215 protein-coding genes, 4 tRNA genes and 8 pseudogenes (2 of these 227 only partly in view) are annotated in these 226,051 nt (G+C 72.7%); 87 read left to right on the top strand and 140 right to left on the bottom strand.

Annotation, left to right across the window (positions count from 1 at the left end; genetic code table 11):
* The 23 genes and pseudogenes from ACGFIR_RS18320 to ACGFIR_RS18210 all read right to left on the bottom strand — a co-directional run.
* Positions 1-1,467 carry the 5' portion of a DNA-directed RNA polymerase subunit beta gene (locus ACGFIR_RS18320; RefSeq protein ID WP_392998409.1) on the bottom strand. Its footprint begins 1,965 nt before the window's first position, so 1,467 of the gene's 3,432 nt are visible here — the first part of the coding sequence; its start codon is at positions 1,465-1,467; its stop codon lies off the left edge, out of view.
* A gap of 562 nt (positions 1,468-2,029) precedes the next feature.
* Positions 2,030-2,419, bottom strand: a complete 390-nt coding sequence (gene rplL / locus ACGFIR_RS18315; protein ID WP_392998407.1) for a 50S ribosomal protein L7/L12 — start codon at positions 2,417-2,419, stop codon at positions 2,030-2,032.
* 54 nt (positions 2,420-2,473) lie between these two features.
* Entirely contained in the window at positions 2,474-3,019 is a 546-nt protein-coding gene (gene rplJ, locus ACGFIR_RS18310; RefSeq protein WP_392998405.1) for a 50S ribosomal protein L10, read from the bottom strand.
* A gap of 800 nt (positions 3,020-3,819) precedes the next feature.
* Positions 3,820-4,536 (bottom strand): 50S ribosomal protein L1, encoded by a 717-nt coding sequence (gene rplA, locus ACGFIR_RS18305; RefSeq protein WP_392998403.1) that lies wholly within the window; start codon positions 4,534-4,536, stop codon positions 3,820-3,822.
* Between the two features lie 80 nt (positions 4,537-4,616).
* Complete coding sequence (rplK, locus tag ACGFIR_RS18300; RefSeq protein WP_121399898.1) at positions 4,617-5,048, bottom strand: 50S ribosomal protein L11; 432 nt, start codon at positions 5,046-5,048, stop codon at positions 4,617-4,619.
* A 184-nt stretch (positions 5,049-5,232) separates the two neighbouring features.
* Complete coding sequence (gene nusG / locus ACGFIR_RS18295; protein ID WP_357460220.1) at positions 5,233-5,955, bottom strand: transcription termination/antitermination protein NusG; 723 nt, start codon at positions 5,953-5,955, stop codon at positions 5,233-5,235.
* A gap of 38 nt (positions 5,956-5,993) precedes the next feature.
* Positions 5,994-6,386, bottom strand: a complete 393-nt coding sequence (gene secE, locus ACGFIR_RS18290; protein ID WP_392998401.1) for a preprotein translocase subunit SecE — start codon at positions 6,384-6,386, stop codon at positions 5,994-5,996.
* A gap of 216 nt (positions 6,387-6,602) precedes the next feature.
* Positions 6,603-6,675: transfer RNA gene (locus ACGFIR_RS18285), tRNA-Trp, on the bottom strand.
* Positions 6,676-6,803: 128 nt separating this feature from the next.
* Positions 6,804-7,196: a MaoC family dehydratase gene (locus ACGFIR_RS18280; RefSeq protein ID WP_392998399.1), complete on the bottom strand. Its 393-nt coding sequence runs from the start codon at positions 7,194-7,196 to the stop codon at positions 6,804-6,806.
* A gap of 1 nt (position 7,197) precedes the next feature.
* Complete coding sequence (locus ACGFIR_RS18275; RefSeq protein ID WP_392998397.1) at positions 7,198-7,644, bottom strand: MaoC family dehydratase N-terminal domain-containing protein; 447 nt, start codon at positions 7,642-7,644, stop codon at positions 7,198-7,200.
* A 126-nt stretch (positions 7,645-7,770) separates the two neighbouring features.
* The gene (rpmG, locus tag ACGFIR_RS18270; protein ID WP_013288652.1) at positions 7,771-7,938 is read right to left on the bottom strand and encodes a 50S ribosomal protein L33; all 168 of its coding nucleotides are present in this window, start codon (positions 7,936-7,938) and stop codon (positions 7,771-7,773) included.
* A 131-nt stretch (positions 7,939-8,069) separates the two neighbouring features.
* Positions 8,070-8,142 (bottom strand) — tRNA-Met (locus tag ACGFIR_RS18265).
* Positions 8,143-8,167: 25 nt separating this feature from the next.
* Positions 8,168-8,240: transfer RNA gene (locus tag ACGFIR_RS18260), tRNA-Thr, on the bottom strand.
* 96 nt (positions 8,241-8,336) lie between these two features.
* Positions 8,337-10,865: a putative bifunctional diguanylate cyclase/phosphodiesterase gene (locus tag ACGFIR_RS18255; protein ID WP_393146158.1), complete on the bottom strand. Its 2,529-nt coding sequence runs from the start codon at positions 10,863-10,865 to the stop codon at positions 8,337-8,339.
* A gap of 56 nt (positions 10,866-10,921) precedes the next feature.
* The gene (locus ACGFIR_RS18250; RefSeq protein ID WP_392998393.1) at positions 10,922-11,065 is read right to left on the bottom strand and encodes a hypothetical protein; all 144 of its coding nucleotides are present in this window, start codon (positions 11,063-11,065) and stop codon (positions 10,922-10,924) included.
* Between the two features lie 579 nt (positions 11,066-11,644).
* Positions 11,645-12,010, bottom strand: coding sequence for a hypothetical protein (locus ACGFIR_RS18245; RefSeq protein WP_393146156.1), 366 nt, complete (start codon positions 12,008-12,010; stop codon positions 11,645-11,647).
* A gap of 201 nt (positions 12,011-12,211) precedes the next feature.
* Complete coding sequence (locus tag ACGFIR_RS18240; protein WP_393146154.1) at positions 12,212-12,454, bottom strand: hypothetical protein; 243 nt, start codon at positions 12,452-12,454, stop codon at positions 12,212-12,214.
* 94 nt (positions 12,455-12,548) lie between these two features.
* Positions 12,549-13,382, bottom strand: a complete 834-nt coding sequence (locus ACGFIR_RS18235) for a hypothetical protein (protein WP_393146152.1) — start codon at positions 13,380-13,382, stop codon at positions 12,549-12,551.
* Between the two features lie 310 nt (positions 13,383-13,692).
* A complete protein-coding gene (locus ACGFIR_RS18230) occupies positions 13,693-14,250 on the bottom strand; it encodes a dihydrofolate reductase family protein (RefSeq protein WP_393146150.1) in 558 nt (185 codons plus the stop codon).
* Between the two features lie 92 nt (positions 14,251-14,342).
* Positions 14,343-14,749, bottom strand: a pseudogene (locus tag ACGFIR_RS18225) (arsenate reductase ArsC).
* 13 nt (positions 14,750-14,762) lie between these two features.
* Entirely contained in the window at positions 14,763-15,278 is a 516-nt protein-coding gene (locus ACGFIR_RS18220) for a GNAT family N-acetyltransferase (RefSeq protein WP_393146148.1), read from the bottom strand.
* Positions 15,279-15,298: 20 nt separating this feature from the next.
* Positions 15,299-16,006 (bottom strand): annotated as a pseudogene (locus ACGFIR_RS18215) (aquaporin); the annotation flags it as partial.
* A complete protein-coding gene (locus tag ACGFIR_RS18210) occupies positions 16,003-16,371 on the bottom strand; it encodes an ArsR/SmtB family transcription factor (protein WP_393146146.1) in 369 nt (122 codons plus the stop codon). The gene ACGFIR_RS18210 and the pseudogene ACGFIR_RS18215, both read right to left, overlap by 4 nt.
* Before the next feature lie 246 nt (positions 16,372-16,617).
* On the opposite strand from ACGFIR_RS18210, the gene ACGFIR_RS18205 reads away from it, so the two are divergent.
* From ACGFIR_RS18205 to ACGFIR_RS18190, 4 genes and pseudogenes are all read left to right on the top strand, one after another.
* Positions 16,618-17,076, top strand: a complete 459-nt coding sequence (locus ACGFIR_RS18205; protein ID WP_393146144.1) for an ArsI/CadI family heavy metal resistance metalloenzyme — start codon at positions 16,618-16,620, stop codon at positions 17,074-17,076.
* A 548-nt stretch (positions 17,077-17,624) separates the two neighbouring features.
* A complete protein-coding gene (locus tag ACGFIR_RS18200; protein ID WP_393146142.1) occupies positions 17,625-18,254 on the top strand; it encodes a DUF6932 family protein in 630 nt (209 codons plus the stop codon).
* Positions 18,251-19,207 (top strand): hypothetical protein, encoded by a 957-nt coding sequence (locus ACGFIR_RS18195; protein WP_393146140.1) that lies wholly within the window; start codon positions 18,251-18,253, stop codon positions 19,205-19,207. Before ACGFIR_RS18200 ends, ACGFIR_RS18195 begins: the two co-directional genes overlap by 4 nt.
* A 56-nt stretch (positions 19,208-19,263) precedes the next feature.
* Positions 19,264-19,524, top strand: a pseudogene (locus tag ACGFIR_RS18190) (integrase); the annotation flags it as partial.
* 920 nt (positions 19,525-20,444) lie between these two features.
* Here the strand turns inward: ACGFIR_RS18190 and ACGFIR_RS18185 are convergent.
* The 9 genes from ACGFIR_RS18185 to ACGFIR_RS18145 all read right to left on the bottom strand — a co-directional run bounded on the left by ACGFIR_RS18185 (position 20,445) and on the right by ACGFIR_RS18145 (position 28,817).
* Positions 20,445-21,935 (bottom strand): P-loop ATPase, Sll1717 family, encoded by a 1,491-nt coding sequence (locus tag ACGFIR_RS18185; RefSeq protein WP_393146138.1) that lies wholly within the window; start codon positions 21,933-21,935, stop codon positions 20,445-20,447.
* A gap of 185 nt (positions 21,936-22,120) precedes the next feature.
* Positions 22,121-23,557: a tyrosine-type recombinase/integrase gene (locus tag ACGFIR_RS18180; protein WP_393146136.1), complete on the bottom strand. Its 1,437-nt coding sequence runs from the start codon at positions 23,555-23,557 to the stop codon at positions 22,121-22,123.
* The gene (locus ACGFIR_RS18175; protein WP_030329852.1) at positions 23,554-23,739 is read right to left on the bottom strand and encodes an AlpA family transcriptional regulator; all 186 of its coding nucleotides are present in this window, start codon (positions 23,737-23,739) and stop codon (positions 23,554-23,556) included. Before ACGFIR_RS18175 ends, ACGFIR_RS18180 begins: the two co-directional genes overlap by 4 nt.
* On the bottom strand, positions 23,736-25,511 hold the full coding sequence (locus ACGFIR_RS18170) for a replication initiator (RefSeq protein ID WP_393146133.1): 1,776 nt from the start codon (positions 25,509-25,511) through the stop codon (positions 23,736-23,738). The genes ACGFIR_RS18175 and ACGFIR_RS18170 overlap by 4 nt, the downstream gene beginning before the upstream one ends.
* Positions 25,508-26,083: a DUF2637 domain-containing protein gene (locus ACGFIR_RS18165; protein ID WP_393146131.1), complete on the bottom strand. Its 576-nt coding sequence runs from the start codon at positions 26,081-26,083 to the stop codon at positions 25,508-25,510. The genes ACGFIR_RS18170 and ACGFIR_RS18165 overlap by 4 nt, the downstream gene beginning before the upstream one ends.
* Positions 26,080-26,271, bottom strand: a complete 192-nt coding sequence (locus tag ACGFIR_RS18160; protein ID WP_393146129.1) for a hypothetical protein — start codon at positions 26,269-26,271, stop codon at positions 26,080-26,082. The genes ACGFIR_RS18165 and ACGFIR_RS18160 overlap by 4 nt, the downstream gene beginning before the upstream one ends.
* A gap of 5 nt (positions 26,272-26,276) precedes the next feature.
* The gene (locus ACGFIR_RS18155; RefSeq protein ID WP_393146127.1) at positions 26,277-26,531 is read right to left on the bottom strand and encodes a hypothetical protein; all 255 of its coding nucleotides are present in this window, start codon (positions 26,529-26,531) and stop codon (positions 26,277-26,279) included.
* A complete protein-coding gene (locus ACGFIR_RS18150) occupies positions 26,528-28,120 on the bottom strand; it encodes an FtsK/SpoIIIE domain-containing protein (protein ID WP_393146596.1) in 1,593 nt (530 codons plus the stop codon). The genes ACGFIR_RS18155 and ACGFIR_RS18150 overlap by 4 nt, the downstream gene beginning before the upstream one ends.
* 301 nt (positions 28,121-28,421) lie before the next feature.
* On the bottom strand, positions 28,422-28,817 hold the full coding sequence (locus ACGFIR_RS18145) for a transcriptional regulator (protein ID WP_357562770.1): 396 nt from the start codon (positions 28,815-28,817) through the stop codon (positions 28,422-28,424).
* 352 nt (positions 28,818-29,169) lie between these two features.
* Between ACGFIR_RS18145 and ACGFIR_RS18140 the strand changes: the two genes are divergently transcribed.
* From ACGFIR_RS18140 to ACGFIR_RS18130, 3 genes are all read left to right on the top strand, one after another.
* Positions 29,170-29,718 (top strand): sigma-70 family RNA polymerase sigma factor, encoded by a 549-nt coding sequence (locus tag ACGFIR_RS18140; RefSeq protein WP_350821949.1) that lies wholly within the window; start codon positions 29,170-29,172, stop codon positions 29,716-29,718.
* On the top strand, positions 29,708-30,586 hold the full coding sequence (locus ACGFIR_RS18135; protein WP_393146124.1) for a hypothetical protein: 879 nt from the start codon (positions 29,708-29,710) through the stop codon (positions 30,584-30,586). Before ACGFIR_RS18140 ends, ACGFIR_RS18135 begins: the two co-directional genes overlap by 11 nt.
* A 655-nt stretch (positions 30,587-31,241) precedes the next feature.
* Positions 31,242-31,694, top strand: coding sequence for a hypothetical protein (locus ACGFIR_RS18130; protein ID WP_393146594.1), 453 nt, complete (start codon positions 31,242-31,244; stop codon positions 31,692-31,694).
* Here ACGFIR_RS18130 and ACGFIR_RS18125 read toward each other — a convergent pair.
* The 4 genes from ACGFIR_RS18125 to ACGFIR_RS18110 form a co-directional block, all read right to left on the bottom strand.
* Entirely contained in the window at positions 31,678-32,454 is a 777-nt protein-coding gene (locus tag ACGFIR_RS18125; protein ID WP_393146122.1) for a glycosyltransferase family 2 protein, read from the bottom strand. The genes ACGFIR_RS18130 and ACGFIR_RS18125 overlap by 17 nt on opposite strands.
* Positions 32,442-33,263: a GntR family transcriptional regulator gene (locus ACGFIR_RS18120; protein WP_393146120.1), complete on the bottom strand. Its 822-nt coding sequence runs from the start codon at positions 33,261-33,263 to the stop codon at positions 32,442-32,444. Before ACGFIR_RS18120 ends, ACGFIR_RS18125 begins: the two co-directional genes overlap by 13 nt.
* Positions 33,264-33,412: 149 nt before the next feature.
* On the bottom strand, positions 33,413-33,739 hold the full coding sequence (locus ACGFIR_RS18115; RefSeq protein WP_393146118.1) for a precorrin-4 C11-methyltransferase: 327 nt from the start codon (positions 33,737-33,739) through the stop codon (positions 33,413-33,415).
* A gap of 10 nt (positions 33,740-33,749) precedes the next feature.
* The gene (locus ACGFIR_RS18110; protein ID WP_393146116.1) at positions 33,750-34,082 is read right to left on the bottom strand and encodes a hypothetical protein; all 333 of its coding nucleotides are present in this window, start codon (positions 34,080-34,082) and stop codon (positions 33,750-33,752) included.
* 550 nt (positions 34,083-34,632) lie between these two features.
* Here ACGFIR_RS18110 and ACGFIR_RS18105 point away from each other — a divergent pair.
* Entirely contained in the window at positions 34,633-35,055 is a 423-nt protein-coding gene (locus ACGFIR_RS18105) for a GntR family transcriptional regulator (RefSeq protein ID WP_393146114.1), read from the top strand.
* Between the two features lie 171 nt (positions 35,056-35,226).
* Complete coding sequence (locus tag ACGFIR_RS18100; protein WP_363619980.1) at positions 35,227-36,834, top strand: DUF262 domain-containing protein; 1,608 nt, start codon at positions 35,227-35,229, stop codon at positions 36,832-36,834.
* Positions 36,835-37,486: 652 nt separating this feature from the next.
* On the opposite strand, the gene ACGFIR_RS18095 is transcribed toward ACGFIR_RS18100, so the two are convergent.
* Positions 37,487-37,570 (bottom strand) — tRNA-Tyr (locus ACGFIR_RS18095).
* A gap of 149 nt (positions 37,571-37,719) precedes the next feature.
* On the opposite strand from ACGFIR_RS18095, the gene ACGFIR_RS18090 reads away from it, so the two are divergent.
* Positions 37,720-38,214, top strand: a complete 495-nt coding sequence (locus ACGFIR_RS18090; protein WP_392998345.1) for a YajQ family cyclic di-GMP-binding protein — start codon at positions 37,720-37,722, stop codon at positions 38,212-38,214.
* 208 nt (positions 38,215-38,422) lie between these two features.
* Here the strand turns inward: ACGFIR_RS18090 and ACGFIR_RS18085 are convergent, their stop codons facing one another.
* The 8 genes from ACGFIR_RS18085 to ACGFIR_RS18050 all read right to left on the bottom strand — a co-directional run bounded on the left by ACGFIR_RS18085 (position 38,423) and on the right by ACGFIR_RS18050 (position 47,455).
* Positions 38,423-39,682 carry an MFS transporter gene (locus ACGFIR_RS18085; RefSeq protein WP_392998343.1) on the bottom strand — a complete coding sequence of 420 codons (1,260 nt, stop codon included), beginning with the start codon at positions 39,680-39,682 and terminating at the stop codon, positions 38,423-38,425.
* A gap of 142 nt (positions 39,683-39,824) precedes the next feature.
* Positions 39,825-40,700, bottom strand: a complete 876-nt coding sequence (htpX, locus tag ACGFIR_RS18080; protein ID WP_392998341.1) for a zinc metalloprotease HtpX — start codon at positions 40,698-40,700, stop codon at positions 39,825-39,827.
* Positions 40,701-40,923: 223 nt separating this feature from the next.
* On the bottom strand, positions 40,924-42,531 hold the full coding sequence (locus ACGFIR_RS18075; RefSeq protein ID WP_393146111.1) for an NADH-quinone oxidoreductase subunit N: 1,608 nt from the start codon (positions 42,529-42,531) through the stop codon (positions 40,924-40,926).
* Positions 42,528-44,033 carry a NuoM family protein gene (locus tag ACGFIR_RS18070; RefSeq protein ID WP_393146109.1) on the bottom strand — a complete coding sequence of 502 codons (1,506 nt, stop codon included), beginning with the start codon at positions 44,031-44,033 and terminating at the stop codon, positions 42,528-42,530. The genes ACGFIR_RS18075 and ACGFIR_RS18070 overlap by 4 nt, the downstream gene beginning before the upstream one ends.
* The gene (locus tag ACGFIR_RS18065) at positions 44,030-45,964 is read right to left on the bottom strand and encodes an NADH-quinone oxidoreductase subunit L (protein WP_393146107.1); all 1,935 of its coding nucleotides are present in this window, start codon (positions 45,962-45,964) and stop codon (positions 44,030-44,032) included. The genes ACGFIR_RS18070 and ACGFIR_RS18065 overlap by 4 nt, the downstream gene beginning before the upstream one ends.
* Entirely contained in the window at positions 45,961-46,299 is a 339-nt protein-coding gene (nuoK, locus tag ACGFIR_RS18060; protein WP_392998333.1) for an NADH-quinone oxidoreductase subunit NuoK, read from the bottom strand. The genes ACGFIR_RS18065 and nuoK overlap by 4 nt, the downstream gene beginning before the upstream one ends.
* Positions 46,296-46,835 (bottom strand): NADH-quinone oxidoreductase subunit J, encoded by a 540-nt coding sequence (locus ACGFIR_RS18055; RefSeq protein WP_393146105.1) that lies wholly within the window; start codon positions 46,833-46,835, stop codon positions 46,296-46,298. Before ACGFIR_RS18055 ends, nuoK begins: the two co-directional genes overlap by 4 nt.
* Positions 46,832-47,455, bottom strand: a complete 624-nt coding sequence (locus tag ACGFIR_RS18050) for a NuoI/complex I 23 kDa subunit family protein (protein WP_393146103.1) — start codon at positions 47,453-47,455, stop codon at positions 46,832-46,834. The genes ACGFIR_RS18055 and ACGFIR_RS18050 overlap by 4 nt, the downstream gene beginning before the upstream one ends.
* A gap of 93 nt (positions 47,456-47,548) precedes the next feature.
* Between ACGFIR_RS18050 and ACGFIR_RS18045 the strand changes: the two genes are divergently transcribed.
* On the top strand, positions 47,549-48,121 hold the full coding sequence (locus ACGFIR_RS18045; protein ID WP_392998327.1) for a Uma2 family endonuclease: 573 nt from the start codon (positions 47,549-47,551) through the stop codon (positions 48,119-48,121).
* On the opposite strand, the gene ACGFIR_RS18040 is transcribed toward ACGFIR_RS18045, so the two are convergent.
* Positions 48,102-48,536, bottom strand: coding sequence for an ester cyclase (locus ACGFIR_RS18040; protein ID WP_392998325.1), 435 nt, complete (start codon positions 48,534-48,536; stop codon positions 48,102-48,104). The two genes, ACGFIR_RS18045 and ACGFIR_RS18040, sit on opposite strands and share 20 nt — an antisense overlap.
* A gap of 114 nt (positions 48,537-48,650) precedes the next feature.
* Here ACGFIR_RS18040 and ACGFIR_RS18035 point away from each other — a divergent pair, with 114 nt between their 5' ends.
* Positions 48,651-49,721 carry a glutathione S-transferase family protein gene (locus ACGFIR_RS18035; protein WP_393146101.1) on the top strand — a complete coding sequence of 357 codons (1,071 nt, stop codon included), beginning with the start codon at positions 48,651-48,653 and terminating at the stop codon, positions 49,719-49,721.
* 58 nt (positions 49,722-49,779) lie between these two features.
* Here the strand turns inward: ACGFIR_RS18035 and ACGFIR_RS18030 are convergent, their stop codons facing one another.
* Entirely contained in the window at positions 49,780-50,742 is a 963-nt protein-coding gene (locus ACGFIR_RS18030; protein WP_393146099.1) for an NADH-quinone oxidoreductase subunit H, read from the bottom strand.
* Positions 50,742-51,551 (bottom strand): NADH-quinone oxidoreductase subunit C, encoded by an 810-nt coding sequence (locus ACGFIR_RS18025; protein ID WP_392998319.1) that lies wholly within the window; start codon positions 51,549-51,551, stop codon positions 50,742-50,744. Before ACGFIR_RS18025 ends, ACGFIR_RS18030 begins: the two co-directional genes overlap by 1 nt.
* Before the next feature lie 297 nt (positions 51,552-51,848).
* On the opposite strand from ACGFIR_RS18025, the gene ACGFIR_RS18020 reads away from it, so the two are divergent.
* The gene (locus ACGFIR_RS18020) at positions 51,849-52,895 is read left to right on the top strand and encodes a glucose 1-dehydrogenase (protein WP_393146097.1); all 1,047 of its coding nucleotides are present in this window, start codon (positions 51,849-51,851) and stop codon (positions 52,893-52,895) included.
* A gap of 7 nt (positions 52,896-52,902) precedes the next feature.
* Here ACGFIR_RS18020 and ACGFIR_RS18015 read toward each other — a convergent pair whose 3' ends face one another.
* The 5 genes from ACGFIR_RS18015 to ACGFIR_RS17995 form a co-directional block, all read right to left on the bottom strand.
* Positions 52,903-54,219, bottom strand: a complete 1,317-nt coding sequence (locus ACGFIR_RS18015; protein ID WP_392998315.1) for a DUF2252 domain-containing protein — start codon at positions 54,217-54,219, stop codon at positions 52,903-52,905.
* Between the two features lie 146 nt (positions 54,220-54,365).
* Entirely contained in the window at positions 54,366-54,956 is a 591-nt protein-coding gene (locus ACGFIR_RS18010; protein WP_392999390.1) for an NADH-quinone oxidoreductase subunit B, read from the bottom strand.
* Between the two features lie 105 nt (positions 54,957-55,061).
* Positions 55,062-56,555 (bottom strand): pyridoxal phosphate-dependent decarboxylase family protein, encoded by a 1,494-nt coding sequence (locus tag ACGFIR_RS18005; protein ID WP_393146095.1) that lies wholly within the window; start codon positions 56,553-56,555, stop codon positions 55,062-55,064.
* 28 nt (positions 56,556-56,583) lie between these two features.
* Entirely contained in the window at positions 56,584-58,005 is a 1,422-nt protein-coding gene (locus ACGFIR_RS18000) for an MFS transporter (RefSeq protein ID WP_393146093.1), read from the bottom strand.
* 32 nt (positions 58,006-58,037) lie between these two features.
* Entirely contained in the window at positions 58,038-58,352 is a 315-nt protein-coding gene (locus ACGFIR_RS17995; RefSeq protein ID WP_392998309.1) for an MGMT family protein, read from the bottom strand.
* 13 nt (positions 58,353-58,365) lie between these two features.
* Here ACGFIR_RS17995 and proB point away from each other — a divergent pair, with 13 nt between their 5' ends.
* From proB to ACGFIR_RS17955, 8 genes are all read left to right on the top strand, one after another.
* The gene (proB, locus tag ACGFIR_RS17990; protein ID WP_393146091.1) at positions 58,366-59,523 is read left to right on the top strand and encodes a glutamate 5-kinase; all 1,158 of its coding nucleotides are present in this window, start codon (positions 58,366-58,368) and stop codon (positions 59,521-59,523) included.
* Positions 59,524-59,534: 11 nt separating this feature from the next.
* Positions 59,535-60,779 carry a glutamate-5-semialdehyde dehydrogenase gene (locus tag ACGFIR_RS17985; RefSeq protein ID WP_393146089.1) on the top strand — a complete coding sequence of 415 codons (1,245 nt, stop codon included), beginning with the start codon at positions 59,535-59,537 and terminating at the stop codon, positions 60,777-60,779.
* Between the two features lie 152 nt (positions 60,780-60,931).
* The gene (locus tag ACGFIR_RS17980; protein ID WP_392998303.1) at positions 60,932-61,330 is read left to right on the top strand and encodes a YbaB/EbfC family nucleoid-associated protein; all 399 of its coding nucleotides are present in this window, start codon (positions 60,932-60,934) and stop codon (positions 61,328-61,330) included.
* Positions 61,331-61,332: 2 nt separating this feature from the next.
* Positions 61,333-61,659, top strand: coding sequence for a WXG100 family type VII secretion target (locus tag ACGFIR_RS17975; protein WP_393146087.1), 327 nt, complete (start codon positions 61,333-61,335; stop codon positions 61,657-61,659).
* 25 nt (positions 61,660-61,684) lie between these two features.
* Positions 61,685-62,179, top strand: a complete 495-nt coding sequence (locus tag ACGFIR_RS17970; RefSeq protein ID WP_392998299.1) for a hypothetical protein — start codon at positions 61,685-61,687, stop codon at positions 62,177-62,179.
* On the top strand, positions 62,172-62,756 hold the full coding sequence (locus tag ACGFIR_RS17965) for a hypothetical protein (RefSeq protein WP_392998297.1): 585 nt from the start codon (positions 62,172-62,174) through the stop codon (positions 62,754-62,756). Before ACGFIR_RS17970 ends, ACGFIR_RS17965 begins: the two co-directional genes overlap by 8 nt.
* Positions 62,756-63,379 (top strand): hypothetical protein, encoded by a 624-nt coding sequence (locus ACGFIR_RS17960; protein ID WP_393146085.1) that lies wholly within the window; start codon positions 62,756-62,758, stop codon positions 63,377-63,379. The genes ACGFIR_RS17965 and ACGFIR_RS17960 overlap by 1 nt, the downstream gene beginning before the upstream one ends.
* Positions 63,380-63,415: 36 nt before the next feature.
* Positions 63,416-63,931: an SUKH-4 family immunity protein gene (locus tag ACGFIR_RS17955; RefSeq protein WP_392998293.1), complete on the top strand. Its 516-nt coding sequence runs from the start codon at positions 63,416-63,418 to the stop codon at positions 63,929-63,931.
* Between the two features lie 84 nt (positions 63,932-64,015).
* Here ACGFIR_RS17955 and ACGFIR_RS17950 read toward each other — a convergent pair whose 3' ends face one another.
* The 6 genes and pseudogenes from ACGFIR_RS17950 to ACGFIR_RS17925 all read right to left on the bottom strand — a co-directional run.
* Positions 64,016-64,906, bottom strand: coding sequence for a prenyltransferase/squalene oxidase repeat-containing protein (locus tag ACGFIR_RS17950; protein WP_392998291.1), 891 nt, complete (start codon positions 64,904-64,906; stop codon positions 64,016-64,018).
* 28 nt (positions 64,907-64,934) lie between these two features.
* Positions 64,935-66,116: an adenylyltransferase/sulfurtransferase MoeZ gene (gene moeZ / locus ACGFIR_RS17945; protein WP_392998289.1), complete on the bottom strand. Its 1,182-nt coding sequence runs from the start codon at positions 66,114-66,116 to the stop codon at positions 64,935-64,937.
* A 110-nt stretch (positions 66,117-66,226) separates the two neighbouring features.
* Positions 66,227-66,952 (bottom strand): DUF3152 domain-containing protein, encoded by a 726-nt coding sequence (locus ACGFIR_RS17940; RefSeq protein ID WP_393146083.1) that lies wholly within the window; start codon positions 66,950-66,952, stop codon positions 66,227-66,229.
* Between the two features lie 196 nt (positions 66,953-67,148).
* Positions 67,149-68,156 (bottom strand): DUF3152 domain-containing protein, encoded by a 1,008-nt coding sequence (locus ACGFIR_RS17935; protein WP_393146081.1) that lies wholly within the window; start codon positions 68,154-68,156, stop codon positions 67,149-67,151.
* A 5-nt stretch (positions 68,157-68,161) separates the two neighbouring features.
* Entirely contained in the window at positions 68,162-69,136 is a 975-nt protein-coding gene (locus ACGFIR_RS17930; RefSeq protein ID WP_393146079.1) for an alpha/beta fold hydrolase, read from the bottom strand.
* A gap of 23 nt (positions 69,137-69,159) precedes the next feature.
* Positions 69,160-70,659, bottom strand: a pseudogene (locus ACGFIR_RS17925) (hypothetical protein); the annotation flags it as partial.
* A 1,651-nt stretch (positions 70,660-72,310) separates the two neighbouring features.
* Here ACGFIR_RS17925 and ACGFIR_RS17920 point away from each other — a divergent pair.
* On the top strand, positions 72,311-72,949 hold the full coding sequence (locus tag ACGFIR_RS17920; RefSeq protein WP_392998279.1) for a TetR/AcrR family transcriptional regulator: 639 nt from the start codon (positions 72,311-72,313) through the stop codon (positions 72,947-72,949).
* A gap of 65 nt (positions 72,950-73,014) precedes the next feature.
* Positions 73,015-73,242, top strand: a complete 228-nt coding sequence (locus ACGFIR_RS17915; RefSeq protein WP_088960194.1) for a DUF3107 domain-containing protein — start codon at positions 73,015-73,017, stop codon at positions 73,240-73,242.
* 60 nt (positions 73,243-73,302) lie between these two features.
* On the opposite strand, the gene ACGFIR_RS17910 is transcribed toward ACGFIR_RS17915, so the two are convergent.
* Positions 73,303-73,980 carry a ferritin-like fold-containing protein gene (locus ACGFIR_RS17910; protein ID WP_393146077.1) on the bottom strand — a complete coding sequence of 226 codons (678 nt, stop codon included), beginning with the start codon at positions 73,978-73,980 and terminating at the stop codon, positions 73,303-73,305.
* Positions 73,981-74,295: 315 nt separating this feature from the next.
* Between ACGFIR_RS17910 and ACGFIR_RS17905 the strand changes: the two genes are divergently transcribed.
* From ACGFIR_RS17905 to ACGFIR_RS17895, 3 genes and pseudogenes are all read left to right on the top strand, one after another.
* Positions 74,296-75,978: a DEAD/DEAH box helicase gene (locus ACGFIR_RS17905; protein ID WP_393146075.1), complete on the top strand. Its 1,683-nt coding sequence runs from the start codon at positions 74,296-74,298 to the stop codon at positions 75,976-75,978.
* Between the two features lie 183 nt (positions 75,979-76,161).
* Positions 76,162-77,310, top strand: a pseudogene (locus ACGFIR_RS17900) (class I SAM-dependent methyltransferase); the annotation flags it as partial.
* 231 nt (positions 77,311-77,541) lie between these two features.
* A complete protein-coding gene (locus tag ACGFIR_RS17895; protein WP_091627481.1) occupies positions 77,542-77,958 on the top strand; it encodes a helix-turn-helix domain-containing protein in 417 nt (138 codons plus the stop codon).
* 77 nt (positions 77,959-78,035) lie between these two features.
* Here ACGFIR_RS17895 and ACGFIR_RS17890 read toward each other — a convergent pair whose 3' ends face one another.
* Positions 78,036-79,040, bottom strand: a complete 1,005-nt coding sequence (locus ACGFIR_RS17890; RefSeq protein ID WP_392998273.1) for a hypothetical protein — start codon at positions 79,038-79,040, stop codon at positions 78,036-78,038.
* 376 nt (positions 79,041-79,416) lie between these two features.
* Positions 79,417-81,573, bottom strand: a complete 2,157-nt coding sequence (locus ACGFIR_RS17885) for a DEAD/DEAH box helicase (protein ID WP_393146073.1) — start codon at positions 81,571-81,573, stop codon at positions 79,417-79,419.
* Between the two features lie 150 nt (positions 81,574-81,723).
* On the opposite strand from ACGFIR_RS17885, the gene ACGFIR_RS17880 reads away from it, so the two are divergent.
* Complete coding sequence (locus ACGFIR_RS17880; protein ID WP_392999388.1) at positions 81,724-82,566, top strand: hypothetical protein; 843 nt, start codon at positions 81,724-81,726, stop codon at positions 82,564-82,566.
* Between the two features lie 92 nt (positions 82,567-82,658).
* On the opposite strand, the gene ACGFIR_RS17875 is transcribed toward ACGFIR_RS17880, so the two are convergent.
* The 6 genes from ACGFIR_RS17875 to ACGFIR_RS17850 all read right to left on the bottom strand — a co-directional run bounded on the left by ACGFIR_RS17875 (position 82,659) and on the right by ACGFIR_RS17850 (position 88,346).
* Positions 82,659-83,405, bottom strand: a complete 747-nt coding sequence (locus ACGFIR_RS17875) for an SDR family NAD(P)-dependent oxidoreductase (RefSeq protein ID WP_392998269.1) — start codon at positions 83,403-83,405, stop codon at positions 82,659-82,661.
* Positions 83,406-83,499: 94 nt separating this feature from the next.
* Positions 83,500-84,627: a branched-chain amino acid ABC transporter permease gene (locus tag ACGFIR_RS17870; protein ID WP_392998267.1), complete on the bottom strand. Its 1,128-nt coding sequence runs from the start codon at positions 84,625-84,627 to the stop codon at positions 83,500-83,502.
* Positions 84,624-85,514, bottom strand: coding sequence for a branched-chain amino acid ABC transporter permease (locus ACGFIR_RS17865; protein ID WP_392998265.1), 891 nt, complete (start codon positions 85,512-85,514; stop codon positions 84,624-84,626). The genes ACGFIR_RS17870 and ACGFIR_RS17865 overlap by 4 nt, the downstream gene beginning before the upstream one ends.
* Positions 85,514-86,281: an ABC transporter ATP-binding protein gene (locus ACGFIR_RS17860; RefSeq protein ID WP_392998263.1), complete on the bottom strand. Its 768-nt coding sequence runs from the start codon at positions 86,279-86,281 to the stop codon at positions 85,514-85,516. The genes ACGFIR_RS17865 and ACGFIR_RS17860 overlap by 1 nt, the downstream gene beginning before the upstream one ends.
* Before the next feature lie 115 nt (positions 86,282-86,396).
* Positions 86,397-87,140, bottom strand: a complete 744-nt coding sequence (locus ACGFIR_RS17855) for an ABC transporter ATP-binding protein (RefSeq protein WP_393146070.1) — start codon at positions 87,138-87,140, stop codon at positions 86,397-86,399.
* Between the two features lie 6 nt (positions 87,141-87,146).
* Positions 87,147-88,346, bottom strand: coding sequence for a substrate-binding domain-containing protein (locus ACGFIR_RS17850; RefSeq protein ID WP_392998259.1), 1,200 nt, complete (start codon positions 88,344-88,346; stop codon positions 87,147-87,149).
* An 822-nt stretch (positions 88,347-89,168) separates the two neighbouring features.
* Here ACGFIR_RS17850 and ACGFIR_RS17845 point away from each other — a divergent pair.
* On the top strand, positions 89,169-90,503 hold the full coding sequence (locus tag ACGFIR_RS17845; protein ID WP_393146068.1) for a TrkH family potassium uptake protein: 1,335 nt from the start codon (positions 89,169-89,171) through the stop codon (positions 90,501-90,503).
* Entirely contained in the window at positions 90,493-91,161 is a 669-nt protein-coding gene (locus tag ACGFIR_RS17840) for a potassium channel family protein (RefSeq protein ID WP_392998255.1), read from the top strand. Before ACGFIR_RS17845 ends, ACGFIR_RS17840 begins: the two co-directional genes overlap by 11 nt.
* Before the next feature lie 11 nt (positions 91,162-91,172).
* Here the strand turns inward: ACGFIR_RS17840 and ACGFIR_RS17835 are convergent, their stop codons facing one another.
* From ACGFIR_RS17835 to ACGFIR_RS17805, 7 genes are all read right to left on the bottom strand, one after another.
* Positions 91,173-92,825 carry a serine/threonine-protein kinase gene (locus ACGFIR_RS17835; RefSeq protein WP_393146066.1) on the bottom strand — a complete coding sequence of 551 codons (1,653 nt, stop codon included), beginning with the start codon at positions 92,823-92,825 and terminating at the stop codon, positions 91,173-91,175.
* Positions 92,826-92,895: 70 nt separating this feature from the next.
* Positions 92,896-94,449, bottom strand: a complete 1,554-nt coding sequence (locus ACGFIR_RS17830; protein WP_393146064.1) for a fused MFS/spermidine synthase — start codon at positions 94,447-94,449, stop codon at positions 92,896-92,898.
* Positions 94,450-94,485: 36 nt separating this feature from the next.
* Positions 94,486-95,529, bottom strand: coding sequence for a coiled-coil domain-containing protein (locus tag ACGFIR_RS17825; RefSeq protein ID WP_392999386.1), 1,044 nt, complete (start codon positions 95,527-95,529; stop codon positions 94,486-94,488).
* 192 nt (positions 95,530-95,721) lie between these two features.
* A complete protein-coding gene (locus ACGFIR_RS17820; RefSeq protein ID WP_392998249.1) occupies positions 95,722-96,534 on the bottom strand; it encodes an inositol monophosphatase family protein in 813 nt (270 codons plus the stop codon).
* Positions 96,527-96,979: a response regulator gene (locus tag ACGFIR_RS17815; RefSeq protein ID WP_311413128.1), complete on the bottom strand. Its 453-nt coding sequence runs from the start codon at positions 96,977-96,979 to the stop codon at positions 96,527-96,529. The genes ACGFIR_RS17820 and ACGFIR_RS17815 overlap by 8 nt, the downstream gene beginning before the upstream one ends.
* Complete coding sequence (locus ACGFIR_RS17810) at positions 96,976-98,733, bottom strand: ATP-binding protein (protein WP_393146062.1); 1,758 nt, start codon at positions 98,731-98,733, stop codon at positions 96,976-96,978. Before ACGFIR_RS17810 ends, ACGFIR_RS17815 begins: the two co-directional genes overlap by 4 nt.
* Positions 98,730-99,947: a PP2C family protein-serine/threonine phosphatase gene (locus ACGFIR_RS17805; protein WP_393146060.1), complete on the bottom strand. Its 1,218-nt coding sequence runs from the start codon at positions 99,945-99,947 to the stop codon at positions 98,730-98,732. Before ACGFIR_RS17805 ends, ACGFIR_RS17810 begins: the two co-directional genes overlap by 4 nt.
* A gap of 262 nt (positions 99,948-100,209) precedes the next feature.
* Between ACGFIR_RS17805 and ACGFIR_RS17800 the strand changes: the two genes are divergently transcribed.
* Together ACGFIR_RS17800 and ACGFIR_RS17795 are read left to right on the top strand one after the other, a co-directional pair.
* A complete protein-coding gene (locus tag ACGFIR_RS17800) occupies positions 100,210-102,585 on the top strand; it encodes a M28 family peptidase (protein ID WP_393146058.1) in 2,376 nt (791 codons plus the stop codon).
* Positions 102,586-102,731: 146 nt separating this feature from the next.
* Positions 102,732-103,631, top strand: a complete 900-nt coding sequence (locus tag ACGFIR_RS17795) for an SdrD B-like domain-containing protein (RefSeq protein WP_393146056.1) — start codon at positions 102,732-102,734, stop codon at positions 103,629-103,631.
* A gap of 90 nt (positions 103,632-103,721) precedes the next feature.
* Here ACGFIR_RS17795 and ACGFIR_RS17790 read toward each other — a convergent pair whose 3' ends face one another.
* From ACGFIR_RS17790 to ACGFIR_RS17780, 3 genes are all read right to left on the bottom strand, one after another.
* A complete protein-coding gene (locus ACGFIR_RS17790; protein WP_013736060.1) occupies positions 103,722-103,976 on the bottom strand; it encodes a Smr/MutS family protein in 255 nt (84 codons plus the stop codon).
* 171 nt (positions 103,977-104,147) lie between these two features.
* Entirely contained in the window at positions 104,148-104,516 is a 369-nt protein-coding gene (locus ACGFIR_RS17785) for a tetratricopeptide repeat protein (RefSeq protein WP_392998239.1), read from the bottom strand.
* 190 nt (positions 104,517-104,706) lie between these two features.
* Positions 104,707-105,477, bottom strand: coding sequence for an ROK family protein (locus ACGFIR_RS17780; protein ID WP_392998237.1), 771 nt, complete (start codon positions 105,475-105,477; stop codon positions 104,707-104,709).
* 241 nt (positions 105,478-105,718) lie between these two features.
* Between ACGFIR_RS17780 and ACGFIR_RS17775 the strand changes: the two genes are divergently transcribed.
* From ACGFIR_RS17775 to ACGFIR_RS17765, 3 genes are all read left to right on the top strand, one after another.
* Positions 105,719-107,356 (top strand): ABC-F family ATP-binding cassette domain-containing protein, encoded by a 1,638-nt coding sequence (locus ACGFIR_RS17775; RefSeq protein ID WP_393146054.1) that lies wholly within the window; start codon positions 105,719-105,721, stop codon positions 107,354-107,356.
* A gap of 38 nt (positions 107,357-107,394) precedes the next feature.
* The gene (locus tag ACGFIR_RS17770) at positions 107,395-107,712 is read left to right on the top strand and encodes a hypothetical protein (protein WP_392998233.1); all 318 of its coding nucleotides are present in this window, start codon (positions 107,395-107,397) and stop codon (positions 107,710-107,712) included.
* Between the two features lie 243 nt (positions 107,713-107,955).
* Positions 107,956-108,681, top strand: a complete 726-nt coding sequence (locus ACGFIR_RS17765; protein ID WP_392998231.1) for a methyltransferase domain-containing protein — start codon at positions 107,956-107,958, stop codon at positions 108,679-108,681.
* Between the two features lie 121 nt (positions 108,682-108,802).
* On the opposite strand, the gene ACGFIR_RS17760 is transcribed toward ACGFIR_RS17765, so the two are convergent.
* On the bottom strand, positions 108,803-110,311 hold the full coding sequence (locus ACGFIR_RS17760; protein ID WP_393146052.1) for an amino acid permease: 1,509 nt from the start codon (positions 110,309-110,311) through the stop codon (positions 108,803-108,805).
* A gap of 312 nt (positions 110,312-110,623) precedes the next feature.
* On the opposite strand from ACGFIR_RS17760, the gene ACGFIR_RS17755 reads away from it, so the two are divergent.
* Entirely contained in the window at positions 110,624-112,285 is a 1,662-nt protein-coding gene (locus tag ACGFIR_RS17755) for a family 10 glycosylhydrolase (protein WP_393146050.1), read from the top strand.
* A gap of 178 nt (positions 112,286-112,463) precedes the next feature.
* On the top strand, positions 112,464-113,003 hold the full coding sequence (locus ACGFIR_RS17750) for a phospholipase (protein ID WP_392998225.1): 540 nt from the start codon (positions 112,464-112,466) through the stop codon (positions 113,001-113,003).
* Positions 113,004-113,088: 85 nt separating this feature from the next.
* Here ACGFIR_RS17750 and ACGFIR_RS17745 read toward each other — a convergent pair whose 3' ends face one another.
* Positions 113,089-115,920, bottom strand: a complete 2,832-nt coding sequence (locus ACGFIR_RS17745) for an ATP-binding protein (protein WP_393146048.1) — start codon at positions 115,918-115,920, stop codon at positions 113,089-113,091.
* 233 nt (positions 115,921-116,153) lie between these two features.
* Positions 116,154-116,372, bottom strand: a complete 219-nt coding sequence (locus ACGFIR_RS17740; protein WP_392998221.1) for a zinc ribbon domain-containing protein — start codon at positions 116,370-116,372, stop codon at positions 116,154-116,156.
* 38 nt (positions 116,373-116,410) lie between these two features.
* Here ACGFIR_RS17740 and ACGFIR_RS17735 point away from each other — a divergent pair, with 38 nt between their 5' ends.
* From ACGFIR_RS17735 to ACGFIR_RS17725, 3 genes are all read left to right on the top strand, one after another.
* The gene (locus ACGFIR_RS17735; RefSeq protein ID WP_393146046.1) at positions 116,411-117,904 is read left to right on the top strand and encodes a lytic murein transglycosylase; all 1,494 of its coding nucleotides are present in this window, start codon (positions 116,411-116,413) and stop codon (positions 117,902-117,904) included.
* A gap of 72 nt (positions 117,905-117,976) precedes the next feature.
* On the top strand, positions 117,977-118,993 hold the full coding sequence (locus ACGFIR_RS17730) for a GNAT family N-acetyltransferase (protein WP_392999384.1): 1,017 nt from the start codon (positions 117,977-117,979) through the stop codon (positions 118,991-118,993).
* Between the two features lie 97 nt (positions 118,994-119,090).
* Entirely contained in the window at positions 119,091-122,369 is a 3,279-nt protein-coding gene (locus tag ACGFIR_RS17725) for a lamin tail domain-containing protein (RefSeq protein WP_393146044.1), read from the top strand.
* A 65-nt stretch (positions 122,370-122,434) separates the two neighbouring features.
* On the opposite strand, the gene ACGFIR_RS17720 is transcribed toward ACGFIR_RS17725, so the two are convergent.
* Positions 122,435-123,088 carry a multiprotein-bridging factor 1 family protein gene (locus ACGFIR_RS17720; RefSeq protein ID WP_393146042.1) on the bottom strand — a complete coding sequence of 218 codons (654 nt, stop codon included), beginning with the start codon at positions 123,086-123,088 and terminating at the stop codon, positions 122,435-122,437.
* Positions 123,089-124,342: 1,254 nt separating this feature from the next.
* Between ACGFIR_RS17720 and ACGFIR_RS17715 the strand changes: the two genes are divergently transcribed.
* Positions 124,343-124,660, top strand: coding sequence for a hypothetical protein (locus ACGFIR_RS17715; protein WP_393146040.1), 318 nt, complete (start codon positions 124,343-124,345; stop codon positions 124,658-124,660).
* Positions 124,661-124,849: 189 nt separating this feature from the next.
* Here ACGFIR_RS17715 and hemB read toward each other — a convergent pair whose 3' ends face one another.
* The 5 genes from hemB to ACGFIR_RS17690 are packed head-to-tail and all read right to left on the bottom strand — an operon-like array spanning position 124,850 to position 130,526.
* The gene (gene hemB / locus ACGFIR_RS17710; protein ID WP_393146038.1) at positions 124,850-125,833 is read right to left on the bottom strand and encodes a porphobilinogen synthase; all 984 of its coding nucleotides are present in this window, start codon (positions 125,831-125,833) and stop codon (positions 124,850-124,852) included.
* Between the two features lie 19 nt (positions 125,834-125,852).
* Positions 125,853-127,433: a uroporphyrinogen-III synthase gene (locus ACGFIR_RS17705; protein ID WP_393146036.1), complete on the bottom strand. Its 1,581-nt coding sequence runs from the start codon at positions 127,431-127,433 to the stop codon at positions 125,853-125,855.
* Positions 127,430-128,425: a hydroxymethylbilane synthase gene (gene hemC, locus ACGFIR_RS17700; protein ID WP_392998208.1), complete on the bottom strand. Its 996-nt coding sequence runs from the start codon at positions 128,423-128,425 to the stop codon at positions 127,430-127,432. The genes ACGFIR_RS17705 and hemC overlap by 4 nt, the downstream gene beginning before the upstream one ends.
* Complete coding sequence (locus tag ACGFIR_RS17695) at positions 128,422-129,759, bottom strand: glutamyl-tRNA reductase (protein WP_392998206.1); 1,338 nt, start codon at positions 129,757-129,759, stop codon at positions 128,422-128,424. Before ACGFIR_RS17695 ends, hemC begins: the two co-directional genes overlap by 4 nt.
* Positions 129,756-130,526, bottom strand: a complete 771-nt coding sequence (locus ACGFIR_RS17690) for a redox-sensing transcriptional repressor Rex (protein ID WP_392998204.1) — start codon at positions 130,524-130,526, stop codon at positions 129,756-129,758. Before ACGFIR_RS17690 ends, ACGFIR_RS17695 begins: the two co-directional genes overlap by 4 nt.
* A gap of 400 nt (positions 130,527-130,926) precedes the next feature.
* On the opposite strand from ACGFIR_RS17690, the gene ACGFIR_RS17685 reads away from it, so the two are divergent.
* The gene (locus tag ACGFIR_RS17685) at positions 130,927-132,228 is read left to right on the top strand and encodes a sensor histidine kinase (protein WP_392998202.1); all 1,302 of its coding nucleotides are present in this window, start codon (positions 130,927-130,929) and stop codon (positions 132,226-132,228) included.
* Positions 132,229-132,250: 22 nt separating this feature from the next.
* Positions 132,251-132,904 (top strand): LuxR C-terminal-related transcriptional regulator, encoded by a 654-nt coding sequence (locus tag ACGFIR_RS17680; RefSeq protein ID WP_393146034.1) that lies wholly within the window; start codon positions 132,251-132,253, stop codon positions 132,902-132,904.
* Positions 132,905-133,062: 158 nt separating this feature from the next.
* On the opposite strand, the gene ACGFIR_RS17675 is transcribed toward ACGFIR_RS17680, so the two are convergent.
* The 3 genes from ACGFIR_RS17675 to ACGFIR_RS17665 form a co-directional block, all read right to left on the bottom strand.
* A complete protein-coding gene (locus tag ACGFIR_RS17675; RefSeq protein WP_393146032.1) occupies positions 133,063-133,713 on the bottom strand; it encodes an HAD family hydrolase in 651 nt (216 codons plus the stop codon).
* 88 nt (positions 133,714-133,801) lie between these two features.
* Positions 133,802-134,053: a glutaredoxin family protein gene (locus tag ACGFIR_RS17670; protein ID WP_357877900.1), complete on the bottom strand. Its 252-nt coding sequence runs from the start codon at positions 134,051-134,053 to the stop codon at positions 133,802-133,804.
* Positions 134,046-135,779 carry an AMP-binding protein gene (locus tag ACGFIR_RS17665; protein WP_393146030.1) on the bottom strand — a complete coding sequence of 578 codons (1,734 nt, stop codon included), beginning with the start codon at positions 135,777-135,779 and terminating at the stop codon, positions 134,046-134,048. Before ACGFIR_RS17665 ends, ACGFIR_RS17670 begins: the two co-directional genes overlap by 8 nt.
* 578 nt (positions 135,780-136,357) lie before the next feature.
* Between ACGFIR_RS17665 and ACGFIR_RS17660 the strand changes: the two genes are divergently transcribed.
* From ACGFIR_RS17660 to ACGFIR_RS17650, 3 genes are all read left to right on the top strand, one after another.
* Complete coding sequence (locus tag ACGFIR_RS17660; RefSeq protein ID WP_392998194.1) at positions 136,358-137,314, top strand: ECF subfamily RNA polymerase sigma factor, BldN family; 957 nt, start codon at positions 136,358-136,360, stop codon at positions 137,312-137,314.
* A 288-nt stretch (positions 137,315-137,602) separates the two neighbouring features.
* The gene (locus ACGFIR_RS17655; protein ID WP_392998192.1) at positions 137,603-138,484 is read left to right on the top strand and encodes a DUF5667 domain-containing protein; all 882 of its coding nucleotides are present in this window, start codon (positions 137,603-137,605) and stop codon (positions 138,482-138,484) included.
* A gap of 173 nt (positions 138,485-138,657) precedes the next feature.
* Positions 138,658-139,533: an HAD family hydrolase gene (locus ACGFIR_RS17650; RefSeq protein ID WP_393146028.1), complete on the top strand. Its 876-nt coding sequence runs from the start codon at positions 138,658-138,660 to the stop codon at positions 139,531-139,533.
* A 118-nt stretch (positions 139,534-139,651) separates the two neighbouring features.
* Here the strand turns inward: ACGFIR_RS17650 and ACGFIR_RS17645 are convergent, their stop codons facing one another.
* From ACGFIR_RS17645 to ACGFIR_RS17605, 9 genes and pseudogenes are all read right to left on the bottom strand, one after another.
* On the bottom strand, positions 139,652-140,668 hold the full coding sequence (locus tag ACGFIR_RS17645; RefSeq protein ID WP_393146026.1) for a lysophospholipid acyltransferase family protein: 1,017 nt from the start codon (positions 140,666-140,668) through the stop codon (positions 139,652-139,654).
* Positions 140,665-141,738 carry an NAD-dependent epimerase/dehydratase family protein gene (locus tag ACGFIR_RS17640; RefSeq protein ID WP_392998186.1) on the bottom strand — a complete coding sequence of 358 codons (1,074 nt, stop codon included), beginning with the start codon at positions 141,736-141,738 and terminating at the stop codon, positions 140,665-140,667. Before ACGFIR_RS17640 ends, ACGFIR_RS17645 begins: the two co-directional genes overlap by 4 nt.
* Positions 141,739-141,858: 120 nt before the next feature.
* Complete coding sequence (locus ACGFIR_RS17635) at positions 141,859-141,960, bottom strand: 30S ribosomal protein bS22 (RefSeq protein WP_007465623.1); 102 nt, start codon at positions 141,958-141,960, stop codon at positions 141,859-141,861.
* Positions 141,961-142,176: 216 nt separating this feature from the next.
* The gene (locus ACGFIR_RS17630; RefSeq protein ID WP_007465625.1) at positions 142,177-142,386 is read right to left on the bottom strand and encodes a helix-turn-helix domain-containing protein; all 210 of its coding nucleotides are present in this window, start codon (positions 142,384-142,386) and stop codon (positions 142,177-142,179) included.
* A 145-nt stretch (positions 142,387-142,531) separates the two neighbouring features.
* Positions 142,532-142,807, bottom strand: a pseudogene (locus ACGFIR_RS17625) (hypothetical protein); the annotation flags it as partial.
* Between the two features lie 13 nt (positions 142,808-142,820).
* Positions 142,821-144,425, bottom strand: a complete 1,605-nt coding sequence (locus ACGFIR_RS17620) for a hypothetical protein (RefSeq protein WP_393146024.1) — start codon at positions 144,423-144,425, stop codon at positions 142,821-142,823.
* Between the two features lie 167 nt (positions 144,426-144,592).
* On the bottom strand, positions 144,593-145,171 hold the full coding sequence (locus tag ACGFIR_RS17615; RefSeq protein ID WP_392998182.1) for a TetR/AcrR family transcriptional regulator: 579 nt from the start codon (positions 145,169-145,171) through the stop codon (positions 144,593-144,595).
* A complete protein-coding gene (locus ACGFIR_RS17610; RefSeq protein ID WP_392998180.1) occupies positions 145,164-145,961 on the bottom strand; it encodes an alpha/beta fold hydrolase in 798 nt (265 codons plus the stop codon). The genes ACGFIR_RS17615 and ACGFIR_RS17610 overlap by 8 nt, the downstream gene beginning before the upstream one ends.
* Positions 145,962-146,128: 167 nt before the next feature.
* The gene (locus ACGFIR_RS17605) at positions 146,129-147,049 is read right to left on the bottom strand and encodes a proline dehydrogenase family protein (protein ID WP_393146022.1); all 921 of its coding nucleotides are present in this window, start codon (positions 147,047-147,049) and stop codon (positions 146,129-146,131) included.
* Positions 147,050-147,181: 132 nt separating this feature from the next.
* On the opposite strand from ACGFIR_RS17605, the gene ACGFIR_RS17600 reads away from it, so the two are divergent.
* From ACGFIR_RS17600 to ACGFIR_RS17590, 3 genes are read left to right on the top strand one after another with little or no spacing between them, the layout of a single operon-like run.
* Positions 147,182-147,451: a hypothetical protein gene (locus ACGFIR_RS17600; protein WP_393146020.1), complete on the top strand. Its 270-nt coding sequence runs from the start codon at positions 147,182-147,184 to the stop codon at positions 147,449-147,451.
* A 1-nt stretch (position 147,452) separates the two neighbouring features.
* On the top strand, positions 147,453-148,622 hold the full coding sequence (locus ACGFIR_RS17595; protein ID WP_393146018.1) for a glutathionylspermidine synthase family protein: 1,170 nt from the start codon (positions 147,453-147,455) through the stop codon (positions 148,620-148,622).
* Positions 148,623-148,641: 19 nt separating this feature from the next.
* Positions 148,642-149,214 carry a CGNR zinc finger domain-containing protein gene (locus tag ACGFIR_RS17590; RefSeq protein WP_392998172.1) on the top strand — a complete coding sequence of 191 codons (573 nt, stop codon included), beginning with the start codon at positions 148,642-148,644 and terminating at the stop codon, positions 149,212-149,214.
* A gap of 90 nt (positions 149,215-149,304) precedes the next feature.
* Here ACGFIR_RS17590 and ACGFIR_RS17585 read toward each other — a convergent pair whose 3' ends face one another.
* Positions 149,305-150,111: a sugar phosphate isomerase/epimerase family protein gene (locus tag ACGFIR_RS17585; RefSeq protein ID WP_392998170.1), complete on the bottom strand. Its 807-nt coding sequence runs from the start codon at positions 150,109-150,111 to the stop codon at positions 149,305-149,307.
* Between the two features lie 119 nt (positions 150,112-150,230).
* Complete coding sequence (locus ACGFIR_RS17580; protein WP_392998168.1) at positions 150,231-151,175, bottom strand: Ppx/GppA phosphatase family protein; 945 nt, start codon at positions 151,173-151,175, stop codon at positions 150,231-150,233.
* A gap of 74 nt (positions 151,176-151,249) precedes the next feature.
* On the opposite strand from ACGFIR_RS17580, the gene ACGFIR_RS17575 reads away from it, so the two are divergent.
* Positions 151,250-152,065 carry a hypothetical protein gene (locus ACGFIR_RS17575; protein ID WP_393146016.1) on the top strand — a complete coding sequence of 272 codons (816 nt, stop codon included), beginning with the start codon at positions 151,250-151,252 and terminating at the stop codon, positions 152,063-152,065.
* A 56-nt stretch (positions 152,066-152,121) separates the two neighbouring features.
* On the opposite strand, the gene ACGFIR_RS17570 is transcribed toward ACGFIR_RS17575, so the two are convergent.
* Together ACGFIR_RS17570 and ACGFIR_RS17565 are read right to left on the bottom strand one after the other, a co-directional pair.
* Entirely contained in the window at positions 152,122-152,805 is a 684-nt protein-coding gene (locus tag ACGFIR_RS17570) for a response regulator (protein ID WP_392998164.1), read from the bottom strand.
* Positions 152,806-152,827: 22 nt separating this feature from the next.
* Entirely contained in the window at positions 152,828-154,114 is a 1,287-nt protein-coding gene (locus tag ACGFIR_RS17565) for a sensor histidine kinase (protein WP_393146014.1), read from the bottom strand.
* Positions 154,115-154,394: 280 nt separating this feature from the next.
* Here ACGFIR_RS17565 and phoU point away from each other — a divergent pair, with 280 nt between their 5' ends.
* Entirely contained in the window at positions 154,395-155,048 is a 654-nt protein-coding gene (phoU, locus tag ACGFIR_RS17560) for a phosphate signaling complex protein PhoU (RefSeq protein WP_392998160.1), read from the top strand.
* 64 nt (positions 155,049-155,112) lie between these two features.
* On the opposite strand, the gene ACGFIR_RS17555 is transcribed toward phoU, so the two are convergent.
* The gene (locus ACGFIR_RS17555; protein WP_091107889.1) at positions 155,113-155,880 is read right to left on the bottom strand and encodes a phosphoglyceromutase; all 768 of its coding nucleotides are present in this window, start codon (positions 155,878-155,880) and stop codon (positions 155,113-155,115) included.
* A gap of 151 nt (positions 155,881-156,031) precedes the next feature.
* On the opposite strand from ACGFIR_RS17555, the gene ACGFIR_RS17550 reads away from it, so the two are divergent.
* Positions 156,032-157,366 carry an MDR family MFS transporter gene (locus ACGFIR_RS17550; protein ID WP_393146012.1) on the top strand — a complete coding sequence of 445 codons (1,335 nt, stop codon included), beginning with the start codon at positions 156,032-156,034 and terminating at the stop codon, positions 157,364-157,366.
* A gap of 229 nt (positions 157,367-157,595) precedes the next feature.
* The gene (locus ACGFIR_RS17545) at positions 157,596-158,915 is read left to right on the top strand and encodes an MFS transporter (protein WP_393146010.1); all 1,320 of its coding nucleotides are present in this window, start codon (positions 157,596-157,598) and stop codon (positions 158,913-158,915) included.
* 427 nt (positions 158,916-159,342) lie between these two features.
* Here the strand turns inward: ACGFIR_RS17545 and ACGFIR_RS17540 are convergent, their stop codons facing one another.
* From ACGFIR_RS17540 to mshA, 3 genes are all read right to left on the bottom strand, one after another.
* Positions 159,343-160,305 (bottom strand): hypothetical protein, encoded by a 963-nt coding sequence (locus ACGFIR_RS17540; protein ID WP_393146008.1) that lies wholly within the window; start codon positions 160,303-160,305, stop codon positions 159,343-159,345.
* A 78-nt stretch (positions 160,306-160,383) separates the two neighbouring features.
* On the bottom strand, positions 160,384-160,932 hold the full coding sequence (locus ACGFIR_RS17535) for a YbjN domain-containing protein (protein ID WP_392998152.1): 549 nt from the start codon (positions 160,930-160,932) through the stop codon (positions 160,384-160,386).
* A gap of 104 nt (positions 160,933-161,036) precedes the next feature.
* The gene (gene mshA, locus ACGFIR_RS17530; protein WP_393146006.1) at positions 161,037-162,401 is read right to left on the bottom strand and encodes a D-inositol-3-phosphate glycosyltransferase; all 1,365 of its coding nucleotides are present in this window, start codon (positions 162,399-162,401) and stop codon (positions 161,037-161,039) included.
* Between the two features lie 180 nt (positions 162,402-162,581).
* Here mshA and ACGFIR_RS17525 point away from each other — a divergent pair, with 180 nt between their 5' ends.
* Positions 162,582-163,343, top strand: coding sequence for an SDR family NAD(P)-dependent oxidoreductase (locus ACGFIR_RS17525; RefSeq protein ID WP_392998148.1), 762 nt, complete (start codon positions 162,582-162,584; stop codon positions 163,341-163,343).
* Between the two features lie 23 nt (positions 163,344-163,366).
* A complete protein-coding gene (locus ACGFIR_RS17520; RefSeq protein WP_392998146.1) occupies positions 163,367-164,164 on the top strand; it encodes a class I SAM-dependent methyltransferase in 798 nt (265 codons plus the stop codon).
* Positions 164,165-164,329: 165 nt separating this feature from the next.
* Here the strand turns inward: ACGFIR_RS17520 and ACGFIR_RS17515 are convergent, their stop codons facing one another.
* Positions 164,330-165,421 carry a UDP-N-acetylmuramate dehydrogenase gene (locus tag ACGFIR_RS17515; protein WP_393146004.1) on the bottom strand — a complete coding sequence of 364 codons (1,092 nt, stop codon included), beginning with the start codon at positions 165,419-165,421 and terminating at the stop codon, positions 164,330-164,332.
* 70 nt (positions 165,422-165,491) lie between these two features.
* Here ACGFIR_RS17515 and ACGFIR_RS17510 point away from each other — a divergent pair, with 70 nt between their 5' ends.
* The 8 genes from ACGFIR_RS17510 (at position 165,492) to ACGFIR_RS17475 (ending at position 173,521) form a co-directional block, all read left to right on the top strand.
* The gene (locus ACGFIR_RS17510; protein ID WP_393146002.1) at positions 165,492-166,253 is read left to right on the top strand and encodes a maleylpyruvate isomerase family mycothiol-dependent enzyme; all 762 of its coding nucleotides are present in this window, start codon (positions 165,492-165,494) and stop codon (positions 166,251-166,253) included.
* A 297-nt stretch (positions 166,254-166,550) separates the two neighbouring features.
* Positions 166,551-167,852, top strand: coding sequence for an ABC transporter substrate-binding protein (locus ACGFIR_RS17505; protein WP_393146000.1), 1,302 nt, complete (start codon positions 166,551-166,553; stop codon positions 167,850-167,852).
* Between the two features lie 76 nt (positions 167,853-167,928).
* Positions 167,929-168,939, top strand: a complete 1,011-nt coding sequence (locus tag ACGFIR_RS17500; RefSeq protein WP_392998138.1) for a carbohydrate ABC transporter permease — start codon at positions 167,929-167,931, stop codon at positions 168,937-168,939.
* Positions 168,936-169,769 carry a carbohydrate ABC transporter permease gene (locus tag ACGFIR_RS17495; protein ID WP_393145998.1) on the top strand — a complete coding sequence of 278 codons (834 nt, stop codon included), beginning with the start codon at positions 168,936-168,938 and terminating at the stop codon, positions 169,767-169,769. Before ACGFIR_RS17500 ends, ACGFIR_RS17495 begins: the two co-directional genes overlap by 4 nt.
* The gene (locus ACGFIR_RS17490) at positions 169,766-171,136 is read left to right on the top strand and encodes a GH1 family beta-glucosidase (protein WP_393145996.1); all 1,371 of its coding nucleotides are present in this window, start codon (positions 169,766-169,768) and stop codon (positions 171,134-171,136) included. Before ACGFIR_RS17495 ends, ACGFIR_RS17490 begins: the two co-directional genes overlap by 4 nt.
* Positions 171,137-171,155: 19 nt before the next feature.
* Positions 171,156-172,160 (top strand): LacI family DNA-binding transcriptional regulator, encoded by a 1,005-nt coding sequence (locus tag ACGFIR_RS17485; protein WP_393145994.1) that lies wholly within the window; start codon positions 171,156-171,158, stop codon positions 172,158-172,160.
* 61 nt (positions 172,161-172,221) lie between these two features.
* Positions 172,222-172,623: a RidA family protein gene (locus ACGFIR_RS17480; protein WP_392999382.1), complete on the top strand. Its 402-nt coding sequence runs from the start codon at positions 172,222-172,224 to the stop codon at positions 172,621-172,623.
* 1 nt (position 172,624) lies between these two features.
* A complete protein-coding gene (locus tag ACGFIR_RS17475) occupies positions 172,625-173,521 on the top strand; it encodes a GNAT family N-acetyltransferase (RefSeq protein WP_393145992.1) in 897 nt (298 codons plus the stop codon).
* Between the two features lie 9 nt (positions 173,522-173,530).
* Here the strand turns inward: ACGFIR_RS17475 and ACGFIR_RS17470 are convergent, their stop codons facing one another.
* Together ACGFIR_RS17470 and ACGFIR_RS17465 are read right to left on the bottom strand one after the other, a co-directional pair.
* Positions 173,531-174,322: an EI24 domain-containing protein gene (locus tag ACGFIR_RS17470; protein ID WP_393145990.1), complete on the bottom strand. Its 792-nt coding sequence runs from the start codon at positions 174,320-174,322 to the stop codon at positions 173,531-173,533.
* 11 nt (positions 174,323-174,333) lie between these two features.
* On the bottom strand, positions 174,334-174,531 hold the full coding sequence (locus tag ACGFIR_RS17465) for a MerR family DNA-binding transcriptional regulator (RefSeq protein ID WP_393145988.1): 198 nt from the start codon (positions 174,529-174,531) through the stop codon (positions 174,334-174,336).
* A gap of 14 nt (positions 174,532-174,545) precedes the next feature.
* Here ACGFIR_RS17465 and ACGFIR_RS17460 point away from each other — a divergent pair, with 14 nt between their 5' ends.
* Positions 174,546-175,571, top strand: a complete 1,026-nt coding sequence (locus tag ACGFIR_RS17460) for a helix-turn-helix transcriptional regulator (protein WP_393145986.1) — start codon at positions 174,546-174,548, stop codon at positions 175,569-175,571.
* Here ACGFIR_RS17460 and ACGFIR_RS17455 read toward each other — a convergent pair.
* Positions 175,562-176,476, bottom strand: coding sequence for an SDR family oxidoreductase (locus ACGFIR_RS17455; RefSeq protein ID WP_392998125.1), 915 nt, complete (start codon positions 176,474-176,476; stop codon positions 175,562-175,564). The two genes, ACGFIR_RS17460 and ACGFIR_RS17455, sit on opposite strands and share 10 nt — an antisense overlap.
* A 76-nt stretch (positions 176,477-176,552) precedes the next feature.
* Between ACGFIR_RS17455 and ACGFIR_RS17450 the strand changes: the two genes are divergently transcribed.
* Positions 176,553-177,245 (top strand): DNA polymerase beta superfamily protein, encoded by a 693-nt coding sequence (locus ACGFIR_RS17450; protein WP_393146592.1) that lies wholly within the window; start codon positions 176,553-176,555, stop codon positions 177,243-177,245.
* 22 nt (positions 177,246-177,267) lie between these two features.
* On the opposite strand, the gene ACGFIR_RS17445 is transcribed toward ACGFIR_RS17450, so the two are convergent.
* The 4 genes from ACGFIR_RS17445 to ACGFIR_RS17430 form a co-directional block, all read right to left on the bottom strand.
* Positions 177,268-178,158, bottom strand: coding sequence for an alpha/beta fold hydrolase (locus ACGFIR_RS17445; protein WP_393145984.1), 891 nt, complete (start codon positions 178,156-178,158; stop codon positions 177,268-177,270).
* Positions 178,155-178,469: a DUF2516 family protein gene (locus ACGFIR_RS17440; RefSeq protein WP_392998123.1), complete on the bottom strand. Its 315-nt coding sequence runs from the start codon at positions 178,467-178,469 to the stop codon at positions 178,155-178,157. Before ACGFIR_RS17440 ends, ACGFIR_RS17445 begins: the two co-directional genes overlap by 4 nt.
* 70 nt (positions 178,470-178,539) lie before the next feature.
* The gene (locus ACGFIR_RS17435; protein WP_393145982.1) at positions 178,540-179,313 is read right to left on the bottom strand and encodes a hypothetical protein; all 774 of its coding nucleotides are present in this window, start codon (positions 179,311-179,313) and stop codon (positions 178,540-178,542) included.
* Entirely contained in the window at positions 179,310-179,939 is a 630-nt protein-coding gene (locus ACGFIR_RS17430) for a helix-turn-helix domain-containing protein (protein WP_393145980.1), read from the bottom strand. The genes ACGFIR_RS17435 and ACGFIR_RS17430 overlap by 4 nt, the downstream gene beginning before the upstream one ends.
* 230 nt (positions 179,940-180,169) lie before the next feature.
* Here ACGFIR_RS17430 and ACGFIR_RS17425 point away from each other — a divergent pair, with 230 nt between their 5' ends.
* Both ACGFIR_RS17425 and ACGFIR_RS17420 read left to right on the top strand, forming a co-directional pair.
* Positions 180,170-180,811, top strand: coding sequence for a GNAT family N-acetyltransferase (locus ACGFIR_RS17425; protein ID WP_393145978.1), 642 nt, complete (start codon positions 180,170-180,172; stop codon positions 180,809-180,811).
* A 104-nt stretch (positions 180,812-180,915) separates the two neighbouring features.
* Positions 180,916-181,713 (top strand): alpha/beta fold hydrolase, encoded by a 798-nt coding sequence (locus ACGFIR_RS17420; protein WP_392998119.1) that lies wholly within the window; start codon positions 180,916-180,918, stop codon positions 181,711-181,713.
* Between the two features lie 95 nt (positions 181,714-181,808).
* On the opposite strand, the gene ACGFIR_RS17415 is transcribed toward ACGFIR_RS17420, so the two are convergent.
* The 5 genes from ACGFIR_RS17415 to ACGFIR_RS17395 form a co-directional block, all read right to left on the bottom strand.
* The gene (locus tag ACGFIR_RS17415; protein WP_393145976.1) at positions 181,809-182,552 is read right to left on the bottom strand and encodes an SDR family NAD(P)-dependent oxidoreductase; all 744 of its coding nucleotides are present in this window, start codon (positions 182,550-182,552) and stop codon (positions 181,809-181,811) included.
* A gap of 146 nt (positions 182,553-182,698) precedes the next feature.
* Positions 182,699-183,658 (bottom strand): asparaginase, encoded by a 960-nt coding sequence (locus ACGFIR_RS17410; protein WP_392998117.1) that lies wholly within the window; start codon positions 183,656-183,658, stop codon positions 182,699-182,701.
* Between the two features lie 245 nt (positions 183,659-183,903).
* Positions 183,904-184,746, bottom strand: a complete 843-nt coding sequence (locus ACGFIR_RS17405; protein WP_393145974.1) for a 3-keto-5-aminohexanoate cleavage protein — start codon at positions 184,744-184,746, stop codon at positions 183,904-183,906.
* A gap of 92 nt (positions 184,747-184,838) precedes the next feature.
* Complete coding sequence (locus tag ACGFIR_RS17400; RefSeq protein ID WP_393145972.1) at positions 184,839-185,951, bottom strand: YgfZ/GcvT domain-containing protein; 1,113 nt, start codon at positions 185,949-185,951, stop codon at positions 184,839-184,841.
* Complete coding sequence (locus ACGFIR_RS17395) at positions 185,948-186,376, bottom strand: Fur family transcriptional regulator (protein ID WP_392998114.1); 429 nt, start codon at positions 186,374-186,376, stop codon at positions 185,948-185,950. Before ACGFIR_RS17395 ends, ACGFIR_RS17400 begins: the two co-directional genes overlap by 4 nt.
* Positions 186,377-186,446: 70 nt before the next feature.
* On the opposite strand from ACGFIR_RS17395, the gene ACGFIR_RS17390 reads away from it, so the two are divergent.
* Positions 186,447-187,331 (top strand): aminotransferase class IV, encoded by an 885-nt coding sequence (locus ACGFIR_RS17390; RefSeq protein WP_393145970.1) that lies wholly within the window; start codon positions 186,447-186,449, stop codon positions 187,329-187,331.
* Here ACGFIR_RS17390 and ACGFIR_RS17385 read toward each other — a convergent pair.
* Both ACGFIR_RS17385 and mtfM read right to left on the bottom strand, forming a co-directional pair.
* Positions 187,312-187,905: an FABP family protein gene (locus ACGFIR_RS17385; protein WP_392998112.1), complete on the bottom strand. Its 594-nt coding sequence runs from the start codon at positions 187,903-187,905 to the stop codon at positions 187,312-187,314. The genes ACGFIR_RS17390 and ACGFIR_RS17385 overlap by 20 nt on opposite strands.
* A 96-nt stretch (positions 187,906-188,001) precedes the next feature.
* Complete coding sequence (mtfM, locus tag ACGFIR_RS17380; RefSeq protein ID WP_030327764.1) at positions 188,002-188,106, bottom strand: small membrane protein MtfM; 105 nt, start codon at positions 188,104-188,106, stop codon at positions 188,002-188,004.
* Between the two features lie 12 nt (positions 188,107-188,118).
* Here mtfM and ACGFIR_RS17375 point away from each other — a divergent pair, with 12 nt between their 5' ends.
* Entirely contained in the window at positions 188,119-188,493 is a 375-nt protein-coding gene (locus ACGFIR_RS17375) for a DsrE family protein (RefSeq protein WP_392998111.1), read from the top strand.
* Between the two features lie 123 nt (positions 188,494-188,616).
* Here ACGFIR_RS17375 and ACGFIR_RS17370 read toward each other — a convergent pair whose 3' ends face one another.
* The 6 genes from ACGFIR_RS17370 to ACGFIR_RS17345 all read right to left on the bottom strand — a co-directional run bounded on the left by ACGFIR_RS17370 (position 188,617) and on the right by ACGFIR_RS17345 (position 193,128).
* Positions 188,617-189,474 (bottom strand): hypothetical protein, encoded by an 858-nt coding sequence (locus ACGFIR_RS17370; protein ID WP_392998110.1) that lies wholly within the window; start codon positions 189,472-189,474, stop codon positions 188,617-188,619.
* Positions 189,475-189,561: 87 nt separating this feature from the next.
* Positions 189,562-189,885 carry a DUF1416 domain-containing protein gene (locus ACGFIR_RS17365; protein WP_392998109.1) on the bottom strand — a complete coding sequence of 108 codons (324 nt, stop codon included), beginning with the start codon at positions 189,883-189,885 and terminating at the stop codon, positions 189,562-189,564.
* A gap of 3 nt (positions 189,886-189,888) precedes the next feature.
* Entirely contained in the window at positions 189,889-190,737 is an 849-nt protein-coding gene (locus ACGFIR_RS17360; RefSeq protein WP_392998108.1) for a sulfurtransferase, read from the bottom strand.
* Positions 190,738-190,938: 201 nt separating this feature from the next.
* On the bottom strand, positions 190,939-191,016 hold the full coding sequence (locus ACGFIR_RS17355) for an Ms5788A family Cys-rich leader peptide (protein ID WP_311202345.1): 78 nt from the start codon (positions 191,014-191,016) through the stop codon (positions 190,939-190,941).
* A 183-nt stretch (positions 191,017-191,199) separates the two neighbouring features.
* Positions 191,200-191,988: a DUF2993 domain-containing protein gene (locus ACGFIR_RS17350; RefSeq protein ID WP_392998107.1), complete on the bottom strand. Its 789-nt coding sequence runs from the start codon at positions 191,986-191,988 to the stop codon at positions 191,200-191,202.
* An 81-nt stretch (positions 191,989-192,069) separates the two neighbouring features.
* The gene (locus tag ACGFIR_RS17345) at positions 192,070-193,128 is read right to left on the bottom strand and encodes a hypothetical protein (protein WP_392998106.1); all 1,059 of its coding nucleotides are present in this window, start codon (positions 193,126-193,128) and stop codon (positions 192,070-192,072) included.
* Positions 193,129-193,373: 245 nt separating this feature from the next.
* On the opposite strand from ACGFIR_RS17345, the gene ACGFIR_RS17340 reads away from it, so the two are divergent.
* The 8 genes from ACGFIR_RS17340 (at position 193,374) to ACGFIR_RS17305 (ending at position 201,099) form a co-directional block, all read left to right on the top strand.
* Positions 193,374-194,093, top strand: coding sequence for a winged-helix domain-containing protein (locus tag ACGFIR_RS17340; RefSeq protein ID WP_392998105.1), 720 nt, complete (start codon positions 193,374-193,376; stop codon positions 194,091-194,093).
* A gap of 148 nt (positions 194,094-194,241) precedes the next feature.
* Complete coding sequence (locus tag ACGFIR_RS17335; protein WP_392999378.1) at positions 194,242-195,123, top strand: polysaccharide deacetylase family protein; 882 nt, start codon at positions 194,242-194,244, stop codon at positions 195,121-195,123.
* 93 nt (positions 195,124-195,216) lie between these two features.
* A complete protein-coding gene (gene mshD / locus ACGFIR_RS17330) occupies positions 195,217-196,143 on the top strand; it encodes a mycothiol synthase (RefSeq protein WP_393145968.1) in 927 nt (308 codons plus the stop codon).
* Between the two features lie 264 nt (positions 196,144-196,407).
* Complete coding sequence (gene pstS, locus ACGFIR_RS17325) at positions 196,408-197,511, top strand: phosphate ABC transporter substrate-binding protein PstS (protein WP_393145966.1); 1,104 nt, start codon at positions 196,408-196,410, stop codon at positions 197,509-197,511.
* A gap of 50 nt (positions 197,512-197,561) precedes the next feature.
* Positions 197,562-198,653, top strand: coding sequence for a phosphate ABC transporter permease subunit PstC (pstC, locus tag ACGFIR_RS17320; protein WP_392998102.1), 1,092 nt, complete (start codon positions 197,562-197,564; stop codon positions 198,651-198,653).
* Positions 198,650-199,738 carry a phosphate ABC transporter permease PstA gene (gene pstA, locus ACGFIR_RS17315; RefSeq protein ID WP_392998101.1) on the top strand — a complete coding sequence of 363 codons (1,089 nt, stop codon included), beginning with the start codon at positions 198,650-198,652 and terminating at the stop codon, positions 199,736-199,738. The genes pstC and pstA overlap by 4 nt, the downstream gene beginning before the upstream one ends.
* 20 nt (positions 199,739-199,758) lie before the next feature.
* Positions 199,759-200,535: a phosphate ABC transporter ATP-binding protein PstB gene (gene pstB / locus ACGFIR_RS17310; protein ID WP_393145964.1), complete on the top strand. Its 777-nt coding sequence runs from the start codon at positions 199,759-199,761 to the stop codon at positions 200,533-200,535.
* A gap of 150 nt (positions 200,536-200,685) precedes the next feature.
* The gene (locus ACGFIR_RS17305) at positions 200,686-201,099 is read left to right on the top strand and encodes a VOC family protein (RefSeq protein ID WP_393145962.1); all 414 of its coding nucleotides are present in this window, start codon (positions 200,686-200,688) and stop codon (positions 201,097-201,099) included.
* 73 nt (positions 201,100-201,172) lie between these two features.
* Here the strand turns inward: ACGFIR_RS17305 and ACGFIR_RS17300 are convergent, their stop codons facing one another.
* Positions 201,173-202,006: an NUDIX domain-containing protein gene (locus tag ACGFIR_RS17300; protein WP_393145960.1), complete on the bottom strand. Its 834-nt coding sequence runs from the start codon at positions 202,004-202,006 to the stop codon at positions 201,173-201,175.
* 71 nt (positions 202,007-202,077) lie between these two features.
* On the opposite strand from ACGFIR_RS17300, the gene ACGFIR_RS17295 reads away from it, so the two are divergent.
* Positions 202,078-203,046: a Gfo/Idh/MocA family protein gene (locus ACGFIR_RS17295; RefSeq protein WP_393145958.1), complete on the top strand. Its 969-nt coding sequence runs from the start codon at positions 202,078-202,080 to the stop codon at positions 203,044-203,046.
* A gap of 78 nt (positions 203,047-203,124) precedes the next feature.
* On the opposite strand, the gene ACGFIR_RS17290 is transcribed toward ACGFIR_RS17295, so the two are convergent.
* From ACGFIR_RS17290 to ACGFIR_RS17280, 3 genes are all read right to left on the bottom strand, one after another.
* Positions 203,125-204,129, bottom strand: a complete 1,005-nt coding sequence (locus ACGFIR_RS17290) for an anion permease (protein WP_392998096.1) — start codon at positions 204,127-204,129, stop codon at positions 203,125-203,127.
* 4 nt (positions 204,130-204,133) lie between these two features.
* Positions 204,134-204,760 (bottom strand): DUF47 domain-containing protein, encoded by a 627-nt coding sequence (locus tag ACGFIR_RS17285; protein WP_088998168.1) that lies wholly within the window; start codon positions 204,758-204,760, stop codon positions 204,134-204,136.
* Positions 204,761-204,903: 143 nt separating this feature from the next.
* A complete protein-coding gene (locus ACGFIR_RS17280; protein WP_393145956.1) occupies positions 204,904-205,938 on the bottom strand; it encodes a PPK2 family polyphosphate kinase in 1,035 nt (344 codons plus the stop codon).
* 356 nt (positions 205,939-206,294) lie between these two features.
* Here ACGFIR_RS17280 and sigJ point away from each other — a divergent pair, with 356 nt between their 5' ends.
* Positions 206,295-207,251, top strand: a complete 957-nt coding sequence (sigJ, locus tag ACGFIR_RS17275; RefSeq protein WP_393146590.1) for an RNA polymerase sigma factor SigJ — start codon at positions 206,295-206,297, stop codon at positions 207,249-207,251.
* A 49-nt stretch (positions 207,252-207,300) separates the two neighbouring features.
* Here sigJ and ACGFIR_RS17270 read toward each other — a convergent pair whose 3' ends face one another.
* Positions 207,301-207,807 carry a DUF402 domain-containing protein gene (locus ACGFIR_RS17270; RefSeq protein WP_392998094.1) on the bottom strand — a complete coding sequence of 169 codons (507 nt, stop codon included), beginning with the start codon at positions 207,805-207,807 and terminating at the stop codon, positions 207,301-207,303.
* A 25-nt stretch (positions 207,808-207,832) separates the two neighbouring features.
* On the opposite strand from ACGFIR_RS17270, the pseudogene ACGFIR_RS17265 reads away from it, so the two are divergent.
* Positions 207,833-209,295: pseudogene (locus ACGFIR_RS17265) on the top strand (ATP-dependent DNA helicase); the annotation flags it as partial.
* Between the two features lie 129 nt (positions 209,296-209,424).
* Positions 209,425-210,120 (top strand): annotated as a pseudogene (locus ACGFIR_RS17260) (ATP-dependent DNA helicase); the annotation flags it as partial.
* A 5-nt stretch (positions 210,121-210,125) separates the two neighbouring features.
* Here the strand turns inward: ACGFIR_RS17260 and ACGFIR_RS17255 are convergent.
* Positions 210,126-211,493, bottom strand: coding sequence for an AI-2E family transporter (locus tag ACGFIR_RS17255; RefSeq protein ID WP_392998092.1), 1,368 nt, complete (start codon positions 211,491-211,493; stop codon positions 210,126-210,128).
* A gap of 88 nt (positions 211,494-211,581) precedes the next feature.
* Between ACGFIR_RS17255 and ACGFIR_RS17250 the strand changes: the two genes are divergently transcribed.
* Complete coding sequence (locus ACGFIR_RS17250; protein ID WP_088998164.1) at positions 211,582-211,920, top strand: co-chaperone GroES; 339 nt, start codon at positions 211,582-211,584, stop codon at positions 211,918-211,920.
* Between the two features lie 98 nt (positions 211,921-212,018).
* A complete protein-coding gene (locus ACGFIR_RS17245) occupies positions 212,019-212,186 on the top strand; it encodes a hypothetical protein (RefSeq protein WP_165947924.1) in 168 nt (55 codons plus the stop codon).
* A 64-nt stretch (positions 212,187-212,250) separates the two neighbouring features.
* Here the strand turns inward: ACGFIR_RS17245 and ACGFIR_RS17240 are convergent, their stop codons facing one another.
* Both ACGFIR_RS17240 and ACGFIR_RS17235 read right to left on the bottom strand, forming a co-directional pair.
* On the bottom strand, positions 212,251-213,699 hold the full coding sequence (locus tag ACGFIR_RS17240; protein ID WP_393145955.1) for a PrsW family intramembrane metalloprotease: 1,449 nt from the start codon (positions 213,697-213,699) through the stop codon (positions 212,251-212,253).
* A 63-nt stretch (positions 213,700-213,762) separates the two neighbouring features.
* Positions 213,763-214,701 carry a DMT family transporter gene (locus tag ACGFIR_RS17235; RefSeq protein ID WP_393145953.1) on the bottom strand — a complete coding sequence of 313 codons (939 nt, stop codon included), beginning with the start codon at positions 214,699-214,701 and terminating at the stop codon, positions 213,763-213,765.
* Here ACGFIR_RS17235 and ACGFIR_RS17230 point away from each other — a divergent pair.
* On the top strand, positions 214,700-216,091 hold the full coding sequence (locus ACGFIR_RS17230) for a PLP-dependent aminotransferase family protein (RefSeq protein WP_392998089.1): 1,392 nt from the start codon (positions 214,700-214,702) through the stop codon (positions 216,089-216,091). The genes ACGFIR_RS17235 and ACGFIR_RS17230 overlap by 2 nt on opposite strands.
* 20 nt (positions 216,092-216,111) lie before the next feature.
* Here ACGFIR_RS17230 and ACGFIR_RS17225 read toward each other — a convergent pair whose 3' ends face one another.
* The gene (locus tag ACGFIR_RS17225) at positions 216,112-217,350 is read right to left on the bottom strand and encodes an aromatic acid exporter family protein (protein ID WP_392999374.1); all 1,239 of its coding nucleotides are present in this window, start codon (positions 217,348-217,350) and stop codon (positions 216,112-216,114) included.
* A 97-nt stretch (positions 217,351-217,447) separates the two neighbouring features.
* Here ACGFIR_RS17225 and ACGFIR_RS17220 point away from each other — a divergent pair, with 97 nt between their 5' ends.
* Positions 217,448-218,089, top strand: a complete 642-nt coding sequence (locus tag ACGFIR_RS17220; RefSeq protein ID WP_393145951.1) for a metal-dependent phosphohydrolase — start codon at positions 217,448-217,450, stop codon at positions 218,087-218,089.
* A gap of 71 nt (positions 218,090-218,160) precedes the next feature.
* Here ACGFIR_RS17220 and ACGFIR_RS17215 read toward each other — a convergent pair whose 3' ends face one another.
* On the bottom strand, positions 218,161-218,565 hold the full coding sequence (locus tag ACGFIR_RS17215) for a DUF4031 domain-containing protein (RefSeq protein ID WP_393145949.1): 405 nt from the start codon (positions 218,563-218,565) through the stop codon (positions 218,161-218,163).
* 67 nt (positions 218,566-218,632) lie between these two features.
* On the opposite strand from ACGFIR_RS17215, the gene ACGFIR_RS17210 reads away from it, so the two are divergent.
* A complete protein-coding gene (locus ACGFIR_RS17210; protein WP_393145947.1) occupies positions 218,633-220,033 on the top strand; it encodes an FAD-binding oxidoreductase in 1,401 nt (466 codons plus the stop codon).
* 82 nt (positions 220,034-220,115) lie between these two features.
* Here ACGFIR_RS17210 and ACGFIR_RS17205 read toward each other — a convergent pair whose 3' ends face one another.
* Entirely contained in the window at positions 220,116-220,640 is a 525-nt protein-coding gene (locus ACGFIR_RS17205) for a hypothetical protein (protein WP_392998086.1), read from the bottom strand.
* An 89-nt stretch (positions 220,641-220,729) separates the two neighbouring features.
* The gene (locus ACGFIR_RS17200) at positions 220,730-222,547 is read right to left on the bottom strand and encodes a glycerol-3-phosphate dehydrogenase/oxidase (RefSeq protein WP_393146588.1); all 1,818 of its coding nucleotides are present in this window, start codon (positions 222,545-222,547) and stop codon (positions 220,730-220,732) included.
* 77 nt (positions 222,548-222,624) lie between these two features.
* On the opposite strand from ACGFIR_RS17200, the gene ACGFIR_RS17195 reads away from it, so the two are divergent.
* Positions 222,625-225,168 carry a S8 family serine peptidase gene (locus ACGFIR_RS17195; protein WP_393145945.1) on the top strand — a complete coding sequence of 848 codons (2,544 nt, stop codon included), beginning with the start codon at positions 222,625-222,627 and terminating at the stop codon, positions 225,166-225,168.
* 46 nt (positions 225,169-225,214) lie between these two features.
* On the top strand, positions 225,215-226,051 hold the 5' portion of the coding sequence (locus ACGFIR_RS17190) for a GNAT family N-acetyltransferase (protein WP_393145943.1). Its footprint extends 90 nt past the window's final position; the window shows 837 of its 927 coding nt (coding positions 1-837); its start codon is at positions 225,215-225,217; the stop codon falls past the right edge of the window.

The following is a 226,051-nucleotide window of genomic DNA, read 5'->3' as shown; positions in this document are numbered from 1 at the left end:
GTCGACGACCTTCCGGTACGGCGTCTCGATGAAGCCGAACGGGTTGACCCGGGCGAAGGTGGACAGCGCGCCGATCAGACCGATGTTCGGGCCTTCCGGCGTCTCGATCGGGCACATCCGGCCGTAGTGGGACGGGTGCACGTCGCGGACCTCGAAGCCGGCCCGCTCCCGGGACAGACCACCCGGGCCGAGCGCGCTCAGCCGGCGCCGGTGGGTCAGGCCCGCCAGCGGGTTGGTCTGGTCCATGAACTGGGACAGCTGCGAGGTGCCGAAGAACTCCTTGATCGCCGCCACCACCGGGCGGATGTTGATCAGGGTCTGCGGCGTGATCGCCTCGACGTCCTGGGTGGTCATCCGCTCACGGACGACGCGCTCCATCCGGGACAGACCGACCCGGACCTGGTTCTGGATCAGCTCACCCACGGTACGCAGGCGCCGGTTGCCGAAGTGGTCGATGTCGTCGGCCTCGTAGCCGTCCTCACCGGCGTGCAGCCGGCAGAGGTACTCCACGGTGGCGACGATGTCGTCCTCGGTCAGGGTGCCGGTCGTGATCGGCACCTCCAGCTCGAGCTTCTTGTTGAACTTGTAACGACCGACCTTGGCGACGTCGTACCGCTTCGGGTTGAAGAAGAGGTTGTCGAGCAGGGTCTGGGCGTTCTCGCGGGTCGGCGGCTCGCCAGGGCGGAGCTTCCGGTAGATGTCGAGCAACGCCTCGTCGGCGCCGGCGATGTGGTCCTTCTCGAGCGTGGTCATCATCAGCTCGGACCAGCCGAACCGCTCGCGGATGCGCTCGGCGGACCAACCGACGGCCTTGAGCAGGACGGTGACGGCCTGCCGGCGCTTGCGGTCGATGCGGACGCCGACCGTGTCGCGCTTGTCGATGTCGAACTCCAGCCAGGCGCCCCGGCTGGGAATGACCTTGACGCTGGTGAGGTCGCGGTCGGAGGTCTTGTCCGGCTGCTTGTCGAAGTAGACGCCCGGGGACCGGACGAGCTGGCTGACGACGACGCGCTCGGTGCCGTTGATGATGAAGGTGCCCTTCGGCGTCATCATCGGGAAGTCACCCATGAACACCGTCTGGCTCTTGATCTCGCCGGTGGTGTTGTTGGTGAACTCCGCGGTCACGAACAGCGGGGCGCAGTAGGTCAGGTCCTTCTCCTTGCACTCCTCGATCGAGGCCTTGACCTCGTCGAAGCGCGGAGCCGAGAAGGAGAGCGACATGGTGCCGGAGAAGTCCTCAATGGGACTGATCTCGTCGAGGATCTCCGCGAGACCCGAGCGTGCGTGCGGGTCGTCCGCCGACCGGCCCTGCCAAGCCTCGTTGCCGACGAGCCAGTCGAAGGACTCGTTCTGGATGGCGAGGAGGTTGGGGACCTCGAGGTGTTCGGTGATCCTGCCGAATGAAACTCGGCGGGGAGCGAATGCGCTCGACGTACGACTGGTCTTCGCAGGGCGGGAAGCTGCCAAGATGCGTCCTTCCGAGGACCGGTGCTGCAGAACGGCTGGTACGCGTGCACTCCAATGACCCCACCAGAAATATCCGTAACCGGACATTTCCGAGCAGGGGTCAAGTCGGAAGGCAGCGCAAACTAGCAGTGTAGCCGAGAGGCTAACCGCTGTCCAGCCCACCCCGCAGGTCGTCGCGGAACGTGCCTCGGGACCCCCTCGAACGGGGTCTCACCGGGCCGCTCGGAACGCGACGTTCCTGCCGGGCCGCTCAGGTGCTCGCAGCCGACGATGTCGCCGCTGCCATTACCCAAGTGGTGGCCGTTGCAAGCGCGGAAGGTCTTGCTGTGTCAGCGTGCCTGTCAGGCCGGGGCCGCGTCAAGGCCCGGCATCCGGGTCGCCGCGTCTTTCCCACCGACGGGCTACCGCCGCCGACCGTTCCGGAGCGTCAAAGCCCTGCTCACCGCGCCTGCCGCCGAATCCACCAAGACGGCGGGCGGTGATCCGGTGTCGGATCACCGCCCGCCGTGACGCGATGTGCCCGGGCTCACCCGAGCCGGACGCGCCGTGGTGGTGCGTCAGGTCACTTGAGGGTGACCTTGGCGCCCTCGCCCTCGAGCTTGGCCTTGGCCTTGTCGGCGGTCTCCTTGTTGGCCTTCTCCAGGACGGCCTTCGGAGCGGCCTCGACCAGGTCCTTGGCCTCCTTGAGGCCCAGGCCAGTCAGCTCGCGCACGACCTTGATGACCTGGATCTTCTTGCCGCCGTCAGCCTCGAGGATGACGTCGAACTCGTCCTTCTCCGGCTCGGCCTCGGCCGCAGCGGTGCCGCCACCCGGGCCGGCGACCATCATCGCGGCCGGAGCCGCGGCGGTGACCTCGAAGGTCTCCTCGAACTGCTTCACGAACTCGGAGAGCTCGATCAGCGTCATCTCCTTGAACGCGTCGAGCAGCTCGTCGGTGCTGAGCTTCGCCATGTCTGGCGTCCTTTCCTGAATCTGTTAGGTAAGAACTGGGTGCGCCGCGGGGCCTCAGGCCGCCTCGGCGCCCTCCTTCTCGCGCTTGTCCTGCAGGGCGGCCGCCAGGCGGGCGGTCTTCGACAGCGGGGCCTGGAACAGGGCCGCGGCCTTGCTCAGGTTGCCCTTCATCGCGCCGGCCAGCTTGGCCAGCAGCACCTCGCGGGACTCCAGGTCGGCGAGCTTCGTGACCTCGGCCGCGGTGATGGCCCTGCCCTCGAAGACGCCGCCCTTGATGACGAGCTTCGGGTTGGCCTTCGCGAAGTCGCGAAGCCCCTTCGCCGCCTCGACGACGTCGCCCGAAACGAAAGTCAGCGCGGTAGGACCGGTGAACATCTCGTCGAGGCCGGAGATACCAGCGTCCGTCGCGGCACGCTTCGCCAGCGTGTTCTTCGCGACCGTGTAGCTGGTCTCCTTGCCGAGCGAGCGCCGCAGCTGGGTGAGCTGGGAAACCGTCAGACCGCGGTACTCGGTCAGCACCGTGGCACCCGCGTTGCGGAAGCTCTCGGTCAGCTCAGCGACGGCCGTGGCCTTGTCGGCCCGGATCGGCTTGTCCGCCATGTCCCTCCTCTCTCGTTACTCGAGGCCGGTCACCGTCGTCGGCCGGAGCTTTCGACGGGAGCGCAGGCGCCACGACAACGAGAAAAGCCCCGGCGCAGGGCGCACGGGGCGAGGGCCGGCGCACGGGCACGGTCGCGGACCATGCTCAGCACCGATTTTCGCTTACCGCCCTGCGCGGGTCGCCCGTAGTCGCGGGACCTTCGACCGTGCCGGGGCACGGTGACCAGCGGTCTCTGGGTGGAACTTCGCGGCCCAGGTTACGCGAGCACCCCCGCGACCACCAAATCGCCCCCGGTGCGCCGCGTCACACCGGCGAGGATCGCGTGTCTCGGTCACTCCCCGCCGCAGCCAGCGCCCGCTTGGCAGGCAGGAGGCCGACCGAGCGGCAGCGGAAGCAGCGCGGCTGCGTAGAGGGCTGCCAGCGGCAGCGAGGCAGCACGGGCAACACGAAGGCCACCGGCCGCAGCGGAGGCAGCACGGGCAGCGCAGGAGGCTGCCAGCCGCAGCCGGGGAGCACCAGGGCACCACGGGACAGCCGACAGCCGCAGCGGGGCAGTCACCGCCTGGCCGCCACGCCCGTCCAGGCCGACGCCGCACTCCCGGCGCTCCCGCCCGTGGCCGTCGTGCGCCCGGAGGACGGACAGGCGCCGGCGGACGCGGCGGCGTGGACTGAGGACCGGGACGGGCATCCGGTGGCCCCGTCAGACGTCCTCCAGGCACACGCCGGGCCTGCCATCCACCGACACACGGAACGGGGCGTCGCCACGATGTGGCGACGCCCCGTCACGGGTACGGGAGGATCAGCCCTCGGCCGGGGCCTCCTGCAGGTTCTTCACCACGTTGGGGTCGACCGGGACGCCCGGGCCCATGGTGGTGGTCAGGGTGACCTTCTTGAGGTACTTGCCCTTCGCGGCGGACGGCTTGGCCCGCAGGACCTCGTCGAGGACCGCCGCGTAGTTGTCGATCAGCTGGGACTCGGAGAACGAGGCCTTGCCGATGATCAGGTGCAGGTTGGAGTGCTTGTCCACCCGGAAGGTGATCTTGCCGCCCTTGATGTCCGCGACGGCCTTGGCGACGTCCATCGTCACGGTGCCGGTCTTCGGGTTCGGCATGAGACCGCGCGGGCCCAGGATCCGCGCGATCCGGCCGATCTTGGCCATCTGGTCCGGCGTGGCGATCGCCGCGTCGAAGTCGAGCCAACCGCCCTGGATCCGGGCGACCAGCTCGTCGGTGCCCACCTCGTCCGCACCGGCGCCGGCGGCCTCCTCGGCCTTCGCGCCAGCGGCGAAGACGATCACGCGGGCGGTCTTACCGGTGCCGTGCGGCAGGTTGACCACGCCACGGACCATCTGGTCCGCCTTGCGGGGGTCGACGCCGAGGCGCATGGCGACCTCGACCGTGGCGTCGAACTTGGCGGTGGTGGTGTCCTTGGCCAGCTTCACGGCCTCGGCGGGGGTGTAGAGCTTCGACCGGTCGATGACCTCGGCGGCCTTGCGGTAGCTCTTGCTGCGCTGCATTTTCTGCGTACTCCTGTGGTCTATGGCGGGCCGCGGGGTCCGCGCGCCCTCCCACGAACTGGATCCGGTGGTTACCGAGGTCAGTCGGTGACGTTGAGGCCCATCGACCGGGCGGTGCCGGCGATGATCTTCTCAGCCTGGTCGATGTCGTTGGCGTTGAGGTCGGCCATCTTCTTCTCGGCGATCTCACGCACCTGGGCGCGGCTGACCGAGCCGACCTTCTCCTTGTGCGGGACGCCCGAGCCCTTCTGCACGCCGGCGGCCTTGATCAGCAGCCGGGCGGCGGGCGGGGTCTTCAGCACGAAGGTGAAGCTGCGGTCCTCGTAGACGCTGATCTCGGCGGGGACGATGTCGCCCCGCTGGGACTCGGTCTGCGCGTTGTAGGACTTGCAGAACTCCATGATGTTCACGCCGTGCTGGCCGAGCGCGGGGCCGACCGGCGGCGCCGGAGTGGCCTGGCCCGCCGGCAGCTGAAGCGTGAAAGTCTTGACGAGCTTCTTCTTCGGAGGCATGTCTCTTCCTGGGGCTTGAAACTGGGAAAGGTGCCGGCCGCGGGCGCGCACGGTCAGCGCGATGCGACAGCGGCGACGTTCTAGGGTAGCGCAGCGTCCCGCCGCCGCCTGCGCCGAGGTCGGGCTGGAGGGCGGAACGGATACGCCGGCGGCGGGCCGCTACCCACCGCCGGCGATCCGGACGTCAGATCTTGGCGACCTGGTTGAAGTTCAGCTCGACCGGCGTCTCGCGGCCGAAGATCGACACCAGCACCTTGAGCTTCTGCTGGTCGGCGTTGATCTCGCTGATCGTCGCCGGCAGCGAGGCGAAGGCGCCGTCGGTGACGGTGACCGAGTCGCCGACCTCGAAGTCGAGGACCTTGATCTCGGGCTTGGCCTTCTTCTGCTCGGTCTCGACCGCCGGCGCCAGCCACTTCAGCACCTCGTCGAGCGAGAGCGGGGCCGGGCGGTCGGCCCGGTCCGTCGCGCCCACGAAGCCGGTGACGCCCGGCGTGTTGCGTACGCAGGAGTAGGACTCGGCGGTCAGCTCCATCCGGACCAGGATGTAGCCCGGGAAGACCTTGGCCTGGACCTGCGACCGCTTCCCGTTCTTGACCTCCACCTCTTCCCGGGTCGGCACCTCGACCTGGTAGATGTAGTCCTCCATGTCGAGGCTCGTGATCCGGGTCTCGAGGTTGGTCTTGACCTTGTTCTCGTAGCCGGCGTACGAGTGCACCACGTACCAGTCGCCCGGCGCGTAGCGCAGCTTCTGCCGCAGCTCGGCCACCGGGTCGTAGTCCTCGTCCGGGGCGGGCTCGGTGGTGGGGAACTCCGGCTCGCTGGCGGCCTCGACCGACTCGTCACCAGCCGCCGTCGCCACCGTGGACTGCTCGTCCGTGGTCTCGGCGGTCTCGTCGTACTCAGGCACGCTCGCTCACTTCCGTCACTATCGGCTCAGTCGGCCGGTCAGCTGGGGTTGCCGAAGACCCACAGCACGCCCTTCGCGAAGGCGAAGTCAAGGCCGGCCACGATCGTCAGCATCACCGCGACGAAGGCGACCACCACGGCCGTGTAGGTCAGCAGCTCCTTGCGGGTCGGCCAGATGACCTTACGCAGTTCCGCCACGACCTCGCGGATGAATCGGGCGATGCGGCCGAACACACCCACGCGATCGGTTTCCGCCTTGGTCTTCGGGCGGCTGTCCGCCGAATCCGCCTTCGCCCGGGAGCGCGTCGCGGTGCCGCCGCGGGAAACCGGCTCCTCGGCGTCGGTGGCGTCGTCGTCGGCCACGTCGTCGACGACCTCGTCGTGCAGACGGTCGTCGCCGGCGTCCTCGCCGCGCCGCTTCTTGTCGGCCACTTCGCCCTCCGTCGCGGGATGTCGGGGTCGCACGCTGTCGGGCGTGCGCGGCGTTTGGTCACGCCGGCCGGACCAACCGTCCCGCGACGGGCCGCGGCCGGCGGATCAGCCAGAGTAGGGCCCGAATGCCTCGGGCCCACCCCGCCGATGCCACCACCACGGGCCGGACGCCGCCGTACGGCGGCGCGACCCACGGGAACGGTCAGGCCTGAGGCGCAGGGGTGACAGGACTTGAACCTGCAGCCTGCGGTTTTGGAGACCGCTGCTCTGCCAATTGAGCTACACCCCTGTGCGGCAATGCTCACCCTGCCCGGTCACACACGACCGTGCAGGGGTTACTTGCCCCACGGCGGACCAGTGTACGGGTAGCGGCACGACTTTCCCAACCGGTCTGCCCCTCGCGCGTCGGGAGCCTGGTCAGCGGGCCGTCCGGACGGTCGCCCGGGCCTGCGACAGCACCTTCTCGCCCCGGCAGACGGCGGTCACGTCGAGCCTGGTCAGGCCGTCCTCGGTGACCTCGCGGACCACCGCCGTGACCTCGATCTCGGTGCCCTCGTCGTCGTCCGGTACGACCACCGGCCGGGTGAAGCGGACGTTGTAGTCGACGATCGCGTCGGGCGCGCCGGCCCACTCCGCCACCGCGCGGCCGACCAGCGCCATGGTGTACATGCCGTGGGCGATCACACCCGGCAGACCCACCTTCGTGGCGGTCCGCTCGTTCCAGTGGATCGGGTTGAAGTCCCCCGAGGCGCCGGCGTAGCGGACCAGGTCCGCACGCGTCACCCGGAACGTCCTGGCTGGCAGCTCCATCTCAGCCCTCCCCGCGTACGACGAGCTTCGACCAGACGGTGACCACCGGCTCGCCGGCCGGGGTGGCGACCTCGGTGCGGGTGGTCAGGAAGCCGTGCCCGCCACGGCTGCTGACGTCGTCGATGACGCTGACACAGACCAGCTCGTCCCCCGCCACCACGGGCCGGGTGTAGGCGAAGCGCTGGTCGCCGTGGACGACGCGGCTGTAGTCGACGCCGAGGTCCGGGTCGTCGATGATCTGCTGGTTGGCCGCCATGGTGACCACGATGGGGAAGGTCGGCGGGGCGACCACGTCCGGGTGGCCGAGCGCACGGGCGGCCTCCGGGTCGTGGTGGGCCGGATCGGCGGCGCCGATCGCCGTGGCGAATTCGCGGATCTTTTCGCGGCCCACCTGATAGGGGGCGGTCGGCGGATACGTCCGGCCGACGAAGGACGGGTCCAGGGACATGCGGCGAACCTACACGCAAACGACGATCGCCGGTCCGTACGGGGCGGCGGCGGCCAGAGCCGCGCCGTCCCTACGGACCGGCGATCGAAAAGCGTCGGAGACCAGGCCGGCGGTGCCGGCGACGGGTCAGCGGGTCTCGCGGTGGACCGTGTGCTTGCCGTCCCGCGGGCAGAACTTCTTCAGCTCGATGCGGTCCGGGTCGTTACGACGGTTCTTGCGCGTGATGTAGTTGCGCTCCTTGCACTCCACACACGCCAAAGTGATCTTCGGCCGGACATCGGTCGCCTTCGCCACGGCGGAGTGCCTTCCTCGCTACGGGTAACAACTACGGCGCATCAGCCTACGCGCTGATGGCGCGGACATGCAAAGTGGGCGCCTGTGGCGCCCATCCCACCGACCGCCGGAACTGGCCCGGTGGACGAGAGTAGCGGTGGCCGGACTTGAACCGGCGACACAGCGATTATGAGCCGCTTGCTCTGCCATCTGAGCTACACCGCCGTGGCGGGTCCAGCCGGACCCTCTGAGCCCCCTTACGGAATCGAACCGTAGACCTTCTCCTTACCATGGAGACGCTCTGCCGACTGAGCTAAGGGGGCCTGCGCGATCTCCCCGGGGGGCGACGCGCAGGGGATACATTACACGGCCATGCGGCGCAGATGAAATCGGATCCCCCACCAAGGCGTTTCCGCAGATCAGGGCACGGCGCGCAACCGGGGCAGCTCCCCCGGCGAGACCGTCTCCGGGTCGACCTGGGCGCCGAACCAGGCCTCCAGCCGCTCGTACGGCAGCGGTCGGCTGAACAGGAAGCCCTGGCCGATCTCACAGCCGATGTCCTGGAGCAGCTCCAGGGTCAGCTCGCTCTCCACGCCCTCGGCGACCACGGCCAGGCCGAACTGCTGGGAGAGCGTCACCACCGCGTTGACGATGGCCAGGTCGCCCGGATCCGTCGCCATGCCCTGCACGAAGGAGCGGTCGACCTTCACCTCGTGCACGGGCAGCCGGCGCAGGTGGGCCAGGGACGAGTCGCCGGTGCCGAAGTCGTCCACCGACAGCCGTACGCCGAGGTCACGCAGCCGCCGCAGGGTCGGGATGGGCCGGTCGGTGCCGTCCAGCACCCCGGCCTCCTTGATCTCCAACGTGAGCAGCTGCGGCCGTACGCCGTACTCGTCGAGCAGCTCCTGGACGCGGGCCGGGAAGTGCTGGTCGGTGAGCGTTCGGGCGGAGAGGTTGACCGCGACGGCGAGCGGCTGGCCGGCGTGCGTCCAGTCCCGGCTGCGCCGCAGCCCCTCGCGGAGCACGAACTCGGTGAACCGGCCGAGCTGGCCGGTGTGCTCCGCCACCGCCACGAAGTCCTCCGGGGCGACCGTGCCGTGCGCCGGGTGCTCCCACCGGGCCAGGCACTCCACGCCCACCAGCCGGCGGTCCCGCAGCGTCACCTTGGGCTGGAAGTAGACCTCCAGCTGGTCGTCGTCGAGCGCGCGCCGCAGGTCGCCGGCGAGGCCGAGCCGGCGCAGCGACCGGGACTCCAGCGCGGGGCTGAACAGCTGCACGCTCCCCGGCACGGACTTGGCCGCCGTCGCCGCCAGGTCCACCCGTTGCAGCAGGGACGCGGCGTCGCTGCCGTGGTCGGGGTGCACGGCGACGCCGACCGCCGTGTCCACGTCGAGGGTGAGCGCGTCGAAGACCATCTCGTCGCGGATCTGCTCGCGCAGCTGCGCGGCCAGCTCCACCGCCGCCTCGGCGCTCTCCAGCCGCAGCGTCACCAGGAACTCGTCGCCGCCGGCCCGACCGACCAGGGCCGACGAGGGTACGCAGGAGCGCAGCCGGTTGGCGACCTCCACCAGGACCTTGTCGCCGGCGGCGTGCCCGAGTGACTCGTTGACCTGGCGCAGCCGGTCGACGTCGAACAACAGCAGGGCCACCACCTCGCCGGGTGCCCGGATCTTGACGGCCTCGTCCAGCGCGTCCGTGATCCGCCGCCGGTTGGGCAGCCTGGTCAGCGTGTCGTGGCTGGCGTCGTGCCGGAGCCGGTCGACCAGCCGCGAGTTCTCCAGCGCCACCGCCGCGTGCGCCGCCACCGTCTCGAAGAGGGGCACGTCGGTGCGGACGAAGTAGTTGCTGTCCCCCAGCCGGTTGGCCACCTCCAGCGTGCCGATGACCGCCTGACCGGACCGCAGTGGCAGGACGATCACGTCCTTGACCCGGTGCGCCGAGAGCGTGGCGCGCAGGTCACCGTCGGTCGTCAGTCCTCTACCGACGGCCACCGTGCGACCCTCGTCGCGCGCCCGTTCCCGCAGGGCGGCCGGGGTCTTGGCGAAGTCGAGCAGGCCGGGGGCGTCGTTGCGGGCGGTCAGCAGCACCTCCGGGTGCCGGCCCTGGGCGGGCAGCCAGAGCGTGGCGTACTCCGCCTGCATGAGCGCCCGCACGCGGCCCAGGAGGGCGTCGGGCAGGGTGCCGTACTCGCCGCTCTCGCTCACCGCGCGACTCAGCTCGTACATGTCGGTCAGGGTGCGGTGCTGCCGGAAGAACTGGGCGTACGCGCGGTAGACGAAGGCCAGCGCGACGAGGAGCGCCCCCAGCAGCAGCAACGACCACCAGGTGCTCACGATGAGGATGAGGACGATGATCCCGCTGGCGATGTTGATCATCGCTGCCAGGAGGGCCGGCATGGACTGCCGGAGCGCGCCGCGCCCCGCCGCCCAGCCCTGCAGGAGCGTGTGCACGCCTGCGACCGAGGCCATGCTCAGCAGATTGACCATGCTGGCCGCGAAGGCCAGCTTGAGCCAGGTGGCCGGTCCGACGCCCTCGATGGGCGGCAGGGCCTGGAGCACGAGGACGGCCAGGGACGAGCCCGCGGCCGCCCGGCCCACGTTGAACCAGAACTTCGTCGCGCCGAACCGGTGCCTGAGGTGGGTCACGACCGTCGCGACCGTGTAGATCACGACGACCGTCAGCGGTTCGACGAGATAGAACGCGAGGATCAGCGGGATCTCGGTGAGGGCCACGCCGAGGGACTGCCGCCGCACGGTGAAGTTCAGCACCGGAAGCCCGGCGGCCACCATGGTCACGAGGAGTGGCACCGCCAGCGACCACTCGCCGAACGGTTGCGGTGCGACCAGGCCGACCGCCGTCGCGCAGACGATGGCGATCAGGGCCAACGGCCCGGTGATCAGCCATGCGTATTCAGTGGAGCGGGGGCCGGTGGGGCCACGACCCGCCATCCCGTGTCCCCCTTTACCGGCCCACCGGCTTCACGTCATCGAGCGCTGGTTGACTCTCAGCGAGGCGCGGGCATGTTCCAGATGATGTCGGCGGTCTGGAGGTCGCCGAGACCCTGGAGGTCACCGACCAGGACACCGCTCGCGACAGCGGCGAGCGCGAAAAGCGAGCCGAGCAGCCGGCCGAGCCTTCGACGAGACATGTTTGCTCCTGCAGGGGAAGTGTCACGGGGATGGTGGAGGTTCCACGATCGTGCCACAAGGCAGGTAACCAGGAAAGCAGTGCGCGTACCGACCGGACGAGCGTCGGAGACGTTGCGCCGTTCGGCCCACGGGTCGCTCCGACCGAGCCCTGATCACGGGGCTGAGCGGCCACCGTGCACTTCGCACATTGCGGAATGCGACCTTCCGCGCAATTCGGGGAAGATCCGGGAGTCCAGACGTACCTGCCTTCACCATGGGTGACCTCCTGCCGCGGAGGAGGCGCAAGCGGACATCGACCACCATACTCGTTCTGCGCCATCGCGCCAGGGCTCTGACGGCGGAGTGACAAACTCCGTCCACGAATCCCGCGCCAGCGGTCGCGCCCGTCGACCGTGACGGCGGCAGCAGCCAACCGGACGCTTCCGGCGGCGGAGGCGGCCGTCAGGCGTCGGGCGTCGGTCCCGGGCCCCGCCGGCGCGGTCCACCGCGCGAGGACGACAAGGCGTGACCCGTCGGGCGTCCCGCGTGACGATCCGCGTCACCAGCGCGGCTTCGTCGGAAACGTCCGCACCAGTCCGCTACCAGACGATCACTCCGCCGCCGATCCGCTGCGCCCGTAGGGCCGCGTCACGGACGTTCGACAGCCGCGCGGATATCTGCGCCACATACCACTGGTGTGGCTTCCGTATTGCATCGGCCGGGGCGATGGCATGGAGGTTCGCTCGGATCAGCTCGCACTCGTCGAGAAAATCGGGCACCTCGTCGGGAGCGACCACCAGGTCGCCCGTCGCCAACGTCGGGAAATACCGGGCCCCCAGCGAGTTGACGGCAGGCGAGCCCCACACCTCCGTACGCCAGCTCTCGAAACCCGCGAGGTCCGATCCGTCGGCGGGAGAATCCGCCAACCTCCTCCCGCCGTGCTCGTCGGGGACGAAGACATCCACGCTCAGACTCATGCCCCCACCAGATCACGACGGAGGTACGCCTAGGAGCCCGAGCGCTTGCGCACGCCCAGCCGGCGCTCCGCCGCCCTAGCCTGTCGTCAACCTTGGCCTGGAATGTGGTGCGAGGGGTGTTGATATCCGTCGTCACAACCAACACTCATCGCCGCGTCCACGGCCCGTCCCGAGTTGGGACTTGACCGCCTAGCGGAAGTCGGCCGCGTGGCCGTTGGCCCACTGCGCGAAGGTACGTGCGGGCCGACCGGTCAGGTGCGGTACGACGTCCGCCCACGCCTGATTGGTGGGGGTCGGGTTCCGTGCGGACTCCGCCCACGTGGCGAAGAGCCAGTCGGCGACCTCCCCCGGATACCCGTTGGCGACCCACTCGGCCCGGGCCTCAGCCGGCTTCAACTCCTCGAACCACACCTCGGCCCCGATCGCCTCCACCTGCGCGTGGTGAGCGCCTCCGCTGCGGTTCTACCTGTACAACCAACTGGCGCGCGCGACCGCCCATCATTCGCCCACGCGCCCCGCATCGGAATCAGAGGAGCCTGCGGGCTCCGGCGACGATCATGATCCCCAGCAGGATGGCGACTCCCCAGACGATGTTCCGGCCGGTAGCACCAAAAACCAGGTAGGCGACCTGCGCTACCAGGAATATCGAACTCAAGACGAGGTCCGCGAGGAGCAGCACCAACGCCAGTGCCAGACGTAGCAGAAACCAGATGAACCCAAGTCCGTACCACTTGTCGATTGTCGAATCGTCATAGGCCCAGCGAGTCAACACGAAAGGCTTGTAGAGCGAAGATGCCCAACCCTGGCTCCACTTCGCGCCAGTCTGACCCCAGAACGAGTCGCCGCCTTCCTTCACCGCCGCTTGGTCCACTCGCTTGAACTGGACCTTCTTGACGGCGCCACCGGTGATGTCGATCAGAACCTGACCATTCTTCACCTGGATGGTGGTGCTCCCGTTCACGACCACCGTGAGCTGCTCACGTCCAGATTGGACCCTGAACACCCGGTCGAAGCCGGTCCTGCCCTTCTTACGGTCGCGAAGGAGGACGTAGATCGTGCTGCCATCTCGCGGGGGAAGGGAGTACTGAGCGCCGATCGAGAACTCTCCGATCGGCGTGACGAAGCTCGTCTCACCCTCGACAGCGACACCATCGGGCCCGACCGTCAGCGACACGGGCAACAGCACAGGCTTGTAGCGGACCTTGCCCTCCGTCTCTGGGTCGCAGCCGGTAAGCGTCAGAACCAGGAGAACGAGCATCGCCCAGACAACACGATCGCGGGTTGGACGTGCCCGGACATCGCGCATGCCTGACGGACGAGGTGTTGGCAGCACCCGCCTGGTGGCGAGACCTTCGATCAATGTCCACCGTCCGCGTGACCCACACCCTCTGGCATCGAGCCAGCTACAGCCAGTCGCCACATGATTACGAGTGTCGCGCAGTTGGTCAAGCCTCTCCTCGCAGGTGAGGTAGGGCAACAATCGATCTTGCTGCTCGCCTTCGTCAACCCGGCGCCTCGCCGATCTTGTCATTCATGGCGTCGTCCCCGCCGTCGATGCAGTTCACCGCCTTCAGCAGTGTGGGGACTTGGGCCGGGTTCGCCAGACAGCGTGGTGTCCGGCGTGAGCGAGGCGGCGGTAGAACGCCGGCAGGATCACCAACCGGTGCGGTTCAGCGCGTCCGGTAGCGCGCGTAGATGAGTCCGCTGTCGAAGGCACGCTCCTCGACCAGCTCGAGATCGAGGCGTACGCCGTCGGGGAAGAACCGCTTGCCGCCGCCGACCACGCTCGTGGTGATGAACAGGTGGTACTCGTCCACCAGGCCGGCCCTGATCGCCTGGGCCGCGAGGGTCGGGCCGTCGACGGAGAGGTCGTGCTCGGACTCGGCCTTGAGCCTGCGTACCGCGTCGGGGTCGAAGCTCCGCTCGATCCTGGTCCGCTCGCTCGACACCGATTCCAGCGTCGTGGAGTACACGACCTTCTCCGCGGCCTGCCAGTCGCGGGCGTACTGCAGGATGTGCGGCGGCGCGTCGGGCAGGGTGTGCGCGGTCTCCCAGAAGACCATCGTCTCGTACATCCGCCGGCCGTAGAGGAACGTGCGGACGGGGCGGAAGACGTCGTTGATGAAGGTGTGCACCTCCTCGACCTCGGCACCGACGCCGAGATCGCCCTCCGCCGCCTCGGCATAGCCGTCGAGCGAGGAGATCATCGAGTAGATGAGCTTCGCCATGCGTCTCCTTCGGGTACGGGCGCGTCAGTCTGCCAGGTCCTCAGTTGGGCGTCGGTCACCGAATCGGTCGCCGCCGCCTCGCACGCTCCTGCTCAACCGTGTTGCTCGATGCTGGCCAGCAGCTGCATGACCCGAGCCTTGATGTCGTCGCGGACCTGGCGTACGACGTCGAGGGGTTGGTCGGCGGGATCGGTGAGCTTCCAGTTTTCGTGGCGTCTGCCGGGGAACACGGGGCAGGCGTCCCCGCAGCCCATGGTGACGACGGTGTCGCTGGCTTCGACGGCGTCCCAGGTGAGCCGGGCCGGATTCTGACCGGTGATGTCGATACCCACCTCGCGCATGGCCTCGATGGCCACGGGGTTGATCTGGTCGGCCGGTTCGGAACCAGCGGAGCGGACCTCGATCCTGTCGCCGGACAGGTGGTGAGCCAGCCGGCGGCCATCTGGGAACGGCCGGCGTTGTGGACGCAGACGAACAGGACGCTGGGCTTTCGGCGCATGGACAGGTCCCTGTCAGGTGATGGTGGGGCTGCGTCGTTCGAGGAGAGTGACGTCGCGCCAGACGCCATGGTGCCGGCCGACGCGCTCGCGGGTGCCGACGGTGCGGAAGCCGCAGGCGGTGTGCAGGGCGAGGCTGGCGGTGTTCTCCGGAAAGACGCCGGATTGGATGGTCCAGACGCCGGCCTGCTCGGTCGAGGCGATCAGGGCGTCGAGCAGAAGGCGGCCGACTCCCTGGCCGCGGGCGTCGGGGTGGACGTAGACGGAGTGCTCGACCACCCCGGCATAGACGCACCGGTCGGACACGGCGGAGCAGGCGACCCAGCCCAGGACCCGGCCGGTGGGGTCGACGGCCACCCAGCGATGACCGGGTAGCCGACTGGCGGTGAACTGCTCCCAGGTTGGCGGCTCGGTCTCGAAGGTGGCATTGCCGGTGGCGATGCCGAGCCGGTAGATCTCCAGCACGGCGTCGGCGTGCTGGTTGCCCATGGCGGCGATGGTGATGCCGATGCTGCTGGCGGGGGCGTTCATCGGCTCTCCCGGGCGAGGCGCGGCACCACGACGGAGTCGGCGGAGTCGGCGGCGTGGGGATACCAGGCGGCGACGGCAGCGACGGCGACCAGTCCGCCGGCGAGCTGGGCGGCGACGAAGCCAGGCACGGACGCCGGGGCGATGCCGGCGAAGGTATCGGTGAACGCACGGCCGATGGTGACGGCGGGATTGGCGAACGAGGTGGACGAGGTGAACCAGTAGGCCGCGCCGATGTAGGCGCCCACGGCGGCCGGGGCCGCAGCGGTACGACCGGTGCGGGCGAGGGCGAAGACCAGGAGGACCAGGCCTGCGGTGGCGATCACCTCAGCGAGCCACAGGTTCCCGCCGGCCCGGACGGCGCCCGACCAGGTCACGGCGGGTACTCCGAACATGAGGTCAGCCAGCACCGCCCCGGCGATGGCCCCGGCGACCTGTGCGGGGACGTAGGCAGCGAGGTCCCGGGCGGTCAGGCCGGTGCCGGCACGACGGCCGAGCCACCAGTCGACGGCGGAGACGACCGGGTTGAAGTGTGCCCCCGACACCGGGCCAAACATGAGGATCAGCGCGCCCAGGGCGAGGGCGGTGGCGATCGCGTTTTCCAGCAACTGGAGCCCGACATCGGTGGGCGAAAGCCGCGCGGCGGCGATCCCGGACCCGACGACCGCGGCGACCAGCAGGGCCGTACCGGTGAATTCAGCCGATGCCCGGCGGGCGCGGGTGAGGGTCACGCGGTGGCCTGCGCGGATGCGGAGATGTCCAGCAGCGCGCCGAGTTGCCTGAACGCTTCCGGGCGGACCCGATACCACACCCAGGTGCCGCGTCGGTCGGAGTCGACCAGGCCAGCCTCGCGCAGCACCTTGAGGTGGTGGGAGATGGTCGGCCCGGACAGGTCGAATGCCGGCGTCAGATCGCAGACGCAGATCTCCGGCACCGAGGCGATCATCGACATCAGCCGCAGCCGGATCGGGTCACCCAGGGCCTTGAACATGGGCGCGACCATCGCCGCTTGATCGGCGTCCAGAGGGCGGACCGCGATCGGGGAGCAGCAGGCCACGGCTTGGAGGTCCACCACCGGCAGCACTTGTTTCGACACGCCTCTAGGTTGACAGATCTCGAAACAGGGTGCAACGTAGGCCCTGCTTCGAAAACCATCTAGGCAAGGACGAAGTGATGGTCACGCAGCGATCGCGTCGCCGCCCCGGCCACGGCCCGCCCGTGACACCCGGCGAGTCGTACGGGCAGGTCTGCGAAGCGGCCCGCCACGACTGACGCCCTGTGCACCCGTACCACTTGCTCTCACCAGCCACCACATCCGCTGAACCCGCCAGGAGGGGAAACCATGTCCCGCGCCCAGCTCGCCCTGCGTGTATCGGACCTCGAAGGCTCCATCGCCTTCTACTCGAAGCTGTTCGACACCGAGCCGGCCAAGCGTCGCCCCGGCTACGCCAACTTCGCCATCGAAAACCCACCGCTGAAGCTCGTACTGCTCGAAGGCGAGCCCGACCAGCCGACCGTCATGGACCACCTGGGCATCGAGGTGTTCAGCACCGACGAGGTCAACGCCGCCACCAGGCGGCTCACCGATTCCGGCCTGATCACCCTCGAAGAAAACAGCACGGAATGCTGCTACGCCCTCCAGGACAAGGTGTGGGTACGCGGCCCCGGCAACGAGCCCTGGGAGGTCTACACCGTCAAGGCCGACTCCGACCAGTTGGAGAAGGCCACCGAGAGCGCGTGCTGCACCCCCGCAAACGACAAGGAACCGGCCACGGCTGGCGCCAAGGGAAACTGCTGCTGACCGCTGCGAGCCCGTGCCCGCCCTCGGAGGTCGAGGGCGGGCGCGATTACCCTTACCAGCTCCCACCGGCCCCGGCCCAGCCCGGACAAGACCCAAAGGCAAGATCGACCTGCCCACAGCCCGTCGTCAACGGCTGAATGCAGCCGGACAAACGACAACGGCCCCCGATCAGCATTCCTGCTGGTCAGGGGCCGTTGGTGCTCCTGGTGGCGGGTAGAGGATTCGAACCTCTGTAGCTTTCGCGACGGATTTACAGAGCGCTACAGTCAAGGCTCTGACCAGCACAAACCACATCCGCGCCGGGCGTCACGACACCTATGCGACACAGCGCCCCCTCTCCCCACCTACGCCGAAAGTGTCGGTTCTCCTCGATACCCTCTCCCCGCCTCCTCAGCCTTCGCAGCGAGACAGAGGCATCATGAACGCGCGGGCCTACAGAAGTAGGAGGGGTGCTTGCCGTGTCGGCCCTCCAAACGTCAACCGATCTGGGCGGTATGGCTCCTTGCAGTCATGGCGTCACGATCTGGCTTCCGGTAGCGTCCAACGGCATGACCGTCCCGGCTGCCCAACTGAGCAGCCCGGCCGACCTGCTACCGTTCAACGATCTTGGATTTCCCCAGCACGGCCGCTACCTCTTGGACCTTGATGAAGTCAAGGCGGCCTTCGTTGAGGCGGAGGTCTTCCGGTCGTCCACGACGCGTCGCGACTGTTGGCAGGGCCTACTCAAGTACCTTCAGATGTGGCGACTGTTCGAGGCTCGACTCGCCCAGGCTGTAGGCGACGAAGGGCTGGTCACTAGCCTGTGGCTCGGCGGTAGCTTCATCAGTACCGTCAGACTCCACCCCCGCAACGTAGATCTTGTGGTGTTCATAGACGGCAGCGCGTTGACCCGGGCCGACGAGCTAGGCATCAGGCACAAGACCCAAATCAGCAAGCTCGCGAGCCGGGGACATCTAGAGCGCGATCTGCGGGTAACACCTACCGTGGTCCCCTACTACTACCCTGGCACCCCCTGGCAGAGAGAGCCGTACAGCGCTGACCAGGAGAACTACATGGTCAAGCGCGGCGGCCTAGACGACTGGTGGACCCGTGCACGGCCAGAGGGGGATGCTAGAGGCGCTCCCACGCCGGAGAGCGGCAAGTGGGTTCGGGGCTACGTGGAGGTGAGGCTGACATGAGCAGGAGCCCTCGCCCTCGACGCACTTACCGACCCTCCGCATCTACGCCGGTACACCCTGACGTAGATCTGGCGGAGGTCAACCGCCTATGGGCAGCGATAGAGTCCTCAGAAGAGCCGACAAGCTCAATTGATGAAATCCTCGATAGGAACTACTACGAGACGATTGCGTCATACGATCAGTCGGCCCGACTTGGCCGTCGCCTAGACCTGACAGTCTCAGGTGAGAAAGTAAGCGCCGGGTCGCTGGACATCAACATCGCCGAGGATATCTTGCGAGCATTCTCTCAAGAAGTCGACGGCGCGGCGACGGCTCAGGGGGTTTCAGAGATGCCAAAACTGGAACTCGCTGGAATATCGCGAGGAAGTGCAATTCTGCATCTGGTTCCGACTGGAACTGAGGCCGCTCCCGCCGGCGACGAAATTCCCATCGTTGCCGATCGCCTTGACGCTGTTCTTGAGCGGATTAACCGTCTACACGACCTCGCCGAGCGAGAGGGTGACCTACGAGAGTTTGGCAACTCAGCTCCGCTACTCAAGGGGTTGCACGAGCTAACGAAGGCTCTCGACCAACACAACCTACAGCTTCGCCTGAGGTGGCGGTCCGCGACTGGCGCACATAGGCAATCCTCCTTGACGGATCGGGCGCGAGCACACGTTCGCAGTCAGTGGGAGGATCAGATTCAGAGCGAGACGCTGAACATCAGCGGCCTTGTCGTAGCCATGGACCTCAACGGCACGTTCGACGTAAAAACAAGCATCGGACGCAAGAAGCGCTACACGATTCACGTTGAGAGTCAAGAGAACCTACTACGATTGAACATCATGCTCGGCGAAATGGTTCACGTCGTGATTTCGGCTAAAACTCGCGTGAACAGACTGGGAATCGCAAGCCCGCCGCGATATGAGTTTGTAGGGTTTGCAGCCTCCGAACCCACACTTCAGAACGATTAACAAAGAAGCGCTAGCCGACTCCAACCCATTCGGAGCGGCTAGCTCGCCGACGCTTTAACAACACCTACGGAAAGGCGTGGCGCGACGCGCGGGCAAAGGTGCTCACCCCGGCGCAACAGCGCTCCCCGCTGGCTCGCCGTCCGTACGACCTCCGACACGCTGCCGTGTCGCTCTGGCTTAACGCTGGGGTGCCGGCTACTCAGGTAGCCGAGTGGGCCGGGCACAGCGTGCACGTTCTCATGCGGGTCTACGCAAAGTGCGTCTACGGCCAGGAGGAAGCCGCCCGCCGCCGGATCGAAGCCGCCCTCGGGATCTAGTCGATCTACGGTATCGCCACCAGGTCCACCAGGTCTTTGGTCGACTGCGTGGCATCGCGAACGTCGGTATCGATCAGTGGGCTTACCAGCTCAGGCAGAGGGCGGCCACCTACCAGCACATTGACAGTCCATACCTCCCCCCCTCCGAAGCAGGTGCGGACCAAGTTCGATGACAGCTTCATCCCCGATCGCTCGCGACACCGTGCGTGTCAATTGATCGGACCATGAGGTGATTCCGAACATCGTGCAGTTCAAACGCACTCGGAGCGGTCTCCCGCTGTCAAAGTGGGCACTCGCGATGTCCCGTGGCCCGGTGTTGTGAATCCTGATCTGCACTAGATGAGGATTTTTGATATCTATGTCCCGCCACGTCACCTTGAGAAGGTCTTTCGCGGAGTTCCGCAGATAGCCCTCAGGAATCAAGGGGGTGGCCACGCAGTAGAAGGAGATGGCCCCGCGCCGCGTTCCCCAACGCCGGGCCGCCAACGCGCCAGCCGCGATGGCCACCACAGCCACAGCGATAGCAGCGAGCGCTAGTACGTCCGACCGGTCCCATGTCGCCATGGCAGACAGTGTGAGCTGTTCGCCCACCTCCCAGCATCCCCAGGCTGGACGGCGACACGTATACGACACAGCCAGCGAGATCGAGCGGGCTGGAGCGAGACTGAGCGAGACTCACGAAAGAGGCCCCTGACCGGCGTTGCCGCTGGTCAGGGGCCTCTTTCTGCACCTGGTGGCGGGTAGAGGATTCGAACCTCTGTAGCTTTCGCGACGGATTTACAGGGGGCACCTGATTCCGGTAGAGGCACCGGCGTTTAGCTGGCGTTTCACCTTCCTCGATCCCGTGATCTTCAGGCTCTCGCCCACGATCCGCCCACGGCAGATAGCCAGCCGCATCCTCTCCGCAGGACGGCAGAACCCTAAGCGCCCCTATGGACATTCCAAGCGTGAACGAGTGCGTTGTGAAGGATGAACGATCCCTTCAGGTAGACTTCGGAGTCATCACGCCGGTGGTAGAAGTGCATATAACTCTCACTTCGGCCTGCCACCATGTTACCTACGGCCCCGGCATAGAAGAGCAGCGTCAGCAGCTTATCGGCACTGATCGTTGCATGACCTAGATCCTCTAGGGCGGCCGTGAATTCTTTAGCGTTGAATTGCTGCTTGTCGAGCGCCTTGAGTGCAGAGATTGCCGATATGGCACTCTCCGGCCCACCCTCGGCACCCGCGAATTCATTCGAGATGGCACCAACGAAATACTTGCTGGAGTACTGAAGCACGCCTTCTCGGATGACCTCCTGGTCAAGGCACTCCCGCGGCTTGGATCCGTAGATTCCAGACGCCTCAACCTTGCGGATTTCTTCAAACAGACGCAAGAGGTCTCGCGGGGTATGCCGAGTCATGTTCAGCAGATACTTCAGCGTATTAAATGACTGACCCTGCCCGCGCTGACCCACTTTGATTTGAGGTGGAAAATACTCCAGGACTCGGACGGATTCGACGTCGAGCGCCTTGGCGGCCTTTTGATTTGCCAACTGAATTAGAGGAGCGTTAACGCCAGCCGCCCCGGACAGGACGCGCCAGTCCAGGTCGAATGCTAGGTCATCGCGCATCTTCTGTGAATCCGGCAGCGAGAGCGCGATTCGAGAGAAGGCATCATTTCGGAGCAGCAGGACGATGCTTCCGGACGCCTCGGACGACATCAGTTTTTGGTTCACCGCGTAGGCGGCCTGCACGAGCGAAGCAAGACTCTCATCATACTTCTCGTCGTTCAAGAAGATTGAGTCCAAGCCATCAACAAGAAGGACATGCCTTGACGATGAGAGGGCCTGCGATACCCAGGTCTCCATGTAAGGGACTAGGTTGTAGATGTTTAGACTCGGCTTGCTTTCGCGCTTGTAAATTGGCCCCAGTTTAGGTAAAGGGATTTGAATGGTAGTGCTAGAGGCATTTAGCAATGCGCGCCCAGAAGCGTCTCCCACGAAGCCGAAGTTACGGAGCAACTTCGCAACCCTTTGCACTTCTTTATCGAACTGCAGCGTGCAATCTTTGTCACTTAGCAGGAGTTCCAGGTAGTTGCAGAGCAGAATGAACTTCCAGGCTACGACTGTTCGCTCAGGCCCGGCGACCTGCCCAGTCTGCACTCTGGGCACTTCGGCCAGAGGTAGAGTGGTGGCGTCTCGAACGTGGACGAGGTGACTTCCCTCTCGCTCCGTTGCCTGCAGGTACCACGCCAAGGCGGACTTTCCTGTTCCTTTGGGTCCAAGGACGAGGAATTTCCGGCCGTTGACTAGAGCTTGTGAAGCATTGTTGAGATCGACATAGCTTTTGATGAAAGATGACTCGTCCTCGGTGATCTCATTACGGGCATCGCTCATGCCGAAGTAGAGATCGCGGTATGCAGGCTTCATGCGGCACCTCGGCATCTAGCAGTGGACCGTAGCGGCAGGAGGGAGTCACGCGGTGCCTCGCGGCGAACCTGCACTCTACAGGGCGCTAGCCAAAGTGCCGGCGCATCAGTTGGATATGGGCAGCTGGGTCCGCATGACTTAGTGGCGCACTTATCCCTCGCCCTGCACCCTCCTCGGTTCCGCCATCATCCGAGGGCGTCGCTGATCTTGTCGTTCATGGTGTCGTCGCCGCCGTCGATGCAGTTGGCGTAGACGCGGAGCAGGACGGCGACGCCGTGGCCCAGGCGCCGGGCGACCTCGGTCGGCGGGACGCCGGCATTCAGCCAGAGCGAGGCCGCCGCGTGCCGAAGGTCGTAGGGGCGGCGGACGAGCGGCGAGGCGACCTGCGATTCGGTCAGGGCCTTCTCCCGGGCGAGCTTCCACCATCGGTCGTAGACCGATTCGGAGAGCGGGCCGCCGTGCAGTCCCCGGAAGAACCGACCGTCCGGACCAACGCCGTGATTCTCGACGTGCGCACACAGCAGCTCGACGAGCCGAGGCGGGATCGGAACTGTTCGGGTTTCCTGCCGGCCCCGGTGCTTCAGGCCGCGCCGCTCATGCGAGCCGCCGTCATCGGTCCAGTGCGAGCCGGCGCGCGGGGCGGTCCCGGCGAGCACCAGGCGACCCCAGCGGTATTCGATCTTCTCGTGGTCGCAGGACGCCGAAGGCTTCACCGCCGCCAGGTCGTTGAAGTCCGTCCCACAGTCGAGGCAGCGCCCGGGTAGGTCGCAGTCCTCCCGCCGTAGGTCCGCCGCTTCCGAGGGCCGCATGCCCGCGTAGTAGAGGCAGCCGAAGAACGCCGTCACCTTGTCGGCCCGTTTGCCGAGAGATTTCACCGCCTCCAGCAGCGTGGCGACCTGGGCAGGGTTCGCCACCACCCGACGGTCGATGGACTGCGCGACCTCGGGGGCCGTCCACTGCACCCGGTCGACCGGGTTGGAGGCGATCAACTCCAGCTCGACGGCGTACCCGAGCGCGTTGTAGAAGGTGGCCCGCTTGCGCTGGACGGTGGAGGCCGCCGCGGGCTTGCCGTCGAGGCGTACGCACAGGCTGTCGAGGACCCGGCGGACCATCGCGGGCGAGTCCAGCTCGACGACCGGCAGGGAGGCTGTTTCCAGCCAGGCCAAAGCCGCCGCGTGGTCGGCCGGGGTCTCGTCGGACCAGCGGCGCGGGTTGAGCCCGTAGAGGTACAGCGCCTCACGAAGCAGGGCGTCATCCGGTCGGCCCCGCTTCGTCGGCCGAGTCAGGGTCACCGTGATCGAGGTCAGCGCCTCGACGATCGACCGCCGGGTCTTGGCCGCCGCCCGGGGCCACTTCATTTCGACGTACGCGCGGCTGTGCGCGTACCACGTCGTGGGGTTCTTGGTTCTGGCCTCCGAGACCGGGCGGCCGGTGGCTGGGTCGAAGGGCTCCCCCGCGTTGGCCGCCTGGACCAGCTCGGCGCGGAACGAGTGCGCCAGGGCCTTGGTACGGAACATCTCCTCGAAGCGCTGGCTGCTCACCGCCCAGCGGACCCGCCACGGCCGAGCCTTCCGGTCTGCGCGCTTGCCAATCTCCCAGATCTGGACCTCGTAGCTCTTCACGCTGCGTCCTGCTCCAGGTCACCGAGCCACCGACCGAGCGCCGACCGGCGGACCCGCAGTTGCCCATTCGGGAGCTTGATCACCCGCGGTCCCTTGCCGGTCTGCCGCCAGTAGAACCAGGTCGAGCGCGGTACGCGCAGCTCGGCGAGCACTTCCGGCACGGTCAACAACTCCTCGTTCACTGTCTTTCCTCCCCGTGGTGCTGTGCGCTGTGCTGAGTTGCCGAAAGATCTGAGGACCCTTGCGCGGCCCGGTCCTTAGCGGCGAGGAGTTCGGACCGCCAGCGGGCCCGTTCGCTGATCGACCGCATGAGCCGGTGGGACAGGGGCCCCACGTCGGGGTCGTCGGGTCGGGCGAGTTCCCAGGCGTGTCGGACACGTTCGGCGGTGGCGCCCTGGTCGTCGACGAGCTGCCCGGTCTCGCCGGCCGCGCCGCTGTCGGTGGTGGTGCCGAGCAGCGCCCGCACCCAGGCCCGCGCGTCGTGCTTGTGGTCGGCGAGGGTCTTGCCGGACCAGTCGCGGGAGATGAGGATGCGCCGGCCACCGATGCCGAGGGTGTCCCGCTGGTGCACCTTGCCCTTGCAGCGGCCCGGCTTGAGCTTGGCGTTCGCTTTCTTCGGCTGGACGCCGTAGAGCAGCCAGTTGGCGCAGCGGTCGGTGCAGGGGGTGAGTTGGAGTTGGTGCCAGAGCCGGTCAAGGTGCTTGCGTTGCCGGTCGGTGGTCGCCTTGTGGCAGTCGCCGGTGTGCTTGGTGATGTACTTCGTGACGTACCGGATGGTGCGTTCGGCGTCGGCGGTGCCGGGCATGACGCCGCGGGCGTCGACCTGGGAGCCGAAGCGGACGATGTGCACGGGTTCCGTGTCCGGATCGTCGTCGATGGCGTCGAGTGCTTCCGTCCACATGGTCAGGGGCTCGTGGCTGTCCGGGTCGACCCACGCCGCCGCCTGCTCGTCCCAGACCGGGAGCCGGTCGAGGGTGTACCGCTGGACGTCGACCGAAGGCCACCACACCTGGTGGTACGTCGCTGCCGCCACGGTGCGCAGCACGTCGCGGGGGATGGTGCCGCGGATGGCGAAGTGCGCGTGGGGGGCGAGTCGGCGTTGAGGCTCGACGCAGCCGGCGTACTGGACGTTCCAGCCCTCACAGCGGCGCAGGTTCTGCCAGAACCGGTCGAGCAGCCGTGGGAAGTGGACGGCGTCCCAGGCGGCGCGGCGGTAGTCGTACCGGTCGGGGTTGACCGGGGTGCCGTCGGGGCGGACCGGCCCGTACGAGTCGAGGGTGAGCGTGAGCCACATAGACGGCCGGAAGGTTGAGCCGTCCGGGGCGGTGTAGGTCTTGCCGACGGTGCGCCGCTCGACCTTGCGCCGGGGCAGGTCGGGGGCATCCTGACGCCGCCTGGTGGAGCGCTTGCGCCGACGGCCGGGCTCATCGTCCTGGTCCTTATCGGCGCTGCCGTGGGGTGGCCCGACGCGACCGCGCAGCCCTTCCGCGGCGATGGCTTCTTCTACCTCGCGGATTGCCTCGTTGAGGTCGGCAACCTGGTCGTACTGGCTGGCTCGGCATGCTTCGTCCCGGGCGAACTCGAAGTGTGCCCGGAGGAGGATCAGGGCCTTCTGTTCCTCGGTCGCGGGTTCCGGGCCGGGTAGCGGCTCGTCGTCGCGGTGCCATCCTTCCCGGATCTGGGCCTGCCGCAGCCGGCGGTTCTTCTTCGCGCACGGCCCGCACTTGTCCTCACGGGTCGCCCCGCAGGGCAGGTCGATGACCTCCGTCAGGCCGGTGTCGAGATCGGTGCGGCGCATCGCCAGGGGGCGGACGCAGACGCCGTACTCAGCCGCGATTTCCTTCAGCACGTCGACCGAGCGGGGTAGCGCCATGCGGGCCGCCCGCGACCCCGGCCGAGGAACAACCGGGGTCGGGGCGGCGGTGGCGAAGCCGGGCAGGGTCGCAGCGGTCATCGGATGATCCCGACGACGTGCGGCCGGTTCGGCTGGACGACACGTGGAGGCAGCACCGCCGCCGGGGCGGAGACGACAGCCGGAGCCGGGACAGCCGGCGGCACGGGCTCGGCCGGAAGCTGGGGTTCGGGGTCGGGGGTGACCTGCTCGGGCACCTCGTACCAGTCGACCGGGGGTTGGTCCGGTTCGGGGGCCGTGGGGGTGGCCGGGGCGTTGGACAGGACGACCTTGACCAGGGCGAGGAACGCCAGGGACGGCACGGCCGCCACGATCCAGCCCCACACGGAGGGTTCCGCTTCGGCGACCTGGGCGGCGAGGGACAGCAGCGCAAACGCGACGAGCAGCGAGGCGACCAGGCCGACCGGGCGGCGGGCGCGGCGGCGGGCGCGGAGTTCGAGCCCGAGGTAGATCGCCATCAGTTCGACGGCGACGGCGTTGGCCCAGCCGATCCAGTGCGGTTGGCCGTGGGCCACAGACAGGTCGTGGACATGGGTGAAGGCGGCGGCGCCTGCCATAGTGCCGATGGCGAGCAGGATCACCAGGCGTACCGCGGATTCGGTGCGCTCGGTCATCGCCACTCCTCCAACGGCTTCTCGCGGATGGTCACGTCGATGCGGATGCGCCGGTCGTTCATGTCGGGCCGGCGGTTGACCATCTGCGCCAGGCCGTGCAGGGCGGCGGCGGTCTGGTCGGCCGGGCCGACGAGCTGGATGCGCAGCGGACGGCGGAACCGGTTGATGAAGCGGGTGAGGGTGGTCATGGCGGTTACCTCCGGGCCGGGCGGATGTCGGTGCGGATGTAGTCGGGTGGGGTGCCGAGCGTGGCGACGGCTTCGGAGAGGCAGCGCCACAGCGCCCACGCCTCGTCGGGGGTCAGGGACATCCGTCGCCGGCCCGCACCGACCGCCAGATAGACCGGGTATGGGTCGGGCCGGTCGGGGTCGACCCGGACGGAGACGGCGGTAGTCGGTTCGGGGGTACGGAGCCGGTAGAAGCGGCGGCCGTTCGGGGTGGCGGTCACCGCGGATCACCCCCGCTGTCCCGGTCGAGCAGGTTCCGCAGCGATTCGGGCAGCAGCGGCCCGGACGGTTTGCGTGGCAGCGGAGGGCGTACCGGTTCGGTGGCGGTTTCCCGGCCGACCTGGGCGAGGATGTCCGACGCGTCGACCGGCGCCGGGTACTGCCGCGCCATGTCGCGGATGTCGTCGTCGCTGACGTACGAGAACCGGACCCGCAGGGGCTCGGGGATGCCGTCGAGAATCACGTACCCGACGCCCTTCGCCCAACGGGGCATCTGGTCGGCCAGGGCACCCCGGTTACGGGCACCGTCGCCCAACACGAGATCGACCTGTGCCGCCTCAGTGAGCCCGAGCGCGATGCGGGTCGGGAACAGGTCCCGGAACGGCAGCACCTCCTTACGCGGGTCCTGCAACGCGGCCACGACTAGGACGCCGACCCCGGCCCCCTGAGACAGGAGCAGCCCGAGCGAGCCGGCGATGCGCTTACGCAGATCGGCGTCTTGCAGGTACGCGGTGAGCGCGGCCATCTCGTCGACGACGACCACGACCAGGGGGTCAGCTTCGGTCGGGGTGTGCACTCGGACCGTGCCGGCGAGCCGGGTCTGACGTTCCCGCATCACCGTCACGGCTTCGTCGAGCAGATCGGCCATGGCCTCGAAGGACTTGCAGGCGAACCGGGCGAACAGCGGCCGGCCCATGGCGAACTCCATTCCGCCCTTGGGGTCGATCACCCAGAGCCGGACCAGGCCGGAGGTGATGCCGCCGGCCAGCGAGCGGACCAGCGACCACAGCACCGAGCCCTTGCCGGACCGGGTGGCCCCGCCGATGAGGACGTGCGTGGCGAGCAAGTGCAGGCACCAGGTGCCCAGGTCTTCCCGCCGCGCCAGCGGGAGCGCGGTGAAGTCCGGGACGGCCGGAGCCTCGAAGGGGGCCACGACCGGCCGCAGGGCATCGGTGCGGACGATCACCAGGTGGACCACGGTCGGCCGGTCCCGGAACCGCACCCGATCCACCCACCCCAGCACCAACGCCCAATAGCCGGTACGGGTCGGCGGGTCGTCGGGCCGCTCGGAGTAGACGCGGGCGTGCCGCCGGCCGAAGGCGTACGCGAGGTTGGCCGTGACCTTCTGGAAGTCGGCCGGGGTCTGCCCGCGGACCATGCGGATGGTCAGCACGTCGAGGGCCTGATCCGAGCGCACGCGCAGCAGCTCGGGAAAGACGGCCTGATGGTCGTACGTCTCGGCCAGGCCGCACAGGGTCATGGCCTCACCCCACGCGCGTCGGTACACGAAGACCTGACGGAACCGGCCGAGCAGCGGCCCGGCGCACCACCGCCACCAGGACGCCTCATTGCGCCACCGCCACACGGCCGACACCGCCGACGCCAGGACCAGCGGTACAACCAGACCCGCCCAGCCGTACTCGACGTAGAGGAAGACGGCGAGCACGGCCAGGCCCACGGTGACCGGGTGACGCAGGCACCACCAGCAGGCCAGGGCGAGCCAGCGCAGCACCAGGCCGATAACGACCGCCCACATCGGCAGCTTGAACCGCTTCGGCCGGATCACCATCAGATCCCCGGCGGTCACCATCACTACCCCGCCACGGGGCCGGCGCATCATCGCGCACCCCGCAGCGACACGAACCGACCCGACGCATCGCGGACCGCAGGAAGGGGAAGAACGAGCTGCCCGATGCAGAGCGGGCAGCGGTCAGCCGCGCCGCCGGCCGGGTCGAACCGGGACTGACACACGCCGCACCGAGACCGGGCCGGGGCAGGCGAACGCCTACGCTTGGACACGTCACTACCTCTCTCGACAGAAGCAGGGGAAGAGACAGAGGGCGGGGCTGCCGTCCGCCAAGACCTGACAGCCCCGCCCCCACCAGATGCGGCTACGCCGCCGCCTTGCCGGCCACGCCCGCCGGGGCACGCATCCCGGTCGCTCGCAGCGAGTACGCCATCCGGCCGTTGTTCGACACGTACGGCGTGACCGTCATGCCCTCGAACTCGACGCCCTCGAAGGGGGCGCCCGTCGGCGGGACCGGCTGGTAGTCCGCCGAGATCTTCACCGTCGTCTCCCGGGAGCGCTTGCCCAACTCCGGGTCGAGGTCCATCACCCGGACCTGCCACACCCGCTGACCGGTCAGCTTGTCCTTCGCCGGGCTACGCCGGCCGGTCTTCTCGTCGTAGTCCTCGACCTCCCCCAGGGACTCGGGGACCAGGGCGCATCCCGCTGGGAAAACGTCCTCACATCGCACGGCGAACCTCGTACCGCCACGCAGAGCCATCGCTCAACCTCCAGGTTGTTGGCATGTCTGCCAAGTTGAGGCTCCAAGGTAGACGGCACTTGGCAGACAAGTCAACAAGTGCCTCCCGGCAGGGAGAACAACAGCACGCAAAAAAACTTTGTGTCCGCCAGTGAGGTCGGGAGAGAGGGGCTCGTTTACCCCCCGGGTGCAGCGCAATCCCCCGCGCTGTGCTCGGAAGAGGGGTGGGGGCGAATCGAAGGGAGCCGGTTATGGGCCTGATCTGCCTTGAGACCGGTACGGATGCGAGACGCGGCCCGGGCCGATCGTCTCGCGACCGCCTGATCTCCGCGACACGGAAAGGGGCTGTCTCGAGCGCCAGCGGGGTAACCGCGTGACCGAGCAGTACAACAACCCGGGCGAGCTGGTTCGGAAGCGGCAGGAGCAGTACTTCCGGGAGCACGTCGAGGACGTCCTCCGCGTGGCGATCTACCGCCACGGCCAGCATCTCGGTGAGGACTTGACGCAACAGGCGTTCTGCAAGGTCTTCACCGGCTACGACTGGCGGACGGGGGTGCCGCCAGTCGCCTACGTACTGAAGGCGCTCAAGTGGGCATTCATCGATCTTTGTCGAGCGGTGAAGAGGCGGGGCACGGAGGTCCTCACGGATGAGCCCCCCATGCCGATCGAATCGGCCGACTGGACAAGCGATGGCGACGCGGATGAGGAGGTGCGCCATGCGGTAGCCCAACTGCCGCCGCGACAGCAGCAGCTGATCAAGGCACATTACTACGAAGGCAAGGAGCTCTGTGAATTCGCGCGCGAGAACAAACTGAGCGAGAGGGTGGTTCACAACTACCATCACCTCGCCAAGCGTGCGCTGGAGAAGCAGTTAGCGCATCTAGTGGGAACTACCGGTAAGGAGGGGCGAAATGGGCGTTGAGGAGCGCCTCAAGAAGGACGCCGAGGTCCTTGCCCGAGCGGTAGACCGAGTGGACAAGGATGCTCTCCTCGCCCGGATCTTCGACGCGGCAAACGAGGCTTCGGGAGACGGCGAGCCGTTGAATCATTGTCAGTCCGACTCGCAGTTCGGTGAGCGTGCTCGTCGCGCTGTCGAGCCGGTTGTGGATGTCAAGTTGGAGGCTCGGCTGCTTGCAGCCGGGCCTCCGGCCCCGCTTTCTGATTTCGATCCAAATCTCGAAGCGGAAATATTGAATGAGCCTCCGGATCTGATTGGAGAACTTGTTCATCTACTTGGTCACGCCCGAGCGATTGCTCCTGTTGCTCGACGTATTGCCGAAATACTGGAGCTCTTCGAGCGGCCAAGGCTCGCGTGGTCTTGGTGGGAGATTGCGGCCGAATTGGGGGATCCGGACGCAATCGATTACGCAAGTCTTGCCAGTATTGCCCCTGAGGATTCCTCGATTCCACGCCAGAGAGCTGTAGACCTAGCCGCAGAAACGAGGAAGGCAGCTTGTGAGGTAAGCCTCGCAAAAGCAGTCCTTGCGCTTGGCAGCATCTCAAAGGAGCAACTTACGTGCGGGGAATCCGACGCTATAGCGCGTCGTCCGATTGTTGAGTGGCAGGCTTTAGTTTCGTCTGATCAGCGAATCCTAAAGCTGTTACGGGGGGAGCAATCGGAGGTTGCTGTGATCAGGAAGTGCCGATACGGCTTCCCGTCCTGGGTGGACGCGGCGAAAGAAGCTGCGCAAATACCACTCTCTGGGCAACAAGAACCCTATCCCGATGTAGAGAAGCTTGCCGATGCTCCGTCCGTAGCAGAACTAGAAGACCTGGTGCGGTGGGGCTAGTGGTAACTAGAAGCTCGATTGGAGATCGCCTGAACATTCCAATGACGTTGGCGAACTGGAGGGCGCAAGCCTGTGGCCTTCTGCTGACTGTGGCTCTAGTGGCAGTGGCGGCTATTTTGATGCACCCCGCCTCTTGGGCTGTGGCTGGCAAAGGTCGTAGCTGATTGATGGTTGCCCCGGGTCGCCTCTAAGCGAGGTCGGCCCGGGGCTCCTCAGTTCCTGCTCCAGTGACTATCGCTGCTCGGTGACGAGGTAGGCAGTCCCTAGAATGCGGGCGCAGACCCTCAGAGCAGTTGCCTCTGCCTCGCAGCCACTGAGGCTCAGAACCTCTGCCAGCGCATCAGCAGCCAGCGCGCCGATATTTAACCACCTTCCAATCCTGCCTGAGTGGCTCTTGCTGATTTCCTCTTCTTCGCTGGAGCGCTTCGGCTCCCGTTTCTCAGACACCGGTGATCTGAGAACCTCTGCATCAAGAAAGACGTGTCAGATACTCGGATCTCACGATTGTCCGATGCGACGTGAATCACCCGGCCTGGATGATTAGGTTGCCCAGCGTGCTGTCGTGAGGCTTTCCTCACGTTGTCGCACTGTTGAAGCCGATGGCGAGAGGTTCTCGACCGCTTTCCGGCTTGGCAACTCGATCATCGGTAACGTCATGCCCATGACTTCGAGTAACGACGACGCCTCGCCCAGCACTCACTCCCGTCCGTCTGGGGTGGATGACATGACGGTCGAGGCCCTGGGTGAGTTGAGCAAGGCATTGGAGACGATCCACCGGGTGCGCGGTCACCTGTACTCGGCGCATCAGCTCGTCGGTGGTGCGGATCTGACCCTTGACCGGGTGGTGAAGCTGCTTCGCGAGGCTGGGCATGACGAGGTGGCCGACCGGGTTGAGCACGAGTTGTTGGGGCGCAACGTGCTACCGGGGCGGTGGACGTTCCAGATCGTGGAGGAGTTCGACGACGGCTACTACGCCGCGTTCCAGGAGATCGAGCGGTACGCGCGGGAGAAGCTGGCCGGCGGACGGCGGCACATCTACGAAGCAGAGATGAAGGAACGGCGGCGTACCCACGGGATGCCGGGGCACGAGGCTACGCCGGAGGCGTGAGCGGCAACCCGTTGGGCAGCATCGAGGCTAGGGCGTTGGCTCTGGCCTCGATGATTTTCATCCGTCCCTGGTACTCCGCAGGTTCTCGGTGCGCCGGCTGGCTGGTGACCTGGCCGGGCCACTTGCGGTAAAGCAGGCCGTACTCCCGGGTGAAGTAGCCCGGACTCACTGCGTTGGCGGCGAGCAGAAGCCCGGTGTCCTCGGAGGCCGGCAGGGCCATCCAGCCGCCCAAGGCGAAGAGGAGTTCCCGCCGTAGGCACAGGGTCGCCGGATGCACGGACGCGCGATAGCCGTTGGCTTGCCAGAACGAGAGGACCGATCCGCGGTCGATGACCCCGCCGGCCGGGTCTTGGTCCCATCCGGCCGTTGACCCGTCGGGCAGCAGATCGAGTACTCGCGAAGTGGCCCAGCCGATCTGCGGGTGCGTGTCGAAGGCGGCGATGTCCCGGGCGAGCGCACCGGGGGTCAACTGGTCGTCGGCGTCCAAGACCTTGATGAGTTCCCCGGAGACACGGGAAAGCGCGAGGGTGCGGGCAACACCAGGTCCACCGGGACGGCCAGTGCCGTGACTGATCCGGGGATCGCCGGGCAGCGCGTCGACCAGGGCGCCGATCTGCCCGTCCTCCTGGACGAGCCATTGCCAGTCCCACCCGGCGGGCATCTCCTGCTTGGCCAACGACTCGTAGGCGCCAGCCAGGTACTCGATGCTGGGCGCGTGGACCGGAGTGATGACCGAGACGAGCTGCGTCAAGTTTTCCACCGCTGGAGTTTGTGGGAGTAGACAAGCTCGGTGCGGTCGCCCGGCATCACCACGTCGGCGACCTCGACGACCCGGCCCTCGGTGTCGACCGAGGTCTTGCGCACGGTGAGCACGGAGACGCCCGGGTCGATGTCCAGCAGCTCTGCCTCATCGGGCGACGGCGGACGTGCGCGGATCTCGTCGTCGATCCGGTCCAGCTCGATGCCGAGGGTGTAGAGCTGATGCTGAGTGCCGCCCGGCCACGGTTCCTTGCCCTCGTCGAGCAGGTCCGGGTTCGCGGACACCAGGTCATACGGCAGGTAGGAGTACGACACCGTCAGCGGCGCGTTCTCGTGCCGGGAGGACGTCCAGTAGACCCGGCGCAGCAGCGGCGTACCCGGGTCGACGCGCAAGGCCGCCGCCATCTCGTCGTCGGCGTTCACCCGAGAGTATTCGGCGTGGAACTTGAGGTCGTCGACGGTCAGGCCGGTGTCGTGTTCGGTGGCGCCGGTCTTCAGCCGCTCGGCCTCGTCGAGCAGGACCCGGTCCTTCTCCCACTGGTACCGCTCGGTGTTGCGGCGGCGTACGCGTTGGCGGGGTGCCCGCACGTAGGTGCCGCGCCCCTGCTCCGCCCGGACCAGACCCCATTCCCGAAGCTGTCGGATCGCGTTGCGGACGCTGGTGCGGGACAGGCCGGACGAGTCGGCTAGCTCGGTCTCGCTCGGCATCAGAATGCCCGGTGGCAGCTCACCGCTCATGATCTTCGCCCGCAACTCCTCCGCGAGTTGCAGGTAACGAGGGCGCCAGTCCCGGCTATGCACACCGGTCACCGTACCCCCTAGACGTTGCAACGTCTGCCAGGTGGTCCCCCCAGCGGGCCGCTCGGGAACCGGAGGGATCGCTACCGCCGCTCGCGGTGACTGCCCGCGGCGAGGGCCAGGAGTACGAGGAGCCGCTACGCCCCGCCGGCTGTTGGAGTTCACCGTGTCTCCCCCGCCCGGTCGTGTCGGCCAATCGGTGCCGGCATCTCCAGGCGGGCTCGCGTCAGATCGTCAATGAGCCGATCCACCTGCGCCGGCGACATGAGCACGGTCTGCGTTGCGCCGTAGCGGGTCGCGTCGAGCTTCACGGCCAGGTCCCGACGCGCGAACCGGTCGACGAGCAGCTGAACGGTGACCCAGCCAGTCCGCTCCCGCCCGATGGTGGACGGCAACCCCCGGTGCATCGGGTCGTTTGGACCGCAGCCCCGGCACCACATCGGGCACACGACCGACACGACCGAGGACGACGGCTGACGTTCCGTCATGGGTTCCCCCTCACTCATCGTCGGCCCCTTTCTGGCTGCCAGCTTGCTTCAGCAGTCCGCGAAGCTGCTGGACGAGTTGGGCAACCTGCGGCAACGGCAACTCCGCCCAGCCCATCCCGGCCCGGCACGTCGCGTGAACCGCGACCACGGGCGCCGTGGTGTCTGCACCGATGAGGTACGTGACGATGTGGCCGTTCGCTCGGGTGTCGCCGACCCGGTACATCGGGCCGCGATGGCGACGGGCCATGTGCGCCATCAGCGGCGGCACCAGGTGACCGCAGCGATCCGGAGCGCACCAGTCCGGGTGGCTCGTGACGTCGACCGGCTTGCTCGTGCGGCTCACCGCGGCCACCGCCCACCGTTGCCCCGGTAGAGCTGCGCCCGCGTCATCGTTGGCGCGTACCGCAGCGCGGGCATCTCTCGCGTCGGCCCCGAGGGCCACCGATGCGAGGACGGGACAGAAGTCGGGCATGGACTCGACAAAGCGTTGGAGCCGGCCGCCCGGGTACGCGGACGTCTCCAAGACCACCAGGACGAAAACCAGCGGCGCCGACGATGGGAGCCGGACATCGCACCTCCACAGGTAGGCGGGGACCGGTGGCCAGCCGCGGGGGAATGCAGCCGGCCACCGGCCCGGATGAAGGCACGGCGCACCGTCCGACGCAGACGGGTCGGGTATCGCCGAGCCAACTTGTACGCGCGGCTACCGCAACCGGTCCGACAGGACGCCACGCATCAGGTGCAACCAGGGCCGGCACGAGACCACCCCTGACACGAACCGTCACCCTGGCCGCACAACCCGAAACGTACCTACAAGTGAATGAGTTGTCTAGTAGCCGAAACGGGTCGTTTAGTTGTCACTTGGTAAGACAAGTGCCAGGTACGGTGAGCAGGTGCCCACCCTGCACTATGGACAGCCCCGCTACCGCGTCATCGCCGCCGAGCTGAGGAAGCGCATCGAAAACGGCGTCATCCCGCCGGGCACCCTGCTACCAACAGAGGGGACGCTCACCGCCGAATTCCGGGCAAGTCGCGGCACAATCCGCAAAGCCATAGCTGTTCTTCGCGAAGACGGCTTGGCTAGCACCGCGCATGGTAGGGGCACCTACGCGCACGCTAATCCCCGGTTCCACGAATCCGGCCAACGCGGCGACCTTGAAATAAGGCAACGGGAGGTGACTGCCGATGAAGAGCTAGCAACCCTGTTTGGCGTCGAGGTCGGTGAGATATTGATTGAGCATGAAAGCGTCACGCGACGGGACATGCAGGTTGAGGTTGTCGTCAGGAGCTACCGACTATGCCAGAGCCGCCGATAGAGATACCACCTCGCCAAGTCAGCGATCTTGTCATTAATCACGCAAATCAGTTGCAGGGCACGCTAGCTAGCATTTGCCACGCCTAGCCCTTCGTACACGAGACGGATTAGCGCTCATTCTGAGCGAATGGATAGCAGAGTAGCTAGTCTGCGGTAAACCCCTGGGAGACACATGAGTGCGAATGTCGGTAGTCGACTCTCCACCGCAACACCCTACATCAAGGATCTAAACGTCCAGATCAGAAAAGGAGAGGTAAAGGTACCTCAGTTCCAGCGCCCATTCGTCTGGGGCGATGATCAAGCTCTAGCACTACTCGACAGCGTCGCCAACAATTATCCTCTGGGGAGTCTCCTGCTCTGGCGGACGGCAGAGAAACTCGCGACAGAGCGAAACATCGGGGAGTTCGTCCTACCACAGACTGACGACATGTCGCCCACTGATTATGTGCTCGACGGCCAGCAACGACTTACGGTCCTCTACTCCGCGGTGGGCGCCGACTCGGACGCTCCCGGATTTTCCGCGTCGTATGACCTCGAAAAGGAACGCTTTACTTCCACTCGTTCCGCAGTCGCCGGTCTGCATATGTTCCCGATGCGATGGCTTTATCAAACGACCAAGCTTTTGAATTTCCGTACCGCCCTTCAGACGCACCCAAACGCCACGAAGCTACAAGAACGGTTCGATGGCCTCATTGAGGTTTTCACTGGGTACCAAATTCCAGTTGTCACGCTGAAGGACCTTACTGTCGAAGAAGTGTGCCCGATCTTCGAGCGCATTAACAGCTCTGGGACCGCTCTCTCCATCTTCGACCTTATGGTTGCGGCAACATGGTCCAAACGATTCGACTTGAATGAAACTGTCGAAGAAATCGCTGAGGCTCTAAAGCCAAAGAACTATGGCGAGATTAGCGGCACCAGAGTCCTTAAATGCCTGGCCGCCGTAAGAAGCGACTCCACGAGCCGAGAACGAATCTTGGCGCTTAGGCAACTCCGCGAAAAGCCCGCCGACATGGACGGCCTGGTTGAAAAGACTAAGAAAGCCATTCTGCGTGCCGTCGATCAACTCATAACCGACTTCAAGCTTTACTCGATGGACTTCTTGCCATATGAAGCACATCTCATAATATTAACTTACATCTACGCAAATAATCCAACTCTAAACGCGGACCAATTGAGGCGGGTCAGGCAGTGGTTCTGGCGCACATCATTTTCGGAACGGTATCGAGGCGCCCCCGACGACTTCGTCACTCGTGACCTAGCCGCGATCCAGTCATTTGTTATCGATGGCGACGTTCCGGCAGAGACGTACGGCGCAGTGCCCGACGCAGCGACCCTGAAAGGCATGATCTTCCGCAAGAACAACTCCCGCTCACGCGCGTTTAGTTTGGCGCTAGCCAAGCACAGCCCTCGCAACCTAACAAACGGCAATTCAATCGACACCGCCATCGCGCTCTCCATATATAACAAGAAGCAGTTCCATCACATTTTCCCCGAGGCTTTTCTAAGGAAGAACAGGCCAGAGGTCGAACGAAACTACGTCCTGAACTTCTGTATGCTTGCAGCCTCTGAGAACAATCTGATCAGCGATGCCGATCCGCAAGAGTACCTCCCACGGCTAATCACCGAACTGGGCCCCGACGCCGCTCCAGTATTCGCGTCCAATCTCCTACCATCGCCCGAGGATTACGACTACCACAGCGCAGAGCTGGAGACGTTCATCGACGCAAGGGTGAAGATCGCACAAACAGCAATCGAATCTCTTTGCACGGGCCTTCACTGACGCCGTAAATCCCGCAGCTCAAGCAATCGGCAAGGCCAGGAGAGCATTAGACTATCTGCCAAGCAGAATGAAGTGCATCCGGTAAAGCGGGTGCTGACGTCAGGTCATGCCGGCCAAATCGACGGCCCACCTAAGCGACTCGAAGCGGATTGCCGATTTCTTCTGTTTTGGATCAAGGCGCCGCGCTCCGCGCGGCGCGGGGGCGGTGAGCCGGCCGGCGGCAAACCGCCCCGGCCGCCTTCGGCGCCGGGGCGGAGAGCCACCGATTACCGCCGGACCGCCGCCCCCAAGGGCGACACGATCACGGCCAGGCGGTACGGAAGCCGAACGGGTCGACCCTGTCGAGGGTCGGGGCTTCCGGCTGCCGCGCCAGTCCAACCCCGGGACTGGCTTGCCCCCGGCTTATCTCCCGCGGCCAACTACGCGCCAGCGCGACGCCCTCAGCCGGTCCTACGCGCACGGTCCGCGCCAACCCGAGCAGCGCCGCCAACACCCACAGGCGCAGCCCCAGAGGAGCGCTCAGAGGCAAGATCGACCTGCCCACCATCTGCCCACAACCAGTCGTCAACGGCTGGACGCAGCCGGACGCGGCCAGACAAACGACAACGGCCCCTGATCAGCATTCCTGCTGGTCAGGGGCCGTTGGTGCTCCTGGTGGCGGGTAGAGGATTCGAACCTCTGTAGCTTTCGCGACGGATTTACAGTCCGCTCCCATTGGCCGCTCGGGCAACCCGCCAGGGCACCCCCGCCGCGTCGTAACGCGGCAGCGGAAGCAAGGATAGCGGCTCCCCCCGGCCTCGGCGCAACCGGGTACCGTCAGGGGGTCGTACCGCTGGTCAGCGGGGGACGAAGGACCACAGACCGCCGGACAGCAGGAGCATGAGCATGGCAGCGAACCCGTCGTTCGACATCGTGAGCAAGGTCGACCGCCAGGAGGTCGACAACGCTCTCCGCCAGGCGGAGAAGGAGCTCGCGACGCGGTTCGACTTCCGGGGCACCGGCGCCGAGATCTCCTGGTCGGGCGAGGAGGCCATCAGCCTCCAGGCGGAGACCGAGGAGCGGGTGCGGGCGGCGCTGGAGGTCTTCAAGGAGAAGGTCGTCAAGCGGAACATCTCCCTGAAGTCGCTGGACGCCGGTGACCCCCGGTCGTCGGGCAAGATCTTCAAGATCGACTGCAAGGTGATCCAGGGCATCGACTCGGACAAGGCCAAGGCGATCAGCAAGAAGATCCGCGACGAGGGCCCGAAGGGCGTCCAGGCCCAGATCCAGGGCGACCAGCTGCGGGTCACGGGCAAGAAGCGGGACGACCTCCAGGCCGTCATCGCGCTACTGAAGGGCGAGGACTTCGGCGTCGCCCTTCAGTTCACCAACTACCGCTGACGGCGCACCTGGTCGGCCCTGCCACGAACAGGGCCGACCAGGGCGTTCAGCGCCCGGCGGAGACGCCGGTCAGCGGGAGAAGACGAGCAGCAGGACCACCGTCAGGATCGCGCTGATGAGCAGCGATCCGAGGCAGCCCACCCGGTTCGAGAAGAAGACGAACATGACCGGGTGGTACCCCGCCAGCCCGGCGGAAACCCCGAGGGCGTCAGGCGGGCAGCAGCTCTTCGGTGCGTACCGCCGTGGCCTCCGCGCGGGCGATGGGCCCGGAGGGCAGCGCGGCGACCCCGGCCCCGACGGCGACCGCCGCCCCGGCGAAGACGAACGCCCAGGGCACCCCGCCGCCGTGATCGACGATGAGGCCGGCCACCGCGCCGCCGGCGGCGCTGGCGCCCACGGACATGGTCACCACCCAGGTGTACGCCTCGTTCAGCATGCTGGTCGGGGAGACCCGGCCGACCAGGGTGTTCTCCAGGGTGAGCGCGGGCGCGATCATGGCGCCCCCGATCACCAGGGCGGTGCCCAGCGCCAGCGGGGTGGGCATCACCGCGAAGACGGCGAAGCTGGCGGCCACCCCGCCGAGCAGCAGCGAGAACTGCCGGGTCATGTTCCGGGACGGCTTGCGGACACCGAACCAGAAACCGCCCGCGGCGCTGCCGACACCCCAGACGGCCAGCAGCACGCCGGCGAGGCTGTCGGGGTCGTCGGCCGTGTAGGCGGTGGCGAACGCCGGCACGGTCACGCCGGCCGCGCCGAAGGCGATGCCCAGGGTGGCCACGCAGACCAGCAGTGCCGGGAAGCCGGGTACGCGCAGCGGCCCGAGCCCCCTGGTCTGGTGCTCGCGCGGGTGCGGCTGCCAGCCGCGCATGACCCGGCCGAGGGCCACCGCGATGGTGCCGACCAGGGTCACGACGGCTGAACCGACCAGGGCGGCCCCGGCGTCGGCGAACAGGATGAAGCCGGCGACCAGCAGCGGACCGAGCACGAAGACGATCTCGAAGAGGGTGGTCTCGGCGGCGAGGGCGGTGTTGCGCAGGTGCCACCGGCCGGACGCCGGCGAGGTGAGGTCGTTCCAGGCGCCGCGGATCGCCGCGGTCAGCGGCGGGTAGGTGGCCCCGGCGACCCCGGAGGCCACGAAGACCAGCGTCAGGTTGCCGGCGTCGGAGCGGGCCGACCAGAGCAGTCCGAGCAGGGCGAACGGGTGGGCGATCGCGGTGCCGACGAGTACCGGGGTGGGGCCGATCCGGTCGGCGACCCGGCCGGCCACGGGGCTGAGCGCGGCGCCGGAGAGGGCGTAGATTCCCCCCGCGACGGCGGCCAGCGAGTAGCGGCCGGTGACCTGCTCGACGACCAGCAGCAGCGCCAGCGGGGTCATGCCGATCCCGAGCCTGCCGAGGATGCCGGTGAGCAGCAGCATCGGCGCTCCGGGGATCCGCCAGACGCCCAGGTACTGGCGCAGTGCGGCCACGGTCGACCTCCAGTAAATGTAATGAGCGGGAAACCTTTCGACCCTAACGCCGCCAGCGGCGGAAGAGGAACGGTTAACGCGCTCACACGGCCTTCCGCCCGTGCCCGGCGGACCGGGCACGGGCAGAAAGGTGATCAACGCCTCAGCGCTGGAACTGCACGGGTCCGCTGTTCGCGGCCATCCGCTCCAGCCGGGCGACCCGCTCCTCCATCCGGGGGTGGGTAGAGAAGAGCGCCGCCACGCCGCCGCCCTTGAACGGGTTGGCGATCATCAGGTGGGCGGTGCTGGTGAGCTGCCCCTGGGCCGGCAGCGGCCGGCGCTGGGCACCCATGTGGATCTTCCGCAGGGCGCTGGCCAGGGCCAGCGGGTCCCGGGTGAGCTGGGCGCCGGAGGCGTCCGCCTGGAACTCCCGGCTGCGGCTGATCGCCAGCTGGATGACGGTGGCCGCGATCGGGCCCAGGATGATGGTGAGCAGCAGCACGGCCGGGTTCGGGGCGTCCTCGTCGTTGCCCCCGCCCAGCGGGATGAACCAGGCGATGTTCGCCAGCATGGTGATGATGCCGGCCAGACCGGCCGCCACGCTGGAGATGAGGATGTCCCGGTTGTAGACGTGTGACAGCTCGTGCCCGATCACGCCCCGCAGCTCGCGGTAGTCGAGGATCTCGGTGATCCCCTGCGTGACGCAGACGGCCGCGTGCTGCGGGTTCCGCCCGGTGGCGAACGCGTTGGGCTGCGACGTCGGGCTCACGTACAGGCGGGGCATCGGCTGCCCGGCCTCCGTGGCCAGTTCGCGGACCATCCGGTACAGCTCGGGGAACTGTGCCTCGCTGACCGGTTGCGCCCGCATCGAGCGCAGCGCGAGCTTGTCGGAGTAGAAGTAGGTGACGCCGTTCATCACCAGTGAGACGACGACTGCGATGACCAGGCCGCCACTGCCGCCGAACCAGTAACCCACCGCCAGGATCAGCGAGGTGAGCAGGCCGAGCAGTGCGGCGGTCTTCAGACGGTTGTGGTGCACGATCAACTCCTTCGGTGCAGCACGGATGACGGGATCCGCTGACCGGTTCAACAACCCGGTACCCGTCAACCATCCGTCTCATGGCTGGGAGTTGCCTGAGATGTCGGAAGTGCCCGTGATGATTGCCGCCCCCGACAACGGGAAGACCGCCCGCCGGTGCTGCGGCGTCAGTGCCGAGATGTCAGTGCCGAGTCGTCAGTGCCGAGACGGCGGAGTCGAGGCGTCAGCGGGCCGTGATGTCGAGCACGAACTGCGGGGCGAAGCCGAGCAGCAGCGCCACCGCCGTAGCCACGGCGAGCACCACGCCGACCGTCCAGGCCCGCACGGGCGCCACGGCCGGGGTACCGCCGCCTGCGACGCCCACCGGGACGGCCCCGACCAGACGGGCGCCCGCCCCCGCCGGGAGGGCCGGGTCGTCGACCGCGCGGCCCGGGGTGCCCGAGGCGAGGGCCGGGCCGCCCGACGGCGCGGACCACAGGGCGGCGGTGAGGCGCAGGTAGTAGGCGAGGCCGATCACCGCGTTCACGGCCACCACCACGGCGAGCCAGCCCGCGCCGCCGTCGAGCAGCGAACGGACCACCGTCACCTTGGCGAACAGGCCGGCCAGGCCGGGCGGCAGGCCCGCGAGCCCGATCAGCGCCAGCCCGAGGGCCGCCGCCCGCCACGGGTGCCGCCGGGCCGCCCCGCGCAGGTCGTCGACCGTGCCGCCGTCGGCGCCCGCCGGGCGCAGCGCCACCACGGCCGCGAAGGCCGCCAGCTCCAGCACCACGAAGAAGACGGCGTACGCGACGGCGGCCGCGTACGCGGCGGTGCGGGCGTCGGCGGTGCGCCCCGAGGCCAGCGCCAGCGCGCCGAGCGGGGCGAGGATGTAACCGGCCTGGGCCACCGAGGACCAGGCGAGCAGCCGGACCGTACGCCGCTGGCGCAGCGCCACCAGGTTGCCGACGGTCATCGTCAGCACGGCGAGCAGGGCGAGCACCGGGCCGGTCACGTCGGCCGGCAGCGCGTACTGCACGACGGCGAGCAGGGCCACCACGCCGCCCAGCTTGGAGGCGGTGGACAGGTACGCCGCCACCGGCAGCGGCGCGCCGTCGTAGGTGGCCGGCGCCCAGGCGTGGAACGGCACCGCCGCCACCTTGAACGCCAGCCCCAGCAGGATCAGCGCCACGGCGGCGGTGGTGAGCGGCAGGTCCAGCACCTCCGGCCGGTCGGCGAGCAGCGTGCCGATCCGACCCAGGTGCAGCCCGCCGGTGGCCGCGTAGAGCAGCGCCGCCCCGAGCAGCGTCAGCGTGGTGGCGACGACGCTCACCACGAAGAAGGTGACGGCCGCCTCGGCGCTGGCCAGGCTGCCCCGGCGCAGCCCGACGAGGACGTACAGCGGGAGGGTGAGCGTCTCCAGCGCCACGATCAGGGTGATCAGGTCGCCGGCCGCGCCGAGCACCACGCCGCCCGTCATCGAGCAGGCGAGCAGGAAGCAGTACTCGCCCGTCGGCGACTGCCCCGCCCGCAGCAGCGGGCCGGACAACGCGAGCACGCCGAGGGTGAGCAGGGCGACGACGACGGCGACCAGGGCGGCCCGGCCGCCGAAGACGTACGAACAGTCGGGGCCGACGCAGAACGTCCGCCGCTCGCCCCGCGTGCCGACCAGGACCGCGCCCAGCGCCGTGGCCGCCGCACCGACGGCGGCCGTCGCCAGCGTGACCCGGCCCCGGGCCACCAGCAGGTCGGCGAGCAGCACCAGCACGGCCGTGCCGGCGGCCAGGTACGCCGGGAGCAGCGCCACGTTGTCGACGCTCTGCACCACGCTGGCCCCCATGATCTGCTCGCTCATCGCAGCACCTCCACCAGGGCGTCGACGGGGGCCTCGGCGACGCCGAGCACCAGGGTGGGGGCCAGCCCGACCGCGAGGGCGAGCAGCACCAGCGGCGCCCACGCGGCCAGTTCCACGCCGGCCAGGCCGGGGGCGAGCTGCCCGACCGCAGGGCTGGGCCGCCCGTGCGTCACCCGACGCAGCAGCCGCAGCAGGTACGCCGCGGTGAGCGCCCCGCCGATCGCCGCCAGCACGCCCAGGGTGGTCCAGAGCGCCCCGCCGACCTCGACGGCGGCGACCACGGCGAACGCCTCACCCCAGAAGCCGGCCAACCCGGGCAGGCCGAGCGAGGCGACGGCGGCGAAGCCGAGCAGCCCGGCGAGCCGGGGGGCGGTCTCCCGCAGCCCGGACAGCTCGTCCAGCGACCCGGTGTGGGTACGGTCCTTGACCGCCCCGGCGAGGAAGAAGAGCAGGCCGGTGATCACTCCGTGCGCGACGTTGCCGATCAGGGCCGCCTGGATGCCGGTGGCGGTCAGCGTGGCGACCCCCAGCAGCACGAAGCCCATGTGCCCGACGCTGGAGTACGCGATCAGCCGCTTCAGCTCGCGCTGGGCGAGGCAGACCAGCGAGCCGACCAGGATCGCCGCCACCGCCAGCACGCCGAGCACCGGGGCGGCCCAGCGGGCGCCCTCGGGAGCCACCCCGACGGCGATGCGGACCAGCCCGTACGTGCCCATCTTGAGCAGCACCCCGGCGAGGAGCACGCTGCCGACGGTGGGCGCCTGGGTGTGCGCGTCGGGCAGCCAGGAGTGCAGCGGCCACAGCGGGCTCTTCACCGCGAACGCCAGCGCGAGCAGCGTGAACGCCGCCAGTTGGGTGCCCCGGGACAGCCCCGTCCCGCCGGTGAGCGCCACCACGTCGGCCGTGCCGGCGGCGGCCACCACCACGAAGACGCCGACCAGCAGCAGCACCGAGCCGAGCAGCGTGTAGAGGGCGAACTTCGCCGCCGCCCGCCGCCGGTCCGCGCCGCCCCAGCCGGCGATGATCGCGTACATCGGGAGCAGGACGACCTCGAAGAAGACGAAGAACAGCACGAGGTCGAGGGCGAGGAAGGTGCCGAGGATGCCGACCTCGACGACCAGCAGCAGGGCCACCAGCGCCCGCCCGCTCCCGCCGTCGGGGACCTTCCACAGGGTGTAGCCGCAGCAGAGGAGGGTGAGCAGGGCGGTCAGCACGACCAGCGGCCAGGAGATGCCGTCCACGCCGAGGTGGAAGCGCAGGTCGAGGCCGGGCACCCAGGGCAGGTCGAGCCGGTGCCAGGGGCGCACGGCGGGGGCGTCCGCCGCGTACGTGGTCCAGGCGCGGTCGCCGAGGTAGAGCAGCGCGGCGGCCAGCAGGGTCAGCGCGGCGACGACCGTGCCGACCACCCGGGCCGCCCGGTCCCGGGGCGTCGCCGCCACCGCGAGCGCGCCCACCGCCGGCAGCGCCAGCACCGCCACCAGCAGGAACTCACCCAGGGTCATGCGGAGACTCCGATCAGGACGGCCGCCAGGCCGATCAGCAGCGCCCCGGCCAGCACGCCGACCGTCGCGCGCGGCAGCGCCGCGCGGTGCAGCGCCGCCAGGCCGCCGCCGAGGCCGAGCGCGGCCCGGCCGCTGCCCTCGACCGCGCCGTCCACCACCACCTCGTCGGTCGTACGCGCCGCCCGCGCCAGCGCCTTCGTCGGGCGTACGACCAGGGCACGCTGGACGTCGTCGAGCCGGAACGCGGCGGCGAAGACCGGGCGCAGCGGACCCAGCGCGCTCGCCGGGTCGGCGGCCGGGTCCCGCCGCCAGCGGAGCCAGGCGAGCCCCGCCCCGGCGGCCAGCAGCGCCAGCGGCAGCAGCAGTTCCGGGCCGACGTGGACCAGGAGGTGCTCGCCCGGCTCGCCCGCGGTGGGCGCGAGCAGCAACCGGCGGGCGAAGGCCCAGTCGAAGCCGGCGAGGCCGAGCAGGGCGGCCGGTACGGCGAGCAGCAGCACCGGCCAGCGCATCACGGCGGGCGGGTCGTGCGGGTGCGCCAGCGGCAGCCGCGGCTCACCGAAGAAGGTGCGCAGCAGCAGCCGGGTGGCGTACCAGGCGGTGACCGCGACGCCGACGAGCCCGGCCAGCCAGACCAGCCAGCCCACCCAGGCCGGGGCGGGGCCGGCGCCGTGCAGCGCGGCCTCCTGGGCGACGGTGAGTACGCCGTCCTTGCTCCAGAAGCCCGACAGCGGGGGCAGCCCCGCCAGTGCGCCCAGCCCGACGACAGTGCACCAGAAGGTGACCGGCATGCTGCGGCGCAGCCCGCCCATGCGGGACATCAGCGTGGTGCCGACGGCGTGGATCACCGCGCCGGCCGCGAGGAAGAGCAGCGCCTTGAACGCGGCGTGGGTGAGCAGGTGGAACAACGCGGCCGGCGGCGAGCCGACCGCGAGCGCGCCCGTCATGTAGCCGATCTGGGAGACCGTCGACCAGGCCAGCACGCGCTTGAGGTCGTCCTGGGCGGTGGCGGCGAACGCGCCGAGCAGCAGGGTCACCGAGGCCATCACGCCGAGCACGGCCAGCGCTGCCGGGGTCGCCTCGAACAGCGGGTAGAGCCGGGTCACCGCGTACACGCCGGCGGCGACCATCGTGGCGGCGTGGATCAGCGCCGAGATCGGCGTCGGGCCGGCCATCGCGTCCGGCAGCCAGGTGTGCAGCGGGAACTGGGCGCTCTTGCCGGCCACCCCGGCGAGCAGCAGCAGGCAGGCGGCGGTCAGCGTGCCGGTGGCGTGGTCGTGGGCGAGCACGTCGGCGATCCGGAAGCTGCCGGCCGAGACGCCGAGCAGCGCGATGCCGAGCAGGAAGCCGACGTCGCCGACCCGGGTCACCAGGAACGCCTTCATGGCGGCGGCCGGCGCCTCCGGCAGCCGGCGGTCGTGGGCGATGAGCAGGTAGGAGCAGATGCCCATCACCTCCCAGCCGACCAGCAGCAGGATCAGGTCGCCGGCGACCACCACCAGCAGCATGGCGGCGGTGAAGAGGCTGATCTGCGCGGCGTACGGCGCGTAGCGGTGGTCGGTGTCGACGTCGTCGTGCGGCCCCCGGCGCAGGTAGCCGACCGAGTAGACCTGCACGGCCAGGGCCACCGTGGCGACCGCGACGGCGACCAGCGCGGCGGCGCCGTCCAGCCGCACCCCGAGGCTCACCGTCAGCCCGCCCAGCCGCACCCAGGTGGTGGACGCCTCGGCGGGCCGGTCGAGAGCGACCAGCAGGGCCACGGCGAGCGCCAGCGCACCGGCCGCCCCGGCCACGCCGAGCGCGATCGCCACCCGCCGCGCCCGGTCCGGGCCCGTCCCGGCGGCGCGTGGCGCGGGCGGCAGCAGCAGGCCGAGCAGACCCGCCACCAGCGGTACGGCCGGCAGCAGCGCGCCGAGCAGGGTGGTCGTGCTCACCGCTCCCCCTCCGGGTGCCCGGCCGGCTGGCCCTCGGTCAGCGGCACCTCGTCGACGGCGACGGTGGCCCGCAGCCGGTAGAGCTGGAGCACGATCGCCAGGCCGACCCCGATCTCGGCGGCGGCCAGCACGATCACGAAGAGCGCGAAGACCTGCCCGCCGTGCGGCAGTTGCGCGCGCACGGTGGTGTCGGCGGTGACCAGGATCAGGTTGACCGCGTTGAGCATCAGCTCGACGGCCATCAGCACCAGCACCGCGTTGCGCCGGCGCAGCACGCCGTAGACGCCGAGGCCGAACAGCAGGGCGGCGGTCACGTACGGGATGACGGGTCTCACCGCGACCGCCCGCCGTCGTCGTCCGGCTGCGCGGCCCTCGGCCGGCCGATGTCGGGGCGGGAGATCACGATGGCGCCGACCAGGGCGGACAGCAGCAGCACCGAGAGCACCTCGAAGGGGAGCACCCAGCTGCGGAAGATCTGGTCGCCCAGCCGTTCCGTGGTGCCCGCGTCGGGCAGGCTCACGGCCGTCCACCGGTACGCGTCGACCAGCAGCGCGGCCAGCCCGAGCCCGGTGCCGCCGCCGATCAGCGCCGCCGCCCAGCCGGGCCGGTCCAGGTCGTCGGAGGCGCCGATCGGGGCGCGGGTGAGCATCACCGCGAAGAGCAGCAGCACCACCACCGCGCCGACGTAGATCAGCACCTGCACCCAGGCCACCAGCTCGGCGGTGAGCACCAGGTACATCCCGGCCAGCGCGCCGAGGCAGAGCACCAGGTAGAGGCCGGCCCGGACCAGGTGCCGGGTGGACACCACCAGCACGCCCGAGCCGACCGCCAGCGCGCCGAGGGCGAGCAGCAGCACGTCCGCACCCGTCATGCGCCGGCCTCGGGCTCGGGGCGTACGGCCGGGGCGGCGGGACGGGCGGCGGGCGCGGCCGGGACCGCGGCCTTGCGCGCGGCGGCGGTCTCCTCCTTCGCCGGCTCACCGTTCGGGTCGTGCGCGGGCGGCGGCGGCACGGTGCCCATCCACTGCCCGAGGTGGTCCTTGTCGTGCAGCAGGTCCTTGATGTCGTACTCGGAGTATTCGAACTCCGGCGACCAGTAGAGGGCGTCGAAGGGGCAGACCTCGACGCAGATGCCGCAGTACATGCAGAGCGAGAAGTCGATGTCGAACTTGTCGAGCACGTTGCGCTGGCGGGGGCGGGCGGCGCCGGGCACCGCCACCTCCTCCTTGTGCGAGTCGATGTAGATGCACCAGTCCGGACACTCCCGGGCGCACAGCATGCAGACCGTGCAGTTCTCCTCCAGCAGCGCGATCACCCCCCGCGAGCGGGGCGGCAGCTCGGGGGCGACGTCCGGGTACTGCTGGGTGGTCGAGCGGCGCGTCATCGTCTTCAACGTGACCGCGAGGCCCTTGACCAGGCCCGCGCCCGGCAGGCCACGGTCTGCGTCGGCGCCCGGTTCGCTGCGCTCGCTGCGGTCGGTCATGCCGACCATCCTGCCCTGTGGCCGCGGCGCGCGCGACCACCACCCGGGGTCTGCCAGCGGTACGGTGAGGCGGGGAGAACGACGCACCGGAAAGGGCTCGCCATGACCGCCGCGTTGCAGGGCGACCATCCGCCGCCGGGCGGGTGGACGGTCGACGACCTCGACCGCCTGCCCGAAGACGGCCGCCGCCACGAACTCCTGGACGGAAACCTCATCGTGTCGCCCTCCCCCACGCGACTCCACCAGTCCATCGCCGGCCGCCTCATGGCCGCGCTCGAGGAAACCTGCCCGCCCGACCTCGACGCCACGCAGGGCGTCGAGGTGCGGCTCTCCCGGACCCGGTCCTTCATCCCCGACGTGCTGGTCACCGAGCTGGACGCGGCCTCGCGCAACCCGTCGTACTACCAGCCCCACGAGGTCATGCTGGTGGTCGAGATCGTCTCCGAGGGCTCGCGGAGCATCGACCGGGTGCTCAAGCCCGCGCTCTACGCCGAGGCGGACATCCCCTACTTCTGGCGGATCGAGACCGAGTCCGGGATCGTCGTGCACGCCTACAAGCTCGACCCGGCGAAGCGCGTCTACGTCGAGCAGGCCCGGATGACCGACGGCATCCTCGTCCCGGAGCCGTGGGAGATCGACATCCCGCTCGCCAGGATCACGCCCCGGTCCCGCTGACGCCACCGGGCGCGGGCGGGAGCATCTCGACGCCCAACTGCTGGAGGAGCTGGAACAGCTCGTTGCAGCTCCACACGTCGACGATCCGCCCCGCGTCGTCGAAACGCAGGAAGCTCGCCCCCGAGTAGCTGACCACCTGCCCGGTCGGCGGCACCGGCCCGAACTGGCCGGCGTGGGTGCCGGCGGCCCGCCAGTGCACCGCCACCCGGTCCCCGGCGGCCACCACGTCCACGAGCTTGTAGCGCAGGTCGGGGAAGGCGGCGCGACGGTCCCGGTGCCACGCCAGCGTCGCCTCCGGGCCGGCCCCGCCCAGCCCTGGGCACTCCGGCGAGACGAGTTCGTACGCCGACTCCTCCCGCGCGGCGTTCCACACGTCGGCGATGAAGCGTCGGGCCGCCACCTCCACATCGATCATCGCGGCAGCCTAACCGGCCGGATCGCCCGACGGCGGAGGCCGGGACTCGGCGCGCCTGGGGGCGGCGTAGCCGCCATGATGGGACGAGCGACGGACGACGGTGGAGGGGCGGGCATGGACGGCACGACCGAGGGCGGCGCGGCAACCAACGGAGACGAGGTGCTGATGCGCACCGGCGGCAGGTACGTCGAGCCGGGCGGCGAGTTCACCCGGGACCAGCGCTACATCGCCACCCGGATCACCGCCGACGCCGGGGACGGCTGGCCGGTGGAGCCCGGCCGGTACCGGCTGGCGGTCAGCCGCGCCTGCCCCTGGGCGAACCGGCTGATCATCGTACGGCGGCTGCTCGGGCTGGAGGACGCGATCTCCCTGGCGGTCGCCGGCCCGACCCACGACAAGCGGAGCTGGACGTTCGACCTGGACCCGGGCGGGCGCGACCCGGTGCTCGGCATCGAGCGGCTGGCCGAGGCGTACTTCGCCCGCTTCCCCGGCTACGAGCGGGGCATCACCGTGCCGGCGATCGTGGACGTGCCGACCGGGCAGGTCGTCACCAACGACTTCGGGCCGATGAGCCTCGACCTGTCCACCGAGTGGACGGCGTACCACCGCGAGGGGGCGCCCGACCTCTACCCGGAGCGGCTGCGCGACGAGATCGACGAGATGAGCGCAATACTGTTCCGGGACGTCAACAACGGCGTCTACCGGTGCGGCTTCGCCGGCGACCAGGCGGCGTACGAGAAGGCGTACCACCGGCTCTTCGACCGGCTGGACTGGCTGGGCGAGCGGCTGGCCGGGCAGCGCTACCTGGTCGGGGACACCATCACCGAGGCGGACATCCGGCTGTTCACCACGCTGGTCCGCTTCGATCCGGTCTACCACGGCCACTTCAAGTGCAACCGGAGCAAGCTGACCGAGATGCCGGTGCTGTGGGCGTACGCCCGGGACCTGTTCCAGACGCCCGGCTTCGGGGACACGGTCGACTTCGACCACATCAAGCGGCACTACTACGAGGTGCACCGCGACATCAACCCGACCGGCGTGGTGCCGCTCGGTCCCGACCTGGCGAACTGGCTCACCCCGCACGGCCGGGAGGCCCTCGGTGGCCGGCCCTTCGGCGATGGCACCCCGCCTCCGCCGCCCCCGCCCGCCGAGCGCGTCGACCCCGCCCACACCCCGCTGCGCTGACCGCCTGAGATGTGCGGAAGGGCCCTTCCTGACCGGACGCGTCAGGAGGGGCCCTTCCTCACAGTGCGACGCGGACGGCGGCCGTGAGGACGAGCTGGCCGAGGGAGACGGGGACGAGCACCAGCCAGCAGAGGCGCTGGAGCTGGTCCTCGCGCAGCCGGGGGTAGGAGACCCGGATCCAGATGACCAGGAACGAGACGGCGAAGACCTTCAGCAGCGTCCACAGCCAGCCGAGCTGCGCGTCGGCGAACGGCCCCTGCCAGCCGCCGAGGAAGAGCACCGTGGTGAGCGCGGCGATCACCACGATGCCGACGTACTCGGCGAGCAGGAAGAACGCGAACCTCAGGCCCGTGTACTCCGTCATGTAGCCGAAGACCAGCTCGGAGTCGGCGACCGGCATGTCGAACGGGGGACGGCGGATCTCGGCGAGCCCGGCGAGGAAGAAGACGACCATGGCGGGGGCCTGCCAGAGCAGCCACCACGGCTGCCACGCCTCGACGATGCCGGAGAGGTTGAGCGTGCCGGCCGCCATCGCCACCGACGCGGCGGCCAGCACCAGCGGCAACTCGTAACCGAGCAGCTGGGCCGCCCCGCGGATCCCGCCGAGGAGGCTGTACTTGTTGGCCGACGCCCAGGCCGACATCAGCACCGCCACGACGCCCACGCCCACCACGGCCAGTACGAAGAACAGGCCGATGTCCAGCGGCTGCCCGACCAGGTCGTTCGGGCCGAGCGGGATCACCAGCAGCACCAGCAGGTAGGGCACGAGCGCGACCACCGGGGCGAGCCGGAAGACCGCCCGGTCCGCCTCCCGGGGCGTGACGTCCTCCTTCTGCACGAACTTCACGCCGTCGGCGACCAGCTGGGCCCAGCCGTGGAAGCCGCCCGCGTACATCGGGCCGAGCCGGCCCTGCATGTGCGCCATCACCTTGTGCTCGGCCTGCCCGACCAGCAGCGGCAGGGTGAGGAAGGCGACCAGCACGCCACCCAGCCGGATGACCAGCTCCAACCACAGTGGCATCAGGGCGTACCTCCGTCGTCGCCGGAGCGCTCCGGAGCGCCCGGCTCCTCCGGCGGCCGGTCCGCCGGACCTGCGGCGGCCGGACCGGGCGGCGGGCCGTCGGTGGTGGGGGCGGGCCGGGCGGTACGGGGTGGACGCGCCCCCGGGGCCGGCCGGGCGGGCCGCTCCCGGGCCGGGCGGGCCGGCGTACCGCCGCGCGGCCCCTCCCCGACCCCGCCCGCGCCGGCCGGCGTGGGCGTCGTCCCCCACTCCCCCGGCGCGGGTACGCCCGGCGGGCGGATCGGGCGGCGCCCGCCGCCGGCCTCGGACTCGCCCGGTTCCTTGGCGCCCGGCCAGGGCTTCGCCACCCGGGAGGCGAGCACGAACTCCTTGCGCAGCGGATGACCCTCGAACTCGGGCGGCAGCAGCAGCGGCGCCAGCCCGGCGTGGCCGGGAAAGTCGATGCCGAACATCTCGTGTGTCTCCCGCTCGTGCCACGCGGCGCCGGGGTAGACGTCGACCACCGAGGCGACCGCGGGTGCCTCCCGCGGCACCCGGGTGCGCAGCAGCAGCCCGTGCCGGCGGGTGGTGGACCAGAGGTGCGCCACCACGTCGAAGCCACCGGCGAGCTCGTCGACGGCGGAGAGCCAGTCGAAGTAGTCGCAGGCCAGCTCCGCGTCGTCGCGGGCCGCGCGGAGCGCGTCCGGCCAGTTCACCGGCGGTACGTCGACGGTGGCCCGGGCGTACGCCTGGCCGCCGGAGACCGACGGGGTCACCTCGGCGGGCGCGAGCAGCGCGACCATCCGCTGGCCGACCTCTTCCGGAGTCATGCCGCTGATCCTAGGTCCTGCCCGACCACCCCCACCCATCCGAACGCCCCGCCCCTCCCTTCCACCGCCCCCACCCTGCCGCGTCCCTGCCGCGTCGATCATGCAGTCGTGGTGCCCGATTCACCCGGGAACACCCCCTCCGTCCTCCACCACAACTGCATGATCGCGCGGGTGGGGTGGGGTGGGCGTGGCCGGGCGGGCGTGGGGTGGGGTGGGTGGCGTGGGGTGGGGTGGAGGCCGGGTGGGGATGTGGGGCTTTGGCGGCGGGGGAACGGTCGGTCGGGGAAGGATGAGGTCGTGCGCGCTGTGACTGTCGACCCAGGTGTAGCCGGCTCCCTGCGGCTGGTCGAGGACCATCCGGAGCCGCCGCCCGAGGAGGGCCCGATCCTGGTCGAGGCACTGGCGGTGGGTATCTGCGGCACCGACCAGGAGATCATCGCCGGCGCGTACGGCGAGGCGCCGCCCGGCACGGACCGACTGGTGCTGGGGCACGAGTCGCTGGGCCGGGTGCTGGAGGACACGTCGGGCAGCCTGCGACCCGGCGACCTGGTGGCAGGCGTCGTCCGGCACCCCGACCCGGTGCCCTGCCCGAACTGCGCGGTCGGCGAGTGGGACATGTGCCGCAACGGCCGCTTCACCGAGCACGGCATCAAGGGGTTGCCCGGATTCGCGCGGGATCGGTGGCGGCTGGAACCCCGCTTCGCCGTCGGGCTCGACCGCTCCCTCGCCCCGGTCGGCATGCTGCTGGAGCCGACCAGCGTGGTGGCGAAGGCGTGGGAGCACATCGAGCGCATCGGCGCCCGCGCCGAGTGGCAGCCACGGACCGTACTGGTCACCGGGGCGGGCCCGATCGGCCTGCTGGCCGCGTTGCTGGCGACGCAGCGCGGGCTCGACGTGCACGTGCTCGACCGCAACACCACCGGGCCGAAGCCGGACCTGGTACGCGCGCTCGGGGCGACCTACCACACCGAATCCGTCTGCGACCTGGGCTTCGAACCGGACGTGGTGCTGGAGTGCACCGGGGCGCCGGTCGTCGTCCTCGACGCGATGTACAAGATCGCGCCGACCGGCATCGTCTGCCTGACCGGCGTCTCCAGCGGGGGGCGGACCATCGACCTCGACGCCGGGGCGCTCAACCGTTCCCTGGTGCTGGAGAACAACGTGGTGTTCGGCTCGGTGAACGCCAACCGCCGGCACTGGGACCTGGCCGCCGCCGCGTTGGCCCGCGCCGACCGCACGTGGCTCGACTCGCTGATCACCCGCCGGGTGCCGGTGGAGGCGTACGCCGAGGCGTACACCCCCGAGCCGGACGACATCAAGGTGGTGCTGGAGTTCGCCTCCTGATCCCCGCTCAGAGGCCGGGCAGCCGGCCGTTGCGGAACAGGTCGACGAAGAGCTGGTGGTCCTGCCGGGCGCGGACGCCGTACGTGTGGGCGAATTCGACCAGGTGGGCCACGAAGCCCGCCTCGTCGGCGTCCACCGCCGCCACGATCGCCTCCTCGGTCGAGTAGTCGACCAGGTCGTGGCTGGACTCGTCGTCGGCCACCGAGTGCATCCGGGCGACCGCCCGGCCGAGGTCGGCCAGCACCCCGGCCAGTTCCTCCGGCTCGTTCACGTCGGCCCAGTCGAGGTCGGCCGCGTACGGGGAGACCTCGGCGACGAGCTGGCCGGCCCCGTCCAGCTCGGTGAAGCCCAGCCACGGGTCGGCGTGCGCCTGGAGTGCCCGCTGCGACTCGGCGGTGCGGTGTCCCTGGTGCTGGAAGTAGCTCGCGACCGCCTCGTCGGCGATGTGCCGGGCCACCGCGGGCACCTGCGCCTGCTTCATGTAGATGACGACGTCGTTCTCCAGCGCCTGGGTGTGCCCCTCCAGCAGCAGGTTGTACGACGGCAGCCCGGCCGAGCCGATGCCCACCCCCTTGCGCAGCACCACGTCCTTGACGTGCGTGGCCACCGGACGCACCTGGGCGCCGGATGCCGGCAGCGTGCCGAGGTACTCCTCGAACGCGGCGCAGACCCGCTGCCGGGTCTCGGCGTCGATCTCGAAGACGCCGTCGCCCAGCGAGAACCGGCGCTCGTAGTTGTCGATGGTGGTCTGCGCGGCGAGCAGGTCGACCCGGGTGTTGAGCCGCGCCTGCTGGAGCACCCGGCGCAGCACCCCGTCGGCGTTGTCGAGCGTGATCGAGCCGATCGCGTCGTCGCCCCCCTCGGCGATGGCGCGCAGCTCGGTCAGGTACGACCGCGCGAAGCCGGTGACCAGGTCGCTGATCGCCCGGTCGGAGAGCGCCTTGGCGTAGCCGAGCAGCGCCACGCTGGCCGCCAGCCGCTTCAGGTCCCAGCTGAACGGCCCCACGTACGCCTCGTCGAAGTCGTTGACGTTGAACACGAGCTGCCCGGAGGCGTTCATGTACGTGCCAAAGTTCTCCGCGTGCAGGTCGCCGTGGATCCACACCCGGCTGGTGCGGTCGTCGAGGAACCGGTCGTCGGCGAAGTCGCCGACCTGGTCGGCGTAGAAGAGCGAGGCGCTGCCCCGGTAGAAGGCGAACGGCGAGGCGGCCATCTTGCGGAACTTGCGCCGGAAGGCGGCCGGGTCGAGAGCCATCGACGCACCGAACTCCTCGGTGAGCACGTCGACGATGTAGGCGGAACGCTGGTCGGCGGAGTGGTTCATGGTGCGCAGGCTAGCCCCCGCCGGCCAACCCGGACTCTCGGCCGACCGGGCGAGGCGGCTCAGGCGGGCGGGCGGACGAACGCGCCGGCCGGGCGAGGCAGCTCAGGGATGGACGGTCCGCCGCTCAGGAATGGACCGTCGGCGGTTCAGGGGGTGGGCGGGCGCACCGGCGGGGCGGTCAGCGACTCCGCCGAGCGCGGCAGCGCGCCGGTGGACCCGGCGTCGGCCGGCGGGGCGTCGACCGGCGCGGCGAGGGGATCCGGCCGGGGCACGCCACCGATCCCGGACTGCTCGGCGGCGATCTTCTCCTGGAGGCGCAGGATGCCGTGCAGCAGCGCCTCGGGCCGGGGCGGGCAGCCGGGCACGTAGACGTCGACGGGGATGAGCTGGTCGACGCCCTTGGTCACCGAGTACGAGTCCCAGTAGGGACCGCCGCAGTTGGAGCACGCGCCGAACGAGATGACGTACTTCGGCTCGGGCATCTGGTCGTAGAGCCGCTTGATGGCGGGGGCCATCTTGTCGGTGACCGTCCCGGAGACCACCATCAGGTCGGCCTGCCGGGGCCCGTGCGCGAACGGGATGACACCCAGCCGCATGAAGTCGTGCCGGCCCATGCTGGTCGCGATGAACTCGATCGCGCAGCAGGCCAGGCCGAAGTTGAAGACCCAGAGCGAGTAGCGGCGGCCCCAGTTCAGCACGAACCGGATCGGCTCACCGAGCACTCCCGGCACCTGCACGACCGCCCCCTTCCCGAGCACCGCCCCCCAGTCAACCACAGCCGCTGGTGGCACCGGCCGATCCGTCTGTGGCGGCCATCCGACGCGGTGGCGACCGGCGCCAGCTCACCAGGTGGGGCGTTGCAGCAGGCCGACGAACTCCACCAGCAGCCGTTCCCGCAGCGCCGGCGGCGCGGCGTCGAGCAGGGTGTTCACCAGCGCCATCCGCTCGGGGGCCGCACCGGCGGCGTCGGCCGGCCCGCCCAGGCCCAGCCCGCCCGCCAGGCCGGCGACCAGCTCCGGGGTGAGCGCCTCGGGGGTGAGCGTGGTCGCGAGGGCGAGCAGCTCGGCGGGGAGCGCCACCGGCCCGGCGGCCCGGGCGGCGGCCACCGCGTCGGCGAGGTCGGGGCCGAACTCCGCCACCCGGGGCGCCACCGCGGCCGTCACCGTCAGGTGCACGCTGCGCGGCAGGTCGGCGTACGAGTGCTGGGGCTGGGTGTGCCAGCCGCGGGCGGCCAGCTCGTCGACCAGGACGAAGAGGTCGAGGCCCGGGTCGGTGGTGGTGAAGCAGACGACGGTCGACTCCGGCTCGGCCATCAGCCGCAGCCCGTCGACGGCGCGCACGGCGTCGGCCAGGCCGGCGACGGCGTCCCGGGTGGCCGTCGCGAGCCGCAGGTAGCCGTCGTCGCCCAGGTGGCGCACGGTGGCGTACGCGGCGGCGATCGGCCCGCCGGAGCGGGTGGAGGCGATGACCGGGTTGACCATCGTGTAGCCGGGCCAGTCGGCGTACGCGAAGTACTGCGGGGCGCGCAGCGCCGGATCGCGGTGCAGCAGCACCGAGACGCCCTTCGGCGCGTACGCGTACTTGTGCAGGTCCACCGAGATCGAGGTGACCCCGGGGACGGCGAAGTCGAACGGCGGCACGTCCGCGCCGAGCCGGCGCAGGTAGGGCAGGGTCCAGCCGCCGAAGCAGGCGTCGACGTGGCAGCGCACCCCGGCCCCGGCCGCCGCGGCGGCGATCTCGGTGACCGGGTCGATGACGCCGTGCGCGTACGAGGGGGCGGAGCAGACCACCAGCACGGTCTCCGGGCCGATGGCGGCGGCCACGTCGGCGGCGGCCGGCCGCAGCGTCGACGCCGACACGGGCACCGTGTCCACGGCGACCCGCAGGTAGTGCGCCGCCTTGGCGAACGCGGCGTGGGCGCTGGCGGGCACCACGATCCGGGGCGCGGCGATCTCCGGGTGGGCGTCCCGGGCGGTCTTGACGGCGAGGATCAGCGACTCGGTGCCGCCGCTGGTGACGCTGCCGACGACGTCCGGCGCGGCGCTGCCGGGGCCGCCGCCGAGCAGCCGGGCGGCGGCACCGACCAGCGCGTTCTCCATCGCGAGCAGCGACGGGAAGGCAGTCGGGTCGAGCCCGTTCACGTGCGCGCTGCCGGCGTACGCGGCGGCGGCCAGCTCGTCCAGCCCCGGCACCGCCGGGTCGTAGACGTACGCGAACAGCCGCCCGCCGTGGGTGGGCCGGTCGGCGCCGCGCAGCGCCCGCACCTCCGCGAGCACCTGCTCCGCGGGCAACCCGCTCCCGGGCAGCGCCCGCCGGTCGGCTTCGTCGTCGATCATGGAGTCGTGGTGCCCTTTCCATGGGTGTTCAGTGGCTTTCATCCCCCACCACAACTGCGTGATCGGCGGGGTGGGTGTGGGCCTCGGCCAGGCGGGCCGGGGTCAGGTCGTAGGGGCGGAGGAAGAGGACCGCCAGGCCCATCAGGAGGGCCGGGAGGACCGTGAAGCCGAGCAGGATGCCCGCCCGGGTCGTGTCGGACTGGGTGGCCGACGTGCCGGTGTCCGAGGAGACATAGCCGCTGAGCTGGAGTACCAGGCCGAAGATACCCGGCCCGAGGGCCAGCCCGAAGGTCTCGCCGGCCGTCCAGACCCCGGTGAAGACGCCGGCCTGCCGCCGGCCGGTGCGCGCCGTGTCGTACGCGATGCAGTCTGGGAGCATGGCGAGGGCGAAGACCTGCTGCCCGGCGTAGCCGACGCCGATCAGCGCGACCAGCAGGTAGACCGCGAGCGCGGGCAGCACCGGGGCGGCGACCAGGGCCAGCGCGCCCACCGCGAAGATCAGCGAGGCGGCGACCAGGGCGGCGAGCTTGCCGACCCGCGCGCCGGCCCGGGTCCAGAGCGGCATCACCAGCAGCGCCGGCCCGACGAAGCAGGCGAACAGGATGGTCGGTCCGCCCTCGGGATCGCGCAGGATCTGGTCGGCGAAGTAGTTGACCCCGGCGAGGACGGTGGCCACCCCGGCGGACTGCACCACGAAGCAGACCAGCAGCGCCCGGAACGGCCGGTTGCGGGCGGCGACGGCGAGCTGGGCGCGCAGCGTCGGCTCGCTCTCCCCGACCAGGCCCTCGGGGGCGGCGCGGGTGCCGAAGAACGCCCCGAGCGCGCCGAGCACGATCAGCCCCGCGACGAAGAGGCCCATCCAGCGGTGCCCGGGCAGGCCTCCGCCGCCGGCGTCGCGCACCAGCGGAGCCACCGCGCCGGAGACCAGGATGGCCAGCGCCAGCACCGCGATCCGCCAGCTCATCAGCCGGGTACGTTCGGCGTAGTCGCTGGTCAGCTCCGCCGGCATCGCCACGTACGGCACCTGGAAGAAGGCGAACGCGGTGGCCGTGGCGAGGAAGGCGACCGCCACGTACGCCCCGGCGGCCGGCCCGGTGCCGAAGGGGGCGGCGAAGATGGCGCCGAAGAGCACGCCGAGCGCGAGCCCGGCGCCCAGCAGGTACGGCCGGCGGGCGCCCCAGCGCGACCGGGTGCGGTCGGAGATGCGGCCCGCGACCGGGTTGACCAGCACGTCCCACGCCTTCGGCAGGAGCACCAGCAGGGCCGCCGCGCCCGCCGCGACGCCGAGCGTGTCGGTCAGGTACGGCAGCAGCAGCAGGCCGGGCACGGTGCCGAAGGCGCCGGTGGCCAGCGACCCGAGCGCGTAGCCGCCGTGCACCCGGCGCGGGAGCGCACCGGCGGCGGGCGGCGCGGCGAGCGGTGAGCCGGCTCCACCCGGCGGCGCGTCCATGGGGCCGAATGTTACTCACGTTATGGTCAGCGTCACATCCCCTCTTCCGGGGACCAACCCGCCGCCGCCACGTCGACCCCGGCGCCGCGCAGCGGCGTCCCCTCGGCGCGCAGCCGCTCCCGCGCCTCCCGCTCGTGCCCGGGTGGCAGGCGGCCGGCCGCGTTCACCACCCGGTGCCAGGGCACTCCCCCGCCGTGCCGGGCCATGATCGCGCCGACCAGCCGGGCCGAGGCCCGTCCCGAGCGCTCCGCCAGCGCGTCGGCGACCGCCCCGTACGACATCACCCGGCCCGGCGGGATCCGCTCGACCAACTCCAGGACCGCCTCGACATACTCGTCAGGTCTCACGACCGGCCACGATATGAGAACGCGCCGGGGTGCGCCGGGACCGACCACGCAGAATGGGCAGGTGCGCGACGTAGTCACGGCGGCCCGGCGGGTCGTCGTCAAGATCGGATCCTCCTCGTTGACCACCGCCTCGGGCGGGCTGGACGACGGGCGGGTCGACGCGCTCGTCGGCACCCTGGGCGCACTCGCCGCCGAGGGCCGGGAGGTCGTGCTGGTCAGCTCCGGCGCGATCGCTGCCGGCCTCGCGCCGCTGGGCCTGTCCCGGCGTCCGCGCGACCTGGCCACCCAGCAGGCCGCCGCCAGCGTCGGGCAGGGCCTGCTGATCGGCCGGTACGCCGCCGCTTTCGCCCGGCACGGGCGCACCGTCGGACAGGTCCTGCTCACCGTCGACGACGTGACCCGGCGGGCGCACTACCGCAACGCGTACCGCACCCTGCGCAAGCTGCTCGACCTGCGGGCGGTGCCGATCGTGAACGAAAACGACACCGTCGCCACCGAGGAGATCCGCTTCGGCGACAACGACCGGCTGGCCGCCCTCGTCGCCGCCCTCGTCCACGCCGACCTGCTGGTGCTCCTCTCCGACGTCGACGCCCTCTGGACCGGCGACCCCACCCGCCCGGGCTCGCACCGGATCAGCGAGGTACGCGACGAGCGGGACTTGGCCGGCGTCGACATCGGCGGCGCCGGCCGGGCCGGCGTGGGCACCGGTGGCATGGTGACGAAGGTGGAGGCGGCCCGGATCGCCACCGGATTCGGCATCCCGGTGGTGCTGACCGCCGCGCCGCTGGCCGCCCCGGCGCTGGCCGGCGAGGCCGTCGGCACCCTGTTCCATCCGAGCCGGCGACGGCCGACGGCCCGGCTCTTCTGGCTGGCCCACGCCACCTCGCCCCGGGGGCGGCTGCACCTCGACCCGGGCGCGGTCGCGGCGGTGGTCGGGCGACGCAAGTCGCTGCTGCCCGCCGGCATCACGGCCGTGGACGGGACGTTCACCGCCGGCGACCCGGTCGACCTGGTCGACGTCGAGGGCGCGCCGGTCGCCCGGGGCCTGGTCAACTACGACGCGGTCGAGCTGCCCGGGCTGCTCGGCCGGTCCACCACGGAACTCGCCGCGGCGCTCGGCCCGGCGTACGAACGGGAGGTCGTCCACCGCGACGACCTCGTGCTGTTGTGAGGAGTGCGGCGATGAGCGTGAGCGAGCAGGCCCGGCGGGCGCGAACGGCGGCGGAGGCGCTGGCCGTCGCCACGCGTACGGCCAAGGACGCCGCGCTGGTGGCGATGGCCGACGCGCTGGTGGCGCGTACGCCGGAGATCCTGGCGGCGAACGCCACGGACCTGGCGGCGGGGCGCGAGGCCGGGTTGAGCGCGGCCGTGCTGGACCGGCTCGCCCTCGACGCGGGGCGGGTGACGGGCATCGCCGACGCGCTGCGGCAGATGGCGGCGCTGCCGGACCCGGTCGGCGAGGTGGTCCGGGGCTCGACCCTGCCCAACGGGCTGGAGCTGCGCCAGATCCGGGTGCCGTTCGGCGTGGTGGGCATCATCTACGAGGCCCGGCCGAACGTGACGGTCGACGCCGCCGGGATCTGCCTGAAGTCCGGCAACGCGGCGCTGCTGCGCGGCTCCTCGTCGGCGGCCAGCTCCAACGCCGCCCTGGTCGCCGTGCTGCGCGACGCGGTCAGCGACGCCGGCCTGCCGGCGGACGCGGTGCAGCTGCTCGACGCCACCAGCCGCGACTCGGTCAAGGAGCTGATGCGCGCCCGTGGCCTGGTCGACGTGCTGATCCCGCGCGGCGGCGCGTCCCTGATCCGCACGGTGGTCGAGGAGTCCACCGTGCCGGTGATCGAGACCGGCGTGGGCAACTGCCACGTCTACGTCGACGCCGCCGCCGACCTCGGCAAGGCCGTCGCGATCACGTTGAACGCGAAGACCCAGCGACTGTCCACCTGCAACACCGCCGAGTCGCTGCTCGTGCACGCGGCGGTCGCCGACGCCTTCCTGCCGCCGATGCTGGCCGCCTTCGCCGAGGCCGGCGTCACCGTGCACGGCGACGAGCGGGTGGCCGCCCACTCCGCCGCCGTGCGGCCCGTCACCGACGAGGACTTCGCCACCGAGTACCTCTCCGCCGACATCTCCGTCGCCGTCGTCGACTCGCTCGACGCGGCGGTCGCGCACATCCGGCGGTACGGCACGGGCCACACCGAGGCGATCGTCACCGACTCGACCACCGCCGCCCGGGAGTTCGTGGCCCGGGTGGACGCGGCGGCCGTGATGGTCAACGCCTCGACCCGGTTCACCGACGGCGGCGAGTTCGGCTTCGGCGCCGAGATCGGCATCTCCACACAGAAGCTGCACGCGCGCGGCCCGATGGGCCTGCCCGAGCTGACCTCCACCAAGTACGTGGTGACCGGCGACGGCCACCTGCGCGGCTGACCTTCCACTGTGCGCACCGGACGGCCCCGATGAGCCCTCGCGGGCCCGGGGCCGGGCCGGTGGTCGCTGACGGCCCGTGACGGGGCACCGCCGGATCGCGGGAGACCGTTAGGCTGTAGCGGGTTCGGCGCGGCTTGTCCTGGGGAGGCGGCATGCTGGGCGAGAGTGCCCTTGAGGAGCAACTGGCGCAGGCACGCGCCGCACTGCGTGAGGTGAGCCGCTCCGCCGCACCTCAGGAGCGCGTCGAGACGGCGGCCGAGGCCGCCGACGGCCGGGTCCGGGTCACGCTCGGCACGGACGGCCGGGTCAGTGCCGTCGACATCGACCCGCGGGTGCTCCGGGAGGGCTCGGAATATCTGGCGGACGAGCTGCGCCGCGCGGTGAACGCGGCGCTCGACGGGCAGGACGACGACGCCACCACCGCCGAGCCGATGCCCGACCTCGCCGCGCTGACCGCCACCGTCGAGCGCCTGCAGAACCAGGGCCTGCGGCAGATGCGGGAGATCAGCCAGACCGTCAGCGAGACCATGCGGAAACTGCATCGGAGCTGAGCGTGGAGAATCTCGACGTCGACGTCGACGCGCTGGAGCGCGGCGCGAACGAGTTGGAACAGGCCAAGGAGTCCGTCCGCCAGGTCTTCGAGAGTTTCCAGGCGTCGGTCGGCGGCTACGCCGACGCCTTCGGCGGCGACGACATCGGCTCGCTGCTGGGCATCGCCCACCAGGCGTGCGTCGACGCGCTGTCCGAGTGCCTCGGCACCAACGTCACCGAGCTGGAGAACTACGTCGACGGGCTACGCGGGATGGCCGACGGCTACCGCGCCGCCGAGGAGAAGGCCGCCGCGTCCTTCCGCTCGCTCTTCGGCTCGCTGGGCGGCTGAGCCCCGACCTAGGAAAGGAGTCGCGGTGGGCCTGACGCTTCCGGGTGAACTCGCCTCCCTGCTCTCGATGCTCGGCTACGACTGGCCGCAGTCCGACGAGACGGCGATCTTCCAGCTCGCCGGGGAGTGGACCGGCATGGCCGGCCAGATCTCCGGCTCGGTCGCGCAGTTGGAGTCGGCGGCCCGCACGGTGCTCGACAACAACCGGGGCGAGAGCATCACCGCCTTCGCCGGCGAGTGGAACGACGGCGAGTCGGCGGCACGCAACATCGCCGACGTCGCCCGCCCGGCGACCGTCATCGGCGTCGGGCTGATGGTCGCGGCGGGCGTGGTGCTGGCCCTGAAGATCCAGGTGATCATCCAGCTGATCCTGCTGGCGATCCAGATCGCGCAGGCGATCATGACGGCGGCGGTCACCTTCGGGGCGTCCCTGCTCCAGATCCCGATCTTCAAGATGATCACCGGGCTGATCATCGACCAGCTCATCGGCATGGCCGTGGACACGGTGCTCAATGCCTAAGCGGCGGACGGCCCCGCCCCGGCAGACCCAGGCCAAGGGTGCCAAGATCGTCTCGGCCTACCTGGAGAACGCGGACGTCTTCCGGACCGCCAAGGGGGGCAAGCCCAAGGAGCCCGCCGTCCTGGTGCTGCGCAACCGGCCCGACTTCGTCAAGAAGGACTTCGACCGCAAGGCGAGGGACCTGGAGCGGCTCGGCCAGGAGGGCAAGCTGGTCAAGACCAAGCCGAAACGCACCCAGGTGGAGCACAAGGACCCGCAGAAGCCGGGCACCCGGAAGCTGACCACCGTCTACCGTGACCGCGTCATCCGGCGGCTGAACAAGGGCCAGAACTACGTGAGCAACAAGGAGCTGGTCAAGAGCCTCTACCGGGGCAAGAACCCCAAGAAGCACCCGGTGACCGGCCCTGGCGTGACGGTCGACCCCGACCACGTGCACGAGCTGCAACTGGGCGGCGCGGATTCGTACGATAACCTCCGGTTGATGGATGCTTGGACCAACCGCGAGATCGGCCGGGAGATCGGCCTGGCGCTCAAGGACGTGCCCGAGGGGACTCCGGTCATAGTGAAGGTGATCTAGTGACGGATGACGCGACGGCGGCCAGGCTCGACCGGATCCGCACCAGGTTCGCGCGGCTCAAGGAGTTGGAGGCGGAGCACGGATTCGGCGTCGTCCTCGCCGACGGGGTGCCGCTGGAGCCCTTCCCCGGCGTACCCGAGGGCGCGTTCGAGGTCTTCCGCATCATCGGCAGGATCGAGGGCAGCCACTTCCGGTTCGCGCAGCCGCCCGAGATCGGCAGCCCCGCCGCCCTCGAAGCCCAGCCGGACAACCCGCACGATCCGCTCGGCCCCGCCGTGTCGATCGGCTGCGAGCTGCACAGCGTTCCGCCGCAACTGCGCGACGAGATCGACGGCGGCGAGGGCATCTCGCTCGACCTGGAAGAGGGCGATGTCTATCACATCGACCCGGACGACTACGTCTTCCTCTACGAGCACCCGGACGAGGAGGTCGACATCCACGTCTTCGCCCCCGACGTCGTCACGTTCTTCGACGAGTACGTGCTGGGCGACAAGTACCCCGAGCTGGTCGACACGATCCTCGGGCCCGGCGTCCGGGAGCAGCGGGTACGCAAGGGCCGGTTCCAGGGGCAGTACGCGGACACCTGGCTACGCCTGCTGGCGACCGCGGGCATCGTCGCCTGACACCTACCGTCACGCCGAGAATGCGAAGGACCAACGATGGCCGCTGACCCCCGTTTCCGCTCACTGTGGAGCGAGGACGAGCTCATCCCGTACCCCCGGGAGGCCTGGCTGGAGGGGGGATTCGACCCCGACCAGTTGCCCGCCGGCGACGAGATCCCGCTCGACGTGGCGGTCGTCTACACCGCGTTCCTCGAAGGCGACATCGAGCTGTTCGACACGATCCAGCTGAGCACCGAGGACGGCTCGCTGGACGTCCGGCTGATCGTGGTGGGCGCGGTCGCCGACAACCCGGACCTGCTCTACGTGCTCGACCCGAAGACGGGCGAGATCCTCCAGTTCGACCTGGAGCAGCAGGACATCCAGGCCGTCAACAGCAACTTCCGCACCTTCGTCGAGTGCCTCTACCAGTTCGCGCTCTTCGTCGAGGCCGACGAGGGCAAGCCGGGCCGGGCAGAGCGGGCGGAGACGCTGCGTACCGTCCTGGAGAGCATCGACCGTGCCGCGTTCGCCCCCGACGCCTGGTGGCCGCTGGTCATCAGCCAACTGAAGTAGGGACGCCCGCAGACCGGCTGATCGCGGCGTCCCGACGGACCCCGCGACTCGGGGACCGGCGGACCGCGCCCGGGCGGTGGAGCCTCAGCGGCAGGCCCGGATCACGCTCAGCGTGGTGTGCACGTCGAACGGGCGCCCGTCGTCGCTCTCCCAGCCGCCGTCGCTGCGCTGGGTCTCGGCCAGCCGCCGCCGGGCCCGCCCGAGCAGCCAGTCCTGCCCGTCCATGCCGACCCGGCGCAGCGTCGCGGCCAGCCAGGCCACGTCGCCCGGGGACAGCTCCGGCACCCGCTCGGCCAGGATCACCTGGATCCGCGCCGCCTCGTGGAACATCTCCTGCCGGTGCAGGACCGCCGCGCTGAGCCAGCCGGCGGGCAGGAAGGACGGCCACCCGCCGTCCGGGCGCAGCCGGGCGACGAGCGACTGCGCGGCGGCCTGCACGACGCCCGCGTACGCGCCGCCGACCCGGTGGTCGAGCGGACCGGCGGCCCGCGCGTCCAGGCCGGCGACGGTCAGCCAGAACCCGGCGTTCGCCGTCAGGTGGAACCCCGCCTCGGGGTCGCCCGGTCGGGCCCACTCGGGAGCGATGTCGGCCAGCGCCGGGTCCTCGTCCCAGCCGCCGTCGGGCAACTGCCGCGCGGCCAGCCAGTCCAGCGCCCGGCGGGCGGCCGGACGGCCGAGCGCACCGAGATCGTCCAGCTCGGACAGTCGGAAGCAGGTGGCGTCCACGGAGGAGATCTTTCCGTCCAGTGTCGCCGGCCAGCCGCCGTCGGGCGTCTGGCCGGCCTCCGCGTCGTCGAGCAGTTCGGGGGGTGGTGACGCGCCGGTGCGCAGCCGGGACAGCCGGGCGCGGTCCACCGCGTCGCCGTGTGCCACGACGAACCCGACCGCCGCATCGATGTCGACCACGGCAGCAACGCTACCTGCGCAAACGTGATCCCGCCTCGGCGAATCGGCCGAGGTCGCGGGGCCCGTCACTCCCCCGCGACCTCGGCCGACGGCACGGTCAGTACGCGGGCAGCGACGGGTCGATCTGCTTGATCCAGGAGAGCACGCCGCCCTGCACGTGCACGGCGTCGCGGAAGCCGGCCGCCTTGAGCGCGGCGAGCGCCTCGGCCGAGCGGACCCCGGACTTGCAGTGCAGCACGATCTGCCGGTCCTGCGGCAGCTTGGCGAGCGCCTCGCCCGAGATGATCTCGCCCTTGGGGATCAGCGTCGCGCCGGGGATCCGGACGATCTCGTACTCGGCCGGCTCGCGGACGTCGACGAGGAAGATGTCCTTGCCCGCGTCCTGCCACTCCTTCAGCTCCAGCGCGGTGATGGTCGCGTCGACCACCGCCTCCTGGGCCTCCACCGACACCGCGCCGCAGAAGTCCTCGTAGTCCTCCAGCAGGTCGGTGACCGTGGGGTTCTCGCCGCAGAGCACGCAGTTCGGGTCCTTGCGCACCTTGATCTTGCGGTAGCTCATCTCCAGGGCGTCGTAGACCATCAGCCGGCCGACGAGCGGCTCGCCGATGCCGGCGAGCAGCTTGATCGCCTCGTTGACCTGGATCGAACCGATCGACGCGCAGAGCACGCCGAGCACGCCGCCCTCGGCGCAGGAGGGGACCATGCCGGGCGGCGGGGGCTCCGGGTAGAGGCACCGGTAGCAGGGGCCGTGCTCGGCCCAGAACACCGACGCCTGGCCGTCGAAGCGGTAGATCGAGCCCCAGACGTACGGCTTGCCGAGCAGCACCGCCGCGTCGTTGACCATGTAGCGGGTGGCGAAGTTGTCGGTGCCGTCGACGATCAGGTCGTAGCGGGAGAAGATGTCCCGTACGTTCTCCCGGTCCAGCGCGGTGTTGTGGATCTCCACCTGGACCAGCGGGTTGATCTCCCGGATCGAGGCCGCGGCCGACTCGGCCTTGGAGCGGCCGACGTCGGAGACGCCGTGGATGATCTGGCGCTGGAGGTTCGACTCGTCGACGGTGTCGAAGTCGATGATGCCGAGCGTGCCGACCCCGGCGGCGGCGAGGTACATCAGCGCCGGTGAGCCGAGGCCGCCGGCGCCGACACAGAGCACCCGGGCGTTCTTCAGCCGCTTCTGCCCCTCCACCCCCACGTCGGGGATGATCAGGTGGCGCGAGTAGCGGCGGATCTCGTCAACGGTCAGCTCGGCGGCGGGCTCGACGAGCGGGGGCAACGACACGGTGGACTCCCCGGGATCGGCTGTGGGCGAACCGGGCCATTGTCGCTCGCACCAGGGCCGATCGGCCATGAGGAGTGACACGTCGCCCGAACTGCGGGAAGGGGAATAACTCAGAAGCCCGCGACGGGCTCGCCGTCGTACCGGGAGCCGTCGACGTACGGCCACGCGTTGGCGGCGCAGCCGTCCAGGCCGTACGTCTGCTGCTGCATCACCGGCGCCGGCTCGCCGGGGCCCGGGCAGGCCTGGTGTTCCTCGCCCAGTTCGTGACCCACCTCATGGTTGACCACGTAGGCGCGGTAGACCGCCAGCGGCGCCCCGTAGTCGGGCACCGCCTCCAGCCAGCGGGCCAGGTTGACGATCACCTGTCCGGGGAGCCGGCAGGAGGTGTAGCCCTCGGTGCTGAGCCCGCCCTCGGCGCACATCCGCTCGGAGGTGTCCGGGGTGGCGAGGTAGACCGTGAAGTCGGGGTCGTCCGCCTCCGCCACCCGCCGCAGCCGCAGTTCCTCGGAGGCGATCCAGCTGCGGGGGTCGCCCAGCACCTCGTCGACGGTGGCGGCAAAGGCGGCGACGTCCTGGCCGGTGCCCTCCTCGACGGCCACCCGGTAGTGCCGGAGCGGCCCGCCGGTCCCCAGCAGCGGGGAGTCGCCGGCAGCGGTGATGAAGTCGCCCGTACCCGTGTGGGGGTAGGTGGGAGTGGGTTGCCGCTCGCCCGCGCCCGCCGCGTACGACGTCCGGCGCCCGTCGTCGGTGCCCGGCACGGGTTCGGGGCCGCCGGCCCGGGCCAGCGTCACGGCGACGGTGGCCGCGACCAGCAGGAGTACGCCGAGCCCGACCACGCGCCGGTCCCGCAGCGGAGCCGGCGGTCGCCACCGCCGGGGTGACGGGCGGCGGGCGGGGCCAGGCGGGTCGCAAGGGGACGACGACGTCATGGATCAAGAATCTCACGCCAATCGGGCATTACGCCGCGAAAAACGCGAATAAGACTCGCCCCCCGCCCCTTCTCCGGCCGGGCCCGACCTCCGGCCCAGGCGGTCAGAGCCGCGGGCCCGCGTACCGCCGACCATCGACGTACGGCCAGGGGTTGGCCACGCAGCCCTTCAGGAAGAGCGTCTGCTGCATCATCACCGGCGCCACCCGGCCCTGGCCGGGGCAGCGCTCGTGCCGGTGCCCCAACTGGTGCCCGACCTCGTGGTTCACCACGTAGGTCCGGTAGACCGAGAGCGGCACCTTCGCGCTGACGAAGTGCGGCACCGAGAGCCGCCAGCGGTCCAGGTTGATGATCACCTTGCCGGGTGCCCGGCACGACGTGTAGGGCTTACCGCCCACCCGGATGTTCACCCCACCGGCGGCACACATGCGGCCCGCCGTCCTGGCCGTGGCGAGGTAGACCGTGAAGTCGTGCCGGGAGGCGGCGCCGACCTGCTGCAACCGCAACCCGCCGTCGATCCAGCTGCCCGGCCCGGCGAGCGCCCGCTCGACGGCCGCGGCGAACTCACCCGCGTCCTCGCCGGCGCCTGACTCCACGGCGACCCGGTAACGGCGCAGCGTGCCCGCGTCGCCCAGCACCGGACCCGTCCGGTCGTCGTAGCCGAAGCTGCCCCGGCCCGCGGACGGCACCGGCCCGGGCAACCGGAGCACGGCCGGCGGGAGCAGGGCGACCGAGGGCGTCCCGGCGGGCGACGGCGTCCCGGCGGCCAGGGGCGTCGCGAGGGGCGCGGGCGTCCCGGCGGAGGACGGCGTCCCGGCGGCCGAGGGCGTGGCGGCGGAGGACGGCGGCGAGACGGCCTCCGGCGCGGAAGCCAACTTCTCGGCGGTGAGCGCCGCCGCCTCGATGTTCGCGCGTCGGTCGGCGATCACCGCCACCGCCGCCGCGCCGGTCAGGCCCAGCGCGACGAGCTTGAGGAGCCACCGCCGTCGCGCCGGACGGCGCCGCACACCGGACAGGTCTCCGCCGCTGTCCGAGGCGGGCGAACGGGCCGGGGCGCCAGGGCCCTCGGCGGGCGCCGGGCGGGCCGGGTCGGGGGGACGGGCAGGGGACATCCCGGTCAGCCTGCCATGTCGGACCGCTCGGCGGTGTCCCCCGTTTCGGTGAGCAGGCCCAGCACGGCCCGCGCCACCAGGCGCGGCACCTCCAGTTGCGCCACGTGGCCGACGCCGTCGAGCATCAACAGCCGGCTGTCCGGGACGACGCGGGCCGTCTGCGGGGCCACCCGTACGTCCACCAGCCGGTCGGCCCGCCCGCCCACGACCAGGGTGGGCGCCGCGACCGTCGCGGCGAGCCGCCACAGCGACCTCGACCCCGGCAGGTACGACCGCAGGAAGCTGGAGACCAGCCCCCGGAACGTCCGGACGTACGCGGCGGCGTGGTGCGGGGCCTCGTGCCGCAGCCGGATCTCCTCCAACGCCTCCTGCCGGCGCTGGTCGCAGATCCGGTCGAGGTCGGCGACGCACGCCTGCATCACCTGCTCGGCCATCACCTCGGGCGCCACCTGGGCCAGCCGCCAGGCGGCCAGGCGCTCGCCCCGGGGGATCGCCAGCAGCGGCAGCATCCGGCCCTGCAACGACCGCCGGAAGTCCAGGAACGGCAGCGCCGGCGAGATCAGGGTCAGGCTCCGGACCAGATCCGGCCGTACCCCCGCCACCTGCACCGAGACCGCCCCACCCAGCGAGTTGCCGAACAGGTGCACCGGCCCCCGCCCGGAGTGCTCGATCCAGCGGATCACCCGCTCCGCGAAGGCCGGGACGGTGTACCGGCGACCCGGCTCACTGCGGCCGAACCCGGGCAGGTCGATGGCCTGCCCGTCGAGGTGGTCGGCGAGCAGGTACGCCAGGTCCGTCCAGTTCTGCGACGAGCCGCCGAGCCCGTGCACGTAGAGCGCCGGCTGCGCGCCGGGCGCGGTGGCCGGCGTGTCCCGGACGTACGTCACCGTGCCGTCGAGGCGTACCTCGCGCCCCGGCCAGGGCGGCGGCACGGAGTGCGCGGGGAGGAGGTGGTCCGGCCGGAGGGTGGCGCGCTTCATGACTCCAGTCTGCCCGAGGCCGCTCAGGCCAGCAGCGCCTCGATCCGGCGGTTGACGGCGGCCAGGGTGGCCCGGACGATCGCCTGCCGGGGGTCACCGGCGACCAGCGCGGAGCCGACGAGTTGCTCGACCCAGCCGTCACAGACCAGCAGCACCACGACCGTGGCCACGTCGCAGTTGCCGAAGGGCACCACGGCGGCGTGCTCGACGAAGCAGCGCCCCCGGTCGGGGCCGGCGTCGGCGACGCGCTCGCCGCCGCGCAGCAGCTCGTCCACCGCCGCCGCGGCGGCCACCGCGCAGAGCCGCAGCACGTAACCGTCGACGGCCGGCCCGGTCGAGTAGCCGGCGGCGCTCTCCGCGCCGGCGAGCAGGCGTACCTCCACCGTGGCGTCCAGCCCGAAGGTGCTCACCTGGACGTGGTCGATCACCACCCGGGGGCCCGCCGCGCCGCCGGTGTCCAGCGGCCGGGACGGCGCGCTCTCCGTCGTCGTCACCTGCCCACCGGAGTACGACGTGCCGACGGTCGCCGAGGCACCGGTGGAGGCACCGGCCGGCGCGGCGGAGACCGAGCCGGGCTCCTCCACCGTGGCCCGGCCCCGGTGCGGGGCGGCGGGCTGCCGGCGTCGGCGCGGGGTCTCGGGCGTCGCCTCGGGGCGGTCCGGCGCGGCTTCCGACGGGCCGCCGGCCAGCCTCCCGCCGGGCACCCTCGACTCGGCGGCGGGGGGCTCGGCGGCGCGCGGTGCGGAACCCGGCGACCTGAGGTCGGCGCCGCGCGACTCCGCCGACCGGCGGCGCACCGGCGGAGGGGGCGCGGCCGGCATGCCGGGCAGGTTCTGCGGCGCGGCGGCCAGCCCCATCCGGTCCTGGAGCAGGCGGGCGACCTGCCGGCTCACCTCGGCCGGGTCCGCTCCGTCGGCCAGGTCGAGCCGCAGGCTGTGCGCGCCGGCCGGGGTGCGGCGCAACGCCGCGTCGCGAACGCCGGCGACACCGCGGACGGCGTCGAGGATGGCGTTGACGTCGAAGCCCTCCGGGCGCTCCCGCAGCGGCGCGGGCTCGTCGTCGCGACGCAGGTGGGTGGCGATGCGGGCGAGTTCGGGGGTCTCGGCGGGTGGCTCCACGGCTGGCGGTTCCGGCACGACGGGCACGTCCGGCTCGGCGGGGACGCGCTGCGGCAGGACCGCCGACGCGGGGTCCGGCGCCTGGCCGGCGGATGACGGGGCCGCCGGCGCCGGCTCGGGGGCGGATCGGCGGGCCGCGTAGGGGGGAGCGCTCGTCGGGGCGGGCGCGGAGGGGTCACGGTCACGCCGCCCGAACCCGTGGGGGGCCGACCCGGTGCCGGGGGTGGTCTGCGGGGCGGCCGGAGGACCCGATGCCGGCTCCGAGTTCTCGGGCCGGAGCCGGAACGGCCGGGTGGCCCGGTCCGGGGTCTCCTCGGCGCGGGGCGCGGCCTCCGGGGCGTACGCGAGCGGGGGTGCACCGGCCGGCGCGGGGACCGCTCCGCCCGCCGCCCAGGCAGGCCGCTCGGTCGGAGCCGACGGTGCCGCCTCGGGTGCCGTGGGACGGTCGACGGGTGCCGACGGTCGCTCGTACGACGGCGGGGGCACCGGTGCGCCCTGGGCGTCGTAGGGGCGGCGGGGCTCGCGGGGCGAGTCGTAGGGCCGGCCGGGCTCGGCGCGCGGCGGCTCGTACGGTCGGTGCGGCTCACCGGCCCAGGCCGGCTGCTGTTCCTCGCGGGACCGGCGACCGGCGGCCTCGGCCTCCTCGCGCGACCGGCGACCGGCGGGCTCGGGCTCCTCCCGCGACCGGCGACCGACGGCCTCGGCCTCCTCGCGGGACCGGTGGCCGGCCGGCTCGGATTCCTCCCGCGACCAGGGCGGCGCCCATGCGGCACCCCAGCTCGGGCGGTTCCAGTTCGGGCCGCTCCAGTCCGGTTCGGCCGACGGCGGCCACTCGGCGGCCGAACGGCGGGGGCCGCCCGGCGCCGGATCGGCCGGTTGTTCCCGGTCGACGCCGGCGACCTGCTCCGCGCGGGGTGCCGGCTCGTCGCCCCGGTCCGCGGCCGGTCCCGGGTCCGCGCCGAAGCCCCGCCCGGCCCCCCGGTGCCCGGCGGCACGCGGCGCGCGGTCCTGGCCGAACTCGCCCACCGCGCTGTCCGCGCCGGCGGCGGGGTCGGGTCCCCGGTCCTCGCGGTAGGCGCGGTCCGCACCCAGCGCGCGATCGACGCCGGCCACCCGGTCGCCGGCGGTAACCCGGTCGCCCGCGTCGGCGGGACGGTCCGCGGTGGTCCGGTCGGTGGCCGGCGGCTCCGGCGGGAAGCGGTCGCTCCAGCCGTGCGCCGTGCCGGCGCCCGGCGGGGGTTCCTCGGCGGCGGCCCGGTCGACCGCCGGCGCGTGGAAGCCGGGCGGCACCTCGAAGCCGCTGGCGGCGGTGCCCACGGGCGGGACCTGGACCGCCGGGGGTGCCGACGTCGGCGCGCCGGAATCCGACCAGCGGGGCTGGCGGCCGGTCGACGGGTTGTCGGCGGAGCGCCGGACCGGACCGGACTCCGGCTCGGCGAACCCGTGCTGCGGCGGCTGCTCGGCCGTCGACGCCGGCCGCTGCGCCGGCACCACCAGCCGGTCGTTGCCCGGGTCGCGGCGTTGCTCGCCGAGGGCGCCGGGTGGGGCGCTCACCGGGGACTGGCGGTGGAGCGGCGCGTCGTCCCGCGACGGCGACGACGGCCCGGCCGCCGTGCCGTGGTCGACACCGTTGGTGCGGTGGCCGTTGACCCGGGCCGGCGGCTCTACCCCGCCGGGCAGCGGTGGCGGCAGGTCGCCGTGTCGCGGCGACGAGGCGGCCCAGCCGGGCGCCGGTTCGGGCGGCCCCCACGACGAGGCCTGCTCGCGGGGGTCGGAGATCTCCCCGCCCCTCGGCCAACCGGCCGCCTGGGGCGCCCACCCGCCGCCGGGACGGGCCAGGTCGTCCTGCGGACCCGTTCCGTCGCCGTGCTCTCCCGGGGTGGCGGCACCGGGTTGCCCTGTTTCACTCACCGCGCGCTCCTTGGTCGCCCCCGCTGAGGCTACCGTGTGGTGACAGTGGCGATAGGTTACGGCGGCGGGCCAATTCCGCGACGGGTCCCGGGCCCCGACCGGTTCGGGTGAAATGCCGGCTCGTACGAAGAACTCGGAGGTTCCCATGACCGCTGTGGGGAACGGTGCCCAGACCGCCGGCCGGCCCACCCGCCTGCCCCGTTCCGCGCGCCGCAAGCAGCTGCTCGCCGCCGCCCAGGAGGTGTTCGTCGCCCAGGGCTACCACGCGGCCGCGATGGACGACATCGCCGAGCGGGCGGGCGTCTCCAAGCCGGTGCTCTACCAGCACTTCCCCGGCAAGATGGAGCTCTATCTCGCCCTGCTCGACACGCACTGCGACGCGATCCTCGCGAAGGTCGACGACGCCATGCGCGGCACCAACGACAACAAGGAGCGGGTCAGCGCGTCGGTGCGCGCGTACTTCGACTTCGTCGACCACGAGAGCGAGGCGTTCCGCCTCGTCTTCGAGTCGGACCTGCGCAACGACCCGGCGGTGCGCCAGCGCGTCGCGCGGGTGGAGCAGGGCTGCATCGCGGCGATCACCGACACCATCATCTCCGACACGGGGATCGGCCGGGCGCACGCCGAGCTGCTCGCCTCCGGCCTGGTCGGGGCGGCCGAGACCGCCGCGCAGTTCTGGCTGGCCGGCGGCCGGCAGCTGCCCAAGGCCGAGGCGGAGGCACTCGTCGCGGCGCTCTCCTGGCGGGGCATCGCCAGCTTCCCGCTGCAAGGCGAGTCAGCCTGAACATCCGGCCCCGAGATCGGATAGCCTTCCCATCGGCGGCTCTTTCGCCCGAATGAGGAGGCACAGTGGAGGTCAAGATCGGCGTGCAGTACGCGCCCCGCGAGCTGGTCCTGGAGAGCGCGCAGTCGCCGGCCGAGATCGAGCAGATCGTGACCGACGCCTTCGGCAAGGACGAGGGCACCCTCTCCCTGACCGACGAGAAGGGCCGGCGGGTGATCGTGCCGGTCAACAAGGTCGCCTACGTCGAGATCGCCGAGGCGTCGCCGCGCGCGGTCGGGTTCACCGTCCGCTGACTGGTCCGGTCGGCCGCGACGGGTGACGGACGATCGCCCGTCGCGGACCGCCGGTCGCGGTCAGTTGTTCAGCCCGGCGGCGGCCATCCGTGCGGAGTGCGCCACGGTCAGCCGCTGGAACAGCCCCTCCACGTCCACCCGCCCGCTGCGCGCGACGAGCCCGGTGAGGGCCCCCCGCTCGGCGGCGGCCACCCGGCCGGCCTGTGACAGCGCCTCGCCGACCAGTCGCCGCGCCCACATCGAGAGCCGGCCGGCCACTCTCGGATCGGCCTCGACGGCGGCCCGGATCTCGGCGACGGCGAACGCGGCGTACGACGAGTCGTGCAGCACGTCGAGGACGAGCTGACGGTCCGGTTCGGCCAGGGCCACGGCGATCTCCCGGAGGAAGTCGTCGGTGATGGCGTCACCCACGTACGCCTTCGTCACCGCCTCCGCCCAGTCCCGCGGCTCCGTCGAGTCGTGGTATGCCTGGAGCGGCCCGACGTACGGCGCCATGGCGTCGTCGGGCAGTACGCCGAGCGCGGCGAGCCGGTCGGCCACCCGCCGGTAGTTGCCGATCTCGGCGGCGGCCATCCCGCCCAACGCCGCCCGGCGGCGCAGATCGGGGGCGAGCCGGGCGTCGGCGGCCATCCGCTCGAAGGCGAGCAGCTCACCGAGGGCCACCAGGCCGAGCAGGTCGACCACGGCATGGTCGGGCAGGTCGACGGCGGCGTGGTCGGACGGATCGGTCGCGGGCACGAGCGCAGGTTACCGCTCATCGACAAACGCGTCAGAAGTGACGCAGATCACAGCTACCGGCCCCGGCGTGGCGCGTGCGCACGGAATCAGGACGTGCCCGGGTCGGTTCAGGTAGCATGGAGCAGTTGCCGTGGGCGCCGACCTGGCCAGTTCGATCCGAGCGATCAGCCGGCCCGGTCGAAGTGTGAGGCCCGCGGCGCGCGTGCGGCCCGGTCCGGCTCGGCAGTCTGCCGCCGACCGTGTGGCCCGCGCCACACCGACCGCGCCCTGAGGACATGACGGGGCGCACCCACGAGAGGGCACCCCCAAATCCATATGAGCGAGCTGACTCAAGACCTCATGGACGGCCAGGAACTGGCCGCCACCGCTCCGGTGCGCCCGGAAGCGCCCACCTTCGCCGAGCTGGGCGCGCGTCAGGAGACCGTCGACGCGCTGGCCGCCGCCGGCATCACCCGCGCCTTCGCCATCCAGGAGTACGCGCTCCCGATCGCGATGCGCGGCACCGACCTGATCGGCCAGGCGCCCACCGGCACCGGCAAGACCCTCGGTTTCGGCGTACCGCTGCTGGAGCGGGTCTTCGCGCCGGGCGAGGGCAGCGACGGCGTGCCGCAGGCGCTGGTCGTCGTACCCACCCGTGAGCTGGGCATCCAGGTGGCCAAGGACCTCGACGCCGCGGGCCGGACCCGGGGCGTGCGCGTGCTGCCGATCTACGGCGGTGTGGCGTACGAGCCGCAGATCGACGCGCTGCGCAAGGGCGTGGAGATCCTGGTCGGCACGCCCGGCCGCCTGCTGGACCTGGCCAAGCAGAAGCACCTGCGCCTGGACCGGGTGCACGCGCTGGTCCTCGACGAGGCCGACCGGATGCTCGACCTGGGCTTCCTCGACGACGTCGAGCGGATCCTCGCGATGCTGCCGGAGGACCGGCAGACCATGCTCTTCTCGGCGACCATGCCGGACCCGATCGTCACCCTCTCCCGGCGCTTCCTGCGCCACCCGGTGACGATCCACGCCGGGCACACCGCCGAGACCGGCCCGTCGCCGCAGACCGAGCAGCTGGCCTACCGCACCCACTCGATGAACAAGATCGAGATCGTGGCCCGAATCCTCCAGGCCGAGGGGCGCGGGCTGACCATGATCTTCACCCGTACCAAGCGGGCCGCCGACCGGGTCGCCGAGGACCTCGACTTCCGGGGCTTCGCGGTCGCCGCCGTGCACGGTGACCTCGGCCAGGGCGCGCGGGAGCGGGCGCTGCGGGCGTTCCGGGCCGGCAAGATCGACACTCTGGTCGCCACCGACGTGGCCGCCCGGGGCATCGACGTCAGCGGCGTCACCCACGTCATCAACTACGACTGCCCCGAGGACCAGGACACCTACACCCACCGGATCGGTCGTACCGGCCGGGCCGGGGCGACGGGCGTCGCGGTGACCTTCGTCGACTGGGACGACATGCCCCGCTGGCGGATCATCGACAAGACGCTGGGCCTGGACATGCCGGAGCCCCTGGAGACGTACCACACGTCCCCGCACCTCTACACCGACCTGCACATCCCCACCGACGTCAGCGGCACCCTGCCGACCGCCGAGCGCACCCGCGCGGGGCTGTCCGCCGAGGTCGAGGAGGACCTCGGCGGCGGGCGCTCCCGTCGGGGCGAGGGTGGCCGGGGCTCCCGGCGCGGTGAGCGCGGCGAGAGCCGTGGGCGCGGCGACCGCCGCTCGGGCCGCGCCACCGGCGCGAACGACGCCCCGGCCGACGCCCCGGCCGACGCCCCGGCCGACGCCACGGAGGAGGGCCCGCGTGTCCCGCGTCGCCGCCGGCGTCGCCGCGCCGGCGAGACCGTCTCGGGCGAGCCGACCACGGTGATCACGAGTGAGGCCACCGCCGCTCCGGCCACCGACGCCCCGGCCGCCGCCGAGGGCGAGGCGTCCAAGCCCCGTCGCCGCCGGCGCCGTCGTGGTGGCTCCACCGCCGGTACGCCGGCCGAGGCGACCGCCGACTGACCGACGAACGTCACCCGAGATCCCCCGGACCGGTGCACCCGGTGCGGGGGATCTCCTCGTCGGGGCCGCTCCCGGACGAACCCGGCACGTCGAGGAGACGGAGCGGGTGCTCCGGGGCGCGCCCGGCGCACCGCCCGTCGGGCCGCGTGCCCGGGGCCGCCCGTCGACCAGGAAGATGGAGCAATGCCCGAACCGCTGGACGCCGCCCTGACCGAGGTCCGGGCGTTGCTGCTCGACCCGGCGCTCACCCGTGCGGTGGCCGCCGGACGCCGACGTGGACACCGCCCCTCGGTGGTACGCGCCGAACTGCGGCCGGTCGCGCTCAAGGCCGGCCCCCGGTTGCAGATCTCCACCTCCGACGGCTCCCGCCCGTACACCCGTAACGTCGCCCCCGGACCGGAGGCGGACGCGGCGGTGGACGCGCTGTTGGCCGAACCGTTCGGCAACTGGCACGTGGAGACGGCCGCCGCCACGATCCAACTGCGGGTCACCAAGTCCGGCGAGGCGCAGGTGCACCGGGCCGCCGCGACCCGGCCGGTCGCCGAGCCGGACGGGCACGACCGGGCGAAGGAGTACCTGCTCGACCCCGGCGACCCGATCTTCGCCGAGATCGGCGGTTCGGCCGCGAAGCGGCGCCAGGTGGACGCGTTCCTGCGGGCCCTGGCGGCCACCCTGCCGGACGACCTGACCGGCCCGCTGCGGGTGGTCGACCTGGGCTGCGGCAACGCGTACCTGACCTTCGCCGCCTATCGCTACCTCGCCCGGCGCGGGCTCGACGTCGAGCTGGTCGGCGTGGACGTGCGGGAGGACCAGCGGCGGCGCAACACCGAGCTGGCCGAGCGGCTGGGCTGGGCGGACCGGGTCGGCTTCGTGGCCGGCACGATCGCCGACGCGGTCGTCGAGCCGGCTCCCGACCTGGTGCTGGCGCTGCACGCCTGCGACACCGCCACGGACGAGGCGCTGGCCCGGGCGGTGCGCTGGGGGGCCCGCTGGGTGCTCGCCGCGCCCTGCTGCCACCACGACGTCGCGGCCCAGCTGCGAGCCACGCCGGCCCCGGCCCCGTACGAGCTGCTGACCCGGCAGGGCATCCTCCGCGAGCGCTTCGCGGACGTCCTCACCGACGCGTTGCGGGCCGGGCTGCTCCGGCTGCACGGCTACCGGGCGGAGGTGGTGGAGTTCGTCGACTCCCGGCACACCCCGCGCAACCTGCTCATCCGGGCCCGCCGCACCGGCGCCGCCCCGACCGTGGCCCAGCGGGCGGAGTACCGGGCACTGGTCGACCAGTGGGCGGTCGCCCCACGGCTGGAGGCACTCCTGCCACCGGCGCCCGCGCCGGACGCCGGCCCGATGCCGAAGCCGGACTCGGTGCCGGTGCCGAAACCGGACGCCGGACCGGCGCCGAAGCCCGACTCGGGGCCGGTGCCGGGCGAGGTGGCGGCGGCTCACTAGGGCACCCGGTCCCGTCGACGGGACGGTCTGGTGGATCAGTCAATCTTTTCCTTAGCTTTCCGTACTACCCTCGGAGTCGCACCGCCGGTGCCGGTCGGAGGGAAGACCCGCAGGATGGGTTCCGTAGAGGTTTCGCCGCAGATGGCCTTCGCACGTTTCGTGCGGCGTGCCATCGACGACGCCCGCGAGGAACGCGGCTGGACCGTCACCGATCTGGCGTCCCACACCGGCGTCGGTCGGTCGACCGTCTTCCGTTGGCTCGCCGGGGACTGGCAGGACTACCCGGAGTTGGCGAAGGTGCGCGGTTTCTGCGCCGCGCTGGATCTGCCGGTCGCGGCCGCGTTCCGCGCGCTCGGCCTGCCCGACGCCGGTCCCGCGCCACGCCGACGCGTCGACGACGGCCCGGTCGAGGCGGACGTCCGGGTGATCCTGCAACGGCTGGCCGACCCCACCGTGCCGGCCGAGGAGAAGCACCACATCCGCGACCTGCTGCGCTACCTGGCCCGCCGCCCGATCCGCCGCGCCGGCTGAGCATCCCGCCCGCGTCGGGTTGGGCGTGTCCCGCCGTGGCTTGGTATCCGCCCGGACAAAAACGGTGCCCGGCCGGGTCAGGGGACGGTGAGCGTGAACTCGGCGGTCCGCACCACGCCGGCGACCTGGAAGTCCAGGTAGAGCCGGTACCGGCCCGGGTCGGGCGCGGTCACCCAGAACGTCACCGCGCCGTCGACCGGTTGCGGCTCGGGGTGGACGTGCAGGTAGCCGAGATCCCCCTCGCGCAGGGCGACCAGGTGCCCGTACGCGCCGAGGTAGCGCTCCAGCGTCGCCCGCCCGCCGGCCGAGTCGACGCGGAAGGTGAACGGCACGGTCACGCCGGCCTGCGGGGTGCCCTGGTAGCTGACCGTGAACCCGTCGACCGTGGCCGAGGTCGCCGGCGCCGGCAGCGGCTTCGGCTGGTAGCCGCCCGGCGCGGCCAGGTCGACCCCGAGGGTCACGGGGGTCTGCCGGCCGTCGTCGGCGAGCGCCGTGAAGTCCGCGTACGCCCGCCACACGCCGGGCTGCGGCAGGGTCAGCGGCACGGACCAGGTGCCGTCGGCCGCCATCGTCGGGTGCAGGTGCTGGTAGCCGGTCAGGTCGCGCCGCACCACGATCAGGTGCATCGGCTTGTCGTGCACGATCGCGAACCGGGTCACCGGGCGGCGTTGCGCGTCCCGTACCTGGAAGCGCAGCTCGCCGTCACGGCCGGCGGTGAACGCGGCGGCCACGGGGGTCAGCGTGTAGCCCGCCGAGCTGACCGAGAGGCCGCCGGCCTGCGCCGCCGCGGCCTGGTCTGCGCCGTGCTCGTGGGCGCCCGTTCCGGGCGCGTGGCTGTGCCCGGTCAGGGCGCTGTCGGCTCCCGCCGCCACAGACGGGCCGCCGCTGTCCAGCCGGCCGAGGCCGAAGCCGAGCAGGACGGCGAGCACCAACCCGCCGACCACCAGCGCCAGCCGGACCGTGCTCCCGTCCGGCACGGCCGAGACCTGCTCCGGTGCGCCGGCGACACCCTCGGGCAGGGCCGACCCGTGCTCCGAAGCCGGCGGCACCTGCTCCGGTGCGGCCGGTCCCTGCTCGGACACCGGCGGCACCTGCTCCGGTGCGGCCGGGACCCGCTCGGGCGGCCCCTGTTCCGGTCCCGGCGGCACGTGTCCGGTGGCGGCCGGCGCCTGGTCAGGCACCGCCGCCGTCCCGCTCACGGCCGGCCAGCTCATCGGTCATGTCACCCACGCTACCGCCCCTCCGGACGGCGCCGGCCCGCCGGTGGTGCGGCGTGGCGCCGCTCGCAGTCGCGCCCCGCCGGGAACTTTCCGGGCGCTGGCGGCCCTGGCCCGGCGGGCTCCGGCAGACCGCTCCCGCCGGCGGGCTGGCCCACGCCCCCACTGGCCGGGCAGGACCGCCGACCATGCCAGGAGTCTTCCGCAGCAGCCCGGTCCCCGGGGTGGCCCGGCAGGTGGCTCAGCCGGCCACGGCCAGCGCGAGGGGGAGCACGTCGGGGGCGCCGGCCCGGCGCAGCTCCCGGGCGGCCATCGTCATCGTCCAGCCCGAGTCGACCAGGTCGTCGACGAGGAGCACCGGCCCGTCGAGCCCGGCGAGGGCGTCGGCCAGCTCGTCCGGCACGGTGAGGGCGCCGTGCAGGGCGCGTACCCGCTGGGCGCTGTTGCCGCGCGCGCCGCCGGCCGGCGCGCCGGTCGGCGTCACCGCACCGAGCAGCGGCAGCCGACCCACGGCGGCGATCCGCTCGGCGAGCGAGCCGACCAGCCGGGGCCGGCGGCGCGAGCCGACCGCGACCACCCCGACCGGGCGGCGCGGCCACCGCTCGTCGCCGTGCGCCCACGCCTTGAGCACCTCGACCACGGCGGCGGCCACGTCGTCGGGGACGGCCACGTCCGCCGCCTCCGGCCCGACCAGGTCGCGCAGCCGCCCGCCCCACCCCAGGTCGGACAGCCGCCCCACCGCGCGCCCCGGCAGCGCCTGCTCCGCCGGGGCGATGCGTCCCTTCAGCGGTACGCCCACCGCCTCCAGCCCGGTCGGCCAGAGCTTCTTCGGCGCGATCTCCACCCCGGGCCGGCCGAGGAAGGTCTGCGCGGCGGTCAGCGCGACGTCCGACACGTCGGCGGTGAACAGCGGGCCGGCGCAGCGGTCGCACCGGCCGCAGTCGGCGGCCCCGGCGTCGTCCAGGCACTCGCGCAGGTAGCGCAGCCGGCAGTCGGGCGTCCTCGCGTACTCCCGCATGGCCTGCTGCTCGGCGGTGCGCGCCTCGGCGACGCGGCGCAACCGGGCCTCGTCGTAGACCCAGGGCTCGCCGGTGGCGAGCCAGCCGCCGCGCACCCGGCGGACCGCGCCGTCGACGTCGAGCACCTTGAGCATCAGCTCCAGCCGGGCCCGGCGCAGGTCGACGATCGGTTCGAGGGCCTGGGTGGAGAGCGGGCGGTCGGTGTGCAGGGCGACCAGCACCGCGCGGACCTGCTCCTCTGGCGGGAAGGCGAGCGAGGCGAAGTAGCGCCAGATGGCGGCGTCCTCGGTGCCGGGCAGCAGCAGCACCTCGGCGTGCGCGACGGCGCGCCCGGCGCGGCCGACCTGCTGGTAGTACGCGATCGGGGACGGCGGCGCGCCGAGGTGCACGACGAAGCCGAGGTCCGGCTTGTCGAAGCCCATGCCCAGCGCGCTGGTGGCGACCAGCGCCTTGATCTTGTTGTCCAGCAGGTCCTGCTCGGCGGCCCGCCGGTCGGCGTCCTCGGCCTGGCCGGTGTAGGAGGCGACGGCGTAGCCCCGGGAGCGCAGGAACTCGGCGGTCTCCCCGGCGGCGGCGACCGTGAGCGTGTAGACGATGCCCGAGCCGGGCAGCCGGTCCAGGTGGTCGGCGAGCCAGCCCAGCCGGTGCGCCGGGCTCGGCAGCTCGACCACGCCGAGGCGCAGCGACTCGCGGTCGAGGCTGCCGCGCAGCACGAGGGCGTCGCCGAGCTGCTCCGCCACGTCGGCGGTGACCCGGGCGTTGGCGGTGGCCGTGGTGGCGAGCACCGGGGTGCGCTCAGGCAGGTTGCCGAGGAACGTACGCAGCCGGCGGTAGTCCGGCCGGAAGTCGTGCCCCCAGTCGGAGACGCAGTGCGCCTCGTCGACGACGAGCAGGCCGGTGGTGGCGGCCAGCTTCGGCAACACGGTGTCCCGGAAGTCCGGGTTGTTGAGCCGCTCCGGGCTGATCAGCAGCACGTCCACGGCACCGGCGTGGATCTCGGCGGTGATCTCGTCCCACTCGTCGAGGTTGGCGGAGTTGATGGTGCGGGCCCGGATGCCGGCGCGGGCCGCCGACTCGACCTGGTTGCGCATCAGCGCCAGCAGCGGCGAGACGATCACGGTCGGGCCGGCCACGCCGTCAGGCCCATGCGGCAACGCGGAGGCCGCGCCCTCGTCGCGCTCGCGCAGCAGGGCGGTGGCCACGAAGTAGACGGCCGACTTGCCCCAACCGGTGCGCTGCACGCAGAGCACCCGACGGCGGTCGACCACCAGCGCCTCGATCGCCCGCCACTGGTCCTCCCGGAGCCGGGCGTGCTCGCCGGCCAACCGCCGCAGCACAGCCTCGGCCCGCTCCCGTACCGCCGTCCGATCCTGGCTCATCCGGCATTTCTACCAGCTACGCCGGACACCACCCGCTCCCGCGAGCACGGCGGACCGGTCCGGGCGGGGCCTCAGGGGGCAACGCGCCGGCACGGTCGCGTGCCAGGATCTGCGGCGGCAACAGTCCGGCTACGAAAGAGAACCATGCGAATCACGCAGCAGATCGGCACTGCCGGAAGGGTCCGGCGGGTCGCGGCGGCAACCGTCTCCCTGGTGGCCGCGACCTCCCTGGCGGCCGGGTGCGGGAACGACGACGCCCGGGACGCCCCGGCGGCCTCCTCCCCGGCCCCCTCGGCGTCCCCGTCGGCCAACCCGAAGAGCACGCTCCTGGCCGCGGTGCCGACCGAGGAGGATCCGGCCTTCCGGTTCAGCGGCAGCGACCCGACCGGCGTCGTCACCGGCGTGGTGGACCCGGCGGGCAAGGGCATGGACCTCACCGTCACCGAGAAGGACGAGGAACTCGACTTCACGATGAAGCTGTCCTTCCGCCTGATCGAGCAGCGCTCCTGGATGAAGGTGAGCTTCGACGGCGCCGACGATCTCAGCAGCCTGCTGAAGCTGCCGAAGAACTGGATGGAACTCGACCACGCGAAGCTCACCGACCCGGCCAGCGTGCCGCACTACGAGGGCGCCGACCCGGGCAACACCGGCGCGATCCTCCGGGCGGCGGGAGACACCGTGACGGAGCAGCACGGGACCTACACCGGCACCGTGGACCTGACCGACGGCGAGCACGTACGCCAGGCCATGACGGACAGCGTGGACGTAGACGCGCTCGGGGAGGCCGCGAAGGCGGTCCCGTTCACGGCCGTCGTCGGGGCGGACGGGAACCTCACCTCGCTCACCCTTCAGATCCCGGCGGTCGGCAAGCGCAAGGCCACGAAGTACGTCGTCAAGTACTTCGACTTCGGCAAGGCCCCGAAGGTCACCGAGCCGACGGGCAGCCAGGTGCAGAAGGCGCCGGCCTCGGCGTACGAGCTGCTGAACGGCTGACGGCGGGGACACCGGGGACGGGGGTCGCGGCCGGCGCGGAGACGGCCGCGACCCCGGCACGTACGCCCCCGCCGCTTCCCGCCTGCCCCGGCTCAGCGGCCGAGGACCGAGCCGCCGTTGACCCCGAGCACCTGCCCGGTGACGTAGCCGGCCGCCGGGCCGGCCAGGTAGCGGACCGCCTCGGCGATGTCCTCCGGGATGCCGGCGCGGCCGACCAGGGTCGCCGCCACCCGCTTCGCGTGCCCCTCCGGGGTCATCCGGTCGCCGAAGAACTCGGTGTCGGCGACGTAGCCGGGGCTGACCACGTTGACCGTGATCTGTTCCGGTCCGAGCTGCGCCGCCAGGTCGTACGCCCAGCCGTGCAGCGCCGCCTTCGCCGCCGAGTACGCCCCGGCGCCACCCCGCTGGGCGGCGATCGAGCTGACCAGGACGACCCGCCCACCGGGGCGGCGCAGGGCGGGCCGGAGCGCCTCCGTGAGCAGTACGGCGGTGAGCACGTTGGCGTCCAGGTTGGCCCGCCAGTGCGCCGCCGTTCCAGCCAGGGTGCCGGTGTCACCACCCAGGTAGCCGCCCGCGTTGTTGACGACCACGTCGACCGCCCGCCCGTCGACGGCGTCGACCACCCGGGTCACCTGCCCGGGATCGGTCAGGTCGGCGGCGACGGCGCGTACGGCGTCCGGCCGCCCGCACTCGGCGCCGATGCGCTCGGCGGCGGCGGCGAGCACGTCCGCCCGCCGCCCCACGATCAGCACGGCACACCCGTCGGCGACCAGCGCCCGGGCGACGGCCGCGCCGATTCCCGTTCCCCCGCCGCTGACGACCGCCAGCCGTTCACCCATGGTGATCCCCTTCCACGCAGCAGCCCCGCCGATCATGCAGCCGTCGCCAGGTGGCGGCAACTGCGTATCGGCGGGGCCGGGAGGGCCTGCGCGGTCAGGGACGGCGGGACGGGGGACGCAGCGAGTGCCGCAGGAGCGCCACCCGGGGGGCGAGGCTGGCCAGGCCGCCGGGGAAGAAGTAGACGGCCAGGATGAAGACCGTGCCGAGCACGAAGAGCGGCTGCGACAGCGGGTTGCTCAGGAATGCCGGCAGGGCCTCCACCGCGTCGGACGTGCCGAACGCGACCAGCCGGTGGTCCAGGTACATGTAGAGGATCCCGCCGATCACCGGGCCCCACCGGGTGCCCGGACCGCCCAGCACCACCATGACCAGCAGCGCCAGGGTCCACTCGGAGGAGGTGATGTGCGGCGACGCGCCGCCGACGATCAGGACGTAGACCACGCCCCCGGCCGCCGCCAGCCCACCGGCCAGGGTGAACGCCACCAGCTTGAACCGGTACGGGTCGAGCCCGAGCACCCCGATGCGCCGCTCGTCGTCGCGCAGGCCGGCGAGCACCCGCCCGGTCGGCGAGCCGGAGACCCGGTGCACCACCAGGACCACCACGACCAGGTACGCCAGCGCCAACCAGTAGAGGTTGACGGTGTTGGTGACCCCGACCAGCCCTTCGGGCAGCCCGGACACGTCCAGCGGCAGCCCCTCCTCGCCGCCGGTGAGCCCGCCGAAGTCGCGGGCCACCAGGATCGCCCCGACCTGGGCGAAGGCGAGCGTCACCATGGCGAACGCGATCCCGACGGTACGCAGCGCCACCGCGCCGATCAGCGCGGCGAGGATCGTCCCGCCGGTGACCGCGAGCAGTCCCGCCTGCCACAGCGGCAGCCCCGCCTTGGTGACGAGGATGTCGGTGCCGTAGACGCCGGCGGCGAAGTAGAGGGCGTGGCCGAAGGAGAGCATCCCGGTCCGCCCGTAGAGCAGGTCGTACCCGGCCGCCAGGCCGCCGAAGACCAGGCAGACGGCGAGCAGTTGCAGGGTGCCCGGGGAGTTCAGCGCCCCCTCGAAGATGCCCGGCAGGTGCAGCGTGGAGTACGGCAGGATCAGGGCGACCACCAGCGCGACCAGCGGCAGGTACGGGCGCAGCCCGTGCCACCGTCGGCGCCCCGGCGTCAGCTCGTCGGGTACCGCCGCGGCCGGCGCCGGAACCTCGGGGCTCTTGACCTCGGTCATGCCGTTGCCACCTTTCCGGCGATGCCCTGCGGGCGCAGCAGCAGCACCACGGCCAGCAGCGCGACCACGCAGATGTCGCCCAGCCCGGAGGTGCCGTAGTAGTTGACGAACTGTTGGGTCAGGCCGACCGCGACGGCCGCGTACGCGGACCCGGTCACCGAGCCCATCCCGCCGATGACCACCACGATGAACGCGAAGATCAGCAGCGAGCCGCCCTGGCCGGGCGAGACGGTGCCGAAGTAGACGCCGCCGAGCGCGCCGGCCAGCGCCGCCGCCGCCCCGCCGATCGCGAAGACCAGGGTGAACGCCTTGCGCACGTCGATGCCGAGCGCCGTGACCATCTCCCGGTTCTCCACGCCGGCCCGGATGATCAGGCCGTAGCGGGTCCAGCGGAGGAAGGCCAGGATCGCGCCGAGCACCAGCACCGCGGCGATGATCAGCAACAGGCCGCCGTTGGGCACGTTCGCGCCGAGGATCGAGGTGACCTGCCGGCTCCACTCGGGCCGCGGGAACGGCCGGGCGTCCGCACCCCAGGTGGCCTGGAGCAGCGCCACGCCGGCCAGCGAGAGGCCGACGGTGACGAGCACCTGCTCGATGGTGCGGGAGTAGAGCGGCCGGATCAGCACCAGCTCGACGAGCACCGCCACGAGCGTGCCGGCGGCCACCCCGAAGGCGACCGCGAGCACGAAGCCGAAGCCGTCCGAGCCGGCGCCGGGCAGGTTGTGCGCCGCCCACCAGGTCCCGTACGCGCCGACGCCGAGGAAGACGCCGTGCGCGAAGTTGAGCACGTCGGCCAGGCCAAAGACCAGGGAGAGCCCGCTGGCCACCAGGAAGTAGAGCGCCGCCAGGCCGAGCCCGGTCAGCGTCAACAGGATGACGGTGTCCATCAGTGCTGGTCCTTCCGCGCGGCGGCCGGCGTACCGGCGGGGTGGTGTCCCTCCGCCGAGCCGACGCCCAGCAGCGACTTCGTCAGGGCGGTCTCCAGCAGCAGTTCCTGCGCGCTGCCGGTCCAGGCGACCTGGCCGGCGGCCAGCACGACCGCGTCCCGGGCGAGCCGCCGCACCACGGCCAGGTTCTGCTCGACCAGCAGCACCGGCACGGATTCGGCGACCCGTTCCAGCACCTCGGCCACCTCGGTCACCACCTTCGGCGCGAGCCCCTTGGTCGGCTCGTCGACGAGCAGCAGCCGGTTGTCGTTGAGCAGCACCCGGCCGATCGCGAGCATCTGCTGCTGCCCGCCGGAGAGCGAGCCGGCCCGTTGCCGTCCGCGCCGGTCCAGCTCCGGGAAGAGCGCGAAGACCTTGTCGTACGCCGGGACGCTGCCCCGCCGCTCGGCGAGCCGGAGGTTCTCCGCGACGGTGAGCCCGGCGAAGACGCACCGGTCCTCCGGCACGTAGCCGAGCCCGCCGCGGACCAGCCGGTGGGTGGGCCGGGCCAGCAGGCTCTGGGCACCCATCCGGACGGTTCCGCGCACCTCGCCGGCGGGCGGGGTGAGGCCGACGACGGCGCGCAGCGTGGTCGTCTTGCCCACGCCGTTGCGCCCGAGCAGGACCGTGACGCCGGTCGGGGCGACCGTGAAGGACACCCCCTGGAGGATGTGCAGCCCGGCGATGCGGACCGACAGGTTCTCCACGCTGAGAATGGGTTCCATCATGAGCCGCCTTTCGTTCGCGACTGCGGGACTCGCAAACCCGGCTCATTCCTCGCGCTCACAGAGCCGCCCTTCGTTCGCGACTGCGGGACTCGCAAACCCGGCTCATTCCTCGCGCTCACAGAGCCTCCCCCAGGTAGGCCTCTTGCACGGTGGGGTTGGCCATCACCGTCTCCGGGGTGTCGCAGGCCAGCAGCGCGCCGTGGTGCATCACGGCGATCCGGTCGGCCAGCTCCAGGATGACGTCCATGTGGTGCTCGACCATCAGCACCGACCGGCCGCTGTCGCCGGTGAGCGAGCGGATCACCGAGACCAGTTCGGGCACGTCCTCGGCGCTGACCCCGGCCATCGGCTCGTCGAGCAGCATGACCCGGGGCTCCCCGGCCAGCAGCAGGGCGATCTCCAGCTTCCGCTTCTCGCCGTGGGCGAGGGTGCCGGCCAGCGCCGTACCCCGGTGGGCGAGGCCGACCCGGTCGAGCGCCGCGTCGGCGGCGGCGGTGACCTCACGGTCGGCCGCCGCCCGCCGCCACAGCTTCATCGAGCCCCCGCGGTGCGCCTGCACGGCGAGCCGGACGTTCTCCCGCACGCTGAGCGAGCCGAAGACCGAGGATGCCTGGAAGGTACGGCCGAGCCCGAGGCGGGCCCGCTTGTGCGGCGGGAGGGAGCCGATGTCCTGCCCGTCGAGGGTGATCCGACCTTCCGTGGCCCGGCGTACGCCGGTGATCAGGTTGAACAGTGAGGTCTTGCCGGCGCCGTTGGGCCCGATGACGCCGAGGAACTCCCCGGGCGCCAGGTCGAGGTAGACGCCGTCGACGATGGCGACCTCACCGATCCGCCAGGTCAGACCGCGGGTGGTGAGCATCTGCTGTCAGCCCTTCATCGCCACGGCAGGCGGCGCGGACTCGTCCCCGGTGAGCGCCTTCTGGGCGGTGGCCGTGAACGCGGTGCCGCTGCCGGACAGCTTGGCCTGGAACATCGGCTGGAGCAGCGCGTGGTCCTCGGCCCGGATGGTCATCTTGCCCTTGACCCCGTCGAAGCTCCAGCCCTCCAGCGCCGTGATCATCTTCTCGACGTCGTCGCCGCCCTCGGCGATGGCGCGGACGACCATCTGGGCGGCGGCGAAGCCGTCCGGGTGGAAGAGGTCGACGGTGCCGACCTTGGCCTTCAGCGCCTGCACGGCCTCGTTGTCGGAGGCCCCGTCGAAGTAGTGCGACAGGAAGGAGATCTTGGTGCCGGCGGCGCCGAAGGTCGGCCACGAGGCCCGGATGTCCAGGCCGGTGACGACCGTGGTGGAGGAGAGCACGCCCTGCTGGTCGAGCGTCTGCCACATCGCGGGGGCGGTGGTGCCGGCCCAGGCGACGAAGAGCAGGTCCGGCTTGGCGGACTTGATCTGGCTGGCGAACGGGGTGAACTCCGTGGCGCTGGCCGGCGCCCGTACGCTGCTGACGGCCGCGCCCGCGCCGCCGATGACGGCCTTCACGGCCGCCTCGTTGGCGTCGCCGAAGGCGCCGTCCTGGGCGAAGACCACGACCTTCTTCCCGGCCGGGTCGCCGATGAACGACTTGGCGGTCACCACGTCCTGGTACGACTGCCGCCCGGAGCGGAACGTGTACTTGTTCGCGCCGGTCACCGCGTCGGTGGCGGCCGGGCCGGAGATGAAGAGGACCTTGTTCTGCGCGGCGATCGGGGCGACCTGGAGGGCCACGCCGGAGGCCGTCGAACCCGCGATGATCTTGTTGCCCTTGCCGATCAGGTCCTTGGCCGCGGAGACCGCCTTGGCCGGGTCGCCCGCGTCGTCGACCTCGGTGACCTCGATCGCCCGGTCGCCCACCTTGTTGGTGCCCTTGGTGGCGAAGTCGAGGCCGGCCTTGAATCCCTCGATGTACTGCTTGCCGTAGCTGGCGAGGGCTCCCGACTGGGAGTAGACCAGGCCAACCTTCACCGGTGCGGCGCTGTCGCCGCCGCCGGAGGCGGTGTCCTGCGGGCTACCACAGGCCGTGGCGGCGAGCGCCGCGGCCATCATCGTGGCGGCGGAGAGGAACACCCGCCGCGTCGTCCGGACCGTCATTGCGACTCCACGTGAGGACTCGGAGGTAGGAACTCATATGACGGCCCACGCTAGAAGTGACGTCACCCACGGGCTATGTGGCCGAAACACACAAGTAACAGAGGTGGGGTGGTCACCCGTACCAGCCGTCGGCACGCGACGCCGAAAGCACGGGGCGACGGTGGCGCTACCCACCATCGCCGGCTCGCCTCGTGTGTCTGACGGGGACACCGCAAACGGACTCCGCCGACAGACCCAGCGGCCGGGAACACCAGGGGCGGCGGCGTCTGTCACGGCCACTTCGGCGGCACACAGGGGCCCCGTCACCGTAGCCGCCCGCTGCCTAGCCGGCCCTCGGCAGCCGCCCGCTGCCTAGCCGGCCCTCGGCAGCCGCCCGCTGCCTAGCCGGCCCTCGGCAGCCGCCCGCTGCGTAGCCGGCCCACCGGGCAGCCGCCCCCCGCGTAGGCGCTTCCGCCGCCACGCCGAACCGCACCGCCACGCCACCTCTGTCGGCACACCGGGACCGCTCGGGAGATCTTGGTAGGAAAGTGCCCCTCAAGGGGCCGTTTCGTACCAAGGTCTCCGGGTTCGTCGGTTGGCACACCGCTGATTGCCGGCCGGGATGACGACGTCGTCGGGTTCGACCCGCCCCCCATACACGGGGCAGCTCGACAGCGTCCGCGCGGTGCACTCCGGCACGCCTGAATCGTCTACGACATCAGCTCGACAGCGTCCGCGCAGCCATCCGGGCACACCCCGAATCGCCTGCGTCTGACGCGGGATGAAGTCGTGCGGGATGCCGGTTCTCGCACCCGGATCGCGGTGGAAAAGGAAGATTGTCTGGTGCGCCGGCTCCTTCGTCACCCCGTACGGCTGGTGCCGTTCGGATTCCTGGTGACGATCATGGTCGGCACCGGGCTGCTGATGCTGCCCTGGGCCACCAGCGAGTACCGGCAGACCCCGTTCCTGACCGCCCTGTTCACGGCCACCTCGGCGGTGTCGGTGACCGGGATGACGATCGTGGACACCCCGCACTACTGGAACGGGTTCGGTCTCGCGATGATCACCGTGCTCACGCAGGTCGGCGGCCTGGGCATCGTCACCGGGGCGACCCTGGTGATCCTCGTGGTGGCCCGGCGACTGGGACTGCGCAGCCGGCTGCTGGTGCAGGCCGAGACGGCCGAGTTCGGCCTCGGTGACGTACGCCGGCTGCTGCTGCGCATCGCAGGCCTCGCGCTGGTGTGCGAGGCGGTCATCACCGCGATTCTGACCGCCCGGCTGTGGGTCGCCTACGACTATCCGTTCGGCCGGGCCCTGTGGGGCGGGGTATTCCACGCCGTCCAGGCCTTCAACAACGGCGGATTCGCCCTCTACACCGACAACCTGATCGGCTTCTCCACCGACGCGTGGTTCACCCTGCCGCTCTCGATCGGCACCATCATCGGCGGGCTCGGCTTCCCGGCGCTGTTCGAGGCGGTCCGGGAGTGGCGACAGCCGGCCCGCTGGGCGGTCGCCACGAAGCTGACCGTGTGGGGGAGCCTGACGCTGCTGACGGTGGGCTTCCTCGGCCTGCTGGTGATCGAGTGGGAGAACCCCCGCACCCTGGGCATCCACGCCTGGTCGGAGAAGCTCCTGGTGGCGTTCACGCAGAACGCGTTCACCCGCACCGGTGGCTTCAACGTCATCGACGTGAACAGCATGGAAGAGGAGAGCTACCCCCTGGTCATCGCGCTGATGTTCATCGGCGGCGGCAGCGCCAGCACGGCCGGCGGGATCAAGGTGGCCACCTTCTTCCTGCTCGCCTTCGTCCTGTGGGCCGAACTGCGGGGCGAGCCGGACGTGACGGTCGGGCACCGCCGGGTGGCCACCGCCAGCCAGCGGCAGGCCCTCACCATCGCGCTGCTCAGCGTCGCGCTGCTGGCCGGCGGCACGATGCTGTTGATCTTCCTCACCGAGGGCGTCCCCCTCTACGCCGCGCTGTTCGACGTGACCTCGGCGCTTACCACCACCGGCTTCAGCATCGGGGTCGCCGCGTCGCTGCCGGAGAACGGCCAGGTCGCCCTGATCATCCTCATGTTCGTCGGCCGGATCGGGCCCCTGACCCTCGGGTCGGCGATCGCCCTGAACACCCGGCGGCGGCTGTACCGCTACCCGGAGGAGCAACCCATTGTCGGCTAGGAAGACGGACGAGGGCAGCGTCCTGGTCATCGGACTGGGTCGGTTCGGCTGCTACCTGTCCCGCGCGTTGACCGCGCTGAACCACGAGGTGCTGGCCGTCGACCGCGACGCGGAGCGGGTGCAGCGGTGGTCGGCGCAGCTCGACCGCGTCGTGCAGGCCGACGCCACCGAGGAGGGGACGCTGCGCCAACTCGGCGTGGCGGAATTCGGGCGGGCGGTGGTCGCCATCGGCGCCTCGCTGGAGGCCAGCGTGCTGACGGTGCTGGCGCTGGCCGACCTGGGCGTACCGCAGATCTGGGCACGGGCCACCTCGACGAAGCACGCCAAGATCCTGGACTCGGTCGGCGCGCACCACGTGATCTTTCCCGAGGCGGAGACCGGCGAGCGGGTGGCCCACCTGATCGTCAGCAGGATGCTCGACTTCATCGAGTTCGGCGACGACTTCGCCATCGCCAAGGTGTGCAGCCCGGAGTCGATGGTCGGCCGACCGCTCGCGGAGCTGACCCCCACCGAGCAGCACGGAGTGCGGGTGGTGGGCGTGAAGCTGCCCGGGGAACGCTTCCGCTACGCCACGGACGCCACGGTGATCGCGCCGGGCAGCATGTTGATCGTCGAAGGGGACATCGGGCAGGTGCAACGGTTCGCGGAACTCAGCTGACCCCGGCAAAATCAGTCATCGTCCTCGTCCCTTTCCTCGCTTGCTTTTTTTGCCCCACCCGCCCCCTTTCCCTTGCCGGAGTTGTCGGACTTGGCCTTCGGCCCGCCGGAGTTGCCGCCCGCCTTGCCGGCGGACGTGCCGGCCTTCTTCGCCGGGGTCTTGACGCTGGGCTTGGCCGGCGCCTTCGACGGTGCCTTGCTGGGTGCCGCACCGGCCACCCCGGAGACCTGCGCCCCGCAGGTCTCCTCGCCGAGGCGGAACTCCAGCGGCAGCGGGTTCACGCCGGTGTGGCGGCCGGTCAGGGTGAGCTTCTCCGACGCGCCGGGCGCCAGCGCGGCCCGCTCCGGGCCGGCCGCCACGAGCACCGTACGGCCCTGCTGGCGCACCGGCACGGGCGTCGCCTTCGTCACCGTCTGCTGGCCCGGGAAGGTGAAACTGAGCCGCCAGTCGCGCAGCTCCCGCGTGCCGGCGTTGGTCAGGGTCAGCTCGGCGGCGAAGTCCTTGCCCGAGTCCTTACGCAACGTGTAGGCGACCCGGCAGGGCGGCGCCGTCGGCACCGGAGCGCCCATCCGCGCCTGCGTCTGCTGGTCGATGCCTCCGCTGGCGGGGCTGTGCGAGGTCACCCCCCACAACGCCGCCGTCACCGCCACCAGCCCGGCGGCGGCCACCCCCGCCTCGATCCGCCGGCGTCGGGTCGCCGCGCGCCGGTTGCGCGTACGGGAGAACGGCAGCGCGTCGGTCGCGGCGGACCAGGGCAGGATCGTGGTGCCGGCGGCGGCGAACGCGGCCTCGTCCACGGGCCCCGCCGGAGAGACCGGCACCGGGGCGATCATGCCGGCGGCCTCGGCGAGCGTCCGCGCGACCTCGGCGGTGGCGGGACGGTCCTCGGGGCGCTTGGCCAGGCAGCGGCCCACCAGCTCGCGCACCTCGTCGGGCAGCCCCGGCACCGGCGGCATGGGATCCGGCTCGTTGTACATGTGCGCGCGCAGCATCTGCGTGGTGGTGCTCGCCTGCCAGGGCAGCCGGCCGGTCAGCATCCGGTAGAGCAGCAGGCCGACGGCGTACACGTCGGTGGCCGGGGAGACCTGGCCGTTGTCGAGCCGCTCCGGCGCGAGGTACGCGGGCGTGCCGAGCAGGGCACCGTCCGGCCCCTTCTCCTTCTCCCCCACCAGCGCCGAGATGCCGAAGTCGACCACCTTCACGCCGATGGCGGTCAACATGATGTTGCCCGGGGTCACGTCGCGGTGCACCACGCCACGGGCGTGCGCGGTGGCGAGCGCCGAGGTGACCTCCGCGCCGATCGTCACCGCGTCCCGCCAGGGCAGGCTGCCCCGGCGCAGCCGGCCGGTCAGCGACTCGCCGTCGACCAGCTCCATGACGACGTACGGGACGGTCAGGCCGACCTGCTCGGACTCGCCGTAGTCGTACACGTTGGTGATGTTGGGGTGGCACAGCCGGGCGGCGGCCTGCGCCTCGATCCGGATGCGGTGCCGGAACGCGCGGTCGCTGGCCAGCCGCGACGCGAGTACCTTGACCGCCACCTGGCGGCCCAGCACCTCGTCGTAGCCGCGCCAGACCACGGACATGCCGCCCGCGCCGAGCTGCTCGATCAGCCGGTACCGCTCACCCAGCAGTTGTGCGCCGTCCCGGATCCCTCCACCCATGGGGATCGTTGTTGCCCCGGACCGACCCGGCTACACATCCAGGGTCGGAATCGGTCACCGATTCACCCGTTCAGGCGGTGGCCAGGAGCTGGTCCACGGGCGCGTAGTCGTCGGTCAGCACCAGCGCCTCGCCGACGAAGCCGGTGAGGTCGGCGCCCGCCAGGAGACTGGCGTCCTCCCGCAGCTCGGCCAGCCGGGCGCGGACCGCCTCCAGCGGCAGCGGGGCGTCGGAGGCGACGATGAGGAAGTTCGAGCCCTCCCGCCCGGCCAGCGCCGCCGCCGGGGCGATCAGCGCGACGTGCCGGAACTCGGCGGCGACGGTGGCCAGCTCGCTGCGGATGAAGCGCAGCGGCGGGTAGTCGATGACGTTCTGCACGTAGACGCCGCCGGGGCGGGTCACCCGGCGGACCTCGGCGGCCATCTCCCGGGTGGCCAGGTGCCAGGGCACCACCAGGTGCCCGAAGGCGTCGCCGACCACCAGGTCGCGGCTGTCGCTGGCCTCCGCCGCGACCAGCAGCCGGGCGTCACCCACCACCGCCCGCAGGTCCGGCCCCTGGCGTACGCCGAGCTGACGCTCGCCCAGCTCGACCAGCCCGCCGTCGATCTCGAATACGACGTTGTCGGTGCCGGGACGGGTGGCGGTCAGGTAGCGGGGCACGGTGAACCCGCCCCCGCCCAGGTGCAGCGCGTCGAGCCGCTGCCCCTTCGGGGCCACCACGTCGGCCACCGCCCCGATCCACCGCGTGTACGCGTACTCCAGGTGGGTGGGGTCGGCGAGATCCACGTACGAGTGCTGGGCGGAGTTGAGCAGTAGGGTGCGGCCGGACTCCCGGCCGGGGTCGGCCTCGACGCTGGCGCAGTGGTAGGCGGTCTCGATGTCGCACGGGTTCGGGGCGACCGTGGTCAGCCCGGCGCCGACGAGCCCCAGCACCGCCAGGGCGGCCTTGGCGCGGGCGGGGCCGGGCAGCTCGGCGCGGTCCTGGCGGCGCAGCCACACCCCGAGGCCGAGCCCGGTGAGCCCGAGCGAGGCCGCCAGGGCGAACAGGATGACCGTGCTGGGCAGCGCGGCCACCAGCACGAACCCGGTGCCCAGGGTGGCCGTGATCCCGCCCAGCGTGCCGATGCCGGAGAGCCGGCCGACCACCTGGCCGGTGCGCCGCAGGTCGGCGAGCTGAAGCTTGACCACCAGCGGCGTGACCGCGGCGAGCAGGGCCGCCGGCACGAAGACGGCGAGCGCGACGAGCAGCAGGATGGCCGAGGCCGCCCCGCCGCGCAGCACCTCGCCGGCGTACCGGACGACGGGCAGGGTGACCGCCGTGGCGATGCCGGCCAGCACCAGCGCCGGAGCCAGCAGGACGCGCGGGTTGCGCCGGTCCGCCAGCCAGCCGCCCGTCCAGGCCCCGTAGGCGATGGCGGCCAGGGCGATGCCGATGACCGAGCTGGTCACCTGAAGGGTCACCCCGACGTACGGTCCGACCAGCCGCAGCGCGACGGTCTCCAGCACCAGGACGGCGCCGCTGGAGAAGAAGACCAGGAACGCGGCGAGGCCGTTGGGCAGGGCCCGGGCGGTCGTCGCCGCCGGCGTGGCCGGCGGGACCGTGACGTCGGAGGATGCGGAGCTCACCCGCGCGATGGTACGCAGGAAAACTGGGCCCGCGGGTCAGTACATCGAGAGATGAACATGGTTCGTGTGGTCGGCGGCGGGACTGCCGCTGCCGCTGTAGGCCCGCCAACCGGTGCCCGGGTGCCAGATCTGCCGGTACCAGATCACGTAGAGCACGCCCAGCCGGCTGGCGTTGCGCACGTGCCAGGCGGCCAGGCTGTCCCCGTACGCCTTGTCGCCGCCCGTGGCGGTCTTGTCCTCGAACCCGCCCGCGGCGGCCGAGAAGTCGCAGGCCCGCCCCTTGGGGTGCTCGCCGGAGCCGCCGCTGCGGTAGCAGGAGACGTAGCGCTTGTAGCCGGCGGCCTTGGTCTGGTTGAGGGCGTTGAGCGTGCGCGGGGTGATGCAGCCGGAGGTGGTCGGGTCGTTGACCGAGCAGGACTCCGACGGCCAGGAGCCGTCCGAGTTGCGGGGCGCCGGCTTCGCCGAGGACGAGCTGGCGCCGCTGAAGCCGCCGCTGCTGCCCGAGCTGACCGCCGCTAGCGCCGCCTCGGCCTCCTTCTTCTTCTTCGCCATCACCGCGAGCTGCTTCTGCTGCTCACGGACCTCGGTGTCGATGGCGATCTTCGCCTGCCGGGCCTGCTCGCGTGCCTCGGTCAGGCTGCGCAGCCGCTTGCCGTCGCGCTGCGCCATCATGTCGAGGCTGGCCGCCCGTTCCAGGAACGCCTCCGGCGAGGCGCTGTTGAGCAGCATCGACGTGGGCGTCAACCGGCCCAGCCGGTACGACTGGGCGGCCACCTCGCCGACCTGCGCGGTCAGCTCGACCAGCCGGACCTCCACCTCGCCCAGCTGCTTGACCAGCTGCTTCTGCCGGGCCTTGGAGTTGTCCAGCTTCCCCTTGGCCTCGATGTGCGCCTTGGCGGTGGCCTCCAGGGCGTCCCGGAGCTTCTTGGTGCCGCCCTCGTTGGGTTCCGCGTACGCGGGCACCGCGCCGCCGGCGAAGAACATCGTCACGGCGAGGAGCAGGGCGGTCAGCGGGCGGCGGACGCGCCCACCGGTGGACGGGGCGGTCAGCTGGGGGCGGCCGTGACGCCCGACGGGCATGGTCCTGCGCACGAAAGCATCCTTCCGTCGGCCACCGGCCCCGGACGACAGCACGGCGCGGCGGCGACCCCTGCCGGGCGCCGGTCGGCGGCCTGCTGGCAGAGACCGGCGGTCAGGATACCGGACGGAGCACGATTGACCAGGCCCGCGAACGCCGGGGCCGGCCAACGTCGACGCAGTGTCGCGTCGGCGTCACGCACCGCCGAGCAGCGTCTCGCGTACCTGCGCCCAGATCTCCTCGCTCGCGGCCACCAGGAGGCCGTGGCCCTCGTCCGCCGGACGGTAGTCCGTGCCGTCGAAGCGCCGGGCCACCCCGCCCGCCGCACGCACCAGCAGGCTGCCGGGGGCGTGGTCCCAGGGCAGGGTCCGCCAGAAGAGCACGAAGTCCTGATCCCCGGTCAGCACGTCCAGGTATTCGCGCCCAGCGCAGTGCTGGCCGGGAAGCAGCTCGCCCAGCCGCGCGCCGCCGGCCTCGACCAGCGCCCGCGACGCGGACGGCAGCGCGTGCGACATCGCGGCGCCGCGTACCGCGTCGAGCGCGGGCGCCCGGTCGCCGGTCCACAGCGGCCGGCCGTCGAGCCGGGTCCCCTCGCCGGCCCGCGCGACGGCCAGCGTCCCGGCGAGCGGGTCGAGCACCCAGGCGGCGACCGGCTCCCCGTCGGTCAGCAACGCCACCATCAGCGCGAACGGCTGCCGGCCGGCGGCGAAGTTCGAGGTGCCGTCGACCGGGTCGACGAGCCACACGTCGCCGGCGCCGCGCAGGTGGTCAAGCAGGGTCGGATCGTCGGCCACCGCCTCCTCGCCGACCACCAGCGAGCCGGGGCGCAGCCGGCGCAGGGCCGCCGAAATGATCTCCTCGGCACGGCGGTCGGCGACGGTGACGAGCTCACCCGGCGCCTTCTCGCTGACGTCGGCGTCGTCGAGCTTGCGGAACAGCGGAAGCACGACCTGGTCGGCGGTCTCGCGCAGCAGACCACCGACGTCGTCGAGCAGGGTGTCAGCCACGCGGCGGCAGCTTCACCACGCTGACGAAGAACTCGTCGATCTGCCGGACCACCGAGATGAAGCGCTCGAAGTCCACCGGCTTCGTCACGTACGCGTTGGCGTGCAGCTGGTAGCTGCGCAGGATGTCCTCGTCGGCCTGGGAGGTCGTCAGCACCACGACCGGGATCCGGCAGAGCTGCTCGTCCTTCTTGATCTCCTCCAGCACCTCCCGCCCGTCGCGGCGGGGCAGGTTCAGGTCGAGCAGGATCAGGTCCGGCTGCACCACGTCGGCGTACTGGCCCTCCCGCCGCAGGTAGGCCAGCGCCTCGGCGCCGTCGGAGACGACGGTCAGCCGGTTGCGGAGCTTGTGCTCCTCGAACGCCTCCTGGGTCATCAACACGTCACCCGGGTCGTCCTCGACCAGCAGGACCTCGATCGGGCTCTTGCCGTCCGCCGGCGCGGTCATCCCACCGTCTCCCTCATGTCACCCGTTCTACCGTCTTCCGGTGCCCGGTCGGGCCCATCCGTGGGGTCCGGCCCGTCGGCACGCCCGCCGACCTGCGCCGGGGCGGCGGTACCGGCCTCCGTGGCGGGCTCGTCGCCGTCCCCGGTCACGGCCTCGTCGGCCGCCGGCTCGTCGGCCGGCCCGTCCGTCGACTCGGCCGCCGCCTCGACGTCCTCGGGCAGCGCCGGGAGGGTGAAGCGGATCGCCGTGCCCTCCTCGACGTCGGTGTCCACCCAGACCCGGCCGCCGTGGTATTCCACGATCTTCTTGACGATCGCCAGCCCGATCCCGGTGCCCGGGTACGCGTCCTTGGCGTGCAGCCGCTGGAAGATGACGAAGATCTTGTCGGCGAACTCGGGCTCGATGCCGATGCCGTTGTCCTGGCAGCTGATCTCCCACTCGTCGCCCACGAGGCGGGCCGAGATGTGCACCTTCGGCGGCACGTCGGGGCGGCGGAACTTCACCGAGTTGCTGACCAGGTTGGCCAGCAGGTTGGTCAGCAGCGGCTCCTCGCCGCGGATGACCGGCAGCTCGCCCCAGGTCAGCTCCGCGTCGGCGTACTGGCGGGCCGCCTCGGTCTGGCCGGCCACGTCGCCCATGACCTTGTTCATGTCGACCTCGGTGAAACCCGTGGTGAGCCGGCCGATCCGGGAGAAGGCGAGCAGGTCGTTGATGAGGCGCTGCATCCGCTGCGCGCCGTCGACCGCGAACGCGATGTACTGGTCGGCCCGCTCGTCCAACTGCCCCGCGTAGCGGCGCTGAAGGAGCTGGCAGAAGCTGGCCACCTTGCGCAGCGGCTCCTGGAGGTCGTGCGAGGCGACGTACGCGAACTGCTCCAGGTCACGGTTGGAGCGGGTGAGCTCCTCGGCCTGCTTCTGGAGCTGGCTGTTGACCCACTCGATGCGCTCGCGGGCCTCCCGTACCTCCGCCAGGTCCTTGGCGATCTTGCGCCGCATCGCGTCGACGTCCTCGGCGAGCCGCATGAACTCGGGTGGGCCGGCGCCGACGATGCCGTGCTGGTAGTCGCCCTCGGCCACCTCCCGGACCTGGTCGGCGAGCCCCGTCAGCGGGCGGATCACCATCTTGTCCAACGAGACCAGCAGCATGCTGCCGGCGACGATGACCACCCCGACGGCCACGATCAGCAGCACGACCAACAGGTTGCTGGTCCGCTCCACGTCCGCGGCGCTGCGCTGCCGGGTCTCGAAGATCTCCTGCTGGAGATGGTCGAGCGCGTCCCGGACGTCGTTGAACTGTTCCCGGGCCTGGTCCGTGATGAGCGCCTGAGCGGCGCTGGTGCCACTCTGATCCGTGGTGGTGACCACCGGCACCGCCACCGCCTGGCGCCACACCTCGGCCCGTTCCTCCACCACCCGGATCTCCTGTCGGAGCTCCGGGTAGTCGGCGACGAGCCGGTGCATCGAGGCGACCAGGTCCTGCTCGCGCTTGCGCCCGGCGTCGTAGGGCGCCAGGTCGGCCGGGTTGCCGCTGACCGCGTAGCCGCGCACCGCCGTCTCCTGGTCCAGCAGCGCGTTCAGCAACTCCTGCGCCTGCACCCGCAGCGGGCCGGTCTTGTTCAGGATCGCATCGATGTGCGACCGGTTCTTCGCCGCCAGGGCCACCTCGCCGGAGGCCAGGCCGAGCAGCAGGACGGCGACGACGACGAGCAGCGTGACGACCCTCCGGCGCAGGGTCCAGTCGCGTACGGCCGTCACCGGCCACCGCCCCGGCTGACCAGCAGCATGGCGACGTCGTCGGCGAACGGGCCGCCGTTGAGCTGCTCGGCGCGCCCGACCAGCCAGGCCGGCAGCTCGGACAGCGGCACGGCGAGGGTCGCCGGGTCGGCGAGCAGTCCGCTGAGGCCGGGTACGTCGAGGCGCTCGTCGCCCTCGCCGATCCGGCCCTCGATCAGGCCGTCGGTGTACATCAACAGGGACCAGTCATCGGTGTCGAACTCCAGGTCGTAGGCCACGGGCCGGCGGGGTCGTACGCCGAGGAGCAAACCGCCGGGTGCCGGCACCGGCACCACCTTGCCCCCGGCGAGCAGCAGCGGCGGCGGGTGCCCGGCCAGCCGGACGGTGCCCCGGTTGGCGTCGAGGTCCAGCCGCACGGTGGCGACGGTCGCGAAGATCTCCTGGAGGCGGCGCTCGCTCATCAGCACCTGTTCCAGCGCCGGGAGCACCTCGTCGTCGGGTACGCCGGCGAGGATCAGGGCCCGCCAGGCGACGCGAAGCTCGACGCCGAGGGCCGCCTCGTCCACGCCGTGCCCGCAGACGTCGCCGATGATCAGGTCGAGCCGGTCGGGTCGGGTCTGCACCACGTCGTAGAAGTCGCCGCCGATCAGGGCGGCGTGCCGGCCGGGCCGGTAGAAGGTGTGCACCGCGACGACGTCGGTGGTCATCAGCGGCTGCGGCAGCAGGCCCCGTTCCAGTCGGGCCGACTCGGCCTGGCGCAGCTCGACCTCGCGCAGCCGCCGGGCGTTCTCGTCGGCGCGCTTGCGCTCCACCGCGTAGCGCAGCGCCCGGGTCAGCAGCACCCCGTCGACCTGGCCCTTGACCAGGTAGTCCTGGGCGCCCTCGGCGACCGCGACGATGCCGAGGTGCTCGTCGGATCGGCCGGTCAGTACGCAGACGGCGGCGCCGCTGGCCATCTCCAGCACCTGGCGCAGCCCGTCGAGGCCCTGCGCGTCGGGCAGGCCGAGGTCGAGCAGGACGCAGTCGACGCCCAGTACGCGCTGCCGCGCCTCGCTGAGGCTGGTCGCCACCAGCAGGTCGATCATCGAGTTGGTCTCGGCGAGCAGCTCGCCGACCAGGAAGGCGTCGCCCTCGTCGTCCTCGACCAGCAGCACCCGCAGCCGCTCGCCCGGCGGCAGGTTGGGATGCCGTCCCATGCCGCCGTGCGGGTACGGCCCGACGGAGGAACCGGCCATGCCGGTCCCCCGGTACGGCCGGGTCACCGCCGCGAGACGTGGGAGTTCGCTGGTGATGTCGGGCTCCTTCCGAGTGCCCTGCTGATCCTGTATTAGACAACGTTCGCACACAACACGACGGGCTCCGTATGCGCGGGCATGGGTCTGATCACTACGCGCCGGCGGGCAAAACGGACGGGTGTGCCCTCCGGCAGCCACCGGGAGTCCCGCTGGCGGCCCCCGGGGTGCAGGATGGTGCCCACCTGAGACCCGAGGAGACCCCGTGGGCGCACCCCCCATCCGCCCCGCCGACCGCGCGCTGGCCCGCCCCGGCCGCCGGTTCGCCGCCGCCGTGGCGGCGCTCGCCGCGCTGGTCGCCGTCGGCGCCGGCAGCCTGCTCGACCTGCGTACCCCCACGCCGCGCCCGGCCGACGCGCCGCCCGGCGAGTTCAGCGCCGCCCGGGCGTACGAGCACGTCGGCGTCGTCGCCGCGCGGACGCACGTGGCGGGCAGCCCGGCGAACGACCAGGTCCGCGCGCACGTCGAGGGGGTGCTGCGCGGTCTCGGTCTGGAGACCGAGGTGCAGGACACCGTCGCGCCCGAGGCCGGCCAGCTCAGCGGGGCGGCCGGCGGGGCCACCCTGGCCCGGGTACGCAACGTGGTGGCCCGGCTGCCCGGCACGGACCCCACCGGGAAGGTCTTCCTCGTCTCGCACTACGACTCGGTGCAGTCCGGGCCGGGCGGCAACGACGACGCCGCCGGCACCTCGACCATCCTGGAGGTGGCCCGCGCGCTGGCCACCGGCCCCCGGCCGCGCAACGACATCGTCTTCGTGCTCACCGACGCCGAGGAGGCGTGCCTGTGCGGGGCGGCGGCGTTCGCGTCCAGCCACCCGCTGGCCGCCGACGGCGGCGTCGTGCTCAACCTGGAGGCGCGCGGCTCCACCGGCCCGGTGATCATGTTCGAGACGTCGCGGAACAACGCCGCCCTGGTGGACGTCTTCGGCCGGGCCGCGCCGCACGCCGTGGGCACCTCGTTCGCCGTGGAGATCTACCGGGCGATGCCCAACGACACGGACTTCACGGCGTTCCTCGACAACGACTTCGTCGGGCTCAACTCGGCGTACATCGACGGCGGGGCGATCTACCACACCCCGCTGGACACCCCCGCCGCCATGGACCGGGCCAGCCTCCAGCACCACGGCGACAACGCCCTCGGCCTCGCCCGTGAGTTCGGCCGGGTGGACCTGACCGCGCTGGACTCCGGGCACGACGGCACCTACTTCCCCGTCCCGGGCGGGCTGGTCCGCTACCCCGGCTGGCTGGTGCTGCCGTTGGCGCTGCTGGCGCTCGCCGCCGTGGCGGCCCTCGGCTGGCTCGCCCTGCGCCGGGGCCGCGTCACCGCCGGCCGGCTCGCCGCCGGGTTCGGGCTGGCGCTGCTGCCGCTCGTCCTCGCCCCGCTCGCCGCGCAGCTGCTCTGGGCGGCGGTCACCGCGCTGCGGCCCGGCTACGCCGAGCTGCTCGACCCGTACCGGCCCACCTGGTACCGGCTGGCCGTGGTGGCGCTCGCCGCCGCCGTCCTGTTCACCTGGTACGCGCTCACCCGCCGCCGGGTCGGCCCGGCTGCGCTCGCCATCGGCGGGCTGGGCTGGCTGGCCGTGCTCGGGGTGCTGCTCGCCGTGCTGGTGCCCGGCGGGGCGTACCTCGTCACCCTCCCGGCCCTGGCCGGCGCGCTGGCCGGGCTGGTCGCGCTGGCCACGCGGATCGACGGACCGTGGCCGGTGGTCGCGGTGACCCTGGCCGCCGCGGTGGCCGTGGTGATCCTGCTGCCCACGGTGGTCCTGCTCTTCCCGGCGCTCGGCATGGCGATGGGCGGGGTGGCGGCGCTGGTCGCGGTGCTGCTCGGCCTGGCCGCGCTGCCGGTGGTCGACCTGCTGCACCCGCAGGCCGGCGGGCAGCGCGGGATGCTCGCCCTGCGCGCGCGCCGGCTCGGCGCGCTGCCGGCCGCCGCCACCGCCCTGACGGCGGTGGTCCTCACCGGGGTCGGGCTCGCCGTCGACCGCTTCGACGCCGCGCACCCCGCCCCCACCCACCTGATGTACGCCCTCGACGCCGGCACCGGGCAGGCCCGCTGGCTCAGCCGCGAGGAGGATCCGCAGCCCTGGACCGACGGCTACGTCGACGGGGTGACCGAGGTGGCCGACTTCCCCGGCCTGGGCGACGCGGAACTGCGTGCCGGCCCGGCGCAGGCGGCGAACCTGCCCGCCCCGAAGCTGGAGGTGCTCGCCGACACCACCACCGGCGCCGAGCGCACCCTGCGTCTGCGGCTGGTCCCCCAGCGCCAGGTCCGGCTGACGACCCTGCACGTGGAGGCGGCGACGGCGACGGTGCTGCGGGCGGAGGTGGCCGGCCGTCCGGTGCCGGTGGAGGCCGGTGCGGGCCGCTGGGGCTTCGGCCTGGTCTTCCACGCCCCGCCGCCGGAGGGGATCGAGGTGACGCTGACCGTCGCCCCGAAGGCGGGCCAGGTGGCGCTGCGCGCGATGGACGCCAGCGACGGCCTGGACGCCCTGCCCGGCTTCCGGCCCCGCCCGCCCGACGTGGGGATCAAGGGCTCACACACCTCGGAGATGCTGGCCGTGGCACGCACCTATCCGCTCTAGCCAGTCCCCGTCGCGGGCATGTTCTCCATCGAGTCGCCGCGTGCGTAACGCCAGCCACATCGACGACGCCGGATAGGTGGAGACAGCTGACACCTGGCTGTGCCCTCGCCGTCACGGCGAGCCGTCACCTGCGACGTAAGGACGCTATGCGACCTCGTTCTCCGTCCCGCTCGATCCGACGTACCCTTGCCAACTCTCTCGCCACCCTCGCCCTCGTCGGCGGCGCGGCGGCACTCGCTCCGGCCGACGCGGTGGCGGCCGGAAAACTCCAGCCCGACCTGGCTGTCGACCTGATGATGACCAACGTGTTGAACCCGGCGGAGGGCGAGACCTTCTACGCCGAGATCGACATCCGGAACTACGGCAACGGGCCATCGGACCCGGTGACGCTGACCGTCTCGGTGCCTTCGGGGCTACAGACCACAACCCCCGCCCCCGACGCCGGCTGGACCTGCGCGAGGGCGAGCACGACGAGCTACACCTGCTCGTATCCGGAACTGGCGGCTGGCGGTCGCGCGTTCCGGCTGCATGTGCCGTTCGTCGTGGCCGGCGCGGCACCGGGCAGCGCGGTCCCCGTCACCACGAGCATCACCCCGCAGCGCCGTGAGGCGAACACCGGCAACAACACCGGTTCCGTCACGGTGGCGATCTCGGGCACGTGCGTCATCCGGGGCACCGTCTGGCACGACCTCGACCGGGACGGGCAGCGTGAGGAGGGTGAGCCGGCCGTCGCCGGCGGCCCGGACGGCGTGTTGAACGTGAGTCTGTGGATTCGGCAGGGACAGGCCATCGGCGGCGGCTCGACGACCGTCAACCCGGACGGGACCTGGTCGATCACCGCCCGCACCGAACTGCTGTACCAGGTCCGGCTCGAGGTGTCGAGTGCGTACGGTCGGACCGTAGCCGACTCGGGTGACGACGCCACCGACTCGGACATGGTGACGTCGTACCAGTTCGAGCCGACCGTGCTCGTCGGCAGCGCCGAGTTCCACGCCGCGCACGGCGGCGAGTACGTGGTCGACGCCGGCCTGATCCCCCAGAGCTGAGCCCGTCGCCGCCCGCCCGAGGCAAGCCGCCCGTCCGAGGCGACTCGGGCGGGCGGCGCGACTCACCGGATCGGTGCCAGGCCGGGGCTTCTACTTCCAGCGGAAGTGGACGAAGAGGCGGCCGAAGTTCTTCGAGTCCTTCTCGACCCGGTGGTAGAGCTGCTTGACGTCCTTCTGGTCGAGGAAGCGCAGCACCCGCTTCTTGAGCTGGCCGGAGCCCTTGCCGGGGATGATCTCGACGAGGGTGGCCTTCTTCGCCACCGCCTCGTCCATGATCCCGCGCAGGGCCCGGTCGATGTCGTGGCCCTTGTTGAAGATGTCGTGCAGGTCCAGCTTCAGCTTCATCGCGTACCCGCCGGCAGCTCACGTCCCATGACGCCGATGGTAGGCGTCCCGCGGCGTCCACGGCGATGGCCGGTGATCAGGACGGCATGGACCCTACATGGCAGTTTTAGGGTCCATGGCGTCCTGATCACCCCGCCCGTGTCCCGGCGGCGAGCACTCGGGCGGGTGCCGTCAGCGGCCGCCCGCGACCCGGGTCTCCACCCGGTGCAGGGCGGTGCGGTAGTCGTCGTTGCCGCTGTGCATGGCCGCCGCGATGCGCAGGTGCCGCAACGCGTCGGCGTGCCGGTTCAGCCGCTCCAGCGTACGGCCCAGCACGTGGTGGGCGTAGTGGTCGGCGGGGTCCCGGTCGACCAGCTCCCGCAGCTGCGCCTCGGCCCGGCTGAGCTGGGCCGACTGGAAGTACGCCCGGGCCAGCAGCTGCCGTACCGAGGCGTTGCCCGGCTCGGCCTCCACGATCGGTTCGAGCAGCCGGGCGGCGCCGGTCGGGTCACCGGCCTCGAAGAACATGGTCGCCCGCCGGTACTCGGCCAGAAGATCCATCCGACCCACCCCCTCGTGTCGCACCACTGTCCCGACGCTGGCACAACACCCGCCGTACCGCGACTCTTCCCGGCCGGGAACCGCGTCGACCCCAGGCTGCCATCGCCGCGCCAGCAGAGCCGGCGGGGCAGGACGCCCGGACGGCCAGCGCCCCCTCGCCGGAGCCGGGGCACGGAACGCGCGGGCGGGGTCAGGTGGTGGCGCCCTGCCGGCCGGCGGCCAGCTCCCAGGCGCGGACGCCACCGACGATGCCGGCGGTGTTGGGCACCACCACCACGTCGTCGCCCATCCGGGCGAGCTGCTCGGGCCGGATCAGCCGGGAGTTGCCGCCGCCCAGGTAGAGCCGGTCCCAGCGGAACACCGGGCGCAGCCCCTCCACGACCTGCCGGATCCGGCGGGACCAGAACGCGTCCCCGAGGCGGCGCCGCTCCGGCTCCCCCACGTACGTGTCGTAGGTGGTGCCCCAGCGCACCGGGGCGTGGGACAGCTCCAGGTGCGGGGCGAGCACCCCACCGTCGAAGAGCGCGCTGCCCAGCCCGGTGCCGAGGGTCAGCACCAGCTCGCAGCCGGTCCCGGCGACCACCCCGGCGCCGTGCACCTCGGCGTCGTTGAGCACCAGCGCCGGCACCCCGAACGCCTCGGCGAGCGCGGTCCGCGCGTCGTACCCGGCCCACTGGGCGACCAGCCCGGGGTCGACCTTCGAGCGGGGACCGGAGCGGGTCACGTAGTGCGGGGTGGCCACCACCACCCCGTGCCGGATCATGCCCGGCAGGCCGACCGTGAGCCGGTCGGCGGCGGGCAGCCGGCCGGCCAGTTCCAGCAGCGTCTTGACGAAGAGCGAGGGCGGCAGGGGGTACGGCGTGGGCACCCGCAGCGGCCGGGCGCGCATCGTGCCCGCCTCGTCCAGCACCGATGCCTTGATCCCGCCGCCGCCACAGTCGATCGCCAGAGTGGTCACCACCCGAGCAGTGTGCCGCGTGCCGACCGGACTCCGTTCACCGATCTTGCACTTCCAGTCCGGCAGCCGCACCCTTCGCCCCTTTCATCCGGACTCGAAGGGCAGGAACGCGCAGCGGTGGGGCGCGGGGGCGGGCATCTCGGCGCGCGGTCGGGCAGGCGGGCGAAGGCAGGAGCGCGCAGCGGTGGGGGCACGCGCGGGGGCGGGCCGGGCGGGCACGGGGGCGGGATAGGGTCGGGGACTGATGAGCGCGACGATGATCGTCAAGGGGTTGGCCGCGGGGCACGGGGACCGGGCGCTGTTCGCCGGACTGGACCTGGTGGTCGCACCCGGGGACGTGGTGGGGCTGGTCGGGCCGAACGGGGCCGGCAAGTCGACGCTGCTGCGTACCCTCGCCGGGTTGTTGCCGGTGGAGGCCGGCAGCGTGACGCTCAGCCCGCCCACGGCGAGCGTCGGGCACCTGCCGCAGGAGCCCGAGCGGCGCCCCGGCGAGGCCCTGCGCGACTTCCTGGCCCGACGCACCGGGGTCACCGCCGCGCAGACCGCGCTGGACGCGGCGACGGCGGCCCTCACCGACGGCGCGCCCGGCGCCGACGACGCCTACGCCGAGGCGCTGGAGCGCTGGCTCGCCCTCGGCGGCGCGGACCTGGAGGAACGGGCCGAGCAGGTGGCCGCCGAACTGGGCCTCACGGTCGACCTCGACCACCCGATGACCGGCCTCTCCGGCGGCCAGGCGGCCCGGGCCGGGCTGGCCTCGCTGCTGCTCAGCCGCTACGACGTCTTCCTGCTCGACGAGCCGACCAACGACCTGGACCTGGCCGGCCTGGAGCGGCTGGAGCAGTTCGTCACCGGGCTGCGCGCCGGCACGCTGCTGGTCAGCCACGACCGGGAGTTCCTCACCCGCACGGTGACCCGGGTGCTGGAGCTGGACCTGCATCAGCAGCAGGTCCGGCACTACGGCGGCGGATACGCGGGCTACCTGGAGGAGCGCGAGGTGGCCCGCCGGCACGCCCGCGAGGAGTACGAGGAGTACGCCGACACCCGCGCCGGCCTGGAGGCACGCGCCCGCACCCAGCGCGCCTGGATGGAGAAGGGCGTGAAGAACGCCCGCCGCAAGGCCACCGACAACGACAAGATCGGCCGCAAGTTCCGCGCGGAGGCGACCGAGAAGCAGGCGGCCAAGGCCAAGCAGACCGAGCGGCTGATCGAGCGGCTGGAGGTGGTCGAGGAGCCGCGCAAGGAGTGGGAGCTGCGGATGGAGATCGCCGCCGCGCCCCGTGCCGGCGCCGTCGTGGCCTCGCTGCGCGACGTCGTCGTACGCCGGGGCGGCTTCACCCTCGGCCCGGTGACCCTCCAGATCGACTGGGCCGACAAGGTGGCGGTGACCGGGGCGAACGGCTCCGGCAAGTCCACCCTGCTCGCCGCCCTGCTGGGCCGGCTTCCCCTCGACTCCGGGCACGCCGCGCTCGGCCCCGGGGTGGTGGTCGGCGAGGTGGACCAGGCCCGGGGGCTGTTCCTCGGCGACGCGCCGCTGATCGACGCGTTCGGCGCCGCCGTACCGGACCTGTCGCCGGCGGACGCGCGGACGCTGCTGGCCAAGTTCGGCCTGCGCGCGGGGCACGTGCTGCGGCCGGCGGCGACCCTGTCGCCCGGTGAGCGGACCCGGGCGGCGCTGGCGCTGCTCCAGGGGCGCGGGGTGAACCTGCTGGTGCTGGACGAGCCGACGAACCACCTGGACCTGCCGGCCATCGAACAGCTCGAGTCGGCGCTGGCCAACTACCCGGGCACGCTGCTGCTGGTCACCCACGACCGGCGGATGCTGGACGCGGTCGCCACCAACCGCCGGCTGCGGGTGGACGCCGGGCGGATCGCCGAGGACTGATCCGTGCCGACCCGCGCGCGGCGGGTGAGAATGACGGCATGCTCAAGTGGGAGTACGCGCTGCTGGTCCGCCGCCGCCAGCCGGCCACGAACGACCTCGGCTGGGAGGTCGTCTTCGTCTGGTACGGCCCGGACGGCTCGATGGTCGACGTGACGCCCTACGGCGACACGGCGCTGGCTCACCTCAACCGGGCCGGCGACCAGGGCTGGGAGCTGGTCGCGATGAGCGAGGACCCGTCCCTGCCCGGCAACAACGAGCTGCACCGCTACCACCTCAAGCGGCCCAAGCCGGCCGCACCGCCGCCCCGGCAGCGGATGCGTGGCGGCGGACGCCCCCGGCGGACGATCACCGGCTGACCCGTCCGCCTCCCGGCCCGCTCCGGCCCCGGCCCTCCCCGGCCCCGGCGTGACCTGGCCCCGACCGGCCTGGCCCGACCCGCCTGGCCTGGCCCCGACCGGCCTGGCCTGGCCCGCCTGGCGACGATCGCCGGTTGAGTCGCCGGCTCCGGGCCCTCGCCCGCGCGGGCAGCCTGACGCGCCTCGCGCAATTGGAGGCATACCGGACGGGGATCCGGGTAACGGGCGGCGGGAGGTGGGCCGATGGTCGCGTTGACGCAGGCTTCGCCCTCGGCCGAGCGGCTGCGGGCGGTCGATGAGTTCCTCGCGCAGGCGTGGGCCGACCAGGTCCGGCACGACGCCCGGCTACGCGATCTCGCGGTCGAGGTGCGCTTCGATCGCGGGGTGGCCCACGTCAGCGGCGAGGTGGCCGATCCGGCACAGCTGCGCCTGGTCCGCGAACTGGTCGGCCGGCTGGCCGGAGTCTTCGGGGTGTGGTGCCGGGTCGGGGTCGGTGGGCGGGCGCCCGTGGTGGTGGACCTCGGCTGCGGTGCCACCAAGCAGTGGCCGGGCAACCTGGGGCTGGACATCTTCCCGGCCCCGGGAGTGGACGCGGTGGCGGACCTCTCCGGCTCGCTGCCGCTGGCCGACGACTCGGTGGACGTGCTCTTCGCCGTACACATCCTGGAGCACCTGATCGACTTCCTGCCGCTGGTGGACGAATGCCACCGGGTGCTCCGGCCGGGCGGGGTGCTGCACGTGATGAGCCCGTGGTGGGGGCACGTGAACGCCGTCGCCGATCCGACGCACGTCCGGCTGCTCGACGTACAGACGATCAAGGGGGTCTGCGTGCAGCGCCCGCCGGGCACCCCGCGCTGGCATCCCCTGCACGCCGGCTGCGACGGCGCCTCCATCTTCGCCGACCTGACCCCCCTCCCCCCGGACGCGGATCCCCCCACCCCCACCCACCTGGCCCGCTTCTTCGCCTGACCCCCTGCCCGCCCCTCCTCGTTGATCATGGGGTTGTTGTCGCGACACACCGGGGCGGAGCGCAACAACTTCATGATCAACGGAGCCGAGGGCAACCCGAGGGAGGGTGGGAGGGGAGCAGTTAGGGGGAGGCGGGTTCGGTTGGGCGGGCCGCCGCCTGGCTGGGGCGCTGGGCCAGGCGGTTGCGGCGGTAGCCGTAGCCGAAGTAGATCAGCACGCCGAGCAGCATCCACGCGGCGAAGCGCAGCCAGGTCTCCACCGACAGGTTCAGCATCAGGTAGAAGCAGGCCAGCGCCGACACGATCGGCAGCACCGGGGAGAGCGGCACCCGGAACGGCCGGTCCAGGTCCGGGCGCTTGCGGCGCAGGACCGGCACCGCGACCGAGACCAGCACGAACGCCGCGAGCGCGCCGATGCTGACCAGGTCGGCCAGGGCCGACAGCGGCAGGAAGCCGGCGAGCAGCGCGACCACCACCGTCATGACGGCCGAGATCCGGTACGGGGTGCCCCAGCGCGGGTGCACCTTGGCGATCGACGGCGGGATCAGCCCGTCCCGGCTGATGGCGAAGCCGATCCGCCCCATGGCGACCAGGTCGACCAGGATCACGCTGGTCAGGCCGGCGACGGCGGCGATGGAGACGAGGATGCCGGCCCATTCGGCGCCGACCGCGTTGAAGGCCGCCGCGATGGGGGCGCCCCGGTCGATCTCGTCGTACGGCACCATGCCCACCAGGACCAGCGAGACGCCGACGTACAGCACGGTGGAGATCAGCAGGGTGCCGAGCAGGCCGAGGGTGAGGTCCCGGCGGGGCCGCTTCGTCTCCTCGCCGAGGTTGGCCACCGCCTCGAAGCCGGTGTACGCGAAGAAGACCACCGCAGCGGCGCTGAGTACGCCCACGAAGCCGAACACCGAGGGCTCCAGCCCGAAGAGCGCCTGGGTGACGGGCTGCTTGATGCCGTCCTCGCCGCCGCCGGCCGGCTCCGCCGGCGGGACGAACGGGGTGAGGTTGGCGGCCTTCACGAAGAACAGGCCGGCGGCCACGATGAAGACACAGATGGCGACCTTCACCAGCACCAGCACGTTGGTCACCCGGGCGGACTCGCGGATGCCGACGATCGCCACGACGCCGAGCAGCAGCACGATGCCGATCGCGCCGACGTTGACGACGCTGCCCTCCTCGCCGAACCAGGCGGTGGGCAGGCCGACGAGTTCGGCCAGGTAACCGGACCAGCCGCGGGCCACCACCGCCGCGCCGAGGGCGAACTCCAGCAGCAGGTCCCAGCCGATGATCCAGGCGACGATCTCGCCCATGGTCGCGTACGCGTAGGTGTACGCGCTGCCGGCGGCCGGCACGCTGGAGGCCAGCTCGGCGTAGCAGAGGGCGGCGAGCAGGGCGACCAGGCCGGCGATGGCGAACGAGATCACCACGCCGGGCCCCGCGCTGTCCCGTGCCTCGATGCCGGTGAGCGTGAAGATGCCGGTGCCGATCACGATGCCGATGCCGAAGCCGGTGAGGTCACGGGCGCCGAGCCGCCGCTTCAGGCCCGGTCCGCCGTCGGCACCGTCGGCCTCGCTCTGCGCGATCACGTCGCCGATCGGCTTGGTACGCAGCACGGACACGGCCGTCACCCCTCCCACCGTCCGGACCACCTCCGTGGCGACCGGTGACCGGCGTTGCTACCCAGGGCGGACCCTGCTCAATCACCACGCTTCAGGTCATTCGGGTCACCACCTGGCGTGTGTGCCCCAGCACGGTGCGCCCCGTGGCCCCGGCCACAGGGACGAGCCGGCATGGACGGACGGATGGATCCCGCTCAGACTCTTGCGCAGAACCGTGAGGTGTGAAAATTTCCTACCTGCGGAAGATTGTCAACGGCGAATCTTGCCGTCTGCGCCGCGATGAACCCCTGACACGGGAGCCCCAACGAAGGGACACACCGCATGAAGGCAACTCGGCTCGGAGCCGCCGGGCTGGCCGCAGCACTGCTCGGCGCGCTCGTCGCCGCGACCCCGGCGAGCGCGACGCCCGACACGGCGACCACCGCCGCCTCCACCACCACCTGCGTCACCAACCCGGCCACCCCCAAGCGGCAGTTCCGGGCCATGTGGATCTCCTCGGTCGTCAACATCGACTGGCCGAGCAGCGCATCCCACACCTCGCCGGACCGCATCGCCACCCAGCAGGCCGAATACCGTCAGCTGCTCGACCTCGCCGAGCGGCTCAACCACAACGCCGTGGTCGTCCAGATCCGGCCGACCGCGGACGCGTTCTGGCCGTCGCCCTACGAGCCCTGGTCCGAGTACCTGACCGGGGTCCGCGGGCAGGACCCGGGCTGGGACCCGCTGAAGTTCGTCATCGACGAGGCGCACAAGCGGAACCTCGAGTTCCACGCCTGGTTCAACCCGTACCGCGTCTCCATGCCCGCCCCGGGCGGCGCCGGCGGCGACATCAACCTGCTCGCGCCGAACCACCCGGCGCGCCAGAACCCCGACTGGGTCTTCGCCTACCCGCCGGCCGGGGTCGCCGGCAGCCGGCTCTACTACAACCCCGGCAACCCCGAGGTCCGCGAGTTCGTGCAGACGGCCATGATGGACGCCGTCAAGCGGTACGACGTCGACGGCGTGCACTTCGACGACTACTTCTACCCGTACCCGAGCGGCACCCACCAGGTGCCCGACGACGCCACCTTCGCGGCGCACAACCGGGGCTTCACCGACAAGGCCGACTGGCGGCGGGACAACACCAACCTGCTGATCCAGGAGATGGGCATCAAGGTCAAGGCCGCGAAGCCGTGGGTGAAGTTCGGCGTCAGCCCGTTCGGCATCTGGCGCAACCAGTCGGCCGACCCGCTGGGCTCGGACACCACCGGCAGCCAGGCGTACGACACCGTCTCCGCCGACACCCGCAAGTGGGTGAAGGAGGAGTGGATCGACTACATCGTGCCGCAGCTCTACTGGTACATGGGCCAGTACCCGGCCGCCGACTACACCCGGCTCGTGCCGTGGTGGGCGGACGTGGTGAAGGGCACCAAGGTGCAGCTCTACATCGGGCAGGCCGACTACAAGAGCGGTGACCCCGCCTACGGCTCGTTCTGGATGAACCCGCAGGAGCTGTCCAACCACCTGACGCTCAACCGGGCGTACCCGGAGGTCCAGGGCAACATCCACTTCTCGGCCGTGCAGGTACGGGCCAACCGGCTCGGCGCGACCGACATCTACGCCGCCGAGCACTACTCCCGCCCGGCGCTGATCCCGACCATGTCGCACCTGCCGAAGAAGCCGCTGCTCATGCCGGTCGTCACGAAGGCCGCCCGGCAGGCCGACGGGGTCCGGCTGAACTGGCTCCAGCCGGCCGACGGCCTGGGCCCGCTCGGCACCGCCGCGTCGTACGCGATCTACCGCTTCGACGGCGTCGGCCTGGCCGGCCGGTGCGACTTCGCCAACGGGGCGCACCTGGTCGACACGGTCCGCGCGGTTGGCACCGGGACGCAGTCCTGGGTGGACACCACCGCCGAGGCCGGTAAGCGGTACACCTACTACGTGACCGCGCTCGACCGAGTGGCGAACGAGAGCCCGGCCAGCCCGCCGGCGTTCGTGAGCTGACGTTCCACCGGATGCCCCGGGTGCCCCTGGCACCCGGGGCATTCGTCTGTTTCGACACCTGCCACCAAATGTCGGCGGGCACCGTATCCCCCACGTATTCATGATCGACACTGTTCGGCACTCCGGTGACCCGCCGGTAGCCCCCGTCCCACCCGCTCATCCCCCGCGGAGGTATCCCGTGACCAGACGCTTCACCACCCTGCTCGCCTCGGCCGCGCTCACCGTGCTCTTCGTCTTCGGGGTCTCCTCCCCCGCCGCCGCCGTCACCACCTCGCAGAAGCTGTCCGTCCTGTCGAGCTGGACGCAGACCAGCGCCACCAGCTACAACTCCTGGAACTCCGCGCGGCTCAACCAGGGCGCCTGGTCTGCGTACGCGTTCAACTGGTCGACCGACTACTGCTCGTCGAGCCCCGACAACCCGCTCGGCTTCAAGTTCAACCTCTCCTGCTACCGGCACGACTTCGGCTACCGCAACTACAAGGCGATGGGTCAGTTCTCGGCGAACAAGGCCCGCCTCGACGACGCCTTCTACGCCGACCTGAAGCGGGTCTGCGCCACCTACAACGCCACCGTCCGGCCCGCCTGCACCAGCCTCGCCTGGACGTACTACCAGGCCGTCAAGGCCTTCGGCTCGCCCGCCGCCGTGCAGCCCGCCGACATCGAGCGCGCCGCCCGGATCAAGGCCGACGCCGAGCGCAGCGCCGCCGCGAGCCACTGATCCACGTACCGCCCAGGGGTCCGCGCCCCGGCCGCCACGGCCGGCCGCGGACCCCGACCGGCACGGGTGCCGGCCGGACCCGCCGTCAGGCGTGACCCGTGTGGTGGCGAGGCCGCTCCGGGGTGACGGGCTGGCGGGGGGCCACGCGGGCGTGACCGAACCTCGCCGAGCCCGCCGCCAGGTCCGGATGCTCGACGGCGAGGGCCAGCGCCGCCGCCTCCTCCAACCCCAGCTCGGCCCCCTCGCCGTACGCGCCGTCGAAGGCCGCGTCGCCCAGCTCCCGGCGCAGCTCACCCTGCCGCTGCGCCCAGTAGTCGCCGTAGATGCCCGGGGCGCAGCGCATCTTCGCCCGGGTCGCCCCCGCCGCGCCGAACAGGCGGGCCGCCGTCAGCCCGTCGCCGCCGACCGCACAGCGCACCGCCATCGCGTTCAGCGTGTCGCAGGCCCGACCGTGGAAGCCGTGGCTCATCCGCGACCGGAGCGCCACCTGGAGGTGCTCGTGCGTGGCGACCAGGTCCCCGCGCGCCAGGGCGACCATCCCGAGCAGCATGTCGACCGAGCGCCGCCCCCGCTCCACCGGGCGCGCCGCCTCCACCGGACGGGCCGCGCCCAGCAGCTCGGCCGCCTCGTCCAGGGCACCCCGGCGCCAGAGCAGCTCGGCCAGACTGAACACCCCGAAGAGCGCGTCGCCGATCACCTCCTGGCCGGACGCCCAGTCGATCACCTCGCGGCAGATCCGCTCGGCCTCCGTGAACTGCCCCATGTCGACCAGCGGGGCCGCCCGCCCGGCGAGCACCCGGGCGAGCAGCCCGGCGTCGCCCGCCTGCCGGGCCGCCGCCTCCGCCCGCTGCGAGTAGCGCAGTTCCTCGGCGAACTCGCCGTCCGCGCCGGCGTGCAGCGAGTGCATGTGGTACGCCGCCGCCAGCTCGGCCTCCGGGATCCGCTCCCCCGTCTCGGCGATGCGCCCGTACAGCCGGAACAGCCAGAGCCGCCCCTCCCGGGCCAGGCCCCGCTCCCGCCACCACTGGTCGAGCCCCCCGGCCACCCGCAGACCCGCCCGGGCGCTGCCACCGGTGGCGCACCAGCGCAGCGCGGCGCGCAGCTCACCGGCGAGCGGATCGAGGGCGTAGAGCGACAGGGTCACCGGCCGCCCGTCCGGGCCCAGGTGCGCCCGCTCCAGCGCGTGCATCGACCACGCCACGTGCCGGTTACGGGCCGACTGCTCCTCCCCCGCCTCCACCAGCCGCCGCGCCGCGTACGCCCGGATCGGGTCGAGCATCCGGTAGGTGCTGCCCGAGGCGTGCGGCTCGGCCAGCACCATCGACTTGTCGACCAGCACCGAGAGCGGATCGAGCGGATCGTCGCCGAGCAGCCACTCCACCGCAGCCAGGTCGACCGGGCCGGCGAAGACCGCCAGCCAGCGCAGCAGCCGGGCGGCGCGCGGCCCCAGCGTGCGGTACGACCAGGTGACCGTGGCCTGCATGGTCAGGTGCCGCTCGATGGCGGAGCGCTGCACCGCCCGTAGGGCAGGGCTGGGCGACGCCGTCGCCACGGCTGCCGGCACCAGGTCGACGGGGTCCTGCCCGTCGCCCGGCCGGCCCGGCTCCGCCGCCGGCGGGTCCCGGTCCTCCCGGCCCGCGTCCAGGGTGCCCAGCACGTCGTCGAGGCGCTCGGCGAGCTGCCCGATGGAGAGCACCCGCAGCCGGGCGGCGGCCAGCTCGATGGCGAGCGGTAACCCGTCCAGCCGTCGCACCACCCGGCGCAGGTCGGCCGACTCGGCCGGGTCCGGTGGCCGGCCGCCCCGGGCCGCCGCCGTCCGGTCCAGCAGCAGCGCGACCGCGTCGCTCTCCGCCCCGTCGACAGGCGGGTCGACCGACAGCGACGGAATCCGCCAGACCACCTCGCCGGGCAGGCCGAACGACTCCCGGCTGGTGGCGAGCACCCGGACGCCCACCCCGCCGGCGAGCAGCCGGGAGATCACGTCGGCCGAGGCGGCCGGCTGGGCGTCGCAGGTGTCCAGCAGGACGAGCATCCGGCGCGCGGCCGCGTACTCCACAAGCGTGTCCACCATCGGGCGGCCCGGCTCGGGACGCAGCCCGAGCACGGCGGCGACCTCGAACGCCACCAGCCCCGGGTCGGTGACCGCGGCGATGTCGACGAACCAGACACCGTCCGGATGGGACTCCACCAGATCGACGGCGAGTTCCACGGCCAGCCGCGTCTTGCCGGCACCACCCGCGCCGAGGACGGTCACCAGCCGGTGTGCCTCCACCAGCCGCTTGAGTTCGGCGCGCTCGGCATGCCGGCCGACGAACGAGGTGACCGGAGTGGGCAGGTTGTGCGCGCTCGCGTCGGCGGTACGGGGCCGCGGGAACTGCCGCTCCAGGCCGGGGGCGACCAGTTGGAAGAGCCGTTCCCGGTCGTCGAAGCCGCGCAGCCGGTGCAGGCCGAGGTCGATCAGGGACGCGCCGGGCGGCAACGGCTCCGCGTGCCGCGCCGCCGCCGCCGAGCAGAGCACCTGGCCGCCGTGGGCGGCGGCGGCCACCCGGGCCGCGCGGTGCACCTCCGGGCTGACGTACTCGCCGTCGCGCGGCTCCGCCCAGCCGGTGTGCAGCCCCATCCGCACCCGGGGCACGGCGTCGGCGGTGGGCCACTCGTGGCTGGCCAGCGCCCGTTGCGCGGTCAGGCAGGCGGTCAGCGCGGCGGTCGCGTCGCCGAACGCGAGGAAGAACGAGTCCCCCTCGGTCAACAGCTCCGCGCCCTCGGCCGCCGCGATGGTGTGGCGCAGCAGGCGGCGGTGTTCCCGCAGCACCGGCCGGTAGTCCGGGCCGAGCAGTTGGGCCAACCGGGTGGAGCCCTCGATGTCGGTGAAGACGAAGGTCACCAACCCGCTCGGGAGGTCGATCCGTGGCGACATGGTGGAACCTCCGCCCGTGACGTCGGACTCATGCTGCCTGATACCGGACGATCACGCATCGTGAGAACGGTCGGCCGGACCCGACCCTGCGGAGCCGTCCGGCGCCGGCCGACCGGAGAGGACGGGCCGGCGCACGACGTGGCGGACGAGGAACCAGTCCGCGCGGGCGGGACCGTCGACGGACCCCCACCGGTCGTCGGGTGCGATGCCGAACTCCAGGTGGGGGCGTGCGGTCAGCAGCCGCAGCCACCGCCGCAACAACCCCCGCCGGCGGGAGCGGGCGCACCACCGGCGGCACCGCCGCCCCGGGCGGTGACCGCCACGGTGGACAGGAGCTTGACCGTGTCGGCGTGCCCCTGGGGGCAGGAAGCCGGCTCACCGGCCTGCGCCATCGGACGGTTGACCTCGAATGTGTCACCGCAGGCGCGGCAACGGAATTCGTACCGGGGCATGGCACCAGGGTACGACCGGTCCTGACGAACAGGGGGACATGGGAGATACTCAACTTGTGGCGGACGGCGAGGACAGGACGACCCATCGACCCCTGCGGCCTGCGGCCCCGGTCGACGAGCCACTCGCGGGTTCCGGCCCCGCGCCCGGTCCCGCGACGCGACTGCCACGGCCCCGCCGTCCCTGGCTGAGATCCACGACCACCGGGAAGAAGCCCGCCGACCAGGCACAGCCGGCGGACGCGGCCAAGAAGAAGCCGGCCGCGAAAGCCGAGCCGGTGGAGGCCGAGCTGGCCGCAGAAGCCGAGCCGGCCACAGAGGCCAAGCCGGCCACAGAGGCCAAGCCGACCGAAACGGCGAAGCCGGGCGACCAGCCGAACGGAGACAAGGAGCCGGGCGACGGGCCCACCGGGAAGGCGAAGCCCGGCGACGCACCTACCGGAGAGACGAAGTCGGGCGACGGGTCCACCGCGGAGGCGAAGCCTGCGGAGGCGGCGAAGCCGGATGACGGAAAGACCGTCGCCGCGAAGTCGACCACCGGCTCGGGTGACCTCGCGGAGACGAAGGTCGACGGGGTCGCGCCGGCACCGGCCGCCGGGCCCCGGCGTCGCCGGGTGCAGTTCGCGCACGCCGTACGCCGGCCGCCGCACCGCGTCGCGATCGCCGCCGCCCGCGCCACCCGGGACTGGTCGCGGCGGCCCGGCGGGCGACTCACCCTGCCCGGCGTGTTCCTGCTCGCCCTGGTCGCGGCGACGGCCGCGGCGGGCGCGCTGCTGGTGCCCGCGACGGCCCGCGGGCCCCGCCCGGTCGCGGTCGACGCCACCACCGTCGCGCCGACCGCCGTCCCGCAGGGGACGCTGCCCGGCGACGTGCCACCGCCCGGCGGGATGCCGCTGCCGACCCTGACGGTGCCGCCGCTCGGCACGACACCGACCGGCCCGCCCGTCGGCGGGACCACCGGCCGGCCGTCGGACGCGCTGGCCGGCTGGGCCGCCCAGATCGGGCCCAAGGTCGGCATCTCGCCGGTCGCCATGCAGGCGTACGGCTACGCCGAGCTGGTGCTCGCCCAGACCAACCGCAGCTGCGGGCTGAGCTGGACCACCCTGGCGGCCATCGGGTTCGTCGAGTCGGGGCACGGCCAGGCCAACGGCGCGAAGCTCCGCCAGGACGGCAAGGCGCTGCCCGAGATCATCGGCCTGCCGCTCGACGGGCAGGGCGGCCGGATGCGCATCGCCGACACCGACCGCGGCGTGCTGGACAGGGACACGGTCCTCGACCGGGCGGTCGGGCCGATGCAGTTCATCCCGACGACCTGGCAGGAGATCGGGGCGGACGCCGACAACGACGGCGTCAAGGACCCGCACGACCTGGACGACGCCGCCCTCGCCGCCGGCAACTACCTCTGCAAGGGCGGGCGTAACCTCACCATCCCGGCCGACTGGTGGAACGCGATCCTGTCCTACAACGACGTCCGCCGCTACGCCCAGGACGTCTACGACACCGCCAACCGCTACGGACAGGCCAGCCGCACGTGAAGTGATCGTCTGCATACATTGGAGGACCGGACACTTCCTTCGGGCACCGGTTAGCGGCAAGCTAGACGGGTGATGGTGCGCGAGTGGGACCCCAGGACCGCGTCGTCCGCCGAGATCGCGTCGCTGTTGGACACGCTGAACGCGGTCCTGGCGGCCGATCTTCCGCAGGATCCGCCGTGGCGGGAGACCTCCCTGCGGGAATACCTCGCCGAGGTGATGCCCGGTGAGCGGCGGATCTCCTGGATCGCCCAGGCGGAGCCGGCGGCCGACGGCAGCCCGGGGGCGATCCTCGGCCAGGTGCACGTGCTGCTGCTCGGCGACATCGGCGTGCTGGAGGTGCTCGTACACCCCTCGGCGCGACGCACGGGGCTCGGCCGGGACCTCGTACTGACCGCCGCCCGGCGGGTCTACCAGGAGGGCTTCCAGTCGATCGGCGTGGAGGTGGTCGGCGACACGCCGGCCGTCGCCTTCTACGAGTCGCTCGGCTTCTCCAAGGAGTACGTGGAGACCCGCAGCGTGCTGGACCTGTCCGGGGTGGACTGGGCCGAGCTGGCCGAGATGGCCACCGGGGTCGGCGCGGGCTACCAACTCCAGTTCCATCCCGGCGGCCCGCCGGACGAGCTGATCGAGGCGTACGCCCGGGCGAAGGCGGAGGTGCGCGACGTCGAGGACGGCGAACTGCGCCCCAGTTCCGCCGACCCGCAGCGGCTGCGGGACAGCCTGGACTGCCTGCACCGGCGGGGCATGAAGCCCTACATCGTGCTCGCCCTGCACGAGCAGACGGGGGAGGTGGCCGGGCTGACCGAGGTGGTCGTACCGGTCCAGCATCCCACCCGTGCCGACCAGTACGACACCATCGTCGTGCAGGACCACCGGGGCTACGGCATCGACCGCGCGATCAAGGCCCGGATGCTGATGGAGCTGCGTTCGGTGGAGGCGGAGCTGGCCGAGGTGCAGACCTGGAACGCGCAGGCCAACGAGGCCATGCTCAAGGTCAACGCCGAGCTGGGCTACCGTCCGGACCGCGAATGGTGCGAATACAGCATCGACGTGGCTGAGCTGGTACACCGCCTCGACGCCGGACGCTGACCGGAACGTTCACGAATCCGTCCGCTGGGGGATGGACGGCGGTCAGCAGCGACCCTTAACGTGCGTTAGTTCACCGTCCACCCATCGTGGAGGCCCCATGCGCCCGCGCCGCACCCTTGCCGCGCTCGCAACCGCCACCGTCGCCGTGACCGCCACGGCCGTCGGCGTCGCACCCACCGCGGCCAGCGCCGCGCCCACCGATCTCTTCATCTCCGAGTACGTCGAAGGCTCGTCGAACAACAAGGCGATCGAGCTGTTCAACGGCACCGGCACCGCCGTGGACCTCGCGGCCGGCGGATACCAGCTCCAGCTCTACTTCAACGGCTCCACCACGCCCACGAACCTGGCCCTCACGGGCACGGTCGCGGCCGGTGACGCCTTCGTCTTCGCCGCCGCCTCGGCCGCGCCGGCCATCCTCGAGCGGGCCGACCAGACCACCGGCGCCAGCCTGTTCAACGGCGACGACGCGATCGTGCTGAGTCGGGGCGGCACCGTGCTCGACTCGATCGGTCAGGTCGGCGTCGACCCGGGCACCGAGTGGGGCACGGGCCTCACCAGCACCGCCGACAACACGCTGCGCCGGTCGGCCGCCGTCACCTCCGGCGACACCGACCCCTCCGACGCGTTCGACCCGGCCGCCCAGTGGGTCGGCTTCGCCGTCGACACGTTCGACGGCCTCGGCACGCACGCCGTCGACGGCGGCGGGCCGGTCGACGCGCCCGCCACGCTCACCTGCGGCCCGGCGCTGGTGACCCCGGCCGGTACGGCAGCCACCCGGGAGGTCACCGCCACCGACCCGGACGACCGGATCGTCGACCTGGCGGTCACCTCGGTCAGCCCGACCCCGGCCACCGGCTCCGTCAGCCGCTCGGCGGTCGTCCCGGCCGACGCGGTCGGCGGCACCGCCCGCGCCACGGTCGGCACGAGCGCCGACCTGGCCGCCGGGGCGTACACCGTGGTGCTGACCTCCACCGACGCGGACGGCGACACCGCCACCTGCACCCTGGCCGTGCAGGTGACCCGGGAGCTGACCGTCGGCGAGGTGCAGGGCCCGACCACCGACGCCGAGTCCGGCCCCGCCGACCGCTCGCCGCTCGCGCCGGCCTCGGGCAACGGCACCAGCAGCACGCTGTACGACGTACGCGGCGTGATCACCCAGCGCACCCTGGCCCGCGACTCGTCGGGACGCGACCAGCACGGCTTCTTCCTGCAGAGCCGTTCCGACGCCACCGACGGCGATCCGACCAGCTCGGACGGCATCTTCGTCTTCATGGGCTCGTTCACCTCGCTGATCGGCGGCTACGTGCCCACGGTCGGCGACGAGGTGGTGCTGCGCGCCCGGGTCTCCGAGTACTACAACTTCACCCAGCTCTCCGGGGCGTCGCTGGTCCGCCGGATCGCCACCGGCGTCGACGTGGACACCGAGGTCGAGGTGACCGACGCCGTGCCGCCGGTCGAGCTGGCAGCCGCGCAGCGCTTCTTCGAGCGGCACGAGGGTGCCCGGATGCGGGTGCGTGCCGGCAGTGGCGCGGTGAGCGGGCGCAACGTCTTCGCCTCCACCGCCGACGGCGAGATCTTCGTGATCGACCGGGACGACCCGCTGCTGGACCGCGCCGACCCGTACGCCCGTCGGGTGTTCCGGGACGCGCACCCGCTGGACAACGACCCGACCCGCCGCTTCGACGACGGCAACGGGCAGCGGATCCTGCTCGGCAGCATGGGCGTCAAGGGCACCACGGGCGACAGCGGCGCGCTGCTCCCGCCCGCGCGCGCGTTCGACACGCTGACCGCCGACGCGGTCGGCGGGCTCTACTACTCGTTCGAGAAGTACGGCGTGCAGGTCGAGGCGGCCACGTTCACGGGCGGAGCCGACCCGTCGGCGAACCACCCGCCGAAGCCCGCCAACCGGGCGGAGGAGATCTCGGTCGCCACCTACAACGTCGAGAACCTGTACGACTACCGCGACGACCCGTTCGACGGCTGCGACTTCGCCGGCAACGCCGGCTGCACCGGGGTACGCCCGCCGTTCGACTACGTGCCGGGCAGCGAGCAGGAGTACCGCGAGCAGCTCACCGCGCTGGCCGACCAGATCACCACCGACCTGCACTCCCCGGACCTGATCCTGGTGCAGGAGGCCGAGGACCAGGACATCTGCTCGGTCTCGGGCGGCGAACTGGTCTGCGGCACCACGGACAACGCGGACGGCGCGCCGGACACCCTCCAGGACCTGGCGCTGGCCATCACGGCTGCAGGTGGCCCGGCCTACCAGGCCGCGTACGACCGCACCGGCGCGGACGCCCGGGGCATCACCGCGGCGTTCATGTTCCGCACCGACCGGGTGTCGCTGGCGACGCCCACCGCCGGTGACCCGCTGCTGGGCTCGACGCCGACGGTGCGGTACCGGGGTGCGGGGCTGCCGGGCAACGCGGACGTGCAGAACCCGAAGGCGCTCAACGCCGTGCTCCCCGCCGACGTGGACACCTCCACCGGCAAGGACGGCGACAACGTCTTCACCCGCGCCCCGCAGCTCGGCAAGTTCACCGTGGCCGCCGCCCCCGGCTCCGCCGAGCGGTACACGCTGTGGGCCGCCAGCAACCACTACTCGTCGGGGCCGGACAGCCGGATCGGGCAGCGCCGGGAGCAGGCCGCGTACGGGGCCGCGATCGTCTCCGCGATCGAGGCGTCGGACCCGCACGCGCGGGTGGTCTACGGCGGGGACCTGAACGTCTTCCCCCGCCCCGACGACCCCATCGCCACGGCGGCGGACCCCACCGGGTCGGACCAGCTCGGACCGCTGTACGAGGCGGGCATGCGCAACCTCTGGGACGACCTGCTCGCCGACGCGCCGTCGTCCGCCTACTCGTACAGCTTCGAGGGGCAGACGCAGACGTTGGACCACCTGTTCGTCAACGGCGCGTTGCACCGGGACCTGGTGGAGATGCGGGCCGCGCACGTCAACGCCGACTGGCCGGCCGACCACGCGGCCGACGGCAGCCGGGGTTCCAGCGACCACGATCCGCAGGTGGCCCGCTTCCGCTCCCGGGCCTCGTTGAGTGTCGGCGACGCGTCGGTGGTCGAGGGCGACCGGGGCACCCGGCCGCTCACCTTCACGGTCACCGTGTCGCGCCCGCTGTCCCAGCCGGTGCTGCTCTGCGCCGCCACGTACGGCACCACGGCCCAGGCCGGCGCCGACTACGACCCGTACGTCGGTTGCAAGGTCCTGGCCGCCGGACAGACCTCCCTGGTTTTCCCGGTGACCGTGCGCGGTGACCAGAAGCGGGAGGCCGACGAGAAGGTGAACCTGGTCGTGGCCGGGGTGCCCGGCCTGCGGCTGGCCGACCCGCTCGCCGTGGGCACCATCACCAACGACGACTGACGTCGCACCGGAGCCCGCCCAGACGGCCCGCCGCCCAGGAACGTCCTGGCCGGCGGGCCGTTCGCTCACCACGGGAAGCGTGGGTCGGGCACGTGCGGCGGGGGCACGCGCGGCGGTGGCGGCACGCGCGGCGGCGGAGGCACACTGCGGTACTTCGCCACCCGCACCTCCCACTGGCTGCGCCGCCGCATGGCGTCGCGGACCCGACGGTCGCGATAGAACGTCTCGGGTGGACGGGCCAACCCGTAGATGTCCGCCCACCACTCACCCGGCTCCGGGTCGAGAATGGTGTCCAGGTGCGAGGGATAGCGACGCCTCGCCCCGTCGCGGGTGTCCTGCCAGTCCCGCATCGGCTTCAGCACCCGCCCGAACTCGTTGACGACGGCCAGCCGGAACCCGGCGACGCCGATGATGCGGCGCAGGAGCAGGATGCTCGGCACCAGCTGCCCCGCCTCGATCCGCCCGACCGTGGCATGGTTCACCCCGGCCCACCGCGCCAGCTCCCGCTGGCTGAGGCTGGCGTACCGCCGAACCGCCCGGACGATGCCCGCCGCCGGCCACGGAGTGTCGAACGGCTCGGTCAACATGACGGGCAACTCCCGTGCACCCGCCGCCTGGTCAAGGTCCGCAGGCTGCGCCAGGCCCGCCGTCTGGTCGAGGCCCACCGTCTGGTCGAGGTCCGCCAGACCCGCCGGATCGTCCGCGTCCGACGGCCCCACGGGAGCCTGCGGCCCGGCTGTGCCCTCCGGCCCGAAGGAATCCTGCGGCCCGACGAGGCGCTGTGGTCCGACCCAACCTGGTGGCCCGCCGGAGCCCGGCGGTCTGCCGGAGCCCGGCGGTCCGATGCCGTCTGGCAGCCCGACGGGGCCCGGCGTTGTGGCGCGGTGGGGCGCCGACCGAGATCCCGTCGGCGCGGTTCGGGCGGCAGCGGGGCCCGGCTCGGTGGCGACGGAATTCGGGGGCGGGTCAGCGGAAGGGCCGGTCATCCGCTCACGGTCCCGGCTGCGGCGCCCGTCCCGCAATCCCGCCCGCTCCGCCTGTGGAAAACCTCGCCGCCTGTGGAAAACCCGCACGACCCTGCCGCATCAGCCCGGCGCACCCGGACCGGCGCTACGGCCAATGTCACCACCCCACCCAAGGTGCCGGCGATGACGCTGAGTGACACAACTAGCTTCTCAACCAATAATCACTCTGAGTAACAGCATTCCGAGCCTCAGAGCAGCCCTGCACACGTTGCAGACGGAGCCAATGGCGTGACCAGCAGGTTTGGCACTCACTGCCCTCAGGAGCAACCAAGCCCCGCGCGCCCTTTGCTCTGCAGCCAGATACGCAACGGCCACTCAGGGTTGCCGGCGCGTATATGGCTGCAGAGCAAAGCGTCCGAAGAACGATGACGTTCAACCACAGGGAAGCTACACAGCGTTACGGAAGGTTGCCGCTGGGAACGTGCCGTGCCGGATGCGGCTGGGCGAGTGGCGAGCATCCAGGTGGCGAGGGCGTGCCGGACGGCGAGGCAACACCGGCACCGGCAGCCAGGCGACGCCGAGGAGGCAGCACCGGCACCGGCAACCTGGCGACCCCAAGGAGGGAGTACCGGCACCGGCGGCCGGGCGACCCCCAGGAGGCAGCACCGGCGGCCGGGCGACCCGAGGAGGCAACACCGGCACCGGCGGCTTACTGGGACATCTCCTGGCGCTGGCGGCGGCGACTTGGACGACGGGTCGGCAGGGTGTGGACTTCGGCCTGACCTCGCTCGGTCACAGACGGGCCGGTGCGGGCCGGTCGAGCCGGACTGTGCGGAGCTGGGCTAGGGCGCGCTGGGCGGGACTGGGCTGGGCTGGGCTGGGCTGGGCTGGGCGGGACTGGGCTGGGCTGGGCTGGGCTGGGCGTTTCATGAGTTGATCTCGGTGTGGATAGGCGTCGAGAATGATCGTGTGGGTCGCGGTGATCCGAGGGACGAAAGGGACAGCAGCATGGCTGCCGACTACTACGACGCCGATACCGAGAACGGCGACCACATCGCCGACCCGTCCGAGGACGCCCTGTACATGCTGCTGCAAGACCTCGACCAGCCCGACAACACCTTCGTCACCATCACCCCCGCCGACGACAGTGACTGGTACGCCTCGGTCTCCCTGCTCGATGACGGCAGCTACGAGGTCGAACGCCGCGACCCCAGCCACCACCAGCACGAACACAGCACAGGAACCAACATCTCCGCGATCGCTAACGACCTGACGATCTGGTTGGCCGGCCGCGACTACCCCGGACGGCTCACCAGCCGATCGTGACTCCTAGAACCACGCCTTGATGCGACGAGCCGAGCGGTGCGGAAGCCGGGGCGGGCGAGCCGGGGCCAGGGCCAGGCGAGCCGGGGCCAGGGCCAGGCGAGCCGGGGCCGGGCGGGCGAGCCGGGGCCGGACGGGCGAGCCGAGGCCGGACGGGCGAGCCGGGGCTGTGCCGGGCGGGCGGCGAGTTGGTCAGTGGCGTTCGCGGAGGAGCCGGGCGGCCTCGACCGCCCAGTAGGTGAGAATGACCTGCGCGCCGGCCCGCCGGATCGACGTCAGCGTCTCCAGCATCACCCGCTCGCGGTCGATCCAGCCGTTCGCGGCGGCTGCCTCGACCATCGCGTACTCGCCGGAGACCTGATAGGCGGCGACCGGGACGTCCACCGCCGCGCGGACGGCCGACACCACGTCGAGGTACGGCAGGGCGGGCTTGACCATCACCAGGTCGGCGCCCTCGGCGACGTCCAGCTCGACCTCGCGCAGCGACTCCCGCAGGTTCGCCGGGTCCTGCTGGTAGGTGCGCCGGTCGCCCTCCAGCGCCGACTCCACCGCGTCGCGGAACGGGCCGTAGAAGGCCGAGGCGTACTTGGCGGCGTACGCCAGCACGGCCACGTCCTGGTGGCCCGCGGCGTCGAGCGCCCGGCGTACCACGCCGATCTGGCCGTCCATCATCCCGGACGGCCCGACCATCCCGACCCCGGCGGCGGCCTGGGCGACCGCCATCTCGGCGTACGCCTCCAGCGTGGCGTCGTTGTCGACGTCGCCGTCCGGGGTGAGCAGGCCGCAGTGCCCGTGCGAGGTGAACTCGTCCAGGCAGAGGTCGCTCATCACCACCGTGGCGTCGCCCACCTCGGCGACGACGTCGCGGATCGCGACGTTGAGGATGCCCTGCGGGTCGATCCCGCCGGAACCGGTCGCGTCCCGCCGCTCCGGCACGCCGAAGAGCATGATCCCGCCGACGCCCGCCTGGACCGCCTCGGCGGCGGCCTTGCGGAGCGAGTCCCGGGAGTGCTGGAGCACTCCCGGGAGCGACGCGATCGCCCGCGGCTCCGTCAGCCCCTCCTTGACGAACATCGGCACGACCAGCTCGGCCGGGTCGACGCGGGTCTCGGAAACCAGCCGCCGGACGGCCGCGTTGCGGCGCAGCCGGCGGGGCCGGATCTCGGGGTACGGCATCACGGGCCTCCTGCTACGGCTAGCGGAACCTCAGGGCGGTCGGCCCCTGCACCTTCGAGCCACGGCGCTGCTTCGCCGGCATGGCGGCGAGCTTCTCGCGCAGCTCCACGGCGTAGGCGGCGAGCGACTCCACCAGGTCGGGGACGGAGGCGTGCGGCGGCTGGACGTCGACCCGCAGGCCGAACTCCGTCGCGGTCTCCGCCGTCTTGGGCCCGATCACTGCGACGACGGTACGGGCGTGCGGCTTTCCGGCGATGCCCACCAGGTTACGCACCGTGGAGCTGGACGTGAAGAGCACCGCGTCGAAGCCACCCGACTTGATCGCGTCCCGGATCTCGGCGGGCGGCGGGGCGGCCCGGACCGTCCGGTAGGCGGTCACGTCGTCGACCTCCCAGCCGCGCTCGGTGAGCCCGGCGGCGAGGGTCTCGGTGGCGATGTCGGCGCGCGGGAGCAGCACCCGGCCGACCGGGTCGAGGATCTCGTCGTGCGGCGAGAACTCGGCGAGCAGCCCGTCGGAGGACTGCTCCCCGGACGGGATCAGCTCGGGCTGGATGCCGAACGCGCGGACGGCGTCGGCGGTCGCCTCGCCGATACAGGCGATCTTGACGCCGCCGAAGTGCCGGGCGTCCAGGCCGTGCTCGGCGAACTTCTCCCAGACCGCCCGTACGGCGTTGACGGAGGTGAAGATCACCCAGGCGTAGCGGCCGTCGACCAGGCCCTTGACCGCCCGCTCCATCTGGGCCGGGGTACGCGGCGGCTCGACCGCGATGGTCGGCACCTCGCACGGAATGGCCCCGTACGCGCGCAGCCGCGCGCTCATCACGCCGGCCTGCTCCTTCGTGCGGGGCACGAGGACCTTCCAGCCGTACAGCGGGCGGTTCTCCCACCAGCTCAGCTTGTCGCGCTGGCCCACACCCTCGCCGACGGTGAGCACCACCCGGCCGGTGAAGCCGAGTGCCGCCGCGACGAACGAGTCCACGGTCGACGTGGTGGTGTACTGCGTCTCACCGGTGCCGTCGCCGGTCACCCCGACGCCCGTGGCACCCTCCACCCCGGCGGCGAGCAGCCCGTCGCGGATCGCGGCGAGGTCGCCGGCGTCCACGGCCAGGGCCAGCGAGCCCCGGCGGACGGCCGCGGCCAGCGCGTCGAAGTCCAGCGTGCTGACGTCCTCGACGTCCGCGGCCGTCCGTACGCCCGGCAGCGGCACGCCCGCGTAGGTCGCCACCCCCTCGGCCTGGCCGACCCCGGGGACCACCTCGAAGTGCGCGGCGGTCCGCGCGACCGCCTGCACCTCCTTGACGACCGAGTCGTGACCGAACGGGTCGCCGGCGACCAGGTGCACCGCGTTCAGCCCGGAACGGGCCGCCGAGATCAGCACCTTCGCCACGTCACCCGGCGCGCCCTCCGCCGGGGTGAACTGGGCGTCCTCCCTGGCCTGGACGCGGACGGCGTCGAGCAGCGACTCGGGGACTCCCCGGTCGTACACCACCTGGTCGGCGTCGACCAGTGCGTCGTGCGCCCGGCGGGTCAGCAGGCCCGGGTCGCCGGGACCGGCCCCGACGAAGGCGATGCGGCCTACAGGCTTACGGGTGCGGGTCATTCTGTGCTCCCAAATTGCTGGGTCCCCGGGCCGGCGTGTCCATCGTGGCCGAGGATCGAGTCGGCGCCGAGTTCGAGGAGTTCGGCGGCGAGTGCCTTGCCGATCTCCGCCGCGTCGGCGGGCGTTCCGGTGCGGGACAGCCGAAGGTCTCTCGTACCGTCCGGACTGATCACCGCCCCGCGCAGATAGATCTCCTGGACGACATCGCCCTCGGCGCCCGAGCCGGTTGGCTCGCCTTCGGCGACGACGGCGTACGCGGCGACCGGAGCGGAGCACCCGGCCTCCAGGGTGGCCAGCAGCGCCCGTTCCGCGGTGACCGCGGCGTGGGACGGTGCGTGGTCGAGTACGGCGAGCAGCTCGACCAGGTCGGTGTCGTCGACCCGGCACTCCACCGCCAGCGCGCCCTGGGCGGGCGCGGGCAGCATCAGCATCGGGTCGAGCGTCTCGGTGATCACGTCGGTCCGCCCGAGCCGGGCCAGCCCGGCCCGGGCCAGGACGACCGCGTCGAGGTCGACCTCCGGGCCCAGCACGCGCGCGAGGCGGCTGTCGACGTTGCCACGGATCGGGGTGACCTCCAGCTGCATTCCGAGGGCGTGCAGCTGGGCGATGCGGCGCAGCGCGCCCGTGCCCACGGTCGCGCCGGGGGACAGCTCGGCGAGCGTACGGCCGTCCCGGGCGACCAGCGCGTCCCTCGGATCCTGCCGGGTCGGCACCGCCGCGACGTGCAGCCCGGCCGCCGCCGCGGTGGGCAGGTCCTTGTAGGAGTGCACCGCGAAGTCGATGGTGCCGGCGGTCAGCGCGTCGCGCAGGGCGGAGACGAAGACGCCGACGCCGAGCCGGTGCACCGGCGCGGACGAGCGGTCGCCGGCGGTGACCACCTCGACCAGCTCGACGGGCCGACCGGTGGCAGCGGTCAGGGCCTCGGCGACGTGGCCGGACTGGGCCATCGCCAGTTTGCTGCCGCGGGTACCGAGACGCAGGGGCGTGCTCATCGCTCACCTCCGGAGGGCGGGACGTCGTCGGAGATCTGGGGGACGCTGTCGACCGGCGAGGTCTGCGGCACCTGGAGGTCGAACAGCTCGCGCAGCAGGGCCGCGTACTGGTCGCCGCCGGGCTCGGCCGCCAACTGGCGTACCCGCACGGTCGGCTGGTGCAGCAGCCGCTGGACGACCCGGTGCACCGTACGGGCCACCTCGGCGCGCTGGTCGTCGGTGAGGTCCGGGCGCCGCTGGGCGAGCCGACGCAGCTCGGCGCCGACCACGTCGTCGGCGCGGCCCCGCAGGGCCGCCACCGTGGGCGCCACGTCGGCGCCGCGCAGCCAGGTGAGGAAGGCGTCGACCTCGCCGACCACAATCCGCTCCACGGCGGCGGTGTCGGTGGCGGCGGGACCGTCGGCGAGCAGCGCCGCCATCCGGTCGATGTCGATCACCTCGACGCCGGGCAGGTCGGCGACGCCCGCCTCCACGTCGCGCGGTACGGCCAGGTCGAGCAGGACCAGCGGGCCCCGCCCGGCGTCGCGCCCGGCGAGTGCCCGGGTCACCACCTCACGGGTGAGGACCGCTTCGGTGGCCGCGGTGGCGGCCACTACGATGTCCACTGTGGAGAGCACGGAGGTCAGCTCCGCCATCGGCGTCGCGCCGGCCCCGTACGCCTCGGCCAGCCGGAGGGCCCGGTCGGCGCCCCGGTTGGTGACAGTCAGCGGCCCGGCGCCCAGCCGGGACAGCGTGGCGACCCCCAGCGATCCCATGGCGCCCGCGCCGACCACCAGGGCGGGACGCCCGGCGAGGTCGCCGTCGAGGTGCCCGGCGGCCAGTTCCAGGGCGGCGGTGACCACGCTCTGGCCGGCCCGGTCGATCCCGGTCTCCGCGTGCGCCCGCTTGCCGACCCGCAGCGCCTGCTGCATCAACTCGTGCAGCAGCCGCCCGGCGGTGTCGGCACCGGTCGCGGAATGGTAGGCGTCCCGGAGCTGGCCGAGGATCTGCGCCTCGCCGACGACCATCGAGTCGAGCCCGGCGGCGACCCGGAAGACGTGGTCCACGGCGGCGGCGTCGAAGTGCACGTAGAGGTGGCTGGCGAGCGCGGCGGGCTGGCAGCCGGCCTGCTCCGCCAGCACGGCGCAGATGTCGCCGAGGCCGCCGTGGAAGCCGGACACGGCGGCATAGACCTCCACCCGGTTGCAGGTGGAGACGATCACGGCCTCGGTCACGTACGGCTGGGCGACGAGACGGTCCAGGGTGCGGGTGAGGTCCGCGGGGCCGACCGCGAGCTGCTCCAGCGTGGCGACGGGAGCGGTGCGGTAGGACGCGCCGACGACGAGCAGTTTCACGTGCCGATCGCCTCCTGCGGGTCGGTGACGGCGAGCCCCCCGGGCAGAGCGGTGAGGGCGGACCCGCCGGTGGCGGGGAGCGCGGTCAACGATGCCTTGCGGTGCTCGTGGAACGACAGGATCTGCAGCTCTATGGCAAGGTCGACCTTGCGCAGGTCGACCCCCTCCGGAACCGAGAGTACGCACGGAGCGAAGTTGAGGATGCTCGTCACACCGGCGGCCACGAGTTGGTCCGCCACCGCCTGGGCGGCCCGGGCCGGGGTGGCGATCACGCCGATGGCGATGGCCTCCTCGACGGCGACCCGGGGCAGCTCGTCGATGTGCCGGACGACCAGCCCGTTGATCTCCTCGCCGACCCGTGCGGAGTCGGCGTCGAAGAGCGCGGCGATCCGGAACCCACGGCTGGCGAAGCCGTCGTAGCCGGCGAGGGCGTGACCGAGGTTACCCACGCCGACGAGCGCGACGGCCCGCCGCTGGGTGAGGCCGAGCACGTACTCGATCTGGTCGACCAGCAGGGCCACGTCGTAGCCGACCCCACGGGTGCCGTACGAGCCGAGGTGCGACAGGTCCTTGCGGAGCTTCGCGGAGTTGACGCCGGCGGCGCTGGCGAGCCCCTCGCTGGACACGGTCTCGTGCCCCGTCTCGGCGAGGTTGTGCAGGGCACGGAGGTATTCCGGGAGCCGCGCGACGGTCGCCTCGGGCAGGTCCGGGAGCGCCGGTACGGCACCGGCCCGACCGGGTGCGCCTGGGTGACGGTGCTGACTCATGAGACTCCGTGCGGTGCGATCCTCAGCCAACTCCACCGGCCGGCCGTTTCGGGACTCCCGCTGGCGACCGAGATTGCCGGCTGTGCTAGCAGGGCGCGTCGGAACTACAGAGTAGGCGCTTGTGAAGGCGTGCACAAATCGCGATCTTGAAAGCTCGCGACACGGCTTCACCAGCCCCTCCATTCCGCAAGATCGATTCAGCGACCTTCGTCGACCGCCGTCCGGCCTCCGGGCGGAGCCGATGGTGCCGGCCGCGCCGATTATTGCTCAATTACGACTTCTCTGACCAATCACGCGACCTACGGCTCGCCCACGATCCGGTCACGGTAGGGCCAGCCCTACGTCGGGAAGGCGGGCCGACGGGATGGGTCGGCCACCCCGCGCTGCCTAGCCTCGTGGCATGACCGCCGTACCCGTCGTCGCCGACCAGCCCGTGCCGGCGCCGACCATCTCCCGACAGCTCCTGCTGGACTCCGGCTACGTGCTGCTGGGCCTCCCGCTGGCCCTGGCCAGCTTCGTCGTCCTGCTGGTCGGCCTCGCTGCCGGGCTCGGGCTGATGGTGACGGTGATCGGCCTGCCGATCCTCAGCGGCACCCTCTACGCCGCCCGGGGGCTCGCCGACATCGAGCGGCTCCGCCTCCCCGCCGTGCTCCACCAGTCCCGGATCCGCCCGCAGTACCGGCTCCCCGAGCCCGGGGCGAGCGCCTGGCGGCGGATCTTCGTGCCGATGGGGGACGCCCAGTCCTGGCTCGACCTCGCGCACGGCATCCTCAAGCTGATCGTGGCCGTCGTCAGCTTCGTGGTCACGCTGGTCTGGTGGGCCGGCGCCGTCACCGGCAGCCTCTACTGGGCGTACGACTGGGCCCTGCCGCGCGGCGGCCCGGACGACGTGGGCCTGCCCCAGCTCCTCGGCCTGGGCGACTCGACCATCGCCCGGATCGGGCTGCACACCGCGATCGGGCTGTTCTTCCTGATCACCCTGCCGATCGTGGCCCGGGGCTGCGCGCTGCTCCAGGCCAGCTTCGGCCGGGCCCTGCTCACCGGCGTGGCCGAGATGCGCAACCGGATCACCGTGCTGGAGGAGCAGAAGCGGGCCGCCGTCTCCGCCGAGGCGAGCGCGCTGCGCCGGCTGGAGCGCGACATCCACGACGGCCCGCAGCAGCGGCTGGTCCGGCTCGCGATGGATCTCAGCCGGGCCCGGCAGCAGCTCGCCTCCGACCCGGAGGCCGCCGCGCGGACCCTGGACGAGGCGGTCACCCAGACCCGGGAGACGCTCGCCGAGCTGCGCGCCCTGTCCCGGGGCATCGCGCCGCCGATCCTGGTCGACCGGGGCCTGCCCAGCGCCCTGGCGGCCCTGGCCGGGCGCGGCCTGATCCCGATCGCGCTGCGGGTGGACCCGGAGCTGGCCAGCCCGGCCGGCCGGCTCGACCCGGCGGTGGAGAGCACCGCCTACTTCGTGGTGGCGGAGGCGCTGACCAACGTCGCCAAGCACAGCCGGGCGACCGAGTGCGAGGTCACCGTGGCCAGGCACGACGGGCGGCTGGAGGTCGACGTCGACGACGACGGGCAGGGCGGCGCCCACCTCGCCAAGGGGCACGGGCTGGTCGGCATCGCCGACCGGGTCCGCGCCGCGGGCGGCCGGCTCTCCGTGTCCAGCCCGGCCGGCGGCCCCACCAAGATCCGCGCCGAGCTTCCGCTGTGAGCCGTACGTGGTAGACAGGCGCATGCGGATCGTGATCGCGGACGACGCGGTGCTGCTCCGGGAGGGGCTCGTACGGCTGCTCACCGAGCGCGGGCACGAGGTCCTCGCCGCCGTGGCGGACGGCGAGGCGCTGGTGGGGGCCGTGGTGGCCCACCGGCCGGACGTGTCGATCGTCGACGTCCGGATGCCGCCCTCGCACACCGACGAGGGGCTGCGGGCGGCGGTGGAGGCGCGCCGCCTGGTGCCGCGCACCCCGATCCTGGTCCTCTCCCAGTACGTCGAGGTGTCGTACGCCGACGACCTGCTCGCCACCACGGGCGGCGGCGGGGGCGGGATCGGCTACCTGCTCAAGGACCGGGTGGCGGCGATCGACGAGTTCCTCGACGCGCTGGACCGGGTGGCCGCGGGCGGCACCGTGCTCGACCCCGAGGTGGTCGGTCAGCTCTTCGCCCGGCGCCGGCGCGACGACCCGCTGCGCGAGCTGACCCCGCGCGAACGCGAGGTGCTCGGGCTGATGGCCGAGGGGCGCTCCAACACGGCGATCGCGAGGAGCCTGGTGGTCACCGACGGCGCCGTCGAGAAGCACGTCCGCAACATCTTCACCAAGCTCCAGCTCCCGCCCGACACGGAGCAGCACCGCCGGGTCCTGGCCGTGCTGGCCTACCTGCGCAACTGACCGGCACGGCCGACCCCGACGGCGGCCCACCGCCGCGTCGTCGGGCGGCCGCTGCCCGGCGTCGAGCTGCGGCTGGCCGGGGCCGACGGGGTCGAGCTGCGGCTGGCCGGGGCCGACGGGGTCGGACCGTCGGGGTGGACCCGGAGCCGACGGGCCGGTCAGGGCAGCGTGGCCGCCAGGGTCACCGCCTCGCTGAGGGTGTCGGCGACCGGGTGGCCGGCGGCGCGCAGCCGGGCCGGATCGGTGAACCCGCCGGTGTAGAGGACGGCGCGGCCCCCCACCGACACGGCGGCGTCGGCGTCGTCGATGGAGTCCCCGATCAGCACCACGTCCCGGCCGTCCACGCCCAGCTCCGTCAGGTGCCGCCGCAGCGACTCCGCCTTGCGGTCCCCGCCGACGCTCGCCCGCAGTCCGTCCACCCGGAGGAAGTTCCCGGTGAGTCCGTACGTGTGCACGGTCGGCACCAGCTCCTCGTGGAACCACATGGACAGCAGGGACTGGCTGCCCGGCCACGCCGCCATGGCGACGGTGGCGTCGTGCGCCAGCTCGCAGGTCGTCAGCCCCGTGCGGTACGCGTCGTGGAAGATCCGGTCCAGCCGGCCGAACGCCTCGTCGTCGACCGCCCGACCGAGCACCTCGGCGTAGTAGTCGGCGATGGGCCGGCGGAACCGTACCCGGTGCTCGTCGGCGGTCACGGCGGGCCCGCCCACGCTGGCGAAGGCCGCGTTGGTGCAGGCGACCACCAGGCTCAGGTCGTTGAGCAGGGTGCCGTTCCAGTCCCACACCAGGTGGTTGCGCGCAGGGGTCATCGCAGCACCCTAGCGCCGGCGCGTCCGGCGCCGCACGCCCGCTCCGCCGGCGGAAAGTGCGACAGCGGTTCGTGCCGCGCCTGCGCGTTCACAGCTGCGGCGTGGTCAGGTCCCGCAGCAGCCGCTCCTCCTCCACCCGCCAGTAGCCGTGCTCCTTGCCGTCGAGCAGCACCACGGGCAGCCGGTCGCCGTACTCGCGTTCCAGCTCGATGTCGTCGGTGACGTCCTTCTCGGTCCACCGGTCCCCGGTGACCGCCACCACCCGGTCCAGCGCCGCCTTCGCCTCGTCGCACAGGTGGCAGCCGGGCCGGGTGATCAGGGTGAGTCGGGGCTCACGCATCGGTCTCCTCCGTCGTGCTGGTGCCGGCCGGGGCCGGCGGGCGGGTCTCCGGCGACGCCGCCGGGGACGGCACCGGGGCCGCCGGGGGCGACGCCGGCCGGAGCAGGGTCTTGCGTACCTTGCCGATCACCGAGTGCGGCAACTCGTCGACGAACTCGACGGCGGTCGGGCACTTGAACCGGGCCAGGTTGCGGGCGCAGTGGGCGAGCAGCTCCGCTTCGGTCACCGGGTGCCCCGGCGCCGCCACCACGTACGCCCGGACAGTCTCGCCGGTGCGCGGGTGCGGCACACCCAGTACCGCCGACTCGGCCACCCCCGGGTGCGCGGACAGCACCAGCTCGACCTCGTGCGGGTACACGTTGAACCCGTTGACCAGGATCAGCTCGCCGATCCGGTCCACCAGGAAGAGGTCGCCGTCCTCGTCGGCGTACGCCACGTCGCCGGTGGGCCACCAGCCGTCGGCGTCCGGGCCGCCGCGGCCGTCCGGCCAGTAGCCGGCGAAGACGTTCGCCCCGCGCACCACGACCTGGCCCGGGTCGGTGCCCGGCATGACGTCGGAGAAGTCCAGCTCGTCGACGTCGTCGTCCGGCTCGATCACGCCGTCGCGCCACAGGTCGGCCCCGTCGGCCCCGACCAGCCGCAGCTCGACGCCGGGCAGCGGCCGGCCGATCGAGCCGGCCTTCGGCTCCCCGCCGACCAGGGTGGAGGTCAGCACCGGCGCGGTCTCGGTCAGGCCGTACCCGACGTGCACCCGGCGACCGGCGACCTCGGCGAAGCGCGCCGCGACGGCGGGCTCCAGCGGTGCCGCGCCGCAGACCACGACCCGCACCGACGCCATCGCCGGGGCGAGCGCGGCGGCGTCCGCCGTGGACCAGGCGGCAACCATCGACGGTACGCCGACCAGCACGCTCACCCGGTGCCGGGCGATCTCGGCCAGCCCCGCGTCGGTGCCCAGGTCGTCGACGAGCACCCCGGTCGCGCCATGGTGGACGACGGCGCCCAGCCCCGCGTTGAGCCCGTACGCGTGGAACAGCGGCAGCGCCAGCAGCACGGTGTCGTCCGGGCCGACGACGGGCGGATCGATGCGTCCGACCTGCTCGTGGTTGGCCGCCAGCGCGCGATGGGTCAGCATCGCGCCCTTCGGTCGTCCCTCGGTGCCGGACGTGTAGAGCAGCAGCGCCAGGTCGTCGCCGCCCCGGCGGGGGAACGCGTCGCCGGCCGGCGCCACCGGCGGCGCGGTGTGCACGGCGACGAGCGCGGGCAGGTCCTCGGCGACGCCGGCCACCAGGTCGCACACGCGCCCGGTGCCGATCAGCACCGACGCGCCGGAGTCGGCCAGCACGTGCCGCAGCTCGGGGGCGGTGAGGCCGGGGTTGACCGGCACCGCGACGAGCCCGGCGCGCAGCGCGGCCAGGAAGCTCACCACGAAGTCGGGGCAGTTGCCGAGCGCGACGGCGACCCGGGGCGGGTACCGGTCGATGCGGCCCGGCGTCGGGTGGAGACCGGCCGGCGGCGTCCCGGTCAGGGCCGCCAGGGCGTGGGCGGTGGCCGTCACCGACGCGTCCAGTTCGGACCAGGTCAGGGTCCGCTCGCGCCAGTGCAGCGCGGGTCGGTCGCCCACGGCGGCGGCCGCCCGGTGGAGCCGCTCGACGAGGGTCGAGGCGGAGCTGTCGGTTTCGTCCTGCACGGTGGCTGAGTCTGGCACAGCGCGGGGTCCGTGGGCCATGCCCGCCGGAGGCCGCTGATCGCCGAGGGGACCACCGGCCGACGCAACCGGATCGGGACGCCCCGGCCCTGCCGGCGCACCGTCCACAGGAGTCCCATCGGCAGGACTCCCGCGACGCCCGGCCGGGACGGGGCCGGTCCCGCCGACAGGACACGGCGGGTCGTGCGCACCGCCACCGGGCACCCCGGGCCGGACATCGGCACCCGCGCCGCGACAGGCCCGCTGAACTGGAATTTATTCGCATCCACGGTGCAATCCGAAAGTCAACCACCGGCGACGGACAACCGGTCCGCCAGATGTGCGACGCCCGGGGAAATACTTCCGCTCTGTGTAACGGACTTGCCACGCGTGGGTGACGTTGGCCCTATCATCACTCGGGTCGGCTCACCCCATTTGCCGTGAGTCGACACCCCTCAGCCCGAGGAGGCCCCCGTGCCTGTGAGCGCATTGGACCTGCACCTCAAGGGGATCTGCCGCCCGTCGGCACGCCCCGAGCCAGCCCTGCCCGGCCAACCCGGCCGGGCCACGACGGCGCCGTGCCGGCCGACGTGGCCGGCCGGCGGGACGGAGGCGGCGCGGTGACCACCTTCGGATACGCGGAACGGCCGGTGGGCCTGAACAGCCCGGCGGTCCGCGGGCCGGTCAACGAACGGCCCGCCGCCCGGGGTCCGCTGGACGACGCGGGCGGCCTCGCCGTCCATGGCGAGGCCGCGTCGAACCGGACGCGCAACCGACCACACCAGAACGAACCACCGCCACGCGCCGCGACGCCCGGAGGCAACGCGAGGCCGACCGGCGGCCGGGTCGCGGTCCCCGCCCGGCCCATCATGCCGGCGCAGGGTCGCCGCACCACGGAACCGACCAGGGCGCACGACGAGTCGGTCACGGAGACGGCGGTGCTCCCGGCGGTGCCCGCCGCCGCGCCGGTCAACGCCTCCACGGGCTTCCCCAGCCGGCCGGACCCCTCCGACCCCGCCACCGAGGTCTGGGGGCTCGTCGAGCGGGCCCAGGCCGGCGAGTCCGAGGCGTTCGGGCTGATCTACGACCGGTACGTCGACACGGTGTTCCGGTTCGTCTACTTCCGCGTGGGCAACCGCCAGCTCGCCGAGGACCTCACCTCCGACACGTTCCTGCGCGCCCTCAAGCGGATCGGCAGCTTCACCTGGCAGGGGCGCGACCTGGGCGCCTGGCTGGTCACCATCGCCCGGAACCTGGTGGCGGACCACTTCAAGTCCGGCCGCTACCGGCTGGAGGTCACCACCGGCGACGTGCTGGACGCCGACCGCGAGGACCGGGGCCCCGAGGGCAGCCCGGAGGCGGCGGTCGTCGAACACATCACCAACGTGGCCCTGCTGAGCGCCGTCAAGCAGCTCAACCCGGAGCAGCAGGAGTGCATCGTGCTCCGGTTCCTGCAGGGCTTCTCCGTGGCCGAGACGGCCCGCACCATGGGCAAGAACGAGGGCGCGATCAAGGCCCTCCAGTACCGCGCGGTGCGAGCGCTGGCCCGACTGCTGCCGGACGGCTTCCAACCGTAGTCCGGTCCACGGGACTGCAACGCATCGACGGGCGTACGCGCAGCCCAGGGCCGTCGCGCCCCCGTGTCGGCAATCACTTTCCGTGATTTCGCCTCCGTCGGCCCCGTAACCCATGTCCGGTGCGGACCGTTTCTCCGGGTGCGACCGGTGGTAGCCAGGGCATTCCCCGGGCCCCCGGATTCCGGCGGTGCGGCCGGCCACGACCTTCGTCCGTGGTGTCACGCCGTCACCGGTCGCTGTCGATGACAGCGGCCGACCGGCCGCGACCAGCGAGAGGAGGTGCCCACGGTGGACAGCAACCTCTTCTCCCGTCGGCGCGCGGAGCGCTTCGCGCAGCTTCTCGACGAGGCCAACGGGGGCCGACGACACCACGTCCGGTCCCGGGCCGACGACCAGTTGACCGCGCTCGTCGCGGTGGGTCAGCGGCTGACGACGGCCCCGCCCACCGTGCAGGCGGACCCGGAGTTCCGGACCGGGCTGCGGGCCATGCTGCTGGCCACGGCCGAACGTGAGGGCATCGGCGCCCCGGCCGCGACCACGACCGAACCGTCGTCGCGGCGTTCCGCCGACACGGGGCGCAACCGGCTGCTGCCGGCGGCGACCGCCCGTCGGGCCCGGGCCCGTGGCGCCATCCTGGTCGGCATCGCGGCCGGTGCCGTCGCCGTCTCGGGCATCTCCGCCGCCAGCGAGAACGCCGTCCCCGGCGACGCGCTCTACGGCATGAAGCGCTCGACCGAACGCGCCCAGCTCGCGCTGGCCAGCTCGGACGTCAGCCGGGGCCAGCTGTTCCTGGGCTTCGCCCGTACCCGGCTCGCCGAGGCGGCCGAGATGCGCGGCAACGAGGACGGCTTCAGCGCGGTCCTGGACGACATGGACGCCGACACCCGTCAGGGCGTACGCCTGCTCACCACCGCCGCCGCGCAGCGCTCCGACCCGGCGGCGCTGGACGCGGTCAACTCCTTCCTCACCGGCCAGCGCCGGGCGGTCGGCGCGCTCCTCGACGACGCCAGCCGGACCGACCGCGACCGGACCCGCCGCTCGCTCGCCCTGCTCGACGCGGCCCGCAAGCGCTCCGACGCGCTGCGTGCGGCGATCGCCTGTGGCCTGCCCGCGCCGGTCACCAGCGATGCGCTCGGCCCCGCCCCCGCCAGCTGCCCCGGCGACCGCTGATCCTCGCAGCCGATGCTCGCTGTCGGCTCCGCCATCGGTCCCTGGCGACCGTTGATCGTCGTCGCCCGGAGCCGGCCGAGACGTCCGCGCCACAGTTCACCCGTCGCGCGGCCGTCCCCCACCGGCACCCGGCTACCCTCGCGGGAGACAGACGTCGAGCGGAGGGAGGTCGGGTGGCAGGCAGCCGCAAGGTGACGGTCAGCACCGACGCCCACGGTCACACCGCCGGCTGGGCGGAGACCGACCTGGTGCCCCTGGCTCCCCCGGAACCCGATCCGGGCGCGGCGGCCTTCTTCGACGTCGACAACACGATGATGCGGGGCGCGTCGATCTACTGGTTCGCCCGGGGCCTCGCCGCGCGCAACTACTTCACCACCACCGACCTGGCCCGGTTCGCCTGGCAGCAGCTGCGCTTCCGGCTGTTCGCCACCGAGCACGCCGGCGACATGTCACAGGCCAAGGAGGCCGCCCTCGCCTTCGTCGAGGGTTGGCGGGTGGACGACGTCGAACGCCTCGCGGAGGAGATCTTCGACGAGCTGATGGCGCCCCGGATCTGGGCCGGCACCCGCCAGCTCGCCCAGCGTCACCTGGACGCCGGCGAACGGGTCTGGCTGGTCAGCGCCGCGCCGGTGGAGATCGGCCGGGTGATCGCCGCGCGGCTGGGCCTGACCGGCGCGGTCGGCACGGTCGCCGAGATCGTCGACGGCGCGTACACGGGCCGGCTGGTCGGCGACCTGATGCACGGCCCGGCCAAGGCGGAGGCGGTCACCCAGCTCGCCGCCGTGGAAGGGCTGGACCTGGGCCGCTGCACCGCCTACAGCGACTCGTACAACGACCTGCCGATGCTCTCGACGGTGGGCCGGGGCGTGGCGGTGAACCCGGACGCCGCCCTGTTCAGGGAAGCCCGGCAGCGCGGCTGGGACGTCCGCGACTTCCGCACCGGCCGCCGCGCCATCAAGATCGCCGTACCGTCCACCGCGGCGGCCGGTCTGGTCGCCGGGGCGGTGACCGCCGGGCTGGCGCTGCACCGCCGCCGCCGCAACGGCTGACGGCACCGGCCGCCCACCCCGCCCTCGGCCTCACGGCCCGCGCGCCCCTCCGCGCCACGCCACTCGCCCTCGGCGCCACGGCCCACGCGCCCCCTCCGCGCCACGGCCGTGCGCGCCCTCAGGGGCCGAACGGGTCCGGGCGCCGTTCCAGCAACTGGTGCAGGGTCTGCTGGATGGTCTCCCGCACCTGGTCGGCGAGGTTGAACACGACCAGGGGGTCGTCGGCGGAGTCCGTCAGGTGGGCGGTCGGGATCGGCGGGCAGAACTCGATCAGCCACTTGCTCGGCAGCGGCACCATGCCCAGCGGGCCCAGCAGCGGGAACGTCGGCGTGACCGGGAAGTAGGGCAGCTTGAGCAGCCGCGCCAGGGGCTTGATGTCGGCGAGCATCGGATAGATCTCCTCGCCGCCGACGATGGCGACCGGCACGATCGGAGTGCCGGTACGCAGCGCCGCCGAGACGAACCCGCCGCGCCCGAATCGTTGCAGCTTGTAACGGTCGGAGTAGAGCTTGCCGATGCCCTTGAACCCCTCGGGGAAGACGCCGACCAGCTCACCGTTGCCGAGCAGCCGCTCGGCGTCCGGGTTGCAGGCGACCGTCCCGCCGGTCTTGCGCGCGATCTCGGAGACCACCGGCATCCGGAAGACCAGGTCGGCGCCGAGCAGCCGCAGGTAACGGCGGGCCGGGTGCTGGTCGTGCAGCGCGGCCGAGAGGATCAGCGCGTCCAGCGCGACGGTGCCCGAGTGGTTGCCCACCACCAGGCCGGCGCCCTCGGCGGGCACGTGCTCCAGGCCGGTGACCTCGGTGCGGAACCAGTCCCGGTAGAGCGCCCGCAGCAGCGGGTGGAAGACCGCCTCGGTGATCTCGGGATCGAAGCCGAACTCGTCGACCTCGTAGTCGCCGGAGAGCCGACGACGCAGGAACGCCAGCCCCTTGGCGACCTTGCGGTCCCAGTGGTCGCCGGGCCGGTCCGGCACCGCCGGCCCGCGCGCGACCACCTCGTCGGTGGCGGCCGTGTCGGGCTCGTCGGGCGTGCCGGGGTGGTGTCCGTTCATGCGCGCGGGCTCCGCGTCCGGCGCGGACACCCTCAGCGGTACGTCGAAGCGGCCGTCGCGCCGCTCGTCCGGCGCGCTCACGAACCCTCCCGTACGGCCGAACGGACCTGCCGGATCCCGTCCAGCACGAGCTGCTCCGCCGCTGCCAACTGGTCCCGGTGCAGCACGGCCCCGCCGTGGTGGGCGCGGATGAAGTCGTCGAACGCGGCGGCGGTGGAACGGGGCGTGAAGTCGTACTCCCGCTCCAGCCGGCTGGTGTCGACGACGCGGCCGTGCACGAAGAGGTCGACCTGGTCCAGGCCGTAGCGGCCGAAGCCGAGGGTGCGGGCGATCGCGGCGGCGTTGGACAGGCCGGGCTCCAGCACCGGCACGGCGACCCGGCCGGCGCGGCGGATCGCCTGCGACAGGGAGAGCACGCCGGGGCCGGCCACGTTGTAGGTCCCCGGGTGGTCCTCGACGATCGACCGGTGCAGCACCTCCAACGCGTCGTCGAAGTGCAGGAACTGCAACCGGGGGTCACGCCCGAACACGGTGGGCACCACCGGCCGGGAGAAGTAGCGGGTGAGGGTGGTGTCGGCGGTCGAGCCGATGAACGGCGCGAAGCGCAGCACGGTCGCGGTGACGTCGGGCCGGCGGCGGCGGAAGCCGCGGACGTACCCCTCGATGTCGAGGATGTCGCGGCCGAAACCGCCGCGCGGCACCTCGCGCGGCTCGGTCTCCTCGGTGAAGACGGCCGGGTCACGGAACGACGCCCCGTACGCGGCCGTCGAGGAGCGGACCACGAGCTTGCGCAGGCGGGGAGCGCGCTGGCAGGCGGCGAGGAGCTGCATCGTGCCGATCACGTTCTGGTCCTTCATCGCCGCACGGCCGCCGTGCTGCGGGTCGGGCGCGGTGACCAGGGCGAGGTGGACCACCGCGTCGACGTCGAGGTCGGCGAGGAGGCCGCCGAGCGAGCCGGCGTCGACGCGGACGCGCTCGACCCGGTCGAGCAGGTCGGTGATCTCGGCGCCGGGCTCGGGCTGGTCCACGCCGATGACCCGCTCGATGCGGGGGTCGGCGGCGAGGCGGGCGGCGACGTGCGCGCCGAGGTAGCGGCTGACCCCGGTGACGACGACGACCCCCGGGGCACCTGAGGTGCCGCCGGGGGTCATGTCACACACCTACCCCGGCAGGCGGGACCGAGCCGGGACATCCGCGGCGTGATCACCTGAGCCTCCGGGGGTCGACAGTTGGCAAGCGACGACGGGAGCCGGGCCGGAGCCCGGCCCCGGTCACTTGCCGAGACGGCGACGCTGGACGCGGGTCTTGCGCAGCAGCTTGCGGTGCTTCTTCTTAGCCATGCGCTTGCGGCGCTTCTTGACCACCGAGCCCATACGAAAGCCTTTCGATGCAACGTGCGGGGCGACCTGCTGACGCCACGGGGTGACGTCGGCGACCGCTTGCGGACAACGGACCGGACCAGCGGGGTAAGCGGCAGGGAACGCCTGCGGTCACGGTCGGGGTCCAGGGTAGCCGGAGAGCGTCAGCAGGACCAACGCGCCCCCGTCGATGCCCGTCACGTCGCCCTCCGCGGGCGGTCCCCGGGAGGGTCAGGCGGTCTCCTGAAAGGCGCCCCGCAGGTATTCGTGCACCGCATGCTCGGGCACCCGGAACGACCGGCCGACCCGGACCGCGGTGAGCTCACCGCTGTGCACGAGGCGGTAGACCGTCATCTTCGACACCCGCATCACCGTCGCCACCTCGGCGACGGTGAGGAACTTGACCTCCGACAGCCGTCCGTCGGACTGCGACCCGGCCATGGCTCACCGACCAATCCCATGCCCGGCGCGTGCCACCGGACAGGTTCGTCCCGCCCGGACCGGCGACGCGCGTGTTACCAGTACGGTAGCGGGACGGCTGTGACCGGCGCGATCCCTTCGTACAACTGATCATGATTCTGGCCGGTCACCACTCGACCGGTCGGTTCGTCGTCGAACCTGTTGCGCGCCGCGTCCGATCGGCCCCCGGATCCGGGTCGGCCCCGTTTCCGGGTCGGCCGGCGGGCGGAAGGCGCCCGGTGGCTCCGGCGGCGCCACCGGAGCCACCGGGCGGGCGCCCCGGGCCGCTTCCGGACGCGGACCGGGGCTCCGCGCTGGGAGCGGGCACCAGTGTGTCAGGTCGGCCGGCGCCGCCCGACAGCGGTCGATCATGAAGGCCTTGGGGCAGCAAACACCCGTCGCGCGGGCCGCTCCCGTCAGCCGACCACGGCCCGGACGTAGCCGACGCACTCGGCGTGCAGGGCCGACCACGCCTCGCCGAGGACCTGCTCGGCCGCCCGGTCCACCGGCGTGCGCTCGTGCACCACGGCCGCGAAGAAGGCGAGCAGCCGCTCCGGACCGAACCGGTCGACCAGGTGCCGGACCGCCAGGTAGGAGATGCCGTAGCTGCCGCTGACCCGGTCCGCCGGGGCGTCGTCGGCCGGGCTGAGGCTGTCGAGCCGACCGTCCCAGCCGCCGAGCAGGCCGCGCACCTCGTCCAGTCCGGCGTACCGGTCGATCGGTTCGCCGTCGGCGCCCGCGTACTCGGCGAGCCCTTCGACCAGCCACCAGGTGTCCTTGCCCGGGTACCCCCGCTCGGGCAGGGACGCGGCGTGGGTCAGCTCGTGCCGGAGCAGGTCGTCCACCCCGCCGGCGACGAGTCCCTCGGCGTTGAGCACCACCTCGTGGTGGCCGCCGCCGACCGTGACCGCGTACCCGCCGGTCCACTTCGGCCGGCCGCCGCCGTACCAGCGCTGCCACTCGCCCCGGCCGGCGTGGAAGATCCGGTACCGGTCCGGCGTGCGGCCACCGACGGCGTACGTGTCGGCGATCCTGGCGGCGGCCTCCGCCTGGGCGAGCAGGCCGGGCAGCTCCTTGCGCAGGGCGGGGGTGGTCGCCACGAGCGTACGCGGACCGACGGCCACGGCCAGCTCACTGACCTCCCAGGGCCGGGTGCCGGTCGCGGCGGAGCGGGACGGCTCCACGGCGAGCAGCCGGGGCCGCTCCCCTTCCCGCCACCGGGTGCCGGTCAGCACCCGGCTGGTGCGGCAGTCCGGCGTGACGAAGCAGTAGCGGAACTCGACCAGCAACCGCCACTCGCCGGGCCGCCCCTCGACGGGGACGGGGGGACCGCTGGCGTCGGCCTGCCAGGCAGTCACCCGCAGGGCGCGCAGCGCGGCGTACCGGCGGCGCAGGTCCGGATGCGCGGCCGGCTCGGCGACCGCCAGGAACCTGGCGCGGTCCCCGCCGAGCAGGGCGGCGGACTGCCGGGCCAGTTCCGCCGACATGCGTTCCCCGAGCCGGCGGGCCGCCGCGACGCCGGGGTCGTCGGCGGGTGCGGCCGACGGGCCCGGGGCGGGCGGATCACCGGCGCGCACCAGGCCGGTCACCAGCGCCGCGGGCAGGCCGCAGGCCAACAGCAACACGAATGCCGCCAGCGCCACGCCCAGCGGTCGGATCCGCCGCACCGACGGCTCGGCGCCCGCCACCGCCGCAGCAGGCGCGACGGGCCCGGCACCATCGGCCGGCCCGGCCGTCGCAGTCGGCTCGGCATCGTCGGCCGGCCCAGCGCCGTCAGCGGGCCCGGCACCATCGGCCGACTCGGCCGAGGTCGTCGGCCCGGCATCGTCGGCCGGCTCGGCCGAGGTCGTCGGCCCGGCGCCGTCGCCCGGCTCGGCCGGGGTGGTCGGCCCGGTGCCGTCGGCCGGCTCGGCCGGGGTGGTCGGCCCGGTGCCGTCGGCCGGCTCGGCCTCTTCTGTCGCGCTGGCCGGCGCGGCGTCCGTCACCGGTCGGCCGTCCGTTCCGGGCTGCCCGTCAGTCACCCGCCGAAGGGTACGACCATCCGGCCGGCCGGGGCGACCGGGGCCCGCGAGCCACGCCGCGCAGCGGTCTCGGCACGGTTCAGGCGGGGCGGTCCGTCGGGTGGCGCAGCGTGCCGGTCACCGCCGACGACCGGTCCCCGCAGGAGGCGCGGCAGTGGACCGCGCCCTCACCGTTCCTGCCCCCGTGGCCAGGACCGCAACGTGCCGTCCAGCGCGGTGACCAGGTTGCCGAAGGAGGCGTCCACGGCGCGGGGCAGGCCGAACCCGCCGGCCGCCTCCAGCGAGACGAACCCGTGCAGGGTGCTGCGCAGCATCCGGGTCGCGTCGAGGGCGTCGTCGCCGTCGAGCCCGTAGCCCCGCAGGGTGGCCCGGATCGCCCCGACGGCCCGCTCCCCGGCGGCGACGTGCTCCGGGTCGGTCGGGTCCGGTACCCGCTGGGTGGCCGGATAGCGGCCGGGGTGCCGGTGGGCGTACGCCCGGTAGGCGGTGGCGACGGCCCGCAACGCGTCCCCGCCGGCCCGGCCCGCGACGGCGGCGGTCAACTCGTCGGCGAGCTCGGCGGTTGCCAGCGCGGAGAGCTTCTGGGCGAGCGCGTCGGCGCCCCGGACGTGCTTGTAGAGGCTGGGCAGCGCGACGCCGAGCCGGTTGGCCAGCGCGGCGAGGGTGAGCTGGTCGGCACCGACCTCGTCGGCCAGCCGGGCCGCCTCGCGCACCACGGCCCGCTGGGTGAGCCCGGCCCTAGGCACCGGTGACCGCCACGAACTCGGTGAGCTGGGCGGCGGTGCGGGCCGGCTGGTCGGCGTGCGGGTAGTGGCCGGAGTCGTCGATCATCCGCGCCTCGGCGGTGGCGAAGAGCCGGCGGGCCGCCCGGGCCGCGGCGCCCGGATCGCGGAAGTCCGGATCCCTCGTGCCCATCAGCACCAGCACCGGCTGGCGTACCTCGCGGGCGCGGGTGGTCCAGTCCGGCCCGGCCGGCGCGATCACCCCGCGCATCGCCGCCATCCGGCCGGGCTCGCGCAGGGTGGCGACCATCGCCTTGCGGTACGCGGCGTCGTCGGCCGGCCGGTCGCACGGGAAGAGCGTGCGGTGGAACAGCCCGAACAGCCGGGGACTGCGCAGCACGGCGGCCAGGGCCATCCGCATGAACGGGTTGAGCTTCGGCTGCTCGACGAACGGGGCGACCTGGACGATGCCGTTGACCAGGGCGGGATCGTCGGCGGCGGCGAAGACCACGGCCGCCGCGCTGGACGAACTGCCGACCAGGGTGGCCGGTCCGCCACCGAGGTCGCGGACCACTGCGAGCAGGTCGGCGCCGACCTGCGCCGGGGCGTACGTCGGCCAGCCGGCGCTGGACTCGCCGTGCCCCCGAACGTCCACCGACGCCACCCGGTGCCCGGCCGCGACGAGCAGCGGGACCAGGTGGCGGAAGGAGTGCCGGTTCTCCCCCATGCCGTGCGAGAGGACGACGAGCGGCCCCTGCCCGTGCGCCTCGTAGGCGATCCGCCCGCCGTCCCGCTCCACGTAGCTAACTGTCATAACCTAAAAGCTAATCGCATTAGCCAAGGCCGTCAAGGGGCTCGCCCGGGAACGGGAACGGGCCGGCGGGACGAGGGTCTCCGCCGGCCCGTACCGGGACCGCTGTGGGGGGATGACGCTGGCCGATCCGGACGGCCACCGCCTCCGGGGCTGGCCGTACGGCCGAACTACTTCTTCGAGATGACGGCCCGGCCGAAGAACGCCAGGTTGGCCGGGCGCTCGGCGAGCCTGCGCATCAGGTAGCCGTACCAGTCCTCGCCGTAGGGCAGGTAGGTCCGCACCGTGTAGCCCTCGCCCACGAGCCGGGCCTGCTCCTCCGGGCGGATGCCGTACAGCATCTGGAACTCGAACCGCTCGGGCCCACGGTCGAACCAGCGCGCCCGGTCCTCCCCGATGGCGATCAGGCGGGGGTCGTGGGTGGCCAGCATCGGGTAGCCGTCGCCCGACATCAGGATGTTCATGCAGCGCACATAGGACTTGTCGACCTCGCGCGCGGCCTGGTAGGCCACCGACTCCGGCTCCTTGTAGGCGCCCTTGCACAGCCGCACCCGGGAACCGGCCGTGGCCAGCTCGCGGCAGTCCGACTCCGTCCGCCGCAGGTACGCCTGGAGGACGGCGCCGGTCGACGGATGGTCCTTGCGCAGCTTGGCGAGGATGTCCAGGGTCGAGTCGGTGGTGGTGTGGTCCTCCATGTCCAGGGTGACCGTCGTGCCCGCCTCCTCGGCGGCGACGCAGATCGCCCGCGCGTTGTCGTAGGCGAGCTGCTCGTCGAACATCTGGCCCAGCGCCGACAGCTTGACACTCACCTCGGCGGCCGGGGTCAGCCCCGCGCCGGAGAGCAGCTTCAGCAGCCTGACGTACTCGTCACGGGTGGCGGTGGCCTGCTCGGGGGTGACGGTGTCCTCGCCGAGGTTGTCGAGGGTGACCGCGAGACCGTCGTCGACGAGTTCGCGGGTCGCGCGCAACGCGTCGTCGGTCCTGGCGCCGGCGACGAACCGGCGGACGAGGTCCCGGGTGAACGGGGCCGTCGCGACGAGCCGCTCGACCTGGGGTGACCGGGAGGCGGCGAGGATCACGGTACGGAGCATGCATCGAGCCTAACGCCCGCCGGTGGCCCCGCGCGGGGCAGCGGGCGCAGCCTGGGCCACCAGGTCCCAACCGCATCACAGGCACCGCCGGTGGTGGGACGGCAGTGGCTTCCATCGGCTACAACAAATCACGTGGAACAACGCCCCCGCCGCCGGCTCCGGTCGGCCTCCGTGCAGCTCGGCGCGCTCACCGTCCTCGCGCTCACCCTCTCCGGCTGCAACATGACCTCGGACGACGACGATGACGACTGCGCCCTCGGCCCGGCGGGCGGCGGCGAGACGGTGGCCCTGGCGCTACGGACACCGACGGTGACCAGCGGACGCACCGCGCCGGAGCCGACCGCCTCGGCCCTGCCCGACCGGGGCGGCTTCGGCACCCACCTCGCCTCCTGCGGCGGCTGACGTGCGCCGGCAGACGGTCACCCCGCGCCCGGACTGGGACGCCACGATCCGCTCCCAGGGCCTGGTGTACGTCGACACCGAGCTGCCCGACGGCGGCATCATGTCGTACTGGGACGAGACCGCCGCGTACGCGTTCGAGCTGGACGAGGTGCTGCGGCTGGAGGAGGCGACCGAGGAGCTGCACCGGATGTCGGTCGCCGCCGCCGAAAACGTCGTCGCGCGGCACCGCTACGCCGAGTTCGGCATCCCGGCCTGGGCGGCCGAGGCCGTGGCCCGGTCGCTGCGCGAGGCGCCGCCCACCCTCTACGGGCGCTTCGACCTCGCCTACGACGGCAGCTGGCCGCCGAAGCTGCTGGAGTACAACGCCGACACCCCCACCGCGCTGGTCGAGGCGAGCATCATCCAGTGGTACTGGCTGGAGCACACCCGGCCCGAGCTGGACCAGTGGAACAGCCTGCACGAGCGCCTCGTCGGCGCCTGGGCGAAGATCGGCGCGGGGCTGCACGACCGCCGGGTGCACGTGCTCTGGTCGCAGGAGGAGGAGGTGTCCGCCGAGGACCACATGACCGCCGGCTACCTCGCCGAGACCGCCCGCCAGGCGGGGCTGGACGCCACGCTCCAACCGATCCAGCACATCGGCTGGGACGGCCGCCGCTTCGTCGACGCGGCCGGCGAACCGGTCACCACCTGCTTCAAGCTCTACCCGTGGGAGTGGATGCTCGCCGAGCCGTACGGGCGACCGGCGCTGGAGCCCGGCACCCCGACGACCTGGATCGAGCCGGCGTGGAAGCTGCTGCTGTCGAACAAGGCGCTGCTCGCCGTGCTCTGGGAGCTGTATCCCGGGCACGAGCTGCTGCTGCCCGCGTACCTCGACTCGCCCCGCGGCATGCCGGAGTACGTGGCCAAGCCGCTGCTCGGCCGGGAGGGCGGCTCGGTGCGGATCGTCACCGGCGACACCGAGATCAACAACCCGGGGATCTACGGCGACGAGGGCTGGTGCTACCAGGAGTTCCGGGCGCTGCCCGAGTTCGCCGGCAACCGCATGGTGCTGGGCAGCTGGATCGTCGACGGCGAGTCGGCCGGGGTGGGGGTGCGGGAGAGCGCGAGCCTCATCACCGACGGCTACGCGCGGTTCCTGCCGCACTACATCGACGCGCCACGGGCCCACTGATTCGTCTACGGTTGTGGGCGTGAACTTCGACGCGTACGCCCGGACCGGCGTCGACCTCGTCAACGCCCGCCTGGACGACCTCGACGACCTGCGGGCCCTCATCCCCGACGACAACGCGTGGATGCGCGACGAGGTGGCGGAGCGGGACCTCACAACCTTCCGGCGGGCCCAGAAGCGCCTGCGCGACGTCTTCGAGTACGGCACCTCCGGGCGGGACGCCGAGGCGGTGGTCGAGCTCAACACACTGCTGGAGGCGTTCCCGGTGCAGCCCCGCATCTCCGGGCACGACTCCAGCGACTGGCACATGCACGTGACCAGCCGGGGCGCCTCCGTGAGCGCGGAATACCTGGCCGGCGCGGTGTGGGGGTTGTCGGTCTGGCTCTGCGAGTACGGCAGTGCCCGGTTCGGGGTCTGCGCCGACGAGCGCTGCGGCAACGTCTACCTGGACACCTCGTCCAACTGCTGCCGACGGTTCTGCTCGGAACGCTGCGCCACCCGCTCGCACGTGGCCGCCCATCGGGCGCGCAAGCGCGCGGCCATCGGCGAGCAGGCCGGCGTGAGCACCAAGGAGTCGCTCAGCACAGCGGTCTGACGCCACTCGGGCAGCGTCCAGCCGACCGGGCGGTCGTCGTCGTGCTGTGACCGCAGCGGCGCCCGGGCGCCGGCCGGCAGGGGTCGGCGCTCAGGCGTCGATCGGGGACGGCGTGCCGAGGTGCTGGCGGGCGAACGCCAGCGCCTCGCGCAGGTCGGCCTCCCGCACGGCGCGGCTCTTCGCGCCCCGGGTGGTGACCTCCACGGCGACCGAACCGGTGAACCCGCGCCCGGCCAGCGAGGAGAGCAGCTCGGCGCAGGGCTGCGTGCCGCGCCCCGGCACCAGGTGCTCGTCGCGGCCCTCGCCGGTGCCGTCGCCGAGGTGCACGTGGGTCAGGTTGGCGCCCATCCGGTCGGCCATCGCCAGGGAGTCGACGTGCGAGGCGGCGCAGTGCGACAGGTCGAGCGTGTAGGAGGCGTACCCCGCCTCGGTCGGGTCCCAGCCCGGCACGTACGGCACGAACTGGCGGCCCGCCATCCGGACCGGGAACATGTTCTCCACCGGGAAGCGCAGGTCCGGGTACTCGGCGGCGATCGTGGCCAGCCCGTCGGCGAAGTTGCGCGCGTAGTCCCGCTGCCAGGTGAACGGCGGGTGCACCACCACAGTGGGCGCCCCGAGCGTCGCCGCCAGCTCCGCCGACCTGCGCAGCCGCTCCCACGGGTCGGAACTCCACACCCGCTGCGTCACCAGCAGGCAGGGCGCGTGCACGGAGAGCACCGGCACGCCGTAGTGCTCGGCGAGCCCGCGCAGCGCGCCGGCGTCCTGGCTGACGGCGTCGGTCCAGACCATCACCTCGAGGCCGTCGTAACCGAGCGCGGCGGCCAACTGGAACGCCGCCGCCGTCCGCTCAGGGAAGACCGACGACGTGGACAGGAGCACGGGGACCCGGGAAGTCACACCATCGAGGGTAACCGGGTCCGCTCGACACCTCATGACGAGAGAGTGCAAACCGCCCAGATCACACCGGAACGCCTCCCGCCCGCGACTGCGGGGCTCGCAAGCTCACTCCTCGCGCTTCACACCGGACCGAGCTGGTCCAGTCGGCGCAGGATCACGCCCTCGCGCAGCGCCCAGGGGCAGATGTCCAGCCCGTCCACGTCGAGTCGGCGCAGCACGGCCTCGGCGACGACCGCCCCCGCGAGCAGTTGGTGGGCCCGGCCGGCGCTGACCCCGTCCAACTCGACGAGCTGGGCCGGCGGGATGTGCCGGATGAACCCGAGCACCTGCCGCAGCCCGGCGCGGGTGAGCTGGCGGGGCGCCCACAGACCGGCGCTGGAGGGGGCGGCGCCGGCCAGCCGGGCCAGGGTCCGGAACGTCTTCGAGGTGGCCACCGGCCGTTCCCAGCCCACCTCGATCACCTGCGCGACGACCGGTTCCAGCAGCCCGTCGACGTACGCCCGCAACTCGTCGACCGCCTCGGCCGGCGGCGGCGCCGCGCTGTCGGGATCCACCCCGAGCCGGTCGCGGGTGAGCCGGCCGGCGCCGAGCGGCAGGGAGACCGCCACGGCCGGGTCCTCGTCGATGCCCGCCGCGATCTCCAGCGAGCCGCCGCCGATGTCCAGCACCAGCAGCCGGCCCGCCGACCAGCCGAACCAGCGCCGCACCGCGAGGAAGGTCAGCCGCGCCTCGTCCGCGCCCGGCAGCACCTCCAGGCGTACGTCGGTCTCGTCGCGGACCCGGGACAGCACGTCGGCGGCGTTGGTGGCGTCGCGTACGGCGGAGGTGGCGAACGCGATCAGGTCGTCGACGCCGAGCCCGGCGGCTGCCGCCTTGGCCATGCCGACCGCCTTGACCAGCCCGTCCGCGCCGGCCTCGGTGAGCGCGCCGTCCGGGCCGATCTGCTCGGCCAGCCGCAGCACGACCTTCTCCGAGTGCGCCGGCCAGGGGTGCGCCCCGTGGTGGGCGTCGACCACCAGCAGGTGCACGGTGTTGGAACCGACGTCGAGGACACCCAGTCGCATGCTGAAGACACTAGGGCCAACCAGTCTGCGCGGCTCGGCGGACCGATGGGGGCGCCGGGCGTACGCTGGGCCGGGTGACAGGCCAGATCGAACTCCGCGTGCTGGTGGACGACCCGGACGACCCGCGCAGTCGTGAGGTGCCCCTGGACTTCCCGCGCGAGTGGATCGAGTTCGCCGACCCGGCGGACGAGAACCACCTCATCCGGGCCGACCTGACATGGCTGCTCTCCCGCTGGACCTGCATCTTCGGCCGGGGTTGCCACGGGATCGTCGCGGGCCGGGCCGCCGACGGCTGCTGCTCGCACGGCGCGTTCTTCACCGACTCCGACGACGAGCAGCGGGTCCGGGCCGCGGTCAAACGGCTGACCCCGTCGACGTGGCAGCACTTCCGGCGCGGGTTCAAGAACTGGACCGAGAACGACACCATCGACGGCAAGAACTCCGCCCGCCGCACCGCCACCCAGGGTGAGGACGGGCCGTGCGTCTTCCTCAACGACGCCGAGTTCCCGGCCGGGGCCGGCTGCGCCCTGCACGCCCAGGCGCTGCGCGACGGGGTGCACCCGTTGGAATACAAGCCGGACGTCTGCTGGCAGCTGCCGATCCGCCGCGACCAGGAGTGGGTCAAGCGGCCGGACAACACGAAGGTGCTGGTCTCCACGCTCTCCGAGTTCGACCGGCGGGGCTGGGGCGCCGGCGGGCACGACCTCGACTGGTGGTGCACCTCCTCCACCGACGCGCACGTCGGCACCGAGCCGATGTACGTCTCGTACGGCCCGGAGCTGACCGCGCTGGTGGGCGCCCCCGCGTACGCGAAGCTGGCCGAGGTGTGCGGGGCGCGCAGGCGGCAGGGCATGGTCGCCCCGCACCCCGCCGACGGCGACACCGACTGACCGACCGACGACGAAGGGGCCCGCGCTCGGCGCGGGCCCCTTCGTGCGTACGCCGGTCAGGGCTCGAACTTGTAGCCCAGACCCCGCACGGTGACGATGAAGCGCGGCGCGGACGGCTCCGGCTCGACCTTGGAGCGCAGCCGCTTGACGTGCACGTCGAGGGTCTTGGTGTCGCCGACGTAGTCGGCCCCCCACACCCGGTCGATGAGCTGGCCCCGGGTGAGCACCCGGCCGGCGTTGCGCAGCAGCAGCTCCAGCAGCTCGAACTCCTTGAGCGGGAGCTGGACCGGGGCGCCGTCGACGGTCACCACGTGCCGCTCGATGTCCATCCGGACCGGCCCGGCGGCCAGCGTCGGGCCACCCGACTCGGCGGCCTCGGCGCTCTGCCGACGCAGCACCGCCCGGATCCGGGCGACCAGTTCCCGGGGCGAGTACGGCTTGGTCACGTAGTCGTCGGCACCGATCTCCAGGCCGACCACCTTGTCGATCTCACTGTCCCGCGCGGTGACCATGATGATCGGCACGTGCGAGCGCTGCCGCAGCTGCCGGCACACCTCGGTGCCGGACATCTCGGGCAGCATCAGGTCGAGCAGCACGATGTCGGCGCCGGTCCGGTCGAACTCGGTGAGGGCGTCGGTGCCCGTCGCGGCGACGGAGACCTCGAAACCCTCCTTGCGGAGCATGTACGACAGGGCGTCGGAGAACGACTCCTCGTCCTCGACCACCAGAACGCGGCTCAACGGGACTTCCTTTCCTGCACTGTCAGGCCTGCCGGAGCTCGGCCGGACCGGTTTCGATCCCAGCAGCGGGCGGTGTCGCCAGGACCTCGTCCGGGCCACGGACGGGCAACCGGAGGGTGAACGTCGATCCACCACCAAGAGTGCTCGACACCTGCACCCTTCCGCCATGGTTGCCGGCGATGTGTTTCACGATGGCCAGCCCCAGGCCGGTGCCGCCCGTGGACCGGGACCGGGCCTGGTCGGCCCGGTAGAACCGCTCGAAGATCCGGTCGACGTCGGTCGGGGCGATCCCGATGCCCTGGTCGGCGACGGAGATCTCCACGTGTTCGTCGGTGGCGCGGGCGCTGATCCGGACGGTGGTGTCCTCGCCCGAGTAGTTGAGGGCGTTCTCCACCAGGTTGGCCACGGCCGTGGCGAGCTGCGCGTCGCTGCCGAGGACGGTCAGGCCCCGCTCGGCGTCGACGGTCACGTCGATGCGGCGGGCGGCGGCGGAGGTACGGGTGCGGTCGATCACCTCGGCGATCACCCAGTCGATCGCGACCGGCTCGGGCGGCGGCTGTGGCTCGGCGCCCTGGAGCCGGGTCAGCTCCAGCAGCTCCTGCACCAGGCGGCCCAGCCGGGTCGACTCGTGCTGGATGCGCTCCGCGAACCGGCGGGCGGCGACCAGGTCCTCGGAGAGGCCGGGAGCGCCCGCCCCGGCAGGCTCGGTGGCGTCCAGCAGCGCCTCGGCGAGGAGTTGGAGGGCCCCGATCGGGGTCTTGAGCTCGTGGCTGACGTTGGCCACGAAGTCGCGGCGGACCCGGGCCAGCCGGTGCGACTCGGTCACGTCGGTCGCCTCGACGGCGATGAAGCCCGCCCCGATCCCCATCGCCCTCAGGTGCACCCCGAGCGGGTTCACCTCGGCGTTGTCGCGGCCCCGCGGCAGGTCCAGCTCGATCTCGCGCCGCACGCCGGTGCGCCGCACCTGCCCGGCGAGCGTACGGATCAACGGGTGGGCGGCGATCGAGCCCTGGGTGGCACCGGTACGGAGCAGCCCCATCGCGCGGGCGGCCGGGTTGACCAGGACAGGCGTGTCGTCGGGGTCGAGTACGACCACGCCGGCCCGCAGCGAGTCGATGGTCCGGCGGCCGGTCCCGGACTGCGGATCCTCGGCTATCGGGAGCCTCCCCCAGGTGCTGGGGAAGCCGGAGCGGCTCCCCGCCCGCGTGGCGCGCTCGCCGAGCGTCGGGACGAGCCGGGGCAGCAGCACCCCGGCGATCAGCCCGACCACCAGCCCCACGGCCACCGCGACCGTCACCGCCCATTCCACCCGGCGATCGTAGGGTCATTGTTAACCTAGCAACCCCCACAAATGGGATGAACCAGCTTCGCTTTCGGGAAAGTTCACCCCCGCGTCCGGCGTCGTTCACCGAGGTTCACCTCGGGTCTCCCCACCCGACCTACCGTGGGCGGCGCACCAGGTCCGGCCCCCGGGCCCGCGACCTTCCCACCGGCCCGGGCCTGCGGACAGCGACCTCCCGGCCCCGGCCGGCGACCTTCCCCACCGGCCTCCGGCCGGCGGGTGCGGCCAACGACCACAGGACGTGACAATGCGCGACGAGTTCCGGGCTGACCTGCAGATCGTCAGCCAACTGCTGGTGGACATGGCGGAGGGGGTCCGGGCCGCGATGCGGCAGGCGACCCGCGCCCTGCTCACCGCGGACCGCCGGGCGGCCGAGACGGTGATCGAACGGGACGCCGAGATCGACGAGCTCTACCGGCACGTCGAGGAGCGGGTCTGCGACCTGCTCGCCCGACAGGCCCCGGTCGCCTCCGACCTGCGCGCGATGATCACCGCGCTGCACGTCGCGGCCGACCTGGAGCGGATGGGCGACCTGGCCGACCACGTCGCCAAGACCGCCCTGCGCCGGCACCCCTCGCCGGCCGTACCCGCCGAGCTGCGGCCCACCTTCACCGACATGGCCGCCACGGCCGACCGGATGGCCCTCAAGATCGGGTCGGTGCTCGCCAGGCCCGACGCCGAACTCGCCGCCGAACTCGACGGCGACGACGACGCCATGGACGACCTGCACCGGAGCCTGTTCGGGCTGCTGCTCGGCGAGGACTGGCCGTACGGGGTCGAGACCGCCATCGACGCCACCCTGCTCGGCCGCTTCTACGAGCGCTTCGCCGACCACGCGGTCAACGTCGGCGAACACGTGGTCTACCTGATCACCGGACAGCCCGCGCCCACGGCGAGCTGAGGCACACGCAAGGGGCTCCGCCACCGCGCGCCCGCGCCGGGAGGAGCCCCTTGCGTGTGGTACGTCAGCGACCCTGGTTCGCCACGGCGGCGGCAGCCGCCTTCGCGGCGGCCGGATCCAGGTACGTGCCGCCCAGCGTGAGCGGTCGCAGCTGCGGGTCCAGGTCGTAGCGCAGCGGGATGCCGGTGGGGATGTTGAGCTTGGCGATCGCCTCGTCGGAGATCTGGTCCAGGTGCTTGACCAGGGCGCGCAGCGAGTTGCCGTGCGCGGCCACCAGCACCGTACGGCCGGCCAGGATGTCCGGCACGATCGAGTCGTACCAGTACGGCAGCATCCGCTCGACGACGTCCTTGAGACACTCGGTGCGGGGCATCAGCTCGCTCGGCAGCAGCGCGTAGCGCGGGTCGCCGACCTGCGAGAACTCGTCATCGTCGGCGATCGGCGGCGGCGGGGTGTCGTACGAGCGGCGCCAGAGCATGAACTGCTCCTCGCCGTACTCCTCCAGGGTCTGCTTCTTGTTCTTGCCCTGGAGGGCGCCGTAGTGCCGCTCGTTGAGCCGCCACGACCGGCGCACGGCGATCCAGTGCCGGTCGGCGGCGTTGAGCGCCAGCTCGGCGGTGCGGATCGCACGGCGCATCACGCTGGTGTGCACCACGTCCGGCAGCAGGCTGTGCTCGCGCAGCAGCTCGCCGCCGCGGCGCGCCTCGTTCTCGCCCTTCTCGGTCAGGTCGACGTCGACCCAGCCGGTGAAGAGGTTCTTGGCGTTCCAGTCGCTCTCGCCGTGCCGCAGCAGGACCAGCGTCCCGACGGTGGGCCCCTCGCTAGCAGTCATGCCGATCATCCTGCCGCACGCTCCCCCGCGACGCGCCGGCAGTGGTCGTGACGACCACCACGTGGAAAATGCGCTGCCCGAAGATCCGGCCCGCCACTAGGTTGTAAGGCGCACTAGCGAGAGTGGTCATTACGGGGGCGGGGGCACCGACGTGCGGAGTACGCAGAACTGGTTCCGGGAGACAACGGGCGGCCTACCGGTCACCTTCTGGTACCTGTGGGCCGGCACCCTGATCAACCGGCTCGGTTCGTTCGTCCTGGTCTTCCTGGCCATCTACCTGACGCAGGAGCGCGGCTTCTCCCCGGCCCAGGCGGGGCTGGTGCTCGGCCTGTGGGGCGTCGGCGGCGCGGTCGGCACCACCGCCGGCGGCACGCTCAGCGACCGCTGGGGCCGCCGGCCCACCCTGCTCACCGCGCACCTCGGCGCAGCGGCGATGATGCTCGCCCTCGGCTTCGCCCGGGAACTGTGGGCCGTCGCGCTCGGGGCCCTGCTGCTCGGCATGTTCGCCGAGGCGGCCCGGCCCGCGTTCGGCGCCATGGTGATCGACGTGGTGCCGGAGAAGGACCGGCTGCGCGCCTTCTCGCTGAACTACTGGGCGATCAACCTCGGCTTCGCCAGCGCGGCGATCCTCGCCGGCCTCGCCGCCGAGGCCGGCTTCCTGCTGCTCTTCATCGTCGACGCCACCACCACCGTGGTCACCGCGCTGATCATCTTCGTCAAGGTCGGCGAGACCCGGCGGGCCCCCGCCGTCAGGAGCGGCCACAAGGGCTCCGGCGCTCCGGTCGGGGCGCTGCGCACCATCCTCCGCGACCGGGTCTTCCTCGGCTTCGTGACGCTCAACCTGTTCGCCGCGCTGGTCTTCCTCCAGCACATCTCCATGCTGCCGATCGCGATGGGCGACTCCGGCCTCAGCCCCACCACCTACGGCTCGGTGATCGCCCTCAACGGGGTGCTGATCGTGGTCGGTCAACTCTTCGTACCCCGGCTGATCAGGAACCGGAGCCGGTCGCACGTGCTCGCCCTCGCGTCGGTGGTGATGGGCGTCGGGTTCGGGCTCACCGCCTTCGCCGACACCGCCTGGTTCTACGGTCTGACCGTGCTGATCTGGACCGTCGGCGAGATGCTCAACTCCCCGTCCAACGCCACGCTGATCGCCGAGCTCTCCCCCGCCGAGCTGCGCGGCCGCTACCAGGGTGTCTTCTCGCTCTCCTGGCAGGGGGCCGCCGCGATCGCGCCGGTCCTCGGCGGCCTGGTCCGGGAACAGGCCGGCAACGCCCAGCTCTGGCTCGGCTGCGCCGTCATCGGCGGGCTGATGGCGCTCGCCCACCTGGTCTCCGGCCCGACCCGGGAGCGACGGGCCGCGATCCTGCGGGCGGCCACCGGCCCCGCCGCGCCGGTGGTGGCGGTCCGGCCACCCGTCCCGGAGGCGGCCCAGGCGGCGGCGACCGCCCCCGCCGAACCGGCCACGGTCGAGGCGCGGACGTAGGCGGCCACCGCCCCCGCCGAACCGGCCAGGACCCGAGGCGCGGACGTAGGCGGCGACCGCGCCCACGCAAGCCGGCGGCGGCGGGCCTCCGCCTGTCGCGGACGAGGCCCGGGGCGGCCGGTGGGCCGCCCGAAGCACCGTGACCAGGGACACGGTCACTGGCGCGGCCTCCGCCGGCTTCCTACGGTCGAGGGCGGCTCGATCAGGAAACAAACTTTCGGGAGGACGGGTGCGCGCCCTGCGCCGCTGGCTGGACGACACCGCGGGAGGGCTCCCCGCCACCTTCTGGTACCTCTGGGCCGGGCTGTTGATCAACCGGGCCGGCGCCTTCGCGATGCTCTTCCTGTCGCTCTACCTGACCGAGGCGCGGGGCGCGAGCGAGGCGCTCGCCGGGACGGTGGTCGGCGCGTACGGGCTGGGTGGGGCGGCCGGCGTGCTGCTCGGCGGAGTGCTGGCCGACCGGTGGGGACGGCGGTCCACCCTGATCGCCGCCCACGTCGCCACCGCCGGACTCATGGTCGGGCTGGCCTTCAGCCGGCAGCTGGTGCTGATCGCGGCGTTCGCCGCCCTGGTCGGGGTGGCCCACTCGATGCCCAGCCCCGCCTTCGTGGCGGCCATCGTCGACGTGGTGCCCGAACGGCGTCGCTCCCGGGCCTTCAACCTCCAGTTCTGGGCGTTCAACCTCGGCATGGCCGTGGCCTCGGTGCTCGCCGGCCTGCTCGCCGAGGCGAACTTCGTCGCGCTCTTCCTGGTCGACGCCGCCGCCACCCTGACCGCGGCCGCCGTCATCGCCTGGAAGGTCCCGGAGACGCTCCCCCGCCGCGCCCCGAAGGCCCTCGACCCACATGCCGCGCACCAGCGCGCCGCCGAGCCAGCGGCGGGGCGGCGGCAGAGGCGGGTGGGGCGGCGGCAGCCGGGGCTGCACACCGCGCTGACCGACCGCACCTTCCTCACCTTCGTGGGCCTGACCTTCGTGCTGGCCGTACTGACCATGCAGACGTCCACGATCATGCCCCTGGCGATGCGGTCGGACGGCCTGCGCCCGTCGGCGTACGGGGCCGTGGTGGCGCTCGGCGGCGTGCTGATCGTGCTCGGGCAGCTCTTCGTGCCGCGGCTGATCGAGCGGCACCGCAAGGACCGCGTCCTGGCCGTCTCGACCGCGCTGCTGGCGCTCGGCTTCGCCAGTCTCGCGTACGCCGACGACGTGGCCGTCTACCTGGCCGCGGCGGTGGTCTGGACGATCGGCCAGATGCTCGCCGCGCCGCCCAACGCCCAGATCAACGCCGACCTCGCCCCGCTGGAGCTACGCGCCCGCTACCAGTCCGTGTTCTACCTGGCGTTCCCGGCGGCCTCGTTCGTGGCGCCCACCCTCGGCGGGTTGAGCCTGCAGTACCTCGGGGACCGGCACTGGCTGATCGTCGGCGGGCTGGGACTGCTGGCCGCCGGCTGCCACCTGCTGGCCGGCCCGCCCCGCGAACGCCGCGTGGCCCTCCGGCAGCTCTCCGCCCCGGCGCCGCCGTCGCCCCCCACCGTCGTCTCCGTCCGGTGATCCGGAGGTTGCCGGTCGCGTCGACGCCGGCGCGGCGGCCGGCGTACGCGGGCATGCAGAACGCCCACCGCGACTCGTGATCGCGATGGGCGTTCGCACCGTATGACCGGCGGCGGCGGGCGAAGCCCACCCCCGTAGGCGTCGTCCGCTCACGCCGCCGGTCCAAACAGGTGGCCACCGTCCCCCAACGGTGTTGTTCCACCCGTCCCCTGCGCCTCACCCGGTGCACGGATCTGATCGATCCACCGCTCCCCCGAACGGTTCCGAGCGTGGCGCGGTGCAATAAAGTTAGTTCGCCCGGTATTACGAAGACAACCTGAATGTGCTGTCTCGCCGGTCACAGCTCCGGCGTCCCGCCGGCGTGCCACCACTTCGGGCCTCGGTCATGGCAAACAACGCGTACCCGCCGACGATTCCCTGAAACACCTCAGGCGTCCTCACGATCGGGTGATTCGGTCCGGAAGAAGTTGCTCGGCCGGCCGTTGCGGAGCTGCTCCTGGTAGATCAGGTTCAGCTTCCGCTCGTCGAAGGTGCGGAACCACTCGTCCCAGGTGATCTCGCGGATCCGGCTGCTCTCCCGGTAACCGGGCATGTTGAAGGTGAGTACGCCGGCCCGGCCCTCCCGCTCGGTGCCCGCGATCGTCGCCGGCTTGGCGCCACGCTCCCGCGCCCAGCGCCGGATCACCTCGTGGTTGGCCGTCACCAGGCTGCGGCCGGGCCGCTCCGGCCGGTCCGCGATCGACGAGATGAGCTGCGAGGATCGCACCGACCGCGAGCTGCTCCGCCCGGCCCGTACGCCGGTCGTCGTGCCGGCCCGCGTCGTGCCGGCCCGCGACGAGGCCGACGTGGTCCTCTTCGCCGGGGTCGCGGCGGCCTTCCTGGCCGGCGCCTTCCTGGCCGCCGGAGCCTTCTTCGCCGCGACCGCCTTCTTGGCCGCCGGAGCCCGCTTCGCCGCCGGTGCCTTCTTCGCGGCCACGGCCTTCTTCGCCGCCGCCTTCTTCGCCGGGGCCGCCTTGTTCGCCGCCCGTGCCCGGCCCGGGGCGGCCTTGCCCGCCGCCCGGCCCGACGCCGCCTTCTTCGTGGCGGCGGCCCGCCCGGCGGACGCCCGCGTCCCCGTCGCCCGGCCCGCCGGTCCGGTGCTGCGCCGCGCCGCTCCGCCCGCCGGACGCTCCCCCCGCAGGGTCTTCGCCAGCGTCTTCACCAGTTCCGGCTTACGCAGGGCGGAGATGCCGGAGACCCCGCGCTTGCGGAGCTGTCCCCGGATCTCGTCCACCTTCATGCGGGAGATCTCGGATTCGGAGATCGTCGGCGTGTTCGGGGTCTGGTTGCCCGCCTGCCGTTTCGTCCTGGTCGCAGTCCCGCCGCGACCTGAGCTGTTCCGCTGAGCCATGGGACGCTCACGCTCCTCGACAGTTGGTCCTCGGCGCGCGGGGGTCCCAGTGCCGCACCGCGCGGTGCGGCATACCCGTCAGGAACCGTCCGAACCTCCGACCGGGGCACCAGTGCCCGAGGCGTCGGCGGCCGGGGACGGCTCGAAGAGGTGCGCGAAGGCCGCGAGGTTGGCCGTGGACTCACCCCGCTTGACCCGCCACTCCCACTCCCGCCGGATCGAGCTGCCGAAGCCGATCTCCAGCATCGTGTCGAAGGACTCGTCCGCGTACGTCAGCACCGCGCCCAGCAGCCGGTCCAGCTCGTCGGCGTCGATCCCGGCGGGGTTGACCCGGCCGGTCAGGTAGACGTCGCCGACCGCGTCGACGGAAAACGACACGCCGTACATGCGGGCGTTGCGCTGCAACAGCCAGGCCCACAGCTCCTCGCGCCGCTCGTCCGGCTGGCGCATCACGAACGCCTCGATCCGCAGCGAGTGCTCGCCGACGATCAGGTTGCAGATCGTCTTCAGCTTGTGGGTGCCCGGCAGCGTGACCGCGTACGAGCCCGGGCCGGTCGACTCCCAGGCCAGCTCCCGCTCGTCGCAGACCGACTCGATCAGGGCCGCAAGATCGCTCTTCCCGCTCATCGGAACCACTCTACGGCCGCCGCCGCACCGTCACCGGACGACGGCGGCCGGCACGAAGCCGGCCGCGTCGGGCGTCGCGCTCGCCGGGGCGGCCGGTGCGGCGGTCACCAGGAGCAGGACATCGCGGGACCGCCGGCCAGCTCGGAGGCGAGCCGGGCCCGGTGCGCGGCGATCGCCTCGCCGTAGACGGCGAGCAGCCCGGCGGCCGTGCGGTGCCAGGAGAAGTCACGGGCGTGCCGGGCGGCGCCCCGGGCCAGCTCCGCGCGGCGGAGCCGGTCCGGCAGCAGCCGTGCGAGCGCACGGGCCCAGTCGACCGGGTCGTGACCGTCGATCAGCACGCCGCTGACCTGGTCCCGCACTGCGGTCACCAGGCCGCCGACGGCGGCGGCCACCACGGGCGTACCGCAGGCCTGTGCCTCCAGCGCGACCAGGCCGAAGGACTCGTTGTACGACGGCACCGCGACCAGGTCGGCGGCCCGGTACAGGGCGGGCAGGTCGTCACCGGTCTGCGGGGGCAGGAAACGCACCCGGTCGGCGACGCCGAGCGTGGCGGCCAGCTCCATCAGGGCGGTCGGGCGGTCCAGCCCGCTGCCGCTCGGGCCCCCGCAGATCACCACGGTCACCTCGTCGGCCAGCGCGGGGTCGCGCTCACGCAGCGCGGCCACCGCGCGGATGAGCACGTCGGGGGCCTTCAGCGGCTGGATGCGACCGACGAAGGCCACCACGTACCCGGTGGCGGGCAGCCCCAGCCGGTGGCGAGCCTCCGCGACGACCCGGTCGCGGTCCCCGGGGGCCGGGCGGAACCGGTCCAGGTCCACGCCGGGCTCGACCACCGCGACCCGGGCCGGATCGGCGTCGTACCGGTCGATCAGGTCGCGGGCCTCGACCGCCGTGTTCGCGACCAGCCGGTCGGCCTCGGCGACCACCTGTTCCTCGCCGATGACGCGGGCCTTCGGCTCGGGCCGGTCCCCGGCGGCGAGCTGGGCGTTCTTGACCTTCGCCAGGGTGTGCGCGGTGTGCACCAGCGGCACCCCCCAGCGCTCCTTGGCCAGCCAGCCGACCTGCCCGGAGAGCCAGTAGTGGGAGTGGATCAGGTCGTAGTGGCCGGGTGGACGGGACGCCTCGGCGCGGAGCACCCCGGCAGTGAAGGCGCAGAGCTGTCCCGGCAGCTCCTCCTTGGTGAGCCCCTCCAGAGGACCGGAGGTGACGTGCCGGACGTGCACGCCGGGCGCCGTCTCGACCACCGGGGGCAGGTCGCCGGAGGTGGCCCGGGTGAAGATCTCCACCTCGACGTCCGCCTCGGCCAGCCGCCGGGCGACCTCCAGGATGTAGACGTTCATGCCGCCGGCGTCGCCGGTGCCGGGCTGGTGCAGGGGTGAGGTGTGCACCGAGAGCGTCGCGATCCGCCGGGGGCGGGGCCACGGACGCGCACCGCGCTGACGACCCACACCGGTGTGCAACTCCGCCACGTCCGCTCCCTTTGTCACGGTTGATGCCGTCCGCACGCCCGGCGCTCTCCGGACAACGTCCTCAGCCGGTGTCATCTTCCCCATCGGGCACCCGTAATGCGCCGGGACGACCCGCGGGCGTGACGGACCTCATCACCATGCCGCCGTTACCGGCCCGGTCGCTCGGGAGAGAATGGCCGGATGACCTCTGTCGCCGTCGTCACCGGAGCGTCGAGCGGGATCGGGGCGGCCACCGCCCGCCGGCTCGCCGCCGAGGGATTCCACGTGCTCGCCGCCGCGCGGCGTACCGACCGACTGGCCGCCCTGGTGGCCGAGATCGAGGCCGCGGGAGGCGCGGCCACCGCCGTCGCCTGCGACGTCACCTCCGACGAGTCGGTGGCCGGCCTGGCCGGGGCTGCGGCGGCCCTGGGCCCGGTGACCCTGCTGGTCAACAACGCCGGCGGCGCGCGCGGCCTGGACCCGGTCGAGTCCGGGTCGGTCGGCGACTGGCAGTGGATGTACGACGTCAACGTGCTCGGCACGCTGCGCGTCACCCAGGCACTGCTGCCCGCGCTGGTGGCGTCCGGGTCCGGCACCATCGTGGTCGTCTCCTCGACCGCCGGCTTCACGGTCTACGAGGGCGGGGGCGGCTACAGCGCCGCCAAGCACGCGCAGACCGCGATCGCCGGCACGCTGCGCCTGGAGCTCTGCGGCCGGCCGGTCCGGGTGATCGAGATCGACCCCGGCATGGTCAGGACCGACGAGTTCGGGCTGGTGCGCTTCGGCGGCGACACGGACAAGGCCGAGGCGGTCTACGCGGGAGTCGCCGAGCCGCTCGTCGCCGACGACGTCGCCGACTGCATCGCCTGGTGCGCGACCCGGCCGCAGCACGTCAACGTGGACCGTCTCGTCGTACGCCCGCTGGCCCAGGCCGCCCAGCACAAGGTGCACCGGGTCGGCTGAGCCTCCCCGGACGGTCACGGACGATGGCGGGCACCGCACGGCACCGGCCGCTCGGCGTGGTGACCCGGGGGACGACCAACCCCAACCGGCTCCGCCGGGTCGACAACTGGATCGTCGAGACCTGCGGAGAGGCGCTGCGCGAGGCGACGGACCCGCTGGTGGTTGACCTCGGCTACGGCGCCAGCCCCGTGACCGCCGTCGAACTGCGCGCCCGCCTCGCCGCCTCCGTCCGCCCGGACGTGCGGGTCGTCGGGCTGGAGATCGATCCGGTACGCGTCGCCGCCGCCCAGCCGTCCGCCGACCCGCCCCGGCTCACCTTCGCCCGGGGCGGGTTCGAGCTGGCCGGGCTGCGTCCCGCCCTGGTCCGCGCGTTCAACGTCCTGCGACAGTACGACGAGCGCGAGGTCGCCGACGCCTGGCACACCATGACCGCCGGGCTGGCTCCGGGCGGGCTGCTGGTCGAGGGCACCTGCGACGAGTTGGGGCGGCTGGGCGGCTGGCTGCTGATCGACGCCGACGGCCCCCGTACCCTCACCCTGGCCGCGAAGCTCACCACCCTCGACACCCCCGCGGAACTGGCGGAACGGCTGCCCAAGGCGTTGATCCACCGCAACGTCCCCGGCGAGCGGATCCACGACCTGGTCCGCGCGCTCGACGACGCGTGGCAGGCCGCCGCCGGCTACGCCCCGTACGGCCCCCGTCAACGCTGGCTGCGCGCGGTCTCCGCCCTCCGCGAGGCGGGCTGGCCGATCCTCGACGGCCCTCGCCGCTGGCGCCACGGCGAACTGACCCTCCCCTGGCCCCGAATCTCCCCCACCTGACCCCTCCCGCGCCCCTGCCCTGCCCTGCCCCGCCCGCCCGACGCCGTCGATCATGCAGTTGCGGTGGGCGATTCGGGGCGTTCCGGGGCTTTCGCACCCCACCAGAACTGCATGATCGACGCGCCGAAGCGCGCGGGGCGGGGTGCGCGGCGGTGGGTGGGTGGGTCAGATGGTGCAGTTGATGAGGACCGGTTCGGGATGGAGGGTCACGCCGAAGCGGCGGTGGACGCCGTCGCGGATCTCCCGGGCCAGCTCGACCAGGGCGGCGGTGCTGGCGGTGCCGCTGCGGTTGGTCAGGGCGAGGGTGTGCTTGCTGGAGATGGCGACGCCCTCCGGCCCCGGGTGGCCCTTGCCGAAGCCGGCCTTGTCGATCAGCCAGGCCGCGCTGACCTTCACCATGTCCCCCGGGCAGGGCCAGGACGGCGGCTCGCCGATGTCGGCGGCGCGCTCGCGCAGCAGCTCGTACGCGGCCATGTCCAGCACCGGGTTGGTGAAGAACGAGCCGACCGAGCGGGTGTCCGGGTCGGCCGGGTCGAGCACCATGCCCTTGCCGGCGCGCAGCCGCAGGACCGTGGCCCGGGCGTCGGCCAGCGGCACCCGGTCCCCCACCTCGACACCGAGCGCCCGGGCCAGTTCCGCGTAGCGCACGGGGCCCGACAGCGGCGAACGGGCGAGCCGGAAGTCGACGGAGAGCACCACCCAGCGGTCGCTGTACTTGAAGATGCTCGACCGGTACGCGAAGCCGCAGTCAGCGGCGGCGATCCGCCCGACGGTCCCCTCGACGCGGTCGTGGACCTCGACGCCGACGATGGTCTCCGCGACCTCCTGCCCGTACGCGCCGACGTTCTGGATGGGGGTGGCGCCGGTCGAGCCGGGGACACCGGAGAGGCACTCCAGGCCGGACCAGCCGTTGGCCACGGTGCTGGCGACCAGCTCGTCCCAGGGCTCGCCGGCCTCGACGCGTACGGTCACGGTGTCGGCGTCCTCGGCGACCACCCGCAGGCCCCGCGAACGCACCAGGACCACGGTGCCGGGGAAGCCGGCGTCCCCGATCACGACGTTGCTGCCACCGGCGAGCAGCAGGACCGGCTCGTCCCGTCCGGCCGCCTCGCGCACCGCTCGTACGATCGCCTCGGCGTCGTCGCCGGCGACGACCCGGCCGGCCGGGCCGCCCAGGCCCAACGTCGTGTATCGGGCCAGCTCGCACGTCGTGGGGTGTTCGGTTCCGTTTGTCGGCTGGGCGTAGACGTCTGACACGCCTTTCACCCTAGGCTGAGGGGTAGCCGCGGCGCCCACTGGTGGCCCGGTCACCCCCGGGAGGATGGCGATGAGCAGACTGCACGTGACGAAGGACTTCTGGCTGGGAGCGCTTCGGGCGGAGGGCCCGGCGTTCGCCGCAGCCGTCGCGGAGGCCCCGCCGGAGACACCGGTGCTGTCCTGTCCCGGCTGGACCGTCGCCGACCTGACCCTGCACCTGACCGCCATCTACCGCTGGGTGCACTCGTTCGCGGGGACGGGCGCGACCTCCCCGGCGCCGGGGAGGCCCGAGCCGGTCGAGCCGGAGCCGGGCGTCACCCCGCTCCAGCTCTGGCAGCAGGCGTACGACCAGCTGATGACCCTCTTCGACGGCCTGGACCCGGAGGCCCCGGCGTGGAACTGGGCGCCGCAGCCGAAGAAGGCGGGCTTCTGGCCGCGCCGGATGGCGCACGAGACCGCCGTGCACCGCTGGGACGCCCAGCTCGCCATCGCGGCGGGCGAGCCGGTCGAGGCGAAGCTCGCCGCCGACGGGGTGAGCGAGATCCTGGACACCTGGCTGCCGGCCGGTCGGCGCCGTACGGCCGGCCAGTGGCACGGCGTGGTGCAGCTCTCCGCGCCCGACGCCGGCCAGGAGTGGTTCCTGCGGCTGCGCGGCGAGGGTGTGGCCCTGCTCGACACGGCCACCATCTTCGACCACGACGACCACCACGCCCGGGCGCAGGTCAGCGGCACCGCGAGCGACCTGCTGCTGGCGCTCTGGGGCCGGGTCGGCCTCGACACGCTGGACGTGGCGGGTGACCGCACCCTGCTGGAGGGCCTCCGCGTCGGCTGACGCCCCGCCGCGCTGAACCGGGCCCCGAGGGTTCCGCGCAGCTCAACTCCGCGAGAAGAGAGTGGCCCCCGGCACGGGCGGGCCACTCTCTTCTCGCGTCCGGGCCCCACCATGCTGTCTCGGCCTTCGCGTTCCGGGCCCTCCCCCGAGGTGTTGGTCGAGTTGGCGGCCAGCCGGCGGAGAGCGCTCTCTTGACACGGCGGGACCCAACCACCACCCTGTCGTGAGAGCGCTCTCTCAGCTCTGTTCCACCACCTGCCTCACCACCTCAGACGACCTGAGAGGGGTCCGACCGATATGGGTGTCTTTCCGCGCCGCCGCCTGGCGGCGGTGGCCCTCGTCGCCGCCACCGCGCTGCTCGCCACCGCCGGCTGTGCCGGCGACGAATCCGCCGGGGACGGCAAGATCACGTTGACCGTGGACGTGTTCAGCCAGTTCGGCTACGAGGAGCTCTACAAGGAATACATGGCCAGCCACCCGAACGTGAAGATCGTCGAGCGTGGCACGGGCACCAACCTCGACGACTACTCGCCGAAGCTGACCCAGTGGCTCGCCGCCGGGAAGGGCGCGGGCGACGTCGTCGCCATCGAAGAGGGGTTGATGGTCGAGTACAAGGCCAACCCCGACAACTTCGTCAACCTGCTCGACCACGGCGGGGCCGAACTCCAGGGCAACTTCCTGGAGTGGAAGTGGGCGGGCGGCAAGACCAAGGACGGCAAGCTGATCGGCCTCGGCACCGACGTCGGCGGCATGGCCATGTGCTACCGCAAGGACCTCTTCGCCAAGGCCGGCCTGCCCACCGACCGCGAGGCCGTGTCGAAGCTCTGGCCGACCTGGCAGGACTACATCAAGGTCGGCGAGCAGTTCAAGGCGAAGAACACCGGGGCGGCGTTCCTCGACGCCGCGACCAACATCTTCAACACGATCGTCCTCCAGACGGCCGGCAACGCGCAGGGCTACCACTACTACGACACCAGCGACAACCTGGTGGTCGACAGCAACCCGGCGGTCCGGCAGGCCTGGGACACCACGATGGACATCGTCGACTCCGGCCTCTCCGGCAAGTACGGCTCCTGGTCCGAGGAGTGGGTGTCGGCCTTCAAGCAGGCCAAGTTCGCCACCATCGCCTGCCCGGCCTGGATGACCGGCGTCATCGAGGGCAACGCGGGCGCCGAGGCCAAGGGCAAGTGGGACATCGCCCGGGTGCCGGGCAACGGCGGCAACTGGGGCGGGTCGTGGCTGGCCGTGCCGACGCAGAGCAAGCACCGCGCCGAGGCGATCGAGCTGGCGAAGTTCCTGACCAGCGCCAAGGGCCAGATCGGGGCGTTCAAGGCCAAGGGCCCGCTGCCCTCCTCGCCGCAGGCGCTGGCCGACCCCGCGATCGTCGACGCCAAGAACGTGTACTTCTCCGACGCTCCCGTGGGGCAGATCTTCGGCGAGGGCGCCAAGACGCTGAAGCCCGTCTACATGGGACCGAAGAACCAGGCCGTACGCACCGAGGTCGAGAACGCCGTCCGGACGGTGGAGCTGGGTCAGCGTAATCCCGAACAGGGCTGGACGGACGCGGTCAACAACGCGAAGAAGGCCGCCGCCAAGTAGCCCGAGTGAGGGAGTGCGGGCGGGCGGGCGCGGGGGCGCCGGTCCCGCCCGCACCCGGGAAAGGAGTGGTCCGGGCATGACCGTCCAGCTCGACCCGCACCCGCCGGTCGCACCGGTGCCCCGCGCCGGCCGGCGTCCACCGGCGATGCGGTTCAGCCGCCTCGACACGAAGTACTCGCCCTACCTGTTCATCGCCCCGTTCTTCGTGCTCTTCGGGGTGTTCGGGGCGTACCCGCTGGTCTACACCTTCTGGGTCTCCCTGCACGACTGGGACCTGCTCGGCAGCGACCACCCGTTCGTCGGGCTGGAGAACTACAGCCAACTGCTTGCCGACGCCGACTTCTGGCACGCCGTCGTCAACACCCTCGGCATCTTCGTCATCTCGACGGTCCCGCAGCTGCTGGCCGCGCTCTGGCTGGCCAACCTGCTCAACCGGCAACTGCGGGCCCGGACGACGTTCCGGATGGCGGTGCTGGTCCCGAACATCACCTCGACCGCCGCGGTCGCGATCGTCTTCGGGGTGCTCTTCGGCCGCGAGTTCGGCATGGTGAACTGGCTGCTCGACCTGGTCGGGATCGACGCGATCGCCTGGAAGTCCAACCGGTTCGCGTCCTGGGTGGCCATCTCCACGATGGTCGACTGGCGGTGGACCGGCTACAACGCGCTGATCTTCCTGGCCGCGATGCAGGCCATCCCGCGCGACCTCTACGAGTCGGCCGCCATCGACGGGGCCGGCCGGGCGCGGCAGTTCTGGTCGATCACCGTGCCGCTGCTGAAGCCGACGATCATCTTCACCGTCATCATCTCCACCATCGGCGGGCTCCAGCTCTTCACCGAGCCCCGGCTGTTCCACTCCGGGACCAACCCGATCCGGGGCGGAACCCTACGGGAGTCGCAGACCGTGACCATGTACATGTTCGAGAACGCCTTCGCGCCCCACTACAACTTCGGGTACGGCTCGGCGGTGGCGTGGCTGCTCTTCGCGCTGATCGCGATCGTCGCGGCGATCAACGTACTGCTCCTGCGCCGGCTCGGCGGCGCGAAGCCCCCGAAGGAGGACGCGAAGTCGAGGGAGGGAGCGCGATGACCCGCCTCTGGGCCGCCAGCCGGCTCACCTACGCCACGCTGATCGCCGCCGGGGTCCTGTCGATCTTCCCGATCTACTGGATGTTCGTGGTGGCGAGCCGCTCCAACGACGCGATGGGCCAGCTGCCGCCCCCGGTCACCCCCGGCGGCAACTTCGGCGCGAACGTGTCCCGGCTGCTGAACAACACCGACGCGTACTTCGTCGCCGGCCTGGTCAACTCGGCGATCGTGGCGACCACGGTCACCGTCTCGGTGGTCTTCTTCTCCACGCTGGCCGGGTTCGCCTTCGCCAAGCTGCGGTTCCGGGGACGCAACGCGCTGCTCATGGTGATCATCGCGACGATGATGGTGCCCACCCAGCTCGGCGTCATCCCGCTCTACCTGCTGATGACGAAGCTGAACTGGAACGACCGGCTGCCGGCGGTGATCGTGCCGGCCCTGGTCACCGGGTTCGGGGTGTTCATGATGCGGCAGTACGCGGGCCAGGCGGTCAGCACCGAGCTGATCGAGGCCGCCCGGGTGGACGGCTGCAACACCGCGCGGATCTACTGGAACGTGGTGCTGCCGGCGCTGCGCCCGGCCGCCGCCGTACTGGGGCTGCTCACGTTCATGACCACCTGGAACGACTTCCTCTGGCCGTACGCTGTCCTCAACGATCCGGAGAACCCCACCGTGCAGCTCGCCCTGCGCACCCTGTCCGACGGGTACTACACGGACATGTCCCAGGTGTTCACGGGAACGGCCATCGCCACCCTCCCGCTGTTGCTGGTCTTCGTCCTGTTCGGCCGCCAGATCATCGGCGGCATCATGGAAGGTGCGGTCAAGGCGTGAGCACTCTGCGATTCCCCGACAACTTCGTCTGGGGTGCGGCCACCGCCGCGTACCAGATCGAGGGCGCGGCCACCGACGACGGTCGCGGCCCGTCGATCTGGGACACCTTCAGCCGTACGCCGGGCAAGGTCCACGACGGGCACACCGGCGACGTGGCCTGCGACCACTACCACCGGTACGCCGACGACGTGGCGCTGATGGCGGAGCTGGGGCTGCACGCGTACCGCTTCTCGGTGGCCTGGCCCCGGATCCAGCCGGACGGCACCGGCCCGGTCAACCCGCGCGGCCTGGACTTCTACGACCGGCTGACCGACACGCTGCTGGCCCGGGGCATCGACCCGATCGTCACGCTCTACCACTGGGACCTGCCGCAGGCCCTCCAGGACCGGGGCGGCTGGACCAACCGGGAGACCGCCGAGCACTTCGCCACGTACGCCACGGCGGTGCACACCCGGCTCGGCGACCGGATCTCCACCTGGACCACGCTCAACGAACCGTGGTGTTCGGCCTACCTCGGCTACGGCAACGGGGTGCACGCCCCCGGCGAGCAGGACCCGGGCGCGGCCTTCACCGCCGTACACCATCTGCTGCTGGGGCACGGCCTGGCGGCCCGCGCGCTGCGCGCGGCCGGCGCGCGGACGGTCGGGATCACGGTCAACCCGGCCGACGTGCGGGCGGCCGACGCGGACAGCGCCACGGACGCGGCGGCGGTACGCCTGGTCGACGGCCTGCACAACCGGATCTTCCTCGACCCCCTGTTGCGGGCGGCCTACCCCGACGACGTGCTGGAGCACGTGGCCCGCATCGTCGAGCCGACGTTCGTCCGCGACGGCGACGAGAAGCTGATCGCCGCCCCGATCGACCTGCTCGGCGTCAACTACTACGCCCCCACCTACGTCGCCGGCCGGCCGGACGGTGCGGGCGGCAGCGCCTACCCGGGCACCGAGGGCGCGGTGGAGTTCCTCCCACCGGCCGGACCGCTGACCGACATGGGCTGGATGATCGAGCCGGCCGGGCTGACCCGGCTGCTGGAGCGGCTCGCCACCGACTATCCCGGCGTGCCGCTGATGGTCACCGAGAACGGCGCGGCGTTCCCCGACAAGGCCGACGCCGGCGGCGCCGGGCAGGTGATGGACGCGGACCGGATCGCCTACCTCGACGGGCACCTGCGCGCCGTGCACGAGGCGATCTCCCGGGGAGTCGACCTCCGGGGCTATCTCGTATGGTCGTTGCTGGACAACTTCGAGTGGGCCGAGGGCTACCGTCGACGGTTCGGGATCATCCACGTCGACTACCTGACGCAGCGACGCACACCGAAGTCGAGCGCCCGGTGGTACCAGGAGGTGATCTCCCGGAACGGGCTGTGACGAGGCGGTGGTAACGGGGATGACGACGGCGCAGCGGCCGACACTGGAGGCGGTGGCCCGGCGGGCGGGGGTCTCGCGGGCGACCGTCTCGCGGGTGGTGAACGGCTCCACGACGGTCGCCGAGCCGATCCGGGAGGCGGTCCGCCGGGCGGTGGCCGAGCTGGGGTACGTGCCGAACCTGGCCGCCCGCAGCCTGGTCACCCAGCGGACCGACTCGATCGCCCTGGTGCTGCCGGAGGCCGCCACCCGGGTCTTCTCCGACGACCAGGTCTTCCCCGGGATCATCCGGGGCGCGGCGCAGGAGCTGGAGGCGGCCGACAAGCAGCTCGTGCTGATGTTGGCCGGCTCGCCCGCCGGGCACGACCGGGTCGAGCGCTACACGACCGGACGGCACGTCGACGGGGTGCTCTTCGCCTCGCTGCACGGCGAGGACCCGCTGCCCGGCCGGCTCGCCCGGCTGGGCATCCCGGTCGTGTGCAGCGGCCGGCCGCTCGACGGCGCCGACGTGCCCTACGTCGACGTCGACCACGTGGGCGGCGTGGCCACGGCGGTGCGGCACCTGCTGGACGGCGGACGCCGCCGCATCGCCACGATCGCCGGCCCGCAGGACATGGTGGCCGGCATCGAGCGCCTCACCGGCTACCGGAACACGGTCGCCGAGGCCGGGCTGCCGGAGCTGGTGGCGACCGGCGACTTCACCCGCGAGTCGGGGGCGACGGCGATGCGGCAGCTCCTCGCCGAGCACCCCGACCTGGACGCGGTCTTCGCCGCCTCCGACCTGATGGCGCACGCCGCCCTGCGGACGCTGCGCGAGGCGGGCCGGCGGGTGCCGGACGACGTGGCGGTGATCGGCTTCGACGACATCGAGACGGCCGCGTACACCGAGCCGCCGCTGACCACCGTCCGCCAGCCGATCGTGGAACTGGGCCGGCAGATGACCCGGCTGCTGCTGCGGCTGGCCGCCGGCGAGGCGATCGAATCCGTGGTGCTCCCCACCGAGCTGATCGTCCGCGAGTCCGCCTGACCGGCCGGCGGAAATCCGATCGAAGCGCGCGGGGTCCGGCGGTAGCGTCGCGCGCGTGACCGTGAACCTGATCCGCGTACCCGCCCTCTCCGACGTCGCCGAGTACGCGTACGCGGCCACGGTCGAGCCGCCGGCCCGGCTCGTCCACACCGCCGGCGCCTGCCCGCTCGACGCCGAGGGGCGGACCGTCTCGCCCGGCGACCCCGTCGGCCAGGCCCGGCAGGTGATGGCCAACCTGGAGACCGCCCTCGCGGCGGCCGGGGCTCGGCTCACCGACGTCGTCAAGACCACGGTGTACGTGGCGTCGACGCGGCAGGCCGACCTGGTGGCCGTGTGGGAGGTGGTCCGGGACGCGTTCGGCGACCACGACCCGCCCAGCACCCTGCTCGGCGTGACCGTGCTGGGCTACGCCGACCAGCTCGTCGAGGTCGAGGCCGTCGCCGCCGTACGCGCGGAGGCCTGACGTGCGGATCCGCACCGCCCGCCCCGACGACGCGCCGGCCGTCGTGGCGCTGCGCGCGCTCGTGCACCCCTACCTGGTACGCGGCGTCGAGTCGACCCGGCGCATGATCGCCCAGCCCCCGCCCGGCGAGGACTGGGCCGCGTACGTCGTCGAGGTGGACGACACGGTGGTCGGCTGGGCGTCGGCGTACCGCAACGCCCAGACCTCGCAGAAGGACGTCGGGGAGGTCTCCACCCTGCACGTGCACCCGGAGCACCGGGGCCGGGGCGCCGGCACCACGCTGCTGACCGCCGCCCTGGGGCACCTGCGGGACATCGGGGCGCGCCGGGTGCGTACCTGGGCGCTGCCGGAGTCGCTGCCGTTCGCCCGCCGGCACGGCTTCACGCCGAGCCGGGAGCTGCGCTACTCGGCGCTGGACCTGCGGCCGGCCCCGCCGATGCCGGAGCCGCCGTCGGGCGTACGGCTGCTGCCGCTGACCGACGTCGAGCCGCGCCGGGTCCACCTGGCCGAGGTGGCGACGGCGGCCGACGAACCGGGGGACGTTCCCGCCGACGCGATCAGCTACGAGAACTGGTACTCCGAGGTCTGGGACAACCTGGGCCTGGACCGCGCCGCCAGCACCGTGGCCGAGGTCGGCGACGAGATCGTGGCGTTCAGCCTCGTCAAGCGCGACGGCGACCGGATGTGGTCGGACTACACGGGCACGGTGCCGGCGCACCGGGGGCGCGGGCTGGCCCGCCTGGTCAAGACGGCGGCGCTGCACCGGGCCGCAGCCGGCGGGGTACGCGTCGCCTACACCTCGAACGACGAGGCGAACGCGCCGATGCTGGCAATCAACGTACGGCTCGGCTACCGCCCGGTCGGGTCGAGCTGGTCCTGCCTGCGCGACCTGCCCTGACGGCCCGGGTCAGCCCTCCGTGATGGACTGGCCGAGCGAGCGGCGGGCCAGCAGGGCCGCCCCGGCGACGGCAGCCGGCATGACGAGCACCGCGCCGAGCGGGATCAGGAAGCAGACGAAGACCGCCACCCCGAAGCCGAGCGTGGTCGGTCGGTCCGCCTTGAGGATCGACCGGCGCTCCGGCAGCCGCATCCCGCGTCGGTAGAAGGGGGCCCCGACCAGCTCGACGGCGAGCAGCCAGCCGCCGACCGCCGCCCCGATCACCGGTACCACGGTCTGGCCGACCACCGGGATGAACCCGGCGGCGAAGAGCGGGATGCCGAAGAGGATCGACAGGCCCACCAGCCGCACGGAGTCGGCGAGGCTGCGCCGCAGCGACGGCCAGAACGGCACGTCGACGGCGTTCGGCGTGCCGCCGAGGCGTTCCTCGACGCGTTCGGAGATCTTCTCGTAGAACGGGTCGCCGATGACCAGGGTGACGGCGGTGAAGCTGACCACCGCGAGCAGGCCGCCGAGGCCGAGGAAGGCCAGCCCGGCGATCACCCGCACGAGGCTGCGCCCGGTGGCCGACCAGTCGTCGGCGAACGGCGTGACCAGCGCGGCCAGATCGTCGACGAAGTACGCCAGGGTGGCGAACGCCGCCACGAAGAGCGCACCCGAGATCAACGCCGGTATGACGCCGAGCAGCATCAGCCCGGGGCTGCGGACGTAGAGGCCGAGGCCGCGCAGGAGCAGGCCGACTCCGCCGAAGAACCGGCTGGCGGCGCCGGCCACGGGCGCGGCGATGCGGGGTGCGTTCACGACCGCAGAGCCTAGTTGTAACCGGTCGTGGAGGGCGATCGGTGCAGGCGTTCCAGATCACCAGCGGTGTAGAGCCGGTATCCGGAAGTCGTACGCAGCGACGGTCGCACCAGACCGATGTCGTCCCAGTGGTGCAGCGCGCGGACCGCGGCGTGAGGGTCAAGCCGCGGCGGAGGCGGACCGCCGGCTGGGGACCGTCGGGTGGGCACGGCAGGATGGATGCGTGCGGGCGGCCAGGTTGATCTCGTTGGTGCTGCTGCTCCAGGCGCGGGAGACGATGACCGCGGCGGAGTTGGCGCGGGAGTTGGAGGTCTCCGAGCGGACCGTCTACCGCGACGTGCTGGCGCTCTCCGCCGCCGGGGTGCCGGTCTACGCCGACCGGGGCCGGGCCGGCGGCTACCGGCTGGTCGGCGGCTACCGGACCCGGCTGACCGGGCTGACCAGGGACGAGGCGGAGGCGCTCTTCCTGGCCGGGCTGCCCGGGCCGGCCGGTGACATGGGGCTCGCCGACGCGGTGGCCGCCGCCGAGCTGAAGGTCCTGGCCGCGCTGCCGCCCGCGCTGCGCGACGCCCCGGCCCGCACCGGGCAACGGTTCCACCTGGACGTGCCGGGTTGGTTCCGGGAGGTGGGGCCGCCACCGTGGCTGACCGAACTGGCCGGCGCGGTCTGGCGGGACCGGGTGGTCGAGCTGCGCTACCGGCGCGGCGACCGCGAGGTGGCGCGCACCCTGCGGCCGTACGGGCTCGTGCTCAAGAGCGGCGTCTGGTATCTGGTCGGCCGGGTCGGCGACGACGTGCGCACCTACCGGGTGGACCGGGTCACCGGTGTCGAGGTGAGCGACGAGACCTTCGACCGGGACGAGGACTTCGACCTGGCCGGGCACTGGCGGGCGCAGGCCGAGGCGTTCCAGCGGGGCATGCTGCGGGAGCGGGCCACCGTCCGGCTCAGCGCCGCCGGCCTGCGCCAGCTCCGGCACCTGGCGGACGCCCCCTTCGCGTACGACGAGGCGGTCGCCGCCGCCGCCGGCCCCGACGCGCAGGGCTGGGTGGTGACCCGGCTGCCCGTCGAGTCCGTCGACGTCGCGTACCACCAGTTGCTCGGGCTGGGCCCGGAGGTGGAGGTGCTCGACCCGCCGGAGCTGCGGACGCGGCTGGCGGCGGCGGCCGAGCGGATGGCCCGCCACTACGCCGGTCCGCAAACGCGACCGCAGCCGGGGCCGGGGCCCGGTCCGCTGCCGGGTCAGCGGTAGCCGGTGACGTCGGCCGGTCTGCCCGTCTCCACCACCTCGGTGATGTAACGGAACCCGTCCGGCCGGCTGCCGTCGACGTCGGTGAACCCGTACACCTGGGCCAGTTCGCCGGCCGAGACGGACGCCTGGTTCCAGCGGGCCCGGTCCTCGTCGGCGGCCAGCGCGGCGACCGCGCGCCCGACGAAGGCCGGGGTCTCCGAGATGAGGAAGTGCGGATCCTTGGCGGCGCCGTCCCGCCAGTTCTCCTCGGTCACCCCGAAGTGCTCCAGCATCGCCTCGGACCGGATCCAGCCCGGCGTCAGCGCCACGGCCGTGCCGCCGTGCGGTCCCAGCTCGTGGCCCCACACGTACGCGAGCCGGTTGACCGAGGTCTTCGCCAGGTCGTAGAAGACCGACAGCCGGTAGTGGGCGTCGTTGTACGCCTTCGTGCCGTCACCGACCTCGACGACCAGCCCGCCGGGGCGGCGGATCAGCAGCGGCAGGGCGAAGTGCGCGGTGACGATGTGCGTGTCGATCGCCAGGCGCAGGCTGCGGAAGCCCGCCTCCAGCGGCTGCTCCCAGACCGGCTTCTCCCAGGTGGTCAGCGGGTCGCCGCCCCAGATGTCGTTGACCAGCACGTCGAGGCGGCCCTGCTCGGCGTCGATGCGGGCGACCAGGTCGCGGACCTGCTCGGGAACGAGATGGTCGACCCTGACGGCGATGCCGCTGCCGCCGGCCGCGGTGACCAGTTCGGCGGTCTCCTCGATGGTCTCCGGGCGGTCCATCTCGGAGCGGCCGGCCCGGCTGCTTCGGCCGGTGGCGTAGACCGTGGCGCCGGCAGCGCCGAGCTGCACCGCGATCTGCCGGCCGGCGCCCCGTGTCGCCCCGGCGACGAGCGCGATCTTCCCTGTCAGCGGTTTCGTCATGCGGCGAGCCTGTCAGCGATACCTGACAGCCGAAGTCAGGTTTCGCGAAGCGATGTCGTCCGGCATGCTCGCCGGCATGCACCTGCTGCTCTCCGGGATCGTCGGCTCGGTCGCGTACGGGCTGGCCGGGCCGGGCTCCGACGTCGACCGGATCGGCGTCTTCGCCGCGCCCACCGTCGCGTTCCACGGCCTGCGCCCGCCCCGTGAGTCGGTGGTGACCACGGACCCGGACATCACCCTGCACGAGGCGGCGAAGTGGTGCCGCCTGGCGTTGAGCGGCAACCCGACCGCCACCGAGCTGGCCTGGTTGCCGCAGGACTGCTACGAGACCCGTACGGAGTTCGGCGACCGGCTGATCGCCATCCGCTCGGCGTTCCTCAGCGCGCCCCGCGTCCGCGACGCCTACCTGGGCTACGCGGGTCAGCAGTTCCGCAAACTCGAGTCCCGGGGCGACGGCACGTTCTCCGCCGACACCCGGCGGCGCACCGCCAAGCACGCCCGGCACCTGGCCCGGCTGGTGCACCAGGGCCGGATCCTCTACGCCACCGGCGTGCTGGAGATCCGGCTCGCCGACCCCGAGTGGTTCCGCGCGTTCGGCGAACGGGTGGCGGGCGGCGCGCTGGACGAGGCGCGGGCGCTCATCGCCGAGGCGGAACGGGACTTCGACCGCGTCCGCACCCCGCTGCCGGACCGCCCGGACGAGGCGGCGGTGGAGCGCTGGCTGCTCGACGTACGCGCCGCCCACCTGCCGCCGGGGCAGGGCGGGTAGCTGCGCCGGCGCAGGGCCGCCGCTAGACCTCGTTGAGGAAGGCGGAGATCCGGCTGCGCAGGTCGGCGCGTTCCGTCCAGAGGACGCCGGGCCGGTCGTACACGTGCAGGGTGGCCCGGGGCAGCGCGGCCGCGAGCTGCTCGGCGACCTCGACCGGGTGCAGGTCGTCGCCCGCGCAGCCGATCACCAGGGTCGGCGCGGTGACCGCGGCCAGCGTGGCGGCGTCGTGCAGCGGCGCCTGCTCGGGCAGGCTCGCCAGCCCCGGGGCGAGGCCGTCGCGCAGGAGCTGGTCGAGGCGCTGGCGCAGGTAGGCCCAGCCGGCCGGGGTGTTGCGTACGGCGGGCGGCAGCTCGGCCTGGACCACGTCGGCCACGGCGGAGGCGTCGCCGCTCTCCACGGCCTCGAACAGCGCGGTCAGCCGGGCCCGCGCGACCTCGCCGCGCGGCCGGTCGAGCGCCGCCGGCAGGAAGACGACCAGCCGCTCGAAGCGTTCCGGGCTCTCGGCGAGCAGCCGGCAGAGCGCGCCCGCGCCGAGGCTGGCGCCGAAGGCCCGGCTGGCACCGCCGAGGTCGGCCACCGCCCGCAGGTCACGGGCCAGGTCCAGATAGCTCCACGGGCCGGGCGGCGCGTCGGAGCGGCCGTGCCCGCGGAACTGGAAGAACAGCTTGCGACCCCGTACCCCGCTGCCGAACGGCCGGGTGGTGGCGATGCCGTTACCCAGCCCGTGGGCGAACACCGTGACCGGGGCACCCGTTCCGGTGACGAGCTGCTCCAGGCGTACGCCGTGGGGCGTGGCGACCAGCTCGGTCTCCGGCTCCGGCAGGGCGGGCCGCCCGGTACGCGGCGCGCCCGGGCCCGGCCCCCAGGTGCGGGGTCCGCCGTCCGGCGGGGGCGGCCAGCGGAAACCCCTCACCAGAACCCTTTGCCGTCACTCAGGTCGCGCAGCCCCACCCGGACGTCCAGCAGGTAGATCAGCCCGGCGGCGATCCCGACGAGCCCGAAGAGACTGATCGGGCCGAAGCCGAGCAGGGTCAGCACCAGGCAGACGGCGAGAATGCCGATCCAGCCACCCTTGGGCAGGGTGCCGATGGCAGCGAAGGCATCGGAACGCTGGGTGATGGCGTGCACCAGGGCGATGCCCTGCACGATCAACGCGAAGACGAGCAGGATCAGCTCGATCACGTAGCGAACATCGAAGGCGAAGAGCGGCGCGGCGTAGGCCATGTCGGCAAGCTTATGCCGGTGAGCCCGGATACGTCCGACAGGACGCATCCGGGCTCACCGGCGTGACGAACTACTCGGCGGCCGGGCGGGTCCGCTTGGTGGCCCGGGGCAGCTTCGCCGACGGGGTGGCGGCCGGCTTCGCGGCGGCCTTGGTGGCCTTGGTGGCCCGGGTCGTCGCCTTCTTCGCGGCGGCCGGCTTGGCCTCCAGCACCTCGGCCACCTCGGCCGGGGTCGGCGTCTCGGCGGTGACGGCCGGGGCCGACGTCTCGGCGGTGACGACCGGCGCGGTGGCCGGCTTCGCGACCGCCTCGGCCGGTACGGTCCCGGCCTCGGTCGCCTCGATGTCGGCGTTCACGGTCTCGGCGGCCTCCAGCACGCCCGCGCCGACGACCCGCTCGCCCCGGGCGACGAGCGCGACGTACGCGGCCTGCGCCCGCTCCTGCGCGGCCTGGGCGCCGGCGACCACGACGGCGGCGTTGCGGGTCGCCAACGCCCGGAGCCGGTCCAGGTCGGCGACCTCACGCAGCTTGTCCAGGTCGGCGGCCTCGCGCAGTCGGTTCAGGTCGGCGGCCTCGCGCAGGCGCTTCAGGTCCAGCTCGGTCGGGACGGCCTTCTCGCGCAGGCCAACGGCGGTCAGGTTGGCCGTACGCAGCGTGTCGTTGGCCTTCTGGCGCAGCTCGACGCCGGTGACGACGGCCTTGCCGCCCAGGTCGGCGACGACCTTGGTGCCGAGGTCGGTCACCACGGCGGGGAGCTTGCGCAGCTGCTGGAGGGCGAGTTCCCCGGCACCGGCGGCGGCGTAGAGCGGGGCCGGGATGCGGTTGGTCTTCGGCTGGGTCATCACTTCTCCTCTTCGGCCGCGTCGGCGGCCTTCCGGACCGCACTGCGGGCGGCCTTCTTCTCGGGGGTGTCGGTCGGAGCGGGAGCGGGGCCGGCCTCGGTGACGGCGACCGACTCCAGAACGGCCTCGGTCGGGGTGCCCTCGGGCGTGGTGGGGCCCGTGGCGGCGAGGTTCGCCAGGTCGGGCGCCGCCTCGGCGGGATCCGGCACTCTCGCGCCGGCGGTGTCGCCTGTCGTCGGCCCCTCAGCGGCGGTGTCGCCGGTGGCCGCCGCGGTCGCCTCGGCGAGCCGCGCGTTCTCCCGGCGGAACGTCTCGTAGATCTGGGTGAGCGACTGCTTCTGCGCCATCGTCAGGTCGGGGTCGACGGCGATGGCCGCGAGCACGCCCTGGCCCTCCTTGTCGTCGAGCAGCCCGGCCCGCAGGTACATCGCCGGGGTGGAGACCCGCAGCGCGCTGGCGAGCTGCTGGAGCACCTCGGCGCTCGGCTTGCGCAGGCCGCGCTCGATCTGACTGAGGTACGGGTTGCTGACCCCCGCCTGCTCGGCGAGCTGCCGGAGCGAGATCTTCGCGTTGCGGCGCAGATCGCGAATGAACCCGCCGACGTCGGGAAGGTCCTTACCAGTGGCCATGACCCGACGCTAACGCGCCCTGCTAGCTCCTGCAAGCAAAACGCTAACCAGAGTTAGCGACGTCTCATCCCGCCCCAGCCACGCCCGCGCGGGGACGCCTCACCCCATCCCGGCCACGCCCACGCAGGGACGTCTCGTCCCGCCCCGGCCACGCCCGCCAGGGTTCGGCAGACCGGTCGCCGTCGGTAAACCGGTGGCGACCGGTGGTCCCGATCGCCACGATCACGTTCGTGCTCGTCGACCTGTGGCCCCTGTACGGCCTCACCATCTCCACCGCCCGGCTTGAGCTCCGCCTGCCCCGCGAGGAGGAGCTGGCGGAACTCGCGCACCTCGCCGGCCGGGGCGTGCACCGTCCGGACGAACGCCCGTTCCTGACGCCGTGGACCGACGGTGGCCCGGAGGATCGGGCGCGCGCCGTGTTGCAGGGGCACTGGGGCCGGCTCGGAGAGTGGAGTGATTCCGCGTGGCGGCTCGGGCTCGGCGTCTTCCGGCGTGGTGATCCGCTCGGCGTGGTCACGCTCGGCGCATGCGACTTCCGGGTCGTCCGGCAGGTCACGACGTCGGCCTGGCTCGGGATCGAACACCAGGGCAGGGGCTACGGAACCGAGGCCCGCGCCGGCCTGCTCACGCTGGCCTTCGACCACCTCGGCGCCGAGGCCGCACGCACCGAGGTCTTCCAGGACAACCACTCGTCCCAGGGGGTCTCCCGCAAGCTCGGCTACGAGCACGACGGCATCTCCGTCGACGCCCGCGGTGACGAGGCCGTCGTGTCCGATCGCCTACGGCTCACGCGGGAGAAGTGGAGCCGACAGGAGCGGCCCGCCGTGACGGTCCACGGCGTGGCGGCCTGCCTGCCGATGTTCGGTCTCTGACCGGGATCCCCGCACCTCCCGGCCCGCACGCCCGGTCCGCCCGCCTCACGCCGCGCCGGCACAAGGCGGTTGCGCCCCGGCCTCCCGGTGCGTACCTTGCCGCAGTGACCAAGATCGAGGTGAACGGCGCCCTGCTCGCGTACGACGACACCGGCAGCGGCACGCCCGTCGTCCTGCTGCACGCCGGCATCGCGGACCGGCGGATGTGGCGGGAGCAGATCGGCCCGCTGGCCACGCGGCACCGGGTGATCGCCCTCGACCTGCGCGGCTACGGGGACTCCGAGCTGCCGACGACCCCGTTCGCCCACCACGACGACGTGGCCGGGCTGCTCGACGCGCTCGACCTGCCCCGGGCCGCCCTGGTCGGCTGCTCCTTCGGCGGCGCCGTCGCGATCGACACCGCGCTGGCCCACCCGGAGCGGGTGAGCGCGCTCGCCCTCCTCGGCACCGCCGCCTCGGGCCACGAATGGTCGGAGGAGGCGAACGACCTCTGGGAGAGCCTGGTGGGCGAGGTCGACCCGGAGGACTTCGCCGCCAGCGCCGCCGGTGAGGTGCGCTTCTGGGTGGTCGGCCCGCACCGCGAGCCCGCCGACGTCGACCCGGAGCTGCTCGCCTTCGCCCGCGAGATGGACCAGCGGGCGCTCGCCGCCGAGCTGGCGCTCAGCGCGGTCGACATCGCCGAACTCGACCCGCCCGCGATCGGCCGCCTCGGCGAGCTGCGGATGCCCGTACTGGTCGGTGCCGGCGCCGCCGACGTGCCCGACATCAGCCGGCTCGCCGACCGGATCGCCGCCGAGGCGCCCGACGCCGTCCGCCTGCCCGACGTGCCGGACGCCGGCCACCTGCTGCCGCTGGAGCGCCCCGCCCCGGTCAACGCCGCCCTGCTCGACTTCCTGCCCTGACACCTGCACCATCGTCGACGACGGTACGGCCCGCTCCAGATCAGGAACGGGCCGTAGCCATGCGGACGGCGGACCAGATGGCGGCGAGCCGGTGATCAGATGGTGAAACCGCCGTCGACGTTGATCGTCGCCCCGGTGATGTAGCGCCCGTCCGCGCTGGCGAGGAACGCGACCGCGGCGGCCACATCGGCTGGATCCGCGTAGTGACCGAGGGCGGTGAACCCGTTGATCGTCTCGGCATTAGGGCCGTCGGCCGGATTCAGTTCGGTGTCCGTGGCCCCGGGGTTGACCAGATTCACGGTGATCGCTCTGCCGCCGAGTTCGCGTCCGAGCGCCTTGGTCAGGCCGATCAGAGCGGTCTTGCTCATCGCGTACAGCGAGAAGCCCGGGAAGACCACCCGCTCGGCCACGTTGCTGCCGATGTTGATGATCCGTCCACCGGCCGACATGTGGCGCACCGCAGCCTGGGAGGCGACGAACGGCGCCCGGACGTTGACCGCGACAGTCCGCTCGAACTCCTCCAGGCTCAGTTGTTCCAACGGTCCGAGCAGGAACGCGCCGGCGTTGTTCACCAGGATGTCCAACCGACCCAGCTCGCCCGCGACCCGGTCGACCGCGTCGACCACGGCCGCCGGGTCACCGCTGTCCGCCTGCACGGCGAGAGCCCGCCGTCCGGCAGCCTTGATCCGATCCACCACGTCGTCGGCGCGTTGCTGATTCTCCTGGAACGTCAACGCCACATCGGAGCCCTCATTGGCCAGACGCAGCGCCACGGCAGCGCCGATGCCACGACCACCGCCGGTAACCAGAGCCACCTTGCCATCGATTGCGTTGTTCATGACAAGAGCCTGTCCGACAGGAGAGCAGCCGTCTGGCGGTGATCGGACGGCGCGTTCCCGCACCCGTACCAGTGCCCCACTGCCCGGTGACAAGCAATGGGCGAGGTCATCCCGGCCAGCGGATACGGGTGACGGCTCCGCTCGGGCTACCAGAGGGGGCGGACTGCGCCGACCGGCAGGCCGCCGCCGAAGACCGGCGTCTCGGCGTACTCGGCCAGCACCGGGGCGTCCACCCCGAGCCGGCGCAGGGCGGAGACCAGCACCGGCATCCGGGCCCGGCCCGCGCCGTCGTCGATCTTAAGAGCGACCGCCCCGACCCCGGGCACCGCCGCGGCGATGACCCCCTCGGCGCCCACCTTGGCGAGCAGCCCGGGAACCCCACGCATGAGCCGGCTGTCGTCGGCCTGCGTGCCGCCCACCAGGTCCGGGTACGCGCGCATCGCGTCAGCCACCGTCCGCGCCACGGTGCCGGGCTCCGCCGAGACGAGCCTGAGGTACGCCCCGGCCAGCCCGGTCAGCGAGATGGCGAGCACCGGGGCACCGCAGCCGTCCACCCCGACCGCCCCGACCTGCTCGCCGGCGTACTCCTCCACCGCGTCCCGCAGCCGCTGCTGCAACGGGTGCTCCGGACGCCAGTAGCCGTCGAGCGGCCAGCCGGCGGCCAGGCAGGTCAGCAGCATCCCGCTGTGCTTGCCGGAGCAGTTCATCTGCGTACGCGTGGGACCGCCGCCGGCCCGCAGCACGGCCGCCCGCGCCTCGTCGCCCACGGGCAGGTCCGGCGGACAGTGCAGGGCCGACTCGTCCAGCCCGGCGCGCGCCAGCAGCGCGCCGACCCGGGCCAGGTGGAAGTCCTCCCCGGCGTGGCTGGCCGCGACCAGCGCCACGTCGGCGGGATCGCCCAGCGTCAGCCCGGCACGGAGCATGCCGACCGCCTGCATCGGCTTGTTGGACGAGCGCGGGAAGACCGGCGAGGTCACGTCCCCGGCACCGGCGACCGTCGCGCCGGTGGCGTCGAGCACCACCACCGACCCCCGGTGCACACCCTCGACGAATCCCGACCGGACCACCTCGGCGAGCGGCGCGCCGCCCTCGTACGTCTTTCCCACGAGGTGGACGGTACCGCCACCACCGGCCACACCCGGCGGGCGGGTGACCAGGCGGTCGACGACCGGCTGTACAGCAGCGCCGACCCCGGTCGCTGCTTACCGCCCGGGCGACCGGCAGGGCGATCGGCAGGGCGCACCCACCGCCCGGCGACCGACAGAGCCGCACCGAGCGCTCGGCGACCGGCGGGCGCTGACCACCCGACGACCGACAGGGCGCCCCAGCTGCCCGGTGGCCGCCGGGGCGGTTACCGCCCGGTCGTCGGCAGGCCGAGCAGGTCGCGCGCCTCGGCCGTGGTCAGCGGCGGTCGCTGGGCGAGCTGGGCGAAGCCGACCGCCCGGGCGACGAGCTGCATGTTGGACTCGACCGGGCGACCCTTGGCGTACGTCACCGTGTCCTCCATACCGACCCGCAGGTGCCCACCGGCCGAGAGCGAGGCCAGCATGACCGGGATCGTGCTGCGGCCGATGCCGGTGGCCGAGAAGGTGGTGCCCTCGGGCAGGTCGCGCAGCGCCTGGTGGGCGGCGACCAGCGCCGAGGTGGTGCCCGGCATGCCGCCCGGCACGCCCATCACGAAGTCGACGTGCACGTGCCCGCCCGCCGGCAGGCCGTACTTGCCGAGCAGCCGTTGCAGGGCGGTCAGGTGGCCGAGGTCGAAGATCTCGTACTCGGGCACGATGCCGCGCTCCTGCATGCGGGTGTGCAGGTCGACGATGAACTCCCAGCGGTTGAGGAAGACGTCGTCGCCGAAGTTGAGCGTGCCCATCGTGCAGGAGGCCATGTCGGGGCCGGCGTCGAGCACCGCGAGCCGGGCGGCCTCCGGGTCGGTCACCGCGCCCCCGGAGGAGAGCTGCACGATCAGGTCGGTGCCCGCCCGCAGCGCCGCCACGGTCTCCCGCAGCCGTCCCTGGTCCAGGGTGGGCTTCGCCTCGTCGTCGCGGATGTGGACGTGGATCACGGCGGCGCCGAGCGCCTCGCACTCCTTGGCGGTCAGCAGCAGCTCGTCGAGCGTCACCGGCAGCGCCGGCACCTCGGCCTTGGCCGACTCCGCGCCGGTGGGGGCAACCGTGATCAACGTCCCTGTCGTCATGCCCGGATCCTAGACCGAGGCCAACCAGCCAGTCGACCGGAACCTTTCCGGCCCCAGCGCCCCGAAGGAGAGAATCTTTTGCCGACGGGCGGTCAGGCCGGATCGATCGCGGCGGCGGTCTCACCGACGAGCAGGCGGGCGTCGTCGGCGACGTTGCGCTTGACCACGGCCAGGGCGACCTGGCCCAGCTCGTGGTGGTGCACGGCCGTGCCGACGAAACCGACCGCCCGGCCGTCGAGGGTCACCGGCGTGCCGGCGACCGGCGGCTGGTCGGTGGTCACCCCGTCCAGGTGCAGCAGTACGAGCCGACGCGGCGGCCGGCCCATGTTGTGCACCCGGGCCACGGTCTCCTGACCCCGGTAGCAGCCCTTGTCCAGGTGTACGGCCGGGGCGATCAGGTCCACCTCGGCCGGGATCGTCCGGTGGTCGGTGTCCACCCCCGCCCGTGCCCGCCGGGCGGCCACCCGCACCGCCTCGTACGCCCACAGCCCGGCGACCGGCACCCCGTTGCCCCGCAGCTCGGTGACGACCTGCTCCATCGCGGCCCGGGGCACCAGCAGGTCCACGCCGAGCGGGCCCCGGCGGGCCCAGCCGCCCACGGGCAGCGGGCGCACGTCGTACAGCGCGGTCGGCCGTGGCGGCAGCTCGCCGGAGCGGAACTTCGGGCCCGGCACCGCGACCACGTCGGGCGCGGCCAGCCCGGTCGCGCCGAGCGTCTCCGCCGCGGCGGGCGCCTCCGGCCCGACCAGGGAGAGCAGCGCGTGCTCCGGCGTCACGTCGCGCGGCTCGACCTTGCTGAAGAACCGCATCCGCTCCAGGTACGACAGCAGGCCGGTGGTCGCGCCCGGCTCGGTGTCGAGCCAGGTGGTGACGCCGTCCTCGGCGACCATGGCGTGCTGCTCGACGTGCCCGTGCGGGGAGAGCACCAGCAGCTCGGTGCCCTGGCCGGCGGTGAGCTGCGCCAGGTGCTGGCTGGTGAGGGTGTGCAGCCAGCCGATCCGCTCCTCGCCGGGCACCGCGACGACGCCCCGGTGCGAGCGGTCGACCAGGCCGACCGCCGTGTCGAGGGTGCGCTGCTCGCGCATCGGGTCGCCGTAGTGCGCCGCCACGCCCCGCACGCCGGCCGCCGCGTGCGCCGGCTCGGGCTGGTCCCGGCTGGCCTCGTCGATGCTCTCGACGCTCACCGCGCCCGCGATGTCGATCACTTGCTGTCCCCGTTCTCGCAGCGGACGCAGACGCCGAAGAACGAGACGTGGCCGATGTCCACCCGGAACCCGCGCTGGCTCGCCAACTGGTCGGCGAGCGGGCTCAGCAGCTCCGGATCGATCTCGTCGATCGCGCCGCACTCCCGGCAGACCAGGTGGACGTGCTGGTCCTCGCCGGCCGCGTGATAGGTCGGCGAGCCGTGCGAAAGATGGGTGTGGGTGACCAGGCCGAGCCGTTCCAGCAGCTCCAGCGTGCGGTAGATGGTGGTGATGTTGACCCCTGCGGCGACCTCACGGACGGCTGTGTGCACCTGCTCCGGGGTGGCGTGCCCCAGGTCCAGCACAGCCTGGAGGATCAACTGCCGCTGCGCCGTCAGCCGAAGGCCACGGGCGCGGAGCACTTCCGCGAGGGAGGATTCGGACACCGTCCGATCATAGTTCGCTCCGCCACGCTCGCCGCCCGCGTCGACCGGTCCGCCGCTAGGCTCGGCCGTCATGGTGGCGTCGAGGATCGCCGTACCGGGGCGCGGGCTGGTGCCGCCCGGCGAGCCGGTGCTGCGCGGCGACGACCGGGGCGTACTGCACGGCGACGGGCTCTTCGAGACGATGCACCTGCGGGACGGACGGCCGTGGCTACGCGACGAGCACCTGGCCCGGCTGGCCCGGGCTGCGGCGGCCGTCGACCTGACGCTGCCCGCCGTCGAGGTGCTGGTGGGGCTGCTCGACGCCGTCCGCGTGGGCTGGCCCGCCGAGGTCGAGGGGGCGTTGCGGCTGGTCTGCACCCGGGGCCCGGAGGGCGGCGGCCCGCCGACCGTCTACGCCACGCTCGGCGAGGTGCCGGCCGCCGCCCGGGCGGCCCGACGCGACGGGATCACCGTGGCGACCCTGCCGCTGGGCGTCACGGCCCGGGCCCGCGCCGAACTCGACTGGCTGCCGACCGGAATCAAGTCCACCTCGTACGCGGTGAGCACCGCCGCCCGCCGCTGGGCCACCCGCGCCGGCGTGGACGACGCGCTCTGGGTCTCCTCAGACGGGTACGCGCTGGAGGGGCCCACGGCCAACCTGGTGTGGCTGACCGGCGACACCCTCCGTACGGTGCCCGCCGCCGGAACCGGCATCCTGCCGGGCGTGACTGCCGCCTGGCTCCTGGCGCACGCCCCCGAGCTGGGCCTACGCGCCGAGGAGCGCCTGGTCACCCCGGCGGAGCTGGGCAACGCCGACGGCGTCTGGCTCAGCTCGTCCGTCCGGGGCCTCGCGGAGATCCGCACCCTGGACGCCGTTCCGCTGCGCCGCAGCGCGTACACCGCCGCCCTCCAGACGCTCCTGGGCTTCCCCGCCCCCGCTGTCGGCGAGGGAGGGGTCAGCCCGCCACCCGGGTGAGGCGTGCGGAGAGGTGCGGGGAGAGGGGATGCCCGACGGCCGCCATCTCCTGGGCGTAGAGCAGTGCTCCCTCGACGATGCCGAAGAGGCGGTGACCGGCGGTGACCTCCTTGGCGGTCGACGTACGGACCACCGCGTCGGTGACGAACTCGATCTGGGTGCCCTTGCGCTTGCCGATGTGCAGCTCCATGACGCCGGTGGGCACGGTCATCAGCGCCTCCAGCTCGTCGGTGACCCGGTCGCCGTCCATCACCGGCCGCCACCAGCCGACCTCGCGACCCGCCGGGCGGACCGGACGGCTCTGCTCGTCGAGCAGCCAGGCGCGCGACTCGTAGAACAGGAACGGTCGGCCGTCGTGGCTGATCCGGATCTCCTGCGCGAAGTCGAAGTCCTCGATGGTGGGGAAGCCGCCCCGACCCCGACCGCGCCACACCCCGACGTACGGCAGCAGGCCGTCCAACGTGGGGTGCAGCTTCGGGCCGACGCGCAGGTCGTGGCTCTCCTCGTACGGGTACGGGTCGACCGGCGGCGCGTTCAGCCACGGCGGCGGCTGCAGGGGGTTCTCGTCGCTCACCGGTTCACTCCGCCTCTCCGCCGGTGTCCACGACAGCTCACCGAGCCACCTTCGTTCGCGACTGCGGGGCTCGCAGACCCGGCTCACTCCTCGCGCTCACCAGCGTCCTCTCGATATGCGTACAGCCAGGTAGACCAGGCCACCGGCGAGCCCGCCCAGGCCGGCGACCAGCAGGCTGACGAACCCGATCTCGGTAACCATCGGGACCATCCTATGCTGGGCCCCATGGCCCGCACTCTCGTCGTCAAGGCCACCGCCGGGGCCGACGCCCCGGAGCGGTGCGCCCAGGCCTTCACCGTCGCCGCCACCGCAGCCGCCGCCGGGGTGCACGTGTCACTCTGGCTCACCGGGGAGTCGACCTGGTTCGCGCTGCCCGGCCGGGCGCAGGAGTTCGAGCTGCCGCACTCGGCCCCGCTGGCCGAGCTGCTGCACGTGATCCTGACCACCGGCACGGTGACCGCCTGCACGCAGTGCGCCGCCCGGCGGGACATCGGGCCGGACGACGTGCTGCCGGGCGTCCGCATCGCCGGTGCCGCGGCCTTCGTCGAGGAGGCGATGGCCGAAGGGGCCCAGGCCCTGGTCTACTGACCGGCTGACCCCAGCCGGGCGCTGACCCGTCGCGCGGGCGCAGGCCCTCGGCCGGTGCAGGCCGCCGGGCGGGCTCAGGCCCTCGGGCAGGCGCAGACCGCCGGGCGGGCGTTCACCGTCGGGTCAGGCGGGACAGCCGGTGTTGACCGAGACGACGACCCGGTCGCCGGAGAGATCGGCCAGGACCATGGCGGTGCCGTGCCGGTAGGCGTACGCCTGGGCGGTGTTCAGCAGCGGGACGCGGGCGACGGCGCCGAGCGCGTCGGCCGGGGACGGTGGGGTTTCGACGGCGCCGGCGCGGGCGGTGCGGGCGGTGCCACCACCGGGGCAGGGCGCGACGACCAGCTCGGGCGCCGAGCCGGGCGGGCCGCCGAGCGCCCGCAGCGCCGCGGCCAGGGCCTCGCTCTCCGCGCCGTCGGCGCCGACCGCCGGTGCCGCGTAGCCGTCGCCCACCGGCCGGCAGCCCGTGTCGGCGGTCAGCCGGACGAGACCGTCCGCCTCGACCGCGCCGGAGACGGTCACGAACTCGCCCGCGTCGGCGCGCAGCCGGGGGCCGTCCTCCGACGTGATCCGGACGCCGGCCCGCCAGCTCCCGGGGAGTCGGTCGGCGACCCGCTCCAGCAGCGACCGCTCCAGGCCCACGGGGACGAACACGTCCACCCCGCGGGTCAGGATGGCGCCGTCGGCGAACGGGGTGACCCGGCAGCCCCGCTCGATCTCGGGCGGGGTCAGCACGGCCGTGTCGCCGGCCGCCGCGACCAGCTCGCCGACCGCGCGGTCGACGACCGGGCCGGCCTCGGTCAGGCTGCGCTGCTCCCGGACGGTCGGCGGGTCGTTCCGCACCGACGTCCAGGTCAGCGCCGCCAGCAGCACCGCCCAGGCCACGGTGGCCACGAGCAGCCAGGGCAACCGCCGTCGAGGGGCCGCCGGCCGGTCCGGACCGGTAGGCGGGGCCTGCCCCGCCGCTTCCACGCCGTTCACGGGGCCATCGTGTCACGGCGTCCGGAGACGGTCGTGGCCCGCCACCTGGGAAGGCGACGGGCCACGGGACGACCGGCGGGGCGGGGGTCAGGAGGCGACCGAGACGGCGACCTCGTTGATGCCGCGGACGGCGGTGACGGCGGCGTCACCGTTGCCGTGCCGGGAGAGCGCCCGCAGGGTCCAGGAACCCGGCGCGGCGAAGAACCGGAACTGGCCGGCCGGCGAGGTCACCACCTCGGCGGTGAACTCGCCGGTCGAGTCGAGCAACCGGACGTACGCGCCCGGCACGGCCTCGCCCGCGTCGGAGCGGACGACCCCGGTGATCACGGTCTCCTTCTCCAGGTCCAGGCTCGCGGGCAGCGGGGCGGCCTGGTCGGGAGCGGCGCAGCCGGCGGCGGTGGGTGCGGTCATGGCTCAGGCCTCCCCGGGCTCGTCGCCAAGCGCAACCGGCACGCCGACCAGCGAGCCGTACTCGGTCCAGGATCCGTCGTAGTTCTTCACGTTGCGGTGGCCGAGCAGCTCCTGGAGCACGAACCAGGAGTGCGAGGAGCGCTCGCCGATCCGGCAGTACGCGATGGTCTCGCGGCTGTCGTCCAGCCCGGCGTCGGCGTAGATCTTGCGCAGCTCGTCGTCGGACTTGAAGGTGCCGTCCTCGTTGGCCGCCTTGGACCACGGCACGCTGATCGCCGTGGGGATGTGCCCGGCCCGCTGCGCCTGCTCCTGGGGCAGGTGGGCGGGGGCGAGCAGCCGGCCGGCGAACTCGTCGGGGCTGCGCACGTCGACCAGGTTCTTCGTGCCGATGGCGGCCACCACCTCGTCGCGGAAGGCCCGGATCGAGTTGTCCGGCTCCTGCGCCACGTACTGCGTCCTGGGGCGGGTCACCGCGTCGCGGACCAGCGGGCGCGCGTCGAGCTCCCACTTCTTGCGACCGCCGTCGAGCAGCTTGACGTCGCCGTGGCCGTAGAGCTTGAAGTACCAGTACGCGTACGCGGCGAACCAGTTGTTGTTGCCGCCGTAGAGGATGACGGTGTCGTCGTTGCTGACGCCCCGCTCGGAGAGCAGCGCCTCGAACTGGCTCTTGTTGACGAAGTCCCGGCGCACCTGGTCCTGGAGGTCGGTCTTCCAGTCCAGCTTGATGGCGCCGGCGATGTGACCGGTGTCGTAGGCCGAGGTGTCCTCGTCGACCTCGACGAAGACGACGCCCGGGGCGTCGAGGTTCTTCTCGGCCCACTCGGCCGAGACGAGTGCGGTGTCGCGACTCATCAGATCACTCCCTGGTGATGAGGAATGGTGAACCAGCACGGGGGCATCGAAGTCAGGAAATCGCACCACGCGCGGGATCCACCGTATGGACGGATCACGGGTTCGTGCGACGGCGCCGCTGCCGGGCGTTGGAAGAGAGCACGGGAGAAGAAAGGCTCCTGCGTGCCGATGGCCGCTAGGCGGCCGAGGACAGCCCCGCCGTCAGATGACGGGGCGACACAGGCAGGTGGCCACGCGGCACAGGTCGACCGCGCGCCGTTTGGTGAGGAGCGTCCCCATGAGCAGGGAGCCTATCAGCCAGCTACGAAGACGCCACAGAGCTGACCAGCATCCGGGATGCCGGCCGGCGGGCGGGCTGCCGACGGGCGGGACGGCGGCCGACGGGATGGCTGGCGGTCGGCGGGACGGCTGGCGGGAGGGCGGCCGACGAGCCGTCCGGCGGGACGGCGGACGTCGCCCCGGTCAGCTGGTGGCCGAGTTGATCGGCACGTTCTTGGCGTCCGCGGTCACGGCCAGCCCTTCGGGCAACGGCCGGACCTCCCGGACGGCGAGCTGGAACGGCAGCTCGGGCAGGGGCACGTCGATGGAGATGCTGCGCGCGTAGTTGTTCAACAGCGTCCGGGCCAGCGGCTGGTTCGGCAGGCCCTCGGCGTTCAGGTCGTTGAACCGCAGCGCCACCTGCCCCTCCTTGCCGACCGCGATGTCGGCGGTGCCGGTCACGGTGAGCCGCTGACCGAGGATGTCGACCGGGGCGGTGACGGCCAGCCGGCCGTTCTGCTCGCCGAGGGTCAGTCCCGGCCGGTCGAGCAGCTTGGCGAGGCTGTCGTAGCTGATGGTGCCCGTCCCGTCGACCGTCTCGGCGACCACGTCGCCCTGGCCGGAACGGATGGTGTCGAGCGAGGCGCGCACGTTGCGGGCGTCCACGTCGAGCTTCGGCAGCGCGACCGCGTCACCCCGTACCGAGCCCTGCACGTCGCGCAGCACGATGGAGATGCGCTCGTAGCGGCCGTCGAGCACCTGGGTGAGGAACGGGACGCCGCCGACCTCCACCTCCGGCGGCGAGGACTGCGCACCCTGCTTGGCGATCTCCTGGCTGACCTGGTCGGCGATGGCCCGCTCGGCCACCCCGACGGCGATCCGGTCGGCCGCGACGACCAGGCCGCCCAGGACCAGCAGCAGCACGACGAGTGTGACGAGCACCTTGCGCCCGCGTCGCCGGGGCCGCTCCTCGTACGTCTCGTCGTGCGCCACGCCGCCTCCTGTCGTCAGTGCCGGGATGCCGCGAAGCGGCCCACCGGTGGTACCCGGACGGGGAAGAGCTCAACCACCGCCTCAGAGAACGAGCTTGCACATCGCGTACGCGGCGGGCGCGGCCAGGGCGAAGCCACCGAGCGGCCCCTGCATGTGCCGGGCCACCCACATGGTCGGCGGCTCCCCCGCCATCAGCCGGCCCGCCTCGGCGTAGCCGACGGCGAGATCGGCCAGCACGGCGGCGACCGCCGCGACCAGCCCGATGATCGCGGCCCGGGTCGGGGTGAAGGGCGTCACGAGGTAGCTGCCGAGGAGGGCGCTGACCAGCGTGCCGACCATCGCGCCGGCCACCACGCCGGCCGCGCCCCGGGGCACCTGGGGGGCCAGCCGGGGCCACGGGGCCACCGCGTCGGTCAACCGGGCGACGGTGAGCGCGACCGCGCTCGCGGTGAGGCACACCGTGATGGCCTGGGTGCCCGCCGGGATCCGGCTGAGCACGATCAGCGTGGCGAAGGAAACGACACCGACCACGATCAGCAGGGTGCTGCCGAGGGAGTCGGTCACCCGCACCCGGTCGACGCGCCGGACGAGCTGCCCGAGCACCCCGAGGGCGAAGCCGCCCGCCGCGACGTAGCCCAGCGGCGCCAGGCCGGCCACGTCCGTCTGCACGGCCGCGAAGTCGGCCGCCACCGCGGCGCCGACGCTGACGGCGGCGACCAGCAGCAGCGCGGGCGGGCGGATGGCCATCGTCCAGGCCAGCACGAAGAGCAGCTGCACGCCGAAGATGACGAACGCGAAGGGCAGCCGGTGCCCCGGGCCGGAGGTCTGCGCCCCGAGCACGAGACCGACCCCGAGCAGGGCGGCGAACCCGGCGACCGTCAGCGCGAGCGGCCGGCGTACCTCGACCGGCTCGATCGGTTCCTCGTCCGGATCGACGTCCGGATCGTCGTCGGGCCGGCGGGCCGGGTCGCCGGACCGCCGGGCACGGCGCGGTCCGCTGCGCTCCCTGCGCTCGTCGTCGTCGGGGGCCGGCCCGGTGCGCGGCGCCGGCGGCTGGCCACGGGAGGGGCCGGACGGCCCCGGGCGGGGCCCGTCAGGCCACTGGTCGCGGCCGGTCTCGGGCGAGCTGGAGGGAAACACGCCCCGATCGTGCCAGACCCGCCGGCCCTCGCGCGTGCCACGGTTTCGGCAACGTTAAAACCTGGGGCACGATCATGGGCAAGCCGGGCAAACGCGAAAGTACGCGAAGGTCCGACCGGGGCGATCCGTTACGCTCAACCCGTTACCCGCCCCGTCAGCGACGCCGGGACCCACGCAAGTTCATCAGCGCCACGCCCGCTGCGGAGTGCGCTGGTCGCGCGCGGCCGACGGCCGCCGGGACGGAGGTGATCGTGGAGATCCTGCTGCTGGTGACCGCGCGCGCAGGCGAACCATCCGCAGTGCTGCCGGCGCTCGACCTGCTGCCGCACTCGGTCCGTACCGCGCCGCGCGACGTGCGCACCCTGGTCGCCGGCCCCAGCCCGGACGCGGTGCTGGTCGACGCCCGCTCCGAGCTGAGCGAGGCCCGGGCGACCTGCCGGATGCTGCACGCCACCGGGCTCGGGGTGCCGCTGCTCGCGGTGGTCACCGAGGCCGGCCTGATCGCGCTCAACGCCGACTGGGGCGTCGACGACGTCATCCTCGCCGCCGCCGGCCCGGCCGAGGTGGAGGCCCGGCTGCGGCTCGCCGTCGGGCGGTTGAGCGACGCCGTCTCCGGTGCCGGCGGCTCGATCCGCGCCGGCGAGTTGACCATCGACCCGGACACGTACGCCGCGAAGCTCAAGGGCCGCCCGCTCGACCTGACCTACAAGGAGTTCGAGCTGCTGAAGTTCCTGGCCCAGCACCCGGGCCGGGTGTTCACCCGCGATCAGCTCCTGCGCGAGGTGTGGGGCTACGACTACTTCGGCGGCACCCGCACGGTCGACGTGCACGTCCGACGACTGCGGGCCAAGCTCGGCTCCGAGTACGAGTCGATGATCGGCACGGTGCGGCAGGTGGGCTACAAGTTCGTCGTACCGCCCTCCCGTTCCCTGCCGGAGAGCGAGCACGCACCCCTGCCGGTCTGACGCCCGCATTCCTCGCAGACCATTTCGCATATGCCCCTTTTGCCCGGCCAGTCGGTTCTATTCTGACTGCCGGGTTTGCGACACAAAAGGGGGCACTGGGGTGCGCATCGACCACGGGGGCGGCGGCGGATCGGCACGAACGGGCCCACTGATCCGAGATCCCTCTACCGCGCGCACCATCGGCATCGTCGCGGTGGTGGTCGCCGCGCTGCTCGGCTCCGCGTACGCCCTCGGGCGCAGCCTGGTCCCCGACCCGCAGGCGTCCCGGTCCAGCGTGACCACCAGTGCCACCAGCCCGCACTACGCCGACCAGCCACGGGCGGACGACACTCCCCGACCCACGCCGGAGGGCAGCCCGAGCAGCGGCCCGGCGGAGGCCGGACAGGACGGTGGCCCCGACGGCACACCGTCGCCGGCCCCGACCGACGGGCCGTTCGGCGCACAGACCACGAGCGGCACCTCGCTGGTCGCGCTGACCTTCGATGACGGGCCGGACCCGCAGTACACCCCGCAGGTGCTCGCCTTGCTGCGCGAGCACCAGGTGCGGGCGACCTTCTGCGTGGTCGGCGAGAACGCGCAGCGCCACCCGGACCTCGTCCGGGCCATCGCGGCCGACGGGCACACCCTGTGCAACCACAGCTGGAACCACGACGTCACGCTCGGCCAGCGGTCGCCCACCGCCATCCGGGCGGACCTGCTGCGCACCAGCGAGGCGATCCGGGCGGCGGCGCCCGACGCGCCGATCGCGTACTACCGCCAGCCCGGCGGGGCCTGGACGGGTCAGGTGGTGTCGGTGGCCCAGGAACTCGGCATGACGCCGCTGCACTGGACGGTGGACCCGGCGGACTGGGAGGTGCCGGGAGCCGGCCGGATCGCGGCGACCGTCATCGCGGGCGTGGTGCCCGGCTCGGTCGTGCTGCTGCACGACGCCGGCGGCGACCGGCAGGGCACCGTGGACGCGCTGCACCGCATCCTGCCGGCCCTGACCAGCCGGTTCGAGGTCAAGGCGCTGCCCGACGGGTCGACGTGAGCCGTCACCGCGCTCGTTGACGCCGGTCAGGGCGGCGCCGGGCACCGAGCCGAGCGCGACGACGCCGGGCGGCGACCCGACTACGGTGACGTCATGAGCAACCCCGAAGCGAGCAACGGCCGGGTCGACCGGGCCGACCGCCTCAGCCCCACGGAGATCGCCGACGTGACGACCCTCGCCCGGGCCGCCGGCGACGCGGACGGGGCGGACCCGTTCGACGAGCACGTCCTGCTCCGGCTCCGCGACCCGGACGCGCCCGCGGTGCACCTGACCGCCTGGGCGGACGACGGCACGCTGACCGGGTACGCGCACCTGGACACCACCGACGCGGCCAGCGGGATCGGGGTGGAGCTGGTGGTGCACCCGGCGTACCGGCGGCGCGGGACGGGACGGGCGCTGGCCCGGGGTGTCCTGGCGGCGGCCGACGGCCCGCTGCGGGTCTGGGCGCACGGCGATCACCCCTCCGCCGCCGCGCTCGCCGTCGACCTGGGTCTGCGCCGGGCCCGGGTGCTCTGGCAGCTGCGCCGGCCGCTGACCGCCCCGATCCCCGACCAGCCGCTGCCGGACGGGGTGACCCTGCGCCCGTTCCGGCCCGGCGACGACGACGAGGAGTGGCTGGCGCTCAACGCGCGGGCCTTCGCCACGCACCCCGAGCAGGGTCGCTGGTCCCTGGCCGACCTGCGGGTACGCCTCGCCGAGCCGTGGTTCGACCCGGAGGGCTTCCTGCTCGCCGTCGACGGGTCCACCGGCCGGCTGCTCGGCTTCCACTGGACCAAGGTCCACGAACGACCCGGCTCGGCCCGGATCGGCGAGGTCTACGTCCTCGGCGTGGACCCCTCGGCCCACCGGGGCGGGCTGGGTCGGGCGCTGACCGCCGCCGGCCTGGCGTACCTGCGGGACCGGCGGGACCTGGACCGGGTCATGCTCTACGTCGACGAGTCGAACACCGCCGCGGTGGCGCTCTACGAGCGGCTCGGCTTCGCCCGCTGGTCGGCGCACGTCAACTACCAGTCGGCCTGACGGCGGCCCGGGCCGCGGCCTCCGGCAAGGGACGTCGCGGCCCGGGAACGCCCCTACCTCCGGGTGGGGCACCCGGGTTCACTTAACGGACAACTCACCCTCAGCGAGCGGTCATCTGCACTGCCGCACCTGTTCACCCCACGTTCACTTCCGACCGGCGAACCGGCTACCTGGCGCTCCTAGCTTTTGGATCAGCCGGTCAGCGCCGGCACCCCGGGCCCCCAATCCGGGTTGCGAAGTCAGACGTGAAGGGAAACCCCTCAGGTGAAGCTCCAGCGGCACGGCACCCTCGCCTGCCTCGCTCTTACCGCGACGCTCGCTCTCAGCGCATGCGGCTCGGACAACAACGAGCCCGCGAGCAGCGCCGCCACCTCCGGGTCGGCCACCGCCGACTGCGCCACCGGAACGTTGAACGCCCAGGGCTCGTCGGCGCAGAAGAACGCGATGGACGAATGGATCAAGGCGTACCAGCAGAAGTGCTCCGGCGCCAAGATCAACTATGAGCCGTCCGGCTCGGGCGCCGGCATCCAGGCCTTCATCGCCGGCACCGCCGACTTCGCCGGCTCGGACTCCGCCCTCAAGGAGGAGGAGCAGCCGCAGGCCGACGCCAAGTGCGTCGGTGGCACGGCGATCAACCTGCCGATGGTGATCGGCCCGGTCGCCATCGCGTACAACGTCTCCGGCGTGGACAACCTCCAGCTCAAGCCGGCCACCCTGGCGAAGATCTTCGCCGGCAAGGTGACCAGGTGGGACGACCCGGCGATCAAGGCCGACAACCCCGACGCCAAGCTGCCGTCGACCGCCATCAACGCGGTGCACCGCTCGGACTCCTCCGGCACCACCGACAACTTCACCGACTTCCTCACCAAGACCGCCGCGGCCGACTGGACCTTCGGCAAGGCCAAGGAGTGGAAGGCGCCGGGCGGCACCGGCGCGGCGAAGTCCGACGGCATGGCCAGCGCCATCAAGAACCAGGACGGCACCATCGGCTACGTCGAGTGGTCGTACGCGGAGAACGGCGGCCTGAAGACCGCCAAGGTCGGCAACGGCGCGGGCGAGTTCGCCGAGCTGACCGCCGAGTCGGCCGGCAAGACCATCGCCGGCGCCGAGGTCGTCGGCCAGGGCGACGACCTCAAGATGAAGATCGACTACAACACCAAGGAGGCCGGGGCCTACCCGATCGTCCTGGTGACCTACGAGATCGTCTGCGCCAAGGGCCTCGCCGCCGACAAGCTCCCGCTGCTCAAGGGCTTCCTCGGCCACGCCGCGAGCACCGAGGGTCAGGCCGACCTGACCGAGCTGGGCTACGCCCCGCTGCCCGAGACGGTCCGCGCCAAGGTCGAGGCCGCGGTCAGCAACATCGCCTGAGCCGACCGCACCGACACCGCCACCACCTCGACCTCGAAGCGAGTGAGCAGATGGGTGAATCCCCTCACCGCTCGGCCCACGCCGGCACCGGCGGGACCAGCGTGACCGACGGTCACGACCGGCCCGCCGGTGCCTCGGCGCGTCCGGCCGAGGCAGCAGTCAGCACCCGTACGCCGGGCGGAGCCGGGTTGGGCGGCGGCGGCGCGCTGCCCCGGGCCCGGGCCTTCGGCGCCGAACGGGCCTTCCGCGCCCTCACCCTGGGCGCCGGGACCACCGTCCTGGTCATCATCGCGGCGATCGCGGTCTTCCTGGTCGCCAAGGCGGTGCCGGCGCTGGCGGCCAACACCGAAAGCTTCTGGACCTTCGAGGGCTGGTTCCCGAACGACGCGGAGCCGAAGTTCGGCATCGGGGCGCTCGCCTTCGGGACCGTGCTCAGCTCCGCGCTGGCCCTGCTCATCGCGGTGCCGGTGGCGCTGGGCATCGCGCTCTACCTGTCCCACTACGCGCCGCGCCGGTTCGGCACCGCGCTGGGCTTCCTGATCGACCTGCTGGCCGCCGTGCCGAGCGTGGTCTTCGGCCTCTGGGGCCGCGACGTCTTCATCAACCCGGTACGGGACTTCTCCGCCTGGCTGAACACGTACTTCGGCTGGATCCCGATCTTCGGCGGCGACGGCCCCTTCGGGAAGTCGATCATGCTGGGCGCGCTGGTCCTGGCGATCATGGTGCTGCCGATCATCACCTCGCTCTCCCGCGAGGTGTTCACGCAGACCCCGACCGCCAACGAGGAGGCCGCCCTCGCCCTCGGCGCCACCCGCTGGGAGATGATCCGCACCGCGGTGCTGCCGTACGGCCGGCCCGGCATCGTCGCCGCCGTGATGCTCGGCCTCGGCCGCGCGCTCGGCGAGACCATCGCCCTGGCGATGACCCTCGGCATCACCTTCGACATCTCGTTCAATCTCGTCGAGAGCGGCGGCAACACCATCGCCGCCAACATCGCCAACACGTTCGGCGAGGCGAACGGCACGGGTCGGGGCGCGCTGATCGCCTCGGGCCTGGTGCTCTTCGCCATCACGCTGATCGTCAACATCACGGCGCGGGCGATCATCCACCGCCGCCGGGAGTTCACGGAGTCGGCCGCATGACCACCACCGTCACCTCGCAGCGCACCCGTCCGCCCGCGCAGCCGCCCACCCTCAAGGCCCGGCGCCTGCCGAGGTACGCCGCGCCGGCCGTCGCGGCAGCCGCGCTGCTGGTCGCCGCCGCGTTCGTGTACGGCACCGGCACCGGTGGCCCGGTGCTGGTCGTGGTGCTCGGCGCGCTGCTCTACCTGGGCGGGCTCTTCGCCGCCGCGAACCGCGTCGAGGGGCGGCGCTCGGCCCGCAACCGCACCTGGAGCGCGCTGATCCACTCGGCGTTCGTGCTGGCCGTACTGCCGCTGGCCTCGGTGGTCTGGACGCTGGTCAGCAAGGGCGTCGAGCGCCTGGACGGCGACTTCTTCCTCACCTCGATGAACAACATCGGCGCGCGGGACCCGAACGGCGGCGCGTACCACGCGATCGTCGGCACGCTCCAGCAGGTCGGCATCGCCGCCCTGATCACCGTCCCGCTCGGCATCCTCTGCGCGATCTACGTCGTCGAGTACGGCCGGGGCCGGTTCGCCGCCGCGATCCGGTTCTTCGTCGACGTGATGACGGGCGTCCCGTCGATCGTCGCCGGCCTCTTCGTGCTGGCGTTCTGGGTGCTGATCGTCTCGCCGTGGTTCAACGACGGGCGGCCCAGCTTCTCCGGCTTCGCCGCCGCGCTGGCGCTGAGCGTGCTGATGCTGCCCACCGTGGTCCGCTCCACCGAGGAGATGCTGCGTCTCGTCCCGGCGCCGCTGCGCGAGGGGGCGTACGCCCTCGGCGTGCCGAAGTGGAAGACCATCCTGCGGGTCGTGCTGCCGACCGCGCTGCCGGGCATCGTCACCGGCGTCATGCTCGCCATCGCCCGCGCGGCCGGCGAGACCGCCCCGGTGCTGCTCGTCGCCGGCGGCGGCGCGGCGATCAACTTCAACCCGTTCGAGAACAACCAGTCGTCGCTGGCCCTCTTCGTCTACCAGCAGGCCGGCGACGCCTCCCGGTACGCGCCGGCGCGGGCGTGGACCGCGGCACTCACCCTGGTCGCCCTCGTGCTGATCCTGACCGTCGCGGCGAAGCTGCTGGCCCGTCGCAACCGGCTCGGCCGATGAACCCCGGAGGTACCACCACCATGGCCAAGCGCATCGAGGCGGAGAACGTCTCCGCCTACTACGGCGCCTTCAAGGCGATCGAGAACATCAACCTGACCGTCGAGCCGAAGACGGTGACCGCCCTGATCGGCCCGTCCGGCTGCGGCAAGTCCACCTTCCTGCGGTCGATCAACCGGATGCACGAGGTGCTCCCCGGGGCCCGGGTCGAGGGCAGCCTCACCATCGACGACCAGGACATCTACGACCGGGACGTGGACGTCACCGCCGTCCGGCGCATGATCGGCATGGTCTTCCAGCGGCCGAACCCGTTCCCCACGATGAGCATCTTCGAGAACGTGGTGGCCGGGCTGCGGCTCAACGGCGTACGCCGCAAGTCGATCCTGGACGAGGCGGCCGAGCGGGCGCTCCGCTCGGCCAACCTCTGGGACGAGGTGAAGGACCGGCTCGGCAAGCCCGGCGCCGGCCTCTCCGGCGGTCAGCAGCAGCGGCTCTGCATCGCCCGGACCATCGCCGTCGAGCCGCAGGTGGTGCTGATGGACGAGCCCTGCTCGGCGCTCGACCCGATCTCCACGCTGGCCATCGAGGACCTGATGTTCCAGCTCAAGGACAAGTTCACGATCATCATCGTCACGCACAACATGCAGCAGGCCGCGCGCGTCTCGGACCGGACGGCCTTCTTCTCGATCGAGAAGACCGGCGACCCGGGCCGCCTCATCGAGTACGACAACACCCAGAAGATCTTCAGCAACCCCGGCGTGAAGAAGACCGAGGACTACATCACCGGCCGCTTCGGCTGACCCGCGAGGCGGTGGACCCCTTCTTCCGCTCTCCTGCGGGGCAGGGGTCCTTCCTCTCCCGCGCCCCCGCTGTGCCAGACCCGGCAGCACCGGAGGATCTGCCCTAGGGTCGGATCGGGAAACGCCCACCGGTCGCTGCGGAGGACGGGCATGTCTGGATATCCCCGGTTGCTGCACACCGTGCTCGACAGCACGAACCCACGGGAACTCGCCGAGTTCTACCGGGAACTGCTCGGGCTGCGGTACCGGCCCGGCGACGAACCACCGACGGACGGGACGGCCGACGAGCCCGACTGGCTCGTGCTCAGAGACTCCGACGGAGCGGCCCAGCTCGCCTTCCAGCTCGTCGACCGCCTGCCTCGGACCACCTGGCCCCGGCACGACGTGCCGATGCAGTTGCACCTCGACCTCACGGTCCCGGACACGTCCGAGCTGGAGAGGCAGCGTACGCGGGCGGAGGCCCTGGGCGCGAAACTCCTGCTCGACCGGACCGACGACCCCGACGAGCCCCTGTACGTCTTCGCCGACCCGTCCGGTCACCCGTTCTGCGTCTTCGTGGCCTAGCGTCGCCGCCCCGGGCGCAGGAGCGGGGAAGCACACCCCGGGTGCGCCAGAGCCGCGCACCGGGCGGGCACGGTCAGCCCAGTACGAACCGCGGCTCGCCGGTCTCCGGCAGGTCGAGGCGGGGGGTGACGGGCGTGGCGGCGTCCCGGGTGGCCGAGGCACGGGCGACACCCGGCAGGTCGCCGCCGACCGCCACCTGGGCCAGGTTCATCAGGGTGGGCGGGAGCATGGTCAGCTCGCCCGCCTCCGCCCGCGCCACGGCGTCCGCCGGGCGGACCCAGAGGGTGTGGTCGGCCTCGCCGGAGACGTCCCGGGTCCGCTGCCCCTCGGGCAGCAGGGCCACGAAGAAGTACGTGTCGAAGCGGCGCGGCTCGAACTCCGGCGTGATCCAGCGGCTCCACGGCAACAGCAGGTCCGACCGGAGGGTGAGCCCGCGCCGGGCGAGCAGGTCGGCGAAGCCGACCCGGCGCTGCTCCAGCGCCACCCGGTCGGCCTCCCAGTCGTCACCGCTCACGTCGCCCACGACCGTGTCGGCGTCGGGGCCGGCGAGCAGGACCCCCGCCTCCTCGAACACCTCGCGGGCGGCGGCGCAGACGACCGCCTGGGCGGCCTCCGGGGTCAGCCCCAGCCGCTCGCCCCACCCGGCCGGGGTCGGGCCGGCCCAGTCCAGGTGCGCCTGCGAGTCCGACGGGTCGACGCCGCCACCGGGGAAGGCGTACATGCCGCCGAAGGCCATCGCGGCGACCCGGCGGATCAGGTAGACCTCGAAGTCGTCGCCGGCGGGCCGGAGCAGCAGCACGGTGGCCGCGACCCGGGGTACCGCCGGGGTGGCACCCTCGGCGCGGAAGCGGCGGGCGTGCGCCACGAGCGCCGGGGGTGCGGGGAAGCCGTCGGCGTCGATCGTCATGCGTCGAGCCTAGTTCCCGACGGGTGGATCGCCCCCGCCGCCGCCCGGTGATCTTCGCTAGCGTGGCCGGCATGACTCGATGGGGGATCCTGGCCACCGGCCACATCGCCGCCCGCTTCGCCGAGGATCTGCGCCTGGTGCCGGGCGCCGAACTCGCGGCGGTCGGCTCGCGGACCGCCGAGAGCGCGCAGCGGTTCGCGGCCCGGCACGGGGTGCCCCGGGCGTACGCCTCCTGGGCGGAGCTGGCCGCGGACGACGAGTTGGACGTCGTCTACGTCGCCACCCCGCACGCCGCGCACCACGAGGCGGCCATGACCTGCCTCGCGGCCGGCCGGGCGGTGCTGCTGGAGAAGCCGTTCACCCTCGACCTGGCGACCAGCGTCGAGCTGGTCGACACCGCCCGCGCGGCCGGGGTCTTCCTGATGGAGGCCATGTGGATGCGGACCAACCCGCTCGTACGCCGGCTCTGCGGGCTGGTCGCCGACGGCGCGATCGGCACGGTGACCAGCGTCCGGGCCGACTTCGGGGTGGCCGGGCCGTTCCCGCCGGAGCACCGGATGCGGGCCCGCACCCTCGGCGGCGGCGCCCTGCTCGACCTCGGCGTCTATCCGGTCAGCCTGGCCCACCTGCTGCTCGGCGTGCCCGATCACGTCCGCTCCTGGGCGAGGCTGAGCCCCGAGGGGGTGGACGAGAACACCGGGATCGTCCTCGGGTACGACTCGGGCGCGGTCGCCACGCTGAGCTGCGGCATGGTCGGGGCGACCCCGCTGGTCGCCTCGGTCACCGGCACCACCGGCCGGATCGACCTGCCGGAGCCGTTCTTCCGCCCCGGCTCGGCGACCCTGCACCGGGCCGGCGCCGAGCCGGAGACGATCACCGACGAGCTGGTCGGCGGCGGCTACCAGTACGAGGCCGCCGAGGTCCAGCGCTGCCTCGCCGAGGGCCTGCGGGAGAGCCCTCTGGTCCCGCACTCCGCCACGCTGGAGGTGATGGCGCTGCTCGACGGGATCCGCGCCCAGATCGGCGTCGACTACTCCTGACGGAGGAAGGGGCACCTCGCCGAGCGAGGTGCCCCTTCCCCTGCGCCTCAGCGAGCGAGGTGCCCCTTCCCCTGCAACTCAGCCGAAGAGGGGGCGGACCAGGAAGTACATCAGGGCGCCGATCGAGCCGGCAGCCGGGAAGGTGAGGATCCACGCGCCAACGATGTTGCCGGCCACGCCCCACCGGACGGCGGAGAGCCGCTTGGTGGCGCCGACGCCCATGATCGCCGAGGTGATCGTGTGGGTCGTCGAGATCGGCGCGCCGAGGACCAGCGCGTTGAAGTAGAGCACCCCGCTGGCGACGGTCTCGGCGGCGAAGCCCTCCGGCGGCTTCAGGTCGATGATCTTCCGACCCAGCGTCCGGATGATCCGCCACCCACCGGCGTACGTGCCGGCGGCCAGCACGGCGGCCGAGGTCCAGAACGCCCACTCCGGGATGAAGCTGGGGTCGTCCTGGTAGCCGCCGACGTAGAGGGCGAGCACCACGATGCCGATGGTCTTCGCGGCGTCCTGCATGCCGTGGCCGACCGACATGGCGGCGGCGGACGCGGTCTGCGCCCAGCGGAAGCCACGGTTGAGCCGGCCCGGGTGCCCCTTCCGGAAGATCCACTGCACGGCGATCATGACGATGTAGCCGAGCACGAAGCCGACCATCGGCGAGAGGACCATCGGGATGATCACGCTCTCCCCGATGCCGGTCCAGAGCACCGTGCCGGACGCGGCCACGGTCGCGCCGACCAGGCCGCCGATCAGCGCGTGCGACGAGGACGACGGCAGGCCGAAGTACCAGGTGACCAGGTTCCAGACGATCGCACCGATCACGCCGGCGAAGACGATGCCGAGGCTGGCCTGCCCGGTGGGCAGCTTCACCAGGCCGCTACCGACGGTCTTGGCCACCTCGGCGCCGAAGTGGGCGCCGATGAAGTTGCCGACCGCCGCCATGGCCAGGGCCACCCGGGGGGTGAGCGCCCGGGTGGAGATGCTGGTCGCGATCGCGTTGGCGGCGTCGTGGAAGCCGTTGGTGTAGTCGAAGGCCAACGCCACCGCGATCACCGCCAGCACGGCGATGAGTTCGGGACTCACAGGATCAGGACTCCTTGACCGCGATGGTCTCGACGGTGTTGGCCACGTGCTCGAAGGCGTCGCAGGCGGCCTCCAGCTCGTCGGCCACCTCCTTCATCTTCAGCACGGTCAGCGCGTCGTACTCGCCGGAGAAGAGGCGGACCAGCAGCATCCGGTACACCTGGTCGCCGTCGTTCTCCAGCCGGTTGCACTCGATCCAGTAGTCCTCGAGATCCTTCATCGACTTGAGGCGGGGCATCGCGTCGGCGGTCAGCTTCGCCTGCGCGTCCAGGACGTTGACCATCTCGTGCATCTCGCGGGGCAGCGAGGGGAGCTTGGTCAGGCCGTAGAGGTAGAGGAGGTTTCCGACCGCTTCGAGGTGGTCCATCACGTCGTCGAGCAGCGACCCGAGCCGGTAGATGTCCTCCCGGTCGAACGGCGTGATGAAGGTGGAGTTGATCTTCTTGTACAGCTCGTGGGTGATCTGGTCGCTGTCGTGCTCCACCTCGGTGAGCCGCTCGCTGACCGACTGCACCTCCACCCCGGGGAGCGCCAGCTCGTTGAGCAGCTCGGTGCCCTTCACCAGGTTCTGCGCGGCCCTGGTGAAGAGCTCGTAGAAGGCGCCCTCGTTCGGGCGGAAGGAAAACTTCACAGCACGGACCTCGTCGTGTCGGTGGAAGGGTGACGGTCGCCCGGAGGGTGCCCGCCTGGGAATGCTAGAAAACGGCGAGAGCGGGAAGTCGGCGGCCTCCCCCAGGTCGGGCCACATTCACCAGTCGTTCACCCGCCGTTCACCTACGACGTTCTCTCGGGTCCCAGTAGCCGCTCCCGTTCGCGCCGGACGTCGAAGCCGGCAGGCGGATACCCGAGATCAAGAGTGTCGAACGTCTCACGCAGCAGGTGCGCCACGGCCCAGTCGCGGTACCACTTGCGGTCCGCCGGCACGACGTACCAGGGCGCGGCGTCCGTGCCGCACCGGCTCAGGGCCTCGGCGTACGCGGCCTGGTAGTCGTCCCAGCGGGCACGGGCGTCGACGTCCGAGGGGTCGTACTTCCAGTGCTTGCGCGGCTCGTCCAGCCGCTCCAGCAGCCGCCGACCCTGCTCGGCGTACGAGATGTGCAGAAACACCTTCACCAGGGCCACCCCGGCGTCGACCTGCTCCCGCTCGAACGCGTTGATCTCGTCGTACCTGGCCCGCCAGATCGATTCGGGCACCAGCGACTCGACCCGCGCCACGAGCACGTCCTCGTAGTGTGAGCGGTTGAACACCCCGACGTACCCGGGCGGCGGCAGCGCGCGGCGGATCCGCCACAGGAAGTCGTGCCGCAGCTCCTCCGGGGTCGGCGGACCGAACGAACGGACGTGCAGGCCCAGCGGGTTCATCGCGCCGGCCACGCGCTTGATGGTGCCGTCCTTGCCGCCGCAGTCCATCGCCTGGAGCACCAGCAGCACGCGACGCCCACCCGCCGCACCGGCCAGGTCGGCACCACCAGCCGGCCCGTCCACGCCGGTGGTCGCACCGGCCAGGTCGGCACCAAAAGCCGGCCCCGCCACGCCGCCCCCCGCACCGGCCCGGTCGGCACCACCAGCCGGCCCCGCCACGCCGGTGGCCGCAGCGGCCGGTCGCCCCGACTGCCGGGCCTTGGCGTCGGCGAAGAGCATCTCCTGTTGCCGGCCCAGTTCCGCACCGATCAGCGTGACCTGGCCACGGGCCCACTCCTTGCGCTGCGGGCCGGTCACCTCCGGCCCGGGCAGCCCGGGCGTCGACCGGGGATCGACCGCCCCGAGATCGACCGCCCCGCCGGGCGCCACCCGAAGCAGCTCCCGCATCGTCCCTCCGACCGGCCCCACGACACCGCCGGACCGACCCACGGCACTGCGGCCCACGCCGCTCCCCTCGACCTCTCGCATCCCCGGATCATCACCCAAACCCACCCCACCCGCCCGCCAACCGTCCCCGCGCCCCGCCCGGCGCCCACCCCACCCCACCCCGCCCCACCCCGGCCGGCCCCGCCCCGGCCCGGCCCGGCGATCATGCACTTATGGTGGGCGAAATCCGCTACCTCGCCCGTTACGCGGGGCACCACAACTGCATGATCGACGGCAGGCTTGGGGCGGGGAGCGAGAATCGCGGGCGGTGGGGGCAGTCGGCGGCGGGGAGCGGGGAGGCGGGCAGCGTGCGGGAGATGGTGGCGGAGTTCGAGGCCGAGCGGGGGCGGCTGCTGGCGGTGGCCCAGCGGATCCTCGGCAGCCGCAGCGAGGCGGAGGACGCCGTGCAGGAGACCTGGCTGCGGTACGCCGGCGCGCTGGCCGATCCGGCGGCCCGCGCCGAGATCCGGCAACTCGGCGCCTGGCTCACCACCATCTGCGCCCGGATCTGCCTCGACGTGCTCCGCTCGGCGCGGGTACGGCGGGAGGCGTACCCCGGCCAGTGGCTGCCGGAGCCCGTCGTGACGCCGCTCGACCAGGGCCCGCGAGCCGACGGCTTCGCGCCCGACCCCGCCGAGCGGGCGGTCCGCGCCGATCAGGTCGGCAGCGCCCTGCTGGTGGTGCTGGAGCGGCTCGCACCGGAGCAGCGCGTCGCCTTCGTGCTGCACGACGTATTCGCCGTGCCGTTCTCCCGGGTCGCCGAGGTGCTGGGCACGACAGACGCCGCCGCCCGCCAACTCGCCTCCCGGGCCCGCCGGGCGGTGCACGCGCCCGACGCGCCCCGGCACACCGCCGACGCGGTCGAGCAGCGGCAGGTGCTCGCCGCCTTCGTGACCGCCGTCGAGTCGGGCGACCTGGGCGCGCTGGTGCGGGTGCTCGCCCCCGACGTGGTCGCCATCAGCGACAGCGGCGGTCACTTCCCCGCGGCCCGGCGCCCGGTGCGCGGTGCCGACGCGGTGGCCCGTTTCGTCCTGGGCGTGTTCGCCCGGGCGGGCCGGTACGACGGCACGCTGTGCGCCCGCCGGGTGCTGGTGGACGGCGTGGAGGGCCTGCACCTGGAGAGCCCGCGTCCGGACGGCCGCCGGCTGCGGGTGGTCGCCGCCCTCGCGGTGGACGGCGGTCGGGTGACCGGGATCTTCCAGCAGCTCAACCCGGAGAAGCTGGGCGACCTGCCGCCGCTGGCGGCCGGGGACGGTTGGCCGCCGCACTGGTGACAGCCCGGGTGGGGTGACGCCCCGGGCGGGGTGGCGGACCTCCGGCGGGTCAGACCACCAGGGCCAGCCACTTCCGGTACGACGTGGCGAACGGTTCGGTGCCGTCGCCCAGCGCGTCGAGCAGCCACCGGGCCGCCGCCTCGGCCTGCGTCACGACGTCGTCCGGGTAGCCGAAGCGGGCCCGGTGCTCGGCGAACTCGTCCTCGTCGCGCAGCTCCACCAACCCGGTGGCCCGGCGGCGCACCACGTCGAGATCGAGGTCGATGAGGTGGACCGTGTCGGCGTCCTCCCAGCGGGCCGGGCTGGCGATGTCGCAGTAGACCTCGCTGGTCCGGGGCGGCGGGTTGAACATGCCGGTCCACCAGGCGCGGTGCGGCACCAGCAGGACGAACGGGATCCGCTCGACCGACGGCCGGCCATGGTAGACGGACTTCGTGCCCTCGGTCACGCCGAGCCAGACGCCGAGGTCGTCCTCGGCGAGGCGGCGGGCCGGGTAGTCGCGGTGGGCGCTGCCGTCGTACTTGCGGTAGATCACACGGACCACGTCGCTCGGCATGATCGCACCCTAACCGATATCGCCCATCCGTCGCCGCACGGAAGTAACCGGACGCGGTCGGCGGAGACCGTACCGTGACGACGCCACGTCCGGATCGGCGCGGCCGGTGTCGGGGACGGCGGGTACCGTCGCACGGTGACTCCGCGCCTCGCCACCGGTTCCGCCGCCCCCTCGTCCCGCACCGCAGGACGGCGACGCGGCGCCCGGCCGAGCGGCGCCGAGCTGCTCGCCGCCGCGGTCGGCGCGGTGCCGGGCGGGGCGGCGCGTCCCGGTCAGCAGCAGATGGCGACGGCCATCGAGGAGTGCGTGCAGGAGCGGGAACACCTGCTGGTGCAGGCCGGCACGGGCACCGGCAAGTCGCTGGCCTACCTGACCCCCGCGCTGACGGTGGACGGCCCGGTCGTGGTCTCCACGGCGACCCTGGCGTTGCAGTCCCAACTGGTCGACCACGACCTGCCGCGGCTCGCCGACGCCGTGGAGCCGGTGCTCGGCCGGCGGCCCACCTTCGCGGTGCTGAAGGGACGGCACCACTACCTCTGCCTGGCCCGGCTGGACAACTCCACAGAGGACGAGCCGGAGGACACCCTCTTCGACGCCCCGGCGGCACGCCCCGGCGGCGGCACGAAGTGGCTCGGCGAGGCGGGGCGGCTCGGCAAGCAGATCCAGCGGCTGCGCGACTGGGCGGAGAAGACCGACACCGGGGACCGGGACGAGCTGGACCCGGGCGTCGACGACCAGGCCTGGCGGCTGGTCTCCATGCCGGCCCGGGAGTGCGTCGGCGCGTCCCGCTGCCCGTTCGGCGCGGAGTGCTTCGCCGAGGCGTCCCGGGCCCGCGCCCGGGAGGCCGACATCGTGGTCACCAACCACAGCCTGCTCGCGGTGGACATGCTCGCCGGCCGGCACATCGTGCCGCCGCACAAGCTGCTCATCGTCGACGAGGCGCACGAGCTGGCCGACCGGGTCTCCTCCGCCGCCCAGGCCGAGCTGGTGCCGGAGCTGATCGACCGCTCGGCGAAGCGGGCCCGCCCGCTGCTGCGGCCGGACATTGCCGAGTCGCTGACCGCGGCCGGCGACGCCCTGGCCGTCGGGCTGGCCGAGGCGCCGGCCGGGCGGATCACCTCGGGGCTGCCGTCCGCGCTGCGCGAGGCGTGCACCCTGCTCGACGCGGCCACCAGGGCGGCGCTCGACGCGATCGGCGAGGTCAAGTCCGACGACCCGGACCCGGTGCGCAAGCAGCAGGCCAAGGCGGTGCTCGACGAGCTCTCGGCCACCGCGCAGCGGCTGCTGGAGGAGGCCGACCACGACGTGGCCTGGGTGGAGAAGAACGACAACACCGGTCGCCGGGCGCTGGTGGTCGCGCCGCTCTCGGTCGCCGGCACGCTCGCCACCCACCTGTACGACGAGCGCACCGTCGTCGCCACCTCGGCGACGCTGACGCTGGGCGGCCGGTTCGACACGGTGGCCCGGGCGCTGGGCCTGGAGGCGCCCCCGGCCGACCCGCCGTCACCGGCCGCCGCCGCCCTGGCCGCCCGCTCCGCCGGGCGTACCGGATCGGCGGTCGGCACCGGACCGACGGTCGGCACCGGATCGGCCGACGGCGGCACGGCGACCGGCACGGCCGGAGCACCGGCGACCTCGGGGCCGGGCTGGCGCTCCCTCGACGTCGGCTCGCCGTTCGACTACCCCCGGCAGGGCATCCTGTACGTCGCCGCGCACCTGCCCCGGCCCAGCGTCTCCGGGTTGCCCGACGCGGCTGGCGAGGAGTTGCTCGCGCTGGTCGGCGCGCTCGGCGGGCGTACGCTCGGCCTCTTCTCCTCCCGACGGGCCGCGCAGCAGGCGGCGGAGCTGCTGCGCGCGCGGACCGACCTGCCGGTCCTGCTCCAGGGCGAGGAGGCGCTCCCGCTGCTGGTACGCCGGTTCCGGGAGGAGAAGTCCAGCTGCCTGTTCGGGGTGATGTCGCTCTGGCAGGGGGTCGACGTGCCGGGCGACTCCTGCCAGCTGGTGGTCATCGACCGGCTGCCCTTCCCCCGGCCCGACGAGCCGTTGGCGGCGGCGCGGGCCGCCGCGGTGGACGCCGGCGGCGGGTCGGGTTTCGCGGCCGTCAGCGTGCCGATCGCCGCGATCCGGCTGGCCCAGGGGGTGGGGCGGCTGATCCGGTCGACGGGCGACAGGGGCGTGGTGGCGGTGCTCGACTCGCGCCTGGAGACCGCCCGGGGCTACGGGGGGTTCCTGCGCCGGTCCCTGCCGCCGTTCTGGTACACCACCCGGCCGGAGGTCGCCCGGGGCGCCCTCGAACGCCTCGCCAGCTCCTGACGCCGTCAGGGAGCCTGGGAGGCCACCACGACCGCGTCGGGCGGGGTGTCCGGCACGGTACGGGCGGCGAGCCGGCGGACGGCCGTGTTGAGCACGGCGATCAGCGGCACGGAGACCAGCGCTCCGGTGATCCCGGCGAGCACTACGCCGGCCGCGATGCCGATGATGACCGCGAGCGGGTGGATGGCCACCGCCCGACCCATGATCAGCGGCTGGAGGAGGTGCCCCTCCACCTGCTGCACCCCGACCACCACGCCGAGGATGATCAGCGCGGTCACCAGGCCGCTGTCGACGAGCGCGACCAGGACCGCGACGACGCCCGACAGGGTCGCACCGACGATCGGGATGAACGCCCCGAGGAAGACCAGCGCGGCGAGCGGGAAGGCGAACGGGATGTCGAAGATGACCAGGAAGACACCGATGCCGACCGCGTCGATGAAGGCGACCAGCACGGTCGCCCGGACGTAGGCGACCAGCGTCGCCCAGGACGCCCGCCCGGCGTCGTCGACCTTCCAGCGGGCGGCCACCGGCAGCAGCCGGACCAGGAAGCGCCAGATCTTGTTGCCGTCGCGCAGGAAGAAGAAGGTGGCGAAGAGCACCAGCAGCGTGCCGGTCAGCACCTCAGCCAGCGTGGCGGCCGTGGAGAGGGCGCCGCTGGTGAACCGCTCGGTGTTGTTGTTGATCCACTTCTGGCCTTCCTCGATGTACCTGTCGAGTTGGCCGTCGGAGAGGTGCAGCGGGCCGGTCTTCAGCCAGTCCTGGATCTGCCGGACGCCCTCCGAGGACTTCTTGCTCAGCTCCGGCACGCCCTGGATGAACTCGTTCACCACCAGGGTCAGCGTGCCGATCACCGCGGCCAGGCCGCCCACCAGCACCACCGCCGTCGCCAGGGACCGGGGGAAGCGGGCCCGCAGCAGCCAGCCGACCGCCGGCGCGAGCAGCGCCGAGAGCAGCAGCGCCACGGCCAGCGGGATGACCACGATCCGGACGGTGCCGACGATCTTCAGCAGCGCCCAGGCGACGACGCCGATCACGATCAGCCGCCACGACCACGCGGCGGCGATCCGCAACGCGTGCGGCACGTCGGCGTCGTCGCGGCTGGCGGTGGAGTTGTGCATCGCGCCGGGCGGCGGGGCGCCGACCACGGTCGCGGACGGCGCCGCGACCGGCCCGGGGGATGTCGGCGAGGCCACGCCGGCCGCCTCGGGACCGTCGGCCGTCGCCGCCCGCCGTGCGCGCGCCGCCTGCCGGCCCGACTCGTACGCGCGACGGAGCCGTCCGCGCACCTGCTCGAAGCGGCTCAAGCGCACCTCCTGGCGTGAAACCGGCCCACCCGTGCCAATGGGCGGACAGGATATGTCCGACGACGCCACCGTAGGGCAGGTCCGCCACACATTGCCCCCTGCCCCTGGCGCGTAACCGCCCCGTGGCAGGCCGACCGGGACACGGTAGCGTTTCGGCGTGACCGCCGACCAGAATCTCGACTCCGGGCTGCCGATCCGTCTGCTGCACGACCGCGTGCTCGTGCGGATGGAGGGCAGCGAGGGTGAGCGACGCTCGACCGCCGGCATCGTGATCCCGGCGACCGCCGCCGTGGGCAAGCGCCTCGCCTGGGCCACCGCCGTGGGGGTGGGGCCGAACGTACGCGCCATCGTCTCGGGCGATCGGGTCCTCTTCGACCCGGACGACCGTTCGGAGGTCGAGTTGCACGGCCGTGGGTACGTGCTGCTGCGCGAACGCGACGTGCACGCCGTGGCCGCCGAGCGGGTCGAGAACGACTCCACCGGCCTCTACCTCTGAGCCCACCCCCGCCGCACCCGCCCGGATGAGGGCGTCGGTGCCGTTTGCGTCGCCCCCGGCCGGGAAGCCAGCCGCACCACCGGCCCTGGGGAGGGACGATGCCGGTACTCGTGAAGAAGATTCTGCTCTGGGGGAGCGTCGCGTTCCTGATCTACTTCATGGCCTTCCGGCCGGAGGGCGCGGCGGAGATGTTCAAGGCGATCGGGGCGGGACTGATGGCGATGGCGCAGGGCCTCGGCGACTTCCTCACCAGCCTGATGACCTGACGACCGGGGCCGACCTCGCGGGCGGCCCCGGTCCTCTGCTCAGGAGCGGCCGGGCGGGCCGGGGTCAGGAGTGACCGGGCGGCCACGGCGCCGGCGGACGCTGCCCGTACCAGCCGGGCGGGCCGAAACCGGGCGGGTACGCCGGGGGCGGCGACGGGACGAGCACCACCGGGATCGGCACCACGGGCTCGTCCGGCGCCTCGACCGACCGCTGCGTGCCGTCGGGGAAGCGCAGGTGGTAGCGGTGCCCGTCCCAGATCCCCGCCGGCGCCTGCGGGTCCCGGCCCACGAAGAACGACCGGTACGCGCCGATCGCCTCCAGCAGCTCCCGTTCCTCCCGCGCGGAGCGCTCCCGGTCCACCGGTCGCCGGTCCAGCCCGCGCAGTACGCCGTCGCGCAGCAGCGCGAGCCGGGTCGCCGCGAACTGGTAGCCGCGCATCGCCCGCAGCCCGCCGTCGCCGGCCACCCGCTTGGCCCACACCCGGGCCGCGTGCCGCCGACCCAGGCTGCTCAGCGCGGCCACCTCCGGCGGGGTGAGCCAGCCCGCCCGCACGTAGTCGGGCAGCGTCCGCTCGGTGAGCCGCCCCTCCCAGGCCCGCAGCCACAGGGCGAGCCCGACCATCGCGAAGAAGACCGGCACCATCACGCCGATGAAGCCGTACAGCATGATCAACGTCTGGCCGGTGGCCTGGGTGAGCGTCGGCAGCAGGTTCCACAGGCCGTGCAGCATCATCGCCAGCAGCAGGCCGGCCAGCGGGGCGAGCACCCTGACCCACCGGCTGGCGGCGCGCGCGGCGATGCCCAGCCCCACCCCGGTCATGGAGGTGAAGAGCGGGTGGGCGAAGCCGAAGAGCAGGATCCGGACGATGAAGATGGCGATGACCTGCTGGGTGCCGGTCGCCGGCCCGTACCGCTCGACGCCGCTGGCGTAGCCGTAGCCACCCAGGTAGAGGATGTTCTCCACCATGGCGAAGCCGATCGCGGAGAGCCCGCAGTAGACCAGGGCGTCGGTGATCCCGGAGATCTCCCGGCGGCGGAAGATCAGCAGCAGGATCGGCGCGAGGGCCTTGGTCAACTCCTCGATGAACGGCGCGACCAGCACCGCGGTCAGCGCGGTCGGCAGCCCCCAGTCGGCGAAGAGCCCGGCGGAGAACTCGTTGACGGTCAGCGAGGCCGCGGTGGAGACGAACGCGCCCCAGGCGAAGCAGAAGATCAGGTACTTGAGGGGTTCCGGCTCGTAGCGGTCCAGCCAGAGGAAACAGCCCACCAGCACCGGGACCGGGAGGATCGCGGCGACCAGGCCGATCAGCAGCGCCTCGACGCCGAGGTTCTCGCCCAGGGTGAAGACCATGAACAGCGCGCACGCCGCGATGAACAGGACGGTGCCGGCCAGCACCAGGGCCCGACGCCACCCCAGCCGACGCAGCGGCATCCGGGGCCCGGCGCCGCCGGGTGGCGGGGCGGCGGGCGCGGTCGGCGACGGCAGGGGCGCGCCGGGCGGGATGTCTGCCATGCGGTCAGCGTAGCCATCCCGGGCCGGCTGGTCCGGCCGCACGGCCCGGCGGCTCGTGCGGCGTCACGGCCTGCCCGCCACGGGCACCGGCGCGCCGGCCCTGGTGCGCTGCGTCAGCACCACGCACGCCAGCACCGCCACGGCCGCCGCGATCGAGCCGGGGGTGACGGCCTCGCCGAGCAGCAGCGCCGACCAGAGCAGGGTGAGCACCGGCTGCGCGAGCTGGATCTGGCCGACCTGCGCGACGCCGCCCCGGGCCAGGCCCGCGTACCAGGCGAAGAAGCCCAGGAACATGGAGACCGCGGTGAGGTAGCCGAACGCCGACCAGGCGACGGCATCGGCGCGCGGCGGGGCGGCCACCGCGGCGACGACCATGACAGGCACGGTGACCGGCAGCGAGAGCAGCAACGCCCAGCAGATCGTCCGGGCACCGCCCAGCTCGCGGGCGAGCGCGCCGCCCTCGGCGTACCCCAGGCCGCAGAGCACCACGGCCGCGAGCAGGAAAAGGTCGGGCGCGGAGAGGGCCGCGCCCACCGCCCCGCTGACCGCGAGGAAGCCGAGCACCGCCAGCAGCCCGCCGATGCTCGCGACCCAGAACAGCGGCGGCGGTCGCTCGCCGGCCCGCAGCACCGCGAACACGGCCGTCATGGCGGGCAGCACGGCGATGACGACCGCGCCGTGCGCGGAGGTCTGGGTCATGAGCGCCAGCGAGGTGAACAGCGGGAAACCGACGACCACGCCGAGGGCGACGATCACCAGCCGCCGCCACTGTGCGCGGGTGGGACGCGGGGCGGCGGTGAGTCGCAGGTAGGCCCACGCGAGCAGCGCCGCGCCGACGGCCCGACCGAAGGCGACGAACCACGGATCCAACTGCTGCACGGCGACGCGGGTGGCGGGCAGCGACATGCTGAAGGCGAGCACACCCAGCGCGCCGAGGGCGAGACCGACCGTACGGTCCGCCGTTACCGTGATCCTGACAGTAGCGCTACTGTTATCCGTCATGAATGACGGTAACGCAGCCGACCGCGTCATCCAAGATCTCCGCGGGCTGGTGGCCGTCGCGGAGCCCGGCACGCGGCTGCCCTCGGTACGCGAGCTGACCGCCCGGCACCACGCCTCGCCGGTCACCGTCGCCGAGGCCATCCGGCAGCTCGTGGCCCAGGGACTGATCGAGACACGGTCCGGCCGGGGCACCTTCGTGGCCGCCCCGCCCCGCGAGTGGCGCGCCCCCGACCTGTCCTGGCAGACCGTGGCGCTCGGCCCCCGTCGACCCGGCGAGGACGAGATGCAGGCGTTGCTGGCGTTACCGCCCGCCGGGGCGATCCCGCTGTCCGGCGGCTACCTGGGCGCGGAGCTCCAACCCGCCGCCGCGCTCGGTGCCGCGATCACCCGCGCCGCCCGGCAGCCCGCGTCCTGGCAGCGCGGGCCTGCGGAGGGGCGCGAGGACCTGCGCGCCTGGTTCGCCCGCGAGGCCGGGGCCGGGCTGCGCGCCGAGGACATGGTGATCTGCCCGGGCGGTCAGGCGGCGCTGTCGTCCGCGCTGCGGGCACTCGCCGCCCCCGGGGACACCCTGCTCGTCGAGTCGCCGACCTACCTGGGCGCGCTGGCCGCCGCCCGGGCCACCGGCCTACGGGTGGTGCCCGTCCCCGCCGACGCCGACGGGGTACGGCCGGACCAGCTCGCCGCCGCGTTCGCCCGTACCGGCGCCCGGCTGTTCTACTGCCAACCGCTGTACGCCAACCCGCACGGCGCGACCCTGGCAGCTCACCGCCGGGCCGAGGTCGCCGAGGCCGTACGCGACGCCGGGGCCTTCCTGATCGAGGACGACTACGCCCGCGACCTCGTCATCGACGGCCAGGCCCCGCCACCGCTGGCCGCCGACGACCCGGACGGGCACGTCGTCTACCTGCGCTCGCTGACCAAGTCGACCGCCCCGGGGCTGCGCGTCGCCGCCATGGGCGCGCGCGGTCCGGCCGGCGTCCGGCTGCGGGCCGCCCGGCTGCTCGACGACTTCTTCGTCGCCGGCCCGCTGCAACAGGCCACGCTCGAGTTCGTCACCGCCCCGGCCTGGGCCCGCCACCGCCGCGACCTGCGTACGGCGCTGCGGGCCCGCCGCGAGGCGCTGCTGAGCGCGCTCCGCCGGCAGCTCCCGGAACTCGCCCGGCAGCCGGTCCCGCGTGGCGGCATGCACCTCTGGGTCCGCCTGCCCGAGGGCACCGACGACGTGGCGGTGGCTGGCGCCGCAGCCGCCGAGGGTGTCGTCGTCTTCCCCGGCCGCCCCTGGTACGCCGCCGAACCCCCGGCCCCCCACCTGCGCCTCACCTATGCCGCCGCCCCGCCCGACCTCATGGACGAGGCCGTCCGCCGCCTCGCCCGCGCCCTGCGGGACTGAGCGGGGCGCCGGCGTACGGCTCAGCCGAGCGGCGGGTTGGTGGGCGGCTTCGGCTGTGGATCTCCCCGCTCCTTCTGCCCGTACAGCCGTTCCTGGTCGCCGAAGGACTGCCGGACCCCGCGGTTGGCGTCCTCCTGGCTGAGGCCGGAGGCCACCATCAGGTCGCTGGCGGTGGTGCGCACCTGCGCGAGCACCACGCTGCCGGAGAAGCCGACCCCCTCGGCATACGCATGGCCGGCCTCGCCGACCGCGCGCAGCATCCGCTCCCGCGCCCGCTTCGGCTCCTCCCCGACGGCGAACTCGTGCTTGAGCAGGCGCACCGACTCGGCGAGGTGGGCCACCGCGTCGGGCATCATCTCCGGGATCGGCTCCTCGTCCTCGATCAGGGTGACCGCCCGCCGGGTCAGCGTGCCGGCGTTGCGCATCGCCCGGTCGACCGGGCCGGCGGCCTCGGCGTAGTAGGTGAGCTCGTCGCGCCGGTGCCACCGGGCCGGTGAGAGCAGCGCGGTCTCCTTCGCCCCCTCGATCGCCTCCGTGAAGGCGGACAGCTCCTCCTGGTTGTTGCGGAGCCGGTCCAGGGCCTCCTGTGCCTGGTCCCGGTCCCGGTCCCGCAGGGCGTTCGCGGTGCTGTCCAACTGGTCGGCGAGCAGGTCGAGGGCGGGCCGGGCGGCCCGGTTGATGACCCGCAGCGGATTGAGCGGTAGCAGGATCGCGGTGACCAGCAGCGCGATGCCCCCGCCGACGAACGCGTCGATGAACCGGGGGATCTCCAGGTTCTCGGTCGACGGGCTGAGCGTCACGATCAGCACCGCCGTGGCCGCCGCCTGGATGACGATGGCCACGCTGGCGCCGGCGAAGATGGTCAGCATGATGGCCAGGGTGACCACGAGACCGAGCTGCCACGGGCCGGTGCCGAGCAGGTAGATGAGGAAGTCGCCGACGGCGACCCCGACCGCCACCCCGACGATCAGCTCCACCGTACGGCGAAACCGCTGGCCGACCGAGGCGGCGAGGGTACCGACCGCCGAGATCGGCGCGAAGACCGGCTGCGGGTTGCCGAGCAGTTCGTGCGCCGCCAGCCAGGACAGCCCGGCGGCGAGACCCGCCTGCACGGCGAGGCCCATCGCCATCCGCAGCCGGTGCAGGCGGTCGTGCAGGGCCGTCCTGCCGCGTTCCCGCAGGATCGCGATGGTCTGGGCGAGCTGGTGCTCCCCCTCGACCTCCTTTGCCCGGTCACCCAGGACGGCGCGTCGCACCAGTGAGGGTCGACGGTCCCGGGCCACTGCCATGGCGGGGACTACCCGCACCCGGCCGGGTGAATCCTCGCACTGGCTGCCGTACGGCAGACTCGGTCGGATGGTTGACCTTCTCCACCGGTGGCAGGCCGCGGCTCGGGGGGCCGGGGCGACCGACGTCGCGGAGCTGACCCGGGCCGGCACGGACCTGCTGGCCCGCTGGCGGGAGCCGCACCGGCACTACCACGACACCGACCACCTGACGGCCGTCCTCGACGTCGTCGACGCGCACGCGTCGGCCGCCCGGCGGCCGGACCTGGTGCGCCTCGCGGCCTGGTGCCACGACGCCGTCTACGATCCGCGCGCCGGGGGCGACGCCAACGAGCGCGACAGCGCGGCGCTCGCCGGCACGCTGCTCGGCCGGGCGGGCCTGCCGGCCGACGCCGTGGCGGAGGTACGCCGGCTGGTGCTGCTCACCGCCGGGCACGCCGTGGACCCGGGCGACGTCGACGGGGCGCTGCTCTGCGACGCCGACCTCGCGATCCTGGCCGCGCCGCCCGAGGCGTACGACCGCTACGCCGCGGCGGTCCGCCGGGAGTACGCGCACGTGCCTGAGCCTGCCTTCCGGGCGGGCCGAGCCCGGGTGCTGGCCGGGCTGCTCGACCTGCCTGCGCTGTTCCGGCTGCCGCCGCTGGCGCGGCGCTGGGAGTCCCCGGCCCGCGCCAACCTGACCCGCGAGCTGTCCGCCCTCCCCCTCCCCTGACCCCGCCTACCCTCTGCCCTGCTCTGCCCTGCCCTCGGCCCCGCGCCCGCCCGCCCGCACGCACGTGTCGATCATGGAGTTGTGGTGGGCGAAAAGCGCCGCTCAGCGGCTTCTGTGGGGACCACAACTGCATGATCGACGCGGGGTGGGCGGAGGTCGGGGGCAGGGTGGGCGGGGAGGGCGGGGTGGGTTGGGGGCGCGGCGGGGCGGGGTGGGCGGGTCAGGTGCTTGGGGCGGCGCAGGCCGGCCTGCTGGAGCAGGCGCACCAGCTCGCGGCTCGGCACCACCCGGGCGCCCAGCCAGACCGCCACGGCGAAGCGGTCGGCGGGGATGTCGTAGTGGTCCCGGTCGAACCCCCGGCGGGGCACGCCCAGCGCCTCGGCGAAGACATGCAGCTCGGCGGGCGAGACGTCGCTGATCAGGTGGGACCAGAGCCGCCCCCGCCACGGCCAGGCGGGCCGGTCCACGTAGAGCATGTCGGCCAAACTACCCGCCCCGCGGACCTGTTGGTGATCACGCGGCACCGACCGTAGCCTCGGCGACATGCCCGGATCCCCCCTCCTCGACGACCTGCGGGCGGCGCTCGGCGACGACGCCGTACTGACCGACCCGGACCTGCTGCGGATGCACGAGCGGGACGAGGCCGACCTCTGCGCCTCCGGTACGCCCCTGGTGGTGGTCCGCCCCCGCGGTACGGCCGATGTGGTCGAGGTGGTGAGGGTCGCGGGGCGGTACGGGGTGCCGGTGGTGCCGCAGGGGGCGCGTACCGGGCTGGCAGGCGCGGCGAACGCGGTCGACGGTGCGGTGGTGGTGAGCATGGTGGCGATGGATGCCGTGCTGGAGATCGATGCGGTGAGCCGGATCGCGGTGGTGCAGCCGGGCGTGGTGAACGCGGCGTTGTCGGCGGCGGTGGCGAAACAGGGCCTGTGGTATCCGCCGGATCCGGGATCGTGGGAGTCCTCCACGATCGGTGGGAACGTCGCGACCAACGCGGGCGGCATGTGCTGCGTGAAGTACGGGGTCACGACCGAGTACGTGTTGGGTCTGGAGGTGGTGCTGGCCTCGGGTGAGGTGTTGCGTACGGGTCGGCGTACCGCCAAGGGGGTTGCGGGTTACGACCTGACGCGGCTCTTCGTGGGTTCCGAGGGCACGCTCGGTGTGATCACGGAGGTGACGGTGGCGCTGCGGCCGGCGCCGCCGGAGTCGCTGACCATGGTGGCGGTCTTCCCCACCACCGCCGCCGCCGGGGCTGCCGTCGCCGAGATCGCCGCCCGGGGCCTCTCCCCCAGCCTGCTGGAGCTGCTCGACCGGACGCACCTGCGGGCGATCGAGGCGTACCGGCCGATGGGGCTGCGCACCGACGCGCAGGCGCTGCTGCTGGCCGCCGCCGACACCGGCGCCCGCGCGGCCGACGACCTGGCCGGCCTGGCCGCCGTCTGCGCGGCGGCCGGCGCCGACGAGGTCTACACGGCCACCGACGCCGTGGAGGCGGCGGCCCTGTTGCAGGCCCGCCGGCTGGCGCACCCGGCGATGGAGAAGTTCGCGGCGGAGACCTTCCCGGGCGGCAACGGCGGCCTGGTCATCGACGACGTGGCGGTGCCCCGGGCGGCGTTGGCGGCGCTGCTCGACGGGGTCGCACGGATCGCGGCCGAGTGCGACGTGACGATCGGCGTGGTGGGTCACGCCGGGGACGGCAACATGCACCCGAACATCGTGGTGGACCGCGCCGACCCGACCAGCCTCGAACGCGGCCGACGCGCCTTCGACGAGATCATGCGCCTCGGCCTCGAACTCGGCGGCACCTGCACCGGCGAACACGGCGTCGGCCTACTCAAACGCGACTGGCTCGCCCGCGAGATCGGCCCCGTCGGCATGCGGGTGCACCAGGCCATCAAGACCGCCCTCGACCCCGCCGGCCTGCTCAACCCCGGCAAGGTCCTCTGACGGGCCCAGCCGTCAAGCGGTCGTCTCCCGTCGTCCCCGAGCGGCGGCCCGGCCACGATGGGCCCGCTGACGGGCACGGCCGTCAAGCGGTCATCTCGGCCGGGGTGGCCTGGGTGAGCAGCAGCAGGATCTCGTGGGCGATCGGCGGGTGCTCCTCACCCGGGCAGTCCTGCGACGTGACGAGGCCGGCCGAGGTGAGCAGGCTGGAGGTCAACGCGTCGATGCAGGTGACCTGGTAGCGCCGGGCCTGGTCGGTCTCCGCCGCCAGCCCCGGGTCGGCGAGCAGCCCCTGGAGCCGGGCGACGTGCTCCGGGCCCAGCACGCCGGTCGACGTCACGCCGTCGCCGGCGCAGTCGACGCACTCCCACCTGCCGTCCGGTCCCACGGTGAGCTTACGCAGCGGACCGTTCGCGCCGACCCGCTGGAGGAGGCTGACCTCGCCCTCACCGGTCGTCGTCGCGCCACCGGGCCCCGGTTGCGACCGCCCGCTGAGGGCCGGCGCGCGGCCGTCGTCGGCGCGTCCGGGCAGCGCGCAGCCGGCGAGGGCGGCGACCGCCAGGGCGACGACGCACAGGCGGAACGGGCGCGACCAGGAGACGGAGGGCACGGGCCGGAACCTATCCCACCGCAGGTGACGGCCGTAACCGCTCGCCGGGGTGGGACACCGAACCTAGGGGGTGACCGGGGGCGGGTCGATCAGCGGGACGAGGACGGCAGTTCGGCCTGGTCGTCGTCCGCCCCGCGGTCCGCCGCGAAACCCCGTACGTCGGGCGCGCCGAGCCGGGCGGCGTCGGCGGTGGCGTCGTCGGGCATCAGCTGGGACTGGCGTTCCGCCTCCACCCGGGCGCGGTAGTGCGCCACCTCGCGGGCCCGGGTGGCCTCGTCCCAGCCGAGCACCGCGCCCATCAGCTCGGCCGCGTGGCCCGCCGACTCCAGGCCCCGGTGCGCCGTCTCGAAGGAGATCCGGGTACGCCGGGTCAGCACGTCCTCCAGGTGCAGCGCCCCCTCGGCCCGGGCCGCGTACGTCACCTCGGCGGCCAGGTACTCCGGGGCGCCGGCCAGCGGGGAGGCGAGCAGCGGGTCCGCGTCGATCAGCGCGAGCAGGTCGCGGGTGAGGGTGCCGTAGCGCTCCAGCAGGTGTTCGACCACCCCGGCCGGCACCCCGTGGCGGCGGGCCAGGTCCGCCCGGTCCCGCCACATCGCGGCGTAGCCGTCGGCACCCAGCAGCGGCAGGTCGGCGGTGCGGGAGGGGCGTACGGCACCGAGCCGGTGGGCGGCGCGGTCGACCACGTCGGAGGCCATCACCCGGTACGTCGTGTACTTGCCGCCGGCCACCAGCAGCAGACCGAGCATCGGCTCGAAGACGGCGTGCTCGCGGGAGAGCTTGGAGGTGGAGTCGGCCTCGCCGGCCAGCAGCGGGCGCAGCCCGGCGTAGACCCCCTCGATGTCGGCCGTCGTGAGCGGCCGGTCGAGCACCGTGTTGACCTGCTCCAGCAGGTAGTCGATGTCCCGCGCGGAGGCCGCCGGGTGGGACCGGTCCAGCCGCCAGTCGGTGTCGGTGGTGCCGATGATCCAGTGCCCGCCCCACGGGATGACGAAGAGCACGCTGGTGGCCGTACGCAGGATCAGCCCGGCCTCGCCGGTGATCGCCGAGCGGGGCACCACGAGGTGCACGCCCTTGGACGCCCGGACGCGGATGCCGGGGCGCAGCCCGACGTCGTTCAGCATCCGGGACATGTCGTCGCTCCACACGCCGGTGGCGGCGATGACGGTGCGGGCGCGTACCTCGAACTCGGCGTCCGGGGAGCCGGGCGGCGCCTCCAGGTCGCGGACCCGGACGCCGGTGACCTCGCGGGCCTGCCGGATCAGCCCGACCGCCCGGGTGCTGTTCACCACGGTCGCGCCGAGGCTGGCCGCCGTGCGGGCCAGGGTCACCACCAGCCGTGCGTCGTCGACCTGCCCGTCGTAGTAGCGGATCGCGCCGGCCACCGCGTCGGCGCGCAGGCTGGGGAAGACCCGGCGGGCGCCCTCGCGGGTCAGGTGCCGGTGCAACGGCATGCCGCGCCCGCCACCGAACACCCCGGCGAAGGCGTCGTAGGCCGCCACGCCGGCGCCGTAGTAGGAGCGGCGCAAGGCGCGGGCGGGCAGGCCGCGCACGCCCCGCCCGTCGGGCAGCGGAACCAGGATGGGCACCGGGCGGACCAGGTGCGGGGCGAGCCGGGTGGCGAGCAGTCCCCGCTCGGTGAGCGCCTCGTGCACCAGGTGGAACTCCAGCTGCTCCAGGTAGCGCAGGCCCCCGTGGATGAGCTTGCTGGAGCGGCTGGAGGTGCCGGCGGCGTAGTCGCGCGCCTCCACCAGCGCCACCTTCAACCCCCGCGAGGCCGCGTCCAGGGCGGCGCCCGCCCCGGTCGCACCACCGCCGATGACCAGCACGTCGAAGCGTTCGGCCCGCAGGCGGCGCAGATCCGCGGCCCGGCGCTCGGGGGAGAGCTGACCGGCTGTCGTTCGGGACACGTTGGGGTCACGCACCCGTCCACGGTAACGGTCGCCGTCCCGGGCGGCACACGGCGTCCGCGCCGTACTGTCACAGGATGGAGGTCGGTCCCCCGTTCCCCGCCGGTCAACCCGTCCCCCGCCCCCCGGTCCCGCCGGGGCGGCCGGGTCCCTGGCCGGTGGTCGCGGCGGTGGTGACCGGCTGCTGGGCGGTCGGGCTCGTGGTCGTCGGGCAGCTCGGCGGCTGGCTGGCCGACCAGGTCGTACTGCTCTCCGGGCTGGACCGCGTGGCCTGGCTCTGGCCGGTGACGGTGCTGTTCACCGTGCTGCTGGTCGGCGCGCCCGCCCTGGCGCTCGCCCTGCTGCCCCGCTCGGTGGCGGTCCGCGCCGCCGGCCGGGTCTGGCTGGCGGCGACGCTCGTGCTCGGCGCGCTGGGGCTGCTCCGGGCGATCCCGCCGGTGCACCAGGAGGCCTACCTCGCCGCGCTGGCCGCCACGGCCGCGCTGGCCGCCCTCGTCCTACGGGCGCTGGCCCGTCGCGGGCCCGTCCCGACGCCCCGCGGGCCCGTCCCGACGCCCCAGGGGTCCGCGCCGGCCGCCACGCTGCTCGGGGTGGCCGGCGGACTGGCGCTGCTGCTGCCCTGGGTCTGGCTGGGAGCGCTCGGCGGACTGCTGGAGACGGTGCTCGCCGGGGTCGCCGCCGCCGCGCTGGGCGTGCTGGCCGGGGCGCTGCTCGACGGCGCCTTCTGGTCCCGCTTCGCCGTCGGCGAGCCACCCCGGCCGGCCCGGCTGGTGCTGGTCGGCGGGCTGGTCGCCGGGGTCGCGCTGCTGCTGATCGCCGCCGGGGTCGGGCAGTCCGGGGCCCAACTGCCCCTGTTGCTGACCCTGCCGCCGGCCGGCTTCGCGCTGGCGGCCCTGCGCGCCGCGGCCCGTGAGCCGGACGCCGCTGGCCGGGAGCCGGACGCCGCAGACCGGGAGCCGGACGTCGCAGACCGGGAGTCGGGCGTCGCAGACCGGGAGCCGGACGTCGCGGCCCGAGAGTCGGGCGGGCGGGCAGTTCCGGGTGCCGTGGGCCCCGCGACCCGTTGGCTGGTCGGGCTCGCCGTACTCGGCCCGCTGGCCTTCACCGATCCCGAGGAGATCAGCCTCGTCCTGGCCGGCACCCGCGACGTGCCGTTCTGGGTGGCGGTCGCGGCCGGCGCCGGGCTCGCCGTCGCGGCCATCCTCGCCGTGGCGTACGGCGTGCTGCTGACCCGGCCTCGGCGGCCGAGCCGACGGGTCGCCGGGGTGACCGCCGGCGTCCTGCTGGTCGTGGTCGGTGCGGTGGCCGTCGGCGCCGGCCAGCCCGGCCTGCACGGCGAGCGGCTGTTCGTGGTGCTGCGCGAGCAGGCCGACCTCACCGGCGTCCCGGCGACGACCGGCCGGGCCGGCCGGGACGCCCGGGTCGCCGAGGTCCACCGGCGGCTGGTCGCCACCGCCGGGCGGACCCAGGCCGACCTGCGCCGCGACCTGCGCCGGCTACGTCTCGACCACACCCCCTACTACCTGGTGAACGCGGTCGAGGTGGACGGCGGCCCGGCGGTACGGGCCTGGTTGTCGCGCCGGCCGGAGGTGGCCCGGGTGCTGGTCAGCCAGCGGCTGCGACCGCTGCCCGCCCCGGCCGGCCGCACGCGTGGCACCGCACCGGCGCCGGCCGGCCCGGAGTGGAACGTCCGGATGATCGGTGCCGACCGGGTCTGGTCCCAGCTCGGGGTGGACGGCTCCGGGATCGTGGTGGGCAGCTCGGACTCGGGCGTGGACGGTGGACACCCCGCGCTGGCGGGCGGCTTCCGGGGCGGCGACGACTCCTGGTACGACCCGTGGAACGGCACCCGCCGGCCGACCGACGAGGGCGGCCACGGCACCCACACGACGGGCAGCGCGGTGGGCCGGGACGGCGTCGGAGTGGCCCCGGGCGCCGGCTGGGTCGGCTGCGTCAACCTGGACCGCAACCTCGGCAACCCCGCGTACTACCTGGACTGCCTCCAGTTCATGCTCGCGCCCTTCCCGCCGGGCGGGGACCCGTTCACCGACGGCCGCCCGGCGCGCGCCCCGCACATCCTCACCAACTCGTGGGGCTGCCCGCCGATCGAGGGCTGCGACCCGGGCGTGCTCCGGCCGGCGACCGCCGCCCTGGCCGCCGCCGGCATCCTGGTCGTGGCCGCCGCCGGCAACACCGGCCCGTACTGCGGCTCGATCGCCGACCCGCCCGCCCCGTACGCGGACGTGCTGACCGTCGGGGCGGTGGACCGGCAGCGCCGGGTGACCCTGTTCTCGTCGCGGGGCCCGGTGCCGGGGGCGGCCAAGCCGGACCTGGTCGCGCCGGGCGACGAGGTGCTGTCGGCGATGCCGGGCGGCGGGTACGCCACCCTGAGCGGCACCTCGATGGCGACCCCGCAGGTGGCCGGCGTGGTGGCGTTGATGTGGTCGGCCGACCCGACGCTGGTCGGCGACCTGCCCCGCACCCGGCAGATCCTGCGGGACACCGCGACCCCTGCCGGTGCCACGTACGCGTCGGCGACGCAGACGTGCGGGGGCGACCGGAACATCACCGGCGCCGGCCTGGTCGACGCCTATGCGGCGGTGCGGACGGCCAAGGGGTGAGCGGGTCTTGCCTCCCCCCGCATCCGGTGATCTATGGTCGGCGGCCATGGAGACGGAGATCGTCGAGCTGACCGCCGACCGGACGCCCGACGTGGTGGAGCTGTGCCGCCGGGCGCTGGACCTGCCGGAGGACGCGGCCGAGGCGCCGGAGGTCGTGGACGCGCTCTGGACCCGGGCGGTCGTCGACCGGCCGGTGGTCGCGCTGGGCGCGTACCGGGGGGCGGAGCTGGTCGGGGTGCTGGTCTGTTCCGTAGCCGCCCGGGACGCCCGGCTGGGGCACGTGGATCTGGTGGCGGTGGACCCCGCCCACCGGCGACGGGGCGTGGGGCGGGCACTGCTGTCGTACGCCGAGCGGACCCTCGCCGGCCTCGGCGCGGTGGAGGTGCTGCTCGCCGGCAACCCGCCCTACTACGCCTGGCCCGGCATCGACGTGCGCTACACGCCGGCGATCTGCGCCGCGCTGGCGCTCGGCTACCGGCAGGACCGGACGGCGTGGAACATGACGGCCGACCTGTCGTACGACGGCTCGCCCGCCCTGCGCCCGACGGAGCCCGCGGAGGCGCGGCTGGCCGGGCAGGGGGTGACGGTCCGCCGTGCCGCGGCGGGCGACCTGCCGGCGCTGGCCGAGTTCGCCCGTGCCACGTTCGGCGGGGCCTGGGACGCCGAGTTGGCCGGCTCGGTCGGCCGGGAGAGGGCCGGCTGCCACCTGGCCGAGCGCGACGGCACGGTGCTCGGTTTCGCCGCGTACGGGTCGTCCCGGCCGAGCTGGTTCGGCCCGATGGGCACCGCCCCGGCGGCCGAGGGCTCGGGGATCGGCGGGGTGCTGCTGCGCCGGTGCCTGCGCGACCAGCGGGCGGCGGGGGTGACGGCGGCGCAGATCGGC

It is taken from the genome of Micromonospora sp. NPDC049051 (genome assembly GCF_043197575.1).
Taxonomy (GTDB): Bacteria; Actinomycetota; Actinomycetes; order Mycobacteriales; family Micromonosporaceae; genus Micromonospora.
The sequence above is the reverse complement of the archived record's forward strand: the minus strand, read 5'-3'. Positions and strand labels throughout refer to the sequence as shown.

What these genes read in the sequence shown, in the direction of transcription:
- rplL (WP_392998407.1), bottom strand. Translation starts at nt 2,419, where the DNA reads ATGGCGAAGCTCAGCACCGACGAGCTGCTCGACGCGTTCAAGGAGATG.
- rplJ (WP_392998405.1), bottom strand. Translation starts at nt 3,019, where the DNA reads ATGGCGGACAAGCCGATCCGGGCCGACAAGGCCACGGCCGTCGCTGAG.
- rplA (WP_392998403.1), bottom strand. Translation starts at nt 4,536, where the DNA reads ATGCAGCGCAGCAAGAGCTACCGCAAGGCCGCCGAGGTCATCGACCGG.
- rplK (WP_121399898.1), bottom strand. Translation starts at nt 5,048, where the DNA reads ATGCCTCCGAAGAAGAAGCTCGTCAAGACTTTCACGCTTCAGCTGCCG.
- ACGFIR_RS18280 (WP_392998399.1), bottom strand. Translation starts at nt 7,196, where the DNA reads ATGGAGCTGCCAGCCAGGACGTTCCGGGTGACGCGTGCGGACCTGGTC.
- ACGFIR_RS18275 (WP_392998397.1), bottom strand. Translation starts at nt 7,644, where the DNA reads ATGTCCCTGGACCCGTCCTTCGTCGGCCGGACGTATCCGCCGACCGCC.
- ACGFIR_RS18255 (WP_393146158.1), bottom strand. Translation starts at nt 10,865, where the DNA reads ATGGCGGGTCGTGGCCCCACCGGCCCCCGCTCCACTGAATACGCATGG.
- ACGFIR_RS18250 (WP_392998393.1), bottom strand. Translation starts at nt 11,065, where the DNA reads ATGTCTCGTCGAAGGCTCGGCCGGCTGCTCGGCTCGCTTTTCGCGCTC.
- ACGFIR_RS18230 (WP_393146150.1), bottom strand. Translation starts at nt 14,250, where the DNA reads ATGGCGAAGCTCATCTACTCGATGATCTCCTCGCTCGACGGCTATGCC.
- ACGFIR_RS18220 (WP_393146148.1), bottom strand. Translation starts at nt 15,278, where the DNA reads ATGAACGCCCCCGCCAGCAGCATCGGCATCACCATCGCCGCCATGGGC.
- ACGFIR_RS18205 (WP_393146144.1), top strand. Translation starts at nt 16,618, where the DNA reads ATGTCCCGCGCCCAGCTCGCCCTGCGTGTATCGGACCTCGAAGGCTCC.
- ACGFIR_RS18200 (WP_393146142.1), top strand. Translation starts at nt 17,625, where the DNA reads ATGACCGTCCCGGCTGCCCAACTGAGCAGCCCGGCCGACCTGCTACCG.
- ACGFIR_RS18195 (WP_393146140.1), top strand. Translation starts at nt 18,251, where the DNA reads ATGAGCAGGAGCCCTCGCCCTCGACGCACTTACCGACCCTCCGCATCT.
- ACGFIR_RS18185 (WP_393146138.1), bottom strand. Translation starts at nt 21,935, where the DNA reads ATGAAGCCTGCATACCGCGATCTCTACTTCGGCATGAGCGATGCCCGT.
- ACGFIR_RS18170 (WP_393146133.1), bottom strand. Translation starts at nt 25,511, where the DNA reads ATGACCGCTGCGACCCTGCCCGGCTTCGCCACCGCCGCCCCGACCCCG.
- ACGFIR_RS18165 (WP_393146131.1), bottom strand. Translation starts at nt 26,083, where the DNA reads ATGACCGAGCGCACCGAATCCGCGGTACGCCTGGTGATCCTGCTCGCC.
- ACGFIR_RS18160 (WP_393146129.1), bottom strand. Translation starts at nt 26,271, where the DNA reads ATGACCACCCTCACCCGCTTCATCAACCGGTTCCGCCGTCCGCTGCGC.
- ACGFIR_RS18150 (WP_393146596.1), bottom strand. Translation starts at nt 28,120, where the DNA reads ATGGTGACCGCCGGGGATCTGATGGTGATCCGGCCGAAGCGGTTCAAG.
- ACGFIR_RS18145 (WP_357562770.1), bottom strand. Translation starts at nt 28,817, where the DNA reads ATGGCTCTGCGTGGCGGTACGAGGTTCGCCGTGCGATGTGAGGACGTT.
- ACGFIR_RS18135 (WP_393146124.1), top strand. Translation starts at nt 29,708, where the DNA reads ATGGGCGTTGAGGAGCGCCTCAAGAAGGACGCCGAGGTCCTTGCCCGA.
- ACGFIR_RS18130 (WP_393146594.1), top strand. Translation starts at nt 31,242, where the DNA reads ATGCCCATGACTTCGAGTAACGACGACGCCTCGCCCAGCACTCACTCC.
- ACGFIR_RS18115 (WP_393146118.1), bottom strand. Translation starts at nt 33,739, where the DNA reads ATGACGGAACGTCAGCCGTCGTCCTCGGTCGTGTCGGTCGTGTGCCCG.
- ACGFIR_RS18100 (WP_363619980.1), top strand. Translation starts at nt 35,227, where the DNA reads ATGAGTGCGAATGTCGGTAGTCGACTCTCCACCGCAACACCCTACATC.
- ACGFIR_RS18090 (WP_392998345.1), top strand. Translation starts at nt 37,720, where the DNA reads ATGGCAGCGAACCCGTCGTTCGACATCGTGAGCAAGGTCGACCGCCAG.
- ACGFIR_RS18075 (WP_393146111.1), bottom strand. Translation starts at nt 42,531, where the DNA reads ATGAGCGAGCAGATCATGGGGGCCAGCGTGGTGCAGAGCGTCGACAAC.
- ACGFIR_RS18070 (WP_393146109.1), bottom strand. Translation starts at nt 44,033, where the DNA reads ATGACCCTGGGTGAGTTCCTGCTGGTGGCGGTGCTGGCGCTGCCGGCG.
- ACGFIR_RS18055 (WP_393146105.1), bottom strand. Translation starts at nt 46,835, where the DNA reads ATGACGGGTGCGGACGTGCTGCTGCTCGCCCTCGGCGCGCTGGCGGTC.
- ACGFIR_RS18050 (WP_393146103.1), bottom strand. Translation starts at nt 47,455, where the DNA reads ATGGTCGGCATGACCGACCGCAGCGAGCGCAGCGAACCGGGCGCCGAC.
- ACGFIR_RS18045 (WP_392998327.1), top strand. Translation starts at nt 47,549, where the DNA reads ATGACCGCCGCGTTGCAGGGCGACCATCCGCCGCCGGGCGGGTGGACG.
- ACGFIR_RS18040 (WP_392998325.1), bottom strand. Translation starts at nt 48,536, where the DNA reads ATGATCGATGTGGAGGTGGCGGCCCGACGCTTCATCGCCGACGTGTGG.
- ACGFIR_RS18035 (WP_393146101.1), top strand. Translation starts at nt 48,651, where the DNA reads ATGGACGGCACGACCGAGGGCGGCGCGGCAACCAACGGAGACGAGGTG.
- ACGFIR_RS18030 (WP_393146099.1), bottom strand. Translation starts at nt 50,742, where the DNA reads ATGCCACTGTGGTTGGAGCTGGTCATCCGGCTGGGTGGCGTGCTGGTC.
- ACGFIR_RS18025 (WP_392998319.1), bottom strand. Translation starts at nt 51,551, where the DNA reads ATGACTCCGGAAGAGGTCGGCCAGCGGATGGTCGCGCTGCTCGCGCCC.
- ACGFIR_RS18015 (WP_392998315.1), bottom strand. Translation starts at nt 54,219, where the DNA reads ATGAACCACTCCGCCGACCAGCGTTCCGCCTACATCGTCGACGTGCTC.
- ACGFIR_RS18005 (WP_393146095.1), bottom strand. Translation starts at nt 56,555, where the DNA reads ATGATCGACGACGAAGCCGACCGGCGGGCGCTGCCCGGGAGCGGGTTG.
- ACGFIR_RS18000 (WP_393146093.1), bottom strand. Translation starts at nt 58,005, where the DNA reads ATGGACGCGCCGCCGGGTGGAGCCGGCTCACCGCTCGCCGCGCCGCCC.
- proB (WP_393146091.1), top strand. Translation starts at nt 58,366, where the DNA reads ATGAGAACGCGCCGGGGTGCGCCGGGACCGACCACGCAGAATGGGCAG.
- ACGFIR_RS17985 (WP_393146089.1), top strand. Translation starts at nt 59,535, where the DNA reads ATGAGCGTGAGCGAGCAGGCCCGGCGGGCGCGAACGGCGGCGGAGGCG.
- ACGFIR_RS17980 (WP_392998303.1), top strand. Translation starts at nt 60,932, where the DNA reads ATGCTGGGCGAGAGTGCCCTTGAGGAGCAACTGGCGCAGGCACGCGCC.
- ACGFIR_RS17965 (WP_392998297.1), top strand. Translation starts at nt 62,172, where the DNA reads ATGCCTAAGCGGCGGACGGCCCCGCCCCGGCAGACCCAGGCCAAGGGT.
- ACGFIR_RS17955 (WP_392998293.1), top strand. Translation starts at nt 63,416, where the DNA reads ATGGCCGCTGACCCCCGTTTCCGCTCACTGTGGAGCGAGGACGAGCTC.
- ACGFIR_RS17935 (WP_393146081.1), bottom strand. Translation starts at nt 68,156, where the DNA reads ATGTCCCCTGCCCGTCCCCCCGACCCGGCCCGCCCGGCGCCCGCCGAG.
- ACGFIR_RS17930 (WP_393146079.1), bottom strand. Translation starts at nt 69,136, where the DNA reads ATGAAGCGCGCCACCCTCCGGCCGGACCACCTCCTCCCCGCGCACTCC.
- ACGFIR_RS17920 (WP_392998279.1), top strand. Translation starts at nt 72,311, where the DNA reads ATGACCGCTGTGGGGAACGGTGCCCAGACCGCCGGCCGGCCCACCCGC.
- ACGFIR_RS17905 (WP_393146075.1), top strand. Translation starts at nt 74,296, where the DNA reads ATGAGCGAGCTGACTCAAGACCTCATGGACGGCCAGGAACTGGCCGCC.
- ACGFIR_RS17895 (WP_091627481.1), top strand. Translation starts at nt 77,542, where the DNA reads ATGGGTTCCGTAGAGGTTTCGCCGCAGATGGCCTTCGCACGTTTCGTG.
- ACGFIR_RS17885 (WP_393146073.1), bottom strand. Translation starts at nt 81,573, where the DNA reads ATGAGCCAGGATCGGACGGCGGTACGGGAGCGGGCCGAGGCTGTGCTG.
- ACGFIR_RS17875 (WP_392998269.1), bottom strand. Translation starts at nt 83,405, where the DNA reads ATGGGTGAACGGCTGGCGGTCGTCAGCGGCGGGGGAACGGGAATCGGC.
- ACGFIR_RS17870 (WP_392998267.1), bottom strand. Translation starts at nt 84,627, where the DNA reads ATGACCGAGGTCAAGAGCCCCGAGGTTCCGGCGCCGGCCGCGGCGGTA.
- ACGFIR_RS17865 (WP_392998265.1), bottom strand. Translation starts at nt 85,514, where the DNA reads ATGGACACCGTCATCCTGTTGACGCTGACCGGGCTCGGCCTGGCGGCG.
- ACGFIR_RS17860 (WP_392998263.1), bottom strand. Translation starts at nt 86,281, where the DNA reads ATGATGGAACCCATTCTCAGCGTGGAGAACCTGTCGGTCCGCATCGCC.
- ACGFIR_RS17855 (WP_393146070.1), bottom strand. Translation starts at nt 87,140, where the DNA reads ATGCTCACCACCCGCGGTCTGACCTGGCGGATCGGTGAGGTCGCCATC.
- ACGFIR_RS17850 (WP_392998259.1), bottom strand. Translation starts at nt 88,346, where the DNA reads ATGACGGTCCGGACGACGCGGCGGGTGTTCCTCTCCGCCGCCACGATG.
- ACGFIR_RS17835 (WP_393146066.1), bottom strand. Translation starts at nt 92,825, where the DNA reads ATGGGTGGAGGGATCCGGGACGGCGCACAACTGCTGGGTGAGCGGTAC.
- ACGFIR_RS17825 (WP_392999386.1), bottom strand. Translation starts at nt 95,529, where the DNA reads ATGCCCGTCGGGCGTCACGGCCGCCCCCAGCTGACCGCCCCGTCCACC.
- ACGFIR_RS17815 (WP_311413128.1), bottom strand. Translation starts at nt 96,979, where the DNA reads ATGACCGCGCCGGCGGACGGCAAGAGCCCGATCGAGGTCCTGCTGGTC.
- ACGFIR_RS17805 (WP_393146060.1), bottom strand. Translation starts at nt 99,947, where the DNA reads ATGGCCGGTTCCTCCGTCGGGCCGTACCCGCACGGCGGCATGGGACGG.
- ACGFIR_RS17795 (WP_393146056.1), top strand. Translation starts at nt 102,732, where the DNA reads ATGCGACCTCGTTCTCCGTCCCGCTCGATCCGACGTACCCTTGCCAAC.
- ACGFIR_RS17790 (WP_013736060.1), bottom strand. Translation starts at nt 103,976, where the DNA reads ATGAAGCTGAAGCTGGACCTGCACGACATCTTCAACAAGGGCCACGAC.
- ACGFIR_RS17785 (WP_392998239.1), bottom strand. Translation starts at nt 104,516, where the DNA reads ATGGATCTTCTGGCCGAGTACCGGCGGGCGACCATGTTCTTCGAGGCC.
- ACGFIR_RS17775 (WP_393146054.1), top strand. Translation starts at nt 105,719, where the DNA reads ATGAGCGCGACGATGATCGTCAAGGGGTTGGCCGCGGGGCACGGGGAC.
- ACGFIR_RS17770 (WP_392998233.1), top strand. Translation starts at nt 107,395, where the DNA reads ATGCTCAAGTGGGAGTACGCGCTGCTGGTCCGCCGCCGCCAGCCGGCC.
- ACGFIR_RS17765 (WP_392998231.1), top strand. Translation starts at nt 107,956, where the DNA reads ATGGTCGCGTTGACGCAGGCTTCGCCCTCGGCCGAGCGGCTGCGGGCG.
- ACGFIR_RS17755 (WP_393146050.1), top strand. Translation starts at nt 110,624, where the DNA reads ATGAAGGCAACTCGGCTCGGAGCCGCCGGGCTGGCCGCAGCACTGCTC.
- ACGFIR_RS17745 (WP_393146048.1), bottom strand. Translation starts at nt 115,920, where the DNA reads ATGTCGCCACGGATCGACCTCCCGAGCGGGTTGGTGACCTTCGTCTTC.
- ACGFIR_RS17740 (WP_392998221.1), bottom strand. Translation starts at nt 116,372, where the DNA reads ATGCCCCGGTACGAATTCCGTTGCCGCGCCTGCGGTGACACATTCGAG.
- ACGFIR_RS17735 (WP_393146046.1), top strand. Translation starts at nt 116,411, where the DNA reads ATGGGAGATACTCAACTTGTGGCGGACGGCGAGGACAGGACGACCCAT.
- ACGFIR_RS17730 (WP_392999384.1), top strand. Translation starts at nt 117,977, where the DNA reads ATGGTGCGCGAGTGGGACCCCAGGACCGCGTCGTCCGCCGAGATCGCG.
- ACGFIR_RS17725 (WP_393146044.1), top strand. Translation starts at nt 119,091, where the DNA reads ATGCGCCCGCGCCGCACCCTTGCCGCGCTCGCAACCGCCACCGTCGCC.
- ACGFIR_RS17715 (WP_393146040.1), top strand. Translation starts at nt 124,343, where the DNA reads ATGGCTGCCGACTACTACGACGCCGATACCGAGAACGGCGACCACATC.
- hemB (WP_393146038.1), bottom strand. Translation starts at nt 125,833, where the DNA reads ATGCCGTACCCCGAGATCCGGCCCCGCCGGCTGCGCCGCAACGCGGCC.
- ACGFIR_RS17705 (WP_393146036.1), bottom strand. Translation starts at nt 127,433, where the DNA reads ATGACCCGCACCCGTAAGCCTGTAGGCCGCATCGCCTTCGTCGGGGCC.
- hemC (WP_392998208.1), bottom strand. Translation starts at nt 128,425, where the DNA reads ATGAGCACGCCCCTGCGTCTCGGTACCCGCGGCAGCAAACTGGCGATG.
- ACGFIR_RS17690 (WP_392998204.1), bottom strand. Translation starts at nt 130,526, where the DNA reads ATGAGTCAGCACCGTCACCCAGGCGCACCCGGTCGGGCCGGTGCCGTA.
- ACGFIR_RS17685 (WP_392998202.1), top strand. Translation starts at nt 130,927, where the DNA reads ATGACCGCCGTACCCGTCGTCGCCGACCAGCCCGTGCCGGCGCCGACC.
- ACGFIR_RS17680 (WP_393146034.1), top strand. Translation starts at nt 132,251, where the DNA reads ATGCGGATCGTGATCGCGGACGACGCGGTGCTGCTCCGGGAGGGGCTC.
- ACGFIR_RS17675 (WP_393146032.1), bottom strand. Translation starts at nt 133,713, where the DNA reads ATGACCCCTGCGCGCAACCACCTGGTGTGGGACTGGAACGGCACCCTG.
- ACGFIR_RS17670 (WP_357877900.1), bottom strand. Translation starts at nt 134,053, where the DNA reads ATGCGTGAGCCCCGACTCACCCTGATCACCCGGCCCGGCTGCCACCTG.
- ACGFIR_RS17665 (WP_393146030.1), bottom strand. Translation starts at nt 135,779, where the DNA reads ATGGCCCACGGACCCCGCGCTGTGCCAGACTCAGCCACCGTGCAGGAC.
- ACGFIR_RS17640 (WP_392998186.1), bottom strand. Translation starts at nt 141,738, where the DNA reads ATGACCCCCGGCGGCACCTCAGGTGCCCCGGGGGTCGTCGTCGTCACC.
- ACGFIR_RS17635 (WP_007465623.1), bottom strand. Translation starts at nt 141,960, where the DNA reads ATGGGCTCGGTGGTCAAGAAGCGCCGCAAGCGCATGGCTAAGAAGAAG.
- ACGFIR_RS17630 (WP_007465625.1), bottom strand. Translation starts at nt 142,386, where the DNA reads ATGGCCGGGTCGCAGTCCGACGGACGGCTGTCGGAGGTCAAGTTCCTC.
- ACGFIR_RS17610 (WP_392998180.1), bottom strand. Translation starts at nt 145,961, where the DNA reads ATGACAGTTAGCTACGTGGAGCGGGACGGCGGGCGGATCGCCTACGAG.
- ACGFIR_RS17605 (WP_393146022.1), bottom strand. Translation starts at nt 147,049, where the DNA reads ATGCTCCGTACCGTGATCCTCGCCGCCTCCCGGTCACCCCAGGTCGAG.
- ACGFIR_RS17580 (WP_392998168.1), bottom strand. Translation starts at nt 151,175, where the DNA reads ATGCGACTGGGTGTCCTCGACGTCGGTTCCAACACCGTGCACCTGCTG.
- phoU (WP_392998160.1), top strand. Translation starts at nt 154,395, where the DNA reads ATGCGCGACGAGTTCCGGGCTGACCTGCAGATCGTCAGCCAACTGCTG.
- ACGFIR_RS17555 (WP_091107889.1), bottom strand. Translation starts at nt 155,880, where the DNA reads ATGACTGCTAGCGAGGGGCCCACCGTCGGGACGCTGGTCCTGCTGCGG.
- ACGFIR_RS17540 (WP_393146008.1), bottom strand. Translation starts at nt 160,305, where the DNA reads ATGGCTCAGCGGAACAGCTCAGGTCGCGGCGGGACTGCGACCAGGACG.
- ACGFIR_RS17535 (WP_392998152.1), bottom strand. Translation starts at nt 160,932, where the DNA reads ATGAGCGGGAAGAGCGATCTTGCGGCCCTGATCGAGTCGGTCTGCGAC.
- ACGFIR_RS17525 (WP_392998148.1), top strand. Translation starts at nt 162,582, where the DNA reads ATGACCTCTGTCGCCGTCGTCACCGGAGCGTCGAGCGGGATCGGGGCG.
- ACGFIR_RS17520 (WP_392998146.1), top strand. Translation starts at nt 163,367, where the DNA reads ATGGCGGGCACCGCACGGCACCGGCCGCTCGGCGTGGTGACCCGGGGG.
- ACGFIR_RS17510 (WP_393146002.1), top strand. Translation starts at nt 165,492, where the DNA reads ATGAGCAGACTGCACGTGACGAAGGACTTCTGGCTGGGAGCGCTTCGG.
- ACGFIR_RS17505 (WP_393146000.1), top strand. Translation starts at nt 166,551, where the DNA reads ATGGGTGTCTTTCCGCGCCGCCGCCTGGCGGCGGTGGCCCTCGTCGCC.
- ACGFIR_RS17500 (WP_392998138.1), top strand. Translation starts at nt 167,929, where the DNA reads ATGACCGTCCAGCTCGACCCGCACCCGCCGGTCGCACCGGTGCCCCGC.
- ACGFIR_RS17495 (WP_393145998.1), top strand. Translation starts at nt 168,936, where the DNA reads ATGACCCGCCTCTGGGCCGCCAGCCGGCTCACCTACGCCACGCTGATC.
- ACGFIR_RS17485 (WP_393145994.1), top strand. Translation starts at nt 171,156, where the DNA reads ATGACGACGGCGCAGCGGCCGACACTGGAGGCGGTGGCCCGGCGGGCG.
- ACGFIR_RS17455 (WP_392998125.1), bottom strand. Translation starts at nt 176,476, where the DNA reads ATGACGAAACCGCTGACAGGGAAGATCGCGCTCGTCGCCGGGGCGACA.
- ACGFIR_RS17450 (WP_393146592.1), top strand. Translation starts at nt 176,553, where the DNA reads ATGCACCTGCTGCTCTCCGGGATCGTCGGCTCGGTCGCGTACGGGCTG.
- ACGFIR_RS17440 (WP_392998123.1), bottom strand. Translation starts at nt 178,469, where the DNA reads ATGGCCTACGCCGCGCCGCTCTTCGCCTTCGATGTTCGCTACGTGATC.
- ACGFIR_RS17430 (WP_393145980.1), bottom strand. Translation starts at nt 179,939, where the DNA reads ATGGCCACTGGTAAGGACCTTCCCGACGTCGGCGGGTTCATTCGCGAT.
- ACGFIR_RS17415 (WP_393145976.1), bottom strand. Translation starts at nt 182,552, where the DNA reads ATGAACAACGCAATCGATGGCAAGGTGGCTCTGGTTACCGGCGGTGGT.
- ACGFIR_RS17405 (WP_393145974.1), bottom strand. Translation starts at nt 184,746, where the DNA reads ATGACGACAGGGACGTTGATCACGGTTGCCCCCACCGGCGCGGAGTCG.
- ACGFIR_RS17390 (WP_393145970.1), top strand. Translation starts at nt 186,447, where the DNA reads ATGGTGGCGTCGAGGATCGCCGTACCGGGGCGCGGGCTGGTGCCGCCC.
- mtfM (WP_030327764.1), bottom strand. Translation starts at nt 188,106, where the DNA reads ATGGTTACCGAGATCGGGTTCGTCAGCCTGCTGGTCGCCGGCCTGGGC.
- ACGFIR_RS17375 (WP_392998111.1), top strand. Translation starts at nt 188,119, where the DNA reads ATGCTGGGCCCCATGGCCCGCACTCTCGTCGTCAAGGCCACCGCCGGG.
- ACGFIR_RS17365 (WP_392998109.1), bottom strand. Translation starts at nt 189,885, where the DNA reads ATGACCGCACCCACCGCCGCCGGCTGCGCCGCTCCCGACCAGGCCGCC.
- ACGFIR_RS17360 (WP_392998108.1), bottom strand. Translation starts at nt 190,737, where the DNA reads ATGAGTCGCGACACCGCACTCGTCTCGGCCGAGTGGGCCGAGAAGAAC.
- ACGFIR_RS17355 (WP_311202345.1), bottom strand. Translation starts at nt 191,016, where the DNA reads ATGGGGACGCTCCTCACCAAACGGCGCGCGGTCGACCTGTGCCGCGTG.
- mshD (WP_393145968.1), top strand. Translation starts at nt 195,217, where the DNA reads ATGAGCAACCCCGAAGCGAGCAACGGCCGGGTCGACCGGGCCGACCGC.
- pstC (WP_392998102.1), top strand. Translation starts at nt 197,562, where the DNA reads ATGGGTGAATCCCCTCACCGCTCGGCCCACGCCGGCACCGGCGGGACC.
- pstA (WP_392998101.1), top strand. Translation starts at nt 198,650, where the DNA reads ATGACCACCACCGTCACCTCGCAGCGCACCCGTCCGCCCGCGCAGCCG.
- pstB (WP_393145964.1), top strand. Translation starts at nt 199,759, where the DNA reads ATGGCCAAGCGCATCGAGGCGGAGAACGTCTCCGCCTACTACGGCGCC.
- ACGFIR_RS17305 (WP_393145962.1), top strand. Translation starts at nt 200,686, where the DNA reads ATGTCTGGATATCCCCGGTTGCTGCACACCGTGCTCGACAGCACGAAC.
- ACGFIR_RS17300 (WP_393145960.1), bottom strand. Translation starts at nt 202,006, where the DNA reads ATGACGATCGACGCCGACGGCTTCCCCGCACCCCCGGCGCTCGTGGCG.
- ACGFIR_RS17295 (WP_393145958.1), top strand. Translation starts at nt 202,078, where the DNA reads ATGACTCGATGGGGGATCCTGGCCACCGGCCACATCGCCGCCCGCTTC.
- ACGFIR_RS17280 (WP_393145956.1), bottom strand. Translation starts at nt 205,938, where the DNA reads ATGCGGGAGCTGCTTCGGGTGGCGCCCGGCGGGGCGGTCGATCTCGGG.
- sigJ (WP_393146590.1), top strand. Translation starts at nt 206,295, where the DNA reads ATGGTGGCGGAGTTCGAGGCCGAGCGGGGGCGGCTGCTGGCGGTGGCC.
- ACGFIR_RS17270 (WP_392998094.1), bottom strand. Translation starts at nt 207,807, where the DNA reads ATGCCGAGCGACGTGGTCCGTGTGATCTACCGCAAGTACGACGGCAGC.
- ACGFIR_RS17245 (WP_165947924.1), top strand. Translation starts at nt 212,019, where the DNA reads ATGCCGGTACTCGTGAAGAAGATTCTGCTCTGGGGGAGCGTCGCGTTC.
- ACGFIR_RS17240 (WP_393145955.1), bottom strand. Translation starts at nt 213,699, where the DNA reads ATGGCAGACATCCCGCCCGGCGCGCCCCTGCCGTCGCCGACCGCGCCC.
- ACGFIR_RS17230 (WP_392998089.1), top strand. Translation starts at nt 214,700, where the DNA reads ATGAATGACGGTAACGCAGCCGACCGCGTCATCCAAGATCTCCGCGGG.
- ACGFIR_RS17235 (WP_393145953.1), bottom strand. Translation starts at nt 214,701, where the DNA reads ATGACGGATAACAGTAGCGCTACTGTCAGGATCACGGTAACGGCGGAC.
- ACGFIR_RS17220 (WP_393145951.1), top strand. Translation starts at nt 217,448, where the DNA reads ATGGTTGACCTTCTCCACCGGTGGCAGGCCGCGGCTCGGGGGGCCGGG.
- ACGFIR_RS17215 (WP_393145949.1), bottom strand. Translation starts at nt 218,565, where the DNA reads ATGCTCTACGTGGACCGGCCCGCCTGGCCGTGGCGGGGGCGGCTCTGG.
- ACGFIR_RS17210 (WP_393145947.1), top strand. Translation starts at nt 218,633, where the DNA reads ATGCCCGGATCCCCCCTCCTCGACGACCTGCGGGCGGCGCTCGGCGAC.
- ACGFIR_RS17195 (WP_393145945.1), top strand. Translation starts at nt 222,625, where the DNA reads ATGGAGGTCGGTCCCCCGTTCCCCGCCGGTCAACCCGTCCCCCGCCCC.